The sequence below is a fragment of the Streptomyces sp. NPDC096152 genome, assembly GCF_044763235.1.
GTDB lineage: Bacteria > Actinomycetota > Actinomycetes > Streptomycetales > Streptomycetaceae > Streptomyces.
The window spans coordinates 259,317-482,650 of the sequence record NZ_JBIWFW010000006.1; the positions used below are offsets into that span (position 1 = coordinate 259,317).

Below are 223,334 nucleotides of genomic sequence, written 5' to 3' on the forward strand. Positions count from 1 at the left end.
CGCCTGCAGTCCCGCGGCGATCCCGATGCCGCCCGCCAGTCCCGCGGCGGAGCCGGCGATCGCGACCGCGCTCGCCTCGACGAGGGTGGCGGCGGTCACCTGGCGGCGGGCGGCCCCGAGGGCGCGCAGCAGGGCGTTCTCCCGGGTGCGCTGGGCCACGACGATCGCGAAGGTGTTGTGGATGGAGAACGTGGCCACCAGCAGCGCCACTCCGGAGAACACCAGCAGGAACGTGGTGAACATGGTCAGGAACTGACTGGAGATCATGTCGGTGTTCTCCTGGGCCGACTCCTGTCCGGTGATGGCCTCGACGCCGCGGGGCAGGACGGGCGTCAGCCGGCGCACCAGATCGCGCTGGCCGACGCCCGGCTCGGCCCGCACCAGGATGCTCGCCGCCTGGCCGGGCCGGGCGGTCAGGTACTTCTCCGCGTCGGCGCGGGTCATGCCGGTGAACGTCACCTGGGCCATGCCGTCCTCGCCGCCGAACGTCGCGAGGCCCACGATCGTCACCCTGACCGGGTCGGGCGTGCGCAGGGTCGTCGTGTCGCCGATCCGCAGGCCCCCCTTGCGCGCGGCACCGCGGTTGACGACGACCTCGCCGGACTTCGCGGGCGCGCGGCCCTCGGCGAGCCGGTACGGGTTGAGCTCCGGGTCGGTGATCCAGTTGCCGGCCAGGGTGGGTGGTCCCTGACCGCCGACGGCCGTGCCCTTCCTGCCGACGAGTTGCCCCGCGCCCTGGATCTCGGGGGCGGAGGCCGCGACGCCGGGGACCCGTGCCACGGCCGTGAGCAGGGAAGTGTCGACGGGCCGGCGCACGCCCCGGCTCTCGCCGGGTGTGGTGATGACGTCGGCGCCCCGGACGACGGCGTCCGTGCCCCGGGCCGCCGTGCCGAACATCGAGTCGAAGCTCGCGCGCAGCGTGTCGCCCATGACCAGGGTGCCGGTCAGGAAGGCGACACCGAGGAACACGGCGAGGAAGGTGCCGGCGAAGCGCCGCCGGTGGGCGCGCAGGGAGGACAGGCTGAGGCGGACCGTGGCGTTCACGACCTCACCTCGAAGGCCTTCATACGGTCCAGGACCGAGTCGGCGGTCGGGGACTCCATACGGTCGACCAGGTGCCCGTCGGCGAGGAAGAGGACCTCGTCGGCGTGGGCGGCGGCGACCGGGTCGTGGGTGACCATCACCACCGTGCGGTCCATGTGGCGCACGGCGCGGCCGAGCAGGCCGAGCACCTCCGCGCCGGAGCGGGAGTCGAGGTTTCCGGTCGGCTCGTCGGCGAAGACGACGTCCGGCCGGCCGGCGAACGCCCGTGCCACGGCGACGCGTTGCTGCTGTCCGCCGGAGAGCTGGGCGGGCCGGTGGTGCAGCCGGTCGCGCAGGCCGACGACGTCGACGAGCGCGTCGATCCACTCCTCGTCCCCGCCGCGGCCCGCGAGGTCCAGCGGCAGTGTGATGTTCTCCGCGACGGTCAGCGTCGGCACGAGGTTGAACGCCTGGAAGACGAAGCCGACCCGGTCGCGGCGCAGCAGGGTCAGCCGGCGGTCGTCGAGGCCGCTCAGCTCGGTGCCGCCGATGTGGGCGGTGCCGGAGGTGAGCGTGTCGAGTCCCGCCGCGCAGTGCATCAGGGTGGACTTGCCGGAGCCGGAGGGGCCCATGATCGCGGTGAAGCGCCCGGCCGGGAAGTCGACGCTCACGCCGTCCAGGGCCCGCACGGCGGTGTCGCCGGCGCCGTACACCTTCACGGCGTCGACGACCCGCGCGGCCGTCCGGGTCTCGGTCACGGTGCTCATACGGCACCGCCCTTGCCCGCGCGGCCGAACTGCTCCTCCAGCACCGACAGCCGGCGCCAGTACTCGTCCTCGTCGATCTCGCCGGAGGCGAAGCGGCGGCCGAGGAGGGCGAGGGGCGAGTCGGGGGCGGGGCGGCCGTCCGGGCCCCGCCACGGTCCGCGGTCCGTGCCGCGCCAGGTCCCGCCCCGGCCACCGCTCCAGACGGCGCGGCGCAGGACGGTGACGGCGCCGACGATCACGGCCGCCCACATCAGCGGGAAGAAGAGGATCCACGGCCCGGGGCCGCCGTCCCAGTTCGCCAGGGTCTGCATCTCGGCTCATCTCCTCGGAGGTTCTGCGGTGATGTTCCGAGAGTGGCTCCGGGACGGGGTCCGGGTCGTCGTACGGCCGGCGGCAGTGCGCGTACCTCCCGGGAAGTACGGAGCGCGCCCGCGCCTGCTCCTCCGGGCCTCGACTTCTGTACCTACCAGTATGTACAGTGCTGCCATGAGCACTGCGGAACGGCTGATCGAGTCCACCCGCGAGCTGCTGTGGGAGCGCGGGTACGTGGGCACCAGCCCCAAGGCGATCCTGGAGCGGGCGGGCGCCGGGCAGGGCAGCATGTACCACCACTTCAAGGGCAAGCCCGACCTCGCGCTGGCGGCGATCCGCCGGACGGCCGAGGAGCTGCTGGCCACCGCGGAGGAAGTACTCGGCGGCCCGGGCACGCCGTACGACCGCATCGAGGCGTATCTGCGGCGCCAACGCGACGTGCTGCGCGGCTGCCCGGTGGGACGTCTGACGATGGACCCCGACGTCGTCGCCGACGACGAGCTGCGCGCGCCGGTCGACGAGGCGCTCGACCGGATCCGTGAGCGGCTGGCCGGGCTCGTCGAAGAGGGCCAGGAGCAGGGCCGGTTCGCGCCCTCGCTGGACGGCGAGGAGATCGCGGCGGCGATCCTCGCCACCGTCCAGGGCGGCTACGTACTCGCGCGCGCCTCCGGCTCCCCCGCCGCCTTCGACGCCGCTGTCCGGGGCCTGCTCTCACTGCTCGCGCCGCGGAACCCATGAGACCTCGGGGGCCCGGCGGCCGCCGGGCCGCACTGGACCCGACCCAGCCGAAAGGACCCGCTCCATGCACGCCATGCAGTACGAGCTGACGCTCCCCGCCGACTACGACATGGACGTCGTGCGTGGCCGTGTGGCACGCCTCGGGCATCTGCTGGACGACTGGGAGGGCCTCGGCCTCAAGGCGTACCTGGTGCGCGCACGGGGAGTGCACGGCTCGCCGGTCAACCAGTACGCGCCGTTCTACCTGTGGAACACAGTCGAGGGCATGAACTCCTTCCTCGCCGGCGGCTTGCAGGGACTCGTCGACGACTTCGGGCGGCCCGCCGTGCGGCAGTGGACCGGGGTGGCGTTCGAGGAGGGCACCGCCACCGGCTCCCCCGCCGCCCTGGCCGTACGGCACCGGCAACCCGTCCCGGACGGCGTGGAGTTGGCCGCGTTCATGGACGACGCGGCCCGAAAGACGGCGCGGCTGGCCGGTCTGGACGGAGCGGTCCTTGCGGCGGCCGCCCTGGACACCCACCGCTGGGAGCTGGTGCACCTCTCCCTCTGGACCCGGCACCCCGCCGCGGCCGGCGCCCCACGGCCCGACGGCGACATCTTCCAGGTCCTCCACCTGTCCGCCCCCGGACGGAAGACCCTGCGGCCCGGCCGCCATTGGTGAACACGGTCCGCCCGGCAGCCGAAGGCGGGCCCCTCACCGGAGCCGGACGCCGGAGGTGGTGGTGCCGGGGTCGGTGGGTGGCGGGGCGGGGGTCACGGTGGTGGCGGGGCGGGGGTCATGTCAGGGCGCCCAGGGGGTCGTCGAGGACCGGCTGCCAGGCCAGTTCGGCGGCGCCCACCAGGCTGTTGTGGTCGAGGGTGCAGGGGAGGATCGGGACGCCGCCGCTCTGGCCCCACAGGCTCCGGTCGGCGACGACGGCGCGCAGCCGGTCCGGGTCGGCGTCGAGCAGGGTGCGGTGCAGGCCGCCGAGGATGATCCGGTCCGGGTTGAGGATGTTCACCAGGCCGACGAGACCGAGGCCCAGGCGGTCGATGAGGGCCTCGGCGGCCGCGCGGACGGCGGGGGCGTCGTAGTGGTCGCGGATCAGGTCGTGCGCCTGCTTCAGCAGCGACACCTCGGGGCCCACCTCGCGGCCCGCGGCGGTGAGGAAGGCCAGCGGGTCGGCCTCGACGTCGAGGCAGCCGCGGCTGCCGCAGTGGCAGGGGCGGCCCTCGGGGTTGACGGTGAGGTGGCCTACCTCCAGGGCCAGACCGGAACTGCCCGTGTGCAGCCGCCCGTCCAGCACCAGCGCGCCGCCCACGCCCCGGTGGCCGGTGGCCACGCACAGCAGGTCGCGGGCACCCCGGCCCGCGCCGTGCCGGTGCTCGGCCAGCGCCGCGAGGTTGACGTCGTTGGCGGCGAACGCCGGCCCGGTGATCCCGGCGGCGCGCACGCACTCGGCGAAGATCCGGCGCACGGGTGCGCCCGCGGGCCACGCAAGGTGCAGCGGGTTCAGCGCGAGCCCCTCCGGCTCGGCGACCGCCGACGGCACGGCGAGCCCGGCGCCGACGCAGCGCCGCCCGGTCGCGCGCAGCAGTTCGGCACCGGCCTCCACGACGGAGCCGAGCACCTTGGCCGGGTCGGCGTCGACGGTCTCGCAGCCGGGCGCGGTCGCCACGATCCGGCCGCCCAGGCCCACCAGGGCCGCGCGGAACCCGTCGGCGTGCACCTGCGCGGCCAGCGCGACCGGGCCGTTCTCGGCGACCGCGAGCCGGTGCGAGGGGCGCCCCTGCGACCCGGCCGCCGCGCCCGGGCGGGCGTCCACCCGGATCAGGCCCAGCGCCTCCAGCTCCGCCGCCACCGCGCCCGCCGTCGCCCGGGTCACCCCGAGCTCGGCGGTGAGCACGGCCCGGGTCGGGGCGCGTCCGGTGTGCACGAGCTCCAGCGCGGGGCCGAGCGCACCGCGCCCTCGGTCCAGCCGCGTCCTCGAGGTGGTCCCTTCCCCCGACGTCCGGGGGTCCGCCTTGCCGCTCATGAGGGCGAGTCTCCCATGATCCTCCGGTGCTGTGACCGGCGCCGTGAGTCAGAAGCCGCTCACCCGGAGGGTGATGTTCAGCCTTCCGGTCAGCGCCAACTCGGGCGGCGCGGTGCCCGGGTGGACGCGGGGCACGCCGTGGTGGGCGAGCCGGGCGGGGCCGCCGAACACGAACAGGTCGCCGCTGCGCAGTTCGACGTCGGTCCACGGCCGGGCCCGGGTCTCGGTGTTGCCGAAGCGGAACACGCAGGTGTCGCCGAGGCTGAGGGAGACCACCGGCGCGGTCGACTTCTCGTCGCCGTCGCGGTGCATGCCCATCCGGGCGCCGGCGTCGTAGAAGTTGATCAGCGCGATGTCGTATGCGGCCGCCGGCACCGCCTCCGGGCCCAGCGCGTCGGCCACCGCGCGCCGGCCCAGCTCGCCCAGCCAGGCCGGGAACGGCTTCACCGGCGCCCCGTCGCCGTCGACGACGGTGCGGGCGTAGGCGTAGGGGTACCAGTGCCGGCCCAGGCAGACCTGCCGCGCGGTCATCGTGCCGCCGCCGGGGGTGCGCACCGTGCGCAGGCCGGCCGGCGGGCGGGCCCACTCCCGGCAGGCCGTGAGCAGCTCGCGCTGCCGCCCGCCGTCCAGCCAGTCGGGCACGTGCACGGCACCGGGCACGATCTCCGTACGCGCCCGGGGGAACAGCTCGGCGTCCATGCCGTCCATCCTCGCGCATCGGCCCGCGACGGTCCCGAGGAGCGCGGCGCCCGCCCCGGCCGACCGGGCCTGAGCTGCGGCTCCGCTAGCCTTGTCGGACGATGAACGACCGTATGACGACGCCCTGGGGCGAGCTGGAGCTGGCCCGCTTCCCCGAGGACCCCCGCGACCGGCTGCGCGCCTGGGACGCGTCCGACGAGTACCTGCTGCGGCACCTCGCGCAGCGGGAGCCGGACGAGCCGGGCCGGGAGCCCGGGACGGGACTGTCCGGAACCGTCGTGGTGGTCGGAGACCGCTGGGGCGCGCTGGTCACGGCGCTGGCCGCGCACCGGCCGGTGCAGATCACCGACTCGTTCCTGACCCAGGAGGCGACCCGCGCCAACCTCGCCCGCAACGGCGTGGAGACCGGTGCGGTGCGTCTGCTCACCACCCAGGATCCACCGCCCGGCCGCGTCGACGTCCTCCTGGTGCGGGTGCCCAAGAGCCTGGCCCTGCTGGAGGACCAGTTGCTGCGGCTGGCGCCCGCGGTGCACGAGGACACGCTCGTCGTCGGCACCGGCATGGTGAAGGAGATCCACACCTCCACGCTGCAACTGTTCGAGCGGGTGCTCGGACCGACCCGGACCTCGCTCGCGGAGCGCAAGGCACGGCTGATCTTCTGCACCCCGGACGCGTCCGTGCGGCGGCCCGACAACCCGTGGCCGCACCGCTACGCGCTGCCCGAGGGGATCGGCGCCGTCTCCGGGCGTACCGTCGTCAACCACGCCGGCGTCTTCTGCGCGGACCGGCTCGACATCGGCACCCGGTTCTTCCTCGGGCACCTGCCGCGAAGCCGTGGCGCGCGGCGGGTGGTGGACCTGGGCTGCGGCAACGGCGTGGTGGGGACGGCCGTGGCGCTGGCGGACCCCGAGGCCGAGGTGCTGTTCGTGGACGAGTCGTTCCAGGCCGTGGCCTCGGCGGAGGCGACGTACCGGGCGAACGGCGTGCCGGGGCACGCCGAGTTCCGGGTCGGCGACGGGCTGGCCGGGATACCGGACGGCAGCGTGGACCTGGTGCTCAACAACCCGCCGTTCCACTCCCACCAGGCGACGACCGACACGACCGCGTGGCGGATGTTCACCGGGGCGCGGCGCGTGCTGCGCCCGGGCGGCGAGCTGTGGGTGATCGGCAATCGGCACCTGGGGTACCACGCCAAGCTGCGGCGCCTGTTCGGCGCCTGTGAACTGGTCGCGAGCGACCCGAAGTTCGTGGTGCTGAGGGCCGTCAGGAGGTAGCCGGCGGGCGGCCGGAGCCGAGGACCGCGACGAGCCGCCGCACCTCCGCCACCATGGCCTCACGGCCCACCCCGAGGTAGGTGCGCGAGTCGACCGCCTCGGGACGGCCGGCGAGGAAGTCGCGGATCGCGCCGGTCATGGCGATGTTCAAGGCGGTGCCGACGTTGACCTTGGCGATGCCGCCGGCGACGGCCGCGGCCAGTTCGGCGTCTGGCACGCCGGATGAGCCGTGCAGGACGAGCGGTACGTCCAGTGCGCCGGCGAGGCGTTTGATCAGGTCGTGGTCGAGGGCGGCGGTGCGCTCGGTCATGGCGTGGGTGTTGCCGACGGCCACGGCCAGCGCGTCCACCCCGGAGTCGGTCACGAACGCGTGCGCCTCGGCGGGGTCGGTGCGGGCCCCGGGGGCGTGGGCGTCGAGCGGCGGCCGCCCGTTCTTCCCGCCGATCTCGCCCAACTCGGCCTCGATCCAGAGACCTTGGGCGTGGGCCCATTCGGCGGCGGCCCCGGTCGCGGCGAGGTTCTCGTTGTACGGCAGCCGGGAGGCGTCGTACATGACGGAGCTGAAACCCGCGTCACGGGCCTGGCGCAGCAGGTCGTCGCTCTGCACGTGGTCGAGGTGGAGGGCGACCGGCACGCTGGCGCGTTCGGCGGCGGCGACGGCGGCGCGGGCGAGCGGAAGCATCCGCCCGTAGCGGAACCTGACCGCGTTCTCGCTGACTTGGAGGACGACGGGGGTGCCGGCCGCCTCGGCTCCCGCGACGACGGCCTCGACGTGCTCCAGCGTGATGACGTTGAAGGCGGCGACGGCGGAGCGCGCGGCGGCGGCCGCGGTGATCAGCTCGCCGGTGGCTGCAAGCGGCACGGCCTGTCCTTTCGGGGACTGGGATCAGGAGGTGTGGGCCAGGAGTGCGGGTCAGGGGTTGAGGATCACCGAACGGGTCAGGTGGCGCGGCTGGTCCGGGTCGAGGCCGCGGACGGCGGCGACGGCGACCGCTAGGCGCTGGACGCGGACGAGTTCGGCGAGGGGGTCGAGTTCGCCCTGGATCCACAGGGCGCCGGTGGCGCGCACCTGGTCGGCGAGCCCCTCCGGCGCCCGGCCGAGCATCCAGGTGGCCGTGGAGCGGGTGGTGACGCTGATGGGCCCGTGCCGGTACTCCATCGCCGGGTAGGCCTCGGTCCAGGACAGCGAGGCCTCCCGCATCTTCAGCCCGGCCTCGTTGGCGAGCCCCACGGTCCAGCCGCGGCCGAGGAACGTGAACTGGGTACGGTCCACGAGCCCTTCGGGCAGCGGCTCGGCGAGGGCGGTGCGGGCGTCGTCGACGACGGTGTCGGTGTGCAGCCCGAGGTGGGCGCGCAGCAGGGTGAGCGCGGTGGTCGCGAACCGGGTCTGCACCACGGAGCGTTCGTCCGCGAAGTCGAGCACCACGACGTCGTCGGCGACTCCCATGACGGGCGTGTCCGGGTCCGCGGTGACGGCGGTCGTGCGCGTACGGCCCTTCAACCGGCCGAGCAGGTCGAGGACTTCGGTGGTGGTGCCGGAGCGGGTCAGGGCGAGCACCCGGTCGTAGGAGCGGCCGTAGGGGAACTCGGAGGCGGCGAAGGCGTCCGTCTCGCCCTCCTCCGCGCCCTCGCGCAGCGCGGCGGCCGCCTGGGCCATGAAGTACGAGGTGCCGCAGCCGACGATCGCGACCCGCTCCCCCGGCTCCGGAAGGGCCCGGCCCTGCTCGGTGGCCTCGGCCGCGGCGCGGGTCCAGCACTCGGGCTGGCTGCTCAGCTCGTCCTCGACATGGGTCATGCCGCCCTCACTCTTCCCCTGGCGATGCCTGGTGATTGTTCCTGCAAGATAGCGCTCGTTTTCGCGCACAATCAAGCATCACGGCGGCTGCCGCGTGCGTTAGGGTCTCGGGAGATCGAGGGAACGGAGGCCCGCGGATGTCGCGCGACGCCCGCTGGAAGGCGCTGCTGGAGATGCTCGTCGAGCGCGGCCGGCTGGACGTCGAGGAGGTGGCGTCCGAGCTGGGCGTGTCGGCCGCGACCATCCGCCGGGACTTCGACCAGCTCGCCGAGCAGCAGATGCTCGTGCGCACCCGGGGCGGGGCCGTCGTGCACGGCGTCTCCTACGAGCTGCCGCTGCGGTACAAGACGGCCCGCCGCGCCTCCGAGAAGCAGCGGATCGCCAAGGCGGTCGCGGACCTCGTGTCGCCCGGTGAGGCGGTGGGCCTGACCGGCGGCACGACCACGACGGAGGTGGCCCGCGCCCTGGCGGTGCGCGGCGATCTGACCTCCGCCGCCCCGGGGCCGTCCGGCTCCCCCGGGTCCTCCGGCTCCCCGGCGCTGACCGTGGTGACCAACGCACTGAACATCGCCAACGAGCTGGCCGTGCGGCCGCAGTTCAAGATCGTGGTGACCGGCGGGGTCGCGCGCCCGCAGTCGTACGAGCTCATCGGGCCGCTGGCGGACGGGGTGCTGAGTCAGATCACCCTGGACGTGGCGGTGCTCGGGGTGGTCGCCTTCGACGTCGCGCACGGCGCCGCGGCGCACGACGAGGCGGAGGCCGCCGTCAATCGGCTGCTGTGCGAGCGCGCCGAACGGGTCGTCGTCGCCGCCGACTCCAGCAAGCTGGGCCGGCGCGCCTTCGCCCGGATCTGCCCGGCCGAGTCGGTGGACACGCTGGTCACGGACACGGCGGCGGGGCAGGACACGGTACGGCGGTTCGAGGAGGCGGGCATCCGGGTCGTCACCGTCTGACGGCTCGTCCCCCGCCCCGCACCCCGGGCCCGCCCGTTCCGCTCAGGCGCGGAAGAAGCCCACACCGCGGCAGTCGTTGCACCCCGGGAAGGGCCGGGCGTCCTCCGGTGCGCGCTGCTGGGCCTGGAGTGCGACGCTCACCAGGGTCATGAGGAGATCGACGTCCGCGGAGGCGTCCAGACGCAGCGTCACCCACTGCGAACCGGGCACGAGCCGGATCGCCGCGAACCGCCGCAGGTCCCCCGCCAGCCGCCGGATGGCCCCGGCGGTGAGCCGGAGGTCGACGTCCCGGCCGGAGTGGAAATGGGCTATCTCGCCTTGAGCGGAGCTGAGGGCCTGCCCCGTACCGCAACTCGGCGCCGCCTCCATCAGGTCGGGCCAGGAAGCCAGTTGGGCAAGAGCACGTGCGGCCAACGTCATGGTTCCATCATGGCGCGCTCACCGTTTGGACACCGATACGTGAGCGAGCCTTAACCGATCCGTGTCCGACCGCGTCCCGCCGCCCGGGCACGCACGCCCGCGCACGTACGCACCGCACGCCCGGCGGTACCTCGCCACGGCACCGGCCCGGCGAACTCGCCGCACCTCACGGCACGTACACGAAGTGAGAGGGTCAACTTCCGCTTGACGTCCGCCCCCTGGACGTCCAGCACCACATCGGTACGCTCGCGGCCGAAACGCGCCCAACCTCGTGCGAGTGGAAGGCGGTGCCCCATGGCAGACGGGACGTCCGGACGGGGACTGATCGGCGAGCTCATGGCCGAGTTCCTGGGCACAATGGTCCTCATCCTGTTCGGCTGCGGTGTGGTCGCGCAGGTCGTGGCCGGGAAGCTCGGAGATCACGACAGCATCACCTGGGCGTGGGGCCTCGGCGTCACGCTCGGTGTCTACATGGCCGCCCGTGTCAGCGGCGCCCACCTCAATCCCGCGGTGACCCTGGCACTGGCCTGCTTCAAGGGCTTCTCCTGGCGCAAGGTCCTGCCCTACGCCCTGGCGCAGACGCTCGGCGCGTTCGTCGCGGCCCTGCTGGTGCGCTGGAACTACACCGAGATCCTCGCCGAGGCCGACCCGGGGCACACGATCAAGACCCAGGGCGTCTTCTCGACCCTCCCCGGCAACGGTGTCTTCCCGGTCAGCGAGTGGGGCGCGCTGCGCGACCAGATCATCGGCACCGCGATCCTGGTCCTGCTGATCTTCGCCGTCACCGACCTGCTCAACACCCCGCCGGGCGCCAACCTCGCGCCCCTGATCATCGGCTTCCTGGTCGTGGCCATCGGCATGGCCTGGGGCGCGGACGCGGGCTACGCCATCAACCCGGCCCGCGACTTCGGCCCCCGTCTCGCGAGCTACCTCACGGGATACGGCACGGCCTGGCGGGACCAGTACGGGCACCTCTACTTCTGGGTGCCGATCGCCGGCCCGCTGATCGGCGGCATGATCGGCGCCCTGGCGTACCGCCTGCTCGTCACCCCGCACCTGCCGGTGACGCCGGCGGAGCAGGAACCCGGGCGGGTCCCGACGCCCGACTCCGCGAATGCGTGACGGAGAGTGACGGAGGAGGACCCGGTTCAAGGGCCCGCCCGCGACGGGGCGGGCCCTCCGGGCGGGCCCGCGATCCCATCCGGGAGCACACTGGCAGGAGGAGCCGCCCAGCGTCGGGGAACGACAGGTGCCCCGAGCGGCCGTCGGTGCTCACGAGGGGGTGTCGAAGGTGACACGTCGTGCGGGAGAGTGGCAGCGCCTGCTGTGGCGGTGGCGGCGCAGTCCGCTGCGGCGGACCAGTGATGTCGTGGAGGCGTGGATCCTGGTCGCCGCCTGCCTCCTCGCCGTGGCCGGCGGCCTCCTCGCGGGGCTCCTGACGGCGGGCGCGATGCGGCAGAGCGCCGACGGGGTGCGCGACCGGAGCCGGCCGGTGTCGGCCGCGCTGACCGAGGAGGCGACGCGGGAGGCCGCCCGGCCCACGAGCAGCGCCCTGGTGTGGGGCACGGTGCGCTGGACCGACCGGGACGGCGCGGCGCACACGGGCCGTGCCAGGGTCCCGGTCACCGCGCGGCCCGGCAGCCACGTCACGGTGTGGACGGACGGGCACGGCCGCCTGACCCCGCCGCCCGTCTCGCACGCGGAAGCCGCCTTCCAGGCGGCCCTCGGCGGGCTCTGGGCCGCGACGGCCGCCGTGGGCGTGGTCATCGGCGGCGCCAAGCTGGCCCGGGCCCGGCTGGACCGCCACCGCATGGACCAGTGGGCCGAGGAGTGGGCCCGGGTGGACACGCGGTGGGGGCGCAAGACGGGCTGACGCGGTGCCGCCGTCCGCCGGCGGCTACAGCGCGCGCTCCAGGCGCTCGGCCACCAGCTTCACGAACTGTGCCGGGTCCTTCGGCCGGCCGCCCTCGGCGAGCATCGCCAGGCCGTACAGCAGTTCGGCGGTCCCGGTGAGCCGCGTACGGTCCTCGCCGTCCCGGAAGGCCTGGTTCAGGCCCTTGACGAGCACATGGCCCGGATTGAGCTCCAGGATCCGCTTGGCGGCCGGCACCTCCTGGCCCATCGCGCGGTACATGCTCTCCAGGGCCGGGGTGAGGTCGTGCGCGTCGGAGACCACGCAGGCCGGGGAGACGGTCAGGCGCGAGGACAGACGTACCTCCTTGACGTCGTCCGCGAGCCGCTCGGTCAGCCAGCCGAGCAGCCCGGCGTACTCCTCGGCCCGCTTCTCCCGCTCGCCGCCGGAGGGCTCCTCGGGCCGCGCGCCGAGGTCGATCTCGCCCTTGGCCACGGAGCGCAGCCGCCGGCCCTCGTACTCGCCCACGGCGTCGACCCACACCTCGTCGACGGGGTCGGTGAGCAGCAGCACCTCGATGCCCCGGTCGCGGAACGCCTCCATGTGCGGGGAGTTCTCGACGCTCTGCCGGGACTCGCCGGTCAGGTAGTAGATGTCCTCCTGCCCCTCCTTCATCCGCTCCGCGTAGCTCTTCAGCGTGACCGGCTCGCCGTCGCCGTGCGTCGTCGCGAACGACGCGACGGCGAGGAGGGCGTCGCGGTTCTCGGAGTCGGTCACCAGCCCCTCCTTCAGCACGGGGCCGAACTCCCGCCACAGCGTGGCGTAACGCTCCGGGGCCTTGGCCATCATGTCCTTGACCGAGGACAGGACCTTCTTCGTCAGGCGGCGCCGCATCATGCGGATGTGCCGGTCCTGCTGCAGGATCTCGCGGGAGACGTTGAGCGAGAGGTCCTGGGCGTCGACGACGCCCTTGACGAAGCGGAGATGGGACGGCAGCAGCGCGTCGCAGTCCTCCATGATGAGGACGCGCTTCACATAGAGCTGCAGGCCGCGCCGGGCGCCCTGGGTGAACAGGTCGTGCGGGGCGTGCGCGGGCACGAACAGCAGGGCCTGGTACTCGAAGGTGCCCTCCGCCTGCAGCCGGATCGTCTCCAGCGGGTCGCGCCAGTCGTGGCCGAGGTGCTTGTAGAGCTCGTGGTACTCGTCGTCGGACACCTCCTCGCGCGGGCGCGCCCACAGCGCCTTCATCGAGTTGAGCGTCTCGGGCTCCGCCGGGGCGTCCTCCCGCGCCGGGGCGTCCCGGTCCGCCGCACCGGCCTCGGCAACCGGGGTGACCAGCCGGATCGGCCAGGTGATGAAGTCCGAGTACCGCTTGACGATCTCCCGGATCTTCCAGGCGGAGGTGTAGTCGTGGAGCTGGTTGTCCGGGTCGGCCGGCTTGAGGTGCAGCGTGACCGCGGTGCCCTGCGGCACGTCCTCGACCCGTTCCAGCGTGTACGTGCCCTCGCCGCGGGACGTCCAGCGGGTGCCCCGGCTCTCACCGGCGCGCCTGGTCACCAGGGACATCTCGTCGGCCACCATGAAGCCCGAGTAGAAGCCGACGCCGAACTGGCCGATCAGGCCCTCGGCTCCGGCCGCGTCCTGGGCCTCCCGCAGCTCCTGGAGGAAGGAGGCGGTACCGGAGTTGGCGATGGTGCCGATGAGCTGCCCGACCTCGTCGTACGACATGCCGATGCCGTTGTCCCGCACCGTGAGGGTGCGGGCGTCCGGGTCGGTCTCGATCTCGATGTGCGGATCGGACACGTCGGCGTCCGGGACGTCCTCCCGCAGGGCCGCCAGCCGCAGCTTGTCCAGCGCGTCGGATGCGTTGGAGACGAGCTCACGCAGGAAGACATCCTTGTTCGAGTAGACCGAGTGGATCATCAGCTGGAGCAGCTGACGGGCCTCTACCTGGAACTCAAACGTTTCGGTCGGCATGGTTCGCGCGTACCTCACAGATCGCCGTGTCGCCGTGACTGACGGCAGTCACTGTAGGACACCCGGTCAGCTCTCCGGGCCCGCCGGCCCCGCTACGCCGGCGCCGGGTGCTCGACACGGCAGACGAGGGCGTCGTCCACCACGTCGGCCACGATCGTGTCCCCCGGGCCCGCGGAGTCGCTCAGCAGCAGGTCGGCGATGCGGTTGTCCAGCTCCGCCTGGATGGTGCGGCGCAGCGGACGGGCGCCGAACTCCGGCTGGTGGCCGTGCGCGACGAGCAGTCTCTTCGCCGGCTCGGTGACCTCCAGCTCCAGGCCCTGCGCCCGTACCCGCCGCCGGCTCCGCTCCAGCAACAGGCCGACGATCCGGCCGAGTTCGCTCTCGCTCAGACCGTGGAAGACGATGATGTCGTCGATGCGGTTGAGGAACTCGGGCAGGAACCGGGCGCGCAGGTCCGCCATCAACTGGTCCCGGACGGCGCCGACATCGCCCCGGTGGGCGAGGATCCGCTGGGCGCCGATGTTGGAGGTCATGACGACCACGGTGTTGCGGAAGTCGACGGTGCGGCCCTGGGCGTCGGTGAGCCGTCCGTCGTCGAGGACCTGGAGCAGCGTGTTGAAGACGTCCGGGTGGGCCTTCTCCACCTCGTCGAAGAGCAGCACGCTGTAGGGCTGGCGGCGCACCCTCTCGGTGAGCTGGCCGGCCTCCTCGTGACCGACGTAGCCGGGAGGGGCCCCGACGAGCCGGGAGACGGTGTGCTTCTCCTGGAACTCGCTCATGTCGAAGCGGACCGTGCGGTTCTCGTCGCCGAAGAGCAACTCGGCCAGGGCCTTGGCCAGTTCGGTCTTGCCGACCCCGGTCGGGCCGAGGAAGAGGAAGGAGCCGACGGGGCGGTCGGGGTCGCTCATGCCGGCCCGGTTGCGGCGCACCGCCTGCGCGATCGCGGTGACGGCCTCGTCCTGGCCGACGACCCGGGAGTGCAGCGCCTCCTCCAGCTTCAGCAGCCGCTCCTTCTCGGTCTCGGTCAGCTGCGCCACGGGGATGCCGGTGCGCCGGGACAGCACGTCGGCGATGTCGTCGACGGTCACCTCCAGCACGCCCTCGCGGCGCTCGGCGAGGCCCGCCAGCTCCGACTCCACCTCCGCGATGCGGTCCTTCAGCTCGGAGGCCCGTTCGAAGTCCTCGGCGGCGACGGCCTGGTCCTTCTCCCGGCGCAGCTTGGCGAGCCGGTCCTCGCGCTCGACGACCTCGGTGGACCTGCCCAGGGACCGCAGCCGCACCCGGGCCCCGGCCTGGTCGAGCAGGTCGATGGCCTTGTCGGGCAGGAAGCGGTCGGTGACGTACCGGTCCGACAGCTCGGCCGCCGCGACCAGCGCCTTGTCGCTGTACCGCACCTGGTGGTGGGCCTCGTAGGAGTCGCGCAGGCCCTCCAGGATCTGCACCGTCTCCTCGACGGTCGGCTCGGGCACCATCACCGGCTGGAAGCGGCGCTCCAGGGCGGCGTCCTTCTCCACGTACCGGCGGTACTCGTCGAGTGTGGTGGCGCCGACGACGTGCAGTTCGCCCCGGGCGAGCGCCGGTTTGAGGATGTTGCCCGCGTCCATCGAGCCCTCGCCGGTGGCACCGGCGCCGACGACGGTGTGCAGTTCGTCGAGGAACAGGATCGTCGACTCGGAGGCGGCCCTGACCTCGTCGATGACGTTCTTCAGGCGCTCCTCGAACTGGCCCCGGTACTGCGCTCCGGCCACCAGTCCGGTGAGGTCGAGGGCGACCACCCGCTTGTTCTCCAGCGTCCTGGGCACGTCCCCGGCGACGATCCGCTGGGCGAGGCCCTCCACGATCGCGGTCTTCCCCACGCCCGGCTCCCCGATCAGGACGGGGTTGTTCTTCGCGCGCCGGGAGAGGACCTCCACGGTCTGCTCGATCTCCACGGCACGCCCGACCACCGGGTCCAGCTTCCCGGCCCGCGCCTCCTCGGTCAGGTCGCGCCCGTACTGGTCCAGGGTCGGCGTGTCGCTCGCGGTCCCGTCCCCGCCCGGCGCGGCCTCGGCACGGGCGGCCGTCTCGGAGGTGCGGCGCAGCCCGTCGAGGTCCATGCCGTGGGCGGCAAGGACACGGGCCGCGGCGGCGCCGGGCGTGTCGAGCAGCGCCCCGAGGATGTGCTCGGGCCCGATGTACGACACTCCGGACGCCTGTGAGCGCTCGTAGGCGCGCAGCAGCACGCGCTTGGCCGCCGGGGTCAGGCCCGGCTGCGCGGACGGGGTGCCGCTCTCGCCGGGCAGCGCCTCGGCGAGGGCCCGGCCGAGGTGGTCCGGATCGGCTCCGGCCCGGTCGAGCAGGCCACGGGCGGGCTCCACCTGCGTGCACGCCCACAGCAGGTGCTCGGTGTCCAGGTCGGAGCTGCCTCCCTCGGCCGCCCGCCGGGTGGCGAGGTTGATCAGCTCGTGCGCGGACTCGGTCAGCAGCCGCCCGATCGGCACCCGCTGGACCTGCGGGGGCGAGGCGCCCGGGGTCATGCCGAAGAAGCGGTTGAGGATCTCGGAGAACGGGTCCGGGCCGCCGAAGGAGGCACCGAAGGGGGACATCGTCATGATCGCCGTCCGCAGCGTGGGGGATGAGTCCCCACCAGCCCAACCCGCCGAATGGCCCACCGCAACGCGGCATACGCCGACCCGGTGCCGTACGGGGCGCCGGCACCCTCCCCCGGTCTCCCCCCGGCCGGGTTCCGTCCGGCAGACTCCCCGCATGGAGACCACCGATTTCGTCGACGCACTGGACCGGGAGGGGCGGCTGCTGGCCGCGGCCGCCGAGGAGGCGGGCACCGCCGCCGAGGTGCCGGCCTGCCCTGGGTGGCGGGTGCGGGACCTGCTGCGGCACACCGGCGTGGTGCACCGGTGGGCCGCCGGCATCGTGGCCGACGCGTGCGCGTCGCCGCGCCCCATGGGCGATCCGCCGGATCTGGACGGTGACGCGCTGGTGGCCTGGTACCGCGACAGCCACCGCGGGCTCGTCGAGACCCTCGCCGCGGCGCCCGCCGACCTGGAGTGCTGGACGTTCCACCCCGCGCCCTCTCCGTCGCCGTCGGCCTTCTGGGCCCGGCGGCAGGCGCACGAGACGGCGGTGCACCGTTACGACGCCGAATCGGCGCGTGGTGGCGCCCCGACGGCGATCGGCGCGGAGTTCGCCGTGGACGGCGTCGACGAGCTGCTGCGGGGCTTCCACGCCCGGTCCCGGAGCCGGGTCCGCACGGAGAACCCGCGGGTGCTGCGGGTGCGGGCCACGGACACGGAGGCGGTGTGGACCGTACGGCTGTCGGACACGCCGCCGGTCGCCGCGCTCGGGGACTCGGGTGAGGCGGACGCCGAACTGGCGGGTACGGCGGCGCAGTTGTACCTGGCGCTGTGGAACCGGGTGCCGGTGCCGAGCGTGACGGGCGACCCCGCGCTCGCCGGGTTGTGGCGGGAGACGTCGGCGATCGTCTGAGCTCCCCCTCCGGCCCGCTCGCAGGCAGGAGCGGCTGCCGTCGCGGCGCACGCGGGAAGGACGCGGGAAGGGACACGGAAAGGGCTACGCCCGCCATGACTACTCATCGCGGCCCTGCATGTCCCGGGGGCGCCCCCGGCAGCCGCCCTCAGCCCAGCCAGCCCGGCCGCACCAGCCCCGACTCGTAGGCGAGGACGACCAGTTGGGCGCGGTCGCGGGCGCCGAGCTTCACCATGGCGCGGCTGACGTGGGTCTTGGCGGTGAGCGGGCTGACGACCAGGCGGCGGGCGATCTCCTCGTTGGACAGGCCGATGCCGACCAGGGCCATCACCTCGCGTTCGCGCTCGGTCAGCCGGGCGAGGGCGTCCGCGGCGGCCGGCTCCTTGGAGCGGGCGGCGAACTCGGCGATCAGCCGGCGGGTCACGCCCGGCGACAGCAGCGCGTCGCCGGCCACCACCGCCCTTACCGCGCGCAGGAGTTCGTCCGGTTCGGTGTCCTTCACCAGGAAGCCGGAGGCGCCCGAGCGGATCGCCTCGAAGACGTACTCGTCGAGTTCGAAGGTGGTGAGCATGACCACCTTGACGTCCGTCAGCTCCGTGTCGCCGGTGATGCGGCGGGTAGCGGCCAGCCCGTCCAGCAGGGGCATCCGGATGTCCATGAGCACGACGTCGGGGCGCAGTTCGCGCACCCCGCGCAGCGCCTCCTCGCCGTCCGCGGCCTCCCCGGCCACCTCGATGTCCCGCTGGGCGTCGAGCAGCGCCTTGAAGCCGGCCCGCACCAGCGACTGGTCGTCGGCGAGCAGTACGCGGATCACCGGTCCTCCTCCGTCTTCAGGGGCAGCACGGCACGCACCCGCCAGCCGCCGCCGGGGCGCGGGCCCGCCTCGATGCCGCCACCGAGCGCGGCGGCCCGCTCGCGCATCCCGGCCAGGCCGTTGCCGCTGCCGCCCGCGTCGGCGCCGGTCGCGGGCCCGTCGTCGTCGACGCGCAGGCGCAGCGCGCCGCCGTCCCGGTCGATGTCCATGCGCACGCGCGCGTGCCGTGAGCCCGAGTGGCGCACGACGTTGGTGAGGGCCTCCTGGACGATCCGGAAGGCGGCGAGGTCGGTGCCGGGGGGCAGCCGGGGCGGCTCACCCTCGACCTCGACGTCGAGACCGGCGCCGGCCGCGGCCTCGACCAGTTCCGGCAGCCGGTCCAGGCCGGGCGCCGGGGCGCGCGGCGCGTCGCCGGGGGTTCGCAGGGTGGCGAGCACCTGACGCACCTCCCCCAGCGCCTCCTTGCTGGCGTCCTTGATCGTGGTGAGCGCCGTGCGCGCCTGCTCCGGGTCGCTGTCCAGGAGCGCGAGGCCGACGCCCGCCTGCACGTTGATGACGGAGATGCTGTGCGCGAGGACGTCGTGCAGTTCGCGGGCGATCCGCAGCCGTTCGGCGTCGGCGCGCCGCCGGGCCGCCTGGGCCCGCTCGGCCCGTTCCTTCGCCCACTGCTCACGGCGGACGCGGGCCAGTCCGGAGACCGCGACGACGGCCACCACCCAGGTGCCGATGACGAGTTGCTGGCCCCAGGAGGAGGCGGCGTCCCCGGCGGGCGGCAGCCACCGGTAGAGCCAGAGCGCCATGAGCGCGTGTCCGGCCCAGAGCGCGCCCACGGCCGCCCAGGCGGCCCGGCGGTGCCCCGCGACGACGGCGCTGAAGCAGGCCACGGCGACGGCCAGGAACACCGGCCCGTACGGGTATCCGGCGGCGAAGTAGGCGAGGGTCGCCGCGGCCGTGCCGAAGACGACGAACACCGGGTACCGCTTGCGCCACAGCAGCAGTCCCGAGGCCACGCACAGCAGCAGGACCGCGTACGCGTCCAGCGGCTCCCGCCGGATCTGGTTGTGGGCGGAGAAATGGGTGCCGAGGAGCACGAACGCCGTGAACAGCGCGGTGGACGGCCAGGGCCAGCGGCCGGGGCGCGCCTCCTCGCCGTCCGGGCGGTTCCACCAGGGCGGCCCGTGCCGCCACCACTGCGGCGGGCCGCCCCCGCGTACGTGCTGTTCTGCCATGTCCGCCACGCTAGACGGCCGGTGCCGCCGACGGCGTCAGCCGGGCGTCGTGATCACCCGTACTCCCCGGAGAGTACGCCCACCCCCGGAGACCGGCCCCGCCCCCGCCCGCGGTGGCACCTGGACGAGGCGCCGGAACTTCAGGGCGGCTGGACGGCGGGGCGTCAGCGGCGTCAAGGCGTCAAGGCGCCAGGCCGACCCCGAGCGCGAGCCGGACCGCCGCGTGCCGGAAGAACGGCGCACGGTCCTCCACCACCCGGTGGAACTGCCCGAACAGCTCGAACCCGACCAGCCCGAACAGCTGCGCCCAGGCCGCGACCAGCGCCGCCGCCGCCCCCGGCGGCAGGTCGGGGGCGAGGTCGGCGGCGATCCGCTCGGCCTCCTCGCGCAGGTCGGCGGGCAGCGTCGGCCCGGTCAACGCACCCTTCTCATGGGCGTCGCGCACGACGCCGATGAGGAGGAGGCCGACCCGGGACGCGGCCGGAACGGTGGTCTCGGGCGCGGTGTAGCCGGGCACGGGCGAGCCGTAGATGAGGGCGTACTCGTGCGGGTGCGCGAGCGCCCAGCCGCGCACCGCCTCGCACACGGCGGTCCAGCGCTCCAGCGGGCCGGCCTCCGCCAGCGCGGCGTGCGCCGCCTCCGCGGCCTCTCCCAGGGAGTCGTAGGCGTCGATGATGAGCGCGGTCAGCAGGTCGTCGCGGCTGGGGAAGTAGCGGTAGAGCGCGGAGGAGACCATGCCGAGCGCGCGGGCCACGGCACGCAGCGAGAGCTTCGCCGCTCCCTCGGCGGCGAGCTGTCTGCGCGCCTCGTCCTTGATCGCGGCGGTGATCTCCGTCCTGGCCCGGGCCCGGGCTCCCTGTGCGGCGCTCATACGGCCAGTGTTCCACGTTTTCGGAGCACCGCACACAAACGAGAGCACTGCTCTTGCACTGGAGTGCCGACCCGGGGCACACTGCTCTCACAGCGAGAGCAGTGCTCTCCCGAACTCGTGGGGGTAACCATGTCGTCGTCGCCGTACTACCTCAAGGGCAGCCCGATGACCGTCCGGCTGAACAGCGTCATCGGCTGGCTGGCACGGCACGGCCTCAGCCTCGCCGGCAGCGCCGAACTGTCCGTGCGCGGCCGGAAGTCCGGCGAGATGCAGCGCATCCCGGTCAATCCGCACACGTACGAGGGCGCCCAGTACCTCGTCTCGGCCCGCGGCCACTCCCAGTGGGTGCGCAACATGCGCGCCGCCGGCGGCGGCGAGCTGCGCGTCGGGCGCAAGGTCCGCGCGTTCACCGCGATGGAGCTTCCCGACGCCGAGAAGCTCCCCGTGCTGCGGACCTACCTGGACAGGTGGGGCTGGCAGGTCAACGACTACTTCCGGGGTGTGACGGCCGCGTCCTCCGACGAGGAGATCCTCGCCGCCGCCCCCGACCACCCCGTCTTCCGGATCACGGTCACGAAGTGACCGTGTCCTCCGCGTCCGGGACGGCGCGCGTGTCCGGGGTGACCGGCCGCCGGTCCAGCGCGGTCAGGGCGCGCTGGGCCAGGGGGTGGCTGCGCACCAGCTCGCCCAGCGAGGTGGCGCCCTGCGTGATGTCCTTGAACGCCTTCCAGGCGGGGCGGAACCCGGTCAGCACGGCGTGGAAGAGGCCGGGACGGCGCTCGAAGACCGCCAGCATGCTCCGGCCGACGGCCATCTCGACCCCGAGTCCGGCCTTGATCGCGAACGCGTAGTTCAGGGCCTGGCGCCGGGCGTCCACCGCGTCGTGCGCCTCGGCGATCCGCACCGCCCACTCCCCCGCGAGCCGGCCCGACCGCAGGGCGAACGAGATGCCCTCGCGCGTCCACGGCTCCAGCAGCCCCGCCGCGTCGCCGCACACCAGCACCCGCCCCCGCGAGAGCGGGGAGTCCTCGGCCCGGCACCGCGTCAGATGACCGGAGGAGACGCTCGGTTCGAAGCCGGCCAGACCCAGCCGGGCGATGAAGTCCTCCAGGTACCGCTTGGTGGCGGCGCCTTCGCCGCGGGCGGAGATCACTCCGACCGTCAGGGTGTCCCCCTTCGGGAACACCCAGCCGTAACTGCCGGGCATCGGACCCCAGTCGATGAGGACCCGCCCCCGCCAGTCCTCGGCGACGGTCTCCGGCACCGGGATCTCCGCCTCCAGACCGAGGTCGACCTGGTCGAGCTTGACCCCGACGTGCGCCCCTATCCGGCCGGCGCTGCCGTCGGCTCCGACCACCGCGCGCGCGAGCACGGTCTCGCCGCCCTGGAGCACCACGGCGACCGTGCGCCGGTCCGGCACCGCCGAGCCGTGCTGCTCGACCCGCGAGACCGTGACGCCCGTCCGCAGTTCGGCGCCCGCCTTCTGCGCGTGCTCGACGAGTTGCTGGTCGAACTCGGGCCGGTTGATCAGACCGAACAGCATCCGCTTGGAACGGCGGGTGCGCGTGAAACGGCCGTTGTTGGAGAACGTGACGGCGTGCACCCGGTCCTTGAACGGCAGCTCGAAGCCGGGCGGCAGCGCGTCGCGCGAGGGTCCGATGATGCCGCCGCCGCACGTCTTGTAGCGGGGCAGCTCCGCCTTCTCCAGCAGCAGCACGCGCCGCCCCGCGACCGCCGCCGCGTAGGCCGCCGAGGCCCCTGCCGGTCCCGCGCCCACCACGACGACGTCCCACACCCGCTGCACGTCGTCCGCCGAAGAGTTCTCGCTGCTCACGATGGTCTGCTGCTCCCGATCAGGCCGGCTTCCGCTGCTGTCTCCCGCATCCTACGGCGGCCGTCGCCGACGGCCGCTGTGGGAGGATCGGCAGGCGCACGCGCCCGCTCACCGGCGGGCGCCTACGCTGACACGATCAACCCGGACCACAGACGTGCCGCGAGTCCCACCCAGGTACCCACCGGCACGACGTCGCACCCACAAGGAGCGTGCCCATGTCGTCGAATCCGGTCGCCGAGACCGTCGCCTCCCTGATGCCCAGGGCTCGCGAGGAGCTCGCCGAGCTGGTGGCCTTCAAGTCGGTGGCGGACTTCGACCAGTTCCCGAGGAGCGAGAGCGAGGGCGCCGCGCGCTGGGTCGCCGACGCGCTGCGCGCCGAGGGCTTCGAGGACGTGGCCCTGCTCGACACCCCGGACGGCACGCAGTCGGTTTACGGCCACCTGCCCGGCCCCGAGGGTGCGAAGACGGTCCTCCTCTACGCCCACTACGACGTGCAGCCGCCGCTGGACGAGGCCGGGTGGACGACCCCGCCGTTCGAGCTGACCGAGCGGGACGGCCGCTGGTACGGGCGCGGGGCCGCCGACTGCAAGGGCGGCGTCATCATGCACCTGCTGGCGCTGCGCGCGCTGAAGGCCGACGGCGGCATACCGGTGAACGTCAAGGTGATCGCCGAGGGTTCGGAGGAGCAGGGCACGGGCGGCCTGGAGCGCTACGCCGAGCAGCACCCGGAGCTCCTGGCGGCGGACGCCATCGTGATCGGCGACGCGGGCAACTTCCGCGTCGGCCTGCCCACGGTCACCAGCACCCTGCGCGGCATGACCATGCTCCGCGTGCAGATCGACACGCTCGAAGGCAACCTGCACTCCGGTCAGTTCGGCGGTGCGGCCCCCGACGCGCTGGCGGCGCTGATCCGCGTCCTGGACTCGCTGCGGAGCGAGGACGGCTCGACGACCGTGGACGGGCTCGCCGGCGACTCCGCGTGGGAGGGCCTGCAGTACGACGAGGAGCAGTTCCGCAAGGACGCCAAGGTGCGCGACGGCGTCGGGCTGATCGGCTCCGGCACGGTCGCCGACCGGATCTGGGCGCGCCCGGCCGTCACCGTCCTCGGCATCGACTGCCCGCCGGTCGTCGGCGCCACCCCGTCCGTGCAGGCCGCCGCCCGCGCGCTGATCAGCCTGCGGGTGCCGCCGGGCGTCGACGCGGCCGAGGCGACCAAGCTGCTCCAGGCCCACCTGGAGGCGCACACCCCGTGGGGCGCGCGGGTGCGCACCGAGCAGATCGGCCAGGGCCAGGCCTTCCGCGCCGACACCACCAGCCCGGCCTACCAGGCCATGGCCGACGCGATGGCGGTCGCCTACCCGGGCCAGGAGATGCAGTACGCCGGCCAGGGCGGCTCCATCCCGCTGTGCAACACCCTCGCGGCCCTCTACCCGAGCGCGGAGATCCTCCTCATCGGCCTGAGCGAGCCGGAGGCGCAGATCCACGCCGTGAACGAGAGCGTCTCCCCCGGGGAACTGGAGCGGCTGTCGGTCGCGGAGGCCCTGTTCCTGCGCAACTACGCGGCGGGCTGAGCCTCGATTCTGCCCACGGCAGAGGGCCCTCGCCTCACGGCGGGGGCCCGCCCTACGGTCGTCCTCATGGACGTCGTCGAACTCGACGGGGCCGTACGCACGGTCGGCAGGCGGCAGGGCCGGCACGGCCGCAGGACCGGCACGGCCGTGCGGCCGCGCGAACGTCAGCCGAGGGGGACGCCCGCTTCCAGGTACAGCGCGGCGCCGCGTTCGCGGGCGCGCAGGGCCCAGCGCAGGCGTTCGTAGCGGACCGGTGGGAGCAGGTCGGCGGCCTCGCGTTCGGTGACGAAGCGGCAGTCCCGCAGTTCGGGGCCGGGCAGCAGCACGCGCCCGGCGGACTCGGGGTCGAGCCGGCCGCCGTCGAAGAGGAGGCGCAGACCGCCGTAGCCGGGGGGCGCGGGCGGTTCCCAGTCGACGACGAGCAGCCGGGGCACGTCGTCCAGAACGATCCCCGTCTCCTCGGCGACCTCGCGCATCCCGGCGCGGGCCGGGGCCTCGCCCGGCTCGACGACCCCGCCGGGGAACTCCCAGCCGGCCTTGTAGGTGGGATCGACGAGCAGCACCCGGTCCTGTTCGTCGAAGAGCAGGACGCCGGAGGCGAGGGTCTCCGCGGTGGGCTCGGGCGTCTGCACGATGTCGCAGGCGGGCAGGGTCCCGCTGCCGACGGCCTCGGCGATCCGGACGGCCGTCTGGTACGGGGTGAGCGCGCTGGTGTCGACGAGGTGGGCGTCGGCGGTCAGCCAGGAGGCCAGGGCGGCGCGGTAGGGCTCGATGTGGTCGTCGGCCCACTGGCGCACCCGCATCTCGCCGTCGGGGAGGTCGGGCGGGACCTCCCGGCCGGCCATCCGCTCGCGCAGGATCGTTTCAGCCGGGGCGAGGAGCAGATGGTGGACTCCGATCCGGCGGGCTGCGAGGCCACCGAAGATCTCGTCGCGGTACTCCTGGCGCAGCAGGGTCATGGGGACGACGAGGGTTCCGCCCACCTCCGCGAGCATCGCGGCCGCCGTGTCGATCACCAGCCGCCGCCAGATCGGCAGGTCCTGGTAGTCGCCGACCTGGGCGAGGTGTTTGGCCGGCAGCAGGTACCTGAGCGCGCCGCCGATGACCTCGGGGTCGAAGAGCGTGCTGTTCGGGATCAGTTCGATCAGTTCCCGTGCGGTCGTGGACTTCCCCGCACCGAACGCACCGTTGATCCAGACGATCACGGGTCCCCCTCTTCTGTTAGGCCCCCTGTGGCTTGCCCGCTCCACCCTGCCACGGAAACCGGCTCCCGTTGAGGGCGCCTGCGCGACGGTGCCGGCGTCCCCACCCCATGGGGCGGGCACACCGGCACCGGGACGGGCCGTCTGCCTCAGGCGTTGTCGCCGAGGACCTCCTCGCCGGCCGACGGGCCGTCGTGGCCGACGACGTCGTCGACGCTGCCCACGGTGTCCTTCATGTTCAGGTCGCCGAGCGGCTCGTGACCGGAGGCGTGGGAGGGGGTGATGGCGGCCACCACGAAACCGGTGGCGAGGGAGGCGATGGCGAGCATGCTGCGCTTCTTCATGACCGGTTCAACCGACGGAACCGGGTCGGGGTCACGCCCTGTCCCCGACCGGAGCAGATGCCCCGGGGGAACAGCGGCCCCGACCGGAGCGGAGGTCGCCGCAGGGCGACGTCAGCGGGTCGTGCCGCGGCGGCGGTCGAGCAGTGCGACCGCGGCGAGCAGGGCGAGGACGACCCCGGTGAACCAGGTCATCGCGGTGGTCAGGCTGGTGTAGCGGGTCGCCAGGCCGAGGCCGACGGGCAGCAGGGCCAGGCCGACGTAGGACACCAGGAACAGCCCGGCCAGGGCCTCGCCGCGGCGCTCCGGGGCGGCCATGGCGGCGACGGCCGCGACGGCCGACTTGAACAGCACCCCGGCGCCCGCGCCCGCGACGATCCCGGCCAGCAGGAACACCGGCAGGCTCGCCGTGCGCACGCCCACCGCGAGGGCGGCCACCCCGCCGGCCTGGGCGAGGAGCCCCACGGTGCGGCGGGTCCGGTCGCCGAGCCGGCCGGAGAGCGTCTGGGCCGTCGCGGCGGCGCCGAACACGGCGAACACGATCAGCCCGGCCAGCGCCCGGGACGGATGGTGCAGGGTGCCGCCCACGAAGCCGGGGACCAGGGACGTGAACAGCCCGAAGACCGCCAGGCAGGCGAAGCCGGCGGCGGCCGCGGCGAAGTACCCCGCCCGGTCGCCGTGGTCGGCGCTCACCCGCTGCGGCCGGTACGCCGGGCGGACCGCGGGCCTGTCGACCGTCTCCGGGGTGCTCAGCACCGCGACGATCCCGGCCAGCAGCAGGGCACCGAAGACGGCGTAGGGCAGCCGCAGCGGAGCGCCGAGGTACTGGGCGAGGCCGCCGGCGACCAGCGGGCCGAGGCCGAGGCCGCCGATGTTGGCCGCGGTCGACACGATCTCGAACCGCTGCGCCGGGGCACCGGGCCGGTGGGCGCCGTGCAGCTCGTGCAGATGGGCGGTGGCCGTCGCGGTCAGCATCCCGACGCCGAGGCCGGTGACCAGCCTCGCGACGATCAGCACCCAGAGCGCGGACGAGGCCAGGAAGAGCGCGGCGGCGGCGAGCTCCAGCGCGAGCGCCACGACCAGGACCTTCCTGCGGCCGGCCCAGTCCGAGACGTGCCCGGCCAGCAGCAGACTGGCGAGGACGCCGACGGCGTACACCGCGAAGACGACGGTGACGGTGAACGTGGAGAAGCCGTCGTGCTCCTGGTACAGCGGGTAGAGCGGCGTCGGGACGGTGGAGAAGGCCATGGCCGTGACGAACACCGCGGCGACCGTCCAGAACCCGGCGCCGTACCGGCGGGCCGTCCCGCGCCGGGAGCCGGGCGCGGCCGCACCGTCGGCCGGCTCCCGGCGCGTGGTCGAGGACGTCGGCATGTCTGCGCTCCGATCCGGTGAGGTGGGCCGGGCGGCCCGTTCACCGCCTACCCCTTCCAACCGCTTCCTCCCACTCCCGCTTCCCGCGCGGTGGAGGTGATCGGATGTGACGCTGTTCTCCGCAGCAGACGGGCACGGGCGGCGCGGCGGGCGAAGGCGGCAGGGGGCCGCGGCGGACGGAGGACGTCGTCGCGGTCGCCGAGGAGGACTCTTCCGCAGCGGCGGCCCGGTGCCTGCGCGTGGTGCGGTCGGCGGTGTCCGGCAGGGTGCGGGCGCCGGAGCGCGAGCCCGCCGGCGCCGCGTACGCCGGACTCGCGTACGCCGGACCCGCGCACGGCCGCCTCGCCCGCCGCCGGACCGCCCCAGCGGAATCCCCGCGCCGCCCGCCGGGCCGCCCTCGGACTCCGGCCGCCGTGACTCCGTGAGTCCGTGACGCCTCGGACTCCCCCCGCCAGGGCCCCTCAGACTCCGGCCGCCGTGGCGTTCGTCCGGGCGGTGAGCGCCGCTGCGGCGGCTCCCACGAGACCGGCGTCCGTGCCCATCTGCGCGGGTACGACCGTCAGGCCCCGCACGAAGGACAGGGTGGCGTACTCCCGCAGCGCCTTCCGCAGCGGCGTGAGGAGCACGTCGCCCGCCTTGCCCACGCCCCCGCCGATGACGGCGATGTCGATCTCGACCAGGGTGGCGGTGGCGGCGATGCCGGCGGCCAGGGCCTGGGCGGCGCGCTCGAAGGAGGCGACGGCGACGGGGTCCCCGGCGCGGGCCGCGGCGGCCACCGAGGCGGCCGAGGTGTCGCCGTCCGGGCCCGGCCGCCAGCCGTCGTCGAGCGCCCGGCGCGCGATGTTGGGGCCGCTCGCCAGGCGCTCCACGCAGCCGCGCGAGCCGCACGGGCAGAGGTCCCCGTCGAGGTCGACGCTGATGTGGCCGACGTGACCTGCGTTGCCGGTGGGGCCGGGGTGCAGTCGGCCGTTCAGCACCAGGCCGCCCCCCACGCCCGTGGAGACCACCATGCACAGCGCGTTGTCATGGCCGCGAGCGGCGCCCTGCCAGTGCTCGGCGGCGGTGATGGCCACGCCGTCGCCGATCAGCTCGACCGGCAGCCCGCCGACGGCGGCCCGTGCCCGCTCGACCAGCGGATAGCCGCGCCAGCCCGGCACGTTCACCGGGCTCACCGTGCCCGCGGACGCGTCCACCGGGCCCGCGCTGCCGATGCCGAGGGCCGTGGCGCGTCCCCACAGCGGCGCCGCGGCCAGCTCGCCGAGCACCTGCTCCACCGCCCGCATCACGGTGTCGCCGTCCTCCTGCGCGGGCGTCGCGCGCTGTGCGCGCACCAGGATGCGGCCGTGCCCGTCCACCAGGGCACCGGCGATCTTGGTGCCGCCGATGTCGAGCGCGGCCACGAGGTCGGTGTGCATCAGAGTCAGATCTCCCCGTCAGCCATGTGAGAAACCAAGGGTGGGCGCAGGCCGGTCTCGCGGTGGGGCGCAGGCCGGGGATTGCGGTGGACAGTCTCCCCCGGGTATGACAACGTTGTCCAGGCTCTATGCTCGACGCCACATCCTCATACAGCCCCATGGTTCGCCGCATCCCCGTGGACGACAGGACAGGACGCCGCATCGTGCCCGAGACCGCCCGCCGAGCAGACCGCCTCGCCGCCAGCCGCTACGGCAACCGTCCGACCATGAAGGACGTGGCGGCCCGCGCGGGTGTCGGGCTCAAGACCGTCTCCCGCGTGGTCAACGGCGAGTCGGGCGTCACTCCGGACACCGAGCGCAGGGTCCAGGAGGCCATCGAGGCGCTGAACTTCCGCCGCAACGACAGCGCGCGCGTCCTGCGCAAGGGCCGTACGGCGAGCATCGGGCTGATCCTGGAGGACCTCGCCGACCCGTTCTACGGCCCGCTCAGCCGCGCGGTCGAGGAGGTGGCCCGCGCGCACGGCGCCCTGCTCATCAACGGCTCCAGCGCGGAGGACCCGGACCGCGAGCAGGAACTCGCCCTGGCGCTGTGCGCGCGGCGGGTGGACGGGCTGGTCGTCATCCCGGCCGGGGACGACCACCGGTATCTGGAGCCGGAGATCAAGGCGGGTGTGGCCACCGTCTTCGTGGACCGCCCGGCCGGGAAGATCGACGCCGACGTGGTCCTCTCGGACAACTTCGGCGGTGCCCGCGACGGTGTCGCCCACCTCATCGGCCACGGCCACCGCCGGATCGGCTTCATCGGCGACATGCCCCGCATCCACACGGCGGCCGAGCGCCTGCGCGGCTACCGGGCGGCGATGGAGGACGCCGGGATACCGGTCGAGGATTCCTGGATGTCCCTGGGGGTCACCGACCCCGAGCGGGTGCGCCGGGCGGCCGAGGCGATGCTGTCCGGGCCCGAGCCCGTCACCGCAGTCTTCACGGGCAACAACCGGGTGACGGTCACCGTGGTCCGTGTGCTGGCCGAGCACCGCCGCCGGGTGGCGCTGGTCGGTTTCGACGACATCGAGCTGGCCGACCTGCTGGAGCCGGGTGTCACCGTGGTCGCCCAGGACGCGGCGGCCCTCGGCCGTACCGCGGCGGAGCGCCTGTTCCGCCAGCTCGACGGCACCCTGGTCGCCCCCGAGCGGATCGAGCTGCCGACCCGCCTGATCACCCGCGGCTCGGGCGAGCTGCCGCCGGCGGACTGAGCGGCCGTGGCGGAGCGCGCGAACGGGCGGGCGGGGGCTCACAGGGACGACCTCTCCCTGGAGGCGCTCGGCCTGGCCGAGGCGCCGCGTGACCATCCGCTGCTGTACCCCGGGGCCTGGCCGGAGCGGTCCGGGCTGCTGCACGGGGACCGCCTGCTGCCCCTGGACGGTTTCTCCCGCGCCGGCCGGCACCCGGTCCTCGCCGTCGGCTCCAACGGCTGCCCCGGCCAGCTGCGCCACAAGATGGCCGAATCCGGCGTCGACGGGCCGCTCCCGATGGAGAAGGCCCGGGTCACCGGCGTCGACGTGGGCGTCTCGGCCCATGTGAGCCGCATGGGATACGTCTCCGCGTCGCCGGTCAGGGCGCCCGGGACGGTGCGGGAGCTGTTCGTGCTCTGGCTCGACGAGCGGCAACTGGCCGCCATCGACGCGAGCGAGGGAGTGCCGGTGCCCACGGGCAACTTCCGCCGCGCCTGGCTGCCCGCACCCGACGTGCTGATCGAGCCGGAGCACGGCGCCCCGCTCCCCGGCGCGCACGTCTACGTCAACCGTCACGGCGTGCTGCACGACGGCGCCGACACCCCGCGCAGGCACCCGGGCGAGCGCGCCCTGCTCACCGAACTGCTCGTGGAGTCGGAGCGGTTGCGCGAGCTGTTCGGCGACACGCCCGAGCTGTTCTGCTCCCGGGCGCGGGCGGACCCGCGGCTGTGCGCGCGGGGCACTCAACTGTTCGTGCGGGAGCGGCGGGTGACGGCGTCCGGCCTGGAGGCGTACGTACGGCCGTGACCGCGTAGTGCGGGACGGGCGTACGGCCTCGACCGCCGCGTGGTGCGGCATGGGTGTACGGCCACGCGGGTACGACCCCGACCGCCGCGCGGTGGGACGGGGGCGGAGCCTGGCCGTGCGGCGCCGGACAGGCGTTCGGCCCGGACCACCATGCCGCGCGGGGCGGGCGTACGCCCTCGACCACCGCGCGTGCGGGACGGTCGTACCGCCGCGCACGTAGGACCCCCGACCGGGCTCACCGATGCCGGGCGGCCCGCGGCGGACGACGGCCGCCGGTCCGGTGGCTCCGGTCCCGTCCCGCGCCCGGGCAGCGGGTTCCGTCGGCCTGCTCAGCCGGCGGAGGCCGTGAGGTCGCCCCGGCGCGGCGCGGAAAAGCCCTCCAGGTCGGCCCGGGTGAGGCCGGTGAGCCGGGCGACCTCGGCGATGTCCAGCGCGCCGCAGTCCAGGCCGCGCAGCAGATGGCCGCTGAGGGCCTTGGCGGTGGCGGGCTCGTCCATCACGTCGCCGCCGGTCCGGTCGACGTAGCGGGCGAGGCGGGCGGCGGCCTGCTCGAATCCCTCGCGGTAGAAGGCGAACACAGCCGCGTACCGGGTGGGAAGGTGGCCGGGATGCATGTCCCAGCCCTGGTAGTAGGCGCGCGCCAGGGCGCGGCGGGTCAGGCCGTAGTGCAGCCGCCAGGCGTCGTGCACCTTCTCGGTCGGGCCGACGGGGAGCACGTTGGTGGAGCCGTCCGAGACGCGTACGCCGGTGCCCGCGGCGGCGACCTGCATGACCGCCTTGGCGTGGTCGGCGGCGGGGTGGTCGCTCGCCTGGTGGGCGGCGGAGACGCCGAGGCAGGCGCTGTAGTCGAAGGTGCCGTAGTGCAGGCCGGTGGCGCGGCCCTCGGCGGCCTGGATCATGCGGGCGACGGTGGCCGTGCCGTCGGCGGCGAGGATGGCCTGGCTGGTCTCGATCTGGATCTCGAAGCCGAGCCGTCCGGGCTCCAGTCCGTGGGCCCGCTCGAACGCTTCGAGCAGCCGGACCATCGCGGTGACCTGCTCCGGGTACGTCACCTTCGGCAGCGTCAGCAGCAGCCCGCCGGGCAGGCCGCCGGCCTCCATCAGGCCGGTGAGGAAGATGTCGAGGGTGCGAATGCCCCGGTCGCGGACCGCGGCCTCCAGGCACTTCATGCGGATGCCCGTGTACGGGGCCGTCGTGCCCTTCTCGTGCCCCTCGGCGATCAGGCGCGCCGCGCGGGCCGCGGCCCGGTCCTCCTCGGCGTCCGGGCGGGGGCCGTAGCCGTCCTCGAAGTCGACCCGCAGGTCCTCGACCGGTTCGCGTTCCAGCTTCGCGCGGACCCGGTCGTAGACGGGCGCGGCGAGGGCGTCGTCCAGGCCGAGCACGGCGGCGAAGGACGCGGCGTCGGGGGCGTGTTCGTCGAGCGCGGCGAGGGCGGCCTCGCCCCAGACGCGGACGGTGTCGGCGGCGAAGAGGTCGCCGGGGACGTAGACGGTGTGGACGGGCTGGCGGGTGCCGGGGTCACCGGGGTAGCGGCGCTCCAGCTCGGCGTCGACCGCCGCGAGGGAGGCGCTGATCTCCTCGCTGACGGCGCCCGAGAGGCTGGTCGCCACCTTTTCCTGCCGGCCCTGACCCATGCCACACCCTCCGTTTTCCACTCTACGGAATCAACAATCCGTTGAATGAAGTTATCCGTGGATCTTCCCGCGGGTCAACACCTCGGCGTCCGGGCGGCGCGGCCCACGGCACGGCCGAGGCCCCCGTGACCACGACGGTCACGGGGGCCTCGGCGGGTCCGGGTGTCCCGGACGTCCCGGCGGGGAGGATGATCAGCCCTTGCGCGCCTTGATCTCCTCGGTCAGCTGCGGGACGACGTCGAACAGGTCGCCGACGACGCCGTAGTCGACCAGGTCGAAGATCGGGGCCTCGGCGTCCTTGTTGACGGCCACGATCGTCTTCGAGGTCTGCATGCCGGCGCGGTGCTGGATCGCGCCGGAGATGCCGTTGGCGATGTAGAGCTGCGGCGAGACGGACTTGCCGGTCTGGCCGACCTGGTTGGTGTGCGGGTACCAGCCGGCGTCGACCGCGGCACGCGAGGCGCCGACGGCCGCGCCGAGGGAGTCGGCGAGCGCCTCGATGACCGAGAAGTTCTCCGCGCCGTTGACACCGCGGCCGCCGGAGACCACGATCGCGGCCTCGGTCAGCTCCGGACGGCCCGTCGACTCGCGCGGGGTGCGGCCGGTGACCTTGGTGCCGGTCGCCTGGTCGGAGAAGGAGACGGACAGGGCCTCGACCGCGCCCGCGGCCGGGGCGGCCTCGACGGCGGCCGAGTTCGGCTTGACCGTGATGACCGGGGTGCCCTTGGAGACACGCGACTTGGTGGTGAAGGACGCGGCGAACACCGACTGGGTGGCCACGGGGCCCTCGTCGCCGGCCTCGAGGTCGACGGCGTCGGTGATGATGCCGGAGCCGATGCGCAGCGCCAGACGGGCCGCGATCTCCTTGCCCTCGGCGGAGGACGGGACCAGCACGGCGGCCGGGGAGACGGCCTCGTGGGCGGCCTGCAGGGCGTCCACCTTCGGGACGACCAGGTAGTCGGCGTACTCGGACGCCTCGTGGGTGAGGACCTTCACCGCGCCGTGCTCGGCGAGCGCGGCGGCGGTGTCGGCGGCGCCGTTGCCCAGCGCGACGGCGACCGGCTCGCCGATGCGGCGGGCCAGGGTCAGCAGCTCCAGGGTGGGCTTGCGGACGGCACCGTCCACGTGGTCGACGTAGACGAGAACTTCAGCCATGGGATTGCTCTCCTGCGGATGTGCGAAGTCTGAGGGGCGGTCAGGGGAGGGAGCCGCTGGTGGGCTTCCGGCCCTTAGATGAACTTCTGGCTCGCGAGGAACTCAGCGAGCTGCTTGCCGCCCTCGCCCTCGTCCTTGACGATCGTGCCGGCCGTGCGGGCCGGACGCTCGGCCGCGGAGTCGACCTTCGTCCAGGCGCCCTCGAGACCGATCTCCTCGGCCTCGATCTCCAGGTCCTCCAGGTCCCAGGACTCCACCGGCTTCTTCTTGGCCGCCATGATGCCCTTGAAGGACGGGTAACGCGCCTCGCCCGACTGGTCGGTGACGGAGACGACGGCCGGGAGCTGGGCCTCCAGCCGCTCGGTGGCGGTGTCGCCGTCGCGGCGGCCCGTGACCGTACCGTCCTCGACGGAGACCTCGGACAGCAGCGTGACCTGCGGGACGCCCAGACGCTCGGCAACCAGCGCCGGCACGACGCCCATGGTGCCGTCGGTGGAGGCCATGCCGGAGACCACCAGGTCGTAGCCGGCCTTCTCGATCGCCTTGGCCAGGACCAGGGAGGTGCCGATGGCGTCCGTGCCGTGCAGGTCGTCGTCCTCGACATGGATCGCCTTGTCGGCGCCCATCGACAGGGCCTTGCGCAGCGCGTCCTTGGCGTCCTCGGGGCCCACCGTCAGGACGGTGACCTCGGCGTCGTCCGCGTTCTCCGCGATCTGCAGCGCCTGCTCGACCGCGTACTCGTCCAGCTCGGAGAGCAGACCGTCCACGTCGTCGCGGTCGACGGTCAGGTCATCGGCGAAGTGCCGGTCGCCAGTGGCGTCGGGCACGTACTTCACAGTGACAACGATCCTCAAGCTCACGCCGGCTCTCCTACTGCAATCGTCATTTCCAGGGCTGCCTTCTTGCAGGCAGCATAGGCGCCTCAAGCGGCCGATCCCGGCTGGGGCGACCAGGCGCTCCGACCGGAATATTACTCGTCAGTACACCCAGTTCATTCCCGCTAAGCAAGCGCTTTGAACTGTGACCTTCGCAACGCAGCGTAACCGGAACCCGACGGCCCCGCGGAAGGCGGAGCCGTCGGTCAGTCGCGCAGCCCGTGGAAACGCCCCTGGTGGTACAGCAGGGGGCGCCCGGCGCCGGCGGGATCACCGAGGACGACCTCGGCGACCACGATGCGGTGGTCCCCCGCCGGGACGCGTCCCACGATCCGGCAGACGAGCCAGGCGAGGACGTCGTCGAGGACGGGCACGCCCTCGGGGCCCTCGCGCCAGGCGGTGGCCGGGCCGAAGCGGTCGGCGCCGCTGCGGGCGAAGCGGGCGGCCAGTTCCCGCTGGTGCTCGCCGAGTATGTGCACGCCGACGCGGTCGGTGCCGGAGATCGCCGGCCAGCTGGAGCCGCCGGTGCCGATGCCGAAGGAGAGCAGCGGCGGGTCCGCGGAGACGGAGGTGAGGGAGGTCGCCGTGAAGCCGACCGGGCCGGCGTCGCCGAGGGCGGTGATGACCGCGACACCCGCCGCGTGCCGCCGGAAGACGGAGCGCAGCAGGTCGGGTGAGGCGGGCCGGACGGTGCCGAGGCCGGAGGTGGCCGACATGGAGTTGTCCTTCTGCTGAGGGGAACGTACGGGGCCGGAGCTGCTCAACGGCCCGGACAGCGCTCGCTCGCGGTGGGGGCGAGGGCCCCGGTCCGACGACGTCCGCATCCGTGGAGAAGGATTTCCGAGGGCATACGGTCAGGCTGACGAGAGCGGGTGAGCACCGTCAAGTTCGTCCCATCAGGTGGGAGATGTGTCACCGTCACCGGAACGGGCGTCACACCGCCTCCCCGAGGGCGGCGATGATGTCCGCCTTGCGCGGCTGACCGGCGGCGCGCCGCACCACCCGTCCGTCCGCGTCGAGCACGAGCACCGTGGGCGTCTTGAGGATGCCGAGCGCGCGCACCAGGTCCAGGCGAGCCTCCGCGTCGATCTCGACGTGGGCCACACCGGGGACCATGCCGGCGACCTCCCCGAGGATCCGGCGGGTGGCCCGGCACGGGGCGCAGAAGGCGCTGGAGAACTGCACCAGGGTGGCCCGCTCGCCGAGACCCTCGCCCAACTCGGCCGTACCGAGCCGTCCGCACTCGTCGCGCCCGCGCACCCGCACTCTCCCGTTCCGCCGCCGCGGCGGCACTCCGTGGGCGCTCGCCGCCGCGAGCACCGCCGTCCGGTCGTCTCCCACCTCAGCGTTGCCGAGGCCGCGGGGATTCCCGGCCCTCCGCACGAGTGTGCCCCGAGGAGTGCGGCGGGCTCGCCGGCCCCGCCGCGGGCGGACGCTGGGCCGACGTGACGAGGATCTCGCGCCGTGCGGGCACGTGGACTGGCTCCCCGGCCGTTATTGGGGCACGATCTGCGAGATGCCGTAAACCTACGGCTCCGTAACTTCCGCCGAGAACCCCTTTCCGCGGCAGAGAGAAGGGTCCGCCCCGCCCATGGCAGAGCTTGTCTACCGTCCCGTCATCGGTCTCGCCCGCACGATGTTCAAGGCGTGGGACCTCAAGATCGACTGCGCGGGTTCGGACAACATCCCGCGCTCGGGCGGCGCCGTGCTGGTGAGCAACCACATCAGCTATCTGGACTTCATCTTCAGCGGGCTGGCGGCCCTCCCGCAGAAGCGGCTGGTGCGCTTCATGGCGAAGGACTCCGTCTTCCGGCACCGGATCTCCGGCCCGCTGATGCGCGGCATGAAGCACATCCCGGTGGACCGCGCCCAGGGCGAGGCGGCCTTCGCCCACGCTCTCGACTCGCTGCGGTCCGGCGAGATCGTGGGGGTCTTCCCGGAGGCCACCATCTCGCAGTCCTTCACCCTCAAGGCCTTCAAGTCCGGCGCCGCCCGCCTGGCGCAGGAGGCGGGCGTCCCGCTGGTCCCGATGGCCGTGTGGGGCACCCAGCGGCTGTGGACCAAGGGCCATCCGCGCAACTTCAAGCGGAGCCACACCCCCATCACGATCCGGGTGGGCGAGGCCCTCGAGGCCACCCGCGACCAGTACGCGGGCGCCCTCACCCGCCGCCTGCGCGAGCGCGTGCAGGAAATGCTGGAGGCGGCGCAGCGCGCCTACCCGGCTCGCCCCAAGGGCGCCGACGACACCTGGTGGCTGCCCGCCCACCTGGGCGGGACGGCGCCCACGCCGGAGCAATTGCGCACGGCCCACTGACCCGCCGGCCTCCGGGCCTCACGGCGAACCGCACCCGGGGGGCCCGGTCCCCCGCCCTCCCGGAAGCCGCTACGACGCCGGGGGCCGGACCGTGATCCGCGCTCCCGGGCTGAACTTCTCCAGCAGTTCGGCCAGTTCGGCGGCCGCCGCCTCCACCTCGGCGACCGGCATCGGCGCCAGGCTCTCCAGCAGGAACAGCGCGGAGGCGGTCCGCTCGGTCAGGCGGGTGCGCGGGCCCTGGCGCCAGTTCCAGCGGCGGCAGGTCACGCCCGCCCCGTCGCACCAGACGACCTCGCCGGCGTCGGGGTGCTCGATGCTCTCCGCGCCGTCGGCGACGGTCACGAACTCCTCGTCGCCCGTGGCGCGCACCAGGCGCATCCCGCCCTGGATGCGGTCGAGGTCCTCGCCGCCGACCGGGACGAGGTGGGCGACGCTGACGGCGTTGTAGAGGTCGACGAGCGCGTTGATCCGCGGCAGGCCGGCCTCCGACAGCGCCCTCTTGGCGAGCGCCTCCGCGGAGTTGCGGGTGCGGGAGGGCTTGGCGCCGAACGCCGTGTACGCCGCGCGCCAGGCCGCCACATGCGGGTCCTCGTGCGGGGCACGGCCGTCCAGACGTACCGCGAGACGGCGCGCCGCGTCGTCCAGCAGCCCGGAAGAGGCCTCCGTGCTGGGACCGTTGACGAGGCCGTGCGCCTCGACGGCGACATGGGTGAAGCCGGGCGCGAGGGCGCGCACGTCGTCGGACACGGTCAGGGTGAGCGTCATCGCCTGCCTCAGAGTGCGGTGGGGAGCGTCTGCCGGAGCGCCGGCCGGTCGCGCGCGGCCCTGAGAGCCCCGAGCACCGCCGGATGAGGTTCAACGTACAGGACTGGATAGTCCACCTCATTGGACTTCCCGTCGGGAATCCAGGCCAGCCGCTCCCCCTCCAGGGAGAACCGGGCGTCGACGCCCGGCTTGTTGCCGCGGGGGTCCTGCCGGTGCCAGGCGCCGTGGAACCGCACGGCCACCAGGCCGTGCACGGCATGACCGTGGCCGCCGTCGTGCGCCAGCCGCTGGTAGCACAGGGCGGCCGGGATGTCCTCGGCGCGCAGCAGCGCGGCCAGCGCGTGCGCCTTGGCGTAGCAGGTCCCGGTGCGCTGCCGGAGGACGTCCGAGGCGCGCCAGGGGACGCGCGGATCCCCGCTGTCGGCGGAGTGCGGGATCGTGTCGCGCACGAACTCGAAGGCCGCCTGCGCATAGGCATACGAGTCGGCCGCCCGTCCGGCCAGACGGGCGGCCGCGTCGCGCACCACCGGATGATCGTGGTCGATGACCTCGTCGGCGGCCAGATAGGCGGAGAGGTCCGGGTCCTGCTGGATCAGCTGCATGCCCCGGGAGCATAGGAATGCGACCGACCGTCAGTCAATGACTTTTCGGGCGGTCGCATACCTATGCAGCATTGGCGACACCCACGGGTCGCAGGACCGCGTCGCTAGCGCGCCATCTCCTCCTTGAGCGCGGCGACGAACGCGTCCACGTCGTCCTCGGTGGTGTCGAAGGAGCACATCCACCGGACCACGCCGTCGGCCTCGTCCCAGAAGTAGAAGCGGAACCGCTTCTGCAGGCGTTCGCTCACGTCGTGCGGGAGGCGGGCGAAGACGCCGTTGGCCTGCACCGGGTAGAGGATCTCCACGCCGTGCACGGCGCGCACGCCCTCCGCCAGCCGCTGGGCCATCTCGTTGGCGTGGCGGGCGTTGCGCAGCCACAGGTCCTTGGCGAGCAGGGCCTCCAGCTGCACCGACACGAAGCGCATCTTGGAGGCGAGCTGCATGGACATCTTCCGCAGGTGCTTCATGTGCCGGACGGCGTCCTGGTTGATGACGACGACCGCCTCACCCAGCAGGGCACCGTTCTTCGTCCCGCCCAGCGAGAGGATGTCGACGCCGACCGCGTTGGTGAACGTCCGCATGGGGACGTTCAGCGAGGCCGCCGCGTTGGCGATCCGGGAGCCGTCCAGGTGCACCCGCATCCCGCGGGCGTGGGCGTGCTCGCAGATCGCGCGGATCTCCTCGGGCGTGTAGAGGGTGCCCAGCTCGGTGCTCTGGGTGATCGAGACCACCTGCGGCATGGCGCGGTGCTCGTCCTCCCAGCCGTACGCCTGCCGGTCGATCAGCTCGGGCGTGAGCTTGCCGTCCGGCGTGGGCACGGTGAGCAGCTTGAGGCCGCCCATCCGCTCCGGGGCGCCGCCCTCGTCGACGTTGATGTGCGCGCTCTCGGCGCAGATCACCGCGCCCCAGCGGTCGGTGACCGCCTGGAGCGCGACGACGTTGGCGCCGGTGCCGTTGAAGACCGGGAAGGCCTCGGCGGTGGCACCGAAGTGGCTGCGGATGATCCGCTGGAGGTTCTCGGTGTAGGCGTCCTCGCCGTACGCGACCTGGTGCCCGCCGTTGGCCACGGCCAGGGCAGCGAGCACCTCCGGGTGGACCCCGGCGTAGTTGTCGCTGGCGAAACCGCGGACCTCCGGGTCGTGATGGCGACGCGCGTCGGTCCTGGGAGGGTTCACGGCTTCTCGGTGAGCCACAGACGGTTTCCGTTCACTTCCGCGGCGGGCTTGTCCCAGACGCCTGCGATGGCCTCGGCGAGGTCCTTGACGTCCGTGAAGCCCGCGAACTTCGCGTTGGGGCGCTCGGCGCGCATCGCGTCGTGCACCAACGCCTTCACCACCAGGATCGCAGCCGCGGACGTCGGCCCCTCGGCGCCCTCGGCCTTCCCGGCCTTGCGGAAGTAGTCGGCCATGGCCAGCGTCCACGCCTCGGCCGCGGCCTTCGCCGCGGAGTAGGCCGCGTTGCCCGCGGTGGGCTTGCTCGCCCCCGCCGCGCTGATCAGGAGGTACCGGCCGCGGTCGCTGCGCTGCAGCGCCTCGTGGAAGGCGAGGGAGGTGTGCTGCACGGTCCGGATGAGCAGCTTCTCCAGCACCGACCAGTCGCTGAGGCTGGTCTTGGTGAAGGTCTCGCTGCCGCGCCAGCCGCCGACGAGGTGGACCAGGCCGTCCACCCGGCCGTAATCCTTCTCGATGTGCGCGGCCCAGTCGCGGGTGGACTGCAGGTCGAGCAGGTCGACCTTCTCACCGGTGACGGTGGCGCCGCCGGAGGCGTAGCGCGCCGCGTCGACGGCCTCCGCGAGCCGCTCCGGGTCGTTGTCCGAGCCGACGACGGTCGCGCCCGCCTCGGCGAGCCGCAGCAGCGTCGCCCGGCCGGCGGGTCCGCCCGCGCCGGCCACCGCGATCACCGCACCGCTCAGTGCCCCGTTTCCGTTCCCCACCATGTTCTCCTCCCGGGCAGTCTGGGCGCGGTCGCTCACGCGGCGATCCGCTCGGCGCCGTCCGCCGTGATGCCCTTGGTCGAGGCGATCACGTTCTTCAGCTTCTTGGACAGGGCCTCGTAGAACATGCTCAGCGGAAACTCGTCCGGAAGCACGTCGTCGACGAGCTTGCGCGGCGGCTGGGACAGGTCGAGGGCGTCGGGGCCCTTGGCCCACTTCGAACCCGGGTGCGGGGCGAGGTAGCCGGCGACCAGCTCGTAGCCCGCGAACCAGTGCACCAGCTTCGGGCGGTCGATGCCGTCGCGGTAGAGCTTCTCGATCTCGGCGCAGAGCTGGTTGGTGACCTGCGGGGCGCGCTGCCAGTCGATGAGGAGCTTGTTGTCCGTCCAGCGCACGACGTCGTGCTTGTGCAGGTAGGCGAAGAGCAGCTGGCCGCCGAGGCCGTCGTAGTTGCGCACGCGCTCGCCGGTGACCGGGAAGCGGAACATCCGGTCGAACAGCACCGCGTACTGCACGTCACGGGCCTGCGGGACGCCGTCGGCCTCCAGCTTCACGGCCTCCCTGAAGGCGGTGAGGTCGCAGCGCAGCTCCTCCAGGCCGTACATCCAGAACGGCTGGCGCTGCTTGATCATGAAGGGGTCGAACGGCAGGTCGCCGTGGCTGTGGGTGCGGTCGTGGACCATGTCCCAGAGCACGAAGGCCTCTTCGCAGCGCTTCTGGTCGTGCACCATGGCGGCGATGTCCTCGGGCAGCTCAAGACCCAGGATGTCGACGGCGGCGGCGGTCACCCGGCGGAAGCGGGCGGCCTCGCGGTCGCAGAAGATGCCACCCCAGGAGAACCGCTCCGGCGCCTCGCGCACGGCGATCGTCTCGGGGAAGAGCACGGCGGAGTTGGTGTCGTACCCGGCCGTGAAGTCCTCGAAGGTGATGCCGCAGAACAGCGGGTTGTCGTACCGGGTGCGCTCCAGCTCGGCCAGCCAGTCCGGCCAGACCATGCGCAGCACGACCGCCTCGAGATTGCGGTCCGGGTTGCCGTTCTGCGTGTACATCGGGAAGACCACGAGGTGCTGGAGGCCGTCCTCGCGGTGAGCGGCGGGCTGGAAGGCCAGCAGCGAGTCGAGGAAGTCCGGTACCTGGAAGCCTCCGTCGGCCCAGCGGCGCAGGTCCTTGACCAGGGCCTCGTGGTAGGCCACGTCGTGCGGAAGCAGCGGGGCCAGCTCCTCGACGGCCTGGACCACGCGGCGCACGGCGTCCTCGGCGGCCGCGCGCTCAGGCGCGCCCTCGGCCTCGAAGTCGATCGAGCCGTCCTTCGACTGCCATGGCCGGATCTGCTCCACGGCATCCTTGAGCACGGGCCACGCCAGGTGCTCCACCACCCTGGTCGCGGAAGGAACCTGCCCCTCCGAACCCGACTGCACAAGAATTTCCGTCATGTCCCATCCTCCACAGGAGAACCTCGCGTAAGAAGACCGTATACATACGAGCTTTCTCCCAGCAAGAGGGAACTCGGGAAATTATTCTGCTCACACCCTCCGTCACCGCTCATTTTCCTGCCGGAAGCCCGCACGGGCCCGCTTACCCTAGTCCATCCAGGTGATGCGCCCTGCCGAGCGTGATCTGATGCATTTCGGCCAAACCGGCGCCGGGCGCCGCGGTGGAGGTGGCTGCCGCGGCGGCGGTGGTGGTGACGGCAGGAAGGGCGGCGCCGGGTCGGGCGGTGGTCGGGGCGGTCAACCCCGCGGGGGACTCGCCCACCCCCGGGTGATCACCTCGCCCGGCACGGCCGGGCGCTGCCCCGCCCGTCACCCCACTGCCCCGTGTACGCGCGGGTCCATCGCCGGTCGGGGCCGTTAGGCTGCGGCACTGCCGCGTGGAGGACGTCCGTCCGGTCCGCGTGCGCGCCGAGCCGCCGTCGACGGAAGCGAGTTGAACCTTGAACTTCCTTACCATCGGTCACCGCGGAGTCATGGGTGTCGAGCCCGAGAACACCCTCCGTTCCTTCGTCGCCGCCCAGCAGGCCGGCCTCGACGCCATCGAACTCGATCTGCATCTGAGCAAGGACGGCGCGCTCGTCGTCATGCACGACGCGGAGGTCGACCGCACGACCGACGGAACCGGTCCGATCGCCGACAAGACCCTCGCCGAGCTGCGCTCCCTGGACGCCGGCCGCGGGGAGCGGATCCCGGTCTTCGAGGAGGTCCTGGAGGCGGTGCGGGCACCGCTGCAGGCCGAGATCAAGGACGTGGCCGCGGCGCGGGCGCTCGCCGAGGTCATGCACCGGCACGATCTGGTGTCCCGGGTCGAGGTCTCCTCGTTCCACGACGAGGCGATCGCCGAGATCGCCCGCCTGGTGCCCGGGGTACGCACCGCGCTCATCGCCGGCCGCTACGGCGCCGACGTCGTCGAGCGCGCCACCGCGGCCGGCGCCGCCACCGTCTGCCTCAACATCCGCCGGCTCACCCTGGAGGTCGTCGAGCAGGCGCGCAAGGCCGACCTGAGGATCATCGGCTGGGTGGTGAACACCCTGGACCACCTGCGGCTCGTCCGCGCCCTGGAGTTGGACGGGGCGACCACGGACTACCCGGAGATCAAGCGCACCGGCCGCTTCACGGCCTGAGGCACCGTGGCTCTAGGCGTGCCCTCCGGGCACGTCCTGGCCCAGCTCCTTGACCAGCAGCTCGAACTGGAGGTCGTCGCGCTGCGGGATGCCGAAGCGCTCGTCGCCGTACGGGAAGGGCGTCGTGATTCCCGTACGGCGGTAGCCGCGGCGCTCGTACCAGGCGATCAGGTCCTCGCGCACGGAGATCACGGTCATGTGCATCTCCCGCACGCCCCAGCTGACGCGGGCCTGACGCTCCGCCTCCGCGATGATCACCTTTCCGAGGCCCGCGCCCTGGAGCGCCGGGCTGACGGCGAACATGCCGAAGTACGCGTGGGCGCCGCGGTGCTCGAGCTGACAGCAGGCGACCACGCGGCCGTCCCGCTCGACCATCAGCAGCCGGCTGTCGGGCGACCTGATCACCGCGAGCACACCCTCCGGGTCGGTGCGCTGCCCCTGGAGGATGTCCGCCTCGGTGGTCCAGCCGGCCCGGCTGGCGTCCCCGCGGTACGCCGACTCGATCAGCGCCACCAGGACGTCGACGTCGGCGTCGGTGGCATCGCGGAAGGTGAGTCCGGTGACAGCGGTGTCCATGGGGTGCCTTTCGGTCTTCCTGGCGCGGCTGCGCGGTGACGAGGGTAACCCGGCCACTAGGGTGCGGATGCATGGTGCATGTACTCAGCAGCCGGATCCTGCTCCGCCCCACGGACCCCGAGCGCTCCCGCGCCTTCTACGGCGAGCAGCTCGGCCTCGCCGTCTACCGCGAGTTCGGCACGGGCGCGGAGCGCGGCACCGTCTACTTCCTCGGCGGGGGCTTCCTGGAGGTGTCGGGCCGCTCCGACACCCCGCCGTCGCCGGCCGTGCGGCTGTGGCTCCAGGTCGCGGACGTGACCGCGGCCCACGACGAGCTGCGGGCCCGGGGCGTGCCGATCGTGCGTCCGCCGGTGCGGGAGCCGTGGGGACTGGTCGAGATGTGGATCGAGGACCCGGACGGCACGCCCGTCGTGCTGGTGGAGGTGCCGTCCGATCATCCGATGCGGTACCGGCCGGGCATCTGAAGCGCAGCCCGCGGCAGGACGCGAGGGGCGGCTCACGCCAGGGGACGAAGGCGGCTGTCCCCGGGTGCGGACGCGGTCTCGGGGCGATTCCGGCACGATCCGCGCGGACCTCCGGCATCGGCTCCGGGCACGTACGGCTCCGGCTGGCCGCGGTCGGTGACCAGGGCTAGCGTGCTGATGGGAGCGGCCTTTCCGGAGGAGTGCCATGAAGTTCGACAAGCCGGTGATCGGCGGGCCCTGCTGGGCGGAGCTCGGTACCAGCGATCTGGAGGCGGCCAAGCGGTTCTACACGGCGGTGTTCGGCTGGCGCACACAGACCGCCCTGCGCGCGGAGGCGGGCGGCTACACCATGGCGCGCCTCGGGAACTCGCTGGTCGCCGCCATCATCCCGCGGTACCAGGAGTCGCAGCCGGTGGCGTGGAACGTCTCGTTCGCCGTAGCGGACGCCGACGAGGTGGCGAACAAGGTGATGGACGCCGGCGGGACGGTGATCCAGGGGCCGGTGGACGTGTTCGACGAGGGCCGCTTCGTGGTCGCGCTGGATACGTGCGGTGCCGCCTTCCAGATGTGGCAGGCGCGGGACTTCACCGGTGCCGAGGTGTTCAACGAGCCCGGTTCGCTGGGCTGGGTGGAGCTCGCGACCCGCAATGTGGAGCGGGCGCGGGACTTCTACACGACCGTGTTCGGCTGGAGCGTCAACGCCTCGGAGTGGTACACGCAGTGGGACCTGCACGGCGGGGAGTTCGGCGGCGTACGGGCCCTGGGCGACCGTGTCCCGGCCGACGTGCCGCCGCACTGGCTGCCGTACTTCGCAGTCGAGGACGTGGACGCGACGACGGAGATCGCGCAGCGGGAGGGCGCCAAGGCCCTGCTGGAGCCGACCGCCGAGGGGGACGGCCCGCGCATCGCGCTGCTGCGGGACCCGCAGGGCGCGGCCTTCGGCATCTACCAGGCCCGGGAGGAGACCGGGGCGGGCCGGGACGGAGACTGACGCGGACGCACCGGCGCGAGGGGCCGGGGCACGGCCCGGCACCCACCCGGCGGTGCGAGGGGGACGAGCCGTACCGGTTCAGCCCCTCCCCGCGCCCGGACTGCCCTCCAGCCGGCCCAGCAGGTCCCCCAGGAGACCGGCGAGTTCGTCGCGCTCTCCGGTCTCCAGCCCGGCCAGGACGTCTCGTTCGTAGGCGAGCTGCTCGGGCAGGACGCCGTCGACGAGTTCCCGTCCGGTGTCGGTGAGGCGGAGGTGGGCGACGCGCCGGTCGCGGGTGTCGCCGCGGCGCTCCACCAGGCCCCGCTCGGTCAGCTGCTTGAGGCGCTTGGTGACGGCGGCGCCCGAGGAGAACGTCTCCCGGGCCAGTTCGCTGGGGGTGAGTTCGTCCCCGGTGCGGCGCAGCGCACCCAGCAGGTCGAACTCGGGCCGGCTCAGCCCCGCCCGGCGCAACGGCGCGTCCTCGGCCTGCTGGAGCAGGGCGGCGCAGCGGTTGATCCGGCCGATGATCTCCATGGGGGCGGTGTCCAGGTCGGGATGGACGGCCCGCCACTGCCGCACGACGGCGGCCACGGTGTCGCCCCCGCCGACGGTGCTGCCGCCCCGCTCTCCTCCGCCCGGCGTCCCCTGGACGGCCCCCACGGTGACGTCCTCGCTCCTGCCCGGCGCCGTCCCCCGGCCCCCCGCTTCCGCGTCCGCGGCGCCCGTTCCCGCCCCCTGCCCCCGGGGCGCGCCCGCGCCCGGCGGGTTGTCGTCCGTCGGCCGTCCGTCGGTCCCCGTCATGGCCGTACGTCCTCCGTCGTCATGTCCGTGCCCGCCCGGGTGTGCAGGCCCTGGCGTCGTGCCGTCGCGGCGAGCGTACGGTGTCCGGACTGCTCGGTGAGCACGACCCGCTCGTGCGGCAGGGCGCGCTGCCACCACTCGCCGGACGCGGCGTCGACGGTGGCGCGCAGTTCCACCAGCGTGGCGGCCAGGCCCCGGCGGGCGGCCTCCAGCGCGGCGGGCGCGGGACGCGGTTCGGCGAGCAGGCGGGCGGCCCGTTCGCGCGCCCGGTCGACGGCCGTCAGCGCGTGCTCGACGCGGTCGCCGGCCCGCCGGTTGGTGACGGCGACGGCGGCCGCGAAGCCGGCCAGGGCTCCGACGAGGGTGTCCAGTGCCCGCTGGGTGATCAGTTCACCGGGCTGCTGGTAGCCGGCGAACTCGGTGATGAGCAGCGCCATCGGGGTCACACAGACGCTGCCGAGCCAGTAGTTGCGGCCGATGACGGCCTCGGCGCCGAAGTTGAGCGCCAGGCAGCACAGGACCAGGGCCGCCGGGCCGAGGTGCGCGAGCGGGGCGATCGCGGCGAAGGCGAGGATGCCGACGAGGTTGCCGACGACGCGCTGGACGCCCCGGCTCCAGGTGAGGGTGAGGTTGGCCTGGTAGAGGGAGGCGGCGGTGACCAGGGCCCAGTAGGGGCGGCCGACGCCGAGGGCGAGGGAGACGTACCCCGCGAGCGCGCAGCCGAGGGCGGTGCGGACGGCGATCGGGGCGAGCGGGCCGAGCCGGCTCCACCACGGCCGGTGCGGGGCGCCGGCCTCGGCGTCGACACCGAGCAGCTCGTCGGCAGCGGACCGCGACTCGGCGGCCCGGGGAACCGGGCCGCGGCCGCACAGCTCACGGGCCCAGGTCCGCAGCCGCTCGGGTTCCGTGTCCGCGGGCGCGGCGAGCGCGACCTCGGCGCGTACCAGGAGCCGTCCGAGCGCGTGCCGGGGCGTGGCACGGGCACCGGTGGACAGCAGCGTCTGCCAGGCGGCCTGGACGGCGGCGGCCGCGGTGGCACGGGCCCGGGCACGGTCAGCACCGGTGCCGCGCGTGGCGGCGTAGGCGGCCGCAGCGTGGAGCGCGTTCGCGGTGGCGCGGCGCTCGGGCCCGTGCGGACGCAGGAGCCCGGGCGCCATGCCGACCAGCCAGGCCCAGGAGCCCGCCGCGAGGGCCAGCGCCAGATGACCGGGCACCTGGCCGAGGGTCTGCGGGACGAACAGCGAGGCGGAGCTGATGAAGGTGAGGACGACGTTGCCGGGCGGTCCGATGCGGGTCGCGTCGCACACCACCTTCTGCGCGGCGGCCAGGACGGCGCCGACGGCGACCAGGACGACCGCGTCGCGGGTGAGCGAGGCGGCGAGCAGGCAGAGGGCCAGGCCGCCGACCATCCCGATCACGACCCAGGCCAGCGCTCGGGCCCGGGCCGCGTAGGGACGGTTGTGGGCGTACAGGGCGCAGAGCGATCCGGCCATCGTGTACATGGCCAGGTCGAGCCGGCCGAGGGCGAGCAGGGTCAGGTTGGGCGGTGCGACCGAGGCGACCACGCTCAGCGCAGGCTTGAACCAGATGTCGGAGGGGCGGCCGAGGCGCAGCACGCCGGTGAGCGGCAGCCGCCGGACGCGCGGGGTCGAGGGGGTGGGGGTCGCACTGCTCATGCCCATAAGCTTAACAGGTGTTTTATTTGTAAATCACCTTGGGTGTGCGGGCGTGACCTGCCGTACTCCCCCGGGTGCCCCCCGTGTACACCCTTGCGCTCGCGTGCGCGCCGCGTGGCCCGGGCATCCCTCGACCGACCGGCCGGCCGCCCGCGCGGTGGACCGGCGGCACCGAACGGGGAGGTGGGGGGTGCACGGACCGGCTTCGCCCGGCTGGCTGTTGTTCGCGCTGTGCGCGGCGAGCGGGGCGTACTGCCTGCTGCGGACGCGCAGCGCCGTCGAGGAGCAGCGTCGTGCCGCAGGCGGCGAGGCGATGATGGGTTTCGGCATGGCCGCCATGGCCGTGCCCGCGGCGGTGTTCACACCGCCCGCGTGGACCTGGCCCGCCTGCGCGGTGGTGTTCGCCGGGGCCGCGCTGCGCGCGCTGTGGGCCGCCCGGACCGGCCCGCACCATCTGCACCACCTGGTCGGCACGCTGGCCATGGTCTACATGGCCGTCGTGATGGCCGGCCCGCCCGGCGCCCACCACCCCGCGCACGGCGGGTCCGGCCTCCCCCTGGTCACGGGCTCGCTGCTGCTGTACTTCGCGGGATACGTGCTGTGGTCGGGCGTGCGGCTCGTCCCCGCCGGGCCCGTCGCCCCGGGCGGCGCCGCCGTCGGGTGGGGCGATCGGCCGGAACTCGCGCGGGCGTGCCGGCTGTCGATGGGCATCGCCATGGTGGCGATGCTGCTGACCCTGTGAGACCGCTCCGAGCCGATCGACGGGCCGTGTGAGACCACTCCGAGCCGATCGACGGACCGTGGCCTGTGTCACTTTGCCGCGGGGAGACGTACCCGTGGGCGACGGGGCGCTCATAGGGTGCTCGCATGATGGTCCCCGCGGTGCTGTTGCTGCTCGGCGCGCTGGCCGCCGTCGCCGCTCCCCGACTGCTGGCGCGCGCCGACTGGACGGACCGTGAACCGGTGCTCGCGCTGTGGGCGTGGCAGTGCGTGGTGGCCGCCGTGCTCCTGTGCTGCGCCCTCTCGATGACGCTCAGCGCGGCGGCCGCCTGGCAGGCGGTGCGCGGCCATGTGTTCGGCACCGCCCCGCGTGCGGTCGTGGAGGCCTACGCGTTCGGCACGACCGGCCCGTGGGCGGCGACGACCGCGGTGGCGCTCGCCTGCGGCGGGCTGTGGAGCGCGGCCATGCTGGTCCGCGAGGTCGTACGGGCCCGGGCGCGGCGCCGGCTGCGCAGGGCCGAACTCCTCGTGCGCGCGCCGCGGTTGCCCGGCGAGGAGCCCGGGGGCGAGCGGCTCGTGGTGCTGGAGGGCGAACGGCCCGACGCCTGGTGGCTGCCGGGGACGCCGCCCCGGCTCGTGGTCACCACGGCAGCCCTGCGCCGCCTCAAGGGGCGGCAACTGGACGCCGTACTGGCGCACGAGCAGGGGCACGCGCAGGCGCGCCACGACTGGCTGCTGCACTGCTCGGCCGCGCTGGCGGGCGGGTTCCCGCGGGTGCCGGTGTTCGCCGCGTTCCGCGACGAGATGCACCGCCTGGTCGAGCTCGCCGCCGACGACATGGCCTCGCGCCGCTTCGGCCGGCTGACCACCGCGCTCGCGCTGGTCGAACTCAACGAGGACCGGGGTGTGTTCGGCCCCTGCCCCACCCCGCAGGCCCATGTTCCGCAGCGGGTGCACCGGCTGCTCACTCCCCCGGACCGGCTCACGGCGGGCCGCCGGCTGCGGCTGACCGCGGCGGCGTCGCTGGTGCCGGTGATTCCGGTGCTGGTGGCGCTGGTACCGGGCCTCAGGGCGCTCGGCTGACACCTCGGGGCGCCGGCGGCGGAAGGTCGGCCGGAGAAGCGCGGCACGGGGGCCGGCCGGCACGTTTCCCGCTCGGCCCAGCGGCGAGGATCGCATCATGCAGCCCATGCCTGTCGATTCCCCGCCCCGCACGACGGGCCGCCGTGCCGCGGGCCGCGGCGCGGCGGCCCTCGGTCTGTGCTCGGCGCTGCTGCTGATCCTGGTCGCGATCCGCTGGCACCCGCTGACGGCCGTGGACGGGAGCGTCGCCCGCACCACCCACCACTGGGCGGTGGAGGAGCGCGGCCTCACTCACGGGTTCCGCATCCTCACGGACTGGGTGTGGGACCCGCTGACGATGCGCCTGCTGGGCGTGGCGGTCGCGGTGTGGCTGGCGTGGCGCCGCTCGGCGTGGCGGACGGCCCTGTGGCTGGTCGCCGCCGGCGCTCTGGCCACGCTGGTGCAGCAGGGCCTGAAGACCGTGGTGGGCCGCCCCCGCCCGCGCTGGCCGGACCCGGTCGACTCCGCCCACTACGCGGCCTTCCCGTCCGGTCACGCGATGACCGCGACGGTGGTCTGCGGCCTGCTCCTGTGGCTGCTCCACCGCTTCGGCGCGGGGCGCGCCACGCGGCGCGCCGCGTGGGCCGTGGCCGCGGTCTCGGTGGTGGGCGTGGGCCTGACCCGGGTCTGGCTGGGGGTCCACTGGCTCTCGGACGTGGTGGGCGGCTGGCTGCTGGGCGCGACGGTGGTGGCCGCGGCGGTGACCGCCTACGACCGCTCATGGCCTGAACCCGCCCGCCACAGCCCACGCGGCTCTTAGGATCACCCCATGTCCGCCGTCCTCTTCGACTTCTCCGGGACCCTCTTCCGCGCGGAGTCCACCGAGTCCTGGCTGCGTGCGGTGCTGGACGAGACCGGACTTCCGCTCGAAGAAGGGGAGTTGCTCGGGTTGGCGCGGGCGCTCGACGAGGCCGGGGCGCTGCCGGGCGGGACCCCGCCGGCACGGCTGCCCGAGGAGGCCGCGGACACGTGGGAGATCCGGGACAGCAGCCCGGAGCTGCACCGGGCCGCCTACACCGCCCTCTCCCGTCAAGTGGCGCTGCCCGACCCGGCGTTGCACGACGCGCTGTACGACCGGCACATGACGCCGGACGCGTGGGCCCCGTACCCGGACGCGGCCGAGGTGCTGCGCGCGCTGCGCGGTCGCGGGATCGGCGTGGGCGTGGTCAGCAACATCGGCTGGGACCTGCGCCCGGTGTTCCGGGCACACGGCCTGGACGCCTACGTCGACGCGTACGTCCTGTCGTACGAGCACGGCGCCCAGAAGCCGGACCCGCGCCTGTTCGAGACCGCGTGCGCGGCACTCGGCGCGGCGCCTCGGGACGTGCTGATGGTCGGCGACAACCGGCGGGCGGACGGCGGTGCGGCGGCCCTCGGCTGCGCGGTGCACTTCGTGGACCCTCTGCCGGTGACCGAGCGGCCGGACGCGCTGCGGCCGGTGCTCGACCTGGTGGGCCGAACCGCCTGAGCCCGGACCGGTGCGACGGGCCGGCCGGGCGCCGGACCAGCGGCCGGACGCCGGACCAGCGGCCCGGAAAAGTAGCCTCAGGCGACCACTCGGGCGAAAGAACGCCCGCCTCGGACGATCCCCCGCGTCGCCCGAGGCGGGACGGCAGCACGAACGGACCCGCGAGGGGTCCCGTCCTGCTCCTGTTGAGTATAGTTGGCTGGCAGCCAGTCAACGCAGGAGTTACAGCATGTCCCCGCGCAGCGCCTCGGTCAATGAAGAGTTGCGGCGGCGTTCCCGGGAGCGGCTCCTGCAGGCGGCCGTGGAACTGGTCAACGATCGCGGGTACGACGCGACGACGCTCGGCGACATCGCGGACCGGGCGGGATCGGCGCGGGGCCTGGTGTCGTACTACTTCCCCGGCAAGCGCCAGCTCGTGCAGTCCGCGGTGCACCGGCTGATGCACCGCACGCTGGAGGAGGCGCTGGAGCGCCGGCCGCACACCGAGGACGGCCGGGAGCGGCTGGCCCGGACCATCGACGCGATCCTGGGCCTGGCCCGCGACCGGCCGGTGCTGATGCGCCAGCACATGGCGGGGATCCTGCAGGCCGAGGGCTTCGTCCAGTGCCCCGAGCAGCAGCGCCTGTCGCAGTTGCTGCGGGAGACCGTCGCCCGGCGGGGTTCCTGCGACGTCGACGCCGACTATCCGATGCTGCGCGCCCTGCTGATGGGGTCCGTGTACGCGGCCCTGGTGCCGGGGGCGCCGATGCCGGTGCCGGCGCTGCGGGCGGAGCTGTTCAAGCGCTACCGGCTCGACTGGAAGATGGGCTTCCCGGAGGACGCCGAGGCGCCCGGCGACACCTGCACGACCGACATCTCCCGCTTCTTCGCCACGGACGCCGCACACGTCACGGAGGCCGCGGACCGGAAGCCTGCCGGCCGGGCCGAGTAGCGCGCCGCCCCGCGGATCGGGCGCGACACGTGAGCGCCCCGGTGCGTGCACTCTCCCGGGGCGGGCCCGTCGGTGCCATGCTGGAGCCATCAGCGATCTCCTCCGATCCGCCGGGGTAAGGAGTTCCGCCGTGCTGCGTGTCGCCGTCGTCGGCTCGGGGCCGAGCGGGTGCTACACCGCCCAGGGCCTCGTCGAGCAGGACCCTTCCGTGCACGTCGACGTCCTCGACCGGCTGCCATGCCCGTACGGGCTGGTCCGCTACGGCGTGGCGCCCGACCACGAGAAGATCAAGTCCCTGCAGAACAACCTGCGCGCGGTCCTGGAGCACGAGCGGGTCCGGTTCCTCGGCGGGGTCCGCATCGGCGGCCCCGGCGGGCTGCCCGCCGCCCGGCTGCGGGAGCTGTACCACGCGGTGGTGTACTGCGTGGGCGCCGCGACCGACCGTCACCTCGGGATCCCGGGCGAGGAGCTGCCGGGCAGCTGGTCGGCGACCGAGTTCGTGTCCTGGTACAGCGCCCACCCCGACGCCGTGGAAGACGGATTCCTGCAGGGCGTGCGCACCGCGGTCGTGGTAGGTGTGGGCAACGTGGCCGTGGACGTCACCCGCATCCTGGCCCGGGGCCCGGCGGAGCTGACCGGCACCGACATGCCGCAGGCGGCGCTCAGCGCGCTGGCCGCGAGCCGGGTGACCGAGATCCACATGGTGGGCCGGCGCGGACCGTCGCAGGCCCGCTTCACCACCAAGGAGCTGCGCGAACTGGGCGCACTGCCGGACACCGAGGTCGTCGTCGATCCCGCGGAGCTGGCGCCGGACCCGGCGTACGCGGACCCGTCGGCGCTGCCCGCCGCCCAGCGCCGCAACGTGGAGGTGCTGCGCGGCTGGGCGGCCGCGCCGTCGAGGGAGGCCGCCCGCCGGATCCGGCTGCGCTTCCACCTCCGCCCCGTCCGGCTGCTCGCCGTGGACGGCCGCGTGGGCGCGGTGCGGTTCGAGCGGACGGCCCCGGACGGCCGCGGCGGCGTGACGGGGACCGGGCGGTTCGAGGACGTCGAGGCACAGCTCGTGCTGCGGTCGGTGGGCTATCGCGGGGTGCCCCTGGAGGGGCTGCCCTTCGACGCGGAGAGCGGCACGGTGCCGCACGCGCATGGGCGCGTGCTGCGCGACGGGTTGATCGCGCCGGGCGAGTACGTGGCCGGCTGGATCAAGCGCGGCCCGACGGGCGTCATCGGCACCAACCGCCCGTGCGCCAAGGAGACGGTGACCTCGCTGCTCACCGACGCGCCCGCGCTCGTACGGGGGCAGCTGCCCCCGGACCCCCTTCCGGCGCTGCGGGCCGCGGGGGTCGAGCCGGTGGAGTGGGCCGGATGGCAGGCCATCGAGCGGGCCGAGGCGGCGCTCGGCGCCTCGCTGGGGCGCGGTGTGGTCAAGCTGCCGGACTGGGAGTCCCTGCTCACGGCGGCGCGCACGGCGATCTGATCGAATCCGGGCTCCGGTGAGGTCGACCGGCTTCGAATGGGCATGACACAGACCGGCAACACTCCGGAAATCAACAAACTGTTCAAGCACCCTACGGTCTCGTGCTGTTCGAGTCCTTCCGCCCACCGCCGCTCAGGAGCGTCCATGGCCACGACCGCACCCGTGCATCCCGTAGACGAGGTCCCACCCGTACGGCAACTGGCCGCCTTCGGGTTGCAGCACGTGCTCGCGATGTACGCGGGCGCGGTGGCCGTGCCGCTGATCGTGGGCGGCGCCATGAAGCTGTCGCCCGCCGACCTGGCGTATCTGATCACCGCCGACCTGCTGGTGTGCGGCGTCGCCACCCTGATCCAGTGCATAGGCTTCTGGCGCTTCGGCGTCCGGCTGCCGATCATGCAGGGCTGCACCTTCGCGGCCGTGTCGCCGATGGTGCTCATCGGGACCACGGGGGGCGGGCTGCCCGCCGTCTACGGGGCGGTGATCGTCGCCGGGCTCGCGATCATGCTGCTGGCGCCGGTGTTCGGCAGGCTGCTGCGGTACTTCCCGCCGCTGGTCACCGGCACGGTGATCCTGGTCATCGGGGTCTCACTGCTGCCGGTGGCGGGCAACTGGGCGGCCGGAGGCGTCGGTTCGAAGGACTTCGGGGCACCGCGGAACCTGGCCCTGGCCGCCTTCGTGCTGGCGGTGGTGCTGGGCGTGCAGCGGTTCGCGCCGGCGTTCCTGAGCCGGGTCGCGGTGCTGATCGGCATCGCCGTGGGCCTCACGGTCGCGGTGCCGTTCGGGTTCACCGACTTCGGCGGGGTCCGGGACGCCGACTGGGTGGGGATCAGCACGCCGTTCCACTTCGGTACGCCCGTCTTCCACGCGTCGGCGATCGTGTCGATGCTGGTCGTGGCGCTGGTGACGATGACGGAGACGACCGGCGACCTCATCGCGGTCGGCGAGCTGACCGGGCGGAGGGTCCAGCCGCGGGCGCTCGCCGACGGGCTGCGGGCCGACGGCCTGTCCACCGTCCTCGGCGGCGTCTTCAACACCTTCCCCTACACGGCGTACGCGCAGAACGTGGGCCTGGTCGGCATGACCCGGGTGCGCAGCCGCTGGGTGGTCGCCGCCGCCGGCGGTCTTCTCGTCCTGCTCGGGCTGCTGCCGAAGCTGGGCGCGGTGGTGGCGGCGGTCCCGGCTCCGGTGCTGGGCGGTGCGGGCCTGGTGATGTTCGGGACGGTCGCGGCGAGCGGGGTGCGGACCCTGGGACAGGTCGACTTCGAGGGCAACCACAACCTGACCGTCGTGGCCGTGTCGGTGGCGGTCGGGATGCTTCCGGTGGGCGTGCCGACGGTCTACGCCAAGTTCCCGGACTGGTTCCAGACGGTGATGAACAGCGGGATCAGCGCGGGCTGCCTGACGGCGATCGTGCTCAACCTGCTCTTCAACCACCTTCCCGCGCGGGGCGGTTCACCCACCGCCGAGGCGGAGAGCCTGCCGGTCGGCAGCGGCGAGTAGGCAGTCGAGCAATCCCGGGAAGAGGTCGTCGAGGTCGTCCCGGCGCAGGCCGTTGAGCTTGGCCGTGCCCCGGTAGACCTGCCGGATCACTCCGCTCTCGCGCAGTACCCGGAAGTGGTGCGTGGTCGTGGACTTGGTCACCGGCAGGACGAACTGCGAACAGGAGAGCTCGTCGCCGTCGGCGGCGAGCTCCCGCACGATCCGCAGCCGCAGCGGATCGGACAGCGCGTGCAGCACGGCTTCGAGCCGGATCTCCTCGCGGGCGGGGTGCGGAAGGTCCCGGCTGCCGGCGCCGGGGGCGGAGAGGGTCACGTCGGCTCCACTTCGTACGAGGTCCTCATCCTACGAGAACCATCGTAGTTTGACACCTGCCGTACTACGAGGACTATCGTACGAGTCGGCCCAGGTTCCGTGAGGCCCCGTGACGACCCGTGACGCCCGTGACGAATGGAGTCCGCCGTGAGTGCGCTCTTCGAGCCCTACACCCTGCGCGAAGTGACGATTCCCAACCGGATCTGGATGCCCCCGATGTGCCAGTACTCCGCCGCCCCGGAGGGCCCGTCGACCGGCGCCCCCGCCGACTGGCACTTCGCCCACTACGCGGCGCGTGCCGCCGGCGGCACGGGTCTGATCATCGTCGAGGCCACCGCGGTGTCGCCCGAGGGCCGGATCTCCCCGTACGACCTCGGCATCTGGAACGACACCCAGGCCGAGGCGTTCCGCAGGATCACCCGCTTTCTGCGGAGCCAGGGCACGGTGCCCGGGATCCAGCTCGCGCACAGCGGCCGCAAGGCGTCGACCGACCGCACGTGGAAGGGCGGCGCGCCGGTGGGGCCCGAGGCGCACGGCTGGCAGCCGGTCGCGCCGAGCCCCGTCGCCTTCGGCGACCGGCACCCGGTGCCCACCGAGCTGACCGTCGAGGAGATCCAGCGGATCGTGGCCCGGTTCGCGGACGCGGCCCGCCGGGCCCTCGCCGCCGGGTTCGAGGTCGCCGAGATCCACGGCGCCCACGGCTATCTGATCAACGAGTTCCTCTCCCCGCACTCCAACCACCGCACCGACGCCTACGGCGGCTCCTACGAGAACCGCGTCCGCTTCGCGCTCGAGGTCGTCGACGCCGTACGGGCGGTGTGGCCGCAGGACAAGCCGCTGTTCTTCCGGATCTCCGCCACGGACTGGCTGGAGGACGGGGGCTGGACGGCCGACGACACGGTGCGTTTCGCCGCCGAGCTGCACACCCACGGTGTCGACCTGCTCGACGTCTCCACCGGCGGCAACGCCTCCTCGGTGCGCATCCCGACGGGGCCGGGCTACCAGGTGCCGTTCGCGGCGCGGGTGAAGGCCGAGACGCCGATGCCGGTCGCCGCGGTCGGGCTCATCACCGACGCCGAGCAGGCGGAGAAGATCGTCGCCAACGGCGAGGCGGACGCGGTCCTCCTCGGCCGCGAACTGCTCCGCACCCCGACCTGGGCCCAGCACGCCGCCCGCGAACTGGGCGGCTCGGTCCACGTGCCGGAGCAGTACCACCGGTCGGTCTGAGGGGGTGACGCGCCGGGCCGGCCGCCGGCCCGGCTGTCCGCCGAGGGGCGGTGGCGGCCGGCGGCAGACGGCTTGTGGTCGGCCGGCAGTCGGCCGCCCCCTGCCTCTACGAGCGCTCCGTCGGCAGGAGCCGCGTGATCGTCTCTTCCAGGCGGGGCAGGGTCCGTTGGCCTGCCAGGGCGAGGGCGATCGCCGCGGCGACACCCGCCCAGGCCACCGGGCCGAGCGGGGTGCAGCCGACGAGGCGGCTGACCCCCGGGGTCTGGACCACGGCGACCAGGACGAGGGCGGAGCCCAGGGACGTCACCCGGACCAGGGTGCTGCCACGGCGGTCGAGCAGGGTCTGGGCGAGCTGGGTGCCGACCACCCCGCACAGCGCCATCGTGCTGGAACGGCGGGCGGTGCCCGGTGTGAAGCGGCCGATCAGCCAGGCCGTGACGGCGCCCAGGCAGGTGGTCAGGGCCCGATGGCGGATCTGCCGGATCAGCGGGTCGCCCAGGACCCCGCCGGCCACGTCCTCCGGCGAGCCGGCCCGCGCCTGCGCCGGGTCCTCCTTCGGTGTCACCGCCACCGCCATGGCCGGGAACAGGTCCGTGAACAGGTTCACCATGAGCATCTGACGGGTAGACAGCGGCGCGGTGCCCGACAGCAGGGTGCCGACCAGGCCGAAGCCGACCTCGCCCGCGTTCCCGCCGATCAGGATGGCGATGGCGTCGGCGACGCTGTGCCACAGGGCGCGGCCCTCGCCGATCGCGTCGATCAGGACGGTCAGGTCGCCGTCGGTGAGGACGATGTCGGCGGCGTTGCGCGCGGCGGCCGAGCCGCGGGCGCTGATGCCGACCCCGATGTCGGCGGCACGGATCGCGGCCGCGTCGTTGGCGCCGTCCCCGACCATGCCGACCACCCGGCCCGCGTCCCGCAGCGCCTCCACCACCTGGAGCTTCTGCTCGGGCGCGACGCGGGCGACCACACCGGCGTCGCGCAGCATCCGCGCCCTGGCCGAGCGGTCGGCGGCGGCCAGTTCGTCCCCGGTGACCACGATCGTGTCCTCGGGCCAGCCCAGTTCGGTGGCGATGGCCCGGGCCGTCTGCGGGTGGTCGCCGGTGAGCATGACCGGACGTACGCCCTCCTCGTACAGTCCGTTCACCAGGACCGTGGAGGTCTCGCGCGGGACGTCCGACAGCGCCAGCAGCCCGGTGAACACCAGCTCCCGAGGCTCTTCGAGGGCGTCCGTCCCGGCCTCATCCTCCCGGAGCCGGCGTTCGGCCACCGCCAGGACCCGCAGCCCGGCACCGGCCAGTTCATGGGCGGCGTCGGAGGCATGGGCGGGAAGGCCGGCGCAGGCGGGCAGTACGGTCTCCGGGGCGCCCTTGACCACCAGCACGCGCGGGCCGTCCGCGACCCGGCCCACGGCGGCGGCGTATCCTCGGCCGGCCTCGAAGGCGAGGCCCTCGAGCTGCGTCCAGTCCGGGTCGCGGCCGGCCGCGTCCAGGACGGCCTCGTCGGTGGCGTGCACCGGCCGGCCGGAGCCGCCGTCCGTCCGGGGCCCGCCGTCCGGCCGCGGGCCGCCGTTCAGCCGCGGGCAGGCCCGCGCCGCCGTCCGCAGGGTGTCCGCCGAGGCCGCGTCACGCGCCCGGCGGACCGTGCCGCCGGCGTCGGACACCCGCACCACACGCAGCCGGTTCTCGGTGAGCGTGCCGGTCTTGTCGAAGCAGAGGGTGTCCATCCGGCCCAGCGCCTCCAGCGTGCGCGGGGTGCGGACGAGGACTCCGCCCCGGCTCAGCCGCCGCGCGGCCGCCAGCTGCGCCACGGTGGCCACCAGTGGCAGGCCCTCCGGTACGGCGGCCACGGCGACGGCCACACCGCCGCTCACCGCCTCACGGATGGCCGTACCGCGCAGCAGCGCCAGACCGGTCACGGCGGCGCCGCCCGCCAGGGTCAGCGGCAGCGCCTTGCCGGTGAGTTCCTGGAGCCTGGCCTGCACACCGCCCGCGGGGGGCGTGCGGGCGGCGAGGTGGACGGCGCGTGCGGCCTCGGTGCGCTCGCCGGTGTCCACCACGACGGCCCGGGCCTGACCGGCCACCACGGTCGTGCCCTCGAAGACCATGCAGCTCCGGTCGGCGACCGGGGCGTGCGGGGTCGGGTCCGTCTGCTTCTGCACCGGAAGGGACTCCCCCGTCAGCGCGGACTCGTCGACCTCCAGACCCTCCTCCCACAGCAGCCGGGCGTCCGCGGGCACCACGTCGTCACCCTTCAGCTCGATCACGTCGCCCGGGCGGAGCTTGCCCGCGTCGACCGTCAGGGTGCCGCCCGCCGGCGCCTCCGTCTCCGGGGGCGCCACGCGCGCCTTCCGCTTCTGCTCCGCGACCAGCCCGGACAGCGCCCGCTCGGCGCGCAGCCGCTGGATGCCGCCGATCAGGGCGTTCAGATCGAGGGCGCCGACGACGAGCAGCGCGTCCACCACGGAGCCGAGGATCGCGGAAGCGGCCGAGCCCACGGCGAGCACGGGGGTCAGCGGGTCGTGCAGTTCGCCGCGGACGGCCCCGCCCAGTTCCAGGGTCCACCGCGCCGGGGCGACGACGGGGTGCCGGGTCACGCTGTCGACGGCCCTGCGCATCCTGGCCGCGGCCCGCTGGAACGGGGTGGCCACGGCACCCGGTTCCCGCTCCAGCCGCAGCCGGGCCTCGTCCGGGGCCAGCTCGTGCCAGTGCACACGCGGTCGCGGGTGCGGCGCACGCGCGGTCGCCACGGCGAAGGCGGCGCGCGCCCCGGACAGCAGGGCCGCCGCCGCGCCGATGTCGACCGGCGCGTGCCGCAGCCCGGGCAGCACGGCGCGCTTCCCCCGCCCGCCCTTGGACTCGCCGATGGCCACCAGCAGCCCGGAGAGCGCGGCACCGGATCGGGCCAGGGTCTGCGACCGGTGCCCGATCTCGCGGGCGGGGGGAATGGCCGTCAGCACCCGCCACACGTCGGGCAGTCCGTGCAGTGCCAGGAGGTCCGCGCCCCACACGACGGCGCCGTCCCGGTCCGTGAGGGCGACGGCGACGTCGCTTCCACGCAGCCCGGCCAGCAGGTCGTGCTCGTCGGCGGAGCCCATACGGGCGACCACGACGACGGTGCCCTCCTCACCGCGCAGCCCGTACACGACGTCGTCCAGCGGCCGCCGCATGTCGACGACCTGGTCGGCGAGCGCCGTGAAGTCCTCCAGGGCGGGGTCGTCCACGACCACGACCCGCAGCCCGGCCCGGCGCGCCGCGTCCATGACGGGCTCGACCCACGGATCGGCCTCGCCGTCCTCGGTGCGCAGCGCACTCGGGTGCAGGACGACCGTGTCGGCCATCTCCAACTGCCGCAGCCGCTCGGGGTCGCGCACGAGGACGCCGGTCCGGGACAGGGCGGCGCTCAGCAGCGCGTGGAACACGGCCGGCCCGTAGCGCGCGGCCTTGGGCGAGCCGGCGAGCACCGCCTCCGCCGCCTCGGCGCCCACGTGCTTGACCAGGAGCGTCGCCGCGGCGCCCAGGACGCTGCCGGCGGAGGCGTGGGTGGCGTAGTCCTGGGCCGGGGACACCCGAAGCGGCGGGCGCGGGGAGCCGTTCCCGGCGACACTGACCCGGTCGGGTGCGCACAGCTCGTCGTGGACCGCGTCGAAGGCGGCCAGGCGGGCCACCGTCTCACCGAGCTGGCAGGCCCGCAGCGCTCCGTCGAGCACCAGCGAGGTGGGGGTCTGGCCCGCGCCGTGGGCGGCCGCGTTCACGCAGGCCAGCAGCAGATCCATACGGTCGCCGCCGAGCCGGGCGTGCAGCCAGGCCCGGAAGCGCGGGTTCTCCCGCAGCAGGGTGACCGCGGCGGTCACCATCCGGGGCGACGGCGGCAGCCGCAGGGCGTACGCGGTGACCCCCGCGACGATGCCCGTGACGTCGGCCGCGAGGGTGGCGGAGGCGGTGCGCACCCCGGCCGGGTCGGCGGGATGTGTGACCTCGTCCGGGAAGCCGCCCGCGAGGACCAGCCCGTGCTGCTCGGCGAGTTCGGCCGCGTGGTCCACGACCCGGTCGCCGAACTCCTCCTCGGTCACGGTCACCACCAGACGTGCGAGTCCCTCGTCCCAGTACGCGAAGGCCACGTCCGGATGCTCCGCCAGGGCCTCGGCGATCCTGCGTGCCAGATGTTCCCGGCCGCCCGCGCGCCGCACCTGTTCCGGTTCCGCGGGCCGCAGCGCCAGGTGCGCCCGCGCGCCCGACCGCCAGTGCCCTCCGCCACCGGGCAGCGCGTGCCGGGCGACCCGCGCGACCCGCGCCGCCGAGTCCGCGCTCCGTACGCCGGCGCGTGCCGTGCCCGCCAGCGCCCCGGCGGCCACCCCGACCGCCGGCGCCGCGGCCCGCGCGAGCATGGCGGGGGCCGCGGGCAGCAGCCGGGCGGCGGCCGACGGCGCCGTCAGCAGTCCGAACCCCATGGCGCGCCCTCAGCGGGTGGTGCGGCCGGGCCGCGCCGTCGGGCCGAGGGGGCCGGTGGACGCGCCGGGCGCGGGCGCCTCGCCCTGCTCCTCGGCGGACGTCTCTGCCGGGGGAGCCGCTTGCGGCGACGGCTCCTGCGCCGACCGGGTGGCGGTGGGCCGGGGCGCCGTGGGCGCCTGGGAGCGCGCCGGTGCGGGTGCCCGGCCGCCGGGCTTCGGCCCGGGCTCCTGGGTGGATCGCAGAGCGGCGGAGGCGACGTCGCGCGCGGGCTCCTGGGTTGAGGGAGGGGTCCGGCGCCCGGGCTCCTGGGCGGCGGGAGCGACCTGGCGCGCGGGCTCGTGAGCCGGGTGGGCGGCGGCTTCCGCGGGCTTCCGGGCCGAACGGGCGACACCCTGCGCGGGCTTCCCGGCCTCGGCCGGGGCACCCGCGGTCTCCGTGGGCCGCGGCCGGGTGAACCACGCCACGGCCGCGCCGGTCACCGCGACCGGCCACTCCACCACCCCGATGACACCGAGCACCCCGGCGCCCGTGTAGACCACCAGCCGGCGCCCCCGTGGGGACACGGCGCCGATCTTGTCCAGCGTTCCCCGCGCCGCCCTGCCGACCGTCCCGGCGCCCGGCACCCGGCGCAGTACCGAGGTCGCGCCGCGCAGGGGCGCCGTAAGGACCGACGACGACTTCTGCTCAGCCATGACTCTCCTCGACCGTGGTGTGCGAGCGCTTTCCGTGGCCGCCCCGCACCCGGCAACGCGCCGGCCGTCCCGCCTTCTCCCAGGGAACGCCACGGACCGCACCCTCGCCACTGGGCACGGGCCGTCCCGGCACACCACGTCCCGGGTGCGGAGGAACCGACGGGCGCACGAGGCGCTCCCGACGGTGCGGCGCGCTGCCGACGGCCCGGCGCGCTGCCGACGATGCGCGCAGGCAGGCGCCTACCGCCCCGCGCGGCCGAGCATCTCCTCGGTCAACTCCCGCTGGTAGTCGGTGTAGGCGGTGCGCAGGGCCGGTCCGGGCCAGTCCGCCGGGAGCAGTTCGGGCGGCAGGACCGGGTCGGCCAGCAGATGCCGTACGACGGCCGCGAGGGCGGTGAAGCGGTCGGCCGGCCGGTCCGTCCGGGACACGTGGGCGAGCAGCGCCCGTGCCGTGTCCGCCCAGGCTTCGAGCGGCCAGAGACGCGCGGCCAGCTCGCGGGCGGGACGCTCGGGGCGGGCGCGACAGCGCTCGGTCACCCGGTCGAGCTCCTCGGGCCAGGGCCTTCGCAGATTGGCGGGCCGCAGCCAGACGCCCTCGCGCAGTTCGGCGAGGCGGAGCTCGGCAAACCGCGCGCGCAGCTCGGCGCGTTCGGCGGGGCCCCGGCCGGTCGCCGTCACGACGACCATCTCCCACTCCCCGTCCCAGCGCCGGGTCTCGGGGTGCACGGCCGCGTCCTGGCGGCGCTGGCGCTCCAGCAGCCGGTCGCTGAGGCGGTACACGGTGTCCGCACGCCGCAGGTCCCCGGCCGCCACCATCCGGCTCAGCGCCGCCCGCAGGGTCGAGCCGGCGACGCCGAAGGGTTCGACCGCCTGGACGAGGTCCTTCACGGGCAGCTCGGGCGGGTGCGTGCCCAGCAGCAGGCTGAGGACGACCGACCGCGCGGACAGCGGGCGCAGGCCGACCCCGGCGGGCTCCTGGGAGACGTTCATGGTCGCCAACTGTACGGATCCGTCGATGTTGCAGCATTGCTGCGGTCGCAGCGAAAGTGCAACACTGGCCGCATGGCCTCGACACTCCCGCACACACGACACGACCAGCAGGGCGGCCCGCAGGACGGGCACCAGGGCGAGCAGCCCGGCGGACGGCGGTTCGAACCGTCCGACGGAGTCCAGGGAGGACACCCCGGCGGACTCCAGGGCGAACATCCCGGGGGGCGCCAGGGGGGACAACCCGGCGAGCGGCCGTGCGCCGGAACCCACGACGTCGCCAACCAGGCCCCTCCCCTGGCCCCGTACGACGCCTCCGAGGACACGGCGCTGCTGGAGGGGCTGCGGCGTGAGGGCGCGGGCTGGGCCGAGGAGGGACTCCGGCGGCTCGGGCTGCGGGCCGGCAGCGCGGAGGTGCAGGAGTGGAGCGAGCTGGCCAACCGGCACGAGCCGGAGCTCCGTACCCACGACCGGTACGGCAACCGGATCGACGAGGTGGACTTCCACCCCAGCTGGCACCACCTGATGCGGGCCGCGGTGGCCGAGGGGCTGGCCGGCGCGCCGTGGGCGGACGACCGTCCCGGCGCCCACGTCGCCCGCACCGCGCGCGGTCTTGTGTGGGGCCACACCGAGGCGGGACACGGCTGCCCGACGTCCATGACCTACGCCGCCGTCCCCGCCCTGCGCGCGCAGCCCGAACTCGCCGCCGTCTACGAGCCGCTGCTGACCAGCCGCGTGTACGAGCCGGGGCTGCGGATCCCGGCCGAGAAGCCGGGTCTGCTGGCGGGCATGGGGATGACCGAGAAGCAGGGTGGTTCGGACGTCCGGACGAACACGACGACGGCCACGCCCACCGCCGAGCCCGGCGTGTACACGCTGCGCGGGCACAAGTGGTTCACCTCGGCGCCGATGTGCGACGTCTTCCTGGTACTGGCGCAGGCCCCGGGGGGCCTGTCCTGTTTCCTGGTGCCGCGCGTCCTGCCGGACGGCAGCCGCAACACCTTCCGCATCCAGCGGCTCAAGGACAAGCTCGGCAACCGGTCCAACGCCTCGTCCGAGCCGGAGTTCGACGCGACCGTGGCCTGGCTGGTCGGGCCCGAGGGGCGGGGCGTCCGGACGATCATCGAGATGGTCAACTGCACGCGGCTGGACTGCGTGATGATGTCGGCGGCCCTGATGCGCAAGACGCTCGTGGAGGCCGGCCACCACGTACGCCACCGCCGTGCCTTCGGCGCGCTGCTGGCCGACCAGCCGCTCATGCGGAACGTCCTGGCCGACCTGGCGCTGGAGTCGGAGGCCGCAACGACGCTCGCGCTCAGGCTGGCCGGGGCGGCCGACCGCGCGGTGCGGGGGGACGCCGGCGAGGCGGCGTTCCGGCGGATCGCGACCGCCGTCGGGAAGTACTGGGTCACCAAGCGCGGTCCGGCCTTCACCGCGGAGGCCCTGGAGTGCCTGGGCGGCAACGGCTACGTCGAGGAGTCCGGAATGCCCCGGCACTACCGCGAGGCGCCGCTGCTGTCGATCTGGGAGGGCTCGGGGAACGTCAACGCGCTCGACGTGCTGCGGGCGCTGGGCCGGGAGCCCGGCGCGGCGGAGGCGCTGTTCGCCGAACTCGCCTCCGCCGAGGGCGCCGACGCCCGGCTGGACGCGGCCGTGACCCGCTTGAAGGACCAGCTGACCGAGGCGTCCCCGGTGGGCGCGCGCCGCCTGGTGGAGCTGATGGCGCTGACCCTGCAGGCCTCCCTCCTGGTCCGGTACGCCCCGCCCGCGGTGGCCGACGCCTTCTGCGCGACCCGGCTCGGCGGCGACTGGGGACACGCCTTCGGCACGCTGCCCGGCACCACGGACCTCGGCACGATCCTGGGACGGGCGCTGCCGGACCGGGACTGAGCCCCGTCCGGCACCCGGTCTCGGCGCGGCTCGGGCTCGGGCTCGGGCTCCGGCTTCGGCTCCGGCCCGGGTCACTGCCCGTCCGGCCCTCGGCTCCGGCTCTGCTTCGGCTTGGCTCGTGCCGGTCCAGCCCGCGGCTCCGGCGCGGCTCCAGCTCGAAACGCCACCCGTGCGGCCCCGGGCTCCGGGCTCCGGCTCTGGGTTGACTTGGGTCACTGCCCGTCCAGCCCGCGGCTCCAGCTCGAAGTGCCGCCCGTCCGGACCCCGGGCTCCGGCTCTGCGTTGGCTTGGGTCACTGCCCGTCCAGCCCCCGGCCTCCGGCGCGGCTGGGACCGCCGTCCGTCCGGAGTCGGGCGGGCGGCGGGCCGGCTTCACCAGGTCTTACGGCCCCACAGCGGGCCGAAACGTGCCCACTCTGCGTCCCACTGCTCCATCCGCCGGCGCTCCAGGCGGCGGCACAGGACCCGGCCGCCGACCAGGGGGAAGGCGGCCGCGGTCGTCCCCACCAGGCCGCCGATCACCACGGCTCGCGTCCGGGCCTGGGCGGCCGTGGCGGGCCGGGTCACCAGCCGGCCCTGCGGGTCGGTCCACACGGTGACCGGCGTACCGACCGCGCTGCCGGGCCGGACCCTGACCTGGCCGGTGTGCGCGGAGCCGTCCGCGCCGCTCCACCGCACCTTCGTCCACACCCTCAGGCCGCCGCTCGCCCGGTCACCGTCCTCCTCTCCGTCCTCCCCGGACCCCTCGTCGCGCGACTGGGTCCCGACGGAGGTGCCGGGCGCCTGCCGCGCCACCAGGGCGAGCGTGGGCCGCCACTCGACACGCTCCCGGGCCAGCCCGTGCTCCACGGCCCGGGCCGCCGTCCATCCGGCGAGCACCCCGGCGAGGACGGTGCACAGCCAGGCACCGAGCACCACCCAGGCCTCCACCGCGTCGGCGCGGCGTCTGAGCGGATTGCGGCGCCACCGCCACAGCCACACCTTCGGACCACGGAACGCCATCGAAGGCATCCTCCTCACGAGCGCACGGACATGCCGGACCGCCCTCCCATACGAAGGAGGGGTCCTCGATGCTCACGGCGATTCCCCCGAATCGACGTTCCCACGAGTCCCGGCGCCCTCGCACGGTTCTGCCGGAATCCGTGGAAGCAGGCCGGGCCGGGATGGTAGGGCGTCTCGGCATCGCCGCTCTGAGCTGCGGCGACGCGGCTGCGGGGGTGACTGTCAGTGGTGGGGTGCAGACTGGCCGGTGTCCGGGACGAGGAGGTCTCGGACGACGATGTCGCGGAGGTGATCGGCATGACCGAGGTACTGCTCGCCGTAGGGACCCGCAAGGGCCTGTTCATCGGACGGCGGCGGGGCGGCTCCTGGGAGTTCGACGACAGCCCGTACTTCAACGCGCAGGCCGTCTATTCGGTCGCCATCGACACCCGGGGCGGCACCACGCGGCTGCTGGCCGGAGGCGACAGCTCGCACTGGGGACCCTCCGTGTTCCACTCCGACGACCTGGGCCGGACCTGGACCGAGCCCGCCCGGCCGGCGGTCAAGTTCCCCAAGGACACCGGCGCTTCGCTGGAGCGCGTGTGGCAGCTGCACCCTGCCGCCGCCGAGCCGGACGTGGTGTACGCGGGCACGGAACCGGCCGCGCTGTACCGCTCCGAGGACCGCGGCGAGAGCTTCGAACTGGTGCGGCCCCTGTGGGAGCACCCCACACGGTCGAAGTGGGTGCCGGGCGGGGGCGGTGAGGGTCTGCACACCGTGGTGACCGACCGCCGCGACCCGAAGGCGGTCACGGTGGCGGTCTCCACCGCCGGGGTGTTCCGCACGGTCGACGGCGGCGCGAGCTGGGCGCCCGCCAACTCCGGTGTCTCCGCGGTGTTCCTGCCCGATGCGAACCCGGAGTTCGGGCAGTGCGTCCACAAGGTGGCGCAGGACGCGACCGACCCCCACCGGCTGTACCTGCAGAACCACTGGGGGGTGTACCGCAGCGACGACGCGGGCGCGCACTGGACGGACATCGGCGCGGGCCTGCCCTCGACCTTCGGCTTCGCCGCGGCCGCCCACCCCCACCGCGGGGACACGGCGTACGTGTTCCCGATCAACGCCGACGCGGACCGCGTGCCCGCCGGCCACCGGTGCCGCGTGTTCCGCACGGCGGACGCCGGCAAGAGCTGGGAGCCGCTGTCGGCCGGTCTGCCCCAGGAGGACCACTACGGCACCGTGCTGCGCGACGCGCTGTGCACCGACGACGGGGACCCGGCCGGCGTGTACTTCGGCAACCGCAACGGCGAGGTGTACGCCTCGGCGGACGACGGCGACAGCTGGCGGCAGTTGGCGTCCCATCTGCCGGACGTGCTGTGCGTGCGCGCGGCGGTGATCGGTTGAGCACGTACGCGGAGGCCGGTGCCGTGCGCCCGGACACGGCCACCCCGGTCCGGGACACGCCGAGCGGGCCACCGACGGACTCCGAGGACGTGAACTGCCGGGAGGGAAAAGGTCGTTCACTTTCGGGGACGGTTCGGTCATCCTCGGTCGGCGAGGGCCCACCGGTTGATCGTCGGCCGGTGCCCGGCAGTAGGGTGACGCCCGTGGCACCACGACCGTTGCATGAGATCGTCGAACCGGGCTGGGCGAAGGCGCTGGAACCCGTGGCCGGACGGATCGCCGGGATGGGCGACTTCCTGCGCGCGGAGGTCGCCGCGGGACGCACCTACCTCCCGGCCGGGCAGAACGTCCTGCGGGCCTTCCAGCAGCCCTTCGACGACGTCCGCGTCCTGATCGTCGGGCAGGACCCGTACCCGACCCCGGGGCACGCGGTGGGGCTGTCGTTCTCGGTCGCGCCCGATGTGCGCCCGCTGCCCGGCAGCCTGATCAACATCTACCGGGAGCTGCAGAGCGACCTGGGGCTGCCGCAGCCGTCCAACGGTGACCTGACGCCCTGGACCCGGCAGGGCGTCCTGCTGCTCAACAGGGCGCTCACCACGGCCCCGCGCCGGCCGGCCGCCCACCGCGGCAAGGGCTGGGAGGAGGTCACCGAGCAGGCGATCCGGGCCCTGGCGGCGCGCGGCAAGCCGCTGGTGTCGATCCTGTGGGGCCGCGACGCCCGCAACCTCCGTCCGCTGCTGGGCGACCTGCCCTCGGTGGAGTCCGCCCACCCCTCCCCCATGTCGGCCGACCGCGGCTTCTTCGGCTCCCGCCCCTTCAGCCGTGCCAACGACCTGCTGATCCGGCAGGGCGGCCAACCGGTGGACTGGCGACTGCCGTGACGCCCGGCGGCCCACCGGGACCGCCCCGGACCGAGCGCGGCGGGGCGGCCGCGGGCGGGGACGACCGGCAGGCCGGTGCCGAGTGCGTCGCGCGCGCCGGTGCGGAGCGGCGGCCCCGCGGGCCGGCGCCCGTGCCGTCGGCGAGCGGCTCGACACCGCCGCTGCCGGCGGGCGTCGCCGGGCGCAGGTCCGACGTGTGCGGGTTTCTCGCCGTGGACTCGGGGGGTTCCGGGCTCCGGGCCGTCGTCGGAGTGCCCGGGGACGACCCGTCCACTCGGCCGCAGCGGGAATCCGGGGAACCGGTGCGGACCGGCGTCCGGGGGATCGACCCGGGCCATCTGATGGACCAACTGGTGCCCATGGCACGGGCGCTGGCCGCCGAGGCCGGCGTGGGGCGACTGGGAACGGCCGTCGTGGGCGCCGCCGGGCTCGCCGGCCTGGGAGACGCCCTGCGCGCCGAACTGCCCGCCGCCCTGGCCCGGGAGTTCGGCGTGCGGACGGTCGCGCTGGTGGCCGACGCGGTCACCGCCTACACCGGCGCCCTCGGCGCACGGCCCGGCGTCGTGATCGCCGCGGGGACCGGACTCATCGCTATCGGCACCGACCTGGCCCGCTGGCGCCGCGCCGACGGCTGGGGCCACCTGCTCGGCGACTGCGGCGGCGGGGCGTGGATCGGCCGTGCGGGACTGGAGGCCGCGCTGCGCGCCCACGACGGACGGGACGGCGGCTCGGCCGCCCTGCTCGCCTGCGCGGAAGAGGTGTTCGGGCCGATGCCGGAGCTGCCCGGAATGATCTACCCGCGGGCGGACCGCGCCGCCGTCCTGGCCTCGTTCGCGCCACGGGTCGCCTCCTGCGCACCGGCCGACCCGGTCGCGGCCGGGATCCTGCGCGCCGCGGCCCGGCACATGGCGGAGTCGGCCGCCGCCGTCTGCCCGCCCACGGGCGAGCCCCGGATCGCCCTCACCGGCGGCCTGTTCAAGATGGGCGACCCCCTTCTCGTACCCCTGGACCGGGAACTGGCCAGGCGGCTGCCGCACGCCCGGCGCGTGCCCGCCGAGGGGGATCCGCTCCACGGCTCCGTGCGCATCGCGACCGACCTGGCCGGGGGGGTTCTCACCCTGCCGGGGGACGAGAGGATGCTCTACGTCGCCCACCCGTGAGGGAATCGGGCTCCCACGTCCGCGCATGTCGGACAAGTGCGGCCATGTTCTAGGCAAGTTGTCACATCCGGCCCGATTCTGTGCGTCGGTGTTCGGATCCGTACGTAACTCAATCAGACAAAACCGGACGGATACCGCTCACCTGCACCCTCCCCGAACAGGGGAGCCCCGAAAGCCAGTAACATGCGGCGCCATGAGCTCCCCCACTGGGCCCGCGTCCGGCCTGCCAGTACGAATGCCGCGCCCCCGCCAGCCCGGACGGCACCGTCGTCCCGAACCGCTGGCGGCTCCCGAGGGCGCGCCCGCGCTCGTCCTCGCGGTGCCGGGCACGCCCGGCGCCACCCCGCGCGGCCTCGCCGAGGAGGTCGTGAGCATCGCGCGCTCCGAGCTTCCCGGCCTCGACGCACGGATCGGTTACGTCGAGGGGGACGACGCCGAGCACCCCTCGCTGCAGTCCGTGCTCGCGCAGGCCGCGGAGGAGCGCACCGCCCGCTACGAGCAGGCGGTCGCCGCCGGCCTGGAGGTCAAGGAGCCCGACGGCCCCGTCGCCGTCGTGGTCCCGCTGCTGGCCGGTCCGGACAGCGCGCTGCTGCGCCAGATCCGACAGGCCGTCATGGACAGCCGGGTCGCCGCGGAGCTGACCGACGTGCTCGGTCCGCACCCGCTGCTCGCCGAGGCGCTGCACGTGCGTCTGTCCGAGGCCGGTCTGGCCCGCGCCGACCGTGCCCGCCTGTTCACCGTGGCGACCGCCGCGGACGGCATCGTCCTGGCCTCCGTCGGGGGCGACGAGGCCGTGCAGGCGGCCGGGATCACCGGCATGCTGCTCGCCGCCCGCCTCGCCGTGCCGGTGATGGCGGCCGCCCTCGACCAGGAGGGCTCCATCACGGCCGTCGCCGAGCAGCTGCGCTCCTCCGGTTCGCAGCAGCTGGCGCTGGCGCCGTACCTGATCGGCCCGGAGATCGACGCCGGGCTGGTCGCGGCGGCCGCCGAGGAGGCGGGCTGCGCGGCCGCCGAGCCCCTCGGCCCCTACCCGGCGATCGGCAAGCTCGCCCTGGCCAAGTACACGACGGCCCTGGGTATCGCCCCGCAGCAGCCGCAGGGCGCGCCGGTTCGCTGAGCAGGCCGTTCCACCGCACCACCCGTACGAGGAAGGACCCCGCTCCTCACCGAGGAGCGGGGCCCTTCGTCTCGCCGCCCGCCCGCGGTCAGCCGAAGACCACGCAGGAAGCTGCCGGGACCCGCACGGCACCGGCTCGCACCGGCAGCCCCGTCTCCGGATCGAGGGCGAACCAGGTCACGTCCCCGGACCGCTCGTTCGCGACGTAGAGGAAGCCGTCGTGGAGGGCGAGGGCGCGCGGCCAGTGGCCCCCGCTCGAAACCGCCCCCACCAGTCGGAGCCGGTCCCCGCCCTCCTCCACGGCGAACAGGGACAGCACGTCCTCACCGCGCGTCGCGATCCACACGAACCGCCCGTCCGGCGCCACGACGATGCCGGAGGGGTGGGCGTCGCCGGCCGGGGCGTCCGGCAGGACCGGCGTCTCGGCCAGCGGCCTGAGCAAGCCGGCGGCGGCGTCCCAGCGGCAGACGGTGACCGTGGGGGTGAGTTCGTTCACGACGTAGGCATGGACGCCGTCCGGGTGGAAGGCCAGGTGGCGCGGTCCGGAGCCGGGGCGCAACGCGATCTCCCGGTGCGGCAGGAGCTTGCCGTGCGTGAGCGTGCACACCCGGACCGAGTCCGTCCCCAGGTCGACGCTGACGACCCAGCCGCCGCTCGGGTCCTGCTGCACCTGGTGGACGTGCGGGCCCCGCTGGCGACGCTCGTGCGGGCCGGAGCCGGTGTGCTGGAGCACGTCGGACGGGCTGTGCGCGAGACGCCCGTCGGCCCGGACGGGAACCGCGCTGACGCTGCCGGAGCCGTAGTTGGCGGTCAGGAGGTGCCCGTCCACCAGGCTCAGGTGGGTGGGGCCGCTGCCGCCGACCCGTACCGGCGATCCGGCGAGTTCGACGGTATCCCCCTTCACCCGGTAGGCGGCCGCGGCTCCCTCGGCCGTCTCGCTGACCGCGTAGAGCGTGCCGCCGTCCGGCGACAGGGCCAGGTAGGACGGGTCGCGCACACCGTCCGTGCGGTTCAGCACGGTCAGCGCGCCGCCGTCCCCGGCCACGGTCGCGGTGACGACACCGGGGCCGCCCTCCGCCGTGAACGATCCGATGAAAGCCCGCCGTCGCCGCGTGCCGCCGTCCGCCACAGCTGTCCCCTCTCGCTCGCCCGTGCCGTTCGGGGCGACGGTAGCAGCCGATCAAGATCGGTCTAGACCAAGCGGGGAGACGCGCCGCCGCGGCACTTCGGCGGGCGCGCACGGCTTCGGCGTGGGAGGCCCTGCGCCGCGTAGGCGACGTAGGCGTCGGAGGCTCTGCGCCACGCCGGGCGTCGCAGGTCCTGCGCCACGCCGGCCCTTCGTGGCCCCCTGGCTCTCCGGCGTTCGAGAGGTCGCGCGGCCCCGGCCCGTCCGAGACCCGGCGGTACCTCGGCCGCCCGGGAGCCTCCGCCGTCCCGGCGTTCGAGGGCGGCCACGGCCAGGGGGTTCGGGGCCCCCGCGCCGCCGAAGGCCCGCGCGGCCACGGCCACCCGAGGGCCCGCACCGCCCCGGCTGCCGGGGACTCCGTATCGCCCCGGCTCCTCTGGATCAGCGCCGCCCTGGCCCTTGGAGGCCCGCTGGCACTCCGGCACTCCGGCACTCCGGCGTTCGAGACCCCGCACCATCCCGGCGTTCGTGACCCCGCACCACCCCGGCATTCGAGGCCCCGTGCCGCTCCGGCCGCTGGACACCCGCGCGGCCCCGGCCGTCCGACGGGCGCGCGGCCCTGCGGCCCGTTCGCGCCCCCGTGACGAGCCGCTTGGCGCGAGGGACGGTCGTCAGGCCCCGACCAGGGGCGAGCCCGGCGGGGTCCGTAGGGGCTCGGCCAGGCCGGCGAGAGCCCGCTCCAGTCCGTGCAGATGGGCGAGTGCGGGTTCCGCGATCGGCGGGCGGGCGGTGTCCACGTCGACGCGATCGGCGCCGCCGGTGGTCAGCGCCTCCACCGCGGCCTCCACGCGCCAGCACGCGGCGGCCAGCCGTGCGTCGTGGGAGGCCACCGGGTCGGCGGCGACGGAGACGAGGCCCCGGATCTCACGGGCGCAGTCGTCGAGCAGGGCGAGCACCCGGCGGGCGCGCCGCTTGCGGCCCAGCATGGGGTTCAGCGGGTGCACGAGGGGTGCGACGGACAGCCGCACCCGGCCGAGCAAGTGCTCCAGTTCGGCCACCCGCGGCGCGGGGTCGGCGTCCGCGGCACCCGCGAGGCGGGCAGCGGCCTCGCCGGTGCACGCGTGGACGCAGTGCAGGGCACGCTGGATCCAGGAGTCGGTGACGGCGTGGGTGGTGACCGGCAGCACGAAGAGCACCGCCAGCCCGGCTCCGAGCGCGCCGATGCCGGTCTCCACGAGCCGCAGCGCGAGCAGTCCGGGGCTCATCACGCCCAGGAGCCCGTAGAGCGACTCGGCGAGCAGCGTCACCCAGAGCATCATCCAGGTGTAGGAGACCGCGGCGGTGTAGAAGATGCCGAAGACGCTGACGGCGGCGAGGACGGCGGTCGGGAGCGGGGCTCCGTGCAGGGGGACGGCGACGAGGAAGCCGAGTCCGATGCCGATGACCGTGCCGAGGACGCGCCGGAAGCCGCGTACCAGGGTCTCGCCGCGCGAGGCGGTGTTCACGAAGACCCACCAGGTGGCGCCGACGGCCCAGTACCAGCGCTGCCCGGACATCAGCTGGCCCACGACCAGCGCGAAACCCGCGCCGGCGGTCGCCTGGACGGCCTGCCGGGTGGTCACGCGGGCGAGTCCGGTGCCGCCGGTCGGGGCGGGCACGGCGACCGGCGGCAGCCGGCGCTCGTAGCACCACAGCCCGAAGCGCACCGCCGCCGCGCTGAGCACGGACAGCAGTACGGCGGAGAACAACTCGGGCAGCCGGTCGGTCGTGGCGTGGAGGAACTGCGCCACGAAGAAGGTCATGAACGCGAACACGCCAAGGCTGTGCCCGCGCGGTCCCCAGCGGCGTGCGTACACGCCCGCGCCGACCACGGCGAGGAAGGTCAGGTCACGCGCCACGGGGTGGGCGTGCAGCTCGGCGGCGGCGGCGAGCACGGGCAGGCCGACGACCGGCAGCAGCGCGGTGGTGACCGCCTGGCCGCGGACCGTGGCGTCGGCGACGGTGAAGAGGGCGAGCAGAGCGGCGAGGCCGCCGGTGACGGCACCCACCAGGGAGTGTCCGGCCAGGCCGCAGACCACGACTGCGAGGCCGATGCCGAGCACGGCCCGGGCGGCGAAGCGCAGTCGGATCCGGCCCGGGTCCGGAGCCGCGAACACCCTCTTCAGCACGGATTACCGCCCCCTTCGGAAGACCTGTGACCAGGCCCGTGACGGCGGGAACACCGCGGGCACGGGAATCGCCGGGGCCTCGTGGCGCACCGGCATGAAAAAGGCGCCGCGGGATCCGCAGCGCCATCGACCCGACCATGAGAGCATCCGGGCGGCCTCCGGCTCAAGTGTCCGGTGCGCCACTGGGCCATTGGCCCAGCTCGGGATCGACGCAGCGGCCCGGCACCGGGCCAATGGACGACTCCCGCCGGCTCACCCCGGCCGCACTCGGCTGAGCCATTGGTACAGTCGGTAGTGATCACACCGCACCAGGAAGGCCGACACCACCGTGGCCGTTGACGAGCTCGACACCCGCATCCTGCGCCTGCTGCTGGAGCAGCCGCGCACCAGCGTGCGCGAGTACGCCCGGATCCTCGGTGTCGCGCGCGGCACGCTCCAGGCCCGCCTCGACCGGATGGAACGGGACGGAGTGATCACCGGCACGGGCCCGACGCTCTCCCCCTCCGCGCTCGGCCACCCCGTCCTCGCGTTCGTCCACATCGAGGTCACCCAGGGTCGCCTCGACGAGGTCGGCGACACGCTGGCCGGTGTGCCGGAGATCGTCGAGGCGTTCTCGATCACGGGCGGGGGCGACCTGCTGACCCGGGTCGTGGCCCGCGACAACGCCCACCTGGAAGACGTGATCCAGAAGCTCATCAGCCTCCCGGGCGTGGTCCGCACCCGCACCGAGGTCGCCCTGCGCGAGCGCGTCCCGTACCGTCTGCTGCCGCTCGTGGAGTCGATCGGCCGTACGACCAAGAGGTGACGCGCGCCCCGCTAGGAACGGCGGCGGGGACGGCCGCGGCCGTCGCTCCTGGAGCCGCCGCCGGACGAGCCGCCGCGCCCGCCCCGGCCGCCGGACGCCTTCCTCCCCGCCGTGCCGCCGCCGGTCCTGCCCGCCGCGCCGCCGGCCTTCCCGCCGGTCTTCCCGCCCGCCGTGGGCTTGCGGCGGGCGCCGGACCCGGCGCCCTCGGACCGCTTGCCCCCCGCCTCCGCGGAGGACTGCTGGGGTCGGCGTCCCCGGGTGCTGTTGGCCGTCCGTCCGCGGACGATCCCGATGAAGTCGTCGACCAGGTCGGTGGTCGCCTCCTCCGGCCAGCACAGAGCGACGCCGGACTGCGGGGCGTCCACGACCGGCCGGTAGGTCAGGTCCCTGCGGTGGTGGAGACGGGCCAGGGACTGCGGGACGACCAGCAGGCCCACCCCGGCCGCCACGAGCTCGACGGCGTCCTCGGTGGTCGCCGGGCGTTCGAAGGCCGGCTCGCCGGGAGGCCGCTCCCAGCCGAGCACGTCGTCGAGCGGGTGGAAGAGGACCTCCTCGGCGAGGTCCTCGAGGCTCACCTCGTCCGCGGCGGTCATCAGGTGGTCCTTGGGCACGACCACCACCGTCGTCTCGGCGTAGAGGGGGATCGCGCTGAAGAACGTACGGTCCACCGGCAGCCGTACCACTCCCGCGTCCGCGTCGCCGCGCCGCAGCACATCGGATGCCTCGGCGGCCGGGACCTGGAGGAGGGTGAGCGGGACGTCGGGCAGGCGCTCGTTCCAGATCCGCACCCACTTGGCGGGCGTCACCCCGGGGACGTACGCGAGCCGGAACTGGGGGGATGCTTCCGAGCCTGTCACCCCGCCAGGTTACCCGGCGTGGTCGGCGGCCTTCTCCGCGGTCGATAGTCTGGACACCATGAAGTCGCACCAGACCGCCCAGACGATGAAGCCCGCCACCGCGGCGAAGAAGCTGGGCGTGTACCTCCCCGCCACGCCCGCCGATTTCCAGGAGGGCGTCGTCTCGCGCACCGAGCTCGACCAGCTCCAGGCCGATCCGCCCGAGTGGCTGCGGGAGCTGCGGCGCAACGGTCCCCACCCCCGCCCGGTGGTCGCGGCCAAGCTGGGCGTCTCCATCTCCGGTCTGGCGCGCGGCGGGATCACCGACCCGCTCACCACCGAGCAGATCGAGGCGCTGAAGGAGGAGCGGCCGGAGTGGCTGGAGAAGGAGCGCGCCACCCAGGCCGAGGTCCGCAAGGAGTCGGCACGCCTGAAGGAACGGGACGCCGAGCGCGCCGAGCAGGATCGGGCGTAGCCCTACGGGGCCGTCCCCGGAACCCCTGACCCGTCACTCCCGCACCGGATCCGGGCCCCGGTCCCGGTCCCGGTCCCGGGGCGACGGTCCCGGGGCGACGGTCTCACCCGTTGCCAGTCGCTGTCCCGCGTCTCGAAGTCCGTTCGCCGGACGCCTCATCGCGCTTCCGTGCGCCCCCGCGGAGAGGGGGTGAGAAGGCCGAGAACACGTTGGACTGGGCAGGACTTGAAGCGAGCGCCAAGCCCTGAAAGATCGCACGTCCCGTGTGTGTCGACTGAGGCAGGTGGTTGTCGGTGAGCCGTGTCGCGCCCGAAGCAGACCGAACCTGGATTGTGGGTACTGCGCCAGGCATATTCCCCTTCGTGAGCCACGGTATCGCCCTGTTCCGTCGGCCGCTGGCTTTTCTCAGTTCCTTACCGGCGCACGGGGATCTGGTCCGGATACGGCTGGGCCCCACGCGCGCCTGGGTCGTGTGCCACCCGGAGCTGGTGCACCGGATGCTCCTGGACACGCGCTCCTTCGACAAGGGCGGCCCGCAGTACGACAGGCTGCGGCTGCTGATGGGCGACGGACTGGTGACCAGCCGTCAGGAGACGCACCGCCGGCAGCGCCGGCTGCTGCAACAACGCTTCACCCCGGCCCGGATCGCCGCGCACACCCGGCTGATGGGCGAGGAGGCCGAGGCGGTGTGCCGGACGTGGCGGCCGGGGCAGCGGATCGACGTCAGCGCGCAGATGATGGCGCTGACCACCCGGGTGACCGGCCGTGTCCTGCTCTCCGACACTCTCGACGAGGCGACGGCGGCGGAGGTGAGGGACTGTCTGTCCGCCATCGTGCGCGGCCTGTTCGTCCGCACCGTGGTCCCGGTCGACGCCCCCTTCCGCGTCCCCACTCCCGCGAACCGGCGCTACCGGAGCGCGGTCGCCCGGCTGCACGCGATCGTCGCCTCGGCCGTCGCGGAGCGCCGTGCGGGGCCTCCCCGCGACGACCTGCTCGGCACCCTGCTGGCGGCCGCGGACGGCGGCGACGGAGCTGCGGCGATCAGCGAGCGGGAGGTCCACGACCACCTCATCACGCTCCTGCTCACCGGGGTCGAGACGACCGCGCTGTGCCTGGCCTCCGCCTTCAGCCTGCTCGCCCGGCACCCCGAGGCCGAGGAGCGCCTGCACGCCGAGGTCGACACGGTCCTCGACGGCCGCCGGCCCGGCCCCGACGACCTTCGCCGCCTCGTCCACACCCGCCGCGTCGTCACGGAGACGCTGCGCCACTCCCCGCCCGGCTGGCTCTTCACCCGTGTCACCGCGAAGGAGACCGAACTCGGGGGGTGCCGTCTGCCCCGGGGGGCCACCGTGCTCTACAGCCCCTATCTGCTGCACCACGACCCCGCTTCCTTCCCCGAACCGGACCGCTTCCTGCCGGAGCGCTGGCTGCCGGACCGGGCCGGCGGCGTGCGGCACGGCGCGATGCTGCCGTTCGCCGCGGGCAGCCGGAAGTGCATCGGTGACTCCTTCGCCGTGACGGAGGCGATGGTCGCCCTGGCGGCCGTCGCGGCCCGCTGGCGGCTGCGCCACCCGGCCGGACCGGTCGCCGCGCCGCGCCCCGCGGTGACGCTGGGGCCGAGGTCGCTGGTGATGTGGTGCGCGCCGCGGGCGCAGGAACCGGTCCGCACACCGTCGGAGGAACCGGTCCGCACACCGTCGCAGGCACCGGTCCGCACACCGTCGCAGGCACCGGTCCGCACACCGTCGCAGTCGCGTTTCCTCGCTCACCGGGGGACGGTGGATTCCCGGGCACAGGACTCCCGAACGGCAGGTGACCGTGATGTCGACGACGCATGAGGAACGCACGCTCGCCGAGCGGCGCGGGAGGCCGGCCGCCAGTCTGCGGGATCTGATCGACGCCCAGCTGCACATGCCCTTCCCGTTCCGCAGCAACCGTCACGAGGCCGAAGCGGCGGCCGGCATGGACGTATGGCTGCGCGAGCGCGGGCTGACCGCGGAGCCGGGGGTGGCGGACATGATCACGCGGACCCGGCCGGCCCAGCTCGCGTCGTACACCAGCCCGACCGCCGATCCGGAGATCCTTCGCATCGTGGCGAACCAGATCGCCTACCAGTTCGTCTTCGACGACCGGGCGGAGGAGATCGGCCGGCGGTCCCCGGAGCGGCTGCTGCCCATGCTGTGCGAGAGCGTCGCCGTGCTACGGGACGGCGAGGCGCCCACCACCGTGCTCGGCGCGGCCCTCACCGACCTCCACCGGCAGGTGCGGGAACGGTGCACCCCCGCGCAGGCGGCGCGCTGGGCGTGGCACAGCCGTGAGTACGTGCACGGTCTGATGTACGAGGCGGTGGCACAGGCCGGCTCCGCCCCGCTGCGGCTGGGCGTGTGCACGTCGATCCGGTCGCTCACCGCGGGCGTCGAACCGTTCTACCCGCTCTACGAGGCGGCGCAGCCCTGCGCGCCGACGCCGGAGGACATCCATCACCCACTCGTGCAGCGGCTGCGGCGGCTGTCGGTCGACGCCGCGGTGTGGACGGCGGACCTCTTCTCGGCGGTGAAGGAGCAGCGCGCCGGCGGAGTGATCAATCTCGCCCTGGCCCATCAGAGCACCCACCGATGCTCACTTCCGGCGGCCGTCATGCTGACTGCCCGTCAGATCAACCGGGCCGTCCGGGAGTTCGAGATGCTCCGCGCCCGAGTGGAGCCGGAGTTGACCCCGGCGGGTGTCGGCTATGTGGACGGCATGACCGGCTGGATCCGCGGGTGCTACCACTGGTCCCGGAGCGTGCCGCGTTACGCGGACGCAACGACCTCACCCGCCTTCTGACCAGACAATCTAACTACTTTACCGAAAGGGGTGAGGTCCCGGGACGCAACCGCCGAGGATTCACCCTTCCTTGTCGTGACGCCGCCGACCCGCTCAAGGGGCGTCCGGAAAGGCGTACGCTCACGCTGCCTCCCCGAAGGCCGAAAAAACCGGAAAAACAGGAAGCGGTACGGCAGATGGCGCATGGGCTGCGGCAACCGATCACCGGGCACCGGCCGCTGCTCGTCGAGCGCCATCGGGAGGTGCGCGCGCTGGAGACCGCGCTGGCGGGCCTGCGCGAGGCGGCCGACGCGGTGCCCGGGGGGCGGCACGGCGGACTGCTCGCCTTTCGCGGTCCGGCCGGGCTGGGCAAGACGGCGCTGATGGGTGAGGTGCGCGCCCGTGCCGCGGAGCACGGCTTCATGGTGCTCTCGGCCAAGGGCGGGGAGAACGAGCACGAGCTGGCGTTCCGGATGGTGCGCCAGCTCGTCCAGCCCGCGCTGGCGGCGATGGACGAGCCGCAGCGCCGGACGTTCCTCGGGAGCTGGTACGGCATCGTCGCCGCCGCGCTCGGTCTGGAGGCCTCGGACCCGTCCCCCGTCCCGGACCCGACCGGAGTGCGCGACGGACTCGACTGGGTCATGACCCGTCTCGCCGTGGTGAAGGGGCCCGTGGTGCTGCTCCTGGACGACCTGCACTGGGCCGATCTCGAGTCGCTGAGCTGGCTCACCTCGTTCGCGCCCCGGGCCGCCGGCCTCCCCCTGCTGATCGTCGTCGCCTACCGCCCGGACGAACTGCCGCCCGAGGCGTCCGCCTTCCGCGCCCTGGTCGAGGGCCACGGAAACCGCCCCCACACGCTCAAGCCGCTCACCACCGCCGGAGTGGCGCGGATCGTCAGGGACCAGGTGGGAGAGGGCGCCGAGGACGCGTTCTGCGACGAATGCCGGGAGGTCACCAGCGGCAGCCCGTTCGAGACCGTCGAACTCGCCATCCGGCTCGGCGAACGCGGCCTCAAGGGCACCCGGGACGACCTGCCCGCCATGCGGGACCTCGCCGCGGCCGTCAAGGGCCCGGGACTCGTCGACCAGTTGCACCAGCTCGGCGTCACCACCGTCCACTTCGCCTGGGCCGCCGCAGTCCTGGGCACCTCCATCTCTCCCGACCTCGCGGCCACCATCGCCGTGGTCGGCATCGAGCAGGCCGCCGAGGCGACCGCGAAGCTGCGCGCCGCCCGGATCCTGGCCGACGTTGCCGGGCCCGGCGGCAGGCTGGAGTTCGTGCACCCGCTGACCGCCACGACGATCTACCGGTCCATCCCCCCGCATGTGCGCGTCGGTCTGCACAACGCGGCCGCCGATGCCGTGCGCGCGGCGGGGTACGGTCCCACGGCGGCCGCCCGGCACCTGCTGGAGGTGCCCTGCGACAACCGGCCGGACGCGGTCGCGTGCCTGCGGGAGGGCGCCCGTGAGTACCTGCGGGCCGGGGCCCCGGAGGCGGCCCGGCGGTTGCTGCTGCGCGCGGTGCAGGAGCCGCCCCTGCCGGAGCAGCGCGCCGCTCTCCTGCACGAACTGGCCTGCTCGACCTTCCTGATCGAGCCCACAGCCACGGTCAGCCACCTCCGGGAGGCGCTGGAGCAGCCGGGCGTCCATCCCGACCTGCGCGCCTCCATCGTCTACCGGCTGACCCAGGCCCTCGCGCACACCGACCGGATGGCCGAGGCCGCGACCGTGGCCGCCGAGGAGGCGCACCACGCCCCCAACGGGCGTGTCCGGCTGCGGATGCAGGCCGACCACTTCGTCTGGAGCGCCTTCCGCACCGATGAGCCCGACTCGGTGGCCCGTTCGCGCCGCCTGGCGCGGCTGGCGGAGCGGCTGACCGGCCGCAGTCTGGAGGAGCGGTACATCCTCGGCCTGCGGGCCTGGGACGCGCTGGTGCGCGGCGAGCCGCGGCGGACCGTGCTGTCCTGCGCCGAGGACGCCCTGCGCGGCGGTATGAGCTGGACCGACGAGAACCGGGGCTTCGAGGTGCCCGTCTCGGTCGCCCTCGCGTTCATGTACTGCGACCAGCCGCGACGCGCCGAGGAGTTGTTCACCGCGGGCATCGCCGAATGCGAGAAGAAGGGCTGGCGCGGCTCGCACCTGGCCGTCGGGCAGACCCTCTTCGGCTACATCCGCTACCGCCGCGGAAGCCTGGCCGAAGCCGAGGAGCTGGTCCGGGCGGGACTGCGCACCGCCGACCGGGTGGAGGGCGCCGTGCCCGCCCAGTGGTTCGCGATCGGCATCCTCGTCCAGACCCTGCTGGCCCGGGGGCGCGTCGGCGAGGCCCGTGAACTGGCCGACGCCTACCACTACGGGGACGTGGTCCCGAACGCCGTCATCTATCCCGACCCGCGCACGGTCTACGCCGAACTGCTGCTGGCGGAGGGACGGCACGCCGAGGCGGCGCGGCTGCTGTCCGAGGTGGGTGACTGGCTGGACGCCCGGGCCTGGCGCAATCCGGCCTGGTGCCCATGGCAGTCGGACCTGGCGTCGGCGCTGGCGGCGACCGCGCCGGGCCGGGCGCTGAGCCTCGCCCAGGACGCCGTCAAGCGTGCCCGGGACTTCGGGGCCGCCTCCGCGATCGGGGGCGCGCTGTGCACCCTGGCCGAGGTGACCGCCGGGCCGGCCGCACTCGACCTGTACGCGGAGTCCGTCGACCATCTGGAACGCTCCCCCGCCGCCTACGATCTGGCCCGTGCCCAGGTCGGCCATGGTGCCGCGCTGTCCCGGAACGGCCGGCTGCAGGAGGCCGCCGACCGGCTCTACCAGGGGCTGGAGAGCGCCGTGCACTGCGGCGCCGAGGCGCTGGCCGGTCGGGCCAGGGAGGAACTCTCCGCCGCCGGACTGCGGCCGCTCCCGCTGCGCTACCCGCAGACGGACACGCTGACCGCTCAGGAACGCAGGGCCGCCGAGATGGCGGCCCAGGGGCGACCAGTGGCGGCCGTGGCGCAGGAACTTCACCTCACCGGTCAGGGGGTGCGCCAGCTGCTCTCCTCCGTCTACCGCAAGGTCGGTACGGACGCCGTGGGCCTCGCCGAGGCGCTGGAGACGTTTCCCCGCCCCAGGCAGTGAGGGGTGGCGGTCGCTGGAGGAACGCACTCACCGCGTTCTCCGCCGGCGCGACCGCCTCGGGCCCCACCACGGTGCTCCGGGCCCGGCAGTCGGGAGTCCTCCCCGTGTCCGCCGGTGCCCGCCCTCCGCCATCCGCCGTCCCCCGCCCGCCGCGCCTCCGCGGGGGCGGGGGGGGACCGGTTCAGGCGGCCTCGGCGCCGTCCCGTTCCGGCGCGCCCCGTTCCGTGCCGGGCCGGTGGATCGGTGTGTGCGTGCCCGTCAGCGGGACGCCCGTCCCTCCGTGCCGGACCGCGACGATCTCCGCCGCGATCGACAGGGCGGTCTCCTCGGGCGTGCGGGCGCCCAGGTCGAGGCCGATCGGGGATCTCAGCCGGGCCAGCTCGCGCTCGCTCGAGCCCGCCTCGCGCAGCCGTCGGTCGCGGTCCTCGTGGGTGCGGCGCGACCCCATCGCGCCCACAAACGCGACGGGCATCCGCAGCGCCGTCTGCAGCAACGGCACATCGAACTTGGCGTCGTGGGTGAGCACGCACAGCACGGTGCGTGCGTCGGTGACGGTGCGCCGCAAGTAGCGGTGCGGCCAGTCGACGACGATCTCATCGGCCTCGGGGAAGCGGGCGCGGGTGGCGAAGACGGGGCGGGCGTCGCACACGGTCACCCGGTACCCGAGGAACGAGCCCGCCCGTACGAGCGCCGCGGCGAAGTCGACCGCACCGAAGACGATCATGCGGGGCGCCGGCACGTTCGACTCGACGAGCAGGGTGAGCCCGCCGGGGCAGTGCGATCCGTCCTCCGCGAGCGCGACGGTGCCGGTGCGGCCGGAATCCAGCAGGGTCCGGGCCTCGGCCGCCGCCGTCCGGTCGAGTTCCGCGACGCCGCCCAGCCCTCCGTCGAACGTGCCGTCGGGGCGCACGAGGAGTGCCCCGCCGAGCAGGCCCGCGGGCCCATGGACGACCCGGGCCACGGCCGCCGGCTCCCCCTGGGCAGCGGCCGAGAGCGCCGCGCGGAGCGCTTCCCGGACGGGCGCGTCCGTGCCGACCGGCGTGATCAGGACGTCGATGATCCCACCGCAGGTCAGCCCGACGGCGAAGGCGTCCTCGTCGCTGTAGCCGAACCGCTCCACACGGGTCTCGCCGTCCTGGAGTGCCTCCACGCAGAGGTCGTACACCGCTCCTTCGACACAGCCGCCGGAGACCGAGCCGATGGCAGTGCCCTCGCCGTCGACGGCGAGGGCGGCACCGGGGCCGCGCGGCGCGCTGCCGCCGACGGCCACCACGGTGGCGACGGCGAAGGCGCGGCCCTCCTCGGCCCAGCGGTGCAGCTCCTCGGCGATGTCAAGCACGCGCCGCTCCCTGTCCGGCCGCCAGGACGCGGTCCGGCCGGATGGGCAGGTCGCGGTGCCGGACGCCGGTGGCGTGCCAGACCGCGTTGGCGATCGCCGCCGCGGCGCCCACGATGCCGATCTCCCCGATGCCCTTGATCCCCACCGGGTCGTCGGGATCAGGGTCGTCCACCCAGTCGGCCTCGACGAGCGGCACATCGGCGTGCGTGGCGACGTGATAGCCCGCGAGGTCGGCGCCGACATGTCCGCCGGAGGCGGTGTCGCGGACGGCTTCCTCGTGCAGGGCCATGGAGATGCCCCAGGTCATGCCGCCGACCAACTGATTGCGAGCGGTGAGCGGGTTGACGATGCGGCCCGCCGCGAAGACGCCGAGCATGCGGCGCACCCGCACCTCGCCGGTGGTGACGTCCACGGCGACCTCGGCGAACTGCGCGCCGAAGGAGTGCCGTTCCCTCTGTGCGAGGGCGCCGACGGCCGCGGAGGTGTCCGACCGGACGGTGACGCCCTCTGGGGGGATGTCGGCTCCCAGGTCGAGCCGCTCCCGCAGTTCCCCGGCCGCGGCCGTGACCGCCCAGGCCCAGGAGCGGGTGCCCATCGAACCGCCGGCGATCATGGCCGGTCCGAAGTCGCTGTCCCCGATTCGCACGCGGACCCGGTCCGGCGCCACCCGCAGCGCGTCGGCGGCGACCAGGGTGAGCGCGGTGCGTGCCCCGGTTCCGATGTCCGCCGCGGCGATCCGCACGGTGAAGGACCCGTCCGGCTCCGCGGTGAGGACCGCCGTGGACGGTGCGGCTCCGGCCGGGAAGGAGGCCGCCGCCGTACCGGTGCCGAGCAGCCAGCGGCCCTCCCGGCGCAGCCCGGGACGCGGGTCGCGCTCCGCCCAGCCGAACCGGCGGGCGCCCTCGTGGAAGCAGGCGCGCAGGTTGCGGCTGCCGAACGGCAGCCCGGACACGGGGCCCTTCTCGGGTTCGTTGCGCAGGCGCAGGTCGATCGGGTCGATCCCGCACCTCTCGGCCAGTTCGTCGAGCGCCGACTCCAGGGCGAACGACCCCGGTGCCTCGCCCGGCGCCCGCATCCAGGTCGGGGTCGGAACGTCGAGACGTACCACCCGGTTGGCCGTGTGGTGGGCGTCGGCGTCGTACATCGCCCGGGCCACCGCCGCGCTCGGCTCGACGAACTCGTGCACGGTCGAGGTGAGGCTGAGGGAACGGTGTTCCAGCGCGCGCAGCCGTCCGTCGGCGTCGCAGCCGAGCCGGACGCGCTGGGTGGTGGGGCTGCGGTAGCCGGCGAGGGAGAACATCTGGCGGCGGGTCAGGACGACGCGGACCGGCCGCTGCAGGAGGGTCGCGGCCATCACGGCGGCCACCTGGTGGGCGCGGACCCCCTTGCTGCCGAAACCGCCGCCGACGTGTTCGGACAGCACCCGCACGGCGGCGGGATCGAGTGAGAACAGGTTGGCCAGTTCGCCCCGCACCCAGGTGGTGCCCTGGTTGGAGTCGACGACCTCGAGCCGGCCGCCGTCCCAGCGGGCCGTGGCCGCGTGCGGCTCCATCGGGTTGTGGTGCTCTTCGGGAGTGGTGTATACGGCGTCCACGACGGCTGCGGACGCGGCCAGTTCGGTGTCCAGGTCCCCCTTGTCCGTCACCGCCGGCATGTGACCGTCCGCCGGGTACGCGTCCGTGCGCCCGCCGGAGAAGGCCACGTCGTGCGGCTCGCTCGCGTAGTGCACGACGAGCGCCTCGGCGGCCTCCCTGGCCTGTTCGGACGTCTCGGCGACCACCAAGGCGACCGGCCAGCCCATGTGCGGCACCCGGTCGTGCTGGAAGACGGCGCAGGTGGGGTCCGGCCGGGATCCCAGCAGGCCGACGAAGTCGGTGTCGAGGCGCGGCGCGTTCCCGTGGTGCAGGACGGTGAGGACGCCGGGCATCGCGAGGACGGGCTCGTGGTCCACCGCGCGGATGCGGCCGCGGGCGACGGTGGACAGCACCAGCCAGCCGTGGGCGAGGTCGGCGAAGGGCACCTCGCCCGCGTACCGGGCGGCTCCGGTGACCTTGTCCCGGCCCTCCACGCGGGTGTGCGCGGTCCCGACGGCGCTCTTCTCCGCCGAGGCCGGGGTCGTCGTGGCGGTGCTCATCGGTCGGTCTCCTCGCTGAGTCGGGCGTTGTCCTCGGCGAGTTCGGTCAGCACGGCCACGACGAGGTTGCGCATGAGTGTCACCTTGTATCCGTTGTGGGGCAGCGGCCTGGCCGCCGCGAGTTCGGCGTCCGCAGCGGCGGCGAAGGTCTCGGCGTCGGCCGGTGCGCCGGTCAGTACCCGCTCGGCCGTCCGGGCCCGCCACGGCCGGGAGGCGACCGCCCCGAAGGCCAGGCGAGCCTCGCGCACTTCGCCGTCGCGGACGTCGAGGGCGGCTGCGATCGAGCCGATGGCGAACGCGTACGAGGCGCGTTCGCGCACCTTGCGGTAGCGGGAGCGGGCCGCGACCGGAGCGGGCGGAAGGGTCACGCCGGTGATCAGCGCTCCCGCCGGCAGAGCGGTCTCCTGGTGCGGGGTGTCCCCCACGGGCAGATAGAAGTCGGCCAGCGGCAGCTCACCCGGCCCTTCGGTCGTCTCGTACGACACGACCGCGTCGAACGCCGTCAGCGCCACGCCCATGTCCGAGGGGTGGACGGCCACACAGTGCTCGGAGGCCCCCAGGACGGCGTGGTTGTGGTGTTCGCCCTCGAGCGCGGGGCAACCGCTGCCGGGAAGCCGCTTGTTGCAGGATTTCGTGACGTCGGTGAAGTAGCCGCAACGGGTGCGCTGGAGCAGATTTCCGCCGACGGTGGCCATGTTGCGCAACTGCCCGGAGGCGCCGGCCAGCACCGCCTGAGCCAGTGCCGGGTAGCGGCGGCGGATGTCGGGGTGCGCGGCGAGGTCGCTGTTGGTGACGGTCGCGCCGACGCGCAGGCCGCCGTCCGCGGTCGGCTCGATCCCGTCCAGGGGGAGGTCACGGACGTCCACGAGGCGGGCGGGGCGCTCGACACCGGTCTTCATCAGGTCGACGAGGTTGGTGCCGCCGCCGAGAAAACGCGCCTCCGGGTCGGCGCCGAGCAGCGCGACCGCGCCGGCCACGTCGGACGCCCTGTGATAGCCGAACTCCCTCATGCCACCGCCTCCGTGGAATCCGTGGTCCGTGCCCGCCCGCTGTCGTCCCCGATGTGCGTCCCGTCCGTGTCGTCGCCGGTCCGCGTCTGGACGGCGGCCGCTCGGGCGACCGCCTGCACGATCGACATGTACGCGCCGCAGCGGCACAGGTTGCCGCTCATCCGCTCCCGGATCTCCTCGGCGGTGAGGGGTGGCGGCCCCGCCTCGGGCCGGACGTCGTCGGTGACCGCGCTCGGCCAGCCGGCCGCGTGTTCCTCGATCACCGCGACGGCCGAGCAGATCTGTCCCGGTGTGCAGTATCCGCACTGGTAGCCGTCGAGATCGAGGAACGCCTGCTGCACGGGATGCAACCGCTCGCCCTCGGCCACACCCTCGATGGTGGTGATCTCACGCCCCTCGGCCGCCACCGCGAACTGCAGGCAGGCCACGCTCCGGCTTCCGTCGAGCAGGACGGTGCAGGCCCCGCACTGCCCCTGGTCGCAGCCCTTCTTGGTGCCGGTCAGATCGAGTCGCTCACGGAGCGCGTCGAGCAGGGTGGTGCGGTGGTCGACGGACAGCGTGTACTTCTCGCCGTTGATGTTCAGGGTGATGTCGCTGGACGTCGGTGGGGCCATGATCAGCCTTCTTTCGCAGGTCCGGAGCACGTCGCGGGACCGTCCATGGGTCCCAGCGTCCGTGAAGCCGCGGGGCCGGGTCGCCAGGGCCCCGGCGGCCCGTGCGTCCGGTGGTCTTCGGGTCCGTCCGCGGGTTCGGTACGGCAGACCCGTTCGGCGAACAGGGAGGTGGCGCTGTACGGGAGCGATGGAGCTGGGCAGGCGTGCGGAATACGGGGACGGGAACGCCATGGCGGCGGCTCCCGCCGGGTTACGTCGGCGGCCTCCACCGCTATGGTGGAGGCAAGCGGACAGCTGTCCGGTAGCAAGAACCGTAGCGGACAACTGTCCGCTTAGCAAGGTCGGGATCCGGACTCCAGACCCGGCGAGGAGGACGAGTGCAGCCGAAGAGGGACGCGGAAGATGCGCCGCTGCGCTCGGACGCGCAGCGCAACCGCGAGCGCATCCTGGAAGTGGCCCTGGCGGAACTGACCCGCTCCGCGGACACCCCACTGAGCGTGATCGCCAAGAAGGCGGGCGTCGGCCAGGGCACGTTCTACCGGAACTTCCCGCACCGCGAGGCCCTCGTCCTGGAGATCTACCGGCACGAGATGCAGCAGGTCGCCGACAGCGCGGTCGAGCTGCTCGAAAGCCGGGAGCCGGACCAGGCCCTGCGGGAGTGGATGGACCACCTCGCCCGGTTCGCCATGGCCAAGGCCGGTCTGGCGGACGCGATCCGCCAGGCGACCAGCACGCCGGGAAGTCCCGCCAAACCGGGCCACACGCCGGTCACCGCCGCGGTCGAACTCCTGCTGCGCGCCAACGAGGAGGCCGGCACGATACGTCCGGGAGTGACCCCGGACGACTTCGTCCTCGCCATAGCGGGCCTCTGGCAGATGGACCCCCACAGCGACTGGCAGCCGCGCGCCGCCCGGCTCCTGGACCTCGTCATGGACGGTCTGCGGGCCGGGGCGCCAGGCCGCTGACCCCGGCGCCGGCGCCGGGGGCGCGGCACTGCTCGGCGCCGCGCCGACGCGGGACGCGGCTTCGGGCGCCGCGAGAACGGGCCCACCCCGTCCTGCGGCTACGGCAGGGGCAGCTTCAGGCCATGAGTGCCATGCGGCGTACGAGTGAGCGTTAGGGTTCACGTCGTCATATCGAGTGCAGGCAGCAGGGGGTGGGCGAGGAGATGGCCAGGACTGAGGCGCTGGTACTGGGCGGCGGCGGTGTCGGGGGCATCGCGTGGATCACCGGACTGCTGACCGGGTTGTCCGAGGCGGGCCGGGACGTCACGGGGGCCGACCTGATCGTGGGCACCTCCGCCGGCTCGACGGTCGCGGCACAACTGGGCAGCGGGCTGGGCCTGGAGGAGCTGTACGCCCGCCAGGTCGACCCGGCACTGCAGGCCGCCGAGATCATGGCGGAGATGGACCTGGAGGCTTTCGCCGCCGAGATCGGCGCGGCGCTGAGCAGCCGCCGACATCACGGAGATGCGGCGCGCGGTCGGGAAGTTCGCCCTCGGGGCCGAGACCGTGACCGAGAGGGAGCGCCGGGCGGTGATCGAGTCGCGGCTCCCCTTCCACACATGGCCCGAGCGGGCGCTCAAGATCGTCGCGGTGGACGCCGAGAGCGGTGAGCCGCGCGTGTTCGACCGCGTGTCGGACGTGAGCCTGGTCGACGCCGTCGCCGCCAGCTGCGCCGTCCCCGGCGTCTGGCCCCCGGTGACGATCGGCGACCGCCGGTACGTCGACGGCGGCGTCCGTTCCGTCGCCAACGCCGACTACGCCGCCGGCGCCTCACGCGTGCTGGTGATCGTGCCGATGGGTGCTTCCGAGCCGTTCCCGAGCGACCGTCCGCTGCAGCGGACCGTGGACGAACTGCGCGCCCGGGGTGCCGAGGTCGCGGTCGTCGAGCCGGACGAGGCGTCCAAGGACGCGATCGGCACCAACGCGCTGGACCCGGCCACGCGCCGGCCGGCCGCCGAGGCGGGTCGCGCACAGGGCCGCGGACTGACGATCGAGTGGCGCCGGGACTGAGCCCCCAGGTCTGATGAGCGGAGCCGGAAGTCGGAGGTAATTCAGTAGCCGACGCCCCATGGCACCCGGCAGAGTGGCCGCCCGTGACGAGCAGTGAACTGTGGAGCCGTACGACCGCCGAACGCTACGACGCCGAGGAGGCCGGGATCTCCTCGGCCGCCGCACTCGGACCGATGCTGGACTTCCTCGCCGAACTCGCCGGTGACGGAAGGGCGCTGGAGTTCGCCATCGGAACCGGACGCGTGGGCGTCCCGCTCCGGGAACGCGGCGTCCCCGTCGTGGGCATCGAGCTGTCCGGGCCCATGGCAGCGGTCCTGCGCCGCAAGATCGACGAGGAGAGGCTCCCGGTCACCCTCGGGGACATGGCCACGACCGTCGTCCGCGGCGAGTTCACCCTGGTCTACCTCGTCTACAACACCATCACGAACCTGCTCACGCAGGATGAACAGGTCGAGTGCTTCCGCAACGCCGCACGTCACCTGGCGCCCGGAGGCCGGTTCGTCATCGAGCTGGGCGTGCCGCCGCTGCGGTTCCTGCCGCCCGGGCAGGTCGCGGTGCCGTTCGACGTCTCCGAGCGGCATCTCGGCTTCGACACCTTCGATCTGGTGGAGCAGATCCTCGTCTCGCACCACCTCACCCTCGACGGCGACGACGGCCGCTACCGCCGCGACGCCTCCCGCCACCGGTACGCCTGGCCGGCGGAGCTCGACCTGATGGCGCGGATCGCGGGACTGGAGCTGGAGCGGCGCGTCGCGGACTGGGAGGGGACGCCGTTCGCCCAGGACTCCGCCCGGCACATCTCCGTGTGGCGCAAGCCGGCCTGAGGCCCGCCCCTCCCGACCGCGCTCGCCGAAGGGGCCGACCGAACACGACTCATGCGCGGCCGAGTCGAGGACGGGGCAAGCCGATGGGGGCCGGGGATAGAACCCCCGGCCCCCATCGGGAACACCGCTGGCCAGCCGACTCAGCCGTGCCGGTGGCCGTGTCCCCCGGACTCCCGAGCCTCCGGGGACGCCGACGCGGTGGGCCGCCCGCAGCCGCTCTCGGGTGCGAGCTCGCGCACCGTGGAGCGGGCGACCCAGCCGTGCCGGCCGGACCGGACGGCCCTCACCTTCGCCCGCGTACCGCGGACGTCGAGGACCACCGCCTGCTCACCGGCGGCGAGCCACTGCCCACCGACCCGGACCCGGCAGGTGGGGCCCGGGCCCACCAAGTGCACGGTGCCGCGCAGGTAGAAGTCGTCGACCCAGCCGTGGACCGACGCGTCCCCGACGGCGCGCACCTGGAGCCAGGTGCCCTCCGTCGAGACGACCCGGGCCAGGGTCCCGTCCTTCGCCTGGGCGACCGGCTCGCCGTCGCCCGGATGCCCGTACAGCGCCACCCGCGCGGTCGCGACCAGGCCGTGGTCGTCACGGCCGCTGATCAGCACCAGCCGGCTCTCGTCCCCGCCCGGCGCCGTGGCGGCGCCGGCGGGTCCGGAGGCCCGGTCGGGCCGGCCGCCCGCGACCACGGTGGTGACCCCGACCACGGCCAGGGCGACGGTGAGAGCGCCGACGAGCGCGCTCCTGACTCCCTTCCTCACGGGCAGCTCGCCGGGTTGGCCGTGCCCTTGGTGACGTTGGCCGAGATGGTGTTGCACCACGCCCCGCCGTCACCGCTGCGGTGGAAGACCTTGTCGTACTGCGTCGAGCCGAGCGAGTACGAGTACGTGTCGTAGACGGTCTCCACACCGCTCACGATCTTGAGGAAGCGGACGGACTCGGAGCCGGTGTTGTTGAGGAATCCGGAGGGGATGTCCATCACCCACCGCCCGCCCGCCGGGATGGTCGTACCCGCCGGGATCTGCCTCGGCGCCCCGCCGCCGGCGGCGACGTCGTCGATGTAGTAGCCGCTGACGTCGACGGCGCCGGCGGTGGGGTTGTAGAGCTCCACCCACTCGGTCCCCGTACCCGACGGCGCCATCAGGAACTCGTTGACCTGCACCTTGGTGGGGTCGCCGGTGCCGCCACCGCCACCGCTGGTCGTGGTGGTGTACGACCGGCTGCCCGCGTCGTAGTCGACGGTGAACTGCGCTCCGCTTCCGGACGTGGCGAGGTGCACGGTGCCGTTGTGGTTGTACGTGCCGGAGTAGTCGATCGCCGTTCCGTCCGTGTCCGTGGTGTCGCAGGGGTTGTTGGCGAGGTAGATGTCCGCCCCCACGGCGCGGAAGGCGTTGAGCGTGCGGTTGCCCGGGTGGCCGTATGAGTTCGAACCGCAGGAGATGAAGCCGACCTGAGGATGCGTCGAGTTGACGTAGGCGTCGGACGAGGAGTGACTCGAGCCGTGGTGGTTGGCCCGCAGCGCGTTCACCGTGCCCATCTTCTGGCTGAGCAGCTGCTCGATGTTGTTGTAGGTGTAGCCGTTGGCGCTGGTGCTGTACTCGCCGTCGCTGTCACCGGCGGTCGCGTACGCGAACGGGCCGAACGTGGTGCGCAGGCCGATCGAGTAGTCGTTCTCGCTCGGCGGGGTGGGGTCCGCGTCGTGGTCGCCGCTGACCGGGGTCACGCCGTCGGCCTGCTTGACGTCCTTGCCGTTCGCCTCGACGACGTTCGAGGTCACGCCGGTGCCGAGGTCGACCGACGGCCACGGGCTGTCATTGGTGATCCGCAGCACCTTGCCCTCGATGTTGGCACGGTCGGCCTGTCCCGCCGGACCGTACAGCCAGCAGATCCACCGCTTCGACGTCAGCGAGGTGGTCCCCACGTTGTGCCAGGCGGTCTCGGTGCTCGGCGCGGTCGACGTGCCGACGTCGCAGTCCTTGTCGCCGTTGCTGTCCGTCCACACACCACCGTCGTGGTCGAGCAGCTGACCGACCGTGAAGCCGAATCCGCCGGAGGAGGTCGGAGTCAGCAGCTGGTAGAGGCCGTTGCCGTAGGCCGTGGTGTCGTTCGGATTGCCGGCGTATCCGATGTGGTCGAGGTGATGGTGGGAGGCCATCACGTAGTCCAGGTGCACCGGCCCGGAGGCGATGCCGCATATGGAGCGTATCTGGGCGGCGACACGGGTCGCGTTCGTGTTGGTGCCGGTCGAGTTGAACGCCGTCTCGCCGAGGTCGATGAGCAGGGTGCGGCCGGTCGGTCCGACGACGAGCTGGGAGTCGCCCTGCTCGACGTCGAACCAGTAGATGTTGAACTCACCCTGGCGCCACGTGCCGTTGGTCGAACAGTGGGGCGCGTCCGCCACCGCGGCGTGTGCGGCGGGGGGACTGACGAAGAGTGAGGTGAAGGTGAGCATCACCCCTGCGATCAGCAGGAGGAGCAGACGGGAACGGCGCACGTGGCCTCCGGGAACACTGGATCCATGGACGCAGTGGCCCGCGCCCGGCTGAGGATGACAGGCGGGGCGTCGAACGGAGGCAAGATTGAATGACGATCTGAAGAAGATCAGCTGACGGAACGATAAAGGCGCCGCGCCGCTTGGCCGGCCGCCCAACCAGGCGTTCTGAAGGCCGAGTCGGCGATTTCGCGGCCAACCGGGACGATCTTTCTCAGCCCGGGAAGGTCAATCGTACATGACGGTTCGGATTGTCCCTGTTGGTGTCCACCAGCCTCCGCCAGGACAACCCCGGCGCAGCCGCGAGGTGACTCGTCGTCGGCCGACCGTGCCTTCGGGTCGACGGAGACGTGTATTCGGAACCGGTGAGTGTCATTTGCCCCACGTCCGGGCGTCGTGGTTCCTCCTCGACGTGATGGAGTACGTTGCCGGGGGCCTTCGGCCCCAGGACATGTCGGCAAGGCCCCGCCTGCCTCGCGGAGTCGGGGCGGACGACGGGACTTCGCCGGCAAGCCCACGGCGCTTCGTCCCGGCCGTACCACGGACGGGGACGGAGACAGCCACTCGATCCCGCCGGGCCGTCGCCCCCTCCCGGCTCTCGCCCGCCCGTGACGCGGGCTCGCGGCGGGGATCGCCGGTTGCCCCGGCGGCCCGGTGGGACCCGCCGCTGACCACGGTGCCGCCCGGCCCCGTATCCGCCTTCCTGTGAAACCTGAGTGGAGAAGCGAGTCGAATGCCCACCGAGCAGCAGTCGCCTACGATGCGTGAGGTACTCCGGAACAGGTGCGCTTGTGCGGCCCGGTCGCACCCGAGAGTCCGGAGGACAGCGCCCAGGACTTCCTCGCCCGGTCCCTGGGCTCCCGCGCAGAGGCACTCGTGGGCAGGCAGAGCCGCCCGCTCGGGCCGTGGATTCCTGACTGCCACTCGTTTCGCCTGACACACCATCAGGCCTCCTTCGTGCGCGGCTGACGCGTCGCCCTCCATGGCATCCGCCCTCGTTCCGCGGGCTCTCGATGGGAGCTCGTCCAACGAGGGTGCCCGAGCCGGATTTCGCTGCCGCGGGCGGGACGGCGGCCGGCACCGGCCCGCCTCACGGGACTGCGCGACGAGGCGGAGCGTCGCTACCACACCCGCGGCGTACTGATTCCGATCCCGACCCGTGAATGGTGGGCCGGACGTGCGTCTCCACCGAGGCAATCGGGACGGCTTCGCCACCTGACGGTAATTGGTGACAACTCCCGCCTGTTCCCATGTGAGAGTTGCGGATTTCCTGGAGAACTGACTGAAAACGTAGGCCAATGATTGCCACTTCTGTAGTTGAATCCCGTGGGAGATTTTTCCTTCCGGTGCGCGGTTCTCAACTCGCGGGCGTCCACGACGACCGATGGGGATCATCATGGCTGGACACTCATTGACCTGCGTAAACCGTTCGGAGTGAGCCGGCTTGTGCGCCTTGGAACCATCTGATCCAGCTCAAGGGGCAGCGGGAAAACCCTTCCCGGTACCCGCAAACCCCATCTCCATGGCCCGTGTTCCGGCACTTTCGGCGGCATCCGCCCCCGAATAGATGCAGAGTTCGCCTCCCGTGTGCCGTGATGCTCCTGCCGTGCACTGTTGTGGTGATCTGACTGCTGTCCCTAGGGTGACTTACCGAATTGGTCGTCCGCGGGTCCGGAACCGCGGTGAAAGCGTGCCGATTCGAGCAGGTGCCTGTGCCGACGTTTCCTTCAGCCGACTGACACGGCGACAGCTGATGTCGTCGTAGACGAAAGGATGTGTGGCCATGACGTACGAGCGCCCGACCCTCGCCAAGGCCGGCGGTTTCCGCAAGACGACGGGGCTGGCGGGCGGTACCGCCAAGGACCTCCTCGGCGGTCACCAGCTCATCTGACCCCGAGGCGACCGGGCCCTTCTCCCGCCCCCTCGGCGTGAGGTGACCGGGGCCCGTCCATGTCGGCGGAGGGCGGTCACCGACCGTCCTCCGCCGCTCCACCCAGCTCCTTCCCGCACCGGCGAACGGCCATCGACCGGAGGTACGTGAGTCCATGAACAGCCCTGCGTCACTCGCCGTGGTGCCCGCTTGGTTCGTGGTGCTGCCTGATACCGACGAAGCGGCAGCCGTGGCGGACAGGGCCCTTCCGCACGCCATCGAGAGCCACACGCACGCCTCCGGCCGGCCGTGGTTGATGGGACGCTGGAATCCAGGGGAGCTGACGGTCGGCGAGTGCCGCGGAGTGCGTGTCGCGGTGTCGGGTGAGCACGCCGTCACCCCCGAGGAAGCGGCCCGTGCCGCGGCCGCGGCCACCGATCTGGGCTCCCTCGACCGCTTCGCCCGTTCCTGGCACGGCAGTTACCACCTACTGGTCAGTCTGCACGGCCAGGTACGTGCTCAGGGCACGGTCACCGGTGTCCGCTCCCTGTTCCACAGCGGGGCGCACTCGGCTCACCTGGCGGCCGACCGGGCGGACGTCCTGGCCGACCTGATCGGGGCGCCCCTCGACGAGGGTCGGCTTGCCCTCCAGATGCTCAGTCTGGGCGTGCTCCACCCGCTGTCCGCGCGACCCGTGTGGCGCGGGGTGGAAGCACTGCCCGGCCACGACTACCTGGTCCTGGAACGCGACGGCCGGGCACACCGGAAGCGCTGGTGGTGGTTGCCGCGTCGCGACGTGCCGTTGGCCGAGGGTGCCGCGAGACTGCGGGACGAACTGCGCCGAGCGGTCGAGATCCGTGTCCGGGACCGGGATGTGGTCACCGCCGATCTGGGCGGTCTGGATTCGACCGCCGTGGTGTGCACCGCGGTGGGCGCCGGCGCCAAGGTCGTCGCCTACACCGCGGCGACCCACGACCCTCGCGGCGATGACGTCCACTGGGCTCGTCGCACGGTCGAGGACCTGTCGTCGGTCGACGGCGCCGCGGGGCGCGTCGAGCACCACATCGTCCCGGCCGAGGACTTTCCGCTCACCTTCGACGGCGTGAACGCACTGACCGACGTACTGGACGCTCCCTCGCTGTATGCCGTGGACCGCAACCGGCGGATGAGTCTTCTCGACCTCGCGGCGGACCGTGGATCCACCGTGCACCTGGGCGGTTTCGGTGGTGACGAGCTGCTTGCGGGCGCTTCCGCCCGCGTTCACGACCTGCTGCTGCGCCACCCGCGCACCGCTGTCCGCCACACCCGCGGATACCTGGCCAAATATCGCTGGTCGCGGCGGCGAGCCACACGGCAACTGCTGGACCGGCGCTCCTACGGGGCGTGGCTGGAGCAGATCGCGACGGACCTGACCGGTCCGCCGCCATCGCTGGAGGAGCCGCTGTTCCAGTGGTGCTCGCCGGCCAGGATGCCGCCGTGGGCCACCACGGACGCCGTTGACGCGGTGCGGGCACTCATCCGGCAGGAGGCCGTCGTGGCGCGGCCCCTGGGCCCAGGGCACGGTGAGCATCGCGAACTGGCCACCATGCAAACGGTGTCCCGGTTCGCGCGGCACCTCAACCAGATGACGCGTCAGCGCGGCATCCTCTTCGCCTCCCCCTTCTACGACGACCGTGTGGTGGAAACCGGCCTGGCGGTGCGGCCGGAGGAGCGAGTGACTCCGTGGCGGTACAAGCCGCTCGTCGTGGAGGCCATGCGCGGAGTCGTCCCCGAGGCCAGCCGCACCCGCGCCACCAAGGCCAACGCCACATTGGAGGAGGAGGTCGGGCTGCGGCGGCACCGTGAAGCGCTGCTGGCACTCTGCGAGGACTCCCGGCTGGCCGAACTGGGCCTGATCGACGCGCAGGCGTGGCGCGCCTGGTGTTCCGGTCCTGTGTCGGCGGAACTGGAGAACGTGCTCCTTCATCCGACCGTCGGCTGTGAGGTGTGGCTGCGTACCCGGGAGGCGCTGCACCGCCGCTCGGACGGCTGACGCGTCAGCCGCCATGTGCCACCGGTCATGTGCCCTTCCCGGGCCCCGACGCCACCGGCCCGTACCACTGTGGCACGCCCGACAACCCCTGCCACCACCGACAAACGTCCCTCGCTACGGAGGTCTTCCGATGAACCTGGAGTTGCGCGGCGGCATCCTGATGGCCGAGACCGAGTACGGCCTGGCCCTGCTGGACGAGAACAGTGGCGAGTACTGGACCCTCAACCCCACCGCCGCCGTGGTCCTGGAAACACTGCTGGCGGGCCGGGGCACCGAAGAGGCTGTGCATGCCCTGACCGAGCGGTACGACGTCAACGACGGCCTCGCCCAGCAGGACGTCGACCGCATCCTCTCGGAACTGCGATCGGCCGGGCTCATCAGCGGGCGCTGACAGGCGGAGCGGCCGGCGGCCCGAGAAGCCGGAGCACTCCCCTCACGATGCCCGAACCCGCAGAGAGGAATGGCATGTCGACGCCCGAAGCGATCCCTTACCGGCCTCGTTCCGTACCGCTGCCCACCCGGTTGGCGGCCCGCCTCGCCGTGGGGTGCGCCCACCTGCTGGCGACTCAGCCACCCGCCCGTATACGTACCGTGCTGCGGCAGGTGCGCCGTGGCGCACGTCCGGCCTCGATGGCACAGACCGCGGCCGCCCTGGACACCGTCCTGGCCGTGAGCCTGACCGCCGGCGGCCGCAAGGGATGCCTGCCCAGGTCGCTGGCGACCGTCCTGCTGTGCCGGATGCGCGGCCAGTGGCCCACCTGGTGCGTGGGGGTGCGCAAACAGCCGCCGTTCGCCGCGCACGCCTGGGTGGAGGCGGATTCACAACCGGTCGGCGAGGACTGCCCCGCCGATTACTTCCAGCGCTTCTTCGCGGTCGACTGACCCATGGCCGGAGAGCTGCCCGCCACCACGCGCCCCGGCACCGGGAAGACAGCCCCGGCCACGTCACCCGTCTCCGAAGACGGGGCCGGGGCCGGCGTGCCGGCCACGATCGCCGGGGCCGAAGGCGCTGCCTCCCGTACGGGCACGCTCAGGGCCCCATCCGGCTACCGGGCCCTGGCGGCCTTGCTACGGCCCCACCGCCGCGCCGGCCTGGCCGGGGCAGTGCTCGGACTGATCGGCAGCACCCTCGGCCTGGCCCAACCCCTGGCCGCCAAGCGGTTGATCGACAACCTGGGCACGGGACGCACGCCCATCGGTCCGGTAGTGGTCCTGACCGCGCTCCTGCTCGGTGCCGCGGCCTTCTCCGCTCTGGGCCAGTACGTCCTGCACCGCACCGCCGAGTTCGTCGTGTGTTCCGCCCGCCGGCGGATCACCGGGCGCCTGCTCCGGTTGCCGGTGCCCGAGCTGGACCGGCACGAACCGGGTGATCTGATCACCCGTGCCACCTCCGACACCCTGCTGCTGCGACAAGCCGCCACCCAGTCAGCGGCCCCCGCCGTCACAGGCGTTGTCGTACTGGTCATGACGCTGGTGCTGATGGGCCTAGTCGACCTGCTCCTGCTCTCCGTCACGCTCACCGTCATAGTGTTCCTGGGAGCGGTCGTAGGGGCTGCGGCGCCCGCCATCGGACGTGCCACCCGGCAGGCGCAGGAGTCGGTCGGCGAGATCGGCGCCGCTCTGGAGCGGGCCCTTGGGGCGGTGCGCGCGGTCAAGGCCGCCGGAGCCGAGCAGCGGGAGTCGACCGCGCTGGACCACATGGCGGAGGACGCCCGTCGCACCGGCGTACGCGCCGCCGGCTGGCAGGCGCTGTCGGCGGCCGCCTCTGGCGTGGCCGGGCAGGCGTCCTTCCTGGCGGTGCTCGGTGTGGGCGGTGCCCGGGTCGCCTCCGGGACGATCAGCGTGTCCACCCTGGTCGCCTTCCTGCTGTATCTGTTCGCGCTGGCCCCGCGGATCAGCCAGCTCGTCGAGGCCGTGGGGCAGCTCCAGGTCGGCGCGGCCGCCGCACGGCGTATCGAGGCGGTTCAGCACATGGACACGGAGACCGCCGAACCGTCTGTCCCCGACACGTCACCCACAAGCGCTGCGGAGGCCGCGGGGCAGCCTCGTCGGCCCGCAGCCACCGTACGCTTCGAGCAGGTGGGCTTCCGCTATCAGCCCGGGCTGCCCGCCGTCCATCACAGCGTCTCCTTCACCGTGCCCGCCCGAGGGCTGACGGCCCTCGTGGGCCCCTCCGGTGCGGGCAAGACCACCACCTTTTCGCTGCTCGAACGTTTCTACGATCCGGACACCGGTCGCATCTTCCTGGACGGACTCGACCTGAGACAGTGGCCCCTGGCCGAACTGCGCGCAGCGATCGGTTACGTCGAGCAGGACGCGCCCGTCCTGTCCGGCACACTGCGCGAGAATCTGACCCTCGGCGCACCGCACACCCCGGACGACGACCTTCACGAGACACTGCGCCGCGCCCGGCTGGAATCTGTCCTCGCCCGTCTTCCGCAGGGGCTGGAGACCCTGGTCGGCCACCGGGGCAGTCGGCTCTCCGGAGGTGAACGCCAGCGCGTGGCGATCGCCCGGGCTCTCCTGCGCCGCCCTCGGCTACTCCTCCTGGACGAGGCCACGTCACAGTTGGACGCGGAGAACGAAGCGGCGCTGCGGGAGACCGTGGCGGAGGCGGCGCGGAACATCACCGTGCTGGTGGTGGCGCACCGGCTGTCCACCGTCACCACCGCTGACCGCATCATCGTCATGGAGGCGGGCCGGGTCCGGGCCGTGGGCACCCACGCGGAACTGCTCGAGACCGATTCCCTCTATCGCGACCTGGCCACGACCCAGATGCTCACCGCCGGGCCGGCGCCCGCCGACGGGGGTGCCCGAGGACTCGCAGAAGAGCAAAGTGTGGCTTCGCGTCGTGTGGTTCGTTGATGTGGTGCGCCCATATCGGGTGAGGTCACTGCTGGGTGTGATGTTCTCGTCGCAGGGGCGTTCGACCATGTTCAGGTCCGCACCGCGGAGGACGTCAGCCCAGGAAGCTCAACCGGACCTGACGGTTGGGATTGTCCCTGTGGGTGTCCACCAACCTCCGTTGAGACAAACGCGATCCCAGCGACCTGAGTCAAGGTCATCGGCAGCACGGGGCAGAGGTGAAATGAACAGCGGCAGCACCGGGAAGAGCGGAACGAGGGAAGGCGGCGCGTAGGAAAACCGTGGGCGGCCCGGCCTCCCCTCGTCCGGGAGGACAGCCGGGCCGACGGGGACGGATCAGTACATGCTCACCTTGTACGCGCTGAGCGCCTCGGTGACGGGCTGGAAGAACGTGGTGCCGCCCGTGCGGCAGTCACCGCTGCCGCCCGACGTGATGCCGAGCCCCTTCGTACCGTCGTAGAGCGGGCCGCCGGAGTCGCCGGGCTCGGCGCACACGGTGGTCTGGATCAGGCCCTTGACCGTCCCGCCGCCGCTGTAGTGGACGGTGACGTTGAGCGCGGTGACGGTACCGCTGTGGGTGCCGGTGGTCGAGCCGGTGCGCTTGACGGACTCGCCTACGTACGCGTCTGCCGCGGTGTAGCCGCCGGGGTGGCTCAGCGAGGTGTTGTCGTAGCGGACCAGGGCGTAGTCGTTGCCCGGGAAGCTCGAGCCCATGGTCGGGCCGATGAGGGTGCTGAGGCTGGAATTGGTGTACCAGGTTTTCGCCACGTTTCCGCAGTGGCCGGCCGTGAGGAAGTAGTAGGTACTGCCGCTGACGACGTTGAAGCCCAGCGAACAGCGGTATCCGCCGCCGTAGATGGCGTCTCCGGCGGAGAGCAGCGGCGTGAGGGCGCCGGGGGTGCGCTTGACGGTGATCGCACCGGCGTCGGAGCCGGCGGCCCTGGTGATCCTGGCGAGTTCGGCGCGGGAGACGGTGCTGTCGGCGGTCACGACCACCCGGCCGGACCTCTGGTCCACGCCCCAGGCCGTGCCGGGGACGTCCGCGCGTTCCACCGCACGGCTGACCTGGGACAGTTCGGAAGCGCTGTACGTCCCGACGGGCGCCGCGGTGGCGGCCTGCGGTACGACGAGGGCGCAGGCGCCTGCGACGCCCGCGGCGGCGAGCAGCAGCCGTCTGTGTCCGGTGGCACGGGTGCGGGTGGTGCGCTGGATCCTCACAGATGTCCTCCTGGGGCGTAGGAGGGCCCGGGGGGTGAGAGGCCCGGCGCCGCGGGAGCGGGCATCCGAGGGGCGACGATCCCACTCGAATGGCGTGCTCCTGACAGACGCTCAGTGGGAGTATCGGGCGCGGCGGGTCCGGGCACAAGAGGGGGTTACCGGTCCGCGGACGGCCCTTGGCACCGCCGGATACGGTCCAAGGCGCTCAACCGCTGATCAGCGCTTGCAGCCGTTCGGCCGCCGGCCTGCGCTGGGGAACGCTGGACACCAAGGGTGTGGAGTACGGGTGGCTGCGCGGCCCCGGCGTCGACATCCTCCTGATCGACGCCGGCACCCCACGGCGAGCCGCGGGTGCGTCCCGATGTCCCCCGGGACGAGGTGGCGCGAGCCGTGGGAGCCGACGCAGAACGGTGCGCACCACGGCGGCCGAGTGCGCCGAGCTCGGCCGCCACGTCGCCGTGAAGCCGCGCGAGGCGAAGGGGCCGACGGTCCTCGGGCTGCCACTGCGGGGGTCTCGACCCTGGGCGCACCGGGGGCGTTTGACGACGGCCGTCAGGAGGCAGCCGCCGCCCCGCCGGGTCCTCGTCACGGACCCGGCGGGGCGCAGAGCGTCACACGCCGGGGATGCCCCGGGCAGCGAATGCCTGGCGGACCGCGTCGGCCTCGTGAGCGCCGTACATGTCCTGGGCGGTAGCGATCGTCTTCAGCGCCGCGTCCTTGAAGCTGGTGTCAGGCGCGAAGCCGAACTGGGCGTTGACGATGATCCGGTCCGCGGTGCGCGCCCCCAGTGCCGTGCGGATGTCGAAAAGGGCGCGGGACCAGATCTCCCCGTCTGCGTGCACCTCACCCACCTTGTCCGCGTAGGTCTTGTCGCCGTCCACCCTGCGCAGACAGTGCGGCGTACTGGACGTGTAGCTGACGGAGTCCCAGTCGGCGACGCAGGCAAGATCGGTGCGGCGCGGCCAGCCGTACTTCGCGTCGGCGTGGTCGCCCACGGAGACGGCCAGGTAGTCGCCGAACGCCTCCCCGATGGAGCCGGCCTCCTCGGACGTGCCGAAGCCGGGGACCTGGGCGTTGTGCACGGCGTGGCCGTACTCGTGGACGATCACCTCGGCGTCCTCGGCGTCGTCCACACCACCCTTGCCGAAGCGGATCTCGGCCTTCTTGTCGGTGAAGAAGCTGTTGTCAGCGCCCCACTGGTTGATGCGCACCGACTGCTGCCGCGCGTTGGCGGCGGGCAGTTCGCTGCCGAAGCCGAGGCTCTGCAGGTACTCCTGCGCCTCGTTGACCCAGAAGTAGGCCATTACCTGCTCGAACTGGTCGCTGCTGCGGTCGTAATCGTACGCGCCGTCGACCGCGCGCGCTGCGGAGCCGGTCTCGGACCGGATGCTCACCCACCTGCCGCTGAGGGCGCCGCTGCCGTCGAGGTTGCGCAGCGCCACAGTCGCGTAGGCCGACGGCGGCACGGCACCGGCCGCGTCCTTGTCGTCGGTCAGGCCCTGGTCACCGGTCGCCTGTACCGGGTTGACCATGAAGACCCGGGCCGAGGGGTCCTGTGCGGCCGAGGCGGGAGCCTGCGGTCCGAGAGCGGCGGCCGCCGCCAGGACGCCGATCGAGGCCTCGAGCAGCCGGCGGTTGATGCGATGGGGCATGGTCTTCCTCCAGAACCCGAGGGGGGTGGCGTCGCGCCGCGGCAGTCTGCCCCATCCGGATCCTGTTTGACCAGTGCATGACGCCCTCTACATGCGACGTCCCCCCGGTCAGACTGGGCTTGTCCCGGGGAGCCAGGGCCGGAGTTTCGAGCGTATGGGCGGCCCCGAGCCGGCTAAGCGACCAGCGTGTCGGACTCTTCGCCGGGCTCCTTGTTGCAGCGGGACCACCGAGCCAGACAGCCGATCGCGGCGTCCACGTACAGGCCATCCGTCATCGCTCGCGTCTCTGATGTCACCCGCCACTTCCACTTGGTACGGCCGGATATCAGCCCTACAGTCGTGGCCGCCGGCGCTACCCGAGGAACGACAGGCGAACCTGACGGTGTGGATTATCGACATTCGTGTCCACCAGGCAGACCGACTGCCAAGTCCCCAGCTCCAGCCGTCCGCCGAGTACCGGGAACGTCGCGTGCGGCGGGACGAGCGCCGGGAGGACGTGGTCGCGGCCGTGTCCCGGGCTGCCGTGCCGGTGCTGCCAGCGATCGTCGGCGGGGAGGAGGGTGTGCAGGGCGGCGAGCAGGTCGTCGTCACTGCCGGCGCCCGTCTCGATGACGGCGATTCCGGCGGTCGCGTGCGGCACGAACAGGTTGAGCAGGCCGTCGCGCCCGGCGGCGGCCTCCCGCAGGAAGGCCTCGCAGTCGCGGGTCAGGTCGACGACCGACTCGCTGGAGCCGGAGACGACGTTGAGCACTCGGGTGGTGAAGACATCGGGCATGCCCCCATCCTGACCCCTGAGCCGGCTTTCACACGCGCATGACCCCTCTGTGGAGTCGGTGTCCTCCGTGCGCACGCGTCTTCGCGGTGTCTTGTGTTCCGGCCGCGCCGAGCGTCCCGTAGCCCCGGGAAGATCCGCCACCGCCGGGAAGGTCGGCCACCAGCGGGAAGATCCGCGTCCCCGGCGCGGTTGGCAGAGGCGTGAACGATGCGCGCGAGGTCGAGGTGGTCGTCGTGGGCGCCGGTCAGGCCGGACTGTCCAGCGCCTACCATCTGCGGCGCGCCGGATACGAGCCCGGGCGCGACTTCGTGGTGCTCGACCACTCCCCCGCCGCCGGCGGCGCCTGGCAGTTCCGCTGGCCGTCGCTGACGTACGGCAAGGTGCACGGGATGCACGCGCTGCCGGGCATGGAGCTGACGGATGCCGATCCCGCGCGGCCCTCGTCCGCGGTCGTCGGAGAGTATTTCGCCGCCTACGAACGGCGCTTCGGTCTGCGGGTGCGCCGGCCGGTGGACGTGCGGGCCGTCCGGGAGGGTTCCGGCGGGCGGCTGCTCGTCGACACCTCGGCCGGCGCCTGGCGGACGCGCGCGCTGATCAACGCCACCGGCACCTGGGACCGGCCGTTCTGGCCGCGCTGTCCGGGTCAGGAGACCTTCCGCGGGCGGCAGTTGCACACGGCGCAGTACGCCGGGCCGGAGGAGTTCGCGGGGCTGCGGGTGGTCGTGGTGGGCGGGGGCGCGTCCGGGACCCAGCACCTGCTGGAGATCGCGCCGGTCGCGGCCGCCACCACCTGGGTGACGCGACGGCCCCCGGTGTTCCGGGAGGGCCCCTTCGACGAGAACGCGGGCCGGGCCGCGGTCGCGCTCGTCGACGAACGGGTGCGGCAGGGGCTGCCGCCCGCGAGCGTCGTCTCGGTCACCGGGCTGCCCCTCAACGAGGCCGTCCGGCAGGGTCTGGCGGACGGGGTCCTGAACCGGCGGCCGATGTTCGACCGGATCGCTCCGGACGGCGTGGAGTGGGGGGACGGGCGGCACGTGGACGCCGACGTCATCCTGTGGGCGACCGGATTCCGGGCCGCCCTCGGCCACCTGGCGCCGCTCGGGCTGCGCGAGCCGGGAGGCGGAATCCGCGTCGAGGGCACCCGCGTGGTCGCCGATCCGCGCGTCCACCTCGTCGGCTACGGCCCTTCGGCCAGCACCGTCGGCGCCAACCGGGCCGGCCGCGCCGCCGTCCGGGACATCGGGCGCCTGCCGGCGTCGCCCCCGGCGGCCGCCGCCTGAGCCACCGCCGTCAGCACGGTCACCTCAGCTCGTCGGCTCCAGCCGCGCGTCCCTGCGGACCAGCGCCGCGTAACGCCCGTCGAGCTCCAGCAGTTCCTCGTGCGTGCCGCGTTCGGCCACGCGCCCGGAGTCCAGGACCACGATCTGGTCGGCGCCCCGGACGGTGGACAGGCGGTGCGCGATGGTCAGCGTGGTCCGGTTGGCCGACAGCGCGTCGATGGCCTCCTGCACGGCGGCCTCGGTACGCGTGTCCAGCGCGCTGGTGGCCTCGTCGAGGATCAGAACCGGCGGGTCGCGCAGGATGGTGCGCGCGATGGCCAGGCGCTGTTTCTCTCCGCCGGAGAAGCGGTGGCCGCGCTCGCCGACGATCGTGTCGTACCCGTCGGGCAGGGCCGCGATGTGGTCGTGGATCTGGGCCGCCTTCGCGGCCGCCCGCAGTTCCTCGTCGGTGGCGTCCGGCTTGGCGAAGCGGAGGTTGTCGGCGACCGAGGCGTGGAAGAGGTACGTCTCCTGGGAGACGACGCCGACCGCACGGGCGAGGGTGTCGAAGTCGAGGTCGCGGACGTCGGTGCCGTCCAGAGTGACCCGGCCGCCCGTCACGTCGTACAGCCGGGGCACCAGGTAGCCGAGGGTGGACTTGCCGGCGCCTGTCGGGCCGACGACGGCGAGGCTGCTGCCCGCGGGGACGGTGACGTCGACGCCGTCGAGGATGGGGCCGCTCCTGTCGTCGTAGTGGAAGGCGACGGTCTCGAAGCGGACCTCGCCCTTGACGCGGTCGAGGTGGATCGGCGCCTCGCGCTCGGTGATGTCGATCGGCAGGTCCAGGTACTCGAAGATGCGCTGGAAGAGCGCGAGAGAGGTCTGGATCTGGACGCCGGTCGACAGCAGGCTGACGGTCGGGCGGAAGAGACCCTGCTGGAGCGAGACGAAGGCGACGATCGTGCCGATGGAGACCTGGGGGCCGCCGAGCCCGAGGGTGACGCCGGCGGTCCAGTAGATGACGGCGGGCATGGCGGCCATGACGATCGTGATCACGGCCATGCGCCAGCGTCCGGCCATGTTCGACCGCACCTCCAGGTCCACCAGCCGCTCGGACTCCTCGGCGAAGGAGGCGGTCAGCGAGTCCGAGCGGCCCATCGTCCGGCCGAGCAGGATGCCGCTGACGGAGAGCGACTCGGTGACCGTGGCGGCCATGGCGGCCATCTGCTTCTGGCGCTCGGTGGTGATCTTCTTGCGCTCGTTGCCGACGCGGCGGCTGATCCACACGAAGACCGGCAGCAGGAGCAGCGAGACGACGGTCAGCCGCCAGTCGAGGGCGACCATCGCGACGATGGTGGCGACCACGCTGGTGAGGTTGGAGACCAGCGAGGTGGCGGTGGAGGTGACGGTGGCCTGCATCCCGCCGATGTCGTTCGCGATGCGCGACTGCACCTCGCCCGTGCGGGTGCGGGTGAAGAAGGCGAGCGACATGCGCTGGAGGCGGCCGTAGACGGCGGTGCGCAGGTCGTGCATGACACGCTGGCCGACGGTCGTCGAGATGAGGGTCTGCAGGACGCCGAAGACGCTGGAGAGGACGGCGCTGAGGATCATGCCGAGGGCGAGCAGGCTCAGCAGGCCGGTGCGGCCCTGCGGGATCGCGACGTCGAGCGTCGCCTTCAGCAGGAAGGGCGTGGCGACCGAGACCAGGGACGAGGCGCCGACCAGCAGGCCGACGATCGCGAGGCGGCCGCGGTAGGGCCGGAAGAGGGCGAGGATCCGGCGGACCTGCCGGGGCTGGTCCTTGGCGTCGGCAGGGGGTGTCCAGGAGGGTTGACGGTCGGGGTGCATGGGCTCCTACGGAGGTGGGCGGGCGCCGGCGCGGACGCGACCGGCGACGACTGACGTGATCATAGCTCATTGTTACCTATACTCACAATGAACGGCATCCTGATATTGTTCCCGCATGAGCACCCCCGACGCCGACGGGCTTCTCGCCGAGCAGTTGCTGCGGCTCACCCGTCGGGTGCACCGCATCCAGAAGCACCATCTGGAGCTGCACGACCTGGGCATCACGCCGGCCCAGTCCCGGCTGTTGCGCACCCTGGCGCACTTCGGCGAGCCGCCCCGCATGGCGGATCTCGCCGCCGCCCTGGAGGTCGTGCCCCGCGCGGTGACCACGCTCGTGGACGGACTGGAGGCCGGCGGCAAGGTGCGCCGGGCTCCCGACCCGGCCAACCGACGGGTGATCCGCATCGAACTCACGGACGACGGCCGCACGGCGCTGCGCGAGCTGCGCGGCGCGCGCCGAGCGGCCGCCAAGGAGATCCTCGCTCCCCTGACGGACGAACAGCGCCAGGCTCTCGGCTCGCTGCTTGACACCTTGGTGGGCGCGGGGCCCGAGTCCGGGGCGCGTCACCCCTGAGCCGGGGCCCCGGCCCGTTCGGCCCGCTCAGCAGCCGCTGCGGTCCTCCGTCAGCATCCCCTGCACGGTGGTGAGCGTGCGGTCGTAGCACCCGCCCGAGCCGTACAGCCGGTAGCGCTCGCCCGTGGTGCCGACGGCGTGCCTCTGGTCGCGCGGCACGTTCAGCGTGTAGGCGGCGTCGCCCGTGTAGGTGTCGTCCAGCCGTGACCAGGCGACGCGCCGACCGCCCCGCACCTCGACGACCGATGCCCGGTCGCCCAGGGTGAGTACGGTGCGCAGCCGGTCGCCGGCGGAGACGGCCGTGGTGCCGTTCATCGTGTAGGTGCGGTGGGTGTGCGTCGACCTGGCCGGCCCCCCGTGCCCCGTGACGGTGACGGTCTCGTCGTCGGTCCAGGTGGCGTCGAGCCCGTCGGTGTCCTCCCCGTCGGTCCAGCGGTGCGTGGATGTGTCGGCCAGGCGGCGGCTGACCGTGGTGGTCACGCGGCCGTGCGAGGTGTCGACGTACCCGGCGACGGTCAGCCGGTGCCCGCCCTCGGTGTCCACGCGGTGCGGTGATCCGGGTGTGTACGTCGAGGAGTCGGCCAGGTCGCCCGCCCGGTCGGCGGTGAGGCGGCCGGTGACCCGGGTGCTGCGGGCGTCCTGCCACACCAGCACGTTCACGGGCGTGCTCCAGCCGGACCGCCCCTGCGGCACTCCGGTGACGGAGACCTCGACGCGGTGCGGACGGCCGTCGTCGAGGATGCCGGCGAAGGGCGTGAGGTCGTACTCGATCGGCTTGACGTCGAAGGCGCGCGGCCCGGGGACGACGTACCAGAGGAAGGGGTTGGACCAGCCGCCCGTCCAGACCGTGGGGAACGGTGCGGCGATTCCGGCGAGTCGGCCGTCCACGGTGATCTGCACCTCCCGGTAGGGCCCGCGGTCCGCCTGGCAGGAGTACGGCGCCTGCCGCGGTACCGCCAGATACCAGAACTCCTCGCAACCGCCGCCGGATCCGGTGGCGTACACCTCGGCGACGATGCGTTCGCTGTTGCGCGGGGTGGTGAGCGCCGTCCCGTCGGCGAGGGTGAGGACGCGGTCGGGGGCCGCGGCGGGCCGGGAATGCCGGCCGGCGGCGTAGAAGGTGAGGGTGACCTCGACGTCGATGACTCCGGTGTACGTGTCGTCGACAACGTTGCCGATGAGCATCTCGACGTCCCGGGTGCGGCGGAAGGTGTCGCTGTAGCGTGTGACGTCCTTCTCGGCGGACCACTCGATGCCGTCGGGCGAGGGCTCCGGAGTGGACGTGCGCAGGATCTCGACGCCGCCGACGCGCAGGTACCCGAGCCGGTCGTACTGCCGCCCCCGGACGTTGCCGTCCAGTCGCAGCACCACCTTGCTCCAGCGGTCGCCGCACCCGTCCGGCGGGGTGTAGGTGCCCCGGTACGGTGTGAAGTCGCGGAACCGCGCCTCGGCGAGGGTGATCCGGCAGGACTTCCCCGAAGGCACCGTGACGGACGGAGCCGCGGTGACGGGGTCGTGCCAATCGGTGCCGAACTCATCCGGTGCGTCGGTGGGTTGACCGATGGCGCCAGGCATTCGGGCGGAGCCGTCCGCCGGCCGGGCGGGGCTCGCGCCGAGCAGGGTGCCCGCCAGGAGGGTCGCTCCCGCAAGCATGGACATGACTATGCGATGTCTCATGGCCGGTGTTTCTACGGGGACTTGGCCGCCACCGCAATGACGCCTCGCACCGGTCCCCCCTGATCGGCCACCACCGTCCCGCATTCGGGCCTCGGTCACGCAGTACGGCGGGGCGACCGTCAGGCCGCGAGGTTCGCCCGGTCGCCCATCACCATCACGGGCCGATCCTGCGGGTCGAGCCTGCGCAGCAGGTACCTCATCGCGGACTCGGGGACGCTCACGCAACCCAACGTGCCGTCTCCGTGGTCCAGATGCAGCCAGATGCCCCCGCCCTTCGCCTGCCCCAGGGGGCGGGTCCCGTCGTCAGGACGGGTGCCCGGCAGCCGGTTGTAGTCGATCGCGATGACGTAGTCGAAGTCGTGCCAGTGCGCCTCGTCCCAGTAGTAGGGAGACGCGAAGGCCGCGGCGTCCTGGGTGTACGGGAGCAGGGCACCCGGGTCGTCGCGGAGACCGCCGGCGTCGGAGAGCGTGAACACGCCGACCGGACTGCGCTCGTCGCCCTCGTGATGGTCGACGGTCCAGCCCCGCTTGCCGTTGTGCGCGGGCCAGCCGGACACGCGCTCCCAGTCGCTCCCGTGCTTCTCGTACAGGACGAGCGTGGAGTCAGGGGAGTCGCCGTGCTCGCCGTAGACCGCGACTACCTGGCGGGTGCCTGCCGGGACCTGGCGCCACAGCCGGTCGCCGACCCCCGGAACGCGCGGCGGTTCCACCTGGCTGGGCCGGGGCCTCCCGTCCGTGCCGCCGGGTCTGGGAACAGCGCCGCCCTGAGGGGCCACCGTCGGCGGACCGCCGCACGCGGCCAGAACCGTCAGTAAGAAACCGCAGGTCACCGCCGCGGCCGTCGCACGCCTTGTACCACGCCTCTCCATGATCCCATGGTGGCACCGCGTTCCGGACGAACCACTTGGGATTGGGCCAAACAGTCTCATCCACTGTCATGTGACGCACGGAGTCCCCGACTTGCGCTCGTCCCCGGACTTCGCCCGGTTCCGCCACGCAGTTCTCGGCAGGGGACGGGGAAGCAGCCGGTTCCTTTCCCCGGGAGTGGAAAACCGTTTGCCTCCGACCACGCTGCGACGCGACCCTGTCACGGCTTGTTCCCCCTCTCTCCTTCTCCCTCCGCCCCTCGACACGAGTTGACACGAGCCACTGGGACGTCATGCGAATCCAAGACCTTCCGTATCCCGACCCGGGTGTGCCGGACACACGCTCGGGCCCCCGATTCCTGTGGTGGCTCGGACGGAACCAGCTGGGCGGCCAGCTGACGGCGCTGGCCTGGGGGCTGCTGCACTTCGTCTCGGTCTCCGCCCTCCCGTTCTGCGTGGGCCTGGCCGTCCAGGCGGTCGTCGAGCGCTCCGGCGCACAGCTCGCCCTGGCGGGCGGGCTGATGGCGCTGTGCTGCGCCGGCAACGCGCTCGGCGACACCTTCCTGCACCGTGCCGCGGTCACCAACTGGATCACCGCCGCCGCCCGTGTCCAGCAACTGCTGGCCCGCAAGGCCGCCCACCTCGGCGCGGCCCTCACCCGGCGGGTCGCCGCCGGTGAGGTCGTGGCCGTCTCCACGGGCGACGTCGAGAAGATCGGCTGGTTCGTGGAGGCCGCCTCGCGGTTCACCGCGGCGGCGGTCACCCTCGTACTGGTCTGCTCCGGGCTCCTGGTCTACCAGCCGGCGCTCGGCGTGGTCGTCGCCGTCGGTCTGCCGGCGCTGGCGCTCGCGGTGCTGCCGCTGCTGCCCCGGGCCACCCGCCGCGCCGACCTCCAGCGCGAGAAGGCCGGCCGCGCCACCGAACTGGCTTCCGACACCGTCGCCGGTCTGCGGGTGCTGCGCGGCATCGGCGGCGAGGAACTGTTCCTCGACCGCTACCGCCGCGCCTCCCAGGAGGTCCGGCACGCGGCCGTGCGCAGCGCCCGCATGTGGTCCCTGATCTCCGCGATCCAGGTACTGCTGCCGGGTCTGCTGCTGATCGCGGTCGTCTGGCACGGCGTGCACCTGGCCCGCGCGGGCCGGATCACGGTCGGGGAACTGGTCACCGTCTACAGCTCGGTCATGGTGCTCACCTATCCGCTGCGGCACTTCGAGGAGATCGCCATGGCGTACTCCTTCTCCCGTCCGTCGGCCACCCGGGCGGCCCGGGTGCTGTCGCTGGAGCGGGCCACGGACACCGCCGGGACCCGCGCGGCGGACGCTCCCGGGGGCGATCTGTACGACCCGGTGACCGGGCTGCTGGCACCCGCCGGGCGCCTGACCGCCGTGGTGTGCGGCGACCCGGACACGGCGGACCGGCTGGCCGAACGGCTGGGCGGGCACCCGTCCGAACCGGATGCCTCGGTCCTGCTCGGCGGCGTACCGCTCGACGAACTCCCCATCGACTCCGCGCGCGCCGCAGTGCTGGTCCAGGACAAGGAACCGGTGCTGCTGTCCGGCTCGCTGCGCGACCTGCTCGACGTGCCCCGCTCGGGCGAGGTCGATGCCGAGGAGGCACTGACGGCCGCGCAGTGCGGGGACGTCCTGGAGGCGCTCGCGCAGGCGTCGCTGGGCGCCGAGGACCCCATGGACGTACGGATCACCGAACGGGGCCGGTCCCTCTCCGGCGGCCAGCGCCAGCGTCTCGCCCTGGCCCGGTCGCTGATCACCGACCCTGAGGTGCTGGTCCTCGACGAGCCGACATCCGCCGTCGACTCCCACACCGAGGCGCGGATCGCCGAGGGGGTGCGCAGCCTGCGGGCCGGGCGCACCACGGTGGTGTTCACCTCGTCCCCTCTCGTCCTGGACCTCGCGGACCGGGTGGTGCTGGTGCACGACGGGGAGGTCACGGCGGTCGGCGCGCACCGCGAGCTGCTGCACTCCGAGCCCCGGTACCGGGCGTCGGTCACCCGGGAGAGCGACGAGGAACGCGCCGGGAGCGCGGCGGGCTGCCCTGACTTTCCCGGAGACGGCGGAGGCGCACCGCGCGGCGAACGGGCCACCCCGCACCACGCGTCGCGGAACGGCGAAGACGCTCTGCGCGGCGTGTTGCGGAACGACGACGGCGCCCTGCGCGGCGCACTGGAAGAGATCGAGGAAACCGCATGATCGGCGTGGCGCCCCCGGCGTACGACCCGGCGGCCCCGACGACGGCGAACACCCTGCCCGTCGGTGCCCCCGCGACCGTGCGCGCCTATGTGGTCGAACTGTTCCGCCGTCACAGGCGCGCCTTCCTGCTCCTCGTCGCCGTCAACACGGTGGCCGTGCTCGCCTCCATGGCGGGCCCGTGGCTGCTGGGCGGCCTGGTCGAGCGGGTGGCCGACGGCACTCGCGAGCTGCGGCTGGGGCTGACGACCACGCTGTTCGTGCTGGCGCTGCTCGCGCAGGCCGCGTTCGTGCGCGAAGTGCGACTGCGCGGCGCGATGCTCGGCGAGCGGATGCTGGCCGACCTGCGCGAGGACTTCCTCGTACGCTCGGTCGGTCTGCCGCCGGGTGTCCTGGAACGAGCCGGCACCGGGGATCTGCTGTCCCGCATCACCACGGACATCGACCGGCTCGCCAACGCGATGCGCGAGGCCGTGCCGCAGCTGGCGATCGGTGTGGTGTGGGCCGCTCTCCTGCTCAGCGGCCTGGTGGTCACCGCGCCGCCGCTCGCCGCCGCCGTGCTGCTCGCCCTGCCGCTGCTGGTGGTCGGCTGCCGCTGGTACTTCCGGCGCGCCCCGTCCGGCTACCGCTCGGAGGCCGCCGGATACGCGGCCGTGGCGGCGGTCTTCGCCGAGACGGTCGACGCCGGGCGGACCGTGGAGGCGCACCGCCTCGGCGACCGCCGCGTCGCGCTGTCGGAGCGCCGGATCAGGGAGTGGACGGCGTGGGAGCGCTACACGCTCTGGCTGCGGTCGGTGCTCTTCCCGGTCATCAACGTCACGCATGTGACCGTGCTCGGCTCCGTGCTCATGGTGGGCGGCGTGTTCGTCCTGCGGGGCTGGATCGGGGTCGGCCAGCTGACGACGGGCGCGCTCATCGCACAGATGCTCGTCGACCCGGTGGGCCTGATCCTGCGCTGGTACGACGAGCTGCAGGTCGCCCAGGTGTCGCTGGCCCGGCTGGTCGGGGTGCGGGACATCGAGCCGGAGGCGGGCGACACCTCGCTGGGCCCGGACGGACGCGACGTGCACGCGGACCGGGTGCACTTCGGCTACCGCGAGGGCGTCGACGTGCTGCGCGAAGTGTCCCTGAAGGTCGCGCCGGGTACCCGGCTGGCGCTGGTCGGCCCCTCGGGCGCGGGCAAGTCCACGCTGGGCCGGCTGCTGGCCGGTATCTACGCGCCCCGGGACGGCCGGATCACCCTCGGCGGCGCCGAGCTCGCCCGGATGCCCGCCGAACAGGTCCGCTCCCACGTCGCCCTGGTGAACCAGGAGCACCACGTCTTCGTCGGTTCCCTCCGCGACAACCTCCTGCTCGCCCTGCCGTCGTCCCGGCTTCCCTCGCATGGGACCTCCACCGCCGTCGGCACCTCGAGCGGAAAGGCTTCGCACCACGTGGCCTCGAAGGGACGGGCCCCAGGCGACGCCGCCGATGTCCCGCGCGGGGGAGCCTCCCACGACGCCGTCGACGCCCAGCTGTGGGCGGCGCTGGGCGCGGTCGACGCCGGCGGCTGGGCCCGCGCGCTCGCCGAGGGCCTGGACACCGAGGTCGGCTCGGGCGGTGTCGCGCTCACCCCGGCCCAGGCCCAGCAGATCGCCCTGGCCCGGCTTGTGCTCGCCGATCCGCACACGCTGGTCCTGGACGAGGCGACCTCGCTCCTCGATCCGCGGGCGGCGCGCCACCTGGAGCGGTCCCTGGCGCGCGTCCTCGACGGCCGCACCGTCGTCGCCATCGCCCACCGGCTCCACACGGCCCACGACGCGGACGTCATCGCCGTCGTCGAGAACGGCCGCATCAGTGAGCTGGGCAGCCACGACGAGCTCGTCGAGGCGGGGGGCGCCTACGCGGCCCTGTGGAGGTCGTGGCACGGGTGAGAGGGAACGCGAACGCGGTCCCGGGCGGGGGCGGGGGCGGGTGAGGCGCGCTGCGCGGCGGCCGGACGGGCGCGCTCCGCAGCGTGTCGTCCCAGGGCGGCGGCGCTTCTGCCGCCGCCCCCGCGGGAGCAGTCGCCCGCAGCGGCAGCGGGCGGCACGTCGGCGGGCCGGGACCGGGCCCCTCCGCGGATCGGTCGGCGGCCCTGGCGACGGCTCGGTGCCGTGCCGTTGCGCAGGGACGAACAGGGGTGGAAGGCTGGAAAGCGGCACCGGTTCGGGGAACGCCCGGGAACCCTGTGGTTCGCGCCCGGTGAGACCTGTGCCCCGCGCCCCGGCGGCAGACCGCCGCCCGCGGTGAGAACGGGCCCGTCCCCACCCTCTGGAGGTACCCGTGGACAGCGCCGACGGATGGGGAGACGACGTCTACCAGCCCGATGACACTTCCGAGGTCCGGGAGGACACGGGGATCCTCGACTCGGAGGACACGCTGGAGTACGACGGTGTCGAGGACCCCCTGGACCGGGGCTGGTCCCCTCCGGAACGGCCCTGGGCGGTGGAGCACGAGGGCGTGACCGCGGGGGAGCGCCTGCAGGGCGAGACCCTCGATCAGCGTCTCGCCGAGGAGCTGCCGGATCCCGTCACTCCCGATGGCGACGACATCGGCGACTGCCAGGGCACCGACGGGGAACTCCTGGACAACGAGGTCGGCGCGGCCCGCTCCGGCCGCCTGGTCGCACCGGACGAGGGTGCGCACGAGGACGAGGAGAGCGCGCTGATCGCCACGGACGTCGGCATCGACGGCGCGGCCGCCTCCGCCGAGGAGGCCGCGATGCACGTGGTCGACGAGGAGACGCAGTACGGCTGACCGGCGACCGGACGCCGCAGTCGACGACGGTGTCGTCCTCTCCCCCGTCGCCGGGGGAGCACCCGAGGCGTTCGGAAGGCGCCTCAGATGAAGTTCAGCGCGGCCGCGCAGCCCACGCCGCCGAGCATCATGAACACGGGCATCAGCACCTTGAGCTCCACCCAGCTGCCCGCCCGGAACCGCATCGCCTTCGGAGGGCCGACGGGATACCAGCGCTTGCGGCCGACCGGTATCGGCCACAGGATCGGGCAGCCTGAAACGGTCAGCGCGTCCCCGATGTCGTGCACCAGCGCGCCCAGCACGATCGGCAGCCCCAGCCACAGGTACTGCTGGCCCGGCGCCGTGAACAGCCAGCCCGAGCCGTTGCCCGGCTTGTCGAGAATGCCGGCGATGATCCACGCACTGGTCGCCGCCAGCAGCCACACCAGGACGTCGCTGCTGGACCCGCGGGCCGCCCGCCACAGCAGTCCCTCGATGGCCAGCACCATGTGGACGAAGAGAATCGCCAGCACCGCCCAGCGTCCCCCGGTGATCGCAGCGGCCGAGGAACCCGCACCGATCAGCACCGCCCACAGCCAGGTGTGCGTCAGCGTCCGGTGGCCGCCGGAGCGGCGCGGGTCGCCCTGCTTCTTCGTCGCCTTGTAGACGGCGTACGAGAGCTTGTCGACGATCTCGCAGATCCACCGCGAGATCGGTCCGAAGGAGCGCGAGATGGTGGCGGCCTTGTGATCGAGGTCGGGGGCGAGCGCGGCGCCGGCGCAGATCAGGGCGCCCGCCAGCAGGACCGGCCAGGGCATCGGGTGCCCGGTCGCGGCGGCCGCGGCTCCGACGCCGAGCCAGGCCGCGGCGCCCGACAGTGAGTGTGCTGGTCCCATCATGGCCGTTCCCCGCCCCATTTCTCCTGCGCCGCTGTCCAGTTGATCCGCTGCGTTCACGCTGTGTCGGCGACACAGCGTAGCGGTCGTGATCTTCGCATCGGCATCCGATTCCCGCCTCGGCACGCTCGCCAGGCAAGATGGGGGCGTGACCCTCATCGATCAGCTGCCGCCGACCGCAGACCCCGACGCCCTCTACGAAGCCTTCGAGTCGTGGGCCCAGGACCGCGGTCTCACGCTCTACCCCCACCAGGAGGAGGCGCTGATCGAGGCGGTCTCGGGCGCGAACGTGATCGTCTCGACGCCGACCGGCTCCGGCAAGAGCATGATCGCCGCCGGTGCGCACTTCGCGGCGCTGGCCCGGGACGAGGTCACCTTCTACACCGCTCCGATCAAGGCGCTGGTCTCGGAGAAGTTCTTCGAGCTGTGCAAGCTCTTCGGCACCGAGAACGTGGGCATGCTCACCGGTGACGCCTCCGTGAACGCCGACGCGCCCGTCATCTGCTGCACCGCCGAGGTGCTGGCGTCGATCGCGCTGCGCGACGGCAGGAACGCGGACGTCGGCCAGGTCGTCATGGACGAGTTCCACTTCTACGCGGAGCCCGACCGCGGCTGGGCCTGGCAGATCCCGCTGCTCGAACTTCCGCAGGCGCAGTTCATCCTGATGTCGGCCACGCTCGGCGACGTCTCCTTCTTCGAGAAGGACCTCACCCGCCGCACGGGACGCCCCACCGCTGTGGTCCGCTCGGCGACCCGCCCGGTGCCCCTGTCCTACGAGTACCGGCGCACCCCGCTCACCGAAACGCTCACCGACCTGCTGCAAACCCGGCAGGCGCCGGTCTACATCGTCCACTTCACCCAGGCCCAGGCCGTGGAGCGGGCGCAGGCGCTGATGAGCATCAACATGTGCTCGCGCGAGGAGAAGGAGCAGATCGCCGAGCTGATCGGCAACTTCCGCTTCACCACCAAGTTCGGCCGCAACCTCTCCCGCTACGTGAGGCACGGCATCGGTGTCCACCACGCCGGCATGCTCCCCAAGTACCGGCGTCTGGTGGAGAAGCTCGCCCAGGCCGGACTGCTGAAGGTGATCTGCGGGACGGACACGCTCGGCGTGGGCGTCAACGTCCCGATTCGCACGGTGCTGTTCACGGCGCTCACCAAGTACGACGGCAGCCGGGTGCGCACCCTGCGTGCCCGTGAGTTCCACCAGATCGCCGGCCGCGCGGGACGTGCGGGTTTCGACACGGCGGGCTTCGTGGTGGCGCAGGCCCCCGAGCACGTCATCGAGAACGAGAAGGCGCTCGCCAAGGCGGGCGACGACCCGAAGAAGCGGCGGAAGGTCGTCCGCAAGAAGGCGCCGGAGGGTTTCGTCGGCTGGTCCGACACCACCTTCGACAAGCTGATCGCCTCCGAGCCCGAGCCGCTGACGTCCCGCTTCCGGGTGACGCACACGATGCTGCTGTCGGTGATCGCCCGCCCCGGCAACGCCTTCGAGGCGATGCGGCGTCTGCTGGAGGACAACCACGAGCCGCGCAAGCAGCAGCTGCGGCACATCCGGCGCGCGATCGCCATCTACCGCTCCCTGCTGGACGGCGGCATCGTCGAGAAGCTCGACCGGCCGGACGCGGAGGGCCGCATCGTCCGCCTCACCGTCGACCTGCAGCAGGACTTCGCGCTCAATCAGCCGCTGTCCACCTTCGCCCTGGCCGCGTTCGAGCTCCTCGACCCGGAGTCGCCGTCCTACGCGCTGGACATGGTCTCGGTCGTGGAGTCCACGCTGGACGATCCGCGGCAGATCCTCGCCGCTCAGCAGAACAAGGCGCGCGGCGAGGCCGTGGCCGCGATGAAGGCGGACGGCGTCGAGTACGAGGAGCGCATGGAGCGGCTCCAGGACGTCACCTACCCGAAGCCTCTGGAGGAGCTCCTCTTCCACGCGTACAACACGTACCGCAAGAGCCACCCCTGGGTCGGTGACCATCCGCTGTCGCCGAAGTCCGTCATCCGGGACATGTACGAACGGGCGCTCTCCTTCACGGAGTTGGTTTCCTTCTACGAGCTGGCCCGCACCGAGGGCATCGTGCTGCGCTACCTGGCCGGCGCCTACAAGGCCCTGGAGCACACCATCCCGGACGATCTGAAGTCCGAGGATCTCGAGGACCTGATCGCCTGGCTCGGGGAGATGGTGCGTCAGGTCGACTCCAGCCTGCTGGACGAGTGGGAGCAGTTGGCCAATCCGGAGGTGATGACCGCCGAGGAGGCCCAGGAGAGGGCCGACGAGGTCAAGCCGGTCACCACCAACGCCCGTGCCTTCCGCGTCCTGGTGCGCAACGCGATGTTCCGCCGCGTCGAGCTCGCCGCGCTCGACCAGGTCGACGAGCTCGGCGAGATGGACGCCGAGTCCGGCTGGGACGCCGAGGCCTGGGGGGAGGCGATGGACAAGTACTGGGAGGAGTACGAGGACCTCGGCACCGGTCCCGACGCCCGCGGCCCCAAGCTGCTCGTGATCAAGGAGGAGCCGCAGAACGGCCTGTGGCGCGTTCGGCAGATCTTCGACGACCCGAACGGCGACCACGACTGGGGCATCGGCGCCGAAGTCGATCTCGCCGCGTCCGACGCCGAGGGCCGGGCGGTCGTCCGTGTCACCGACGTCGGCCAACTGTGAGCACAGGAGAAGCCCCCTCATGACGAACCCGGCCGAACGACTCGTCGATCTGCTCGACCTGGAGCAGATCGAGGTCAACATCTTCCGCGGCCGCAGCCCGCAGGAGTCCCTGCAGCGGGTCTTCGGCGGGCAGGTGGCGGGCCAGGCTCTGGTGGCCGCCGGTCGCACCACGGACGGCGAGCGGCCGGTGCACTCGCTGCACGCGTACTTCCTGCGCCCCGGCCGGCCAGGGGTGCCGATCGTGTACCAGGTCGAGCGGGTCAGGGACGGACGGTCCTTCACGACCCGCCGGGTCACCGCCGTGCAGCAGGGCCGCACGATCTTCAATCTGACCGCCTCCTTTCACAAGCCTGAACAGGGAAGCTTCGAACATCAGCTGCCGCCGGCCCGCGAGATCCCGGACCCGGCGTCGCTGCCGACGGTCACGGACGAGATCAGGGAGCATCTGGGCGCGCTGCCGGAGCAGTTGGAGCGCATGGCGCGCCGCCAGCCCTTCGACATCCGGTATGTGGACCGGCTTCGCTGGAGCGCGGACGAGGTGAAGGATGCCGAGCCGCGCAGCGCCGTGTGGATGCGCGCGGTCGGACCGCTCGGCGACGACCCGCTCGTCCACACCTGCGCGCTGACCTACGCCAGTGACATGACGCTGCTGGACGCGGTGCGCATTCCGGTCGAGCCGCTGTGGGGGCCTCGTGGCTTCGACATGGCGTCGTTGGACCATGCGATGTGGTTCCACCGGCCGTTCCGCGCGGACGAGTGGTTCCTGTACGACCAGGAGTCGCCGATCGCCACCGGCGGCCGGGGCCTGGCCCGCGGGCGCATCTACGACAGGGAGGGGCGGCTGCTCGTCTCCGTCGTCCAGGAGGGGCTCTTCCGGGCGCTGTAGGCAGGTGCGGGCCGCGGCCGTGAGCTGCGGCCAGGGTGGCTCAGGCCCCTCTGCGGAAGAGCCGGCCCAGCAGTCCGCGTGAACGCTCCGGCCGCCCGGGCGCCACCCGGTGCTCCTCCGGTGCCGGAGCGGTGTCCCGGCCGGTCGGGCGGGGCGCGGGCCGGTGGGTTCGCGCCTCTTCCAGCATCCGCGCCAGGTCGGCCCGGAGCCAGCCGATCTCGTCCGGACTGTCAGCCGTCATGATCCGCTCGGTGAGGTGGGCGGTGGGCGATCCGGGCGCGCCGTGGGCGGGGAGTTGCGGCCCGAAGCGACGCAGGTGGGCGCGTTCGTAGGGATCCCTGACGATGTCCGACACCTGGACCGGGGCGAGCAGTGAGGCCACGGCGGCGGCCCGCTCCCAGGGGCCGTCGGCCTGACGCAGCAGGAAGCCCAGGTGGCGTCCGCGCCAGTTGCGGGGGCGGAGGTCGAGTCCCCCGTCGAGTTGGTCGCGCAGGCCCTCGGGCAGGGGGCGGCTCAGCAGCGAGGCGTTCTTCGCGTCGGCCCTGAACTGCCGCAGTTCATCGGCCAGATACAGCCACACCACGGCCCGGTAGCGGTTGAAGTAGAAGCTGACCGGCACCAGCAGGCCCAGGCGGGCGAACCTGGTGAACCTGGCACCGGTCACGTCCATGATGGCCGCGCCCTGCCCGGTGCCGACGGCTTCGACGCGCTGGTGCAGTGTTCGCGGAAAGCCGTCCTGAGCGCGCAGCCGGTCGACCTCGGCGTGGGCGACGCGGCGGCCGCCGCCGCCCTCGTCGGGGACGGTGCGGATGTGACCGAGGTGGACGGCGAGATCGAATGCGCCGCGCTTCAGGCCCAGTTCGCGTGCGGCGCGGCTCTGCGTGAAGTCCGCTTCCCGCTTCCCACCGGCCTGCACGACCGTGGGCGTGACCTCGTGCGTGATGGTGTTGCCGGACATGTTCGCCCCCGTGGAGTGTGTGGCCCGCGCCGTGTGCGCCCGCCTGGAAAAACGGTAGCGGGGGTCGCGGATCTCGGCGCGAGCCTGTGGACAACTCCACGGGGGACGACGAACGTGCAGGTCAGAGGTCTGAGCCCGGAGTTCGCTCGGGTTGGCGGGCGTCCACGTCGAGATGCTCGCCGACCCGGTTCACGAGCAGGGTCATCTCGTAGCCGATCTGGCCTATGTCGGCCTCGGCACCGCTGAGCACGCACAGGCAGCTTCCCGCGCCGGCCGCCGTGACGAACAGCACCGCGTCGTCGAACTCGACCATCGTCTGACGCACTCCGCCCGCGCCGAAGTGGCGTCCCGAGCCCTTGGCGAGGCTGTGCAGCCCGGAGGAGACGGCCGCCAGATGTTCCGCGTCCTCCCGTCGCAGCCCGGTACTCGCGCCCGTGACCAAACCGTCGTTGGACAGGACCAAGGCGTGCCGTACGTGTTCCACCCGTTCGGTCAGATCGTCGAGCAGCCAGCCGAGCGTCTGGTTCTGTGCCATGATGCGGTCTCCCCGTGTGATGTCTCCTCCTGGTCCGGGAGGATCTCCCGCCAGCCTTCCCCAGGACCGCGGTCCCGGCAAGGAGGATGGGGACATGGCACAGAAGATGTCCGATGAGGAATGGCAGGCGTTCGTCTCGCACGGGACCCGCACCGGCAAGCTGTCGACCGTCCGGGCCGACGGGAGCCCGCACGTGGCGCCGATCTGGTTCCTGCTCGACGGGGACGAGGTGGTGTTCAACACGGGGAAGGAGACCGTGAAGGGGCGCAACCTGGCCCGCGACGGCAGGGTCGCCCTGTGCGTGGACGACGACCGGCCGCCGTTCACGTTCGTCGTGCTGCACGGCCGGGCCCGGCTCTCGGAGGACCTCGACGAGGTGCGGCGCTGGGCCACCCGCATCGCGGGCCGCTACATGGGCGAGGACCGCGCCGAGGAGTTCGGTGCCCGCAACGGCGTGCCGGGCGAGCTGCTGGTGCGGGTCGCCGTCGACAAGGTGGTGGCGCTGAAGGATCTGACCGGCTGAGGGCGGCCGGCCGGAGTCCGGAGCGTCGACCGCCGAAGCCGGACCGGGTCAGCCGACGGAGGCGAGAAGCCGGGCGGTGTGCATGCGCCCCGCGTACTCGACGAGTTGGATGAGCACGTCCTTGCCCGAGGCGCGGTCCCGGGCGTCGCAGACGACGACCGGCGTGCCCTCGTCGAGGTCGAGGGCACGGGAGACGTCGTGGGCTCCGTGGACGCGGGCGCCCGCGAAGCGGTTGACGGCCACCACGAACGGGATCTGCCGGTGCTCGAAGTAGTCCACCGCCGGAAAGCAGTCCTCGAGCCTCCGGGTGTCCGCGAGGATCACCGCGCCCAGGGCGCCGCGCGCCAGTTCGTCCCACAGGAACCAGAAGCGGTCCTGCCCCGGCGTCCCGAAGAGGTACAGGAACAGGTCGGACCGGATGGTGATACGGCCGAAGTCCATGGCGACGGTCGTGGTGACCTTCTGGTTCACCCCATGGGTGTCGTCCACCAGCCGGCCCGCCTGGCTGAGCACTTCCTCGGTGCGCAGCGGACGGATCTCGCTGACCGCGCCCACCAGGGTGGTCTTGCCCACGCCGAAGCCGCCGGCGACCAGTATCTTCAACGCCAGGGGACCCGTCTCGCCGTCCGGGGCAGCGGAGTGCTCGGAGACCATGGATCACTTCTCTCAGGTGGGGCGGCAGTCGACGTCGGTGACGCATCCGGCGCACCCCTGTGGCGTCCGCGTGCGAACGGGTGCGGCAATGCGAAGTCAGCATGATGACAACTACGGCACTCGTTCGAGGGATCGGACCGCAATTTCTCCGTTGTGACCGTCTCGCGCCCCTTCGGGGCCGGGACGTGCCCGCACCTGGGACATGTGCCGTCGCACGAAGGTCTGATCCTGCGCCCGTGCGCGTGTCGTCGTCCGCGGCGGTGCGGGATCATGCGGAGCATGAGCGACGACCACACACACGTCCGAGAGTTCTTCACCGCCCGGGCCGCCGACTGGGACAGCCGCTTCCCCGACGACGCCCCCGCCTATGCGGCCGCGGTGGCCGAGCTGGGGTTGCGCCGGGGCGACCGTGTGCTCGACGCGGGCTGCGGCACCGGCCGCGCGCTGCCCCCGCTGCGCGCGGCCGTGGGCCCCACGGGAGTCGTGGTAGGGGCCGATCTGACGCCGGCCATGCTGCAGGCCGCGGTACGGGCCGGGCGGGACCGGTACGGGCGGCTGGTGCTGGCCGATGTGAGTGCGCTTCCGCTGCGGCCCGAGTCGCTCGACGCCGTGTTCGCCGCCGGTCTGATCGCGCACCTTCCGCATCCGGCCGGGAATCTGCGGGAGTTGGCCCGCGTGGTGCGCCGCGGCGGCATACTGGCGCTGTTCCACCCGATCGGCCGCGCGGCACTCGCGGCGCGTCAGGGCCGCAGCATCACACCGGACGACCTGCGTGCGGAGCCCAACCTGCGCCCGTTGCTGGCCGGTTCGGGATGGCGCATGACGTCGTACGCGGACGAGGACACGCGCTTCCTGGCGCTGGCCGTGCGCGAAGGCTGACCCGGCGGCATCCTCACCGCCGCGCGGGTCACGTCGCAGGCCGGACCCGTCTGACCGCGCGCCGCGATCGCGTCACTCGTCGGGGGCGCCTGATGAAGCGCCGTTGTGGCGCACCGGGCAGCCGCGCACGCCGGGGACCGGACGGGTGCCGAGGTCGGCCGGCCGGTAGCCGCCCGGATAGCTCTTGATCTCCCAGTTCTGCCGCGCGAAGTGCGGAGCCCTGCGCGGCGGAAGCAGGCGCACGGCGCGCCCCCGGGCCCGCACGGCGCCGCGTACCACCGCTCGGGCGAAGGCGGGCGGGGGCTCGTAGCGGAAGGCCCGCAGCAGGGGTTCGTCGAGCAGGGCGAGGGTCGAGGCGCGCAGCACCGGCGCGAGGGGGCGCGGATACCAGGAGGTCATCAGGTCGAGGGTGGCGTCGGAGACCCGCCGGGCCTGCTCGTCCCAGCCGAAGTGGGCCTTCTCGTAGGCGTCGAGGTGCGACTCGAACTCCTCGTAGGACTCGGGGATGTCCTTGATGCCCAGGTGACGGCCGAGAGTGCGGTAATGGACGGCGGACGCGACGACTTCGTGCTGGGAGAGCCTGCGCCATCCGTAGGCGTCGATCCAGCGCCGGGGCATGACCACGAAGGTGCAGAGCACGTAGCGCATGTCGTCGTTGCTGATGTCGTAGCTGCGGTGCATCTGGTTGATGCGGCGGATGGCGGTGCGCGCCTGATCGCTGCCGAAACCGTGTTCGACGACGGCGTCGAGGAGGAGCGCGGTGTCGTCGTAGCGCTTCTGTGAGCGGTCGGTGAGTTCCGCCGTCTCCGCGAGCAGCCGGCCGATGCTCGGCACCGCATAGGTGCGGTAGAGCGCCAGTTCGAGCGAGCGGGTGAAGTCCCAGGGGAACTCGTAGGCGGCGGTGAGCCTGAGGATCTCCGTCGCGTCGGCCACCGGGTCCATCCGGCGAATCCGCCCGAGCCGCTCGAAACGCTTCAACCCGCCCCCCTTATGCCGTCGGAGCTTCAACTCTACGTTGAGGAGCAGCACATGAGCGATCGGCGCCGCACACCACACTGGGGCAAGGTGGTCCGCATGTTCAGCAACCTCCGCACGTCCTTCACCAGGATCTTCACCTCTTCACGTACGGAGCCGAAGCGGGGGCGGGACACGCGCACGCCCAACCTCTTCGAAGCCGCTGCCGCCTATGTTTCGGCCTGCGCGGAGGACGACCAGGACCGGATGGACGAGGCCGCGACCTGGGTGTCTCCGGAGGCGCTGTCGTTCGGGGTGAGGGAGCTGGCGTGCCGTGCGGTGATCGTCCTGGCGCGGGAGCGCGACGAGTCACCGGGGAGGATGGCACGGACCTTGCTCGGGCTCCCGGCAGCCCGGACCATGGACGCGTGACGGCCGTTTCGCCCACCTCCAGGCGGAAAACTGCAGGTCCGCCCGCACACGGAGTCGTGACAAGCGCCTTCCGCTCGCACTAGGGTGCGCGCCGTTGGACGAACCGATGGGGAGGCTGGGATGGCCGGGACGGACGAGGAAGCCGTCGCCGCCGCGGACGACGCGCTCTATGTGCTCACGGCGGTGCTGCTGACGCCTGCGCAGTTCCCGAGTGTGCTGGGTGACGACTATCCGGAGGCCTGCGCGGCGCTCGGGCTCGCGCCGCGGGCCGACGGGTACGGACTGGTGCTCGGCCAGGACGGTGCCGGGGCGCGATGGACGGTCGTCATCGACGACGTGTCGCTGGTCGCCGTGGCCATCGCCTCCTGGGACTGCGGAATGGAGTACGACCTGTCGCCCGACGAGCGCACGGTCCTCGCCGCCCTGCCGGGGTGGCCGCTCGCGGTCGCCGTCGCGGCTCCCGGGGTGCCCGCGCCGCACGATCCCGGACCGGAGGCCGCGGACGGGCCGCCGCTGGCGCCGCCGGACACCAGCGTCTGGGGGCCGGCCCAGCGCCGACTGGGCGCCGACGAGATCGCGTTGCAGTGGGCGGTGTGGCGCGGGCAGATCGACGACACCGGCTTCCCCGCTCGGGACGGTGGGTCCGCGGCGGGCGACGGCCCGTCCGGGACGGCCGGCGAGGAGGCCCCTGAGAGGGCCGGTGAGGTCGGCTCCGGGGGACACGGCGGCATCCGGCGCGTCCTGGCGGAGGCGCACGCCTACGTCGACTCGCCGCCGCCGCTGGGCCGCGTCAGGTCCTCCTTCGCTCCCGGCGACGCGAGGACCCTGCGGGTGGACGGCCCCGGCTGGTCGATGGTGGCCCGGACCGACGACATCGCCTTCGTCCTCCTCGACGAGGAGCCCGGCGAAGTCCTGCCGGTCGGCCGCGGCCCGGAGCTGCCCGGTCTGCTGGAGGCCCTCGACAAGCTGGCGGTGCGCCCCAGCTGAATTCGGCTGCGCCGCACGGTACTTCGACACCGAAGCATGTCTTCCTCGGCCATGCCGGGATCTCACTCCATGTGGTCCCGGCCCATGGATGACACGGAAGCGGGACAGCACCATGGGGCAGCTCCGGGCTCCACCGCCCGGTGCTGTCACGCCCGCCCCGTCGTGCCCTGGAGGCTTTCATGCGTCTGTCCCGAGGTGTCCCGCTCGTTGCCGCCGCCCTGGTGGCGGCGGCCGTCACGTGGCCGGTTCCCGCCGGCGCCGCGGCCGGCGCCGCCGGGCACTGCGTCCGCCAGGAGCGGGTACGGGTGCCGGGCGCGGCCTTCCAGCAGAGCGCCTGCCTGCCGGACCTGACCACCACGGGGCTCGCCGGAACCCCGTACACGGACACCGCCGACCAGGCGGGGCTCACGGCCCGGGCGACGCGGACGCCCTCGGGGGTGCCCGGTGTGCAGATCGACGGCTACTTTCCCGACTCCTCCCAGTTCAACGCCACGCACGGCTGGAAGCACGACGCGCAGTTCGTGATCCGGCTGCCCGACCACTGGAACGGCGGGCTCGTCGTCACCGGGGCGCCCGGCACCCGCAAGCAGTACGCCACCGACAAGGCGATCTCGGACCAGGTGCTGGCGCGCGGCTACGCCTACGCGGCGACCGACAAGGGCAACAGCGGGGCCGACTTCTACCGCGACGGCACCCGGCCCGGTGACGCCATCGCCGAATGGAACGCCCGGACCACGCAGCTCACCCGGGCCGCCAAGCGCGCCGTCGCCCAGCGCTACGGGCACGCCCCGCGCCGTACGTACATGACCGGCATCTCCAACGGCGGCTACCTCACCCGCTGGCAGCTGGAGAACCACCCGGAGCTGTACGACGGCGGCGTGGACTGGGAGGGCGCCCTGTGGACGGCCGACGGCCCCAACCTGCTCACCTCGCTGCCCACGGCGGTCGGGCACATCCTGGGTTCGGCCGGCGACGAGGACATGTACGCGGCGGGCTTCGCGCGGGGCTCGGAGTTCCTGTGGCCGTACCACGAGAAGGTGTACTGGGGCGTCACGCAGAAGATCTACCGCGCCGAGTTCGACCCGGGGTACGACGCCGGCTGCCCGGGCCCGTCCGCGGGGAGCACCGCGGAGCAGATCCTGGCGCCGTGCGCCTCGGACGCGGCGTACGACTACGCGTCCCGTCCGGCGTCCGTCCACCGGGCCGTGGAACGCGTCGCGCTGACCGGCCGGATCGGCAGGCCGCTGATCACGCTGCACGGCGACCTGGACGCCCTGCTGCCCAAGGCCGCGGACTCGGACGTGTACGCGCGCATGATCGACGCGAGCGGACGGGGAGGCATGCACCGGTACTACACGATCCAGGACGGCACGCACGTGGACGGGCTGTACGACACGTACCCGGACCGGCTGCGGCCGATCCTGCCGTGCTACCGGTCGGCGTTCGACGCGCTGGTGTCATGGGTCGAGCGCGGCACCGAGCCGCCCGCGGACCGGACCGTGAGCAGGCCCGCGGGCGAGGACGTGGTGAACTCCTGCGACGTGGGCGGGACCACGGCGGGGCGGTGACGCCTCAGCGGCCCAGCTCCTTGCGGCCGACGCGGCGCAGCCGGCGTCGCTGCGAGGGGTCCAGCGCGAGGTAAGCGGCGGCCGGGACTCCCAGGACGATCAGCAGCGCGGCCCACCAGGGCAGCCAGATCAGCAGGATGAGCCCGGCCGCCACACCTCCCGCGGCGATCTTCGCGTTCTTCGACATCTGTCGCCTCCTTCGCGGCCACTGCCGCTCTCTGTGGTGAGAACGGGCCCGCGCGTCCGGCAGTTCCGGAACACGACCCCGAGATGCCCCTGAGACATCCCTGAGGCGCCCCGGGGACGTGACCGGGCCGGAGAGGTGCCCGCTCCGTCCTGGGCTCGCCCACCGGGGACAGGCCGACTGGTGGCGGATGCCCGGCATTCACCCACCCGTCGCCCGGAGTTGCCTCCGAGGGCCAACTCTGACCGCAGTCAGCACACTTGGCCTCAAGGAGGTTCGATGTCCCCCTTCGCCCCGGTCCGGCGCCGCGTCCACCACTCCCTCGCCGCGGGGGTTCCCCTCGCCCTGGTGGGCGTCCTCACGGCGGCGGGAGCCGTGGCGGCAGCCCCTTCCACAGGCGCCTCCGTCACCCGCACCGCGACCCTCGGCGACATCCCCCTCGGCGCGTTCAGCAACGCGCTCCTCCCGGGCACGGTGGACGACGACCGGGGTGTGGACCTCGGTGGCATCGGCAGCGACATCTACCCGGCGGGCCGCAAGGGCGAGTTCTGGACGGTCACCGACCGCGGGCCCAACGGACAGATCAAGGTGGACGGCAAGAAGCGGCGCACGTTCCCCGTGCCGGGCTTCGACCCGGCGATCGTGAAGGTTCGGGTCTCCGGGGACAGGATCGAGGTGCTGGACGCGATCGCCCTCACCACGTCCTCCGGCGAGCCCGTCACCGGGCTGCCGAACCAGGCGGGGCGCGACGAGGCGCCGTACTCCTTCGACGCGGGCACGCAGCTGTCGTACGACCCGAACGGTCTGGACACCGAGGGCATCGTCCGGGCCGGTGACGGCTCCTTCTGGCTGGTGGACGAGTACGGCCCCTCCCTCGTCCACGTCTCCGCGCGCGGGAAGGTGCTCACCCGCTACGTGCCGAAGGGGCTCGGTCTCACCGGCACCGGCTACCCGGTGGTGGAGGCACTGCCGTCCGTCCTCCTGCACCGGAAGATCAACCGCGGCTTCGAAGGGCTGGCCCAGCTCCCGGACGGCGACCTGGTGATGGCCCTGCAGAGCCCGTTGTCCCTGCCCGACGCAGGCACGGGAGACGCCTCGCGCACCACCCGGCTGCTGCGCTTCTCCCCGGGGAGGCAGGCGGTCACCGCGGAGTACGCCTACCGCTTCGATCCGGTGGGCGTGGTCGATCCGGGCGAGGACGACCCCTCCGAGCTGAAGATCTCCTCGGTGGTCGCCGTGGGCCGGAACCGCCTGCTGGTCGAGGAGCGTACCGACAGGAGGGCCCGACTGCGGCTGGTGAAGCTGGAGCGCGACGCGGACATCCTCGGTGGCCCCTGGGACGACGACGAGACGTCACCGTCGCTGGAGCAGCTGGACGACCCGGCGGCCTCCGGGGTGCCGGTGCTCACCGGGCGCCTGGTCGTCGACCTGGGCTCGGTCGCCGGAGTGCCGGGGAAGATCGAGGGCATCGCGCGCGTGGGCGAGGACACCCTCGCCCTCATGAACGACAACGACTTCGGGATGACGGACGGCCCGGGCGCGTTCGACGCGCAAGGCCGGCTGGTCGACAGCGGCACCGAGACGACGGTGACCTACGTCCGTCTGCCGCACCGGATCTGATCGGCCGTCAATCAGTTCTGATCGGCCGTCACTGCGGCCCACGGCCGTGGAGCGCCCGAAGCGGCGACTCGCGGTCGCCCGGGCGGCCGACGGTTCGCCGTCCATGTCGCGGCGCCCTCCCTGCGCGGGCGCCGCGCGAGCCGGCACACCATCCGCGCCCGACGCCGGGCGGGCTCCCACTGGTGCCGCACGGGCGCATGCGGACCGGCACCCGAACCGAACGCGCGAGTCGGCACCCGAGCCGCACGCGCGCGATGCGGGCCGACAGGAGCCCCGCACGCGCGCGCGTGCACGCCGATGGCCGGCCTCAGCCGCGCGCGCCCAGCAGATGGTCCATCGCCAGCTGGTCCAGCCGTTCGAAGGCCATCCCCCGTGCGGCGGCAGTCTCCACGTCGAAGTCCTCGAAGGCCGACCGGTCCGTGAGCAGCGCCTGGAGGCCGTCCGCGGCCGTGGGCTGGGCGAGCTGGTCCAGCCGGGACGCCCGCAGGGCCTCCTGGACCTCGGGGTCGGCCCGGAAGGCTGCCGCGCGCTCCTTGAGGATGAGGTAGTTGCGCATGCAGCCCTCCGCCGACGCCCAGACGCCGTCCAGGTCCTCGGTCCGCGGCGGCTTGAAGTCGAAGTGGCGCGGGCCTTCGTAGCCGGCGCTCTCCAGCAGGTCGACGAGCCAGAAGGCGGCACGCAGGTCACCCGCGCCGAAGCGGAGGTCCTGGTCGTACTTGATGCCGGACTGGCCGTTGAGGTCGATGTGGAACAGCTTGCCCGCCCACAGGGCCTGCGCGATGCCGTGGGGGAAGTTCAGCCCGGCCATCTGCTCGTGGCCGACCTCCGGGTTCACGCCGTAGAGCTCCGGGCGCTCCAGGCGCTCGATGAACGCCAGGGCGTGGCCGACGGTGGGCAGCAGGATGTCGCCGCGCGGCTCGTTCGGCTTGGGCTCGATGGCGAAGCGCAGGTCGTAGCCCTGCGCGACGACGTACTCCCCGAGGAGGTCGAACGCCTCCTTCATGCGGTCGAGGGCGACGCGGACGTCCTTGGCGGCGCCGGACTCGGCGCCTTCGCGCCCGCCCCAGGCCACATAGGTCTTCGCGCCGAGTTCCGCCGCCAGGTCGATGTTGCGGATCGTCTTGCGCAGCGCGTAGCGGCGTACGTCGCGGTCGTTCGCGGTGAAGGCGCCGTCCTTGAAGACGGGGTGCGTGAAGAGGTTGGTGGTCGCCATCGGCACGGTCATGCCGGTGGTGTCGAGTGCCTGACGGAAGCGCTTGATGTGCGACTCGCGCTCGGTGTCCGAGGACCCGAAGGGGATGAGGTCGTCGTCGTGGAAGGTCACCCCGTGGGCACCGAGTCCGGCCAGGCGCTGCACCGTCTCGACCGGGTCGAGGGCGCGGCGCGTGGCGTCGCCGAACGGGTCCCGTCCCTGCCAGCCGACGGTCCACAGGCCGAAGGTGAACCTGTCCTCGGGGGTGGGCTGGTAGCTCATGCCGCGGCTCCTTGCTCGCTTGCGACTATTTCGTCATGGCGATTTACAAATTAATATGCGAACGCTTCCCTGGGAAGGGACCAGACGACCCCGACGGGGCAGATGCGCGGGTCGACGCGACCCGGGCACCGTGAGAACACCAGGTCAGATCCCCGCGAGCCGCGGAAGAGGGAGAGCCGATGTCAGCAGCCGAGGGTCCGCTCGTCGTCGGTGTGGACTCGTCCACCCAGTCCACCAAGGCGCTCGTCGTCGACGCGGCCACCGGGCAGGTCGTGGCGAGCGGCCAGGCACCGCACACCGTGTCCTCGGGGGCCGGCCGCGAGAGCGACCCGCGCCAGTGGTGGGACGCCCTGTGCGCGGCACTGCACCAGTGCGGTGAGGCGGCGCACGAGGCCGCGGCCGTGTCGGTCGCCGGCCAGCAGCACGGACTCGTCACCCTCGACGCCCGGGGCGAGCCTGTGCGGTCCGCCCTGCTGTGGAACGACGTGCGCTCGGCCCCGCAGGCCCGCCGCCTGGTCGAGGAGCTGGGCGGCCCGAAGGCGTGGGCGGAGCGCACGGGCAGCGTGCCCGGCGCCTCCTTCACCGTCACCAAGTGGGCGTGGCTGGCGGAGAACGAACCGGAGGCGGTGCGGTCGACGGCGGCCGTACGTCTCCCCCACGACTACCTCACCGGGCGTCTGACCGGGCTGGGCACGACCGACCGCGGTGACGCCTCGGGAACGGGTTGGTGGGCGTCCTCCACGGAGTCCTACGACGACGAGATCCTCGCCCACGTGGGACTCGACCCCGCGCTGCTGCCCCGCGTGGTGCGGCCCGGCGAGGTGGTGGGGACCGTGCGCGACAGCCACGACCTGCCGTTCTCCAGGGGAACCCTGGTCGCGCCGGGCACCGGCGACAACGCCGCGGCCGCCATGGGTCTGGGACTGCGCCCCGGGACGCCGGTGCTGAGCCTCGGTACGTCGGGCACGGTGTACGCGGTGTCGCGGCACCGTCCCGCCGACCCCTCCGGCACGGTGGCCGGCTTCGCCGACGCCCGCGGGGAGTGGCTGCCGCTGGCCTGCACTCTGAACTGCACACTCGCCGTCGACCGCATCGCCGCGCTGCTGGGCCTGGACCGGGAGGCCGTCGAGCCCGGGGCCGGGGTCACCCTGCTCCCGTTCCTGGACGGCGAACGGACCCCCAGCATGCCGCACGCCTCCGGGCTGCTGCACGGACTGCGCCACGACACGACCGCGGGTCAGTTGCTGCAGGCCGCGTACGACGGCGCCGTCCACTCACTGCTCGGCGCGCTCGACCTGGTCCTCGACCGGGACGCAGACCGCACCGCGCCGCTGCTGCTGATCGGCGGCGGCGCCCGGGGCACCGCCTGGCAGCAGACCGTGCGGCGCCTGTCCGGGCGGCCTGTCCAGGTGCCCGACGCCAAGGAGCTGGTCGCGCTGGGCGCCGCGGCCCAGGCGGCCGGCGTGCTGACCGGCGAGGATCCGGCCGCCGTCGCCCGCCGCTGGAGGACGGCCGACGGTCCGGTGCTGGACGCCGTGGAGCGGGACGAGGCGGCGCTGACCAGGATCGCCGCGGTACTCTCCGACGCGTCGCCCCTGCTGGAGCGGGAGGCGGGCACCCGGTGACGGACACCGTGTGACGAACACGCCGGGAAGGACACCACGAGCCGGGCGCCCCGTCACAGGCGTCCGGTGACAGACGCCCGGCCGGGCCCGTGACGGACACCTGCCAACCGGACACGACCCACGGCCACGGCCGACCGGCACGACTGCCGGACATGACAGACGGACACGATCGAGGACGGACGGAGGCATGACCGCACCGCTGCACGAGGCACGCACGGCCGGTTCCGGGGGCGCCCGCGCGACCGGTCCCGGGCATGCACTGCCCGACACCCAGCAGGGCATGCGCCGCCGCAACCTCGCCCGGGTCATGCACACCGTGAGCGCCGGGGGCCCCGTGTCGCGCGCCGCGGTCGCCTCCCGCATCGGACTCACCCGTGCGGCGGTGTCGACCCTCGTCGACGAACTCATCCGCTGGGGTCTCCTGGAGGAGCTCGGCCCCGAGCGGCCCGGCCGGGTGGGCCGCCCCGGTTCGGCACTCGCCGTCAGTGGACACGGCCCGGCGGGGCTCGGCGCGGAGGTGGGCGTGGACCACCTGGCGGCCTGCGTGGTGGATCTGCGCGGTGAGGTGCGGGCGCGGGCCGTCCGGCACGGCACCAACCGGGGACGCTCCCCCGGCCCGGTGACGAGGGAACTCACCGCGCTGATACGTCAGGTCGTCGCCGAGGCGGAGCAGCAGGGCCTGTGGCCGGCGGGGCTCGCCGTCGCGGTGCCCGGTCTGGTCGCCCGCGACGGCCGCACGGTCGTCCGCGCCCCGAACCTCGACTGGCACGACACCGACCTCGGTCCCCTGCTGCCGCCCGCGTACCCGCTGACGGTGGACAACGAGGCCAACTTCGGCGGTCTGGCGGAACTCTGGCTCGGCGAGGGCACACCACGGGACTTCCTGCACGTGTCGGCTGAGATCGGCATCGGCGCCGCGGTGGTCGTCGACGGGCAGTTGCTGCGTGGAACGCGCGGCTTCGCGGGCGAGTTGGGTCATGTACCGGTCCAGCCCGAGGGGCCGGCGTGCCCGTGCGGCGGGCGCGGATGCCTGGAGCAGTACGCGGGCGAGGAGGCGGTGCTGCGAGCGGCCGGCCTGGAACCGGCCGAGGACCGGGTAGGGTTGCTGGCCCGGCGCGCCGGCGGGGGCGACGAGGACGTACGGCGGGCCCTGCGCGCGGCGGGTACGGCTCTCGGTGTCGCGCTGACCGGGGCCGTCAATCTGCTCGACCCCGAGGCCGTGGTGCTGGGCGGCGCGCTGGCCGGGCTCGCGCCCTGGCTCCTGCCTTCGCTGGAGGCGGAATTGGCCGGGCGCACCGCCGGGCCCGCCTGCCCGGTGTCCGTCTCCCGGCTGGGCCCCGAAGGTCCGCTGCTGGGCGCCGCCCACTCGGTGGTGCGTGCCGTCCTGGACGACCCGGCGGCCGTGGCCGGACTCGGCTGATCCGAGCCCGCGGACCGCGCTCCGGTACCCGGAACGGGCCTGGTGCACGGACGGACCTGGTTCACGGACGCCGACAGCGGTAGGCGCAGCCCCGAACGGGTCCGATTCCCGGCACACGTCACTCGTCGAGTAGCCGATTCACCCGTCCGGGTGGCCGAGTTGTCCACAACTTCCCGCCCGTCCACGGATGCACGCAGCGCTCTTCTGCCCGACCCGCCAGGGCCGTACCGTGAATCACGCGAGGCGCTGCCGTCGAGTCGGGTCGACGGCGGACGTATCGGGGTGGACGAGGGGGTTCACATGTCGGGGGACACGACTGTCGGACTTCGGCGCGACGCCATCGGGCTGCGCGAGGTCCTGTTCCAGAGCATCACGGCCATGGCACCGGCCGCGGCGGTCGCCGCGTCCATCCCGTCGGGCGCGGCCTTCGCGGGCGGCAGCCTGCCGCTGTCGGTGCTGATAGCGCTGGTGGCCTGCCTCTTCACGGCCACGTGCGTGGCCGAACTGGCGCGTGAACTGCCCGCCGCAGGGTCCGTGGCCACCTACGCGGCACAGGGGCTGCACCCCGCGATCGGCTTCCTCGTCGGCTGGGGCTATGTGTTCGTCGAGGCGCTGGTGCCGCCCCTGCTGCTCCTGCAGCTCGGCTTCACCACGGCGGGCACACTGCACCAGGAGTGGCCGTCGTACTCGACGGACCTGTGGTGGCCGTGGTCGCTCGCGGGCGCCGCCGTCATCGCGGCGACGGGCTGGTTCGGCGTGCGGGCCTCGGCCCGCCTCGGCACGGTCCTCGGTGTCTTCGAGGTCCTGGTCTTCCTGGTCTTCGCCCTCTGGCTGATCGGCAAGGCCGGCGGGGACAACACCCTTTCGGTGTTCGGCACCTCGCACACGGCCAAGGGACAGGAGGGCCTCGGTGGCGTCTTCGCCGGATCGGTCTACACGGTGCTGGCCTTCGCCGGGTTCGAGGCCGCCGCGCCACTCGCCGAGGAGACGCGGGATCCGCGCCGGACGATGCACCGGGCGGTGCTGGGTGCCGCCCTCGCGATCGGGCTGTTCTACGTCGTCACCACGTACGCGATGACGGTGTACTTCGGCCCCGACCGCTTCGCGGCTTTCGGCGCCTCGGATGCCGCCTCCTGGGAAGGCGTGGCTCGGGCGTCGTTCGGCCTCTTCTGGGTGCTGGTGTTCCTGGCCGTGGTCAACTCCACCGTCGCCAACGCCAACGCGTGTGCGAACGTCTCCACGCGGACGGCGTTCGCCCTGGCCCGGATCCGGGTCCTGCCCCGCGTCCTGGCCACCCTGCATCCGAAGCACCGCTCCCCCGTCGCCGGGACAGCCGTGCAGAGCGCGGTGGCGGTCGCGGCGGTGCTGGGGCTCGGGTTCGGCTACGACCCCGTCACGGCGTTCCTGCTACTGGCCACAGTGATCGTCACCGTCGTCATAGGCGTCTACATCGTGGTGAACGCGGCCTGCGCCGGCTATTTCCTGCGGCGTCGGCGGGAGGCGCTCAGACCGGTGCGGCACCTGGTGTTCCCCCTGCTGGGCACCGCGGCCTTCGTCCCGGCGCTGCTCACCGCGGCCGGACTACCCGTCTTCGACTTCGTCTCCGAGCTGACGGCGCCCGTCTCGTACGCCGGTCCGGTCGTCGGCGTCTGGATGGCGGCGGGACTCGCGGTACTCGTCGTACTGATGCGGCGTCACCCCGAGCGCGTGGCCGAGACCGCCCGCGTCCACCTCGACGATTCCCCCTCCACCCGCCACAGGCAGAACGAGAACGGAGCTGTGCAGCGATGAGCGACCCCCGCATCCTGACCGTGCGGCCCGAACCGGGCGAGTACGCCTGGACGTTCGGCGGCGCGCCGCCGGTGGCATGCATCGCGCCGGGCACGGTGCTCGACCTGTACACCGAGGACTGCTTCGCCGGGCGGGTGCGCTCCGAGAAGGACCTGGTGTCCGAGGTGTGCGAGTTCCCGTACCTCAACCCGCAGACCGGCCCCTTCCACGTGGAGGGGGCGGAGCCCGGGGACACGGTCGCGGTGCATTTCGTGTCCATCGAGCCGGCCCGCGACTGGGCGGCCTCGACGACGGTCCCGCTGTTCGGCGCGCTCACCTCCACGCACACGACGGCGACCCTGCAACCGCCGCTGCCCGAGACCGTGTGGATCTGGCAGCTGGACCGGGCGCGGCGCACCGCACTCTTCAGGGCCCACGACAGCGACCTCGAGGTCGAGCTGCCCATCGACCCGATGCACGGCACCGTGGGGGTGGCCCCCGCCAACCTGGAGGTGCGGTCCGCGCTGGTGCCCGACGCCCACGGCGGCAACATGGACACGCCGGAGATGCGGGCGGGCGTCACCTGCTATCTCGGGGTTAACGTCGAGGGCGCGCTGCTCAGCCTCGGCGACGGACACGCCCGGCAGGGTGAGGGCGAGACCTGCGGAGTCGCCGTCGAGAGTGCGATGAACACGGTCGTGATCGTCGAGCTCCTCAAGGGCGTGGCCACCCCCTGGCCGCGCCTGGAGTCGGACACGCACATCATCTCCACCGGCTCGGCCCGTCCGCTGGAGGACGCCTTCCGGATATCCCAGCTCGACCTGGTGCAGTGGCTGGTGCGCGACTACGGCTTCAGCGAGCTGGACGCGTACCAGTTCGCGACCCAGGCGGTGGAATCGCCGCTTGCCAACGTCTGCGACACCAACTACACGTGCGTGGCCAAGCTCCGCAAGGAGTGGCTGCCCGTGCGCGAGACTCACCGCGGACTGCACGCGCGGCTGCGCGAGACGGCGGCGGCACTCCGGCGCTGACCGCAGCCTGTGCGCCGAGGGACATCCCCCCACGAGAAAGGCCCCTCGCACATGGACGGAGCACGACCCCTCCCCAGCAGACGACGGCTTCTGAAGGGCGCCGCCCTGGCCGCCGTACCCTTCGCGTTGCTCCCCGCCACGCGGGCCGGGGCACGGCCTCAGGCCGTGGACTACCCGTCGGCCGAGTGGCGGCCGGCGAGCAGTTCCAACTACACGGCCTCCGACCGGCCCATGTCCTACTCCATCGACCGGGTGATCATCCACGTCACGCAGGAGACGTACGCGGACACCTTCGCCATCTTCGAGAACGAGACGGCGAAGGTGTCCACCCACTACGTCGTCCGGTCCGCCGACGGGCACATCGCGCAGTGCGTCCGCGAGGCGGACGTCGCATGGCACGCCGGGAACTGGGAGTACAACACGCGCAGCATCGGCATCGAGCACGAGGGCTGGGTGGACCAGCCGTCCTGGTTCACCGACGCCCTGTACGAGCAGTCGGCCAGGCTCACCGCGGCCATCTGCGACGCGTACCGCATCCCCAAGGACCGGGCGCACATCATCGGGCACTACGAGGTGCCGGGCTCGGACCACACCGACCCCGGACCGAACTGGGACTGGGTCCGCTACATCAGACTGGTCAACCTCACCTGACGGCGGTAGCACAGGCCGCCGCATCGTCCGAGCAACCCGTGTCGAAGAGGTTGTCCAGGCGCACACCGGGAGTGACGATGTCCCCGAGCCGCATCGCCGTCCGGGAGGCCGAGTTGTCCGATCCGTGGGTGGCCCTGGAGCCGGGGGCTGACCCTGCCGAGCGCGTCCGGGTGCTGCGCAGCGCGCACGAGACGTTCACCGCCGGGGGCACGATGCCCAGACCGGTGCGTCCGGTGGTGGCCGACTCGTGGCGGCGGTCCGCGCGCGCGGGCGTCGGACCGGACGGCGCCGCGAGCGTGGAACTCGCGGACGGCGACCTCGGCTCCTACCGGGCGGAGCATCCGCTGGCCGCGGTGATGCCGCTGTTCCGGGAGCTGCTGGGCACCTTCGCCGCCGACGGGGAGCACCTGCTCGCGGTGTGCGACGCACACGGCAGACTGCTGTGGGTCGAGGGCCATCCGGCGACCCGGCAGCGGGCCGGGCGGATGAACTTCGTGCCGGGTGCCCGGTGGGCTGAGTCCGCGGTCGGTACGAACGCTCCGGGCACGGCGGTCATGGTCGACCGGCCGGTGCAGGTCTTCGCGGCCGAGCATTTCATCCGGCAGGTGCAGCCCTGGACGTGCGCGGCGGCCCCGGTGCACGACCCGCGCACCGGACGGGTGCTCGGGGCGGTGGACATCACCGGCGGGGACCGGCTCGCGCATCCGCACAGTCTGGGGTTCGTGCAGGCGGTGGCGCGGGCCGCCGAGTCGCACCTGGCGCTGCTCGGACCGCACGGGCCGGCCACCGGCACGCCGGAGCTGACCGCGCTGGGCCGCGACGAGGCCCGGCTCCTGGTGGACGGCCGCACGGTCCGGCTGAGCCGCCGGCACAGCGAGATCCTGGTGCTGCTCTCCCGCCACCCGGAGGGCCTGATCGGTGACGAGCTGTTGTGCGCGCTGTACGAGGACGAGTCGGTCACTCCGGTGACACTGCGGGCCGAACTGGCCAGGCTGCGCAGGGTCCTCGGCCCGGGCCTGCTGGCCTCGCGTCCGTACCGGCTCACCGTTCCCCTGGGGTCGGACGCGGCCGTCGTGGAGCGGCGGCTGGAGACGGGGGCGGTCGCGGCCGCGGCGACCGCTTATACCGGTCCGCTGCTGCCCGCCTCTCAGGCCCCGGCGGTGGCGCGGCTCAGGCAGCGCCTCGCCGACGGCCTGCGCTCGGCGCTGATCGCCCGCCGCGACCCGGACCTGCTGGCCGACTGGGCGCACGCGCCGTGGGGGGAGGACGACCTCGACGTGTGGCGGGCCCTGGCCGCCGTACGGCCGACGGCGCCGGTGCGCACCCGACTCGCCGCACTGGAGACGGAACTGGCGGCACCCTCCAGCCCGACCCGACTCTCACCCCGCTGACGGCCGACCCGACACCTGCGCCTGCGCCTGCCGTCCGTCTCCGTCCCGCCCACGCCGGCCGCCACCCGAACCGACCCCGCCCACGCCGGCCGCCACCCGAACCGACCCCGCCCGTCCCGGCCACCCCTCCCGCTCGTCGGCCGGGTCCCGGCGGCCTCCTGGGCAGAAGAGCGGACCCGGCACCCGGCGCACCCTCTCGCCGTCCAGGGTGGCCTCGGCCATCTCAAGCGCGGAGGGCCTACTCCACCTCGATGCCGTAGTCCTTGACGAGTTCCTGAAGACCTCCCGTGTAGCCCTTGCCGCCGAGGACGAAGTCCCAGTCCCCGTTCGCCCTGCGGCGGAAGGAGCCGAGTGCCAAGGCGGTCTCGCGGGGTCGGCCGTCGGAGACCTCAAGGCGTCCCAGCTCGGTCATCCCTGGATCGAGAAGCCGGATGAACGCGTCAGTGAAGCCGGAGAGGTCGGCGTGCGGATTGATCTCGGGGTCGATGGCGGCCACGAGAACGAACCGGTCGGCCTCCGCGGGCAACGCGTCGAAGGAGACGCAGATCGCGGCCTTGTCGGGTGGCGTGGCGGGGAGAGCGCGCACGGAGCCGTCCGGCGTCCGCGGGTTGTTGTAGAAGACGAAGTGATCGTCGCTGAGGACCTGGTTGCCTCGGCAGACGAGAGCGCATACGTCCAAGGCGACGCTTCCGGTCCACGACATGCCCAGGACGTTGTGGTCGGCGGTCAGCCGGGTGTCCGGAACCGTCGGCGTCGACCGCGCTCCAGGCCGGCGGGCGCCGTCACCCAGGCGCCCGCGGAGCCCGTGCCGGTGCAGCAGGTCGACGAGTTCGGTTCCCGAGATCAGTTCCAGCGGCTTGCCGTTGGCGAAGGCGTGTGAGCCGGGGCCGAACCCTGACGTCGTCACGAGGACACCCTTGTTGGCGCCGGCGTCCTGAACGGTTCCGTACAAGTCACGCACGGCGGTGGGCGGCACCGTGTTGCGGTAGCGCTTCACCTGCACGACGATCTTGCCGCCTCGGATCGGTGCCGGATCCAGTGCGTCGACGTCCACCCCACCATCGTTGGAGCGTTGGGTGGTGACCGCCTGCATCCCCATGGCCCGGAACAGATCGGCGACGAGATCCTCGAAGGCGATCGGATCCATGTCGTACAGGTCGGGTTCCTCATCGCCGCCGTGCGTGACGACGCGGTTCCCGACGTCCTGCGGCCGGCGACTCGGCCGCACCGGCGTGAGCTGGTCGGGACGGGCCGAGAGCTGCCCCCGCAGCGCATCGGCCAGGCAACTGCAGGCGTCCACCTGCGCCAGGTGCAGGTCGCGGAACGTCGAGCGCGGAGCCATGACGGTCGCCAGGGGGATGTGGCCCGGCCGGCCCGTCGTGGGGTCGTGCCCGTCCACGAAACCGTTCAAGGTCACCGATTCGAGCGCGCCCGGCTCGTCCGCGGCGAAGAGTTCGTGCAGGACGAGCAGCATGCACTGCGCCAGGACCTCGCGGTACAGGGCCCGACGCTGACTCACCGGCCGGGCGGTCTCCTTGTCCTGGTCCGCTCCGGACATGTACCGGACGGACTTGGCCTCGGGGACGACGCCGTATGCGGGCAGCTCCCAGTCCAGCACCAGCTGACCGGCTGCCGGGTCGTAGGCCGCCGCCACCTGACGCGGGAAGCCCTCCGGCCACGCGGTCGAGGCGTAGAGGGCGGCGGAGAAGTACTCGACCACGGAGTCGGGATCGCGGCGCCCGACTCCCTCGGTCAGTGCGACGATGCCGGCGTTGTGTCGCCGCACATCGGCCAGCTGGGCATCGGCCCACTGCTGGTACTGCCGATGGTAAGACGCCAACTGCCGCTGCCGCTGCGCCTCCGCCGCCTGGGCCGCGTGCCAGTCCCGCTCGAAGCGCGCTCGGGCTTCGGCCTGTGCCTGAGCGCGGCGACCGGCCGTCCACCCGCTCTGCGTCTGGTAGTGATCGAAGTTCGGCATGGGCACGGGCTGCGCCAAAGGGCCCGGCGCGAAGGGCTCGACCACTTCGGGGCGTATGAGAGAGGAAGCCCGGAAGGCCGGAGCCCGGCACCCCGAGGCGAGGAGACCTTGCAGCGACGCGACCTGCGCGTCCAGCTCCTCAGTGCGACGCAGTGCCTCCGCCTGCCGGTACTCGCGGTAATTCTGCGCGGCGCGCCGTTGACGGGCACGTTCTTGCTGCTCCTCTTGCCTCCGTCGTCGGGCTTCGGCCTCCACTTGGCGCTGCTGCTGCCTCTGCATCTCGGCCCAGACGCCGACCATGCCTTGAGAACGACGACTCATGTGCTGCAGGCCCTCCCCGAGGCGCTCCGGCTGTCCCCACAACCAGGTGTAACGGGACGACTTTATACAGCGATGGCCGTCTCGCATATCCACTCGGCAAGGGCGGCCGTTCCGGACCGGACCAGGTCGGACCGGGCCGGGCCAGATCGGGACGGGCCAGGTCGGGCCGGGCCGGGCCAGGTCGGGCCGGGTCACGTGGGATCGGGTCGGGCCGGGCCATGCGCTGACTCCCGGTGTCGCGTGACGCGGCGTGACATCTCCCGCTGATGGTCGCCACAGCTCGTGGGCGGCCCGGACACGGTGCCCCGCCCCTGCCCACGAGAGCGGGGCCGCGCAACGTCGTTGCAACGTCTGCCTTCCTAGCCTCGTGCCGAGAGCTGCCCAACGGCGGGCAGCGCTGCTGAGGGAGGCACACCAGGATGACCCGTTACGCGGCGCCCGGCACCGAGGGCGCGATCGTCTCCTACCAGGCGCGCTACGACCACTTCATCGGCGGGGAGTACGTGCCACCGGCCCGCGGGCAGTACTTCGAGAACCCGTCGCCGGTGAACGGGCAGCCGTTCACGGAGGTCGCGCGCGGCACGGCGGAGGACGTGGAGCGGGCGCTGGACGCGGCGCACGCGGCCGCCCCTGGCTGGGCCCGGACGTCGGCGACGGAGCGCTCCGACATCCTGCTGAAGATCGCCGACCGGATGGAGGCGAACCTCGAAGCCCTCGCGGTCGCCGAGAGCTGGGAGAACGGCAAGCCGGTCCGTGAGACGCTGGCGGCCGACATCCCGCTGGCGATCGACCACTTCCGCTACTTCGCGGGCGCGATCCGCGCGCAGGAGGGCTCGCTCTCGGAGATCGACGACGACACGGTGGCGTACCACTTCCACGAGCCGCTCGGGGTGGTCGCGCAGATCATCCCGTGGAACTTCCCGATCCTGATGGCGGCGTGGAAGCTCGCTCCGGCGCTGGCCGCGGGCAACGCCGTGATCCTGAAGCCGGCCGAGCAGACCCCGGCCTCCATCCACTTCTGGATGAGCCTGATCGCCGACCTGCTCCCGCCGGGTGTGCTGAACATCGTCAACGGCTTCGGCGTGGAGGCGGGCAAGCCGCTGGCCTCCAGCCCGCGGGTGGCGAAGGTGGCGTTCACCGGCGAGACCACGACGGGGCGGCTGATCATGCAGTACGCCTCGGAGAACATCAAGCCGGTCACGCTGGAACTCGGCGGCAAGTCGCCGAACATCTTCTTCGACGACGTCTCGGCGCACGACGACGACTTCCTGGACAAGGCGCTCGAGGGCTTCACCATGTTCGCGCTCAACCAGGGCGAGGTGTGCACGTGCCCGTCCCGGGCGCTGATCCAGAGCGGCCACTACCGCGAGTTCCTGGAGGCCGCGGTCGCGCGCACCGAGCTGATCAAGCCGGGGCACCCCCTCGACACCGACACGATGATCGGCGCGCAGGCCTCCAACGACCAGCTGGAGAAGATCCTCTCCTACTTCGACATCGGCCGGCAGGAGGGCGCGCGCGTCCTGACCGGCGGGGAACGCATCCAGTACGACGGCGAGTTGAAGGGCGGCTACTACGTCAAGCCGACGATCTTCGAGGGCGACAACCGGATGCGGATCTTCCAGGAGGAGATCTTCGGGCCGGTGGTGTCGGTGACGTCCTTCGACGACTTCGACGACGCCCTCAAGATCGCCAATGACACGCTGTACGGGCTCGGGGCGGGCGTGTGGACCCGGGACGTCAACACCGCCTACCGCGCGGGCCGCGCGATCCAGGCCGGCCGGGTCTGGACGAACTGCTATCACGCCTACCCGGCCCACGCCGCCTTCGGCGGCTACAAGCAGTCCGGGATCGGACGCGAGACGCACAAGATGATGCTGGAGCACTACCAGCAGACGAAGAACATTCTTTGTTCCTACAGCCCTCAGAAGCTTGGCTTCTTCTAGAGCCTGAAGTCGGTTGCCTGGAGGCATCGTTGCGCTCCAGGCAACCCGAAATAACGGCTACCCAGTGTAACAAATTGGAACCTTCGCGCTACTGCCTGACACCCAAGGGAGTCTCGCCCGGACCAGTCGTGGACCAAACGGCGCCGAACGACATCACCCCACGAGCCGCCCGCTCATGAGCGTCGCGAGTCCGGGACTTCCCGGGACCGGCTCGAGACAACGGCCGAGCTGCCCCCGCGCGACCTCGTCGTCGAGTTCATGGGGCACCCCATCGGGTTCCGCCATGGCCGGCGGGGGCGGCGAGCGCCTCGGGGACACCGCCAACTGTCCGCCCGACGAGAGAAGCTGCCTCGGGGCGCTCTCGGCCCACTTGCTCCTGAGCGCCGACGGCACCCGCGTCTCGACCATTTCGAGTGGACCAGTGCCGAGGCCACCGGAAGGTGGCAAACGCCGGAAAACAAGACAGGGTGCACGAGACCTTCTCCAGCACCGGGCGAAGGGTTCGGCCACGGAAGGTGGTACCGCTTTCATCCCTGCCTGTTCCGGCCGCCGGCGTGATCGATCGTGCCGAGGCACCCGCTGCGGGTATCCCGCTCCGTCGGGAAAAGGAGATCGCACAGGCAATGGATCACCCTGTCCGCTCTCCGGGTACCGTCAGGGTATGAGTCATCCGCACCCCGAGCTGAAAGCCGCACCGCCCCTTGTCGAAGGAGGGCTGCGGGTCATCGCCCTGGGCGGCCTGGGTGAGATCGGCCGCAACATGACCGTCTTCGAGCACGCGGGCAAGCTGCTCATCGTCGACTGCGGCGTGCTGTTCCCCGAGGAGACCCAGCCCGGCGTGGACGTGATCCTGCCGGACTTCACCTCGATCCGGGACCGGCTGGACGACATCGTGGCCGTGGTCCTCACCCACGGCCACGAGGACCACATCGGCGGCGTGCCCTACCTGCTGCGCGAGCGGTCCGACATTCCCGTCGTCGGCTCCAAGCTGACGCTGGCGTTCCTGGAGGCCAAGCTCAAGGAACACGGCATCCGGCCGCGCACGGTGCGGGTGCGGGAGGGCGACCGGCGTGGCTTCGGGCCCTTCGACTGCGAGTTCGTGGCGGTCAACCACTCCATCCCCGACAGCCTCGCGGTCGCGATCCGCACCCGGGCCGGGATGGTGCTGCACACCGGCGACTTCAAGATGGACCAGTTCCCTCTCGACGACCGCATCACCGATCTGCGCGCCTTCGCCCGCCTCGGCGACGAGGGCGTGGACCTGTTCCTCACCGACTCCACCAACGCCGAAGTACCTGGCTTCACCACCTCCGAGCGAGAGCTGAACCCGGCGATCGAGCAGGTGATGCGCACCGCGCCGCGCCGGGTCATCGTCTCCAGCTTCGCCAGCCACGTGCACCGCATCCAGCAGGTCCTGGACGCCGCCCACCAGCACGGCCGCAAGGTCGCCTTCGTCGGCCGGTCAATGGTCCGCAACATGGGCATCGCCCGTGACCTGGGCTATCTGAAGGTCCCCTCCGGTCTGGTCGTGAGCACGAAGGAGCTGGAGAAGCTCCCGGACCACAAGATCACGCTGGTGTGCACCGGCTCCCAGGGCGAACCGATGGCCGCGCTGTCACGGATGGCCAACCGCGACCACCTGATCCGCATCGGCAAGGGCGACACCGTCCTGCTCGCCAGCTCCCTCATCCCCGGCAACGAGAACGCCATCTACCGGGTGATCAACGGGCTCACCCGGTGGGGCGCCCACGTGGTCCACAAGGGCAACGCCAAGGTGCACGTCTCCGGGCACGCCAGCGCCGGCGAACTCGTCTACTGCTACAACATCGTCAAACCCCGCAACGTCATGCCCGTGCACGGCGAATGGCGCCACCTGCGGGCCAACGCCGACCTCGCCATCCGTACCGGTGTCGACCCCGACCGGGTCGTCATCGCCGAGGACGGCGTCGTCGTCGACCTCGTCGACGGACGCGCATCCATCACCGGCAAAGTCCCCGCCGGCAACGTCTACGTGGACGGCATGGAAGTCGGCGGCGCCACCGAAGCGTCCCTCAAGGACCGCCTCACCCTCGCCGCCGAAGGCGTGGTCACGGTGGTGGCGATCGTCGACGCGGACACCGGCGCCCTCGCCGAGCCCCCCGACTTCCTGGCCCGCGGCTTCGTGCACGACGACACCACCTTCGAGCCGGTCATCCCCGTCATCGAGAAGACCCTGGCCACCGCGGCCGAGGAAGGCGTCGGGGACGCGCGCCAGCTCGAACAACTCCTCGCTCGCGCCGTGGCGAACTGGGCGTTCCGCACCCACAGCCGCAAGCCCCTCATCATCCCCGTCATCATCGACGCCTGAGCCGCAGCCCGGCAGACGGTCCCCGTTCCGGCCCTGGCCCCGCCGGCCTAGAGGTCGGGCACGGGAGTCAGCAGCCGCCCCGGCCTGCTGGGGTGGCAACGCACTCCACATGACGAGTCCTCGGGAACACATCCCAAGGACTGGAGGCGCGAAAACCCGCAGCTCAACGGGGGCTCCCCTACTTTGGGGGGCGGTCCCTGGAGCGGCCGGAGCGTCAGACGAGCCTCACGGGTGCGCCAGGCGACGGTGTGCAGGACCTCGCCCACTTGTACGCCGCCGTCACCCGCGACAAGACCACCGGGCTCGATGAGGCGACCACGTTCACCGACGGCGCCCCAGCACCACCTCATCGACCAGATCCAGCAAGCAGCCAGTGAGAGGGAACACGCGCTTGGCCGAGTGAAATGCCTTTCACGGAAGATGCGGTGCCATAGCATCTGCCCGGCACCGGGCTTGGCGCGGGCCCCTCGCGCGTCCGGGACAGCACACTGAGCACCAGCGAGCGGAGTCACCGTGACCGTATGCGGGCCTGACTGGGGCGGTGGGCCGACCACTCGTACTCCGGAGAACGGGGACGGCCGGGGCAGCGCGATGACCTTGGCGGGGACTCTGGCGGCGGAGACCGCAGCGCCCGTGGAGTCACTCGACGTGATCGCGCGCATGCTCAGGGAGCAGCTCGGGGCAGTTCCTCATCACCGACTTCACCGGCGGCTCGGTCGTACGGCTGGGGGCGGCGGGCAGCGTCGAGACCGATTTACCCGCGCGGCGCATCACGCTGCGGGACACCCTGTACGACGACGTGATCCGCACGCAGCGGCCGAACGTGGAGGACAAGGGCGAGGGCGCGCTGGTTCGGATCGTGGCCCCCGTTACCAATCGCGGGGACGCCATCGGGCTCCTCGAACTGTTCCTGCCCGCGGCGCCGGACGCGGAGGTGATGCGGGCGATCGGCGAGACCGCGCACGCCCTGGCGTACATCGTCATTGCGAACCGGTCCTTCACCGACGTGTACCAGTGGGGCCGCCGTACCACCCCGCTGAGCCTGGCCGCGGAGATCCAGCACCGGTTGCTCCCGGCGTCACTGTCGTGTGAGGCGGCGCAGTTCGCGGTGGCCGGGGCGCTGGAGCCGGCCGACCACGTCGGGGGTGACACCTTCGACTACGTGATCGACCGGGACACGGTCCAGCTCTCTGTGACCGACGCCACGGGTCACGATGTCGACGCCGCGCTGCTGGCGACCCTCCTGGTGGGCGCCCTGCGCCGGGCCCAACGGGCCGGTGCCGACCTCGCCGAACAGGCCCGCCAGGCCGACCATGCCGTGCGGGAGCACGGCCGCTAGAGCTACGTCACCGGCCAGCTCCTGCGTACCAGCCTCATCGACGGCAGGACCGAGTTCATCAACGCCGGGCACCCCTGGCCGCTGCGGATGCGGGATGGACAGGTGCGGGAGATCGCTCCGGAGATCGATATGCCGTTCGGCGTCCATGCCCCTCACAACTATCGGGTCCAGTCGCTGGACCTGCGTCCGGGCGACCGGCTGGTGATGCTGACCGACGGCATGCTGGAGCGCAACGCCCGCAGTCTCGATCTGTCGGACCTGATCGTCCGCACCCGCGCGCTGCATCCCCGTGAGGCCGCTCGCACCCTCGTCGCGGCGGTCGTCGACGCCCACCACGGCCACCTGCAGGACGACGCGACCGTCATGTGCCTGGACTGGCACGGTGTCGGCAAATCCCAGCGGGACGCCGACACCGGAGCCGACCTCGCCGATGCCTCCGCCCGGCGAATGGGGCGGACCGTTGCCGGGCGATGACTCGGGAACTTCTCCGATACCCCGCTTCAGCGGGCTCGGGGCGCCTCCATCGCTGGTCGGCTGAAGACCGCTGTCTCGTCTTTCTCTCGCTCCTCCGTCCGCCCAGGGGACGGCCCGCCCGTCGCGGAGCAGCACGCGGCAACGTGTGTGACGAGCGGCGCGAGCCCGAACCTGTCGCGGTCAGTAGGTGGCGAGGGAGATGGCGGCGTAGTGCGCGGTGAACGCTGCCACGGTCAGGGCATGGAAGACCTCGTGATAGCCGAACCAGCGGGGTGAGGGGTCGGGCCGCTGCAGGGCGTAGACGACCGCGCCCGCGCTGTACAGGAGACCACCGACAACGATCAGGACGACTACGGCTGCTCCGCCGGTGTGCAGGAAGTCGGGAAGGTGGCTCACCGGCGCCCAGCCCAGGGCCAGGTAACACGGGGTGTACAGCCAGCGCGGAGCTCCGACCCACAGGACCCGGAACGCGATGCCGGCCAGCGCTCCCGTCCAGACGATCCACAGCAGCACGGACCGCTGGTCGGGCGGGAGGAGGAGCACGGCCAGGGGGGTGCAGGTGCCGGCGATGATCAGGAAGATGTTGGCGTGGTCGAGGCGTCGCAGAAGAGCCTCCCCGAGCGGTCCCCAGGTGCCGCGGTGGTAGACGGCGCTCGTCGCGAACAGCAGCCAGGCGGTGATCGAGTACACGGCGCAGGCCAGTACCGCCTGCTGAGTACCGGCCAGGCAGATGAGTACGACGCCCGCGATCAGTGCGGCGGGCACCATTCCGGCGTGGAGCCAGCCACGCAACCTCGGCTTGATCGGTTCGGCCAGGTCGGCCACCCACTCCACCAGAGCAGCAACCGAGTGAGCCCCCTTCCCCGTCTGGTCGCCTGGTGATTCGTCGGATAGCCCGTCTGCACGGCGCTTTCCCCGCGCTGACACGACGTGACCACATTCGACTTCAGCGGCGTCGTGGGACACAAATTCTCGTCCTCTCCCGGGCTCCTGGGCGTCACTGGCAACCATGCGGTCACGCTAGGAAACCTCACCCGGACACATGACGGGAGGTCGGTCCAGAACCCCAGGGCCACGTCGTCGGGACCGAGCCGGTTCGCCACCGTGGGAACTTCAGCCCCGTTGACCTACCGCCAATTGGGCCTGCCGAAGCCGAGTAGAACGGCTGGTCCTGGGAACGATCAGGGCTTACGAACGGGCATCTCCGCTCGCCTACGCGCAAGGATCGCCGATGCTTCCTGAGGTCCGCCCCTACGTATCCACCGCACTCGCAGACCAGTTGGAACACCAACTGGACCTGGCTCCGCATCTCGAGGCGGGCCGGCTCGATGTGGAGGGCGTCGCCGGCGTCGCAGTGGTCGCAGCCGCCCACTCCGATGGCTACGCGGCCACCGGCCATCTCCTCGGGCTGCTGGCCGCGCTGCCTGCCCCCACCGCGGCAGGAGAGCGCTTCTGGTCGGACCTGTGGAGGTCTTCGGGCACCGCGTACCTGCTGCCCGTCAACATCAAGGATTCGGTCCTGCGTTCGCTGGCAGGAGAGGGAACCGCCCTGGCCCGTCAGGTCCTCTCGGCCGTCGATGAGATGACCCCGCCCCAGCGCTTCGCGGCCGGGGAGGTGATCGGTCAGGCCCTCGTCGAGTCCGACCATCTGCCCGACCTCAAGACACAGGTCATCGGAGAACTGTGGCTCCGAGATCTCGAGCTCACCGCCTGGCGCGTCCTGCACGCAGACCGCAGGTCGGACGATCCGGCTGGGCGGAAAGCCTTCCTCGACGCCTGGACGAGCGTCTGAACGTCGGCTCCTCCCAACTGCACGGTAGCCGCGCCAGACATGCGGCTCCCGTGCCCGACGACGCTTGCCGCGACTGGAGAGTCGGGCCGCCCCGGGGCCGAAGTCGCACCGGCCCCGGGGCGGCCCAGGATCAGGGGCCGCACGGGCGGCGGCCACCTGACGCGGCGTGCGCGATCCCTCGGGCAGGTCTGCGAGGTCAGGCCGGGTTGATGTTCTCGGCCTGCGGACCCTTCTGGCCCTGGGTGACGTCGAACGTCACGGCCTGGCCCTCCTGGAGCTCCCGAAAGCCTGTGGAGTTGATCGCGGAGTAGTGCGCGAAGACATCCGGGCCGCCGCCGTCCTGGGCGATGAAGCCGAAGCCCTTCTCCGCGTTGAACCACTTCACAGTTCCCGTTGCCATGTCTTATGCCTTCCAGTCGATGAACGCCTCCCACTCCCTGTGGCAGACGGAGGTGATCGCCCTGGTCCCTGCGGCACAGCACAGCAAAACACCCACACCAAAGGCGCGGGCAAGAGGGAATTCCGAACCACGACAGCTGACACAGACGCTACACGCCCACACACCGCGTCACCACAGGAAACGATGATCAGGCCACACACGAGACCGTGCGTGCGATGCCCGCCCGGCGCTGACGGGCACGCTCATCTCATGCTGCTGCCGTTGGGTTCGCTGATTCGGCGGCGCGGCGATATTCGGCGTTGATGCGCTGGGCTTCCTCGAGTTGGTCTTCCAGGATGACGATCCGGCAAGCGGCCTCGATGGGGGTCCCGTGGTCGACGAGTTCCCGAGCGCGGGCGGCGATGCGCAGCTGGTAGCGGGAGTAGCGGCGGTGGCCGCCCGCGGAGCGCAGCGGGGTGATGAGGCGGGCTTCACCGATGGCGCGCAGGAAGCCCTGTGTGGTGCCGAGCATCTCGGCGGCCCGGCCCATGGTGTAGGCGGGGTAGTCGTCGTCATCGAGACGGCCGAACGTGTCGTCTGCTGTCATCGCACCTCTCTGTGGAACGCGCGGAGGGGCCCTGGCACCGTACTGGCACCAGGGCCCCGAAGGAACTACTACACCATCTGCCGGCCCTGATACTGCACCGGCCCTGTGGTTCCGCGGACCCGACCGAGATGTTGTCGGGGGCGCGGGGATCGCGGTTGCCTGACCGGAGACCACCTCACTATCGATGTCCTGCGGTACCCGGGCCAAGACTTCCGCCCGGGCGATCCTGATGGCGCTCGGCTCCTCCGTTCTTCCCTCTTGATCAGCTACTCACTGACGGAAACTGTGAACTGCTGGTACCGCGAACTGCTGGTGGCCTCGAACAGCGCCACTCTTCGGCAGCCAGCCCCGTCGCCCGTCCTGCGTCTGCTCTGGCTTGGAACCCCACTGCCGAACCTCCCGGTGCGCGCGTCCGCAGCCGACGCCTTCACCGAGGTACTGCTCACTGACTTCACTGCTGGGTACTGCGATCCTTCATCTACGGGTACTGCCACTGCGGTACTCCTTATGGCGGCCCCTGATCACTGCGGGCCACCCGGTCCGGTCGTCAGTCCCGTCGCCGCCCTGCGACCGCTCTGGCTTCGGAACTCCACCACCGCACCGTCCTGCGAACTGCAACTGCGTTACAACTGCCCGGCAGTTCATCTCTGCCGGGCCTCTCTCGATCTCGGCTACGAGAGAAACCATAACCACACCGCCACCCAATGTCTACTCTGGCTGGCATAGATTTTCGTGTGCTCGGAAGCGAGGTGAGCCGCCTCGACCGGTCCATGGCTGGCTCAAGCAGCTCCGAGGCTCAGTCCGGCGCTCACAGTGACCCACCGTCGCGCAGCACGTCGGGCTGAGCGTGGCGTCGCCGACTGCGCCGCGGCTACCGTCGACGGGCACCGGCCGACACTGCGGCTCGCGAAGTACACCACCGGCCGGCACGGACGCCCCCAGCCGTGACGCCCCGCAGGTCGGCCGTTGACGGGCGCGTCACGAAGGTCTGCGCCGCCCTCGACGATCCCGGGATGATCGAGCAGCTCGTGGCGAACCGGCACGGCCCCCGAGACACGGGCTCACGGCAGCAGGTGCCGTGATACGTCGACTGCCGCTGCGCACTGGAACTGAATGCACATCCCGACACCAACCAGGTCGCCGTTCACGACCCCAGCCGGCATGTGCCGCGCATGCGCACCCCTGACCTGAACGGCGGCACCGGGGGCTTCGGCCGACCCATGGTGACCGGTCTCGCCCACGCCACGGCGGTCACCCGACGGGCCTCCGGCGGCAGGACCGCTGTGGTCACCAGGGGCGCTGTCATCACCGGTCGGCTTGCCGCCGAAGCGGTGTGGAAGCAGAGGGGGTCGGATGTGCTGAGGGATTCCGCCCGCTTGGGCGAGTTCGCCACCGTCTTCGACGCCCCCGTGAAGAGGGACGGGCCGACCACGCATCTGCACTTCCACGTCGCCCGCATCCTGCAGGGCCAGGTGGGGATCCCGGAGACGGGCGGGATGTACCGGGTCGCGATCGAGGACGTCAGCGCCTGGACCGTGGGCGACTTCAGCTACTCCCACCACTGAGCGACGGCGACAGGAACCGGCTGGACGCAGTGTGGGCCCGACCGGCGTGCCGATCGGGCCCACACTGCTGGTCAGGTGTCGGCTTGCGCCTGTTTCTCTCGGTCAGGCCGTGACGGGGGCGCCGAGCATGGCGGAGTCGTGCTGCAGCGAGTTGAGGATGCCCACGGGCGCGGGCACGGCCTGGGGGAGGGTGCGGCAGGTGAAGCCGAGCTGGGCCATGGCCCGGGAGACTTCGGCTGCGCTGAAGTCACGGCGGTCCTGGCCGGTGATGACCTGGCCGACCTGCTTGAGGGGGTAGTGGCGGCGGCCGATGGTCACGGATTCGCCGGTGACCGGTTCGGGCTTGACGCCCTTCATCGATTCCAGCACGCCGACCTTGGTGAGCTCGAAGGGGAAGCGGGCGATGACGCAGCGCATGTGACCTCACAAGGGAGAAGGGAGAACGGTCCGACCGCGGACGGGACTCTCAGCGGAACAGGGCGAGGACACCCGGGGCGTTGTCCTGCTCGCCGACCGCCGGCAGGGCGTCGGGCCGACGGATGCGCGTCGCTCGCCTCGGGGGTGATCGTCTCGGGAAGCGCGAACTCGCCCTGCACTGCGGCGGGCCGGCGGCTGTAACTGCCGGAACGGGCAGGGCCGCCGGAACGGCGCGGCGTCTGCGAGGCGAAGGGGCCTTCCTCGATGTGGCACATATCAAGGAATTCCCGCAGCGATGAGCGCCATGGGGAATCACGAGTATGGACCGGATACAAAAGAAAGCAGATCTGGCCGGCAGAAATCTCTGGAGGCGCAGGCGCTGGAATGGGTGACGCGATGGGGACCTCGAGATTGGCGTCGGCTACGGATCCCGCGGGTGAAACCGCTGCGGGAGATGCGTGCAGCTGGGGCCCGCACCCCGAAGGATGCGGGCCCCAGCTACGTATTTGCGCATCAGCGTCAGGCCGGAACGATGTTCTCGGCCGTCGGGCCCTTCTGGCCCTGCGCGATGTCGAAGTTCACCTTCTGGCCCTCGAGCAGCTCGCGGAAGCCCTGCGCCGCAATGTTCGAGTAGTGGGCGAACACGTCAGCGCCGCCACCGTCCTGCTCGATGAAGCCGAAGCCCTTTTCCGCGTTGAACCACTTCACGGTACCAGCAGCCATGTCATATCTCCCTTGGGGCAGTGCATCGGCCTCCGCACCGCGCGGACGCCGGGTCGCCGCGATGATTACCCCGCCCGGAAATGACCGGAAACACAAAAGCGCTCCCGACCGGGGTAAGCCTGGTGGGGGCACTTGAAGTCTCGGGAACCACAACTGCAACTGAGATCGACAGTAGCACGCGGGAGCGGCACGTGTGCGTTGGATAATTGCACTCTGCTCGGCGCGGCAAAAACTCGTACTGCATGGTCCCTCAAACTCTGCCCTCTCGGGCACAGATATTGATTCACTCGGAGTGAAACGTCTCAAGAAGAGTCGCCAACGGCACCAGAGCTCTTAAGGGCGCGACGACGTACGCGGCTATCCGTAAGACGCCTCTTCGAAGGGGTCCAGCAGCTCGTATCGACATCGCCGTGGACCGGATCCCGCGGTACGCGCACTACCGCACTGACCGTCCGAGGATCTGCCTCAGCGATGGGTTGCACACCGGCCCGTCCTCGCGTTGGCGGCTGGGCCCGCGGCACTGATCGCCGCAGCTGGCGCCGCGGGCCGGAGCGGAAGCTATCTCGTCGTCGACGCGACGAGGCTGGCCGGCCGCTCAACCACCAGCCCGGCGCCGACTACCCCGATGACCGCGCCCTGCTCCTCGCCTGCCCGGACTCGCCCAATCCACGCAGCAGACACGGCCTGAGCCGACCGCCCCGACGCCTTTGACGCACCACGTGAGCCTTGTTCCAGCGAGTGCCGGTTGAGTCCGCAGCTCCGCGAATCCCGGCTCGACGCGCCGGCCCTCGGCAGGACTCTTTCGTTCAGCGGCGGACGGTGTCACTGCTGGATGTGTCGGACAGGGCGATGCGGGCTGTGATGCGCTTGCCGACCGGCTCCTGTTCGGTGAAAAGGTCCAGGGTGACGGCTTTGACGATCTCCGGGCCGTGCTGGCCGATCCGATCGGGATCGGCAGGCCGTGCAGCGGGCACGATGGGGTCACTGTCCCACACGACGACGTCCACGGCGCAGGCGGTGATGCGCAGTTCCATCAGGACGGGACCGGGGGCGTATTTGAGGGCGTTGGTGACCAGCTCGCTGACCACCAACTGCGTGAGATCCAGGGCACGAGCGGGCACGGGCACGTGGTGATCGACGTGAGCCTGGTCGAGGAAGGCGACAGCGTGGTGGCGAGCGTCGGCGATACAGCCGACGCCTCCATCCAGGGCGTATCCGGCTCGCATCAGGTACCGATCTGCGGTACGGCCGTCACCGTCGGCATAGGATCCCACGTATCTCGCCCTCACTCCCTCCGTCGACGCGCGCGAGTACCCGCGGCAGCGAGGCGCAAGCCACCGGGAAACCGTCCGGCACGGCTGCCTGGGCGCATGCCGCCGCGGCGGTGCGGCGGAATCGTCCGGGCACGCCCTGAGTGGGCAAGCCTAGGTGCAGTCGAGGACCTGAATCCCTACCCGGGCCGGTCCGGGACGCCCTGGTGAGGCGAGCGCCGCTCCACCGCCGCGGCCAGTTCCCGGCCCACCGGCTCCGGCAACGGTCGGCCCAGCGCCCAGGCGATGACGGCCTTCGCGACCGTGTGCAGTTTGACGTCGGTGCGCTGGGAGACCTCGCGCAGCACGTCGAACCCGGCGGCTGGTCGAATGCGGCGGGTCGCGACGAGAACACCGATGGCCTGGTCGACCGTCGCGTGGGAGTCGACCGCCTGACGCAGCTCAGCGTTCTCTCGTCGAAGACGGGCCACCTCGGCGTCGGACGTCCGTCAGGCAGGGGCCGCTCTTCGCAGGAGGTCGTCATGACGGGGCTCTGTAGGGGGTGGGTTTCCCTACGGCTGCCCGCGACCGGAACACCAAGACGTTCTCAGAGTGACGCGAAGATCACATGGAGTGTGGGAGCAGGGGCGGGAAGCGACCGTGGGCCGACGTGACATCGGCGAGCGTGAGTGCCGTCGGCGCAGATAGGCCAGTGCGGTGGCGGGCCCCGCCGGTGCCCATCAGGGCGGCTCGGGCCAGGGCGGGCCGCGAGCGTTCGGCTGGGCACCGCGATGGGCGGCGTCTTCGTCAGCCCGGCGTTCCAGTGCGAAGCGGAGTTCAGGAACACCCTGTCTCCCGCCGTTCCCGGGCAGGAACAGCACAGCCGCCGGAGGTGTGCGTGTGGAGACGAGGCGGTCGTACGGAAGGTACGCGGCGACCGGGCAGGCGGGGAGTAGCGTGGTAGCGAGGGTTACGGGGAGTTTTCATGCCCTCGGCGGTAGCCGTCCTCCTCACCGCCACCGGCGGTCGGCGGCCTGCCAGCGCCGAAAGGCAGGTGAGTTCCATGGCCGTCTCCGAGCCCTCTCCCCCGGCAGGACTCCTGGCGGACGGTGCGTACGAATCCCTGCGCCCCGGAACGGCACTCCTGCGGCTCACGACCACCCACGACCGTGAGGGCGTTTTCGACGGGGCGTGGTGGCCCCGCTCCAGGAACCCAGGCGCCGAGCTGCCCGGCCTGATCTCCGCGCTGACCGACCGGCTCGGGCCTGTCGCCCGCGTCGGCCTGGACCGAGACTCCTGGGACGAGCTGCCGACCCGGATGACTGTCGACGGACGCGTCGTGCGCATCGACTCCTCCGTCGTGGGGGACGACACCGCCCTCGTGACCCGTGGCGACCGCGATCTCTTCTCGCTGCTCGTGATTCCGCCGGACACGCCCCTGCCCGCGGCAAGGGCCGCGATGGCCGATGCGGTCCGTACCGGCAATCTCCGGCGGGCCGGGCAGATCCTGGTGGAGACCGGCAGTGATCGGGACCGCCCCAGCGGCCCGCCGGCGTAGCGGCACGCGCCGATCGCCGAGCGGATCGTCGTGACAGTCGTGCGGCCGGGTTCCTATAGGACCATCGGGTTACCGGAGTTCCGGTGGCCCGGGGACCGGGCCACCGCGGCGGAGTGTCCCGTGAGAGGGTGCGCGACGTGGTGGAGGACGTGAGACCGCGGAGAGCGGGGGCGGCGGCTGTCGCCGGCGGAACCGGGGCTGTGGCATCGGATCGTCGAGCAAGCCGGCCCCATCGTGACCGCACCGCGGTTCATCAGGGCCGGCAGGCCGGCCGGACGCTGAGTAGTTCGGTCCTCAGCACGGGCGTGCCGTCGACAGGCGCCGGGTCCTGCGTAGTTGGTTCGATTCCGCCAGCAGCGATCTTGTCGAGCGTCTTCAGACCGGCGGCACCGACCGTGCCGAACACCGTGTAGTTCGGTCGCAGCGCGGAGTCGCCGTATACGACGAAGAACTGCGAACCGTTCGTGTTCGGACCGGCGTTGGCCATCGCCAACAGACCGCGCCCGTAAAGGCGACGGACGCCGGTCGGATCGCTCGGTGCCGGCGGCAGGTCCACCGGCAGCTCGTCCTTGTACGCGTACCCCGGCCCACCCTCGCCAGTGCCGGTCGGGTCGCCACACTGCAGGACCTTCAGCGTCGGATACGCCGTCAGTCGATGGCACACCGTACGGTCGTAGAACCGGTGTCGCGCCAGGTGCACGAAGCTCTGGACCGTGCACGGCGCCTTCGCCCGGTCCAGACGCAGCGGGAGCGGGCCCTGGCTGGTCGGGACAGCCATATCGACCGTGCCGTGACTGGGGGTGTGCCGCGGGTCGGGCGGCAGGGGAACCCGCCGCGCCGCCGGCTCGTCCGGAGTCTGGGTGTACTGGCAAGGACCGTGCGTGGTTCGCGGCCGGGTATCGGAAGCGGAGGCGGTGGTGCTGCCCCCGGACACGACCAACGCTGCTGCCGCCAATGCAGTCATGAGAGCTCGGTTCATCCTTCACGCCCTCCAAAAGATCGCCAGATTTCGGAGCCGTCGCAGTCTAGAGCGCGGCCCGGCGGGCGAGAACCCGTCCGCTAGCCACATCCGTCTCCCAGCCTTCGGCCCGCGCCGCAGGCCACTTCGTTCGAATGCGGCACAGCGTCGGCTGGCCGATCAGGGCGTCCACCCGGTGCACGACGGATGCTCCCGGAACCCGGTCGAGCGGCCTCCCCGGTCCACGCAGAGGCCCTCAACGAACGCTGCCGTGTGTATGAATCTCACCGGGGTGCCGCTGTCGAGACGGACGGCGCCGCTGCCGTCATCTCGGGTCACTCCGGGGGAAGGCGTCGCCGGTCGGCCAGCGTTCCGGCAGACCGAGAGCAGTGTGGACGGAGCGAATCGCGGGCTGGCGCTCGACCTGGATCCCAGCCAGTTGCGCGGTTGCCCAGTAGGGAAGATGGGGGCGGGATCACGACGCCGACGGTGGGCCAGGTCCCGGCCGAGCAGATAACCGACGTCCAGACTGACGAGCAGCCAGACCGCGCCGACCACCGGCAACGACACCAGCCACAACGCGTCCCGGGCCCACACCGCCACCGCCGGCCGTCCACGCCGCCAGGACAACGGTGAAACCAACCACGTCCCATACCCGCATGTTCCCTCCCCCTGCTAATGCGGAGGGCGACGCTACGAAGATCTTCGCCCCCCCGGAAACGGCGCAGACATGGCCCCCCGATCGCCGCGGTCATCACGCAAGGCAGCACTGGCCAGTGTTACCGGACTCGTCCCTCACCCCGGTGCGCAACGCGTGCACACTTCGACGGGAACCGCCGGCAACTCCCCAGGTAGAAACGGGATGCCCAAAGGGCTCTGACCTCGCTGTAAGGCCAGGTCAGACCCCCAAGAGCAGACGAGTCAGGCTGTACGCCTGGTTCCATCCGCGGCCGCTGCCCGGATGCCCCACGCGGGTCCCCTGACGAGCGCCCCCAGGGCAATCGGGGCATGCCGTTTCACTGCTCCCCCACGCGGCGACCGATCCGGTACATGGGCTTGGGCTTGGCACCCTCCGAGCAGGGCCATGGACCCGACGATCTTCCGGGCTGACTTCGACCAGCTGGACAACCGTTCGTCGCACGAGGGCCTGGAGAGCGGCCAAGCAGCAAGATCCGGACCATACGCGGACCAGGAGGCCGCTCCCTGTCTCCCTCGAGGATGTTTTCGCAGGTCAGTAACCGATCAAGCTTGTACCACCAGCAGACGAAGAACTTGCTCGTGTCGTACTCGCCGAAGAAGCTGGGCTTCTTCTAGCCGCAGAAGCGGGGCGCCTGACCAGGGCCGTTGCCCGGCAGGCGCCCCTGTCAAGCTCACCCTGGGTCGCGAAGCGAAGTTCGACTGCGTTCCCGGGCCAAGTCCGAGCTGACGCGCCCTCTTCAGCGCCACGCCGACCCGAACGGAGGCGACTGGACCAACACCAGGAGCCGCGGCAAGGTCTGCCCCAGCAGCTGGACGCCGATCAGCGCCACGCCGAGCGGATCGTGCGACGAGCACGCGCCCGCGAGTACGTACCAGAGCGGCGGCCTGCCAGGCGGCCTGAACCAGGTCACCTGGCGGGCCGGACCGCTTCCCCACCGGTCGGCTTCCGTGAAGGGGGAAGAGCCGGGGTTTGCCGGAGAGCCGGCCGTTTCGGATCAGCCCGAACGGCGAGAACGACGGTGGCCTCGTGTCGACATCATCCTGTACTGCCCGGCGCCGCTGCCGCAGCGCATCACAGCGTCGCGGTCGTCTCCTTCCCGGACGCGCTGCCTGCGAGCCACTTGTCCCATCCCAGGTTGAAGTCGGCATAGCCGTTGTCCGCCGGGGCCTTGGCACGGGGTGAGCCGGTGATGGTGACGGGGTCGCCCTGCTCCACCTGGCCGTAGAACCACTTGGCGTCCGACATGGACAGGTGGACGCAGCCGTGCGAGCCGCGGGCGCTGCCGCTGCCCGGGTTGGGATCGCCGGTCGAGTAGTGCACGTACGTGCCGGACTGGGTCAGGTGGACGTCCCAGGGCAGCGTCAGGTCGTAGTAGTTGGGGCTGCCCTTCTCGCAGCTGATGCCAACGCTGCAGGAGGTCATGTGGACCTTCTCCTGCTTGTCGATGACGGCCATCGTGCCGTTCCACGTCGGATAACGAGCGCTGCCCGCATTGATCGGCAGGGTGCGCAGCACCTTGCCGTTCCGGGACACCCTCATGGTGTGGCCGGTCACCGAGACATCCGCGCGCACATCTTCGCCGATCTTGAAGGTGTGCGTGTAGCTGTGCACGCCGTAGCGTCCGTTGCCGTTGCCGACGCCCTTCATGTCGACGTCGACCTTCACCTTCGTACCGGAGGGCCAGTACGTCTTCGGTCGCCAGTCGGCGCGCTTGTCGCCGAACCAGTGCCAGGCGCCGACCACGGGCTGCGAGGCGCTCACCTTCATGTGCTTCTCCACCGTGGCCCGTGCCCTTGCCGCCACCGGGTTGGCGAAGACCACCGAGATCGGCATGGCCACGCCGACCGTGGTTCCTGTCTGCGGGGTGATCGTCTCCAGCAGCAGCGGCGGGCCCGCGGGCTTCGTCGGTGACGCAGAAGCGCTCGCACCGGGCTTGCCCGACGCCTTGGCGTCGTCCCCGCTCGCCTTGTCACTGCCGCCCGCACCACAGGCACTCGCGCCCACCAGCATCGCACCCGTGACGAGTGCGATCCCTATGCCGCCCCTGCGCCGTCCCACTACCTGCCCCGCTCACTCGTTCTTCGGCCCTGACGGGCCCGACTCACTGTCAGACGGCGAGGACCCGGGCCGCAGTTGCGCGGCGCGCGTAAAACCTCCCTCAAGACTCGGCGCGACCACGCAGGCCGCGCTTCGATCCGGTCGGTCAGCCCGAGCACCCCCGGGGTCGGGACGGCGGTGCTCTCCAGGGCGGTCAGGTCCGCGCCTCGCGGGCCACGTCGTGCGCCGACGCCGGCAGGCGACCTGGCGGTGGGCGCCGCAGCACCCATCTGCGACCGTCCTGGTCCAGTACGAGATACGTCAGATTCGACATGAGGAAGCGCTGGTCCTCGACGGCGGCCAGGACGACGTCGGCGACTTCGGCCGGCTCCAGGACGTCACCGGCGGAGATGACGGCCCGCGTCGCGGCCCTTCCCAGCGCGTCCGCGGAGTCCTCCCCCAGGGACAGCATCCGGGTGTTCACCCCCATCGGGCACAGACAACTGACACGGACCCCGCGATCGCCATAGGTGACACTCAGCCATTCGGCGAAGGCGACGGCCGCGTGCTTGGTGACGGCGTACGTGGCGGAGCCGATCCGGGTGAGCAGTCCGGCCGCCGAGGCCGTGCTGACGAAGTAGCCCTCACCCCGCTCGAGCCACCGCGGTACCAGCAGCCTTGCCGCACGGATGTGGGCTCGCAGGTTGACGTCGATCGAACGGTCCCAGTCCTGCTCGTTCGCGTCGAGGCCGAGCGCCCCGGCGATGCCCGCGTTCGCGAAGTAGAGATCGACCGGGCCGAAGGCGCTCTCCGCCAGGTCGACCAACCGCTGGATCTCCTCGGTGTCCGACACGTCCGCGCCGACGCTGACGGTGCTTCCCGGATGGTCGGCGTCGACTCTCTCCGACACCGCCCGCGCGCCCCGAGATCGCGGGACCGTGCTCTTGCCGACTGCATAATTGAATCCGGCGTCAAGTTCAATATTTGCCCGTGCCTGGCGCCGCGCGAGGCACGGCTTTCGACCGGCCCTGTGAAGGAGGCGAGAAAAAGAAGAGCACCCGGCGGTACCGGGTGCTGTGAGGTGGCGGTCCAGCCGCCGGCTCAGCGGTGGCCGGGGAAGCGGAGGGCGTTCGCCCAGAGCCGGGTGACCGTGGAGACGAGATCCTCGAAGTCCACCGCCGTCCCTTCCTCCCGTTCGCCGAGCACGAAGGCGTTGTAGGCCATGACGCTGACCATGCCCGACAGCGCACGGGAGGCCATCATCGGATCGACCTCGCGGTCTGCGACCCCCCGTGCCTGCAGATCGGCGATGCCGCGGGCATTGCGGCGGATGAACGCGTCGGAGCGCCGCCTGCGGAACTCACGGAACTCCGGCTCCACTTGGGCAACCTGCTCGAGCAGTCCCATCAGCTTGGCGTTCCGTTTGTACGCCTCGAGATACGCGCGATTGCTCGCCTCGAGTACCGCATAGGGATCGTCGGTCCCCTGCACCCGGCCCATGCCGGGGTGCATCATGTCCTCCTGCGCCTCCAGAAGGACGGCGGCAAGCACCTCTTCCTTGTTGGCGAAGTAGGTGTAGAAGGATCCCGCCGCACACTGAGCCTCTTTGGTGATGTCGGTCAGGCGGGTATCGAGGTAGCCGTCCCGTTCGAACACCTTCCGCGCGGCCTTCACCAAAGCGGCCCGGGTCCGCGCTCCGCGCTTCGTCGTGGGCGGCTCGCGAAGGTGCGAGAGGGGCGCCACGGGTGGTGCCTGCTCGCCGTCCAACTCCTCGGGCGCAGTGGTCTCCATCCCGGGAACTGTACTTGAATCCGACACCACAATCACAAGCCGGGAGGGCGCAGGCTCAGTGCCGACGGGCGGCAACCTCGGCGGGCGCCGTGTCACGGGTCGGGACCGTACGGTCGACGGACCGCTTGAGGATCTTCCCGGTCGGCCCCTTGGGCAACGCGTCGACGAACCGGACGACTCGGGCACCGGCGGCGCCGCGAGCAGCACCCGGTCCCCCGGGGGCAGGCCGGCGGCTGCCAGGGCGCCCGCGTACCGCATGCTCGCGTCCCGCAGCCGGAGGTAGGTCCACTGATCCTTGGCGCCGCGCAGTGCGACGTTGTCGGGGGTGGCGGCCGCGTGGCGGCGCACTGGATCGAGAACGCTGGTCATGGGCGGCGCCTTCCGGGAGGTGAGCAGGTGAGGGCGCAGGTCGCACCCTCACCGGTGGGTTGACTCGGCCCGGCTTCGGTATCAGGTCCTCGGGCGGCGTGGCCGGATGACCGACCTCACTGCGCCCGGTCGCTGGATCGTCAGGTGGTGATCCGGAAGCGTTCGGCGAGTTGGCGGCGGGTGTCGGCGGCGCTGGTGTGCAGTACGCCCTCGATGCCGATCCGTGCCGCTCCGTCGAGGTTCTGCCGCAGATCGTCGATCATGACCGCCTCCTCGGGGTCGATGCCGAGGCGTTCGCATGCGATCGCGTAGATCCGCCGGGAGGGCTTGCGGATCCCGACCTCACCGGAGATGACGATCGCATCGGCCACAGCGTCGAGTTCGACACCGTCGTAGGTTCCGGTACCGAACGAATTGGACACGAGCGCAACGGGACGGCCGGCGGCTCGGAGATCACCGAGCAGCGCGAGCATGTCCTGGTCGATCGACATTCCCGCCTGCATGCGGGCCGTGAGCCCCTCGGCCGCCACGTCGGCACCATGGGCACGGAGCCGTTCGGCGAATCCTCGCTCGAAGGCTTCGGCGTCGATACGGCCGCACTCGTGGTCGGCCAGGAGGGTGCGTGATTCCTCGTCCCGGCCGAGGAGGTCCAGTGGCAGGCGCGGGTCGCCGCCGAGCGAGGCGCCGAAGGCGGTGAAAGCCCGCAGCACACTGGAGGTGATGACCCCGCCGAAGTCCACGAGGACCGCGGTTCGCGCCTTGTCCGACACGCTCGACACCTCAGGCGACCTCGAACAGTCCGGCCGCGCCCATTCCGCCGCCGATGCACATCGAGATCACCACATGCCGCACGCCCCGGCGCTTGCCCTCGATGAGGGCATGCCCCACCAGCCGGGCACCGGTCATTCCGTACGGATGACCGACCGAGATGGCGCCGCCGTTGACGTTGAACCGCTCCGGATCGATGCGCAGTTCGTCCCGGCAGTACAGCGCCTGGGAGGCGAACGCCTCGTTGAGTTCCCACAGGCCGATGTCGTCAATGGTGAGGTTGTGCTGCTTCAGCAGCTTCGGAATGGCGAACACCGGTCCGATGCCCATCTCGTCCGGCCCGCAACCGGCGACGGCCATACCCCGGTAGACACCCAACGGTTCGAGTCCTCGACGCTCGGCCTCCTTCGACTCCATCAGCACCGACGCCGAGGCCCCGTCGGACAACTGCGAGGAGTTGCCGGCCGTGACACGGGAATGCGCACTCACCTGACCGTCCGGCAGCACCGGTGCCAACCCGGCCAGGCCCTCGAGCGTCGTCGAGGCGCGGTTGCCCTCGTCGCGGGTCAGGGTCACGGCCTCGTCCCGAACCTCCCCGGACTTCTTGTCCAGGACCTTCTTGACGCTGTCGAGCGCGACGATCTCCTGGTCGAACCGACCGGCCTCCTGCGCCGCCGCGGTGCGCTGCTGTGACTCCAGCGCGAACGCGTCCTGGCGTTCCCGGCTCACGCCGTAGCGTTCGGCGACGATCTCCGCCGTGTGCAGCATGGGCATGTAGATGTCCGGCGCATGCTGGACCAGCCAGGGGTCGGTCATGCGATGGGTGTTCATGTGGTCGTTCTGCACCAAGGAGATCGACTCGACACCGCCGCCGACAGCGACCTGCATTCCGTCCGCGACTATCTGCTTGGCGGCCGTCGCGAGGGCCATCAGGCCCGACGAGCACTGCCGGTCGATCGTCATCCCCGACACGATGTCCGGAAGTCCGGCACGCAGAGCGGCCTGACGCGCGACATTGAAGCCCGAGGACCCCTGCTGCACGGCGCAGCCGAAGATCACGTCCTCGACCTCACCCCCCTCGAGCCCGGCGCGCCGCACCGCGTGCGAGAGAGCATGGGCGGCAAGCTCCTGCGCCTGGGTGTCGTTGAACGCACCGCGGTAGGCCTTCCCGATCGGCGTCCGTGCCGTCGAAACGATGACTGCTTCCCTCATGTCGCCTCGCTGTTTCCTGTGGTCCGGTTGATCCGGGGGGCTTCGGGGGCTGTACTCCGAGCTCCGTGAGCCGGGCTCGCTTGCCGGTAGGCGGTGCCGCACGCCAACTCCCGTGCGGAGAGGGCTCATTGACCGCCTCCTCAAGTGACCGATGACATGTCATGGCCCCAGGGGTGGTGACACGGGTCGGCCTACCGACCGGTATATTTGAATTCGGCGTCAAGTTCAACCAGCAGCGGGTCTTGACAGCCCGCCCCCTCCCCTGGAGTGGACCGACCAGTCGGTATGAGAGGGTGGGTCGTGACTCGGCTGAGCATTTCCACAGCTGCGGGCGTGTTCGACGCGATCGTGGCGGGCCCGCCCGAGGGCCGCCCGGTGCTGCTACTGCACGGCTTCCCGCAGACGGGGCTGGTGTGGCAGCGGCAGATCGAGGCGTTGGCCGCGCACGGCTACCGGGTGGCGGCACCCGACCAGCGTGGGTACTCCCCCGGCGCCCGCCCCCAACGGCCCGGGGACTATCGCATCAGCCTTCTCGTCGACGACGTGATCGCGATCAGCGAGGAACTGGGCTGGGCGGCGTTCGACCTGGTCGGCCATGACTGGGGAGGCGCGGTGGCCTGGTGGACCGCCCACGCCCACCCCGGCCGGGTGCGCACCCTGACGGTTGTCTCGACCCCGCACCCCGGCGCTCTGGCCACCACCCTGCGCACCGACCAGGATCAGCGCAAACGCTCCCATTACATGATCGACTGGCGCGAAACACCCGCTACCGAGGAGCGCATGCTCGCCCACGATGCCCAGGAGCTTCGCGATCTCTACGCCGGCAGGGTCCCGCAGGACCATGCCGACGCCTACGTGTCACACCTGTCCCGGCCGGGCGCTCTCACCGCGGCGCTGAACTGGTACCGGGCCGGCCGCCCCGACGGCGCGATCGGGGTCGTCGACGTGCCCACCCTGTACGTCTGGAGCACGGAGGACAGCGCGTTCGGCCGGGCAGCCGCACAGGAGACCGAGCGATGGGTCAATGGGCCGTACCGGTTCGAGACCCTCCAGGGAATCAGCCACTGGATCCCCGAGGAGGCGCCCGAAACTCTGAGCCGCCTGCTGCTCGAACACCTGCAAGCGCGCGGCGAGTGCTGAATCCGCAGCGAATGTCCCGTTCGTCGACTCTCCGAAAATGGTGACCCGATGCAGACTGCACGCACGGCCTGGCGCCGTCTCGAGCCCGTCCACGCCATGATCTACTTCGTTCCCGAGGCAAGGCGGCGGTACGCGGACCTCGGACTGAGCGGACGCGCCGGGTACTTCACCTCCAGGAGTGCCGCGTTCGGCCGAGCATCCGCCGAACTGGTCGTCTCGACGTTCTACAACTTCAACCCCGATGTCGTACGGCAGGCGGTCGACGGGGCCTGGGACGCGACGACGCCTCAGCAGGTGCTGGACGCGCGGTACGCCGCGGCGGGCGAAGCCCTGCGGCGGGCGGGAATCCACGAACTGCCCGAACTGGACGAGGTGCGGGCGCTGACCCGCCGGGCCGCCGAGGCGGCCTGCGAACACGCCCAGGGCCGCCCGCTGTTCGCCGCGCATGCCGCACTGCCTTGGCCTGAGGAGCCGATACTGCAGCTGTGGCACGCGCAGACGCTGCTCCGGGAGTTCCGTGGCGACGGCCATGTGGCGTGCCTGCTGAGCGAAGGCGTGGGAGGCTTGGAGGCCCTGGTTCTGCACGCCGCGACGGGTGAAATTCCCGTCGACTTCCTCAAGACGAGCCGTGCTTGGCCCGAGGAGGATTGGGCCGGCGCCCAGGAGCGCCTGCGCAAGCGAGGTCTCCTCGACGGCGACTCCCTCAGCGCGGACGGCGTACTCCTGCGGCAGCACATCGAGGACCGCACCGACCGCCTGGCCCTTCCCGCCTACGCGGCCCTGGGTGATGCCGACTGTCGACGACTCGCCGAACTCGCGGGCCCCTTCGGCCGCGCCGTCCTCGAAGCCGGCCTTCTCAGTCTCGGCTGACCGGGCCCTCGTTCCGCCGCCTCGTGCTTCATCCGCTGGAGCTGGTGGCCATGCTCCGGGAGAAGGCGGTGTCCGCGACAGAGCGCAGGCCGAAGCCGAGTCGGTGGAGGACTCCTCTTCCAGGCGACGCCCTTCCACGCGACCGTCGTCATCGAGGAGCCGGAGGCCCACACGCCGGAAAAGGGCGCCTGACCAAGGCAGATGCCTGGTCGGGCGCCCTCCTCGTGCTCCGCCTGGGCCGCGAGCCGAAAGCCGGCCCGGCTCCCGTTCTCTCCCAGGAGCGCCGCATGGAGTCCTCGCCGGGGCGGTTCGCGCGATGACGCGCCCCGGCGCGGCGTGCATGATGGGGCGCCACCGGAGACGATCTTGGGGAGAGCCATGGGCTGGAAGCGGGTGCGGACCGACCTGGTGCACGACGGACCGTTCGTCTCCCTGTATCGCGACCAGGTGATGCGGCCCGACGGCCGCCCCGGGACCTACGAGCACGTCGCCGTCGACGACGGCGTGCGAGTCGTCGCGTTCAACCGGTCGCGGCAGATCGCCATGGTCGAGGACGACTTCTACCTCCAGCAGCGCCGCGTGCTGCATCTCCCCGGCGGAGGTACCGGTGGCCAGGATCCCCGGGTGGCCGCCCTTCGGGAACTGGAGGAGGAGACCGGCATCGTCGCGGACGACCTGCGTGCCCTGGGCGTGATCGACCCGCTGCCCGCCGTCACCGCCGCGCGTACGCACCTCTTCCTCGCCACCGGCCTGCGGCCGGGCACCGTGCACCGGGACGACACCGAGGCCGGCATGACGGTGCGGTGGACGACGATGGAGCGGGCGCTCAAGGCCGTCGAGGACGGCGTGATCACAGAGGCGGGCAGTGTGGCGGCTCTGCTGCTCGCCGAACGGGCGCTCCGCACTGCGGCCTGACTGCTCGGCACCGATCCGGCGCGCATGCCAAGTCCCGCTCGCGCAGAGTCTGTTGGGCTCACCGGTTCGTGCGCGAGGTCTTTACGGTGCTCCAAGGTTGCACTACTTTGCGGCAAGATTCAGCAATTCCTTTCAGGCCATCGGTGTCCGGGGACCGGCGCCGAAGGCTTTTCCTGCCTGCCTTCAGGAGCCGCCGTGCCTTCGCCCTCCCCTGCCCGCACGCGGAGAACCCGCACGCGGAGAAGACGCCGCCTCGGCCTGCGGACCGCCACCGCGGTCCTCACCGTCACCGCCGCCCTCGTCGCACCGCTGCCCTCCGGCGGTCTCGCCGCCCCGGCCGCCGCCGCCACGGGCGGTCCGCTCGGCGCCCGCTACGACGCGTCCGGCACGAACGTGGAGTTCCGGATCTACTCCTCCCGTGCCACCCGCGTCGAGCTGTACCTGTACCGGGCGGCGACCGGCAGCCAGGAGGCCGCCGCCCTCCAGCTCACCAAGGACGCCACGACCTCCGTCTGGTCGGTGACCGTCCCGGTGGCGACGATCCAGCAGCAGTACGGCATCACCGGCCCGGTCTACTACGGCTACCGCGCCTGGGGCCCCAACTGGCCCTACGACCCGGCGTGGACGAAAGGTTCCACCACGGGGTTCGTGGCGGACGTGGACGCGGCCGGCAACCGGTTCGACCCGAACAAGCTGCTGACCGACCCCTACGCCCGGGAGCTGACCCACGACCCGGTCACCCCGGCCGCCACCGACGGCTCGGTCTACGGCACCGGCCCCCAGTACCGCGCCGTCGACGACGCCGCGCAGGCCCCCAAGGGCATCGTGCTCGCCGCGGACACCACGAGCACCGGCACCAAGCCGACCCGCGCCCTCAAGGACGACGTCGTCTACGAGGTCCATGTGCGCGGACTCACCGAGAACGACCCCTCCGTGCCCAGCGCCTACCGGGGCACCTACAAGGGTGCCGCCCTGAAGGCCGCCGACCTCGCCTCCCTCGGGGTCACCGCGGTGGAGTTCCTCCCCGTGCAGGAGACGCAGAACGACGCCAACGACGTGGACCCGACCGGCACGGCCGGGGACAACTACTGGGGCTACTCCACCCTCGACTACTTCGCGCCGGACCGCCGCTACGCCGCCGACCGGAGCGCCGGAGGGCCCACCCGCGAGTTCAAGGACATGGTGAGGGCGTTTCACGACGCCGGGATCAAGGTCTTCACCGACGTGGTCTACAACCACACCGGCGAGGGCGGGCCCTGGAACGCGAGCGACAAGAACACCTACAACCTGTTCTCGCTGCGCGGACTGGACAACCCCACCTACTACTCGCTGACCAGCGACATGCAGAGCCCGTGGGACAACACCGGCGTCGGCGGCAACGTCAACACCTACAACCCCGTCACCCGGGCCCTGATCACCGATTCGCTGGCGTACTGGAAGGACACCCTCGGCGTCGACGGCTTCCGCTTCGACCTCGCGCCGGTCCTCGGCAACACCTGCCAGCACGGCTGCTTCCAGTACAGCCGCACCGACCCGGACACCGCGCTCAACCGCATCACCGCCCTGATGCCCGCCCGACCCGCGGGCGGCGGCTCCGGCACCGACTGGATCGCCGAGCCCTGGGCGCTGGGCAGCGGCACCTACCAGGTCGGCAACTTCCCTGCCGGATGGTCCGAATGGAACGACAAGTTCCGTGACACCATGCGCCGCGACCAGAACGCGATGGGCGTGGAGAACGTCACCCCCAGTGACCTGGCCACCCGCTTCGCCGGCTCCTCCGACCTCTACCAGCCGAACGGCCGCGCGCCGTTCAACTCCGTCAACTTCATGGTCGCGCACGACGGTTTCACACTCGCCGACCTCTACCGCTGCAACGGCAAGAGCAACAACCAGGGCTGGCCCTACGGCCCGTCCGACGGCGGCTCCGACTACAACCTGTCCTGGGACCAGGGGGGCGTCGCGACCGACCAGCGCAAGGCCGCCCGCAACGGCTTCGCCTTCCTGATGCTGTCGGCCGGTACGCCGATGATGACCGGCGGCGACGAGTACCTGCGCTCCATCCGCTGCAACAACAACCCCTACAACCTGGACTCCTCGGCCAACTGGCTCACCACGTCGTACACCGCCGACCAGAGCACCTTCCGCACCTACGCCGAGCGCATGATCGCCTTCCGCAAGGCCCATCCCGCCCTGCGCCCGGTGGACTTCTACAGCGCGGCCGACGGCAACGGCAACGGCATGGGCGAGCTGAACTGGTTCACCCCGGCGGGCGGCGCACCCGACGGCACCTACTGGGGCGACTCCGGCAACCACGCCCTGGCCTGGCGCTACGACGGCACCGAACTCGGCGACCCGAGCAGCGCGATCTACGTCGCCTACAACGGCTGGTCGGGCGACGTCGACTTCACGCTCCCGTCCCCCGGCGCGGGCAAGTCCTGGTACCGCGTCACCGACACCTCCACCTGGGCCGAGGGCGCCGACCAGGTCGCCCGGCCCGGCGGCGAGGCCCTGCTCGGCGGCTCCGGCACCGTCTACCGGCTGCACGGCCGCGCCGTCCTGGTCCTGATCGCCAAGTAGCGGCCGGACCGCGGCCTCCACACCACCCGCCACGGCCGCGATCCCACCGCGGCACCCGCACACGAGGAGCCCCCCACCATGGACCTCGCCCACCCGTCCGGCAGATGTCCCCGCTCCCGGCCGCTGCCGGTCCTCGTCGCCGCCCTGTGCGGCCTGCTCATGGCCCTCCTGCCCGGCGCCCAGGCCCACGCGTCACCGAGCGCCGCCGCGCACCCCGCCGCGGTGAACGGCGCGAGCGCCGCGAACTCCGCCACGGTGTACTACTACACGCCGACCCGGGCCTGGTCGGCGTACTACCTGCACTGGGCGCCCTCCGGCGGCGGCTGGACCGCCGTCCCCGGCACCCGGATGGCCTCCGCCTGCACCGACTGGGTCAAGCTGACCGTCGACCTCGGCACCGCCACCACCTGGCAGGCCACCTTCAACAACGGCAACGGCGTCTGGGACAACAACAACGGCGCCAACTACCAGCTCGGCACCGGGGCGATCACCGTCAAAGACGGAATCGTGGCCCACAGCGACCCGTGCGGCTCGACGCCGCCCCCGGCCGGGAACGCGGCGACGGTCTGGTACTCGACGGCCGCCGTCGGCTGGGCCACCGTCAATCTGCACTGGGCGCCCGCGGGCGGCAGTTGGACCACCGTCCCCGGAGTCGGCATGGAACCGGCGTGCACCGGCTGGGTGAAGAAGACCGTCGACCTCGGCACCGCCACCACCTGGCAGGCCACCTTCAACAACGGCAACGGCGTCTGGGACAACAACAACGGCGCCAACTACCAGCTCCGGCAGGGAAATTCGAGGGTCGACAACCACACGGTCACGGCCGACGCGACCGACCCCTGCGCCGCCGCCGAACCCGACACCACCGCGCCCACCACGCCCACCGGCCTGAGCGCGAGCGCCACCGGCACCTCCGTGGTGCTGACCTGGAACGCCGCCACCGACGACGTGGGCGTCACCGGCTACCGGCTCACCCGCACCGGCGGCAGCCACGGCACCTCTGTGTCCACCACCTCCTCCACCGTCCGGTCCGAGAGCGGCCTGGAGGCGCACACCGCCTACTGCTGGACCGTGAGCGCACTGGACGCGGCCGGCAACCTCTCCCCCGCGAGCACCTCCGAGTGCGCCACCACCGGGGACGCCCCGCCGCCCGCGGCCTCCGGCGCCCCGCTCGGCGGCGACCCGCGCAGGGACCCGATCTACTTCGTGCTGACGGCACGCTTCTACGACGGCGACACCTCCAACGACCGCGGCGGCAGCCAGCACGTGAAGTCCGGCAACGCGGCCAACGGCGATCCCATGTTCCGCGGCGACTTCAAGGGCCTGATCGAGAAGCTCGACTACATCAAGGCCCTCGGCTTCTCCGCCGTCTGGATCACCCCCGTCGTCCTCAACCGCTCGGACTACGACTACCACGGCTACCACGGCTGGGACTTCTACCGCGTCGACCCCCGCCTGGAGTCGGCCGGTGCCTCCTACCAGGACCTGATCGACGCCGCCCACGCCAAGGGGATGAAGATCTACCAGGACGTGGTCTACAACCACTCCTCCCGGTGGGGCGCCAAGGGCCTGTTCGTCCCGAAGGTCTACGGCGTGCGCGACTCCCAGTGGTCCTGGTACTACGACCAGCCGAACGCGGACTTCGCCTACGACGGCCTCACCGTGGAGCCCGTGTCGGGCAAGTCGTACTACAACGGCGACCTGTGGTCCACCGCCGAGCCCAGCGGCAACACCTGCCTCAACTGGGGCAAGCCCACGGGCCAGTACAGCGCCGAGGGCTACACCCTGTACAACTGCCAGTGGCCGTCACCCACGAACAAGCTCTTCCCCGCCGCGCTGTACCACCAGTGCTGGCTCGGCAACTGGGAGGGCGAGGACTCCCGGTCGTGCTGGATCCACGAGGACCTGGCCGACTTCAACACCGAGAACGCGACCGTCCAGCAGTATCTGATCGGCGCCTACGACAAGTACATCGACATGGGCGTGGACGGCTTCCGCGTCGACACCGCCGTACACGTCCCGCGCATCACCTGGAACCGCCGCTTCCTGCCCGCGATCCAGGACGAAGCCACCCGTAGGTTCGGCCCGGACAAGGCGAAGGACTTCTTCGTCTTCGGCGAGGTCGCGGCCTTCGTCAACGACAAGTGGAACCACGGCTCGGTCAACCACTCCGCCCAGTTCTACACGTGGAAGGAGCGCAAGGAGTACACCCCCGACGACGTCCAGGCCGCCCTCGACCAGTACACCTACGAGGAGAACCTCGGCCCGGCCGGCCAGCCCACGTCGGACAACGCCTTCCTCGACGGCAACAGCTACCACACGCCGGACCACAGCCGGTTCAGCGGCATGAACATCATCGACATGCGGATGCACAACAACTTCACCTCCGCGTCCAACGCCTTCGGCAACGGCAAGGACTCCGACGACGCCACCAACGACGCCACGTACAACGTCGTCTACGTCGACAGCCACGACTACGGCCCCAACAAGTCGAGCACGCGCTTCGCCGGAGGCACCGACGCCTGGGCCGAGAACATGTCCCTGATGTGGACCTTCCGGGGCGTCCCCACCCTCTACTACGGATCGGAGACCGAGTTCCAGGCCGGCAAGCAGATCGACTGCGGACCCACCTGCCCCCTCGCCACCACCGGCCGCGCGTACTACGGCGACAAGGTCGCGGGCGAGGTCACGGCGAGCGACTTCTCCCAGGTCGCCGGCGCGTCCGGCGCCGTGGCCACCACCCTGCAGCAGCCGCTGGTCAAGCACGTCCAGCGGCTCAACCAGATCCGCCGTGCCATCCCCGCCCTGCAGATGGGCCAGTACTCCACCGAGGGCGTCAGCGGGGACATGGCCTTCAAACGCCGCTACACCGACACCGCCACCGGCGTCGACAGCTACGCCCTGGTCTCGGTCGGCAACGGCGCCACCTTCACCGGCATCCTCGACGGAACGTACAAGGAGGCCGTCACCGGCCGCAGCGTCACCGTGACCGACGGCACCCTCGACGTCCCCGCCTCCGGCAAGGGAAACCTCCGCGTCTACGTCCTCGACCAGGGCGGGGTGAACGCCGCCCCGGGCAAGATCGGCACCGACGGGCCCTACCTGAAGTAGCCGTACCCGAGGTCGCGCGAGCGAGGGCCCAAGGGGCCGGTGGTCGTCTCCCGCACGTCATCCGTGTCATCCGTGTCGAGACAACCACCGGGCCTCGCCGTCACGTTCGGCCGGATCCCGGCCGCGGCAACGACCCCGGCCCCGGCCCGAGCACGGTGTCCACGATGCGTCGGCCGCCGCCGGGAGTGGCCGCGCGGCCCGCCAGGTGGTCGGCGTAGCACGCGCCGAGCAGGGCCGAGGCCAGCGCCTCCGGATCGGCGTCCGCGGGCACGCGGCCGGCGGCCCGGCCCTCGTCCAGGACCGCGCGGAGGGCCGCCAGGCGGGGAAGGACCGCCTGCTCTCGCAGGGCGTGCAGCAGGCGCGGGGTGTGGGCCTCCTCGGCCAGGCAGGTGCCCATCAGCGCCGCGCCTCGGCGCCGGGAGAGCGTGTCGATGAAGTCGTCGAGGAGGGTGGCGAGTTCGGCCCGCGGGTCTCCGGCCGGGGGCGGGGTGCCCTGCTGGTGCGGCGGGGCCGGGACGGAGCAGAGGAGCGGGGCGGCGGCCAGCGCGGCCGCGGCCAGGTCGGCCTTCGCCTTCCAGCGCAGGTGGATGGTCGCCTTGCTCACCCCGGCGGCCCGGGCGACCCGGTCGAGGGTCATCCGGGAGAAGCCCTCATCGGTGAGCAGGGTGAGCGCGGCCGCCAGGATCGCGGCCTGCTTGTCCGGGCATCGCGGCCGGCCCGCCGCACCCGGGCAGTCCCCCGTCTTCGTCTTCCGCATGGCCCCACCCTACCCGCTTGCAATACCGAACCGCTCGGTTTAGTTTTAGGGCGTGCCGAACACGGAACACCTGTCGGCACCAACACCCGGAAAGGACCACCCCATGCGCTACGCAGTCCTCGGCACCGGCTCCGTCGGCCAGGCCATCGCCGGCAAGCTCGCCTCCCTGGGCCACGAGGTCGCCATCGGCACCCGCGACCCGGAGGCCACCCTGGCCCGCACCGAGCCCGACGCCTACGGCAACCCGCCGTTCGCCCACTGGCTGGCCGAGCACGGCGAGGTGCGCCTGCTGTCCTTCGCGGACGCCGGCGCCTTCGGCGAGGTGGTGGTGAACACCACCGCCGGTGCCGCCTCGCTCCAGGCCCTCGAGGCCACCGGCCGTGACCACCTGTCCGGCAAGATCCTCGTCGACATCGCCAACCCGCTGGACTTCTCCCAGGGGATGCCGCCGTCGCTGAGCCCGGTCAACACCGACAGCCTCGGCGAGCAGATCCAGCGCGCCTTCCCCGAGACCAAGGTCGTCAAGACCCTCAACACCATGAACGCCCAGGTCATGGTGGACCCGTCCCGGGTGGCCGGCCGGCACAACGTCTTCGTCTCGGGCGACGACACCGGCGCCAAGAAGGCCGTCACCGACCTGCTGGACTCGTTCGGCTGGCCGCGGCAGGACGTCATCGACCTCGGCGACATCACCACCGCGCGCGGCACCGAGATGCTGCTGCCGATCTGGCTGCGCCTGTGGGGGGCCGTGGGCCACGCCGACTTCAACTTCCACATCGCGGGCGCCCGCCCCGGCGCCTGAGCCGTTCGCGGAGTTCGCGGAGTTCGCGACGTTCGCGGAACACGAGCCCGCGCCCGCTCGCGCGCGGCGACGGGCTCGCCGCCCCCGCTCTCCGATCCCACCGACCGAAGGAACCGTCCCACCATGCCCTCCCCGCGCACGCTGGTCGTCGTCGCCCACCCCGACCTGGCCGCGTCCCGCGTCACCGCCCGCCTCGCCGACGCGATACGCGACCTCGACCACGTCACCGTGCACGACATCGCCGCCGCCTACCCCGACGGCCGCATCGACATCGCGCACGAGCAGCGACTGCTGCGCGACCACGACGTGATCGTCTGGCAGTTCCCCTGGCACTGGTACTCCGTGCCGGGCGTGCTCAAGTCCTGGATCGACCAGGTGCTCACCCACGGCTTCGCCTACGGCAGCGGCGGCACCGCGCTGCACGGCAAGACCCTGCGGCTGGTCACCTCCGCCGGCGGCCCCGCCGAGTCCTACGGCGCCGGCGGCCACAACCGCTTCACCCTCACCGAACTGCTCGCGCCGATCGACGCCACCGCACACCTCACCGGCATGCGTCCGGCCGAGCCGCTGGTGCTGTTCGGCGCCCACACCGTCTCCGACGAGGACCTCGCCCTGCACGCCAAGCGCTACCGCGAACTCCTCGCTCCGTGAGCGGTCCGTCGTGAGCGGTCCGTTCCGGCGCCGGGAACGTCATGGGGCCGGGCGTCCGGTGGTCGTGGGCCGGTCCTCGAACGCCGCCGTGGAACCCGGACCGAACCGCTCGGTGCGGTAACGCCCTATTCTGAAGCGATGCACGACACGAACACCGCCAAGGGCGCCGGGCGCCCCCGGTCGGCGGAGAAGGACGCGGCGATCCTGCGTGCGGCCCTGGAACTGCTGGCGTCCCACGGGTACACCCGCATGAGCCTGAGCCAGGTCGCCGCGGCGGCGCAGGTCAGCAAGTCCACCATCCATCTGCGCTGGAAGACCAAGGCGGACCTGGTCACCGCGGCGCTGGAGGCCATGCGGATGACGGAGGCCCCGCCGGCCACCGGGGACACGCGAACGGACCTGGTGGCGATCCTGCGCGACTTCGCGGGGACGGTGGAGCGGGTGCGCGGCATGGCGCTGATCGGAACCTGCCTGGCCGAGGAGGCCCACACCCCGGAGCTGCTCGCCCTGCTCCGCGAGCGGACCGTCCTGCCCCGTCGGGCCCTGTTGCGCCAGGTGCTCGAACAGGCGCGGGCCCGGGGGGAGATCCGGGAGGACGCCGATCTGGAAGCGGCCGTCTCCGCGCTGCTCGGCCCGTTCTACGCCGACTACATGGCCGGTCGCGGCGGACGCCGGGAATGGGCCGAGCAGACCGTGGACCTGATCCTCGCAGGACTGCACGCATCCGGCGGCTGACCACGTCCGGGCGGGCGGGCCGGGGGTGGCGGGCCGCCCGACTGCCCGGTCGCTCGGTCAGAAATGCGTGAACCCCGTCCCGCACGAAGCGGAACGGGGTTCACGGGGTGGAGCGCCGGGCAGGCCTTGCACCTGCATTTCCCCGCAGGAAGCGGGACGTCTTTCCTTGGACCACCAACGCGCGGCCGAGAGCCGGGAGTTCCGGCGACCAGCTCAAGATCGAGCATACCGTATGCCTGCGCTGGCTCACCGCTGCCCGACTCACGGCAGCCCGGCTCACGGCAGCCCGGCTCACGGCAGCCCGGCTCACGGCAGCCCGGCTCGCGCGGGTCCGGCCCCCTGTCGGCCGGACGCCCGGCTGCCCGGGGCCCGGCCGTGGTCACCCCCGCAGGGTGAGGTCGTTCTCGGCGCCGGGTGCTGTGATGGCGGTGTGAGCAGCACCGCGGACGAGTCGCCCCGCCGGGTGGCACCGGGCGGATCGGGTGAGTACGGTCTCCGGCGGCCGCTGCTCACGGGCGTGACGCGGCTGGTCGTAGGGGCGGCCGACCTGGCCTCGGAAGCCGTCGCCGCCGCACGCCCCCCACGGTCGCGCGCACCGGCCGCGACGGCCCCGCTGGCTGACGCCGTGCTGGCACTCGCGCTGGAGCTGCAACGCCGGTCCCTGTCCGTCGTCGTGGAGACCGCCGGCCGGGCCGGGCACTGGGCGGGGGCCGCCACCCGGCGGCTGGTGCCGGCGGGAGTGCGCGGCGCGGTCGACCGGCGGATCGCGGAGTGGGGCACACGCGGGGCGGTGGAGCGGGCGCGGGCGCGGGACGACGTGATGCCGTCGGCGCGGGCGCTCGTCCGGGCGCTCACGGCGGCCGTGGTCGACCAGATCGACCTCGACGCCGTCGCCGACCGGCTGGACGTGGACCGCGTCGCCGCGCGGATCGATCTGAACGCCCTGCTGGAGCGCATCGACATCGACGCCGTCCTCGACCGCGTGAACCTGGACGCCCTCCTGGACCGGGTCGACATCGACGCCGTGGTCGAGCGCGTCGACCTCGACGCCCTGCTCGGCCGCGTCGACGTCGACTCCGTGGTCGACCGTGTGGACGTCGACGGCCTCCTGAACCGTGTCGACGTCGGCTCCCTCGTCGACCGCGTCGACCCGGACGCCGTGACCGACCGGCTGGACGTGGACCGTCTCGCCGAGCGGATCGATCTCGACGCGGTGCTGGCGCGCGTGGACCTCGACGCCGTGGCCTCGCGCGTCGATCTCGACGCGCTCCTCGCCCGCGTGGACCTGGACGCCCTGCTGGCGCGGGTCGATCTCGACGCCGTGCTGGCGCGCGTCGACCTGGTGACCTACACCGAGCGGGTGCTCCAGGAACTGGATGTGGGACGGATCGTCCGGGACACCGGCGGCAGCATCACCGCGGAGACGCTCGACGGGTTCCGCGAGCAGAACGCGCGCGCCGACCGGTTCGTCCAGCGGCTCACCGACCGTCTGCTGGGCCGCGCCGAGACGGCGAGGGCCGAACCTCCGGTCGACGAGGCTTCCCAGGGACCGTCCCGGGGATCGCTCCCGGGGCCGCCCGGGCCGTCCGGGCCGTCCCCGGAGCCGTCCGCGGGACCCTCCGCGGGTCCCTCCGAGGGACCCGGAGAACGGCCGTCCGGGCCGGGAGGGTGGCCGTGAGCCCGGTGGTCCGCGCGCATGAGCCGGTGGACGTGCAGGGGCTGCCGGCCGGGATCGTCTCGCGTGGTGTGGCGGCCGTCGTCGACGGGCTGGTCCTGCTCGGGGCCGTCGTGGTGGTCGAACTCGCCTTCGCCTCGGTGCGCTATCTGCTGCTCGGGCCGCCGTTCTCGATGCCCGACCCCGGCCCCTGGATCACGCTCGGGGCCGGCTGCGTCGCCGCGGTCGCCTACCTCGCGGGCAGTTGGGTGACCGCCGGGCGCACCGCCGGGGACCAGGTGATGGGCCTGCGGGTGACGAACCGCTCGGGGGCGCGGCTCTCACCGGGTGCCGCCGTGGCGCGCGCCGTCCTGTGGCTCGTCATCCCCTGGGGGGTGCTGTGGATCCCGGCCAGCAGGCGCGGGGCCTCGGTGCAGGACCTTCTCGTGGGCAGCGCGGTCGTGCACGACTGGTACGGCCACTCCCGGACGTCGGCGCACGGCCGGCACGAGTGAGCGACGGAGCATCATCGGCCCGCCACCCGGGTGAGCGACGGGGCATCATCGGCTCGCCCCCCGGGTGAGCGACGGAGCGTCGGCTCGCTCCCGCGTGAGCGCCGGAGCATAGGCTCGCCCCCGGCCGGACGCCCGCGCACGTGCGCCGGCCGACCGGCCGCACATCCCGGCCGGCCGGCCACGTCGTCTCGGCCGTGTCGTCGCGGCCACGTCGTCGTCGGGATCGCGCCGCGTGCGGGGTCAGCGGTCGGGCTCGGAGGGGACGGAGGCGCCGGGCGTGGAGGTGGTGGAGGAGGCGTGGCCCGCCGGGGCTGCGCCGGAGAGGATCACGTCCTTGGCCCGGGCGAACTCCGCGTCGGTGATGTCGCCGCGGGCGCGCATCTCGGAGAGCCGGGCGAGGTCGTCGACGCTGCTGCTCCGGCCGCCGGCAGCGGTCTCACGGACGTAGGTGTCGAAGGCCTGCTGCTGCGCGCGGGCCTGGGCGACCTCGCGGCGGCCCATGTCCTTGCCGCGGGCGATCAGATAGACGAGGACGCCGAGGAACGGCAGCACGATCACGAAGACCAGCCAGCCGGTCTTGCCCCAGCCGCTCAGGGAGTCGTCGCGGAAGATGTCGCCGATGACCCGGAAGAGCACGATGAACCACATGATCCACAGGAAGAACCACAGCATGGTCCAGAAGGCGCTCAACAGCGGATAGTCGTACGCCAGGTACGTCTGCGCGTTCATGTCTCTCCTCCCGTTCCGGGGCCCGGCCCGGCTGCGGCCCGGTGCCGACTTCAGCGTGCGCACGGCAGGGAAGGGGCGCCTCACCCGGGACGGGTGAGCGTGCCCGGCGCGCGGCCGGCAGGGGTCAGGCCGTCCATTCCGGCAGCCGGCGCATCTCCAGCAGCCGCAGCCCCAGCGACCGGCACCGCGCCAGCAGCCCGTAGAGGTGGGCGTCGTCCACCACGGCGCCGAAGAGGACGGTCTGGCCGCTCATCACCACATGCTCCAGCTCGGGAAAGGCTTCGGCCAGCGTCTCCGAGATGTGCCCGGCGACGCGGATCTCGTAGCGCATGAGCTGCTCTCCGCACGTGCCCGGGTGCCGGACGGACGGCACCCTTCCTCACGACCGTCTCCCGCGACCTTCTCCGCAGATGGTCCGCCCCCGGACCGCCACGGGGCCTCACCCGGCACAGGTGATCCGGGGTGCGGCCGACCCGGCCGCGGAGCAGGCTGGAAGCGCGCGCCCCGGCGCGCGGGGGCAGCGGTGTGCCGGGACAGGCGCCCGACAGAGCCCGGAGGTGGTTCCAGTGGCGCACACCGACCCCGGTCGGCAGCGGGACGAGACGAGGGCCGCGATGCTGGAGGCGCTGTTCACCAGCTCACCGATCGGCCTCCACCTGCTGGACACCGAGCTGCGGGTGGTGCGGGTGAACACCACCACGCCCGCCATGCGCGGCATACCCGTGGCCGATCTGGTCGGGCGGCCGATCGAGGACGTGTACGACATCGTCGAGGCCGGTGAGATGGAGGTCCTGCTGCGCGAGGTGCTGGACACGGGTGTTCCCCTGCGGGAGCGCATCGTCCGGGCGTTCCTGCGCGGGGACCCGTGGCAGGATCACCACTTCGAGGTGACCGCGCTGCGGCTGGACAGTCCGCGGGGCGAGGTGCTGGGGCTGGCGGTCACCGCGATCGACGTCACCGAACGGGAGCGGGGACGTGCCCGCGTCCGGGTCCTCGACGCGGTGCGCCGGCGCGTGGGGCGGACGCTGGACCCGGTGGTGACCGGTGAGGAGCTCGTCGGCGCCGTGGTGCCCGCGTTCGCGGACATCGCCGTGGTGGAGGTGGTGGACGCCGTGATCCGCGGTGACGACCCGCCGCTGGCCCCGCTGCCGCCGGGCACGCCGCTGATGCGCACCGCCTTCCGGAGCAGCAACCCGCATCCGCCGCAGGCGCATCCGGTGGGCGACGTGCGCCGCCTGCCCTCCCCCACGCCCTTCACCCAGGCCCTGACCGACCTGCGCCCCCGGGTGGTCCCGCTGTGCCCGGCCGAGCCGTGGATGCCCGTGGACGTGCCCCGGGCGGAGGCGATGCGCTCCTCGGAGGCGCACACGCTCCTGGTGGTGCCGATGGCGCTGCGGGACGCGGCGCTGGGCCTGGTCAGCCTGTACCGCGTGGGGCAGTCGCCGCCGTTCGACGAGGGCGACCGGCAGCTCGCGGTCGAGCTGGCCGCCCACACGACCCTGTGCATCGACAACGCGCGCCGCTTCGTCCGCGAGCACGCCATCGCCGCCACCGTGCAGCGTCAGTTGCTGCCCAGGCTCCCCGAGACCCACGCGTCGCTGGAGACCGCCTATCTGTCGGTCACCGGTGCCGACCCCGGGGCCTGGTACGACACGATCGCGCTGTCCAGCGCGCGGACCGCGCTGGTCGTCGGCAACGTGTCGGGACAGGGCCTGAACACGGCCGCGGCCATGGGCCAGCTGCGGACGGTCGTACGGTCGCTCGCGGCCTTCGACCTCGCTCCCGACGAGCTCCTCGCCCGCCTGCACGACACGGCCGCCGAGCTGGCGGCGGAACGGGCCAACCTGCCCCTCGGGGACCCGCTGCGCCGCGAGGCGCTCAGCGCCGACTGCGTGTACGCCGTCCACGACCCGCTCACCGGCACGTGCGTGATGGCGGCGGCCGGGCACCTGGCACCCCTGGTGGTCCGCCCCGACCGGATCGTCGCCGTCCCCGACACCCCGTCCGGGCCGCGCCTGGGCACCGCCGAGGACGCGCCCTTCGCGGCCGTCACGTTCCAGGTGCCGGACGGCAGCGTGCTGGTGTTCACCAGCGATCCGCTGCTCACGACGTACCTCGCGGACTTCTCGCAGCCCTTGCGGGCGGCACCGGACTACGGCGACCGGCCGCTGCAGGAGCTCTGCGACGCCTTGGTGTACGAGCTCCCGGACAGCCTGGGCGCGGGCGACGCCGCGGTGATCGTCGCGCGCACCCGGTGCTTCGCCGCCGAGGAGTTCGCCTCCTGGCGGCTGGAGTCCGAAGCGGCCGCGGTGGCGACCGCCAGGAGCCGCACCCGCAAGCAGCTCGCCGCCTGGCAGGTGGACGACGAGACGGCGTTCAACGCGCAGGTCATCGTCAGCGAACTCGTCACCAACGCGGTGCGCTACGGGGCGCCGCCCATCGAGCTGCGCCTGATCCACGACCGCAACCTGACCTGCGAGGTGCGGGACACGGGGACGGCGGCGCCGCATCTGCGCCATGCCCGGACGGTCGACGAGGGCGGGCGCGGCCTGTTCATCGCCGCCCAGCTGGCCCAGGCGTGGGGCACCCGGTACACCACCGGCGGCAAGACCGTCTGGACCGAACAGGCGCTGCCGCCGCCGCAGGACTGACGGCGGCCGGCCACCGGGCCACGGGCGCCGGGCCCCGTTCCACCGGGACCCTGACCGCCCGGCGCACCGGCGCCGTCCGCGCGGAGATGCTCGCGGCCGTCGCACCGTTCGCGTGCCGTGCAACCTCTTCGCAACCTTCCGTCCGGTTGCCTGGACCCGGTTCCCACCGGTGCGGCGAAGGACGGCGACGATGGACGAGCAGACCCCGCGCGTGACGCTCACCCCCGCGGCGGCCGCGCTGGTGCGGCGGCTCAGCGAGGCGCACGGGCCCCTGATGTTCCATCAGTCCGGCGGCTGCTGCGACGGCAGCGCCCCCATGTGCTACCCGGAGGGCGAGTTCCGCACCGGCGGCTCGGACGTGCTGCTCGCGGAACTGGACGTCGAGGGCGTGGCGCGGCCGGTGACGTTCTGGATGTCACGCAGCCAGTACGAGGTGTGGAGCCACACCCGGCTGATCGTCGACGTGGTGCCCGGTCGCGGCAGCGGCTTCTCGCTGGAAGCACCCGAAGGAGTGCGTTTCCTCATCCGTTCGCGCGTCGTCGACGCCTGAACACCGCACCGGCCATCCCCCTCTGGTGCACTTCCCCTGAGTCCTGCTCAGGTTGACGAGACATCAGGGGGCACTGTGAGCAGTGCGGCACGCCGCGACGGACGGCTGAGAACGGCGTTGGCGGCCCTCCTGGCATGCGGCGCACTGGCCGGTGCGGCCCTCGTGGGGGCGGCACCGGCCAGTGGTGCGCAGCGGGCCGAGGAGATCGCGCCGGGGGTGGGGTACCGCGAGTTCGACCTCGGCTCGGCGGGCGGAGTGGTACACGCGCATCTGATCAGCGTGGACCTGAACAACAGGCACGTCCGGGTCGACCTGCTGCACCCCGCTGCCGTGGCGGCGCGGGGCACCGTCTCCCGGCTCGCCGACGCGCAGGGCGCGGTGGCCGGCGTCAACGGCGACTTCTTCCACATCAGCGAGACCCAGCACCCGGGTGTGGCGGCGACCGGCTCGGCGGTCGGTCCGGAGATCGCGGCCGGACGCGCGCTGAAGGCCGCCGTGCCGCGCGGGCAGCGCTTCGGGCCCGCGCTGCCGCCCGGCACGTCGACCGAGGACGTGCTCGGGGTGGGCACGGACCGCACCGCCCGCCTGGACCGGCTGAGTCTCGCCGGTTCGGTGAGCACGCCCGAGGGGCAGTTGCCGCTCCGCGGCCTCAACCAGTACGCGCTGCCGGTGGGTTCGGTCGGGGCGTACACCGCGGACTGGGGCAGCGTCTCGCGGCTGCGGGCGACCTGCGGCACGGACACCAGCCGCAGCGCGCCGTGCAGCACCGACACCTACGAGGTGACGGTCCGGGGCGGCCGGGTCGTCGCCACCGCCGACAGGCCCGGCAGCGGCGCCATCGCGGCCGGCACCACCGTGCTGGTGGGCCGGGAGGCGGGCGCGCAGCAGTTGCGCAAGCTGTTCAGGGGTGAAGCGGTCCAGGTGCGGCACCAGTTGGCGGCGGCGTCCGGGACGGCGTACGCCTTCGCGGTCGGCGGCTTCCCGGTGCTGCGCGGCGGCGTGCCGCTGCCCGGGCTCGACGACTCGGCGTCCGCCGTGCGCAGCGGGGTGGGCATCGCGGGCGGCGGTCACCGGCTGCTGCTCCTTGCCCTGGACGGCTCTCCCGGGTACCGCACCGGTCTCACCGTCGCCGAACTCGCCGCCACGCTGCGGTCCCTGGGCGCCACGGAGGGCTTCAACGTCGACGGCGGCGGGTCCAGCACCCTGGTCGCCCGGGAGCGCGGCGGGAGCGTGGTGAGCGTGCGCAACCACCCGAGCGGCGGTGCCGAAAGGGCGGTCGCGAACGGGATCGGCGTGTTCGCGTCCTGACGGTCAGGGGTGCAGGCTGCCGACGATCTGCGCCGTGGCCTCCAGCCCTTCCTGGATGGTGGGCGCCATGCTGGTGCCGGCCAGGAAGAAGCCGAGCATGCAGCAGACGATGGCGTGCGAGCACTTCAGCGCGCCGTTGCGTACGAAGATCACCGCAAGGACCAGCAGCAACAGCACCACAGAGATGGAAATGGCCACCGTCAACCTCCTCCGCCACGCCCGTTCGCGGCTTTCGGCCGCAAGTGTGGCGTAGCGGAGGGTTCGTCCGGGCGGCTGACGTGTCCGCCGAACGTGTGGTTCTACGGTCGCTCGTGGGCGTCGAGGAATGCCTCCAGGCCGGCCAGGTCGTCCGTGTTGAGAAGGGCGACGCCGGCCGCGAGCAGTTCACCCCACAGCGCGTCGCGGGCGGGCCCCGCAGTGTCGGGGGTGGCCCGGAACCGCACCCGCTGCCCGACGCGGAGGCGGAGGCGAGGGCGCGGGGATCGGGGCATGGAGCAGCCCGCCCGGGGCCGGGCGGGCTGTGCCGGGTGTGCGTCAGGGAGCCTGGAGGTCGACCAGCCGGGCCAGCGCCTCGCGGTGGGCGCCCGCCGTGCCGTACGCGATCGAGTCCGCCTTGGCCCGCTTCAGGTACAGGTGGACGGGGTGCTCCCAGGTCATGCCGATGCCGCCGTGCAGTTGCAGCGCCTCCTCCGCGGCGTGGACGGCGACGGGCGCCGCGTAGGCCTGGGCGACGGCGACCGCCACGTCGGTGTCGCTGCCGCTCGCGAGGGCGTCGGCGGCGGCACGGGCGGCGGCGCGCAGATGGACCACTTCCAGCCACAACTGGGCGAGCCGGTGCTTGATCGCCTGGAAGCCGCCGACCGGCCGGTTGAACTGCCTGCGCTCCTTGAGGTAGCGCACGGTCTCGGTCAACGCCCATTCGGCCAGGCCCAGTTGCTCGGAGGCCAGCAGTCCCGCACCGGCGCGCAGGGCGCGTCGTACGGCGGGCCCCGCCTCGCCGAGCCGGCGGCCGGGCGCGCCGTCGAGGACGACGCCCGCCACCGGGCGGGTCAGGTCCAGGGAGACCTGCGGGGTGACGGTCACGGCGCCGGCCTCCACGGCGTACAGTCCGCCGTCGTCCGCGGGGACCAGCAGCACGTCCGCGACCGCGGCGTCCGCGATGCCGGTCAACTCGCCGTACAGCGCGCCGTCTTCGTGCCGTACGGCCTCGGGGGCACGCTCCGGAGCGAGATGCAGCCCGACGGCCAGGGCGCCGATCGTCCGCCCCGACGCCAGCCGGGCCAGCAGTTCGTCGGCCGCGTCGCCGGGGCACGCCAGCAGGGCCTCGGTGGCGACGACGGCGCTGGTGAGGTACGGCACGGGCGCGACGGACCGGCCCAGCTCCTCCAGCACCACGGCCGCTTCGCGGTGGGTGGCCCCCTGTCCGCCCCGCGCCTCCGGCACCAGCAGACCGGCCAGTCCCATGGCGTCGGCGAGCGACTTCCACAGCCCGCGGTCGTGCGGGGCGTCCGACTCGGTGCGCGCGATGACGCCCGCCGCGTCGCAGTGGTCGGTGAGCAGGTCCCGGACGGCGGCGCGCAGCGCCTCTTCCTCCTCCGAGTACAGCAGGTCGGGCTGTGTGCTCATCGGGCGAGGTCCTTCCATGCGACGTCCTTGTCGGTGCGCGGCTCGGCGGGCAGGCCCAGGACGCGCTCGGCGACGATGTTCAGCAGGACCTCACTGGTCCCGCCCTCGATGCTGTTGCCCTTGGCGCGCAGGTAGCGGTAGCCGGCGTCGCGTCCGGTGAAGTCCACCAGCTCCGGGCGCCGCATCGTCCAGTCCTCGTACAGCAGGCCCTCCTCGCCGAGGAGTTCGACCTCCAGGCCGCTGATCTCCTGGTTGAGCCGGGCGAAGGCGAGCTTCATGCCGGAGCCCTCCGGGCCGGGCTGGCCCGCGACGAGCTGCTGGCGCAGCCGCTCGCCGGTGAGGCGGGCGACCTCGGCCTCGACCCACAGGCCCAGCAGCCGCTGGTGCAGGTCGTGGGTGCGCAGCTCGGGGCGCTCGCGCCAGGTCTTCGCGACCGGGCCGATCATGCCGCCCTCGCGGGGCAGCCGCATCCCGCCGATGGACACGCGCTCGTTCATCAGCGTGGTCTGCGCGACCCGCCAGCCGTCGCCGACCTCGCCGAGGCGGTGCGCGTCCGGGATGCGGACGCCGGTCAGGAAGACCTCGTTGAACTCGGCCTCACCGGTGATCTGGCGCAGCGGGCGCACCTCGACGCCGGGGTCGGTCATGTCGCAGACGAAGTAGGTGATGCCGGCGTGCTTCGGCACGTCCGGCTCGGTGCGGGCGATGAGGATGGCCCAGCGGGCGAGGTGCGCGCTGGACGTCCACACCTTCTGCCCGTCGACCACCCAGGTGTCGCCCTCTCGGACGGCGCGGGTGCCGAGCGCGGCCAGGTCGGATCCGGCGCCGGGCTCGCTGAACAGCTGGCACCAGACCTCCTCCCCCACCCACAGGGGCCTGAGGAAGCGCCGCTTCTGCTCCTCGGTGCCGTAGCGCAGGATGGTCGGCGCGGCCATGCCGAGGCCGATGCCGATCCGCCGCGGGTCGTTGTCGGGGGCTCCGGCGGCCTCCAGTTCGGCGTCCACGACGGCCTGCAGGGAACGCGGGGCGCCGAGGCCGCCGAGGCCCTCGGGGTAGTGCACCCAGGCGAGTCCGGCGTCGAAGCGGGCCCTGAGGAAGTCGGTGCGGTCGGTGGTCGCCGGCGGGTGCGCGGCGAGCAGTTCGCTGGTGCGGCGGCGCAGCTCGGCCGCGTCGACGAGGCGGTCCGTCATGCGGTGGCTCCGTTCTCCGGCGCGGGCAGGACGGCGATCCGGCCCGTGGTCGTGCCGTCGGCGACGCGCTGGACGGCGCTCGCGGCCGCGCTCAGCGGGACCCGCTCGCTGACCAGCGGCTTGATCGCGCCCTGGGCGGCCAGTCCGGTGAGCTGTTCGTGGCAGTGCTGGACCAGCTTGGGGTTCTTGGTGTTGTACAGGCCCCAGTGCAGGCCGAGGATCGCGTAGTTCTTCACCAGGGCGTGGTTGAGCGCCGGGCTGGGGATGGTCCCGCTGGCGAAGCCGACCACGACGATCCGGCCCTCGAAGGCGACGGCTTTGGCGGACTGGGCGTAGGCCGCGCCGCCGACCGGGTCGTAGACGACGTCGGCGCCCCGGCCGCCGGTGGCCTCCTTCACGGCGGTGACGACGTCCTCGGCGTGCCGGTCGATCACGACGTCGCAGCCCAGCTCGCGGGCGACGGCGGCCTTGCCGGCCCCGCCCACGACGCCGACGACCGTGGCCCCGGCCGCCTTGCCCAGCTGCACCGCCGCGCTGCCGACCCCTCCGGCGGCGGCGTGGACGAGCAGCGTCTCACCGGCCTGGAGGTGCGCCCGGCGGTGCAGGCCGAACCAGCCGGTCTGGTAGCCGATGTGCAGGGCGGCGGCCTCGGCGTCGTCCAGCGCGTCCGGCGCGGGCAGCACGGCCCCGGCGTCGGCGACGGCGTACTCGGCGAAACCGCCGTGCGGCAGCGCCGGATTGGCGATGACCCGGCGGCCGTCCTCGGTCTCCCCGCAGATCTCCACGCCCGGGGTGAAGGGCAGCGGCGGCCGGACCTGGTACTGGCCTCGGCACAGCAGGGCGTCCGGGAAGTTGACGTTGGCGGCGCGCACCTTCAGCAGGACCTGGCCGTCGCCCGGCGTGGGCCGCTCCACGTCCTCCAGCCGCATCACCTCGCTCGGCTCGCCGTTCTCGTGCACTTGCCATGCCTGCATGCGGTGCCTCCACGGGACTGCTTCGTCTGACCGGGGTCGACCGCATACTAAGCGGTCGCTTGCCCATGAGGGAACACCATCAGGGAAGCCATCGGGAAACACCGCCGGGGACCACGCGCAATGGGGCCGTCGGGAAACACCGCCGCGGACGAGCCGGTGCGCGTCACGAGCGTGACGGCCGCGCCCGTACGTGCATCCGCTCGCCCTGCGGACCGAACAGGCTCAGGAACTCCACCGGCCCCTCCCCCGTCGACCCGAACCAGTGCGGCACGCGGGTGTCGAACTCGGCGGCCTCTCCCGCCGCCAGCACCACGTCGTGCTCCCCGAGCACCAGCCGCAGCCGCCCGGACAGCACGTAGAGCCACTCGTACCCCTCATGGGTGCGCGGGTCCGGCTCCTGCCGCCGCCGCGGCTCCAGCACCTTGAACGCCTGGAGCCCGCCGGGCTGCCGGGTCAGCGGCCAGTGGGTGCGACCGAACCGCACGATCGGCTTCGACCGGACGCGCGGATCACCGACCGGCGGGGCGCCGACCAGTTCGTCCAGGGGCACCTGGTGGGCCCGTGCGATCGGCAGCAGCAGTTCCAGGCTGGGCTTGCGCAGGCCGGACTCCAGCCGCGAGAGGGTGCTGACGGAGATGCCGGTCGCCTCGGACAGCGCCGCGAGGGTCACCTCCCGCTCCTTCCGCATGCGCCGCAGCCTCGGGCCCACGCCCGCGAGAACGTCGTCGGTGCTCATGACCGTATTGCAGGTTCGGCAAACGGGTTTGTCAATGTGGGGGCGCGCGGGCGACCGTCGGGCGTGGAGGTGGTCACCTTGACCGAGAACACGTCCCCACACACGGACCGGATCACGACCGATCCCACCGGACGCCACGACGTCGTCGTCATCGGGGGCGGGGCGGCCGGGCTGTCCGCCGCGCTGGTCCTGGGCCGGGCCCGGCGCCGCACCCTGGTCGTCGACGCCGGCGAGCCGCGCAACGCGCCCGCCGCGCACATGCAGGGCTATCTGTCGCGGGACGGCATGCCGCCCGCCGAGTTCCTCGCCGTGGGACGGGAGGAGATCGCGCGGTACGGCGTGGAACTGGTCCGGGACCGGGCGGTGGACGTCCGGCGGGACGGGGACTTCACGGTGGCGCTGGCGAGCGGGCGCGCCGTGCGGGCCCGGCACCTGGTCGTCGCGACGGGCCTGAAGGACGAGCTGCCGCCGGTGCCCGGTCTCGCCGAGCGCTACGGCCGCGACGTGCTGCACTGCCCGTACTGCCACGGCTGGGAGGTGCGCGACCGGGCCTTCGGCGTGCTGGCCACCACCCCGATGAGCGTGCACCAGGCGCTGATGGTGACCCAGTGGTCCAAGGACGTGACCCTCTTCCTGCACGAGATCGCCCCCGAGGAGCTGAGCGGCGACGACCTGCGCAGACTCGCGGCGGCCGGGGTCGCCGTGGTGCCGGGCGCGGTGGCGGAGGTGGTCACCGACGGCGGCCGGCTCACCGGGGTCCGGCTCGCGGACGGGGCGGTGCACGGCCGCGAGGTGCTGTTCGTGGCGCCGCGTGCCGTGCCGCGCACCGGGCTCCTCGCGCGGCTGGGCGCCGAGCTGCGCGAGACACCGTTCGGCGCGTACCCCGTCGTCGACGAGCGGGGCCTGACGACCGTGCCCGGTCTGTGGGCGGCGGGAAACGCGAGCGGCTTCGCCGAGCAGGTCGTGAACGCGGCGAGCCGCGGCTACCGCGCCGGCGCGGCGATCAACGGCGAGCTGCTCTTCGCCGACCTCGACGCGACCGTGGCCGCCGGGAGCGCCGGACCGGGCACCGCCGCCCGGGTGTAGACCACTGCCCGCCGGTGCACCCTGACTGCATGTTGCTGATCCGATTGGCCCAGGTGTCCCGGGAGGTCGCCGCCACCTCGGCGCGGTCCCGGAAGACCGCCCTGCTCGCGGAGCTGTTCCGGGACGCCGAGGCGGACGACGTGCCCGTCGTCATCCCGTATCTGGCGGGACGGCTGCCGCAGGGACGCCTGGGGGTCGGCTGGAAGGTGCTCGGCCGTCCGGTGGCCGCGGCCGCGGAGCCCTCGCTGACGGTGCGCGAGGTGGACGCTCGGCTCACCGAGCTGGGCAAGGTGTCCGGCGCCGGCTCGCAGACCGAACGGTCGCGGATCGTCGGTGAGTTGATGGGCGCGGCCACCGAGGACGAGCAGCGGTTCCTGCGCGGACTGCTCACCGGCGAGGTCCGGCAGGGCGCCCTGGACGCCCTCGCCGTCGAGGGCCTGGCGCAGGCGACCGGCGCACCCCCGGCGGACGTGCGGCGGGCGGTGATGCTGGCCGGGTCGCTGCAGACGGTGGCCCAGGCCCTGCTGGCGGACGGCCCCGGGTCCCTGGACCGGTTCCGGCTCACCGTGGGCCGCCCGGTGCTGCCGATGCTGGCGCACAGCGCGTCCTCGGTGGCCGAGGCGGTCGGCAGGCTCGGCGCGTGCGCGGTGGAGGAGAAGCTGGACGGCATCCGCGTGCAGGTCCACCGGGACGGGGACGCCGTACGGATCCACACCCGGACGCTGGACGACATCACCGACCGGCTGCCCGAACTGACCACGGCCGCGCTGAAGCTCGGCGGCGAGCGGTTCGTCCTGGACGGCGAGGTCATCGCCTTCGGCCCGGACGGGCGCCCGCGCTCCTTCCAGGAGACCGCCGGACGGGTCGGCTCCCGCGTGGACGTGGCCACGGCCGCCGCGGCGGTCCCGCTCTCCCCCGTCTTCTTCGACGCGCTGTCGGTCGGCGACCGCGACCTGCTCGACCTGCCGTTCGACGAGCGGCACGCCGAGCTGGCCCGGCTGGTCCCCGAGCCGCTGCGGGTGCGGCGCACCCTGGTGTCCGGGCCGGACGACGTCGCCGAGGCCGAGCGGTTCCTCGCCGCCACGCTGGAGCGCGGCCACGAGGGCGTGGTCGTAAAAGCGCTGGACGCCCCCTACAGCGCGGGCCGCCGGGGAGCGTCCTGGCTGAAGGTCAAGCCCGTGCACACCCTCGACCTCGTGGTCCTGGCCGCCGAGTGGGGCCACGGCCGCCGCACCGGGAAACTGTCCAACCTGCACCTTGGCGCCCGCGCCGCCGACGGCGGCTTCGCCATGCTCGGCAAGACCTTCAAGGGCATGACCGACGCGATGCTGGCCTGGCAGACCGAGCGGCTGCGGGAGCTGACGGTGGACGAGCACGGCTGGGGGGTGACCGTACGGCCCGAGCTGGTCGTCGAGATCGCCTACGACGGTCTGCAGCGCTCCACGCGCTACCCGGCCGGAGTCACCCTGCGCTTCGCCCGGGTGGTGCGCTACCGCGAGGACAAGCCTGCCGAGCAGGCGGACACGGTGGACACCGTGCTGGCCGCGCACCCCGGGGTGCGGCCATGAGGGGGCGTGCCGCGGGGGGCCGGGTGCCGGAAGCAGGCCGCGGGCGGGTCGCGCGCCGCCGGCCCGAGACGGACCGCGTGCCCGACGCGGGTCGCGTACCCGAGGCGGGCCGCAGGCCGGGCGCCCGCCGCGTGCCCGAGGCAGGCCGCGTGCCCGAGGCGGGTCACGTGCCCGAGGCGGGTCACGTGCCCGAGGCGGGTCACGTGCGCGAGGCAGGCCGCGGACCGGGCGCCCGCCGCGTGCCCGAGGCAGGCCGCGTAGCCGAGGCGGGCCGCAGGCCGGGTGCCCGCCGCGTGCACGAGGCGGGTCGCGGGCGGAGCGCGCCCGGTGGGACGGAGGCGTCTCCCGCGCCTCGCGGGACGCGCCTCCGGCCGGCGGAGGGGCGCCCGTGAGCGAGAAGCACCAGGTGGGCGAGAGGCGGCAGCGGCGGAGTGCGGGCCTGCTGCTGTTCCGGCGGGGCGAGGGCGGCCTGGAGGTGCTGCTCGGCCACATGGGCGGCCCGTTCTTCGCCCGGCACGACGCGGGGGCCTGGACCGTGCCGAAGGGCGAGTACGCCCCCGAGGAGCCCGCGTGGGAGGCCGCGCGCCGCGAGTTCGAGGAGGAGCTGGGCCTGCCGCCGCCCGACGGCGAGGCCGTACCGCTCGGCGAGGTCCGGCAGAGCGGCGGCAAGCTCGTCACCGTCTGGGCGGTGGAGGCCGACCTGGACCCCGCGTCGATCACGCCCGGCACGTTCCGGATGGAGTGGCCGCCGAGGTCCGGGCGGACGGCCGAGTTCCCGGAGCTGGACCGGGTGGAGTGGTTCGGCCTGGACCGGGCCCGCGAGGTGATCGTCACGGCCCAGGCGGCGTTTCTCGACCGGCTGGCGGAGCACTCGCCCTGACGAGAGGTGTACGCGTTGCGGTCCCCACCGCGGCGCGCGAAGGTCGTACCACAGCCCGCTCCCAGGGAGGTCAGCCATGCCCATCGCGACGGTGAACCCGGCGAACGGCGAGACGCTCAAGACGTACGAGGCCATGGGCGAGGAGGAACTCGAGCGCCGGCTCCAGCTCGCCGAGGCCACGTACCGCACGTACCGGACGACGACGTTCGCCGAGCGCGCCCGCCTGCTGAACAAGGCCGCCGACCTCCTGGACGAGGACCAGGGCGAGATCGGCCGGGTCATGACCACCGAGATGGGCAAGCCGGTCAAGCAGGCCCGCGCGGAGGCCGCGAAGTGCGCCAAGGCGATGCGCTGGTACGCCGAGCACGCCGAGGGGCTGCTCGCCGACGAGGAGCCCGCGGAGCAGGACGTGACGGACACCGGCGCCTCCCGGGTTCGCGTGCGCTACCGGCCGCTCGGCCCCGTGCTGGCGGTGATGCCCTGGAACTTCCCGCTGTGGCAGGTCGTCCGGTTCGCGGCCCCCGCGCTGATGGCCGGGAACGTCGGGCTGCTCAAGCACGCCTCCAACGTGCCGCAGACCGCCCTGTACCTGGAGGACCTGTTCCACCGGGCGGGGTTCCCCGAGGGCTGTTTCCAGACCCTGCTCATCGGATCCGCCGCGGTCGACGACATCCTGCGCGACGAGCGGGTGGAGGCGGCCACCCTCACCGGCAGCGAGCCGGCGGGACGGGCGGTCGCGTCCACCGCCGGGGAGATGATCAAGAAGACGGTGCTGGAGCTGGGCGGCAGCGACCCGTTCGTCGTGATGCCCTCCGCCGACCTGGACCGGGCCGCCGAGGTCGCGGTGACCGCGCGGGTGCAGAACAACGGGCAGTCGTGCATCGCCGCCAAGCGCTTCATCGTGCACACGGACGTCTACGACGCCTTCGCCGAACGCTTCGTGAGGGGCATGGAGGCGCTGAGGATGGGCGATCCGATGCAGGAGGACACGGAGGTCGGGCCGCTCGCCAGCGAGCAGGGGCGGGCCGATCTGGAGGAGCTGGTGGACGACGCCCGGCGCAGCGGCGCGACCGTGCTGTGCGGCGGTGAGCGGCCGGACCGGCCCGGCTGGTTCTACCCGCCGACCGTCCTGGCCGGCATCACCCGGGAGATGCGCATCCACCGCGAGGAGGCCTTCGGACCGGTCGCCACGCTGTACCGGGCGGCCGATCTCGACGAGGCGGTGCTGATCGCCAACGACTCGCCGTTCGGCCTGAGTTCGAACGTCTGGACGCGGGACGAGAACGAGGTGGACCGGTTCGTGCGGGACCTGGAGGCGGGCGGTGTCTTCGTCAACGGGATGACGGCCTCGCACCCGGCCTTCCCCTTCGGCGGGATCAAGCGGTCCGGCTACGGGCGTGAGCTGTCCGGGCACGGAATCCGCGAGTTCTGCAACATCACCACCGTATGGCAGGGGGCGTGAGTCCTCCGCGGCTACGATCGCCATTGTGAACCGCGAAGTGACTCTCCCTCTGATCGTCGACGACCGCGGTACCTTGCAGGTGACCGCGGCCGATGTGAGCAAGCTGCTGCGCACGGTGGGCGGGCGGTGGCTGCGGCTGGTGGAGGCCGGCCAGGAGGGTCTCGACGAGGACACGGTGGCCGCGCTGACCATCGAACTGGCGAAGCTCGCCGACCGGATCGACGTGGCCTGCATCGCGCACAGCAGCGGGACGAACGGGTAGGGCCGTCCCGTGCCGCCGTCCGGGCGTTCCGCCGGACGCAGCCCGGCATCCCCGGGCGGCGGCGAAACGGCTTTTCCGCTCCGCTCTCCGCTCGCGCGCGGGCGCGGCGCGGGCGGCCCGGTCCGGCGGACGTCCGGCGATCACCGAAAGAGCCCTCCGACCTGCGGCTTCAGGGCGGCATGTGCGGCGCCGGCGGTCCGCCGCGCCCGCCGGTGAGAGACCCGTCGCGTCCCCCGTTCGGCCGACAGCGCGGCACCTCCCGGGTCTCACCCGGTGTCCCCGATTCGGAGTAGTCCGACGCGAGATCGTCGCTCTCCCGGGTGATCGTGGGTGGACCACCCTTCTGGGTGCACACCCTCTGACCGGGGGGCTACCGGCCTTCCGGAAGGCGAAAGCAGGCACGGCTCATGGCGACTTTGTGCAGACCCGCGGTGTCCGTTCCAGAGCACGTGATCACGATGGAGGAGACGCTGGAGCTGGCACGCTCCCGCCACGCGGACCACCCGCAACTCCCCCTGGCCCTCCGGCTGATCGAGAACACCGGTGTGCGTACCCGGCACATCGTGCAGCCCATCGAGGAGACCCTCAAGCACCCGGGCTTCGAGGAACGCAACAAGCTCTACGAGCAGGAGGCCAAGGCGCGCGTGCCGGCGGTGATCCAGCGCGCGCTCGACGACGCCGAGCTCCTCACCACCGACATCGATGTCATCGTCTACGTCTCGTGCACGGGCTTCATGATGCCCTCGCTCACGGCGTGGCTGATCAACGAGATGGACTTCGACAGCACCACGCGGCAGCTGCCCATAGCCCAGCTGGGCTGTGCGGCCGGCGGAGCGGCGATCAACCGGGCCCACGACTTCTGCACGGCGTACCCGGACGCCAACGCGCTCATCGTGGCCTGCGAGTTCTGCTCGCTGTGCTACCAGCCCACCGACCTCGGTGTCGGCTCCATGCTCTCCAACGGGCTGTTCGGCGACGGCATCGCGGCCGCCGCCGTCCGCGGCACCGGCGGTACCGGCGTCCGGCTGGAGCGCAACGGCTCGTACCTGATCCCCAAGACCGAGGACTGGATCGCGTACGACGTCCGGGCGACCGGCTTCCACTTCCTGCTGGACAAGCGGGTGCCCACCACGATGGAGCCGCTCGCCCCGGCCCTCCAGGACCTGGCCGGACTGCACGAGTGGGACGCCTCCGACCTGGACTTCTACGTCATCCACGCGGGCGGCCCCCGCATCCTGGACGACCTCAGCAAGTTCCTGAAGGTCGATCCGCACGCGTTCCGCTTCAGCCGGGCCACGCTCACCGAGTACGGCAACATCGCCAGCGCCGTCGTACTGGACGCGCTGCGCCGGCTGTTCGACGAGGGCGGCCCCGAGGACCGGGCGCGCGGGCTGATGGCCGGCTTCGGCCCCGGCATCACCGCGGAGATGACCCTGGGCAGCTGGCAGGACGGGGACGCCCGATGACGGAGGAGACGCTCACCGAGACCCTGCCGCCCGTCCGGCACTGGCCGGCGGTCGACCTGACCGGGGTCGACTTCGACCCGGTCCTCACCGAGTTGATGGAGGAGGGCCCGGTCACCCGCATCAAACTGCCCAACGGCGAGGGCTGGGCGTGGCTGGTGACCCGCATGGACGACGTGCGGGCGGTCACCAACGACCCCCGCTTCGGCCGCGAGGCGGTCATGGACCGTCAGGTCACCCGGCTCGCCCCGCACTTCATCCCCTCGCGCGGCGCGGTCGGCTTCCTGGACCCGCCGGACCACACCCGGCTGCGCCGCTCGGTCGCCCCCGCCTTCACTGCGCGGGGCGTGGAGCGGGTGCGGGACGACGCCCGGCGCGTGCTCGAGGAGCTGGTCGACGAGCTCCTCCAGGACGGGCCGCCCGCCGACCTCACCGAGGCGGTGCTCGGCCCCTTCCCCATCGCGGTGATCTGCGCGCTGATGGGGGTCCCGGCCGGCGACCGGCACGCCATGCACACCTGGACCCAGCTGATCCTGTCCTCCGCGCACGGCGCCGCCGTCAGCGAGAAGGCCAAGGAGGAGATGGGCGCCTACTTCACCGATCTCATCGGCTCGCGCAAGGACAGCGCGGACGAGGACGTCGCCTCCCTGCTCGGCGCCGCCGTGGGCCGCGAGGAGATCACGCTCGCGGAGGCCGTCGGACTGGCGGTGCTGCTGCAGATAGGCGGCGAGGCGGTCACCAACAACAGCGGCCAGATGTTCTACCTCCTGCTGACCCGGCCGGAGCTGGCCGAACGGCTGCGCGCCGAGCCGGAGATCCGCCCGCAGGCCATCGACGAGCTGCTGCGGTACATCCCGCACCGCAACGCGGTCGGGCTGTCCCGGATCGCCCTGGAGGACGTGGAGATCAAGGGTGTGCGGATCCGGGCGGGCGACGCGGTGTACGTGTCGTACCTGGCCGCGAACCGCGACCCGGACGTCTTCCCGGACCCCGGGACGATCGACTTCGCGCGCGGCCCGAATCCTCATGTGTCGTTCGGGTTCGGCCCGCACTACTGCCCCGGCAACCAACTGGCCCGGCTGGAGTCGCAGTTGCTGGTCGACGCGCTGCTCGACCGGGTACCGGGGCTGAAGCTCGCGGTGCCGCCGGACGAGGTGCCCTTCAAGAAGGGCGCGTTGATCCGCGGACCCGAGGCTCTGCCCGTGACGTGGTGAGGCCGCGATGAGCGCGACCGAAGGGCTGCTCGTGCCGCCGGGCCACGGCCGCGTCGTGGAGACGCCCGCCCAGCGCGTGACGTTCAAGGTCACCGGCTCGCACTCGCGGATCGCCTCCACCTTCGAGGTGGACGTGCCGCCGGGGTTCGACGTCGGCGCCCATGTGCACACGCGCAGCGAGGAGTTGTTCTACGTGCTCGAGGGCGAGCTGGACGTGCTCGCCTTCGAGCCGCGGATCCGCACTCCCGACAACTGGCAGCGATGGGAGTCCCGTTCGGGCCACCGGGTGGTGCGGGCGACGCCGGGCACGGTGATCGTCGTACCGCCCGGCTGCCCCCACGCGTTCGCGAACCCGACGGACGTCCCGGCCAGGATGTTCTTCCAGGCCTCCCCGCCGCCCGACCACGAGCGGTACTTCGAGGAGCTGCTGGAGATCCTGGGCGCCGGGGGCCCGCCGGACCACGCGGCGATCGAGGGACTCAGGAAGCGCTACGACATCGAGCAGCTCACCCCGCTGAAGCACCGGTGAGCTCCCGGCCGGAAGGGGCGCCGGGGCGGGCGCCTACCGGATCGGCATGCCGGAGAGCGTCCGGGCGATCACCAGGCGCTGGATCTCGCTGGTGCCTTCGAAGATCGTATAAATCGCCGCGTCGCGGTGCATACGCTCCACCGGGTACTCCCGGGTGTAGCCGTTGCCGCCCAGGATCTGGATCGCCTGGGCGGTGACCTTCTTCGCGGTCTCGCTGGCGAACAGCTTGGACATCGAGCCCTCGGCGGCCGTGAACTGCTTGCCGTTGACCGCCATCCAGGAGGCCCGCCACACCAGCAGCCGGGCCGCGTCGATCTGCGTGCGCATGTCGGCGAGCTGGAAGGCCACGCCCTGGTTGTCGATGATCGGGCGGCCGAACTGCTCACGCGTCTTCGCGTAGTCGAGGGCGACCTCGTAGGCGGCCCGGGCGGTGCCCACCGCCATCGCGCCGACCGCGGGACGGCTCGCCTCGAAGGTGGCCATGGCCGCGTTCTTGACGCGCTCGCCGCCCTTCCTGGCCCGCTCGCGGGCCCGGGCGAGGCGCTCGTCGAGCTTCTCCTTGCCGCCGAGCAGGCAGGAGCCGGGGACGCGCACGTTGTCGAGGACCACCTCGGCGGTGTGCGAGGCGCGGATGCCGTGCTTCTTGAACTTCTGGCCCTGGGACAGTCCCGGCGTGTTCGGCGGGACGATGAAGGAGGCGTGGCCCTTGGAGCCCAGCTCCGGGTCCACGAGGGCGACGACGACGTGGACGTTGGCTATGCCGCCGTTGGTCGCCCACGTCTTGGTGCCGTTGAGCACCCACTCGTCCTTGGCCTCGTCGTAGACCGCGCGGGTCCGCAGGGAGGCCACGTCGGAGCCGGCGTCGGGCTCGGAGGAGCAGAAGGCGGCGACCTTGACGTCGTTCGCGTCGCCGTACATCTGGGGGATCCAGGTGCCGATCTGCTCCTCGGTGCCGTTGGCGAGCACGCCCACGGCGGCGAGGCCGGTGCCGACGATGGACAGGGCGATGCCCGCGTCCCCCCAGAAGAGTTCCTCCGTGGCCATCGGGATGCCGAGGCCGGTGGAGTCGAAGTACTGCTGGGCGTAGAAGTCGAGGGAGTAGATGCCGACCTTGGCCGCCTCCTGGATGACCGGCCAGGGAGTCTCCTCACGCTCGTCCCATTCGGCGGCCGCGGGGCGGATCACATCGGCGGCGAAGCCGTGGAGCCAGTCCCGGACCTCCCTCTGTTCGTCGTTGAGCTCCATGGTGAACTCGGCCATGTCCCCTCCAGTGGCGCATACGTGCGTGTTACTTACGGTAACCCGAGTCTGTTACCGGCGGGTAGGAAAAGTCAACTCCCGAAGGCTCCTCGGCAGCCCGTTCGAGGTACCCGCTGCGGTCAGTGTTAGTTTGCGCAGGCGTCACCGATTCAGCACGGGTGGGGAGAGCTCATGGACACCACGCAGCGGACCGATCAGCAGCGGTCCGCCGACCGCCGACGGCGCGAGCTGCTGGAGGCCGCCGACCGGGTGGTGCTGCGCGACGGCCCGCAGGCCTCGATGAACGCCATCGCCGCCGAGGCCGGCATCACCAAACCGATCCTCTACCGCCACTTCGGCGACAAGGGAGGACTGTACGCGGCCCTCGCCAAGCGCCACACGGACGCGCTCCTCGACTCGCTGCGGGCGGCGCTGGACGCCCCGGCGGAGCGCCGCGAGCGGGTGGAGGCGACGCTCGACACCTATCTCGCCGCCATCGAGGCACGCCCGCAGGTGTACCGGTTCCTGATGCACCCGGCGGAGGGCGGCCAGGGCGGCGACCAGGGCTTCGACGTCGGCAAGCACTCCGCTCCCCTGCTGCGCCGGATGGGCGAGGAGCTGGCCCAGGTGATCGAGGACCGGCTGGACCTCGGACCGGGCAGCCAGCAGCTCGCCCGGGTCTGGGGCCACGGGATCGTCGGCATGATGCACGCGGCGGGCGACTGGTGGCTGGGCGAGCGCCCCTGCTCCCGGGCGGAGCTGGTGCGCAGCCTGGCCGACCTGCTGTGGGGCCGCCTCGCGGCCGCCGGGGACAAGGTGGGCGGCCCGGGCTTCTGACCCCCGCCGCCGGGCGGCGGGCCGGGATCCCGGCGTCCGCCATCGGCCGTCGGCCGGGACTCCGGCGCCCGCGCCCCGGCCGCGGGCCGGGACTCCGGCCCGCCGCCGGCCGCGGGCCGCGGGTGGCGGGTGGCGGGTGGCCGGACGACGACGGGCATCCACGGCGCGCGGAAGGCCGGCGAGGCCGGCAGGGCCGTCCGTGCCCGCGGCGGCGGCGCCGGGTACCGGAGCCGCCCGGCCACGGCCTCACCCCTCGGGCCGCCCCGCTCACCGGTGCCAGGAGGCCCGCGCCACCTGGCGCATCAGGCGGCGCCGGCGCCGGCCCTCCAGACGGTCGGCGTACACCTTCCCCTCCAGGTGGTCGCACTCGTGCTGCAGGCACCGCGCGAAGAACCCCGTGCCGTGCACGGTGACCGGCTCCCCGGTCACCGTGCGGCCCTCGACGACCGCGTGGTCGTAGCGCTCCGTGCCCGCCTCCAGGCCCGGCAGGGACAGACAGCCCTCCGGGCCGCGGACCACCACGCCGTCCGCCTCCACCAGCCGCGGGTTCACCACGTGCCCGAGGTGCCGGACGTCCTCGTCGTCGGGGCAGTCGAAGACGAACACCCGCAAGGACTCGCCGATCTGGTTCGCGGCCAGTCCCACCCCCCGCGCCGCGTACATCGTCGCGAACAAGTCCTCCACGAGCCGTGCCAGTTCGGGACCGAAGTCGGTGACCTCCCGGCAGGGCTCGCGCAGCACCGGGTCCTGGAGCAGGGTGAGGGGCCGGACGCGCCCGCGGGCGCCCGGGATCGAGCCGTGTCGCATGGCGGCAAGGGTACGGTCCTCTCGAACGCGCGAAGGGCGCGCGGGTGCCGCTGCGGTGCCGGGGTTCGGGAGTGCGAAGGGATCTCGATAGGCTGAGGTCCACACCACGTTGCCGAATGGCTTTTCAGGCGCGGCGCGTACGCAAGGAGGATCGAGAACTGATGGCAGGCAACTCGGACCCGCTCTCGCCGCGGGCCAAGCTGGCCGTGACCGCGGGCAAGGCGGTCGCTGCGGCATCGCGCGCCGCGGGGCGCGGCAGCGGTTCGGTGATCGGGGGCAAGGTGGCCCTCAGGCTCGACCCCGACCTGCTCGCCCGTCTGGCCCAGCACCTGGACGTGGTCCTGGTCTCGGCGACCAACGGCAAGACCACGACGACCCGGCTCATCGCCGAGGCGCTGCGGGCCGCGGGCCCGGTGGTCTCCAACGCGCTCGGAGCCAACATGCCCGCGGGCATCACCTCGGCCCTCGCGGGCGGCTCGGACGCGAAGTTCGGCGTGATCGAGGTCGACGAGAAGTACCTCGCCGGTGTGGCGCGGGACACCTCCCCCAAGTGCATCGCGCTGCTGAACCTCTCCCGCGACCAGCTCGACCGCGCCGCCGAGACCCGGATGCTCGCCGAGCACTGGCGCGAGGGCCTGTCCGGGTCCAAGGCCGTGGTCGTCGCCAACTGCGACGACCCGCTGGTGGTGTGGGCCGCCTCCTCCTCCCCCAACGTGGTCTGGGTGGCCGCCGGGCAGATGTGGAAGGACGACGCCTGGTCCTGCCCGTCCTGCGGCGGTGTGATGCAGCGTCCGGGCGACGACTGGTTCTGCAGCGAGTGCGGCTTCCGCCGGCCCACCCCGAGCTGGGCGCTCTCCGGCGACCACGTCCTCGACCCGCACGGTTCGGCCTGGCCGATCCACCTGCAGCTGCCGGGCCGCGCCAACAAGGCCAACGCCGCCTCCTCGGCCGCCGTGGCCGCCGTCTTCGGGGTGCCGCCGCAGGTCGCGCTGGAGCGGATGTACCAGGTCCAGGCCGTCGCCGGGCGCTACGACGTCGTGCAGTTCATGCAGCGCGACCTGCGCCTGCTGCTGGCGAAGAACCCGGCCGGCTGGCTGGAGACGTTCTCCCTGATCGACCCGCCGCCCACCCCGGTGATCCTCTCCGTGAACGCGCGCGGCGCCGACGGCACCGACACGTCCTGGCTCTGGGACGTCGACTACACGCGGCTGACCGGCCACCCCATCTTCGTGATCGGCGACCGGAAGCTGGACCTCGCGGTGCGCCTGGAGGTGGCGAACCAGCACTTCCAGGTCTGCGAGAACCTCGACCAGGCCGTCCAGCAGGCCCCGCCGGGCCGCATCGAGGTCATCGCGAACTACACCGCGTTCCAGGACCTGCGCCGTCGCGTCGGCAACTGACCACGAAGGACGATCACTTCATGAGCGACAACCAACTGCGGCTGGTGTGGATCTACCCGGACCTGCTGAGCACCTACGGCGACCAGGGCAACGCCCTCGTCGTGGAGCGCCGGGCCCGGCAGCGCGGCCTGGACGTGGCCCGGCTCGACGTGCGCAGCGACCAGCCGATCCCGACCTCCGGCGACATCTACCTGATCGGCGGCGGCGAGGACCGGCCGCAGCGGCTCGCGGCCGAGCGGCTGCGCCGCGACGGGCACCTCCAGCGTGCGGTGCAGAACGGCGCGATCGTCTTCTCCGTGTGCGCCGGCTACCAGATCCTCGGCCACGAGTTCATCAACGACCTCGGTCAGCGCGAGCCGGGCCTCGGCCTGCTCGACGTGGTCTCGGTGCGCGGGGAGGGCGAGCGGTGCGTCGGTGACGTACTGGCCGACATCGACCCTCAGCTCGGCCTGCCCCCGCTGACCGGCTTCGAGAACCACCAGGGCGTCACCCACCTCGGCTCGACCGCCCGCCCCTTCGCGCGGACCCGCTTCGGCAAGGGCAACGGCACCGGGGACGGCACGGAGGGCGCGTACAACGGCACGGTCTTCGGCACGTACATGCACGGGCCGGTCCTCGCCCGCAACCCGCAGATCGCCGACCTGCTGCTGAAGCTGGCGCTCGACGTCAACGCGCTGCCGCCGATCGACGACCGCTGGTACGAGGCGCTGCGCGAGGAGCGCATCGCCGCGGCGCAGCAGCCCGCGTAGCGGCGGCGAGCCGGCGCGGCCTCGGCCCGGTCGCGCCGGCTCGTCCACGCTCTCCCCGGCTCGGCCTCACCAGCCCGTCCGACAGCGTTTCCGCACAGGTGAGCGGGCCCTTCTGACAGCCCTTCCGCACAGGTGAGCGGGCCCGTCCAGCAGGCGGACGCACGGTGCTGCCCCTCCCCCCGGTGCCGCTAGGGTGGCGGGGATCGAGCCGGACAACGTGGTCCGGTCCCCGCGCCCACGTTGAGAAGGTTGTTCGGGCTATGCGCATTGGTGTCCTCACGTCCGGCGGCGACTGCCCCGGCCTGAACGCCGTCATCCGGTCCGTCGTGCACCGTGCCGTCGTCGACCACGGCGACGAGGTCATCGGCTTCCGCGACGGCTGGAAAGGCCTCCTGGAGTGCGACTACCTCAAGCTCGACCTCGACGCGGTGGGCGGCATCCTCGCCCGCGGCGGCACCATCCTCGGCTCCTCCCGGGTCCGTCCCGAGCACCTGCGGGACGGCGTGGAGCGGGCCAGGGGCCATGTCGAGGAGCTCGGGCTCGACGCGATCATCCCGATCGGCGGCGAGGGCACGCTCAAGGCGGCCCGGCTGCTGTCGGACAGCGGTCTCCCCATCGTCGGGGTGCCGAAGACCATCGACAACGACATCGCGGTCACGGACGTCACCTTCGGTTTCGACACGGCCGTGACCGTCGCCACCGAGGCCCTGGACCGCCTCAAGACCACCGCCGAGTCCCACCAGCGGGTGCTGATCGTGGAGGTCATGGGCCGCCACACCGGCTGGATCGCGCTGCACTCCGGCATGGCGGCCGGCGCGCACGCCGTCGTCGTCCCGGAACGGCCCTTCGACATCGACGAGTTGACGCGCAAGGTCGGCGAGCGTTTCGAGGCGGGCAAGCGGTTCGCCATCGTCGTCGCCGCGGAGGGCGCCAAGCCGAAGGCCGGTGGCATGGAGTTCGACGAGGGCGGCAAGGACATCTACGGCCACGAGCGGTTCGCCGGGATCGCCCGCCAGCTCTCCGTCGAGCTGGAGGAGCGGCTGGGCAAGGAGGCGCGCCCGGTCATCCTCGGGCACGTGCAGCGCGGCGGGACGCCCACGGCGTACGACCGGGTGCTGGCGACCCGGTTCGGCTGGCACGCGGTGGAGGCCGTGCACCGGCGCGAGTTCGGTCACATGACCGCGCTGCGCGGCACCGACATCGTGATGGTGCCGCTGGCGAAGGCCGTGGAGACGCTGAAGACGGTGCCGCAGGAGCGGTACGACGAGGCGGAGTGCGTGCTCTGACCCCGCGCCCCTGAGGGTGTCGCACCGCCCCCGGTCGCAGCCGTGACCGGGGGCGGTTCTAGTCTGGTGCGGACAGACGTGCACAACCCCCACGAATCAGGAGCCGGCGGATGGATCACAGCGGGCACGGCATGATCATGGATCTGCCGCCGTTCACGCCGGCGCGCTCTCTCGCGTGGTCGGCGGACCCGTTCTTCCTCGTCGCCTGCCTGCTCGGGCTGGGCCTGTACGCCTGGGGCGTGGTGCGGCTGCGGCGGCGGGGGGACTCCTGGCCGGTGGGCCGGACGGCCGCCTTCGTCATCGGCGTGCTGACCGTGGGCCTGATGATGTGCACCCGGCTGAACGACTACGGCATGGTCATGTTCAGCGTGCACATGGTCCAGCACATGGTCATCAGCATGCTGTCGCCGATCCTGATCCTGCTCGGCGCGCCGGTCACCCTGGCGCTGCGCGCGCTGCCGGTGGCGGGCAGGGGGCGCAAGGGGCCGCGCGAGGTGCTGCTGGCCCTGCTGCACAGCCGCTACCTGCGGATCGTCACCCACCCCGCGTTCACCATCCCGATGTTCATCGCGAGCCTGTACGCGCTGTACTTCACGCCGCTGTTCGACTTCCTGATGGGCTCGAAGGCGGGGCACGTCGGGATGATGGTGCACTTCCTCGCCGTCGGCGTGGTCTTCTTCTGGCCGATCATGGGCGTGGACCCGGGCCCCAACCGGCCGGGCTACCTCATGCGGATGCTGGAGCTTTTCGCGGGGATGCCGTTCCACGCGTTCTTCGGCATCGCGCTCATGATGGCCACCACCCCCATGGTCGGCACCTTCCTGCACCCGCCCGCCTCGCTCGGCATCGACCCGCTCTCCGACCAGAACGCGGCCGGCGGCATCGCCTGGGCGTTCAGCGAGATCCCGTCCGTGCTGGTGCTGCTCGCGCTGCTGTTCCAGTGGTACCGCTCCGAGCAGCGGCAGGCGCGGCGCAAGGACCGGGCCGCGGACCGCGACGGCGACAAGGAGCTGGAGGCGTACAACGCCTATCTGGCCTCGCTCAACGCCCGCGGGAACTGACCGGCCGCGCCGCCGCGTGGCGGAGACGGCCGCGCGGATCGAGCCGCCGCGTGGCGGAAGGGCGCCGCACGGATCGGGCCGACCGGAGGCGGACGGGGCACCATGGTGGGGTCGGACCATGAGGAGGGTGTCGCGATGCCCGGTTCCACGGACGGTTCCACGAAGACGATGGGAGCGCTCACCGTCGGCGCGCTCGTCGCGGTGACGGCGTACACGGTGGCGCTCGGCAGCAACGGCTGGCTGTGGTTCGGCTGGGTGGTGCTGGGCCTGATCACCCTCGCGCTGGCCGCGTCCCGGCGCGCCTGACGGTCACTGCCCGGAAAGGCGCCCGGCGGAGTGCACCCCCGGCTGGTACTTGGGCAGCCGGACGGTGATCTTCATGCCCGCCCCCGGCGCGGTCTCGAGGACGAGTCCGTGGTCGTCGCCGTAGACCTGGCGGATCCGGTCGTCGACGTTGGACAGACCGATGCCGCCGGACGGGCTGACCTCGCCGGCGAGGATGCGGCGCAGCAGGCCGGGGTCCATGCCCGCGCCGTCGTCCTCGATGACGACGAGTGCCTCGGCGCCCGCGTCCTGCGCGGTGATCCGGATGCGGCAGGTGTCGGTCCTGCCCTCCAGGCCGTGCTTGACGGCGTTCTCGACAAGCGGCTGCAGGCACAGGAAGGGCAGCGCCACCGGGAGCACCTCGGGGGCGATCTGGAGGGTCACGGCGAGGCGGTCGCCGAAGCGTGCCCGGACCAGCGCGAGGTAGTGCTCGATGGCGTGGAGCTCGTCGGCCAGGGTGGTGAAGTCGCCGTGCCGGCGGAACGAGTAGCGGGTGAAGTCGGCGAACTCCAGCAGCAGCTCCCGGGCCCGCTCGGGGTCGGTGCGGACGAACGAGGCGATCACCGCCAGCGAGTTGAAGATGAAGTGCGGGGAGATCTGGGCGCGCAGGGCCTTGATCTCGGCCTCGATGAGCCGGGTGCGGGAGCGGTCGAGGTCGGCGAGCTCCAGCTGGACGGAGACCCAGCGGGCGACCTCGGCCGCGGCCCGGACCAGCACGGCGGACTCCCGGGGCGCGCAGGCGACGAGGGCACCGTGCACCCGGTCGTCGACGGTGAGCGGGGCGACGACGGCCCAGCGCAACGTGCAGTCCGGTGTCTCGCAGGTGAGCCGGAACGCCTCCCCGCGCCCGGTCTCCAGGGGGCCCGCGAGGCGCTCCGCGATCTCGCCGCGGTGGTGCGCTCCCACCCCGTCCCAGACCAGGACCCGCTGGTCGTCCGCGAGGCAGAGGGCGTCGGTGCCGAGCAGCGTGCGCAGGCGGCGGGCCGACTTGCGGGCGGTCTCCTCGGTCAGTCCCGCGCGCAGCGGGGGCGCGGCGAGGGAGGCGGTGTGCAGGGTCTGGAAGGTGGCGTGCTCGACGGGGGTGCCGAGGCCGCCGAGGCTCTCCGGGCGGGCGGTGCGCCGCCCGAGCCAGAAACCGGCGGCCAGCAGCGGCAGGACGGCCACGCAGAGCCCGGCGAGGAAACCGCTCACGTCTTCACCTCCGCCCGCAGCTGCTCGGGCAGGTGGAACAGGGCGAGGATCGCCGCGGTCCCGGCGGGGACCCGGCCCGGCGTGGCCAGGGACACCAGCATCATGGTGAGGAAGCCCAGCGGCACCGACCACAGGGCGGGCCAGGCCAGCAGCGCGTGCAGCGGACCGGCGCCGGGCAGGCCCGCCATGGTCGCGGCCACGGCGACCAGCGCGGAGCCGCCGCCCACCAGCATCCCGGCGGCCGCGCCGGGCGGGGTGAGGCGGCGCCACCAGATGCCGAGGACGAGCAGCGGGCAGAAGGACGAGGCGGACACCGCGAAGGCGAGCCCGACGGCGTCGGCGACGGGCAGCCCGCCGACGAGGACGCTCGCGGCGAGGGGCACGGCCATGGCGAGCACCGTGCCGAGCCGGAAGTGGCGTACGCCGCGCGAGGGCAGGACGTCCTGGGTGAGCACCCCGGCCACCGCCATGGTCAGTCCGGAGGCGGTCGACAGGAACGCGGCGAAGGCGCCGCCCGCGACCAGCGCGCCCAGGAGGTCGCCGCCGAGGCCGCCGATCAGCCGGTCGGGCAGGAGCAGGACGGCGGCGTCGGCGTCCGAGGTGAGGGCCAGTTCGGGGGCGTAGAGGCGGCCGAGGGCGCCGTACACGGGCGGCAGCAGGTAGAAGCCGCCGACCAGGCCGAGGACGGCGACCGTGGTGCGGCGGGCGGCGACGCCGTGCGGGCTGGTGTAGAAGCGGACGACGACGTGCGGCAGGCCCATGGTGCCGAGGAAGGTGGCGAGGATCAGCCCGTACGTGGCGTACAGCGGGCGTTCCTGGCGGCCGGCGGCGAGCGAGGTCGACATGCCGCCGTCGGTGCCGCGCCCGGTCTGCGGGACGCGGGAGTCCTTGGCGAAGGTGAGGCGGGTGCCGCGCTCGACGTGGTGGACCCCGGCGGCCAGGCGCACCGGCCGGCCGTCGTGGCCGTGGCCGTCGACGGTGCCGCGCACGGTGACGGTCAGGGGCCGCTCCAGGCGCAGGTCGAGGGTGTCGGCGACGCGGACGGTGTGCCGGTCGCGGAAGGCGGGCGGTTCGTCGAAGACGTGGCGGGGCGCGCCGTCGTGCTGCCAGGCGAGGACGAGGAAGAGGGCGGGGACGAGGAGGGCGGTCAGCTTCAGCCAGTACTGGAAGGCCTGGACGAAGGTGACGCTGCGCATGCCGCCCGCGGCGACGGTCGCCACCACGACGACGGCGACGATCACTCCGCCGAGCGCGTCGGGCGCGCCGGTGAGCACCGTCAGCGTCAGCCCCGCCCCCTGGAGCTGGGGCAGCAGGTAGAGCCAGCCGACGCCCACGACGAAGGCGCCCGCGAGCCGTCGTACCGCCTGCGAGCCGAGCCGCGCCTCGGCGAAGTCGGGCAGCGTGTAGGCGCCGGAGCGGCGCAGCGGGGCGGCGACGAACAGGAGCAGGACCAGATAGCCGGCCGTGTAGCCGACCGGGTACCAGAGCATGTCCGGGCCCTGGACGAGGACCAGGCCGGCGATGCCGAGGAAGGAGGCGGCGGAGAGGTACTCGCCGCTGATGGCGGCCGCGTTCAGGCGCGGTCCGACGGTGCGGGAGGCGACGTAGAAGTCGGAGGTGGTGCGCGAGACGCGCAGCCCGAAGGCGCCGACGAGGACGGTGGCGACGACGACGAGGGCGACGGCGGGGACGGCGTATCCGGAGTGCACGGTGCTGTGTGGTCCCCTCAGCGGTCCTCGACCAGGCGCACGAAGTCGCGTTCGTTGCGCTCCGCGCGGCGTACGTACCAGCGGGCGAGCAGCACCAGCGGGGCGTAGAGGCAGAAGCCGAGCACGACCCAGCGCAGGCGGCGGGCGTCCGGGGCGGCCGCGAAGGCCAGGGGCAGCGGGCCGACGAGCAGCACGAGCACGGTGAGCACGGCGAGCCCGGCCCGCAGCTGGGAGCGCATCAGGGAGCGGACGTAGGTGTGGCCGAGGGTGGTCTGCTCGTCGATCTCGGTGCGCGGGCGGTACTGGCCGGGGACCCGGCGGGTGCGGCGGGGCGGGCCGGTGACGACGACGCGGCGTTCGGTGGCGTCCTGCGGCATGTGCGGCATCCCCCTAGCGTGCGGTCCGGCGCATCAGCAGCTCCCGCAGTTCGCGGGCGTGGCGGCGGCTGACCTGGAGTTCCTCCGCGCCGACGAGCACGCTCACCGCGCCCGCGTCCAGGCGGAGTTCGCCGATGTGGCGCAGGGCGACCAGGTGGCGGCGGTGGATGCGGACGAAGCCGCGGGAGCGCCAGCGTTCCTCCAGCGTGGACAGCGGGATGCGCACGAGGTGGCTGCCCTTGCCGGTGTGCAGCCGGGCGTAGTCGCCGCGCGCCTCGACATGGGTGATGTCGTCCACGGCGACGAAGCGGGTGACGCCGCCGAGTTCGACGGGCACGTGGTCGGGGTCCGGCTCGCTCACCGGGATCCGGGGGGCGGTGTCGCGCAGATGGGCCGCCCGCCGCACGGCCTCCGCGAGCCGCTCCTTGCGGACCGGTTTGAGCACGTAGTCGACGGCCTTGAGGTCGAAGGCCTGAACCGCGAAGTCCTCGTGGGCGGTGACGAACACGATCAGCGGCGGCTCCGCGAACCCGGTCAGCAGCCGGGCCAGGTCGAGCCCGTCGAGTCCGGGCAGGTGGATGTCGAGGAAGACCACGTCGATCGCGTCGGGTCCGCCGGGACCGGACTGGAGGGCGCGGTTGATCCGGCGCAGTGCCTCGGTCGCGTCGCCGGCGCCCTCGACGCTGCCGATGCGGGGGTCGGCGTCCAGCAGGTAGAGCAGCTCCTCGAGCGAGGGGCTTTCGTCGTCGACGGCGAGGGCGCGCAGCATGAAGGTGGAGTGTAAGGGCGATCCGCGCGCCTGCCCATGTCCGGGCGTGGACGTTCCCGCTGGATACAGTGCCGACATGCACAGCAGGCAAGCCCCGTTCGACGAGCTCGACCGGAAGATCCTCACCGCCCTGATGGCCAACGCCCGCACCAGTTTCGCCGAGATCGGCGCGGCGATCGGCCTGTCGGCGACGGCGGTCAAGCGCCGGGTGGACCGGCTGCGCGAGGCGGGTGTGATCACCGGGTTCACGGCCACGGTGAAGCCGTCGGCGCTGGGCTGGCGCACCGAGGCGTACGTCGAGGTGTACTGCGAGGGCGCGGCTCCGCCCCGGCGGCTCGCGGAGGTCGTCCGCAACCACCCGGAGATCACGGCGGCGATGACCGTGACCGGCGGCGCGGACGCGCTGCTGCACGTGCGGGCGCGGGACGTGGAGCACTTCGAGGAGGTGCTGGAGCGGATCCGGACTGAGCCGTTCATCCGCAAGACGATCAGTGTGATGGTGCTGTCCCATCTGCTGCCGGAGAGCCCGGAGGCGGGTGCCAGCCATCCGGCGCCGCAGGACGCAGCAGACGTGCGCTGAGGCCGTCGAGAACGCAGCGTTCCTGCTCATACGCGCAGCTCTCCTCGCTTGTCGCGCGTGCTGGGGCGTTTCTACCTTTGTCTCGACCCCAGTCGTCACTCCCAGGAAGCGGAGGGAACCCTCTGTGCCCGAGAGCCGTGTGCAGCGCCGGCGGCGCTACCTCGTCTGCGAACCCAGACACTTCGCCGTGCAGTACGCGATCAACCCCTGGATGGATCCCGGCCGTCCCGTCGACGTCGGCCTCGCCCAGGCCCAGTGGAAGGCGCTGATCGACGCCTACCGCGCCCACGGACACACCGTCGAGACCGTGGAGCCCGTACCCGGACTGCCGGACATGGTCTTCGCCGCGAACTGCGCGGTCGTCGTCGACGGCCGCGTCTTCGGCTCCCTCTTCCACGCCCCCGAGCGGCGTCCCGAGTCCCTCCCCTACGACACCTGGTTCAAGGCGGCCGGCTTCGACGTCTACCGCCCCGAGTCGGTGTGCGAGGGCGAGGGCGACCTGGTGCCGGCCGGGCGCTGGGTCCTCGCCGGCACCGGCTTCCGGACCACTCGCGAGGCGCACCGCGAGGCGCAGGAGTACCTCGGCGCCCCGGTGGTCGGCCTGACCCTGGTGGACCCGTACTTCTACCACCTGGACACGGCGCTCTTCGTCCTCGACGACGACAACATCGCCTACTACCCGGAGGCGTTCTCGCCCGGCAGCCGCGAGGTGCTCGCCCGGCTCTACCCGGACGCGGTGCTCGCCACCCGGGAGGACGCCATGGCGTTCGGCCTGAACTCCGTCTCCGACGGCCGCCACGTCTTCATCTCGCCCACCGCGACGCACCTCGCCGCCCGGCTCGCCGAGCGCGGCTACGTCCCCGTCCCCGTCGACCTGTCCGAGTTCCACAAGGCAGGCGGCGGCATCAAGTGCTGCACCCAGGAGATCCGCTCATGACGGCACCCGCCCGTACCCGTACGTCCGCCGACCTGATCCGGGCCGAGGAGCCGGTCCTCGCCCACAACTACCACCCGCTGCCCGTGGTCGTCGCCCGTGCCGAGGGTGCCTGGGTGGAGGACGTCGAGGGCACCCGCTACCTGGACATGCTGGCCGGCTACTCGGCCCTCAACTTCGGCCACCGCCACCCCGCGCTGGTCGAGGCGGCGCACCGCCAGCTCGACCGGCTGACGCTCACCTCCCGGGCCTTCCACAACGACCGGCTCGCCGAGTTCGCGGAGCGGCTCGCCCGGCTCACCGGGCAGGACATGGTGCTGCCCATGAACACCGGCGCCGAGGCGGTCGAGAGCGGCATCAAGCTGGCCCGCAAGTGGGCCTACGAGGTCAAGGGCGTCCCGGCCGACCAGGCCACGATCGTGGTCGCGGCGGACAACTTCCACGGCCGTACGACGACGATCGTCAGCTTCTCGACGGACGAGACGGCACGGTCGGGCTTCGGCCCGTTCACCCCCGGCTTCCGGGTCGTCCCCTACGACGACCTGGCGGCCCTGGAGGCGGCGATCGACGAGACGACGGCCGCGGTGCTGATCGAGCCGATCCAGGGCGAGGCGGGCGTCATTGTCCCGCGCGACGGCTACCTCGCCGGTGTCCGCGAGCTCACCCGCCGGAAGAACTGCCTGTTCCTCGCCGACGAGATCCAGTCGGGTCTCGGGCGTACCGGGCACACGCTCGCCGTCGACCACGAGGGGGTCGCGCCGGACGTCGTCCTGCTGGGCAAGGCGCTCGGCGGCGGCATCGTGCCGGTGTCGGCGGTCGTCGGGCGGCGCGAGGTGCTGGGGGTGCTGCGGCCCGGGGAGCACGGTTCGACCTTCGGCGGCAACCCGCTGGCGGCCGCGGTCGGCACGGCGGTGGTGGAGCTGCTGGAGACCGGCGAGTTCCAGCGCCGGGCGGCGGAGCTGGGCGCGGTCCTGCGCAACGGGCTGACCGCGCTGGCCGGCCGGGGCGTGGTCGGGTTCCGCTCCCGCGGCCTGTGGGCCGGCGTCGACGTCGACCCCGCCATCGGCACCGGCCGCGAGGTCAGCGAGCGTCTGATGCGGGAGGGCGTCCTGGCCAAGGACACTCACGGGTCCACGATCCGGCTGGCGCCGCCGCTGACCATCACGGAGGACGAGCTGCGCTCGGCGCTCGGCTCCCTGGAGAAGGTGCTGACCGCCTGACGGTGGCATGAGGCCGGGACATGCGGCCGGGGGGCGTCCGTGACCGGGCGCCCCCCGGTGGCCTTCCGGCGCTCCGCGCGCCAGGGGTGTCAGTGGTAGGCGTGGACCACCGCGTGCCCCTTGCCGCGGCCGATCATCCACCGGTTGACCGGGGTGGTGAGCAGGAAGGCCAGCAGGAGCGAGAAGGCGAGGGAGGCCCAGAACAGCGGCTGGGCGAGGCCCGCGTCCATGGCGCCGGGCACTCCGACCATGACCGTGTTGTCGATCAGCTCCATCACCAGGATGGACACCGTGTCCGCGGCCAGGGCGATCTTGAGCGCCTGCCGGAGGGGCACACCCGCGCGCAGGACGCCGCGCATGGTCAGCGCGTACCCGAAGACGAAGGCCAGCGCGATGGAGAGGACGACGGTCGCCGCGTTGTGCAGGCCGGCGGCGGTGCCGATGATCATGCCGAGGACCTCGCCGATGGCGCAGCCGGTGAGGCAGTGCAGCGTCGCCCGGGCGGCCGCGCGCCAGGAGGCGCCTGCTGTCGGGGCGTGGTGGGTGTGATCGGCGTGCGGTTCGGGCTGGTGTCCGGTCCGGTGCTCGGGGTGGTGCTGGGTGTGCGCCGAGTGATCCATGATCGTGCTCCCCTTGTCGTCGAACGTCCACCGCGCACAACCGTATACCCCCAGGGGGTATTCCCACTCGGTGCTTTTCTTTCCGCCGCCGGCCCGCCCCGGGGCCGCCGGACACACCGACGGCCCCGAGGCGGGCGGAAAGGGGTTGCCGGCGCGTTACTTCCCGCCGAGCAGCTTGTGCATCTCGGCGATCTCGGCGGACTGCGAGGTGACGATCGAGCCGGCCATCGACGTGGCGGCCCCGTAGGCGCCCTTGGCCTGCTCGGTCTTGGCCATGGAGACGGCGCCCTCGTGGTGGCCGATCATCATCTGGAGGAACGCCTTGTCGAAGGCGTCACCGGAGAGCTTCTTCAGCTTGCCCATGTCGGCGCCGCTCATCATGCCGGGCATCGAGGAGCCGGAGTGGTCCATGCCGGACGAGCCGGAGTGGTCCATGCCCGGCATGTCCCCCATACCGGAGGAGTTGTCCGCCGGCACCTCGGCGCCCCAGGCCCGCAGCCAGCCGCTCATGGTGTCGATCTCCGGGTCCTGCGCCTTCTTGATCTTCGCGGCGAGCTCCTTCACCTGCGGGGACTTCGCCCGGGACGGGACCAGGTCGGCCATGGCGACGGCCTGCCGGTGGTGCGGGATCATGCCCTGCGCGAACGTCACGTCCTGCGCGTTGTGGCCGCCCTTCCCGTTGGCGCCGGCCGACGGGGTGGAGGTCATGGAGTCCATGCCGTGGCCGGCGTGACCGGACGACGAGGAGTCGCCGCCGCCGCAGGCGGTCAGCACCACCGCGGCGGTCGCGGCGGCGGTCAGCGCCGCTGCCCGGCGGACGAGGGCACGGCGGATGGGGGAACGACGGACGGGGGAACGGCGAAATGCCATGAGGAACACAGCTCCTTGAAGCGCCCGCGTGAGGCACGCGGGTACGGCGGACGGTGAGACGGCCGAAGCACGCCACCCCGCATCGGGGTGCCGTGCGGGCGCCTCTAGATCCGCAGGAGCTGCAACTCGGCCAGTTCGGGTGGAGCCCGGCCCTCGGCGGCTCTGACGGCCGCACCGGCGGAGGCGGGGGCGGCCGGCCCACCGGGCACGGGGAGCGCCTCGGGCAGGGCGGGCGGCGCGTACGCCGTGGGCGTACCGGCCGCGGCACAGGTCCCGCCGGCGTGCTGCATGGCCATGCCGTCCTGGTCCACGCCGGTCAGGTGGGTGCAGGGATCGCCGTGCAGGTGCACGGGGGCGTGCCGGAACATGGCGTGGTGACCGGCGGTCTCCACGGTCGTCATCTCGCTGTGCTGCCCCGACGAGGGCATACCGGCCGGCGTCAGCACGTGCATCGCGAGCACGCCCGTCAGCACGGCCAGGACGAGCAGGATCCAGCGGGCGGGGTGGGCCGTACGGCCGGTGCGCGCGCTGGAGGTCATGCGCGCCATCCTACGGAGCCGCGCGTCCTCCCGTGCGCTGCCCGCCGCCGCCCGAGTGAGGCCCTCGTCACGTGGGTACCGCCCCCGCGGCGCGTCGCCGGGCGCGCGCGGCACACGCGGGCCCGGCAGGCGGAGGCGCGGGACCTTCCTGGGCGGCGCGTCCGGAACTCCGAACCCCGGGACACCCGGCCCCGGGACTCGAAACACCCAGCTTCGGGACACCGAGCTTCGAAACACCCAGCTTCGGGACACCACCCAATCAGCGCGCGGCGACCCGCAGGGCGGCGTGCCGGGCGATGCGCGTGGCCGCGTACTCCGTGCCCGCCACGAACCTCATCATCGGGCCGAACATCGGCGCCGCCAGCGAGCCGGTGAAGTACAGACCGGGCACCGACGACTCGAACGCGCTCGACAGCTCCGGAGCCTTGGAACCCGGTACGCACGCCACCGCGTCGCGCACCGCGGGCCGCAGAAAGGGCAGGGCGTCCAGGTCCAGCCGGTAACCGGTGGCCGCGAGGACGTGGTCGGCCTCAAGGGTGTCGCAGCGGGCGCCGGGGCCCGTGACGCGCAGGCGCGCGGTGTCCCGGACCGCCTCGGCGCCGGTGACCCGGCAGGCGGTGTGCACCGGCACGACGCCCTCGACCCGGTCCCGCAACCACCAGCCGCCGGACGGTCCGAGTGCCCGCCGGAAGAGCAGCAGCCGGGCCGCCGGAGGCAGCCGCCGCACCCCGCCGGGGGCCTTGCAGACCGCGGCCAGGGCCCAGCCGGTGCCCAGCGGCGAGGCGGGCCGGGCGATCCGCTGCGTCCAGGGCCGGACGGGTTCCGGCTCGGTCCCCCACAGCACCCGGCGCTCCCGGACCAGCACCCGCACCTCGGCGCCGGCCTCGTGCAGCAGCGCGGCACTCTCCAGCGCGGACTGACCGCCGCCGACGACGGCGACCCGCCGGCCCCCGTAGCGGGAGAGGTCGGTGTGGTGGCTGCTGTGCGACACCAGGGTCCGCGGCCCCGGCGCCCCGGGGTCGAGGCGCCGCAGTTCCTCGGGTATGTGGGCCAGTCCGCTCAGGCCGGTCGCCAGGACGACCGCGGCGGCGGTGAACTCCCGCCCGCCGTCGAGCCGTACGGCGAAGCCGTCCCCGGCCGGGGCGCGGTCGACGGCCGCCACCCGCGCGGGCTCCACGTCACCGACGTACCGCTTCTGGAACCACAGCCCGTAGCGGACGAAGACGTCGCACGGGATCGGGGTCAGCTCGGTCAGCTCCGGCTCGCCGTGCAGCAGGCGGAAGTCCGCCAGCCGGCCGCCGGCTTCGGGTGCGGACAGGTCCGTGGCGGCCGGGGTCGACTTCAGGAACATGCCGGTCGCCATGGCGTGCCGCCAACTGCCCATCACCTCGCCGAAGATGCGGTACGGCACGCCCGCGGCCCGCAGGTGCGCGGCGACCGACAACCCGTACGGGCCGGCTCCGACGATCACGACCGGATGCTTGGAGCGTCCGGTGAACTCCTGTGTCCGGGCAGGTCGTTGCCCCGGAAGCGACTGCGTCATGCGTCCCCCCGTCGTTCCCCCCGCCGCCTTCCCCAAGACGGCGCGACCTCGCGGGACGGCGTGCCGGCCAAGCGCCGCCGCACTCGTCCCCCCTCCGCCGCTCAGTGTTACCCAGCGGCCGGTGCCGGAATGCGCTGTCGCGAGATGTTGCCGGAACCTGGGCGAAGCGTTTACCGCGGCAAGAGGCCCATGTCCGCCACCCATCCCCCTGATCACGCCACGATCCGAGTTCAGGTTGATCTCTACCGGCGAGTAGCAGCAACCTGGTCCGGCGGTCCTCCCCACCCGCGTGAACGACACCCCGATTGCCGCACTGATGCGCCGTCAGAAGCGCGGGTACTAGGTCAGCATGGGTACGACCGGACCGGTTCCGCCCACCCGTGCACGCACCTACACTGGCACCCCACGACATGCCGGTTGACCTGCGAGAACGCGGCGGTCGAGCCGATCTGCACGAGTGAGGAGCGACGCCTTGTTCTACTACCTGCTCAAGTACGTGCTGCTGGGACCGCTGCTGAGACTGGTCTTCCGTCCACGCATCGAGGGCCTGGAGCACGTGCCGGCGTCCGGCCCGGCCATCGTCGCCGGCAACCATCTGTCCTTCTCGGACCACTTCCTGATGCCGGCGATCCTCAAACGGCGCATCACGTTCCTGGCGAAGGCCGAATACTTCACCGGGCCCGGCATCAAGGGCCGGCTCACCGCCGCCTTCTTCCGCAGCGCCGGGCAGATCCCGGTCGACCGCTCCGGCAAGGAGGCCGGTCAGGCCGCGATCCGGGAGGGGCTCGGGGTGCTCGGCAAGGGGGAGTTGCTCGGCATCTACCCGGAGGGCACCCGGTCGCACGACGGACGTCTGTACAAGGGCAAGGTCGGTGTGGCGGTGATGGCGCTCAAGGCCCGGGTACCGGTCGTCCCCTGCGCCATGATCGGCACCTTCGAGGCGCAGCCGCCCGGCCGGGTGGTCCCGCACATCCGCCCCGTCGCCATCCGGTTCGGCGAGCCCCTGGACTTCTCGCGCTACATCGGCATGGAGGACGAGAAGGCGGTCCTGCGCGCCGTCACCGACGAGATCATGTACGCGATCCTGGCACTGTCCGGGCAGGAGTACGTCGACCAGTACGCGGCCGACGCCAAGGCCGAGCAGGCCGCCGTGCAGGGCGCCAAGGAGCGCAGGTTCCCCCGCGCGCCGCTCGGCTGACCACCGGGTCCTGTCGCCGGACACGGCGACGGGCCGGCCGGTTTCCCGGCCGGCCCTCGGTGTTCAGATGTTCAGGTGTTCACCTCACCCGGTCACGGCTGCGGCGTGGCGTGCGGCGTGCAGGTCACGTCCGCGTCGTCCACCTTGCCGGTGAGCAGGTAGGCGTCCACCCGGGGGTTGATGCACGGGTTGACCAGACCGGTGACGCCGTGCGAGCCGGCGCCCTTCTCGGTGATCAGGCGGGAGCCCTTGAAGCGCTTGTGCAGCTCGACGGCGCCCTCGTACGGGGTGGCGGCGTCGTTGGTGGACTGCACGATCAGCACCGACGGCAGGCCCGGGCCGGTCTTGACGTCGACCGGAGTCTGCTGCTTGACCGGCCAGGTCGCGCAGGGCAGGTTCATCCACGCGTTGGCCCAGGTCATGAACGGGTAGTCCTTGTTGAGCCGGGTGTTGTCCCGGTCCCAACGCTGCCAGCTGGTGGGCCACTTGGCGTCGGTGCACTCGACGGCCGTGTAGACGGCGTTGCCGTTCTCCGAGGCGATGTTGCCCTTGGTGTCCGACATGTCGGGGGCGGCCGCGTCGACCAGGGCCTGGGTGTCGCCGGCGACGTACTTGCTGAACACCGTCGCGATCGGCACCCACGCGGAGTCGTAGTACGGCGCGCTCTGGAAGAAGCCGATGAGCTCGGCCGGGCCGACGACCCCGCCGATCGGGTTCTTCTTCGCGGTGGCGCGCAGCTGGAGCCACTTCGCCTGGACGGCGTCGCGGGTGGTGCCCAGGTGGAAGGCCGCGTCGTTCTTGGCGACCCAGTCCTCCCAGTCCTTCCAGCGGCCCTCGAAGGCGACGTCCTGGTTGAGGTTGGCCTGGTACCAGATGTTGTCCCGCGCCGGGTTGACGACGCTGTCGACGACCATGCGGCGGATGTGGCCGGGGAACAGCGTGCCGTAGACGGCGCCGAGGTAGGTGCCGTAGGAGACGCCCAGGTAGTTGATCTTCTTCTCGCCGAGCGCGGCGCGGATGACGTCCAGGTCGCGCGCGGTGTTCGGGGTCGTCATGTGCGGCAGCATCGCGCCGCTGCGCTCGTAGCAGCCGTCGGCGTACTCGCGGGCCAGCTTGCGCTGGGCGAGCTTGTCGGCCTCGGAGTCCGGGACCGGGTCGGCCTTGGGCGCCTTGACGAACTCCTGCGGGTCGACGCAGGAGATGGGCGCCGAGTGGCCGACGCCGCGCGGGTCGAAGCCGACGAAGTCGTAGGCCTTCGCCACGTTCGCCCAGACCGCGCTCTTGTTGGTGACGCGGGTCGGGAAGCGCAGGCCGGAGCCGCCAGGGCCGCCGGGGTTGTAGACGAGCGCGCCCTGGCGCTCCTGCGGGGTGCCGGTGTTCCCGATACGGTCCACCGCCAGCTTGATCTGCTTGCCGAAGGGCTTCGCGTAGTCGACCGGCACGGTGACCCAGCCGCACTGGATGGGCTTGGCCAGCCCCCAGTCGCCCGGGCAGTCCTGCCAGTCGATGCCGGCCTTCGCGGCACGGGCCGCGGCGATCGCGGCACCGCGCGCCTCGCGGTCCTGACCCTGGCGGTTGTTCGCGCTCGCCGCGGGCGCCGACACCGCGCCGGCTATCAGGGTGGCCGTGACGAGGGCGCCGGCCGAACCGAGCGCCGCCACACGGCTCTTACGTCTCATGTCCCTCAAGTGGGATCTCCCCGTACATCGTTGCGAATAGTAGGGAAGGATCCTTGCGGCTTCGAGCCGTCCGGCAACAGACTTCGTTGACCTTCTTTGCCAATCCGATAACCGGCGCGCGGTGTCCCGCTGAGCGGAGCCCCGACGAAGGGTCAGCCGAGCGCCGCCAGCGCCTCGTCCAGCGCCCGGCGCAGCAGCCGCCCGTCCGGTGCCGCGGCGGTCACCAGGGCGGCCGGACCGGCGAGCGGGACGAGGGCGGCTCCCTCACCCACCGTCCGGGGCGCGACCGGCTCGACAGCGTACTCCGGCCGGACCAGGACGAGTTGTCCCACGGCCCGGTGTCCTCCGAGGACGGCCGGTCCGTCCCAGCCGCCCGGCGCGCCGGGCCCGCAGTTCAGTTCCTGGTCGAGCACGGTCCGCCCGGAGATCCGTACCGCGAGACGGCTGGTGAGACGTCCGGGTTCCTCGCCCGCGCGTCCGAGCACCTGCTCCTCGCGCAGCACGAGCCGGGCCGTCGGCGCCAGGTCGACGCGGGTGGTGACGTGCAGATCGCTGCCCCGGGCGGAGATCAACTGCTCGGGCAGCCAGCGCAGTTCTCCCCCGTCGTCGACCGTGAGCCGTACGTCGTACCGGGCCTCGCCCTTGCTCTGGCCCGGCAGCGCGATCGTGGCGGCGGCCGACCCGACCCGCAGCCGGGCTCCGGGACACACGTGTGCCTCGACCGTGAAGTGGTCGCCGCCGAGCGGGCCGCTCATCGCGCCGACGAGCACGACCCGCGCCTCACCGGACTCCGAGCGGGTGCGCCGCAGGGCGAGCGGGCCCTCGCCCGCGAGGACGGGCAGGGACGTGCCGTGCCGGCCGCCGTCCCCGGCGACGATCCGTGCGGTGGCCCGAACGCCGGCGGCGGTCACGCGGTCCACGCGGCCAGCCGGGCCCGCACCCAGTCGGCGACCTCCCGCACGCCGTCCTCGCCGCGCAGGGACTGCAGGACGACCGGCAGCCCGGCGCGGGCCGCCTCGGCGTCGGCGGCCATCCGCGCCAGGTCGGAGCCGACGTACGGGGCGAGGTCGGTCTTGTTGACGACGAGCAGGTCGGCGGTGGTCACACCGGGGCCGCCCTTGCGCGGGACGTCGTCGCCGCCCGCGACGTCGATCACGAAGATCTGCGCGTCGACGAGTCCCCTGGAGAAGGTGGCGGTGAGGTTGTCCCCGCCGGACTCCACGAGGACGAGGTCCAGCGGGCCCACCGTGTCCTCCAGGTCCTCGACCGCCTCCAGGTTGGCCGAGATGTCGTCCCGGATGGCCGTGTGCGGGCAGGCGCCCGTCTCCACGGCCATGATCCGCTCGGGCGGCAGGACGGCCTCGCGCAGCAGGAACTCGGCGTCCTCGCGCGTGTAGATGTCGTTGGTGACGACGGCGAGGGAGAGCTCGTCGCGCAGGACCCGGCAGAGCGCGGCGACGGTGGCGGTCTTCCCGGACCCGACGGGTCCGCCGAGGCCGACCCGCAGGGCCCGGCGCCTGCCGTCGGGCCGGTGCGCGTCGGCGCCGACCGCGGGACCGGTGTGCGGACGGGCGTGGTCGAGATGCATGAGGGCGGCTCCAGGACGGGCTCGGGACGAGGACTCGGGACGAGCACTCGGAGGGGAGGGACGGAATACAGGGAGGGACGGAACAGGGAGAGAGGGACGGACTCAGGAAGCGAAGAGGCGCACCGGCCAGGCGGCGTGCTCCTCCGCGCCGATCTCCAGCAACGGCGCCGAGGCGGCGGGAAGTTCGTCGGCGCCGCCCTCCGGCACGCGCCGCGCCGCCGCGACCGCGCGGTCCACGGTGCGGTCCAGTTCCGGCGCGAGCCGGGCCAGCACCGCCGTGGCGTCGAAGGGATCCAGACTCAGCAGGCGCACGGTGGCCGTGGCCGGACCGCTGACGCTCTCGTACGCCGCGCAGTACGCCGCGTCCTCGGGTGCGAGCCCCGCCGTCCGTGCCACGAGCCCGAGCACCACGGGCTGGTGCGCACCCTTCGGGAACGCCCCTGCCAGTGCGTCGAGTTCCGGCGACGGCCAGGTGGCGCGGGCCGCCCGCGTCAGCTGCCGCCCCAGTCTGCGGGCGGCGTTCCGCAGCGCCGGGGACGGTGTCCGCGCGTCCGCGGCGGCGTCCAGTTCCCCGGGGTCGCAGCCGAGCGCGGCCGCCGCGGCGAGGGCGGCGGCGACCAGCCCCGCCGTGTGGAGCCGGCCGCGGCAGAAGTCCTCCAGGCTCGCGGCACCGGTGACGCGCCCGGCCCGGACGGCCGCCTCGGCGCCGCCGGAGTGCGCGTGCCCCCCGGCGGGAAAGCGGCCGTCGGCCAGGACGAGAAGCGCTGCCCTGGCCATCAGAACAGGAAGTAACGCTGGGCCATGGGCAGTTCGGCCGCCGGGGCCGCCTCGACCAGCTCCCCGTCGATGTGCACGGCGAAGCTGTCGGGGTCGACGTGGACCCGGGGCCGCGCGTCGTTCTCGCGCATGTCCGCCTTGGTCACCCGGCGGGTCGACTCGATCGCGACGAACCGCTTGCCGAGCTGGAGCCGCTCCGGCAGCCCGTCCTCGATCGCGAGCGGTGCCGTGAAGTTGACCGAGTTGGCCGCGGGCGCCCGCCCGAACGCCCCGAACATCGGCCGGGGCAGCACCGGCTGCGGCGTCGGGATGGAGGCGTTGGCGTCGCCCATCTGCGCGTACGCGATCTGCCCGCCCTTGATGACGAGGTGCGGCTTGACGCCGAAGAACGCCGGTTCCCACAGCACCAGATCGGCGAGCTTGCCGGTCTCGACGGAGCCGATCTCGCGGGCCAGGCCCTGGGCGAGCGCCGGGTTGATCGTGTACTTGGCGACGTAGCGGCGCACCCGGTGGTTGTCGGCACGTCCGTCGCCCGGCAGCGCGCCCCGGCGCCGCTTCATCACGTGCGCGGTCTGCCAGGTGCGCAGGACGACCTCGCCGACCCGGCCCATGGCCTGGGAGTCGGAGGAGATGATGGAGATGGCGCCCAGGTCGTGCAGGATGTCCTCCGCGCCGATGGTCGACGGGCGGATCCGCGACTCCGCGAAGGCCAGGTCCTCGGGCACCGCCGGGTTCAGGTGGTGGCACACCATCAGCATGTCGAGGTGTTCCTCGGCGGTGTTGACGGTGAAGGGGCGCGTCGGGTTCGTCGAGCTGGGCAGCACGTGCGGTTCGGAGACCACGGTCATGATGTCCGGGGCGTGTCCGCCGCCCGCGCCCTCGGTGTGGTACGCGTGGATGCCGCGGCCGCCGATCGCGGCGAGGGTGTCGCCCACGAACCCGGCCTCGTTCAGCGTGTCCGTGTGGATGGCGACCTGGATGCCCGTCCGGTCGGCGACGGTGAGCGCTGCGTCGATGACGGCGGGCGTCGATCCCCAGTCCTCGTGCAGTTTCAGGCCCAGCGCCCCGCCGCGGATCTGGGAGAGCATCGCCTCGTGCGAGACGGTGTTGCCCTTGCCCAGCAGGCCGATGTTGAGCGGGTGGGCCTCCAGCGCCTCCAGGACGCGGGCCAGATGCCAGGGGCCGGGCGTCACGGTGGTCGCCTTCGAGCCCTCCGCGGGCCCGGTGCCGCCGCCGACGAGGGTGGTGATGCCCGCGGCGAGCGCCTCGTCGGCGATCTGCGGGCAGATGAAGTGCACGTGCGCGTCGATGGCCCCGGCGGTGAGGATCCGCCCGTTGCCCGCGACGACCTCGGTCTCCGGGCCGAGCACCAGGTCGGGGTGGACCCCGTCCATGGTGTCGGGGTTGCCCGCCTTGCCGATGCCGGTGATCCGCCCGTCGCGGATGCCGACGTCGGCCTTGACGATCCCCCAGTGGTCGACGACGACGACCCCGGTGATCACGGTGTCGGGGGTGCCGTCCGCCCGGGTGGCGCGGGACTGGCCCATGGACTCGCGGATGACCTTGCCGCCGCCGAAGACGGCTTCGTCCCCGGCGAGCCCCGGGCCGCCGGAGCGGTCCTCCTCGATCTCGATCAGGAGGTCGGTGTCGGCGAGCCGGATGCGGTCGCCGGTGGTGGGGCCGAACAGGTCGGCGTAGGCGGCGCGCGAGATCTCAGGCATCGAGGGCGCCTCCGGTCTCCCCGCGCAGCCCGGGCACCACACGGGCGCCGGCGAGCGGCACGAGCTCGACGTCGACGGGGATGCCGGGCTCGAAGCGCACGGCGGTGCCCGCGGCGACGTTCAGCCGCTTGCCGCGGGCCGCGGTACGGTCGAAGTCCAGGCCGGGGTTGGCCTCGGCGAAGTGGTAGTGGGAGCCGACCTGGACCGGCCGGTCGGCCGCGTTGAGGACGGTCAGCCGGGTGACCTCGCGGCCCTCGTTGCAGACGATCGGCCCCTCGGCGAACAGGATCTCTCCGGGAATCACCGGCGCCCCCTCAGACGATCGGCTCGTGGACGGTGACGAGCTTGGTGCCGTCCGGGAAGGTGGCCTCCACCTGGACGTCGTGGATCATCTCCGGGATGCCCTCCATGACGTCGTCCCGGGTCAGCAGCTTGCGTCCGGACGCCATCAGCTCGGCGACGGTGCGCCCGTCGCGGGCGCCCTCGAGGATGTGCGACGTGATGAGCGCGATCGCTTCGGGGTGGTTCAGTCTCAGCCCGCGGGCCCGGCGCTTCTCGGCCACGTCGGCCGCCACGTGGATGAGCAGCCTCTCTTGTTCGTGCGGGGTCAGTTGCACGTGCCCACCTCACAGTCCTCGCTCCGGACCGTGCGGGGTCCGGTTGCCGCGGCCACCGCTACGGGGACAGGTGTAACACACGGACGAACTGCGCGATCTTCGGCAATCCGGACGGAAAAACCCCAGGTGGCGTGGAGGGGCAGGTTAGTTCGCCGGAGTTTCGGCGACGTTAACCGGACCTTGGGCTCCTCATGACCGGGAGCCGGTCCGTTCGTTACGCGCCCCCACGCGCGGGCGCCGCGTCGCCGTTACCGGGCGTCCGGCCCCCGGTGCTCGGCCGTGATGCCGAAGCGCTGCCGCTCCCGGGGCGCGGACGGCAGATCACGAACCCGGGAGACCGCGCTGGCCACCTGCCCGTCGGCGGACTGCGCGGCGGACTCGTCCAGTTCCTCGAGCCGTTCGAGGTCGGCGGCCGAGACCAGGGCGACCAGCGGCTTGCCGTGCCGCGTGACCACCACGCGCTCACCGCCGTACACCACCCGGTTGATCAGGTCGGCGAGTTCAGCCCTGGCTTGCGTCACCGGAATCTCGTAGGCCATACCTCCAGCCTACGGGCCTTTCCGTCCGGCTTCAGCGCTCGCGCCCGCCGCCCCGGAAGCGCAGGGCGCGCCGGCCGAGCGCCTTCCTGAGCTCGTCCAGCTCGGGGTCCGGCAGGGCGCCGCCCTGCGCGAACTTCAGCACGTGCTCGGCGACCGTGCGCACCTTGGTGTTGGTGTGCTGGGAGACGTCCCGCAGGACCTGCCAGGCGTCCTCGGGCGCGATCCGGCCGAGGGTCACCACGGCCCCGATGGCCTGGTCGATGACGGCTCGCGAGGTCAGGGCGCACGTCAGCTGGGCGACCTCCTCGCGCAGCAGCTCGTTCTCCCGCGCCAGGCCGGAGACGGGCAGCCGCGGGCGGGGGTGCCGCCGGGAAATCTCGGAGAACGCCATGGCAGTCCCCTGGGTGGTCGAGAGGCCGTGCCCCCAGCTTCGCGCAGGAGGGCGCCGAGCACGACCCGACGCCCGCCCGCCGGGCCGGCGACCCCCCACAGACTTACGTACGTCCTGTACATTTTTTACAGACAGCAGCTCTGCCGGCCACGGCCTGTCGCATGGAGGGGTACGTCATGATCCGACCGTCCGCCCGCTACGTCCTGCCGGAGTTCACCGAGCACACCAGTGCCGGCCGGCGGACCCTGGATCCGTACTCCAAGCTGCTCGAGGAGCGGATCGTCCTCCTCGGCACCCCGGTCGACGACACCTCGGCGAACGACGTGGCGGCGCAGTTCATCCACCTCGAACACCAGTCCCCCGACCGGGACATCTCGCTGTACCTGAACTCCCCCGGCGGCTCGTTCACCGCGGCGACGGCCATCTACGACACGATGCGCTTCGTGACCTGCGACGTGGAGACGATCTGCCTGGGCCAGGTCGCCTCGTCCGCCGCGCTGCTGCTGGCGGCGGGCACCCCGGGCAAGCGGTACGCGCTGCCGGGCGCGCGTGTGGTCCTCGACCAGCCCGCGCTGCCCGAGCCGACGGAGGGTCAGGCGTCCGACCTGGCCATCCGGGCCGAGGAGCTGCTGCGGACCCGGGCCCGTCTGGAGGAGCTGCTCGCCCGGCACACCGGGCGGACGCCGGAGCAGGTACACGCGGACCTCGAACGGACGACGGTCCTCGACGCCCGGGGCGCGCTGGAGTACGGGCTGGTGGACCGGATCGTCGAGAGCCGCAAGGGGCCCGTCACCACACCGGACGCGAGGTGACCCTCCGATGCTGCCTCCCGAGCTGCCGCCGCTGCCCGCACTGACGCGCGCGGAGGCCGAGCTGATCGACCGTTACCTGGACGCCGTCGATCTGCTGGGCCGCGTCAACCCCGCCCGTCACGAGGGCACCTACCGGGCCCTGAGAGCCGCTCAGGCGCTCGCCCGCAAGGCGATCGAGCTTCGCGACGCCCTCGCGCTGATGCACGAGCGGGGTGAGACGGAACTGCACTCGGACACCCTGGCGCGGGCGCTGCGCGTGCTGGACGGCGAGCGGCGCACGGCCCGGGTCACGCTGCCGTCGGACTGACCCGGCGGGCGCCGCCGCGCTCCGCGGGCCGCCATGTCCGCGCTCCGCACGGGACGTTGGCGGCCGAACCGAAACGGGCCGAACGGGTTACCGCTCAATGGCGTAAGTGCCGCTGCTTTTTCCGGGCCCTCCGAGTTGCGCAACACGCGCGCCCGGTTGGCGGAATGACCCCTTCCGGCGCTGGTCCGAGGGTCGTCAGGGGGCGAGACATTCATTCGATCGCGTGAGTGTCCACCCGAACGGGTGAGTGGTGAGTAACAACACAAATCCCCGATTCCGTTGGGATTTTCGGACATGAGTAGGTGAAGATCCCTGTCTGACGACAAGCCCCCGCCACAGCGGCGGGGCGGTCCGGGCGGACGCCGAGTCCTGCCGCCGCCCGGATGACCGGTCGACAGAAGTGCATCGGCAGGAGTGGAGGACCCAAGCACGACGGGTCGCCGGAACGGTCACACCATGGCCGGGCCGAGCAGCCCTTGGGGTGAAGCCGCGGCAACGCGGCCGGGCTACTTCGCCAGCCCGAATCCGACAGGTCATCCTTCACAGGCGGTTGACGAAGGGTTGCGCATGACTGCGCTCAATCGTGTCCCGTCGCTGATGGCCCGGGCCGGCACCGCCTCGGCGCTGACCATCGCCGCCGTGGGCGGCTCCATCGTGGTACCGGGCGTCGCCACCGACGCCGCGGCCGCCACGACGGCGACGAAGGCCCTCCAGGTCGCGGCCTCCAAGAAGGGTGCCCCCTACAAGTGGGGCGCGTCGGGCCCGCGGAGGTTCGACTGCTCGGGGCTGACCCTCTACTCGTTCAAGAAGGCGGGCAAGAAGCTGCCCCGCACCGCCGCCCAGCAGTACAACAAGACCCACCACATCTCCGCGAAGAGCCGCCGGGCCGGGGACCTGGTGTTCTTCCACTCGGGCTCGAACGTGTACCACGTCGGCATCTACGCGGGTCACAACAAGATCTGGCACGCACCGAAGTCCGGGGACGTGGTGAGGCTGGAGAGGATCTGGACGAGGAGCGTCTGGTACGGCCGGGTCAGCTGACCCTCCTGGAGACGGTGACGGCGCCCTGGGCGCCGTCGCCACCCGCCGGGGCGCCCGGCGCCCCGGCTCCGCCACGGCCCGCGCCGACCGCTCCGCACCGCCTCCGCAGGCCCCGGAGGGCCCCAGCCCCCGCGAGTCCCCCGGTGGGCCCGCTCTGTCCGGCCTCCGCGGGCCGCCGGCCTACGGCTCCTGCTGACCGGCGGCCGGGACCGGACCCGGACGGACCCGCGCCGTCCACGGAAGCTCGACGCAGACGGTCTTGCCGCCTTCGCGGGTGGGCCGCACGGTCATACTGCCGCCACACTCGACGGTGAGCCACCGGATGATCACCATGCCCCGGCCGTTGTCCTGCTGGACGGCGGCCGGGAGTCGTTTCGGGAACCGCGGGTGGCTGTCGGTGACCCCGATGCGCAACTGCTCCTCGCGGGCGAGCACCAGGTCCACCGTGAAGGTGGGCGACTGCCCGAACGTGTGCTGCACGGCGTTGGTGGCGAGTTCGGACACCATGAGGCGGACGGTGTCGGCGGTCTCCGAGTCCGACGGCAGGCCCCACTCCGCCAGGGTTCCCACCACGAAGGCGCGGGCCGCGGCGACCGAGGCCGGACCGCTCGGCAGAGTGACGGATGCTTCCAGATGGTCTGCCATGGCGACGTCGTCCCTTTCCCACGGGACCGCAGTCCGACACGGAGCGGATGGTTCGAGTACGGTCCCGGACTGGTGCTTCGTCGTCAGACTGCCATTACCGCGTCGCTCGCGGTGGCGATCCACCAGGATATGCATATATCTGTCGCTCGAAGCGGTGAACTCTGCGACGGCAGAGCGTATTTGGGCGGCCCGGAGGGAGTAGGTGGGAGCGCATGCAGAACGGTCCCGCGGTGCGCCGTCGGAAACTGGGCGCCGAACTGCGCACTCTGCGCACCGGTGCGGGTCTCACCAGCGGTGAGGCGGCCCGGCTGGTGGGCTGGCACCAGTCGAAGGTAAGCCGGATCGAGACCGGCGCCAGTGGGGTCAAACCGGCCGACGTGCGGTTGCTTCTGGACGCGTACGCCGTCGCGGACGCCCAGCTGCGCGAGCTGCTGATGGCGCTGGCCGGGTCCGAGGACCGCGGCGGCCGACATCACTGGTGGCACGCGTACCGCGGTGTACTGCCGCCCACCTACCGGGACTTCATCAGCCTGGAGTCCCAGGCGAGCGGGATGCGCACGCTGGAGACCTCGGTCGTCCCCGGACTGCTCCAGACCCCCGAATACGCCCGCGCGGTGACCCGTGCCGCCGTCGAGGGGCTCGACGACGAGCGCCTGGACGCGCTGGTGGAGGTGCGACTGGCCCGGCAGGACGTGCTGCGCGCGCGGCCGCCGCTAGAACTGGCCGCGGTGCTGGACGAGGCCGTGCTGCGCCGGGAGGTCGGCGGACCCGAGGTGATGGCGCGGCAGCTGAACCGGCTGGTGGAGGCGGCCCGGCTGCCCCAAGTGCGGCTCCAGGTACTGCCGTTCGGCGCCGGGGCGCACGTCGGCATCACCGGGCCTTTCGTTGTCTTCTCATTCCTGAGCACTTCTGATCTGGATGTGGTTGTTCTCGACCACTTGACGAGTAGCCTCTACCTCGAACGGAAAGAAGACCTAGAGGCCTACACCGAGGCCTTCAACACCCTTCAAATCCACGCCCTTTCCCCCGAGGACTCGTTGGATTTCATCGCCGCGATGGGTGAGGGCGCCTAACAGCGCTGGGAGGCACCATGTCTGCTCTGCCTCGGAACGTACCCTCCAGTACCGATCTGCACGGCGTGCGATGGCTGCGCAGCAGCTACAGCACGGGAGCGAACAACTGCGTCGAGACGGCCACGCCGCGCTCCGGCCCCGGAACCGGCCTGCTCGCGGTGCGCGACTCGAAGGACCCGGCCGGGCCCGCGCTGCTCTTCTCCCCCGAGAGCTGGGCGGGGTTCCTCACCGCGCTGCGGTGACGGCCCCCCGTACCCCCCGGACGTACACCCCGTACCCCCGAACCGACTGACCACGTCCGCATCGCGCGAGAAACGGCCGTGTCACGCCGACTCATGGTCGCGTCTCGCCGATCACCCGAACAGCGCGTTCGATCTGCGCCGCGGAGAGGTCCGCGCGGGCGGTCAGCCTGAGCCGTGAGATGCCGTCGGGCACGGAAGGAGGACGGAAGCAGCCCACGGCCAGGCCCGCCGCACGGCAGTCGGCCGCCCACCGCACGGCCCCCTCCGGGGACGGTGCCCGTACGGAGACGACCGCGGCGTCCGGACGTACCGCCTGATGGCCCTCGGCGGTCAGGCGGGCGTGCAGCTCCGCCGCCACCGCGCGTGCCCGCGCCGCCCGCTCCGGCTCCCGGCGCAGCAGCCGCAGCGCCGCCAGGGCGCCGCCCACCGCCGCGGGGGCGAGCCCGGTGTCGAAGATGAACGTGCGGGCCGCGTTGACCAGATGGTCGATCACCCGGGCGGGCCCGAGCACGGCGCCGCCCTGGCTGCCGAGCGACTTGGACAGCGTGACCGTCACGACCACGTCGTCGGCGCCCGCGAGTCCCCCCGCGTGCGGGGCGCCGCGCCCACCGGCGCCGAGCACGCCCAGGCCGTGCGCGTCGTCGACGACCAGCCCGGCGCCGTACTCCCGGCAGGCCGCGGCGAGCCCCGTCAGCGGGGCCGCGTCGCCGTCGACCGAGAAGACGGTGTCCGACACGACCACCGCGGGCCCGTCGTGCGTGCCCAGGGCCTTGCGCACGGCCTCCGGGTCGGCGTGCTCCACGACCTGGGTGGTGCCACGGGCCAGCCGGCAGCCGTCGATCAGCGAGGCGTGGTTGCCCGCGTCGGAGACGATCAGCGAGCCGTGCGGGGCGAGCGCGGTGACCGCGGCGAGGTTGGCGGCGTACCCGGAGGAGAAGACCAGCGCCGCCTCGAAGCCGCAGAAGTCGGCCAATTCCCGTTCGAGTTCCGTGTGCAGCTCGGTGGTGCCGGTGACCAGCCGCGA

General features: G+C 72.7%; 201 protein-coding genes, 4 pseudogenes and 1 riboswitch (2 of these 206 cut by a window edge). Of the genes and pseudogenes, 102 read left to right on the top strand and 103 right to left on the bottom strand.

From position 1 onward, the window contains the following. The 3 genes in view from ACIQ9G_RS21720 to ACIQ9G_RS21730 are tightly spaced (each overlapping or abutting the next) and all read right to left on the bottom strand, a layout consistent with a single transcriptional unit that may run on beyond the window. Nucleotides 1-1,044, bottom strand: partial view of an ABC transporter permease gene (locus ACIQ9G_RS21720; RefSeq protein ID WP_403611939.1) — the 5' end (the start) only. It extends 1,518 nt beyond the left edge of the window; 1,044 of the gene's 2,562 nt are visible here — the first part of the coding sequence; the start codon lies at nt 1,042-1,044; its stop codon lies off the left edge, out of view. After that, on the bottom strand, nt 1,041-1,790 hold the full coding sequence (locus ACIQ9G_RS21725; RefSeq protein ID WP_403611942.1) for an ABC transporter ATP-binding protein: 750 nt from the start codon (nt 1,788-1,790) through the stop codon (nt 1,041-1,043). Before ACIQ9G_RS21725 ends, ACIQ9G_RS21720 begins: the two co-directional genes overlap by 4 nt. After that, a complete protein-coding gene (locus tag ACIQ9G_RS21730; RefSeq protein WP_403611945.1) occupies nt 1,787-2,101 on the bottom strand; it encodes an SHOCT domain-containing protein in 315 nt (104 codons plus the stop codon). Before ACIQ9G_RS21730 ends, ACIQ9G_RS21725 begins: the two co-directional genes overlap by 4 nt. Nucleotides 2,102-2,261: 160 nt before the next feature. On the opposite strand from ACIQ9G_RS21730, the gene ACIQ9G_RS21735 reads away from it, so the two are divergent. Together ACIQ9G_RS21735 and ACIQ9G_RS21740 are read left to right on the top strand one after the other, a co-directional pair. Next, entirely contained in the window at nt 2,262-2,840 is a 579-nt protein-coding gene (locus tag ACIQ9G_RS21735; RefSeq protein WP_403611947.1) for a TetR/AcrR family transcriptional regulator, read from the top strand. A 64-nt stretch (nt 2,841-2,904) separates the two neighbouring features. Beyond that, nucleotides 2,905-3,501 carry a DUF4865 family protein gene (locus ACIQ9G_RS21740; protein ID WP_403611949.1) on the top strand — a complete coding sequence of 199 codons (597 nt, stop codon included), beginning with the start codon at nt 2,905-2,907 and terminating at the stop codon, nt 3,499-3,501. A 115-nt stretch (nt 3,502-3,616) separates the two neighbouring features. On the opposite strand, the gene ACIQ9G_RS21745 is transcribed toward ACIQ9G_RS21740, so the two are convergent. Together ACIQ9G_RS21745 and ACIQ9G_RS21750 are read right to left on the bottom strand one after the other, a co-directional pair. Next, complete coding sequence (locus ACIQ9G_RS21745; protein ID WP_403611951.1) at nt 3,617-4,855, bottom strand: ROK family protein; 1,239 nt, start codon at nt 4,853-4,855, stop codon at nt 3,617-3,619. Nucleotides 4,856-4,903: 48 nt separating this feature from the next. Beyond that, a complete protein-coding gene (locus ACIQ9G_RS21750; RefSeq protein ID WP_403611953.1) occupies nt 4,904-5,554 on the bottom strand; it encodes an alpha-ketoglutarate-dependent dioxygenase AlkB family protein in 651 nt (216 codons plus the stop codon). Between the two features lie 113 nt (nt 5,555-5,667). Here ACIQ9G_RS21750 and ACIQ9G_RS21755 point away from each other — a divergent pair, with 113 nt between their 5' ends. Further along, nucleotides 5,668-6,828, top strand: coding sequence for a methyltransferase (locus ACIQ9G_RS21755; RefSeq protein WP_403612635.1), 1,161 nt, complete (start codon nt 5,668-5,670; stop codon nt 6,826-6,828). Here the strand turns inward: ACIQ9G_RS21755 and ACIQ9G_RS21760 are convergent. Both ACIQ9G_RS21760 and ACIQ9G_RS21765 read right to left on the bottom strand, forming a co-directional pair. Continuing rightward, nucleotides 6,818-7,690 (bottom strand): ketose-bisphosphate aldolase, encoded by an 873-nt coding sequence (locus ACIQ9G_RS21760; RefSeq protein WP_403611956.1) that lies wholly within the window; start codon nt 7,688-7,690, stop codon nt 6,818-6,820. The genes ACIQ9G_RS21755 and ACIQ9G_RS21760 overlap by 11 nt on opposite strands. Before the next feature lie 51 nt (nt 7,691-7,741). Next, nucleotides 7,742-8,623 carry an SIS domain-containing protein gene (locus ACIQ9G_RS21765; protein WP_403611958.1) on the bottom strand — a complete coding sequence of 294 codons (882 nt, stop codon included), beginning with the start codon at nt 8,621-8,623 and terminating at the stop codon, nt 7,742-7,744. Between the two features lie 137 nt (nt 8,624-8,760). Between ACIQ9G_RS21765 and ACIQ9G_RS21770 the strand changes: the two genes are divergently transcribed. Further along, the gene (locus ACIQ9G_RS21770; RefSeq protein ID WP_403611960.1) at nt 8,761-9,576 is read left to right on the top strand and encodes a DeoR/GlpR family DNA-binding transcription regulator; all 816 of its coding nucleotides are present in this window, start codon (nt 8,761-8,763) and stop codon (nt 9,574-9,576) included. Between the two features lie 42 nt (nt 9,577-9,618). On the opposite strand, the gene ACIQ9G_RS21775 is transcribed toward ACIQ9G_RS21770, so the two are convergent. Then, on the bottom strand, nt 9,619-9,996 hold the full coding sequence (locus ACIQ9G_RS21775; RefSeq protein WP_403611963.1) for a luciferase family protein: 378 nt from the start codon (nt 9,994-9,996) through the stop codon (nt 9,619-9,621). Nucleotides 9,997-10,290: 294 nt separating this feature from the next. On the opposite strand from ACIQ9G_RS21775, the gene ACIQ9G_RS21780 reads away from it, so the two are divergent. Beyond that, nucleotides 10,291-11,118 (top strand): MIP/aquaporin family protein, encoded by an 828-nt coding sequence (locus tag ACIQ9G_RS21780; RefSeq protein WP_403611965.1) that lies wholly within the window; start codon nt 10,291-10,293, stop codon nt 11,116-11,118. A gap of 169 nt (nt 11,119-11,287) precedes the next feature. Next, a complete protein-coding gene (locus tag ACIQ9G_RS21785) occupies nt 11,288-11,869 on the top strand; it encodes a hypothetical protein (protein ID WP_403611967.1) in 582 nt (193 codons plus the stop codon). A 24-nt stretch (nt 11,870-11,893) separates the two neighbouring features. Here ACIQ9G_RS21785 and htpG read toward each other — a convergent pair whose 3' ends face one another. Together htpG and ACIQ9G_RS21795 are read right to left on the bottom strand one after the other, a co-directional pair. Beyond that, nucleotides 11,894-13,825, bottom strand: coding sequence for a molecular chaperone HtpG (htpG, locus tag ACIQ9G_RS21790; protein WP_403611970.1), 1,932 nt, complete (start codon nt 13,823-13,825; stop codon nt 11,894-11,896). 92 nt (nt 13,826-13,917) lie between these two features. Beyond that, the gene (locus tag ACIQ9G_RS21795; protein ID WP_403611972.1) at nt 13,918-16,416 is read right to left on the bottom strand and encodes an ATP-dependent Clp protease ATP-binding subunit; all 2,499 of its coding nucleotides are present in this window, start codon (nt 16,414-16,416) and stop codon (nt 13,918-13,920) included. Nucleotides 16,417-16,570: 154 nt separating this feature from the next. Between ACIQ9G_RS21795 and ACIQ9G_RS21800 the strand changes: the two genes are divergently transcribed. Next, nucleotides 16,571-17,308 (top strand): maleylpyruvate isomerase family mycothiol-dependent enzyme, encoded by a 738-nt coding sequence (locus ACIQ9G_RS21800; protein WP_403611975.1) that lies wholly within the window; start codon nt 16,571-16,573, stop codon nt 17,306-17,308. Between the two features lie 148 nt (nt 17,309-17,456). On the opposite strand, the gene ACIQ9G_RS21805 is transcribed toward ACIQ9G_RS21800, so the two are convergent. From ACIQ9G_RS21805 to ACIQ9G_RS21815, 3 genes are all read right to left on the bottom strand, one after another. Further along, nucleotides 17,457-18,122: a response regulator gene (locus tag ACIQ9G_RS21805; RefSeq protein ID WP_403611977.1), complete on the bottom strand. Its 666-nt coding sequence runs from the start codon at nt 18,120-18,122 to the stop codon at nt 17,457-17,459. Beyond that, the gene (locus ACIQ9G_RS21810) at nt 18,119-19,351 is read right to left on the bottom strand and encodes a histidine kinase (RefSeq protein ID WP_403611980.1); all 1,233 of its coding nucleotides are present in this window, start codon (nt 19,349-19,351) and stop codon (nt 18,119-18,121) included. Before ACIQ9G_RS21810 ends, ACIQ9G_RS21805 begins: the two co-directional genes overlap by 4 nt. Before the next feature lie 181 nt (nt 19,352-19,532). After that, nucleotides 19,533-20,222, bottom strand: coding sequence for a TetR/AcrR family transcriptional regulator (locus ACIQ9G_RS21815; protein ID WP_403611982.1), 690 nt, complete (start codon nt 20,220-20,222; stop codon nt 19,533-19,535). A 129-nt stretch (nt 20,223-20,351) separates the two neighbouring features. Between ACIQ9G_RS21815 and ACIQ9G_RS21820 the strand changes: the two genes are divergently transcribed. After that, nucleotides 20,352-20,804, top strand: coding sequence for a nitroreductase family deazaflavin-dependent oxidoreductase (locus tag ACIQ9G_RS21820; RefSeq protein WP_403611985.1), 453 nt, complete (start codon nt 20,352-20,354; stop codon nt 20,802-20,804). On the opposite strand, the gene ACIQ9G_RS21825 is transcribed toward ACIQ9G_RS21820, so the two are convergent. Continuing rightward, the gene (locus tag ACIQ9G_RS21825; RefSeq protein ID WP_403611988.1) at nt 20,794-22,056 is read right to left on the bottom strand and encodes a geranylgeranyl reductase family protein; all 1,263 of its coding nucleotides are present in this window, start codon (nt 22,054-22,056) and stop codon (nt 20,794-20,796) included. The two genes, ACIQ9G_RS21820 and ACIQ9G_RS21825, sit on opposite strands and share 11 nt — an antisense overlap. A gap of 215 nt (nt 22,057-22,271) precedes the next feature. Here ACIQ9G_RS21825 and ACIQ9G_RS21830 point away from each other — a divergent pair, with 215 nt between their 5' ends. Then, nucleotides 22,272-23,627: a dipeptidase gene (locus ACIQ9G_RS21830; protein WP_403611991.1), complete on the top strand. Its 1,356-nt coding sequence runs from the start codon at nt 22,272-22,274 to the stop codon at nt 23,625-23,627. 164 nt (nt 23,628-23,791) lie between these two features. Here the strand turns inward: ACIQ9G_RS21830 and ACIQ9G_RS21835 are convergent, their stop codons facing one another. From ACIQ9G_RS21835 to ACIQ9G_RS21850, 4 genes are all read right to left on the bottom strand, one after another. Beyond that, on the bottom strand, nt 23,792-24,832 hold the full coding sequence (locus tag ACIQ9G_RS21835) for an NUDIX domain-containing protein (RefSeq protein WP_403611994.1): 1,041 nt from the start codon (nt 24,830-24,832) through the stop codon (nt 23,792-23,794). A gap of 146 nt (nt 24,833-24,978) precedes the next feature. Then, nucleotides 24,979-25,173: a hypothetical protein gene (locus ACIQ9G_RS21840; protein ID WP_403611997.1), complete on the bottom strand. Its 195-nt coding sequence runs from the start codon at nt 25,171-25,173 to the stop codon at nt 24,979-24,981. A 111-nt stretch (nt 25,174-25,284) separates the two neighbouring features. Further along, entirely contained in the window at nt 25,285-26,544 is a 1,260-nt protein-coding gene (locus ACIQ9G_RS21845; protein ID WP_403611999.1) for an MFS transporter, read from the bottom strand. A gap of 461 nt (nt 26,545-27,005) precedes the next feature. After that, nucleotides 27,006-27,959, bottom strand: coding sequence for an ROK family protein (locus ACIQ9G_RS21850; protein ID WP_403612001.1), 954 nt, complete (start codon nt 27,957-27,959; stop codon nt 27,006-27,008). Nucleotides 27,960-28,117: 158 nt separating this feature from the next. Between ACIQ9G_RS21850 and ACIQ9G_RS21855 the strand changes: the two genes are divergently transcribed. Together ACIQ9G_RS21855 and ACIQ9G_RS21860 are read left to right on the top strand one after the other, a co-directional pair. Then, nucleotides 28,118-29,212: a LacI family DNA-binding transcriptional regulator gene (locus ACIQ9G_RS21855; RefSeq protein ID WP_403612003.1), complete on the top strand. Its 1,095-nt coding sequence runs from the start codon at nt 28,118-28,120 to the stop codon at nt 29,210-29,212. A gap of 6 nt (nt 29,213-29,218) precedes the next feature. After that, nucleotides 29,219-29,998 carry a hypothetical protein gene (locus ACIQ9G_RS21860; protein WP_403612006.1) on the top strand — a complete coding sequence of 260 codons (780 nt, stop codon included), beginning with the start codon at nt 29,219-29,221 and terminating at the stop codon, nt 29,996-29,998. 329 nt (nt 29,999-30,327) lie between these two features. On the opposite strand, the gene ACIQ9G_RS21865 is transcribed toward ACIQ9G_RS21860, so the two are convergent. From ACIQ9G_RS21865 to ACIQ9G_RS21885, 5 genes are all read right to left on the bottom strand, one after another. Next, the gene (locus ACIQ9G_RS21865) at nt 30,328-31,632 is read right to left on the bottom strand and encodes a DUF6986 family protein (protein WP_403612008.1); all 1,305 of its coding nucleotides are present in this window, start codon (nt 31,630-31,632) and stop codon (nt 30,328-30,330) included. Nucleotides 31,633-31,824: 192 nt separating this feature from the next. Continuing rightward, nucleotides 31,825-32,787, bottom strand: a complete 963-nt coding sequence (locus tag ACIQ9G_RS21870; protein WP_403612011.1) for an electron transfer flavoprotein subunit alpha/FixB family protein — start codon at nt 32,785-32,787, stop codon at nt 31,825-31,827. 74 nt (nt 32,788-32,861) lie between these two features. Beyond that, nucleotides 32,862-33,647: an electron transfer flavoprotein subunit beta/FixA family protein gene (locus ACIQ9G_RS21875; RefSeq protein WP_392193241.1), complete on the bottom strand. Its 786-nt coding sequence runs from the start codon at nt 33,645-33,647 to the stop codon at nt 32,862-32,864. A 221-nt stretch (nt 33,648-33,868) separates the two neighbouring features. Then, on the bottom strand, nt 33,869-34,378 hold the full coding sequence (locus ACIQ9G_RS21880; protein WP_403612014.1) for a flavin reductase family protein: 510 nt from the start codon (nt 34,376-34,378) through the stop codon (nt 33,869-33,871). Nucleotides 34,379-34,595: 217 nt separating this feature from the next. Next, nucleotides 34,596-35,003 carry a TlpA family protein disulfide reductase gene (locus ACIQ9G_RS21885; protein ID WP_403612016.1) on the bottom strand — a complete coding sequence of 136 codons (408 nt, stop codon included), beginning with the start codon at nt 35,001-35,003 and terminating at the stop codon, nt 34,596-34,598. 250 nt (nt 35,004-35,253) lie between these two features. Between ACIQ9G_RS21885 and ACIQ9G_RS21890 the strand changes: the two genes are divergently transcribed. After that, on the top strand, nt 35,254-35,976 hold the full coding sequence (locus tag ACIQ9G_RS21890) for a lysophospholipid acyltransferase family protein (RefSeq protein ID WP_403612018.1): 723 nt from the start codon (nt 35,254-35,256) through the stop codon (nt 35,974-35,976). 69 nt (nt 35,977-36,045) lie between these two features. Here ACIQ9G_RS21890 and ACIQ9G_RS21895 read toward each other — a convergent pair whose 3' ends face one another. From ACIQ9G_RS21895 to ACIQ9G_RS21915, 5 genes are all read right to left on the bottom strand, one after another. Then, nucleotides 36,046-36,741 carry a B3/4 domain-containing protein gene (locus tag ACIQ9G_RS21895; RefSeq protein WP_403612021.1) on the bottom strand — a complete coding sequence of 232 codons (696 nt, stop codon included), beginning with the start codon at nt 36,739-36,741 and terminating at the stop codon, nt 36,046-36,048. Nucleotides 36,742-36,749: 8 nt separating this feature from the next. Further along, nucleotides 36,750-37,343 carry a transglutaminase domain-containing protein gene (locus ACIQ9G_RS21900; protein ID WP_403612024.1) on the bottom strand — a complete coding sequence of 198 codons (594 nt, stop codon included), beginning with the start codon at nt 37,341-37,343 and terminating at the stop codon, nt 36,750-36,752. Between the two features lie 104 nt (nt 37,344-37,447). After that, nucleotides 37,448-38,518, bottom strand: a complete 1,071-nt coding sequence (locus ACIQ9G_RS21905; protein ID WP_403612027.1) for a threonine aldolase family protein — start codon at nt 38,516-38,518, stop codon at nt 37,448-37,450. Further along, complete coding sequence (locus tag ACIQ9G_RS21910; RefSeq protein WP_403612029.1) at nt 38,515-39,279, bottom strand: SDR family NAD(P)-dependent oxidoreductase; 765 nt, start codon at nt 39,277-39,279, stop codon at nt 38,515-38,517. The genes ACIQ9G_RS21905 and ACIQ9G_RS21910 overlap by 4 nt, the downstream gene beginning before the upstream one ends. A 32-nt stretch (nt 39,280-39,311) precedes the next feature. Then, on the bottom strand, nt 39,312-40,709 hold the full coding sequence (locus ACIQ9G_RS21915; protein ID WP_403612032.1) for a DUF6421 family protein: 1,398 nt from the start codon (nt 40,707-40,709) through the stop codon (nt 39,312-39,314). Between the two features lie 500 nt (nt 40,710-41,209). Here ACIQ9G_RS21915 and ACIQ9G_RS21920 point away from each other — a divergent pair, with 500 nt between their 5' ends. Next, nucleotides 41,210-41,893 carry a glycerophosphodiester phosphodiesterase gene (locus tag ACIQ9G_RS21920; RefSeq protein WP_403612035.1) on the top strand — a complete coding sequence of 228 codons (684 nt, stop codon included), beginning with the start codon at nt 41,210-41,212 and terminating at the stop codon, nt 41,891-41,893. Between the two features lie 12 nt (nt 41,894-41,905). Here the strand turns inward: ACIQ9G_RS21920 and ACIQ9G_RS21925 are convergent, their stop codons facing one another. Then, nucleotides 41,906-42,469: a GNAT family N-acetyltransferase gene (locus tag ACIQ9G_RS21925; RefSeq protein WP_403612037.1), complete on the bottom strand. Its 564-nt coding sequence runs from the start codon at nt 42,467-42,469 to the stop codon at nt 41,906-41,908. A gap of 71 nt (nt 42,470-42,540) precedes the next feature. Between ACIQ9G_RS21925 and ACIQ9G_RS21930 the strand changes: the two genes are divergently transcribed. Next, on the top strand, nt 42,541-42,933 hold the full coding sequence (locus ACIQ9G_RS21930) for a VOC family protein (protein ID WP_403612039.1): 393 nt from the start codon (nt 42,541-42,543) through the stop codon (nt 42,931-42,933). A 205-nt stretch (nt 42,934-43,138) separates the two neighbouring features. Then, nucleotides 43,139-43,924 carry a VOC family protein gene (locus tag ACIQ9G_RS21935; RefSeq protein WP_403612040.1) on the top strand — a complete coding sequence of 262 codons (786 nt, stop codon included), beginning with the start codon at nt 43,139-43,141 and terminating at the stop codon, nt 43,922-43,924. A 78-nt stretch (nt 43,925-44,002) separates the two neighbouring features. On the opposite strand, the gene ACIQ9G_RS21940 is transcribed toward ACIQ9G_RS21935, so the two are convergent. Both ACIQ9G_RS21940 and ACIQ9G_RS21945 read right to left on the bottom strand, forming a co-directional pair. Continuing rightward, nucleotides 44,003-44,704: a MarR family winged helix-turn-helix transcriptional regulator gene (locus ACIQ9G_RS21940; protein WP_403612042.1), complete on the bottom strand. Its 702-nt coding sequence runs from the start codon at nt 44,702-44,704 to the stop codon at nt 44,003-44,005. Beyond that, nucleotides 44,701-46,380, bottom strand: a complete 1,680-nt coding sequence (locus ACIQ9G_RS21945; protein ID WP_403612045.1) for an FUSC family protein — start codon at nt 46,378-46,380, stop codon at nt 44,701-44,703. The genes ACIQ9G_RS21940 and ACIQ9G_RS21945 overlap by 4 nt, the downstream gene beginning before the upstream one ends. A gap of 190 nt (nt 46,381-46,570) precedes the next feature. On the opposite strand from ACIQ9G_RS21945, the gene ACIQ9G_RS21950 reads away from it, so the two are divergent. The 7 genes from ACIQ9G_RS21950 (at nt 46,571) to ACIQ9G_RS21980 (ending at nt 53,595) form a co-directional block, all read left to right on the top strand. Further along, nucleotides 46,571-47,122 (top strand): DUF5134 domain-containing protein, encoded by a 552-nt coding sequence (locus ACIQ9G_RS21950; RefSeq protein WP_403612048.1) that lies wholly within the window; start codon nt 46,571-46,573, stop codon nt 47,120-47,122. A gap of 125 nt (nt 47,123-47,247) precedes the next feature. After that, entirely contained in the window at nt 47,248-48,183 is a 936-nt protein-coding gene (locus tag ACIQ9G_RS21955; RefSeq protein ID WP_403612051.1) for a M56 family metallopeptidase, read from the top strand. 97 nt (nt 48,184-48,280) lie between these two features. After that, complete coding sequence (locus ACIQ9G_RS21960) at nt 48,281-48,982, top strand: phosphatase PAP2 family protein (protein WP_403612053.1); 702 nt, start codon at nt 48,281-48,283, stop codon at nt 48,980-48,982. A 9-nt stretch (nt 48,983-48,991) separates the two neighbouring features. Next, a complete protein-coding gene (locus tag ACIQ9G_RS21965; protein ID WP_403612055.1) occupies nt 48,992-49,690 on the top strand; it encodes an HAD family hydrolase in 699 nt (232 codons plus the stop codon). A gap of 229 nt (nt 49,691-49,919) precedes the next feature. Next, the gene (locus ACIQ9G_RS21970) at nt 49,920-50,621 is read left to right on the top strand and encodes a TetR/AcrR family transcriptional regulator (protein WP_403612058.1); all 702 of its coding nucleotides are present in this window, start codon (nt 49,920-49,922) and stop codon (nt 50,619-50,621) included. A 130-nt stretch (nt 50,622-50,751) separates the two neighbouring features. Beyond that, nucleotides 50,752-52,095, top strand: coding sequence for an FAD-dependent oxidoreductase (locus ACIQ9G_RS21975; RefSeq protein WP_403612060.1), 1,344 nt, complete (start codon nt 50,752-50,754; stop codon nt 52,093-52,095). 144 nt (nt 52,096-52,239) lie between these two features. After that, complete coding sequence (locus ACIQ9G_RS21980) at nt 52,240-53,595, top strand: nucleobase:cation symporter-2 family protein (RefSeq protein ID WP_403612063.1); 1,356 nt, start codon at nt 52,240-52,242, stop codon at nt 53,593-53,595. On the opposite strand, the gene ACIQ9G_RS21985 is transcribed toward ACIQ9G_RS21980, so the two are convergent. Further along, complete coding sequence (locus tag ACIQ9G_RS21985) at nt 53,548-53,907, bottom strand: ArsR/SmtB family transcription factor (RefSeq protein ID WP_392193263.1); 360 nt, start codon at nt 53,905-53,907, stop codon at nt 53,548-53,550. The genes ACIQ9G_RS21980 and ACIQ9G_RS21985 overlap by 48 nt on opposite strands. 147 nt (nt 53,908-54,054) lie before the next feature. Here ACIQ9G_RS21985 and ACIQ9G_RS21990 point away from each other — a divergent pair, with 147 nt between their 5' ends. Next, complete coding sequence (locus ACIQ9G_RS21990; RefSeq protein WP_403612066.1) at nt 54,055-55,134, top strand: NADH:flavin oxidoreductase/NADH oxidase; 1,080 nt, start codon at nt 54,055-54,057, stop codon at nt 55,132-55,134. Nucleotides 55,135-55,240: 106 nt separating this feature from the next. Here ACIQ9G_RS21990 and ACIQ9G_RS21995 read toward each other — a convergent pair whose 3' ends face one another. From ACIQ9G_RS21995 to ACIQ9G_RS22005, 3 genes are all read right to left on the bottom strand, one after another. Beyond that, entirely contained in the window at nt 55,241-59,584 is a 4,344-nt protein-coding gene (locus ACIQ9G_RS21995) for an HAD-IC family P-type ATPase (RefSeq protein WP_403612069.1), read from the bottom strand. A 9-nt stretch (nt 59,585-59,593) separates the two neighbouring features. Further along, on the bottom strand, nt 59,594-60,277 hold the full coding sequence (locus ACIQ9G_RS22000) for a hypothetical protein (protein WP_403612072.1): 684 nt from the start codon (nt 60,275-60,277) through the stop codon (nt 59,594-59,596). 240 nt (nt 60,278-60,517) lie between these two features. Next, nucleotides 60,518-61,267 carry a PaaX family transcriptional regulator C-terminal domain-containing protein gene (locus ACIQ9G_RS22005; protein ID WP_403612075.1) on the bottom strand — a complete coding sequence of 250 codons (750 nt, stop codon included), beginning with the start codon at nt 61,265-61,267 and terminating at the stop codon, nt 60,518-60,520. A 72-nt stretch (nt 61,268-61,339) separates the two neighbouring features. Here ACIQ9G_RS22005 and ACIQ9G_RS22010 point away from each other — a divergent pair, with 72 nt between their 5' ends. Further along, a complete protein-coding gene (locus ACIQ9G_RS22010) occupies nt 61,340-63,154 on the top strand; it encodes an acyl-CoA dehydrogenase family protein (RefSeq protein WP_403612078.1) in 1,815 nt (604 codons plus the stop codon). 371 nt (nt 63,155-63,525) lie between these two features. On the opposite strand, the gene ACIQ9G_RS22015 is transcribed toward ACIQ9G_RS22010, so the two are convergent. Further along, nucleotides 63,526-64,155: a hypothetical protein gene (locus ACIQ9G_RS22015; RefSeq protein ID WP_403612081.1), complete on the bottom strand. Its 630-nt coding sequence runs from the start codon at nt 64,153-64,155 to the stop codon at nt 63,526-63,528. 225 nt (nt 64,156-64,380) lie between these two features. Here ACIQ9G_RS22015 and ACIQ9G_RS22020 point away from each other — a divergent pair, with 225 nt between their 5' ends. From ACIQ9G_RS22020 to ACIQ9G_RS22035, 4 genes are all read left to right on the top strand, one after another. Beyond that, nucleotides 64,381-65,538, top strand: a complete 1,158-nt coding sequence (locus ACIQ9G_RS22020) for a WD40/YVTN/BNR-like repeat-containing protein (RefSeq protein WP_403612083.1) — start codon at nt 64,381-64,383, stop codon at nt 65,536-65,538. Between the two features lie 203 nt (nt 65,539-65,741). Then, nucleotides 65,742-66,419 (top strand): uracil-DNA glycosylase, encoded by a 678-nt coding sequence (locus ACIQ9G_RS22025; RefSeq protein WP_403612086.1) that lies wholly within the window; start codon nt 65,742-65,744, stop codon nt 66,417-66,419. A 302-nt stretch (nt 66,420-66,721) separates the two neighbouring features. Then, a complete protein-coding gene (locus ACIQ9G_RS22030; protein WP_403612089.1) occupies nt 66,722-67,579 on the top strand; it encodes an N-acetylglucosamine kinase in 858 nt (285 codons plus the stop codon). Between the two features lie 193 nt (nt 67,580-67,772). Continuing rightward, nucleotides 67,773-68,696 (top strand): sirohydrochlorin chelatase, encoded by a 924-nt coding sequence (locus ACIQ9G_RS22035; protein ID WP_403612092.1) that lies wholly within the window; start codon nt 67,773-67,775, stop codon nt 68,694-68,696. An 88-nt stretch (nt 68,697-68,784) separates the two neighbouring features. On the opposite strand, the gene ACIQ9G_RS22040 is transcribed toward ACIQ9G_RS22035, so the two are convergent. Both ACIQ9G_RS22040 and ACIQ9G_RS22045 read right to left on the bottom strand, forming a co-directional pair. Continuing rightward, entirely contained in the window at nt 68,785-69,825 is a 1,041-nt protein-coding gene (locus tag ACIQ9G_RS22040; protein ID WP_403612095.1) for a lactonase family protein, read from the bottom strand. A gap of 668 nt (nt 69,826-70,493) precedes the next feature. Continuing rightward, entirely contained in the window at nt 70,494-71,990 is a 1,497-nt protein-coding gene (locus ACIQ9G_RS22045) for an FUSC family protein (protein ID WP_403612098.1), read from the bottom strand. 328 nt (nt 71,991-72,318) lie between these two features. Here ACIQ9G_RS22045 and ACIQ9G_RS22050 point away from each other — a divergent pair, with 328 nt between their 5' ends. Next, on the top strand, nt 72,319-72,795 hold the full coding sequence (locus tag ACIQ9G_RS22050) for an Lrp/AsnC family transcriptional regulator (protein WP_403612101.1): 477 nt from the start codon (nt 72,319-72,321) through the stop codon (nt 72,793-72,795). An 11-nt stretch (nt 72,796-72,806) separates the two neighbouring features. Here ACIQ9G_RS22050 and ACIQ9G_RS22055 read toward each other — a convergent pair whose 3' ends face one another. Continuing rightward, nucleotides 72,807-73,652 carry a LysR family substrate-binding domain-containing protein gene (locus ACIQ9G_RS22055; protein WP_403612104.1) on the bottom strand — a complete coding sequence of 282 codons (846 nt, stop codon included), beginning with the start codon at nt 73,650-73,652 and terminating at the stop codon, nt 72,807-72,809. Nucleotides 73,653-73,710: 58 nt separating this feature from the next. On the opposite strand from ACIQ9G_RS22055, the gene ACIQ9G_RS22060 reads away from it, so the two are divergent. The 4 genes from ACIQ9G_RS22060 (at nt 73,711) to ACIQ9G_RS22075 (ending at nt 80,021) form a co-directional block, all read left to right on the top strand. After that, nucleotides 73,711-74,106, top strand: coding sequence for a DUF5997 family protein (locus ACIQ9G_RS22060; protein ID WP_403612106.1), 396 nt, complete (start codon nt 73,711-73,713; stop codon nt 74,104-74,106). 362 nt (nt 74,107-74,468) lie between these two features. Then, the gene (locus ACIQ9G_RS22065; RefSeq protein WP_403612108.1) at nt 74,469-75,944 is read left to right on the top strand and encodes a cytochrome P450; all 1,476 of its coding nucleotides are present in this window, start codon (nt 74,469-74,471) and stop codon (nt 75,942-75,944) included. Next, nucleotides 75,928-76,932: a (-)-alpha-amorphene synthase gene (locus tag ACIQ9G_RS22070; protein WP_403612111.1), complete on the top strand. Its 1,005-nt coding sequence runs from the start codon at nt 75,928-75,930 to the stop codon at nt 76,930-76,932. The genes ACIQ9G_RS22065 and ACIQ9G_RS22070 overlap by 17 nt, the downstream gene beginning before the upstream one ends. 176 nt (nt 76,933-77,108) lie before the next feature. Continuing rightward, entirely contained in the window at nt 77,109-80,021 is a 2,913-nt protein-coding gene (locus ACIQ9G_RS22075; RefSeq protein ID WP_403612113.1) for an ATP-binding protein, read from the top strand. A gap of 181 nt (nt 80,022-80,202) precedes the next feature. Here the strand turns inward: ACIQ9G_RS22075 and ACIQ9G_RS22080 are convergent, their stop codons facing one another. From ACIQ9G_RS22080 to ACIQ9G_RS22095, 4 genes are read right to left on the bottom strand one after another with little or no spacing between them, the layout of a single operon-like run. Next, nucleotides 80,203-81,360, bottom strand: a complete 1,158-nt coding sequence (locus ACIQ9G_RS22080) for an XdhC family protein (RefSeq protein ID WP_403612116.1) — start codon at nt 81,358-81,360, stop codon at nt 80,203-80,205. After that, nucleotides 81,353-83,494 (bottom strand): xanthine dehydrogenase family protein molybdopterin-binding subunit, encoded by a 2,142-nt coding sequence (locus tag ACIQ9G_RS22085; protein ID WP_403612118.1) that lies wholly within the window; start codon nt 83,492-83,494, stop codon nt 81,353-81,355. Before ACIQ9G_RS22085 ends, ACIQ9G_RS22080 begins: the two co-directional genes overlap by 8 nt. Next, the gene (locus ACIQ9G_RS22090; RefSeq protein ID WP_403612121.1) at nt 83,491-84,504 is read right to left on the bottom strand and encodes an FAD binding domain-containing protein; all 1,014 of its coding nucleotides are present in this window, start codon (nt 84,502-84,504) and stop codon (nt 83,491-83,493) included. Before ACIQ9G_RS22090 ends, ACIQ9G_RS22085 begins: the two co-directional genes overlap by 4 nt. Then, entirely contained in the window at nt 84,501-85,118 is a 618-nt protein-coding gene (locus ACIQ9G_RS22095) for a 2Fe-2S iron-sulfur cluster-binding protein (protein ID WP_403612124.1), read from the bottom strand. The genes ACIQ9G_RS22090 and ACIQ9G_RS22095 overlap by 4 nt, the downstream gene beginning before the upstream one ends. A 377-nt stretch (nt 85,119-85,495) precedes the next feature. On the opposite strand from ACIQ9G_RS22095, the gene ACIQ9G_RS22100 reads away from it, so the two are divergent. From ACIQ9G_RS22100 to ACIQ9G_RS22110, 3 genes and pseudogenes are all read left to right on the top strand, one after another. Next, the gene (locus tag ACIQ9G_RS22100) at nt 85,496-86,083 is read left to right on the top strand and encodes a TetR/AcrR family transcriptional regulator (RefSeq protein WP_403612127.1); all 588 of its coding nucleotides are present in this window, start codon (nt 85,496-85,498) and stop codon (nt 86,081-86,083) included. A 203-nt stretch (nt 86,084-86,286) separates the two neighbouring features. Then, nucleotides 86,287-87,133 (top strand): annotated as a pseudogene (locus tag ACIQ9G_RS22105) (patatin-like phospholipase family protein). A gap of 83 nt (nt 87,134-87,216) precedes the next feature. Beyond that, nucleotides 87,217-87,957 carry a class I SAM-dependent DNA methyltransferase gene (locus ACIQ9G_RS22110; RefSeq protein ID WP_403612129.1) on the top strand — a complete coding sequence of 247 codons (741 nt, stop codon included), beginning with the start codon at nt 87,217-87,219 and terminating at the stop codon, nt 87,955-87,957. A gap of 140 nt (nt 87,958-88,097) precedes the next feature. On the opposite strand, the gene ACIQ9G_RS22115 is transcribed toward ACIQ9G_RS22110, so the two are convergent. Together ACIQ9G_RS22115 and ACIQ9G_RS22120 are read right to left on the bottom strand one after the other, a co-directional pair. After that, on the bottom strand, nt 88,098-88,715 hold the full coding sequence (locus ACIQ9G_RS22115) for an SH3 domain-containing protein (RefSeq protein WP_403612132.1): 618 nt from the start codon (nt 88,713-88,715) through the stop codon (nt 88,098-88,100). After that, entirely contained in the window at nt 88,712-90,448 is a 1,737-nt protein-coding gene (locus tag ACIQ9G_RS22120; protein WP_403612134.1) for a lamin tail domain-containing protein, read from the bottom strand. Before ACIQ9G_RS22120 ends, ACIQ9G_RS22115 begins: the two co-directional genes overlap by 4 nt. A 1,780-nt stretch (nt 90,449-92,228) precedes the next feature. On the opposite strand from ACIQ9G_RS22120, the gene ACIQ9G_RS22125 reads away from it, so the two are divergent. The 5 genes from ACIQ9G_RS22125 to ACIQ9G_RS22145 all read left to right on the top strand — a co-directional run bounded on the left by ACIQ9G_RS22125 (nt 92,229) and on the right by ACIQ9G_RS22145 (nt 97,212). Next, the gene (locus ACIQ9G_RS22125; protein WP_403612136.1) at nt 92,229-92,336 is read left to right on the top strand and encodes a keywimysin-related RiPP; all 108 of its coding nucleotides are present in this window, start codon (nt 92,229-92,231) and stop codon (nt 92,334-92,336) included. Nucleotides 92,337-92,490: 154 nt separating this feature from the next. Continuing rightward, nucleotides 92,491-94,347, top strand: a complete 1,857-nt coding sequence (locus tag ACIQ9G_RS22130; protein ID WP_403612139.1) for an asparagine synthase-related protein — start codon at nt 92,491-92,493, stop codon at nt 94,345-94,347. 130 nt (nt 94,348-94,477) lie between these two features. Next, nucleotides 94,478-94,738, top strand: a complete 261-nt coding sequence (locus tag ACIQ9G_RS22135) for a lasso peptide biosynthesis PqqD family chaperone (protein ID WP_392193293.1) — start codon at nt 94,478-94,480, stop codon at nt 94,736-94,738. Between the two features lie 74 nt (nt 94,739-94,812). Beyond that, the gene (locus ACIQ9G_RS22140; protein ID WP_403612142.1) at nt 94,813-95,229 is read left to right on the top strand and encodes a lasso peptide biosynthesis B2 protein; all 417 of its coding nucleotides are present in this window, start codon (nt 94,813-94,815) and stop codon (nt 95,227-95,229) included. Between the two features lie 3 nt (nt 95,230-95,232). Further along, nucleotides 95,233-97,212 carry an ABC transporter ATP-binding protein gene (locus ACIQ9G_RS22145; protein WP_403612144.1) on the top strand — a complete coding sequence of 660 codons (1,980 nt, stop codon included), beginning with the start codon at nt 95,233-95,235 and terminating at the stop codon, nt 97,210-97,212. A gap of 336 nt (nt 97,213-97,548) precedes the next feature. Here ACIQ9G_RS22145 and ACIQ9G_RS22150 read toward each other — a convergent pair whose 3' ends face one another. From ACIQ9G_RS22150 to ACIQ9G_RS22160, 3 genes are all read right to left on the bottom strand, one after another. Beyond that, nucleotides 97,549-98,430 (bottom strand): S1 family peptidase, encoded by an 882-nt coding sequence (locus ACIQ9G_RS22150; protein WP_403612147.1) that lies wholly within the window; start codon nt 98,428-98,430, stop codon nt 97,549-97,551. Nucleotides 98,431-99,041: 611 nt separating this feature from the next. Further along, on the bottom strand, nt 99,042-100,082 hold the full coding sequence (locus tag ACIQ9G_RS22155) for a M4 family metallopeptidase (protein WP_403612150.1): 1,041 nt from the start codon (nt 100,080-100,082) through the stop codon (nt 99,042-99,044). 352 nt (nt 100,083-100,434) lie between these two features. Then, nucleotides 100,435-100,857 (bottom strand): YjbQ family protein, encoded by a 423-nt coding sequence (locus tag ACIQ9G_RS22160; protein ID WP_403612154.1) that lies wholly within the window; start codon nt 100,855-100,857, stop codon nt 100,435-100,437. A gap of 200 nt (nt 100,858-101,057) precedes the next feature. Between ACIQ9G_RS22160 and ACIQ9G_RS22165 the strand changes: the two genes are divergently transcribed. Continuing rightward, entirely contained in the window at nt 101,058-102,137 is a 1,080-nt protein-coding gene (locus ACIQ9G_RS22165; RefSeq protein WP_403612156.1) for an NAD(P)-binding domain-containing protein, read from the top strand. Nucleotides 102,138-102,161: 24 nt separating this feature from the next. Here ACIQ9G_RS22165 and ACIQ9G_RS22170 read toward each other — a convergent pair whose 3' ends face one another. After that, nucleotides 102,162-103,964 carry an ABC transporter ATP-binding protein gene (locus tag ACIQ9G_RS22170; protein ID WP_403612159.1) on the bottom strand — a complete coding sequence of 601 codons (1,803 nt, stop codon included), beginning with the start codon at nt 103,962-103,964 and terminating at the stop codon, nt 102,162-102,164. 115 nt (nt 103,965-104,079) lie between these two features. Between ACIQ9G_RS22170 and ACIQ9G_RS22175 the strand changes: the two genes are divergently transcribed. Next, nucleotides 104,080-104,538: a MarR family winged helix-turn-helix transcriptional regulator gene (locus tag ACIQ9G_RS22175; RefSeq protein ID WP_403612162.1), complete on the top strand. Its 459-nt coding sequence runs from the start codon at nt 104,080-104,082 to the stop codon at nt 104,536-104,538. A 27-nt stretch (nt 104,539-104,565) separates the two neighbouring features. On the opposite strand, the gene ACIQ9G_RS22180 is transcribed toward ACIQ9G_RS22175, so the two are convergent. Next, nucleotides 104,566-106,215, bottom strand: coding sequence for a peptide-N4-asparagine amidase (locus tag ACIQ9G_RS22180; RefSeq protein WP_403612165.1), 1,650 nt, complete (start codon nt 106,213-106,215; stop codon nt 104,566-104,568). A gap of 119 nt (nt 106,216-106,334) precedes the next feature. Next, a complete protein-coding gene (locus ACIQ9G_RS22185; RefSeq protein ID WP_403612168.1) occupies nt 106,335-107,084 on the bottom strand; it encodes a L,D-transpeptidase family protein in 750 nt (249 codons plus the stop codon). Between the two features lie 290 nt (nt 107,085-107,374). Between ACIQ9G_RS22185 and ACIQ9G_RS22190 the strand changes: the two genes are divergently transcribed. The 3 genes from ACIQ9G_RS22190 to ACIQ9G_RS22200 all read left to right on the top strand — a co-directional run bounded on the left by ACIQ9G_RS22190 (nt 107,375) and on the right by ACIQ9G_RS22200 (nt 112,063). Then, on the top strand, nt 107,375-109,288 hold the full coding sequence (locus tag ACIQ9G_RS22190; protein ID WP_403612170.1) for an ABC transporter ATP-binding protein: 1,914 nt from the start codon (nt 107,375-107,377) through the stop codon (nt 109,286-109,288). Next, nucleotides 109,285-111,198, top strand: a complete 1,914-nt coding sequence (locus tag ACIQ9G_RS22195; RefSeq protein ID WP_403612173.1) for an ABC transporter ATP-binding protein — start codon at nt 109,285-109,287, stop codon at nt 111,196-111,198. Before ACIQ9G_RS22190 ends, ACIQ9G_RS22195 begins: the two co-directional genes overlap by 4 nt. Before the next feature lie 391 nt (nt 111,199-111,589). Continuing rightward, nucleotides 111,590-112,063 carry a DUF5709 domain-containing protein gene (locus ACIQ9G_RS22200; RefSeq protein WP_403612175.1) on the top strand — a complete coding sequence of 158 codons (474 nt, stop codon included), beginning with the start codon at nt 111,590-111,592 and terminating at the stop codon, nt 112,061-112,063. An 83-nt stretch (nt 112,064-112,146) separates the two neighbouring features. Here the strand turns inward: ACIQ9G_RS22200 and ACIQ9G_RS22205 are convergent, their stop codons facing one another. Continuing rightward, a complete protein-coding gene (locus ACIQ9G_RS22205; RefSeq protein ID WP_403612178.1) occupies nt 112,147-112,941 on the bottom strand; it encodes a metal-dependent hydrolase in 795 nt (264 codons plus the stop codon). A 145-nt stretch (nt 112,942-113,086) separates the two neighbouring features. On the opposite strand from ACIQ9G_RS22205, the gene ACIQ9G_RS22210 reads away from it, so the two are divergent. Together ACIQ9G_RS22210 and ACIQ9G_RS22215 are read left to right on the top strand one after the other, a co-directional pair. After that, nucleotides 113,087-115,600 (top strand): DEAD/DEAH box helicase, encoded by a 2,514-nt coding sequence (locus ACIQ9G_RS22210; RefSeq protein ID WP_403612180.1) that lies wholly within the window; start codon nt 113,087-113,089, stop codon nt 115,598-115,600. Between the two features lie 19 nt (nt 115,601-115,619). Beyond that, entirely contained in the window at nt 115,620-116,486 is an 867-nt protein-coding gene (locus ACIQ9G_RS22215; protein ID WP_392193308.1) for an acyl-CoA thioesterase, read from the top strand. A 40-nt stretch (nt 116,487-116,526) separates the two neighbouring features. On the opposite strand, the gene ACIQ9G_RS22220 is transcribed toward ACIQ9G_RS22215, so the two are convergent. Together ACIQ9G_RS22220 and ACIQ9G_RS22225 are read right to left on the bottom strand one after the other, a co-directional pair. Further along, nucleotides 116,527-117,444, bottom strand: coding sequence for a DUF6397 family protein (locus tag ACIQ9G_RS22220; protein ID WP_403612184.1), 918 nt, complete (start codon nt 117,442-117,444; stop codon nt 116,527-116,529). A gap of 121 nt (nt 117,445-117,565) precedes the next feature. After that, a complete protein-coding gene (locus tag ACIQ9G_RS22225) occupies nt 117,566-117,979 on the bottom strand; it encodes a roadblock/LC7 domain-containing protein (RefSeq protein WP_403612187.1) in 414 nt (137 codons plus the stop codon). A gap of 94 nt (nt 117,980-118,073) precedes the next feature. On the opposite strand from ACIQ9G_RS22225, the gene ACIQ9G_RS22230 reads away from it, so the two are divergent. Further along, complete coding sequence (locus ACIQ9G_RS22230) at nt 118,074-118,502, top strand: PPOX class F420-dependent oxidoreductase (RefSeq protein WP_403612189.1); 429 nt, start codon at nt 118,074-118,076, stop codon at nt 118,500-118,502. A 48-nt stretch (nt 118,503-118,550) separates the two neighbouring features. Here ACIQ9G_RS22230 and ACIQ9G_RS22235 read toward each other — a convergent pair whose 3' ends face one another. After that, nucleotides 118,551-119,156 carry a GTP-binding protein gene (locus ACIQ9G_RS22235; RefSeq protein ID WP_403612192.1) on the bottom strand — a complete coding sequence of 202 codons (606 nt, stop codon included), beginning with the start codon at nt 119,154-119,156 and terminating at the stop codon, nt 118,551-118,553. Between the two features lie 279 nt (nt 119,157-119,435). On the opposite strand from ACIQ9G_RS22235, the gene ACIQ9G_RS22240 reads away from it, so the two are divergent. After that, nucleotides 119,436-120,035, top strand: coding sequence for a class I SAM-dependent methyltransferase (locus tag ACIQ9G_RS22240; protein ID WP_403612195.1), 600 nt, complete (start codon nt 119,436-119,438; stop codon nt 120,033-120,035). Between the two features lie 72 nt (nt 120,036-120,107). Here ACIQ9G_RS22240 and ACIQ9G_RS22245 read toward each other — a convergent pair whose 3' ends face one another. Then, nucleotides 120,108-121,013: an oxygenase MpaB family protein gene (locus tag ACIQ9G_RS22245; protein WP_403612198.1), complete on the bottom strand. Its 906-nt coding sequence runs from the start codon at nt 121,011-121,013 to the stop codon at nt 120,108-120,110. A gap of 96 nt (nt 121,014-121,109) precedes the next feature. On the opposite strand from ACIQ9G_RS22245, the gene ACIQ9G_RS22250 reads away from it, so the two are divergent. The 3 genes from ACIQ9G_RS22250 (at nt 121,110) to ACIQ9G_RS22260 (ending at nt 123,976) form a co-directional block, all read left to right on the top strand. Beyond that, nucleotides 121,110-121,421, top strand: a complete 312-nt coding sequence (locus ACIQ9G_RS22250) for a hypothetical protein (protein WP_403612637.1) — start codon at nt 121,110-121,112, stop codon at nt 121,419-121,421. A 120-nt stretch (nt 121,422-121,541) separates the two neighbouring features. After that, the gene (locus ACIQ9G_RS22255; RefSeq protein WP_403612200.1) at nt 121,542-122,408 is read left to right on the top strand and encodes a hypothetical protein; all 867 of its coding nucleotides are present in this window, start codon (nt 121,542-121,544) and stop codon (nt 122,406-122,408) included. A 179-nt stretch (nt 122,409-122,587) separates the two neighbouring features. Continuing rightward, a complete protein-coding gene (locus ACIQ9G_RS22260; RefSeq protein WP_403612202.1) occupies nt 122,588-123,976 on the top strand; it encodes a tannase/feruloyl esterase family alpha/beta hydrolase in 1,389 nt (462 codons plus the stop codon). Between the two features lie 4 nt (nt 123,977-123,980). Here the strand turns inward: ACIQ9G_RS22260 and ACIQ9G_RS22265 are convergent, their stop codons facing one another. After that, nucleotides 123,981-124,163, bottom strand: coding sequence for a hypothetical protein (locus ACIQ9G_RS22265; protein WP_129796572.1), 183 nt, complete (start codon nt 124,161-124,163; stop codon nt 123,981-123,983). A gap of 276 nt (nt 124,164-124,439) precedes the next feature. Here ACIQ9G_RS22265 and ACIQ9G_RS22270 point away from each other — a divergent pair, with 276 nt between their 5' ends. Beyond that, nucleotides 124,440-125,780, top strand: coding sequence for an esterase-like activity of phytase family protein (locus ACIQ9G_RS22270; protein ID WP_403612205.1), 1,341 nt, complete (start codon nt 124,440-124,442; stop codon nt 125,778-125,780). 307 nt (nt 125,781-126,087) lie between these two features. Here the strand turns inward: ACIQ9G_RS22270 and xylA are convergent, their stop codons facing one another. Further along, nucleotides 126,088-127,254 carry a xylose isomerase gene (gene xylA / locus ACIQ9G_RS22275; RefSeq protein WP_403612207.1) on the bottom strand — a complete coding sequence of 389 codons (1,167 nt, stop codon included), beginning with the start codon at nt 127,252-127,254 and terminating at the stop codon, nt 126,088-126,090. Nucleotides 127,255-127,433: 179 nt separating this feature from the next. Here xylA and xylB point away from each other — a divergent pair, with 179 nt between their 5' ends. From xylB to ACIQ9G_RS22305, 6 genes are all read left to right on the top strand, one after another. Next, the gene (gene xylB, locus ACIQ9G_RS22280) at nt 127,434-128,879 is read left to right on the top strand and encodes a xylulokinase (RefSeq protein WP_403612210.1); all 1,446 of its coding nucleotides are present in this window, start codon (nt 127,434-127,436) and stop codon (nt 128,877-128,879) included. A 187-nt stretch (nt 128,880-129,066) separates the two neighbouring features. After that, the gene (locus tag ACIQ9G_RS22285; protein WP_403612212.1) at nt 129,067-130,299 is read left to right on the top strand and encodes an ROK family protein; all 1,233 of its coding nucleotides are present in this window, start codon (nt 129,067-129,069) and stop codon (nt 130,297-130,299) included. Nucleotides 130,300-130,599: 300 nt separating this feature from the next. Further along, nucleotides 130,600-132,090: an APC family permease gene (locus ACIQ9G_RS22290; protein WP_403612215.1), complete on the top strand. Its 1,491-nt coding sequence runs from the start codon at nt 130,600-130,602 to the stop codon at nt 132,088-132,090. Then, on the top strand, nt 132,087-133,100 hold the full coding sequence (locus ACIQ9G_RS22295) for an acetamidase/formamidase family protein (protein WP_403612217.1): 1,014 nt from the start codon (nt 132,087-132,089) through the stop codon (nt 133,098-133,100). Before ACIQ9G_RS22290 ends, ACIQ9G_RS22295 begins: the two co-directional genes overlap by 4 nt. Before the next feature lie 51 nt (nt 133,101-133,151). Next, entirely contained in the window at nt 133,152-133,751 is a 600-nt protein-coding gene (locus ACIQ9G_RS22300) for an N-acetylmuramoyl-L-alanine amidase (protein WP_403612220.1), read from the top strand. 113 nt (nt 133,752-133,864) lie between these two features. Beyond that, entirely contained in the window at nt 133,865-135,142 is a 1,278-nt protein-coding gene (locus ACIQ9G_RS22305) for a GAF domain-containing protein (protein WP_403612639.1), read from the top strand. A gap of 238 nt (nt 135,143-135,380) precedes the next feature. Here ACIQ9G_RS22305 and ACIQ9G_RS22310 read toward each other — a convergent pair whose 3' ends face one another. Further along, complete coding sequence (locus tag ACIQ9G_RS22310) at nt 135,381-137,441, bottom strand: restriction endonuclease (protein ID WP_403612641.1); 2,061 nt, start codon at nt 137,439-137,441, stop codon at nt 135,381-135,383. Nucleotides 137,442-137,860: 419 nt separating this feature from the next. Between ACIQ9G_RS22310 and adh the strand changes: the two genes are divergently transcribed. The 3 genes and pseudogenes from adh to ACIQ9G_RS22325 all read left to right on the top strand — a co-directional run bounded on the left by adh (nt 137,861) and on the right by ACIQ9G_RS22325 (nt 143,544). Continuing rightward, complete coding sequence (adh, locus tag ACIQ9G_RS22315; RefSeq protein WP_403612223.1) at nt 137,861-139,384, top strand: aldehyde dehydrogenase; 1,524 nt, start codon at nt 137,861-137,863, stop codon at nt 139,382-139,384. A gap of 661 nt (nt 139,385-140,045) precedes the next feature. Further along, the gene (locus ACIQ9G_RS22320; protein ID WP_403612226.1) at nt 140,046-141,731 is read left to right on the top strand and encodes a ribonuclease J; all 1,686 of its coding nucleotides are present in this window, start codon (nt 140,046-140,048) and stop codon (nt 141,729-141,731) included. A gap of 591 nt (nt 141,732-142,322) precedes the next feature. Next, nucleotides 142,323-143,544, top strand: a pseudogene (locus tag ACIQ9G_RS22325) (PP2C family protein-serine/threonine phosphatase). 180 nt (nt 143,545-143,724) lie between these two features. On the opposite strand, the gene ACIQ9G_RS22330 reads toward ACIQ9G_RS22325, so the two are convergent. Beyond that, nucleotides 143,725-144,555: a hemolysin III family protein gene (locus ACIQ9G_RS22330; RefSeq protein WP_403612229.1), complete on the bottom strand. Its 831-nt coding sequence runs from the start codon at nt 144,553-144,555 to the stop codon at nt 143,725-143,727. A 220-nt stretch (nt 144,556-144,775) separates the two neighbouring features. On the opposite strand from ACIQ9G_RS22330, the gene ACIQ9G_RS22335 reads away from it, so the two are divergent. Continuing rightward, nucleotides 144,776-145,336: a hypothetical protein gene (locus ACIQ9G_RS22335; protein WP_403612231.1), complete on the top strand. Its 561-nt coding sequence runs from the start codon at nt 144,776-144,778 to the stop codon at nt 145,334-145,336. A gap of 196 nt (nt 145,337-145,532) precedes the next feature. Here ACIQ9G_RS22335 and ACIQ9G_RS22340 read toward each other — a convergent pair whose 3' ends face one another. Then, nucleotides 145,533-145,736, bottom strand: coding sequence for a cold-shock protein (locus ACIQ9G_RS22340; protein ID WP_123545149.1), 204 nt, complete (start codon nt 145,734-145,736; stop codon nt 145,533-145,535). A gap of 247 nt (nt 145,737-145,983) precedes the next feature. Then, nucleotides 145,984-146,322: a MerR family transcriptional regulator gene (locus tag ACIQ9G_RS22345; RefSeq protein ID WP_189593232.1), complete on the bottom strand. Its 339-nt coding sequence runs from the start codon at nt 146,320-146,322 to the stop codon at nt 145,984-145,986. A gap of 1,172 nt (nt 146,323-147,494) precedes the next feature. Between ACIQ9G_RS22345 and ACIQ9G_RS22350 the strand changes: the two genes are divergently transcribed. Next, nucleotides 147,495-147,887, top strand: a complete 393-nt coding sequence (locus tag ACIQ9G_RS22350; protein ID WP_403612233.1) for a hypothetical protein — start codon at nt 147,495-147,497, stop codon at nt 147,885-147,887. A 102-nt stretch (nt 147,888-147,989) separates the two neighbouring features. On the opposite strand, the gene ACIQ9G_RS22355 is transcribed toward ACIQ9G_RS22350, so the two are convergent. From ACIQ9G_RS22355 to ACIQ9G_RS22370, 4 genes are all read right to left on the bottom strand, one after another. Next, nucleotides 147,990-148,304 carry an SCO5918 family protein gene (locus ACIQ9G_RS22355; RefSeq protein WP_403612235.1) on the bottom strand — a complete coding sequence of 105 codons (315 nt, stop codon included), beginning with the start codon at nt 148,302-148,304 and terminating at the stop codon, nt 147,990-147,992. Between the two features lie 519 nt (nt 148,305-148,823). Further along, nucleotides 148,824-149,027 (bottom strand): cold-shock protein, encoded by a 204-nt coding sequence (locus tag ACIQ9G_RS22360; RefSeq protein ID WP_003973099.1) that lies wholly within the window; start codon nt 149,025-149,027, stop codon nt 148,824-148,826. An 806-nt stretch (nt 149,028-149,833) separates the two neighbouring features. Further along, nucleotides 149,834-150,301, bottom strand: coding sequence for an ATP-binding protein (locus ACIQ9G_RS22365; protein WP_403612238.1), 468 nt, complete (start codon nt 150,299-150,301; stop codon nt 149,834-149,836). Nucleotides 150,302-150,477: 176 nt separating this feature from the next. Further along, entirely contained in the window at nt 150,478-150,768 is a 291-nt protein-coding gene (locus ACIQ9G_RS22370; RefSeq protein ID WP_403612241.1) for an ANTAR domain-containing protein, read from the bottom strand. Nucleotides 150,769-151,340: 572 nt separating this feature from the next. On the opposite strand from ACIQ9G_RS22370, the gene ACIQ9G_RS22375 reads away from it, so the two are divergent. Then, nucleotides 151,341-151,835 (top strand): DUF5994 family protein, encoded by a 495-nt coding sequence (locus tag ACIQ9G_RS22375; RefSeq protein WP_403612244.1) that lies wholly within the window; start codon nt 151,341-151,343, stop codon nt 151,833-151,835. A 253-nt stretch (nt 151,836-152,088) separates the two neighbouring features. Here the strand turns inward: ACIQ9G_RS22375 and ACIQ9G_RS22380 are convergent, their stop codons facing one another. The 7 genes and pseudogenes from ACIQ9G_RS22380 to ACIQ9G_RS22410 all read right to left on the bottom strand — a co-directional run bounded on the left by ACIQ9G_RS22380 (nt 152,089) and on the right by ACIQ9G_RS22410 (nt 159,799). Further along, nucleotides 152,089-152,799, bottom strand: a complete 711-nt coding sequence (locus ACIQ9G_RS22380) for a peptidylprolyl isomerase (protein ID WP_403612247.1) — start codon at nt 152,797-152,799, stop codon at nt 152,089-152,091. A gap of 1,765 nt (nt 152,800-154,564) precedes the next feature. After that, nucleotides 154,565-155,503 (bottom strand): Ig-like domain-containing protein, encoded by a 939-nt coding sequence (locus ACIQ9G_RS22385; RefSeq protein WP_403612643.1) that lies wholly within the window; start codon nt 155,501-155,503, stop codon nt 154,565-154,567. A gap of 241 nt (nt 155,504-155,744) precedes the next feature. Next, the gene (locus tag ACIQ9G_RS22390; protein ID WP_403612250.1) at nt 155,745-156,440 is read right to left on the bottom strand and encodes an SDR family NAD(P)-dependent oxidoreductase; all 696 of its coding nucleotides are present in this window, start codon (nt 156,438-156,440) and stop codon (nt 155,745-155,747) included. Nucleotides 156,441-156,631: 191 nt separating this feature from the next. Beyond that, the gene (locus tag ACIQ9G_RS22395; protein WP_403612645.1) at nt 156,632-157,321 is read right to left on the bottom strand and encodes a TetR/AcrR family transcriptional regulator; all 690 of its coding nucleotides are present in this window, start codon (nt 157,319-157,321) and stop codon (nt 156,632-156,634) included. Nucleotides 157,322-157,510: 189 nt separating this feature from the next. Then, nucleotides 157,511-157,690 (bottom strand): annotated as a pseudogene (locus ACIQ9G_RS22400) (AMP-binding protein); the annotation flags it as partial. Nucleotides 157,691-157,830: 140 nt separating this feature from the next. Next, on the bottom strand, nt 157,831-158,460 hold the full coding sequence (locus ACIQ9G_RS22405; RefSeq protein ID WP_403612253.1) for an HAD family hydrolase: 630 nt from the start codon (nt 158,458-158,460) through the stop codon (nt 157,831-157,833). Nucleotides 158,461-158,470: 10 nt separating this feature from the next. After that, nucleotides 158,471-159,799, bottom strand: coding sequence for an acetyl-CoA C-acyltransferase (locus ACIQ9G_RS22410; protein WP_403612255.1), 1,329 nt, complete (start codon nt 159,797-159,799; stop codon nt 158,471-158,473). 204 nt (nt 159,800-160,003) lie between these two features. On the opposite strand from ACIQ9G_RS22410, the gene ACIQ9G_RS22415 reads away from it, so the two are divergent. From ACIQ9G_RS22415 to ACIQ9G_RS22435, 5 genes are all read left to right on the top strand, one after another. After that, nucleotides 160,004-160,810: an alpha/beta fold hydrolase gene (locus ACIQ9G_RS22415; protein ID WP_403612258.1), complete on the top strand. Its 807-nt coding sequence runs from the start codon at nt 160,004-160,006 to the stop codon at nt 160,808-160,810. Nucleotides 160,811-160,858: 48 nt separating this feature from the next. Continuing rightward, complete coding sequence (locus tag ACIQ9G_RS22420; RefSeq protein ID WP_403612261.1) at nt 160,859-161,680, top strand: hypothetical protein; 822 nt, start codon at nt 160,859-160,861, stop codon at nt 161,678-161,680. A 378-nt stretch (nt 161,681-162,058) separates the two neighbouring features. Continuing rightward, a complete protein-coding gene (locus ACIQ9G_RS22425; RefSeq protein WP_403612263.1) occupies nt 162,059-162,595 on the top strand; it encodes an NUDIX domain-containing protein in 537 nt (178 codons plus the stop codon). A 195-nt stretch (nt 162,596-162,790) separates the two neighbouring features. Beyond that, entirely contained in the window at nt 162,791-165,172 is a 2,382-nt protein-coding gene (locus ACIQ9G_RS22430; RefSeq protein ID WP_403612265.1) for a glycogen debranching protein, read from the top strand. Between the two features lie 78 nt (nt 165,173-165,250). Next, entirely contained in the window at nt 165,251-168,283 is a 3,033-nt protein-coding gene (locus ACIQ9G_RS22435) for a carbohydrate binding domain-containing protein (RefSeq protein ID WP_403612268.1), read from the top strand. A gap of 100 nt (nt 168,284-168,383) precedes the next feature. Here ACIQ9G_RS22435 and ACIQ9G_RS22440 read toward each other — a convergent pair whose 3' ends face one another. Beyond that, nucleotides 168,384-169,040, bottom strand: coding sequence for a TetR/AcrR family transcriptional regulator C-terminal ligand-binding domain-containing protein (locus tag ACIQ9G_RS22440; protein ID WP_403612271.1), 657 nt, complete (start codon nt 169,038-169,040; stop codon nt 168,384-168,386). 103 nt (nt 169,041-169,143) lie between these two features. Here ACIQ9G_RS22440 and ACIQ9G_RS22445 point away from each other — a divergent pair, with 103 nt between their 5' ends. The 5 genes from ACIQ9G_RS22445 to ACIQ9G_RS22465 all read left to right on the top strand — a co-directional run bounded on the left by ACIQ9G_RS22445 (nt 169,144) and on the right by ACIQ9G_RS22465 (nt 173,397). After that, the gene (locus tag ACIQ9G_RS22445; RefSeq protein WP_403612274.1) at nt 169,144-169,842 is read left to right on the top strand and encodes an NADPH-dependent F420 reductase; all 699 of its coding nucleotides are present in this window, start codon (nt 169,144-169,146) and stop codon (nt 169,840-169,842) included. Nucleotides 169,843-169,965: 123 nt separating this feature from the next. Then, a complete protein-coding gene (locus ACIQ9G_RS22450) occupies nt 169,966-170,493 on the top strand; it encodes an NAD(P)H-dependent oxidoreductase (protein WP_403612277.1) in 528 nt (175 codons plus the stop codon). 138 nt (nt 170,494-170,631) lie between these two features. After that, the gene (locus ACIQ9G_RS22455) at nt 170,632-171,228 is read left to right on the top strand and encodes a TetR/AcrR family transcriptional regulator (RefSeq protein WP_403612280.1); all 597 of its coding nucleotides are present in this window, start codon (nt 170,632-170,634) and stop codon (nt 171,226-171,228) included. Between the two features lie 430 nt (nt 171,229-171,658). Then, entirely contained in the window at nt 171,659-172,906 is a 1,248-nt protein-coding gene (locus tag ACIQ9G_RS22460; RefSeq protein WP_403612282.1) for a hypothetical protein, read from the top strand. Further along, the gene (locus ACIQ9G_RS22465) at nt 172,903-173,397 is read left to right on the top strand and encodes an RDD family protein (RefSeq protein WP_403612284.1); all 495 of its coding nucleotides are present in this window, start codon (nt 172,903-172,905) and stop codon (nt 173,395-173,397) included. Before ACIQ9G_RS22460 ends, ACIQ9G_RS22465 begins: the two co-directional genes overlap by 4 nt. Before the next feature lie 240 nt (nt 173,398-173,637). Here ACIQ9G_RS22465 and ACIQ9G_RS22470 read toward each other — a convergent pair whose 3' ends face one another. After that, on the bottom strand, nt 173,638-174,126 hold the full coding sequence (locus ACIQ9G_RS22470; protein WP_403612287.1) for an SHOCT domain-containing protein: 489 nt from the start codon (nt 174,124-174,126) through the stop codon (nt 173,638-173,640). A 124-nt stretch (nt 174,127-174,250) separates the two neighbouring features. Then, nucleotides 174,251-174,457 (bottom strand): hypothetical protein, encoded by a 207-nt coding sequence (locus tag ACIQ9G_RS22475; protein WP_356180288.1) that lies wholly within the window; start codon nt 174,455-174,457, stop codon nt 174,251-174,253. Nucleotides 174,458-174,692: 235 nt separating this feature from the next. Between ACIQ9G_RS22475 and ACIQ9G_RS22480 the strand changes: the two genes are divergently transcribed. The 3 genes from ACIQ9G_RS22480 (at nt 174,693) to ACIQ9G_RS22490 (ending at nt 178,635) form a co-directional block, all read left to right on the top strand. After that, complete coding sequence (locus ACIQ9G_RS22480) at nt 174,693-176,777, top strand: SpoIIE family protein phosphatase (protein WP_403612290.1); 2,085 nt, start codon at nt 174,693-174,695, stop codon at nt 176,775-176,777. Nucleotides 176,778-176,967: 190 nt separating this feature from the next. Next, entirely contained in the window at nt 176,968-177,327 is a 360-nt protein-coding gene (locus ACIQ9G_RS22485) for a DUF779 domain-containing protein (RefSeq protein WP_403612293.1), read from the top strand. Between the two features lie 75 nt (nt 177,328-177,402). Further along, complete coding sequence (locus tag ACIQ9G_RS22490; protein WP_403612295.1) at nt 177,403-178,635, top strand: phosphodiester glycosidase family protein; 1,233 nt, start codon at nt 177,403-177,405, stop codon at nt 178,633-178,635. Between the two features lie 3 nt (nt 178,636-178,638). Here the strand turns inward: ACIQ9G_RS22490 and ACIQ9G_RS22495 are convergent, their stop codons facing one another. The 6 genes from ACIQ9G_RS22495 to ACIQ9G_RS22520 form a co-directional block, all read right to left on the bottom strand. Beyond that, the gene (locus tag ACIQ9G_RS22495; RefSeq protein WP_403612297.1) at nt 178,639-178,833 is read right to left on the bottom strand and encodes a hypothetical protein; all 195 of its coding nucleotides are present in this window, start codon (nt 178,831-178,833) and stop codon (nt 178,639-178,641) included. A 101-nt stretch (nt 178,834-178,934) separates the two neighbouring features. Next, complete coding sequence (locus ACIQ9G_RS22500; RefSeq protein WP_403612671.1) at nt 178,935-179,126, bottom strand: hypothetical protein; 192 nt, start codon at nt 179,124-179,126, stop codon at nt 178,935-178,937. A 43-nt stretch (nt 179,127-179,169) separates the two neighbouring features. Further along, nucleotides 179,170-180,261, bottom strand: coding sequence for an acyl-CoA dehydrogenase family protein (locus tag ACIQ9G_RS22505; RefSeq protein ID WP_403612300.1), 1,092 nt, complete (start codon nt 180,259-180,261; stop codon nt 179,170-179,172). After that, nucleotides 180,258-181,451 (bottom strand): acyl-CoA dehydrogenase family protein, encoded by a 1,194-nt coding sequence (locus tag ACIQ9G_RS22510; protein WP_403612303.1) that lies wholly within the window; start codon nt 181,449-181,451, stop codon nt 180,258-180,260. The genes ACIQ9G_RS22505 and ACIQ9G_RS22510 overlap by 4 nt, the downstream gene beginning before the upstream one ends. Beyond that, complete coding sequence (locus ACIQ9G_RS22515; protein ID WP_403612306.1) at nt 181,448-182,425, bottom strand: NADPH:quinone oxidoreductase family protein; 978 nt, start codon at nt 182,423-182,425, stop codon at nt 181,448-181,450. Before ACIQ9G_RS22515 ends, ACIQ9G_RS22510 begins: the two co-directional genes overlap by 4 nt. Before the next feature lie 163 nt (nt 182,426-182,588). Then, nucleotides 182,589-183,161, bottom strand: coding sequence for a helix-turn-helix domain-containing protein (locus ACIQ9G_RS22520; RefSeq protein ID WP_403612309.1), 573 nt, complete (start codon nt 183,159-183,161; stop codon nt 182,589-182,591). A 111-nt stretch (nt 183,162-183,272) separates the two neighbouring features. Here ACIQ9G_RS22520 and ACIQ9G_RS22525 point away from each other — a divergent pair, with 111 nt between their 5' ends. The 8 genes and pseudogenes from ACIQ9G_RS22525 to ACIQ9G_RS22560 all read left to right on the top strand — a co-directional run bounded on the left by ACIQ9G_RS22525 (nt 183,273) and on the right by ACIQ9G_RS22560 (nt 191,625). Then, nucleotides 183,273-184,247 (top strand): NAD(P)/FAD-dependent oxidoreductase, encoded by a 975-nt coding sequence (locus ACIQ9G_RS22525; RefSeq protein WP_403612647.1) that lies wholly within the window; start codon nt 183,273-183,275, stop codon nt 184,245-184,247. Between the two features lie 29 nt (nt 184,248-184,276). Further along, on the top strand, nt 184,277-185,815 hold the full coding sequence (locus ACIQ9G_RS22530) for an ATP-dependent DNA ligase (protein WP_403612311.1): 1,539 nt from the start codon (nt 184,277-184,279) through the stop codon (nt 185,813-185,815). Between the two features lie 388 nt (nt 185,816-186,203). Further along, nucleotides 186,204-186,695, top strand: coding sequence for an NUDIX domain-containing protein (locus tag ACIQ9G_RS22535; protein WP_403612313.1), 492 nt, complete (start codon nt 186,204-186,206; stop codon nt 186,693-186,695). A gap of 76 nt (nt 186,696-186,771) precedes the next feature. Next, the gene (locus ACIQ9G_RS22540) at nt 186,772-188,157 is read left to right on the top strand and encodes an NADP-dependent succinic semialdehyde dehydrogenase (RefSeq protein ID WP_403612316.1); all 1,386 of its coding nucleotides are present in this window, start codon (nt 186,772-186,774) and stop codon (nt 188,155-188,157) included. A 25-nt stretch (nt 188,158-188,182) separates the two neighbouring features. Next, entirely contained in the window at nt 188,183-188,419 is a 237-nt protein-coding gene (locus ACIQ9G_RS22545) for a DUF6213 family protein (RefSeq protein WP_392193357.1), read from the top strand. Between the two features lie 398 nt (nt 188,420-188,817). Further along, nucleotides 188,818-189,885: pseudogene (locus tag ACIQ9G_RS22550) on the top strand (type III polyketide synthase); the annotation flags it as partial. Continuing rightward, complete coding sequence (locus ACIQ9G_RS22555; protein ID WP_403612320.1) at nt 189,882-191,096, top strand: cytochrome P450; 1,215 nt, start codon at nt 189,882-189,884, stop codon at nt 191,094-191,096. The pseudogene ACIQ9G_RS22550 and the gene ACIQ9G_RS22555, both read left to right, overlap by 4 nt. A gap of 7 nt (nt 191,097-191,103) precedes the next feature. Then, nucleotides 191,104-191,625 carry a cupin domain-containing protein gene (locus tag ACIQ9G_RS22560; protein WP_403612323.1) on the top strand — a complete coding sequence of 174 codons (522 nt, stop codon included), beginning with the start codon at nt 191,104-191,106 and terminating at the stop codon, nt 191,623-191,625. Between the two features lie 33 nt (nt 191,626-191,658). Here the strand turns inward: ACIQ9G_RS22560 and ACIQ9G_RS22565 are convergent, their stop codons facing one another. Next, entirely contained in the window at nt 191,659-192,885 is a 1,227-nt protein-coding gene (locus ACIQ9G_RS22565; RefSeq protein WP_403612325.1) for an acyl-CoA dehydrogenase family protein, read from the bottom strand. A 171-nt stretch (nt 192,886-193,056) separates the two neighbouring features. On the opposite strand from ACIQ9G_RS22565, the gene ACIQ9G_RS22570 reads away from it, so the two are divergent. Continuing rightward, nucleotides 193,057-193,701, top strand: coding sequence for a TetR family transcriptional regulator (locus ACIQ9G_RS22570; RefSeq protein ID WP_403612328.1), 645 nt, complete (start codon nt 193,057-193,059; stop codon nt 193,699-193,701). 267 nt (nt 193,702-193,968) lie between these two features. Here ACIQ9G_RS22570 and def read toward each other — a convergent pair whose 3' ends face one another. Then, the gene (def, locus tag ACIQ9G_RS22575) at nt 193,969-194,508 is read right to left on the bottom strand and encodes a peptide deformylase (RefSeq protein ID WP_403612331.1); all 540 of its coding nucleotides are present in this window, start codon (nt 194,506-194,508) and stop codon (nt 193,969-193,971) included. Nucleotides 194,509-194,669: 161 nt separating this feature from the next. Here def and ACIQ9G_RS22580 point away from each other — a divergent pair, with 161 nt between their 5' ends. The 5 genes from ACIQ9G_RS22580 to ACIQ9G_RS22600 all read left to right on the top strand — a co-directional run bounded on the left by ACIQ9G_RS22580 (nt 194,670) and on the right by ACIQ9G_RS22600 (nt 199,310). Continuing rightward, the gene (locus ACIQ9G_RS22580) at nt 194,670-195,908 is read left to right on the top strand and encodes a MurT ligase domain-containing protein (RefSeq protein ID WP_356180334.1); all 1,239 of its coding nucleotides are present in this window, start codon (nt 194,670-194,672) and stop codon (nt 195,906-195,908) included. Between the two features lie 20 nt (nt 195,909-195,928). Next, nucleotides 195,929-196,657 carry a glutamine amidotransferase gene (locus ACIQ9G_RS22585; RefSeq protein WP_356180337.1) on the top strand — a complete coding sequence of 243 codons (729 nt, stop codon included), beginning with the start codon at nt 195,929-195,931 and terminating at the stop codon, nt 196,655-196,657. Nucleotides 196,658-196,917: 260 nt separating this feature from the next. Next, nucleotides 196,918-197,943 carry a 6-phosphofructokinase gene (locus tag ACIQ9G_RS22590; RefSeq protein ID WP_403612334.1) on the top strand — a complete coding sequence of 342 codons (1,026 nt, stop codon included), beginning with the start codon at nt 196,918-196,920 and terminating at the stop codon, nt 197,941-197,943. A 110-nt stretch (nt 197,944-198,053) separates the two neighbouring features. Beyond that, entirely contained in the window at nt 198,054-199,004 is a 951-nt protein-coding gene (locus tag ACIQ9G_RS22595; RefSeq protein ID WP_403612336.1) for a cytochrome c oxidase assembly protein, read from the top strand. Between the two features lie 135 nt (nt 199,005-199,139). After that, nucleotides 199,140-199,310, top strand: a complete 171-nt coding sequence (locus tag ACIQ9G_RS22600) for a hypothetical protein (protein WP_403612338.1) — start codon at nt 199,140-199,142, stop codon at nt 199,308-199,310. Between the two features lie 3 nt (nt 199,311-199,313). Here the strand turns inward: ACIQ9G_RS22600 and ACIQ9G_RS22605 are convergent, their stop codons facing one another. From ACIQ9G_RS22605 to ACIQ9G_RS22620, 4 genes are read right to left on the bottom strand one after another with little or no spacing between them, the layout of a single operon-like run. Next, nucleotides 199,314-200,519 (bottom strand): sensor histidine kinase, encoded by a 1,206-nt coding sequence (locus tag ACIQ9G_RS22605; RefSeq protein WP_403612341.1) that lies wholly within the window; start codon nt 200,517-200,519, stop codon nt 199,314-199,316. After that, complete coding sequence (locus tag ACIQ9G_RS22610) at nt 200,516-202,228, bottom strand: cation acetate symporter (RefSeq protein WP_403612343.1); 1,713 nt, start codon at nt 202,226-202,228, stop codon at nt 200,516-200,518. The genes ACIQ9G_RS22605 and ACIQ9G_RS22610 overlap by 4 nt, the downstream gene beginning before the upstream one ends. Before the next feature lie 17 nt (nt 202,229-202,245). Beyond that, nucleotides 202,246-202,605 carry a hypothetical protein gene (locus ACIQ9G_RS22615; RefSeq protein WP_403612648.1) on the bottom strand — a complete coding sequence of 120 codons (360 nt, stop codon included), beginning with the start codon at nt 202,603-202,605 and terminating at the stop codon, nt 202,246-202,248. A 13-nt stretch (nt 202,606-202,618) separates the two neighbouring features. After that, nucleotides 202,619-203,374 carry a LytTR family DNA-binding domain-containing protein gene (locus ACIQ9G_RS22620; RefSeq protein ID WP_356180356.1) on the bottom strand — a complete coding sequence of 252 codons (756 nt, stop codon included), beginning with the start codon at nt 203,372-203,374 and terminating at the stop codon, nt 202,619-202,621. 76 nt (nt 203,375-203,450) lie between these two features. Here ACIQ9G_RS22620 and ACIQ9G_RS22625 point away from each other — a divergent pair, with 76 nt between their 5' ends. From ACIQ9G_RS22625 to rocD, 3 genes are all read left to right on the top strand, one after another. Next, on the top strand, nt 203,451-203,954 hold the full coding sequence (locus tag ACIQ9G_RS22625; protein ID WP_403612346.1) for an Lrp/AsnC family transcriptional regulator: 504 nt from the start codon (nt 203,451-203,453) through the stop codon (nt 203,952-203,954). 124 nt (nt 203,955-204,078) lie between these two features. After that, nucleotides 204,079-204,891 carry a dimethylargininase gene (gene ddaH, locus ACIQ9G_RS22630; protein ID WP_403612348.1) on the top strand — a complete coding sequence of 271 codons (813 nt, stop codon included), beginning with the start codon at nt 204,079-204,081 and terminating at the stop codon, nt 204,889-204,891. Then, nucleotides 204,888-206,108 carry an ornithine--oxo-acid transaminase gene (gene rocD, locus ACIQ9G_RS22635; RefSeq protein ID WP_403612351.1) on the top strand — a complete coding sequence of 407 codons (1,221 nt, stop codon included), beginning with the start codon at nt 204,888-204,890 and terminating at the stop codon, nt 206,106-206,108. Before ddaH ends, rocD begins: the two co-directional genes overlap by 4 nt. 89 nt (nt 206,109-206,197) lie before the next feature. Here the strand turns inward: rocD and ACIQ9G_RS22640 are convergent, their stop codons facing one another. The 4 genes from ACIQ9G_RS22640 to ACIQ9G_RS22655 all read right to left on the bottom strand — a co-directional run bounded on the left by ACIQ9G_RS22640 (nt 206,198) and on the right by ACIQ9G_RS22655 (nt 209,605). Further along, nucleotides 206,198-206,728 carry a DUF4396 domain-containing protein gene (locus ACIQ9G_RS22640; RefSeq protein WP_403612353.1) on the bottom strand — a complete coding sequence of 177 codons (531 nt, stop codon included), beginning with the start codon at nt 206,726-206,728 and terminating at the stop codon, nt 206,198-206,200. A 156-nt stretch (nt 206,729-206,884) separates the two neighbouring features. Then, nucleotides 206,885-207,598: a DUF305 domain-containing protein gene (locus ACIQ9G_RS22645; protein ID WP_403612355.1), complete on the bottom strand. Its 714-nt coding sequence runs from the start codon at nt 207,596-207,598 to the stop codon at nt 206,885-206,887. A 104-nt stretch (nt 207,599-207,702) separates the two neighbouring features. Further along, on the bottom strand, nt 207,703-208,137 hold the full coding sequence (locus tag ACIQ9G_RS22650) for a DUF6153 family protein (RefSeq protein WP_403612358.1): 435 nt from the start codon (nt 208,135-208,137) through the stop codon (nt 207,703-207,705). A gap of 259 nt (nt 208,138-208,396) precedes the next feature. Next, a complete protein-coding gene (locus ACIQ9G_RS22655; protein ID WP_403612651.1) occupies nt 208,397-209,605 on the bottom strand; it encodes an NAD(P)-binding domain-containing protein in 1,209 nt (402 codons plus the stop codon). 547 nt (nt 209,606-210,152) lie between these two features. Between ACIQ9G_RS22655 and ACIQ9G_RS22660 the strand changes: the two genes are divergently transcribed. Beyond that, nucleotides 210,153-210,878 (top strand): lysophospholipid acyltransferase family protein, encoded by a 726-nt coding sequence (locus tag ACIQ9G_RS22660; RefSeq protein WP_403612361.1) that lies wholly within the window; start codon nt 210,153-210,155, stop codon nt 210,876-210,878. 92 nt (nt 210,879-210,970) lie between these two features. Here the strand turns inward: ACIQ9G_RS22660 and ACIQ9G_RS22665 are convergent, their stop codons facing one another. From ACIQ9G_RS22665 to ACIQ9G_RS22705, 9 genes are all read right to left on the bottom strand, one after another. Next, on the bottom strand, nt 210,971-212,557 hold the full coding sequence (locus tag ACIQ9G_RS22665) for an alpha/beta hydrolase (protein WP_403612364.1): 1,587 nt from the start codon (nt 212,555-212,557) through the stop codon (nt 210,971-210,973). 152 nt (nt 212,558-212,709) lie between these two features. Then, a complete protein-coding gene (locus tag ACIQ9G_RS22670) occupies nt 212,710-213,477 on the bottom strand; it encodes an urease accessory protein UreD (RefSeq protein WP_403612366.1) in 768 nt (255 codons plus the stop codon). Next, entirely contained in the window at nt 213,465-214,145 is a 681-nt protein-coding gene (gene ureG / locus ACIQ9G_RS22675; protein ID WP_403612368.1) for an urease accessory protein UreG, read from the bottom strand. The genes ACIQ9G_RS22670 and ureG overlap by 13 nt, the downstream gene beginning before the upstream one ends. A 102-nt stretch (nt 214,146-214,247) precedes the next feature. Continuing rightward, on the bottom strand, nt 214,248-214,922 hold the full coding sequence (locus tag ACIQ9G_RS22680; protein WP_403612370.1) for an urease accessory protein UreF: 675 nt from the start codon (nt 214,920-214,922) through the stop codon (nt 214,248-214,250). Continuing rightward, on the bottom strand, nt 214,922-216,643 hold the full coding sequence (locus ACIQ9G_RS22685) for an urease subunit alpha (RefSeq protein ID WP_403612373.1): 1,722 nt from the start codon (nt 216,641-216,643) through the stop codon (nt 214,922-214,924). Before ACIQ9G_RS22685 ends, ACIQ9G_RS22680 begins: the two co-directional genes overlap by 1 nt. Next, on the bottom strand, nt 216,636-216,947 hold the full coding sequence (locus ACIQ9G_RS22690; RefSeq protein ID WP_403612375.1) for an urease subunit beta: 312 nt from the start codon (nt 216,945-216,947) through the stop codon (nt 216,636-216,638). Before ACIQ9G_RS22690 ends, ACIQ9G_RS22685 begins: the two co-directional genes overlap by 8 nt. Before the next feature lie 10 nt (nt 216,948-216,957). Next, nucleotides 216,958-217,260 (bottom strand): urease subunit gamma, encoded by a 303-nt coding sequence (locus tag ACIQ9G_RS22695; RefSeq protein ID WP_392193385.1) that lies wholly within the window; start codon nt 217,258-217,260, stop codon nt 216,958-216,960. A 248-nt stretch (nt 217,261-217,508) separates the two neighbouring features. Next, on the bottom strand, nt 217,509-217,799 hold the full coding sequence (locus ACIQ9G_RS22700) for a type II toxin-antitoxin system Phd/YefM family antitoxin (protein ID WP_403612378.1): 291 nt from the start codon (nt 217,797-217,799) through the stop codon (nt 217,509-217,511). Between the two features lie 31 nt (nt 217,800-217,830). After that, nucleotides 217,831-218,190, bottom strand: a complete 360-nt coding sequence (locus ACIQ9G_RS22705) for an ANTAR domain-containing protein (RefSeq protein ID WP_403612380.1) — start codon at nt 218,188-218,190, stop codon at nt 217,831-217,833. 176 nt (nt 218,191-218,366) lie between these two features. Here ACIQ9G_RS22705 and ACIQ9G_RS22710 point away from each other — a divergent pair, with 176 nt between their 5' ends. The 3 genes from ACIQ9G_RS22710 (at nt 218,367) to ACIQ9G_RS22720 (ending at nt 220,350) form a co-directional block, all read left to right on the top strand. Continuing rightward, nucleotides 218,367-219,002 (top strand): ATP-dependent Clp protease proteolytic subunit, encoded by a 636-nt coding sequence (locus ACIQ9G_RS22710; protein ID WP_403612382.1) that lies wholly within the window; start codon nt 218,367-218,369, stop codon nt 219,000-219,002. Nucleotides 219,003-219,009: 7 nt separating this feature from the next. Beyond that, nucleotides 219,010-219,309 (top strand): hypothetical protein, encoded by a 300-nt coding sequence (locus ACIQ9G_RS22715; protein WP_403612385.1) that lies wholly within the window; start codon nt 219,010-219,012, stop codon nt 219,307-219,309. A 382-nt stretch (nt 219,310-219,691) separates the two neighbouring features. Continuing rightward, nucleotides 219,692-219,873: riboswitch (cyclic di-AMP (ydaO/yuaA leader) on the top strand. A gap of 3 nt (nt 219,874-219,876) precedes the next feature. Then, a complete protein-coding gene (locus ACIQ9G_RS22720; protein ID WP_403612387.1) occupies nt 219,877-220,350 on the top strand; it encodes a C40 family peptidase in 474 nt (157 codons plus the stop codon). A gap of 180 nt (nt 220,351-220,530) precedes the next feature. On the opposite strand, the gene ACIQ9G_RS22725 is transcribed toward ACIQ9G_RS22720, so the two are convergent. Next, entirely contained in the window at nt 220,531-220,995 is a 465-nt protein-coding gene (locus tag ACIQ9G_RS22725) for an ATP-binding protein (RefSeq protein WP_403612390.1), read from the bottom strand. Nucleotides 220,996-221,207: 212 nt separating this feature from the next. Here ACIQ9G_RS22725 and ACIQ9G_RS22730 point away from each other — a divergent pair, with 212 nt between their 5' ends. Next, nucleotides 221,208-222,068 carry a helix-turn-helix domain-containing protein gene (locus ACIQ9G_RS22730; RefSeq protein WP_403612393.1) on the top strand — a complete coding sequence of 287 codons (861 nt, stop codon included), beginning with the start codon at nt 221,208-221,210 and terminating at the stop codon, nt 222,066-222,068. Between the two features lie 17 nt (nt 222,069-222,085). Next, nucleotides 222,086-222,310, top strand: a complete 225-nt coding sequence (locus ACIQ9G_RS22735) for a DUF397 domain-containing protein (RefSeq protein WP_403612396.1) — start codon at nt 222,086-222,088, stop codon at nt 222,308-222,310. 91 nt (nt 222,311-222,401) lie between these two features. Here the strand turns inward: ACIQ9G_RS22735 and ACIQ9G_RS22740 are convergent, their stop codons facing one another. Further along, a protein-coding gene (locus ACIQ9G_RS22740) for an 8-amino-7-oxononanoate synthase (RefSeq protein ID WP_403612399.1) crosses the window boundary here: on the bottom strand, nt 222,402-223,334 show its 3' portion. It continues 195 nt past the right edge of the window; 933 of the gene's 1,128 nt are visible here — the last part of the coding sequence; its start codon lies off the right edge, out of view; the stop codon is at nt 222,402-222,404.

Bases quoted from the DNA above. Each gene is read 5' to 3' on its own strand.
- ACIQ9G_RS21725 (WP_403611942.1), bottom strand. From the start codon at position 1,790: ATGAGCACCGTGACCGAGACCCGGACGGCCGCGCGGGTCGTCGACGCC.
- ACIQ9G_RS21730 (WP_403611945.1), bottom strand. From the start codon at position 2,101: ATGCAGACCCTGGCGAACTGGGACGGCGGCCCCGGGCCGTGGATCCTC.
- ACIQ9G_RS21735 (WP_403611947.1), top strand. From the start codon at position 2,262: ATGTACAGTGCTGCCATGAGCACTGCGGAACGGCTGATCGAGTCCACC.
- ACIQ9G_RS21740 (WP_403611949.1), top strand. From the start codon at position 2,905: ATGCACGCCATGCAGTACGAGCTGACGCTCCCCGCCGACTACGACATG.
- ACIQ9G_RS21745 (WP_403611951.1), bottom strand. From the start codon at position 4,855: ATGAGCGGCAAGGCGGACCCCCGGACGTCGGGGGAAGGGACCACCTCG.
- ACIQ9G_RS21750 (WP_403611953.1), bottom strand. From the start codon at position 5,554: ATGGACGCCGAGCTGTTCCCCCGGGCGCGTACGGAGATCGTGCCCGGT.
- ACIQ9G_RS21755 (WP_403612635.1), top strand. From the start codon at position 5,668: ATGACGACGCCCTGGGGCGAGCTGGAGCTGGCCCGCTTCCCCGAGGAC.
- ACIQ9G_RS21765 (WP_403611958.1), bottom strand. From the start codon at position 8,623: ATGACCCATGTCGAGGACGAGCTGAGCAGCCAGCCCGAGTGCTGGACC.
- ACIQ9G_RS21770 (WP_403611960.1), top strand. From the start codon at position 8,761: ATGTCGCGCGACGCCCGCTGGAAGGCGCTGCTGGAGATGCTCGTCGAG.
- ACIQ9G_RS21775 (WP_403611963.1), bottom strand. From the start codon at position 9,996: ATGACGTTGGCCGCACGTGCTCTTGCCCAACTGGCTTCCTGGCCCGAC.
- ACIQ9G_RS21780 (WP_403611965.1), top strand. From the start codon at position 10,291: ATGGCAGACGGGACGTCCGGACGGGGACTGATCGGCGAGCTCATGGCC.
- htpG (WP_403611970.1), bottom strand. From the start codon at position 13,825: ATGCCGACCGAAACGTTTGAGTTCCAGGTAGAGGCCCGTCAGCTGCTC.
- ACIQ9G_RS21795 (WP_403611972.1), bottom strand. From the start codon at position 16,416: ATGACGATGTCCCCCTTCGGTGCCTCCTTCGGCGGCCCGGACCCGTTC.
- ACIQ9G_RS21800 (WP_403611975.1), top strand. From the start codon at position 16,571: ATGGAGACCACCGATTTCGTCGACGCACTGGACCGGGAGGGGCGGCTG.
- ACIQ9G_RS21810 (WP_403611980.1), bottom strand. From the start codon at position 19,351: ATGGCAGAACAGCACGTACGCGGGGGCGGCCCGCCGCAGTGGTGGCGG.
- ACIQ9G_RS21815 (WP_403611982.1), bottom strand. From the start codon at position 20,222: ATGAGCGCCGCACAGGGAGCCCGGGCCCGGGCCAGGACGGAGATCACC.
- ACIQ9G_RS21820 (WP_403611985.1), top strand. From the start codon at position 20,352: ATGTCGTCGTCGCCGTACTACCTCAAGGGCAGCCCGATGACCGTCCGG.
- ACIQ9G_RS21830 (WP_403611991.1), top strand. From the start codon at position 22,272: ATGTCGTCGAATCCGGTCGCCGAGACCGTCGCCTCCCTGATGCCCAGG.
- ACIQ9G_RS21840 (WP_403611997.1), bottom strand. From the start codon at position 25,173: ATGAAGAAGCGCAGCATGCTCGCCATCGCCTCCCTCGCCACCGGTTTC.
- ACIQ9G_RS21845 (WP_403611999.1), bottom strand. From the start codon at position 26,544: ATGCCGACGTCCTCGACCACGCGCCGGGAGCCGGCCGACGGTGCGGCC.
- ACIQ9G_RS21850 (WP_403612001.1), bottom strand. From the start codon at position 27,959: ATGCACACCGACCTCGTGGCCGCGCTCGACATCGGCGGCACCAAGATC.
- ACIQ9G_RS21855 (WP_403612003.1), top strand. From the start codon at position 28,118: ATGGTTCGCCGCATCCCCGTGGACGACAGGACAGGACGCCGCATCGTG.
- ACIQ9G_RS21865 (WP_403612008.1), bottom strand. From the start codon at position 31,632: ATGGGTCAGGGCCGGCAGGAAAAGGTGGCGACCAGCCTCTCGGGCGCC.
- ACIQ9G_RS21870 (WP_403612011.1), bottom strand. From the start codon at position 32,787: ATGGCTGAAGTTCTCGTCTACGTCGACCACGTGGACGGTGCCGTCCGC.
- ACIQ9G_RS21880 (WP_403612014.1), bottom strand. From the start codon at position 34,378: ATGTCGGCCACCTCCGGCCTCGGCACCGTCCGGCCCGCCTCACCCGAC.
- ACIQ9G_RS21890 (WP_403612018.1), top strand. From the start codon at position 35,254: ATGGCAGAGCTTGTCTACCGTCCCGTCATCGGTCTCGCCCGCACGATG.
- ACIQ9G_RS21895 (WP_403612021.1), bottom strand. From the start codon at position 36,741: ATGACGCTCACCCTGACCGTGTCCGACGACGTGCGCGCCCTCGCGCCC.
- ACIQ9G_RS21900 (WP_403612024.1), bottom strand. From the start codon at position 37,343: ATGCAGCTGATCCAGCAGGACCCGGACCTCTCCGCCTATCTGGCCGCC.
- ACIQ9G_RS21910 (WP_403612029.1), bottom strand. From the start codon at position 39,279: ATGGTGGGGAACGGAAACGGGGCACTGAGCGGTGCGGTGATCGCGGTG.
- ACIQ9G_RS21915 (WP_403612032.1), bottom strand. From the start codon at position 40,709: ATGACGGAAATTCTTGTGCAGTCGGGTTCGGAGGGGCAGGTTCCTTCC.
- ACIQ9G_RS21925 (WP_403612037.1), bottom strand. From the start codon at position 42,469: ATGGACACCGCTGTCACCGGACTCACCTTCCGCGATGCCACCGACGCC.
- ACIQ9G_RS21930 (WP_403612039.1), top strand. From the start codon at position 42,541: ATGGTGCATGTACTCAGCAGCCGGATCCTGCTCCGCCCCACGGACCCC.
- ACIQ9G_RS21935 (WP_403612040.1), top strand. From the start codon at position 43,139: ATGAAGTTCGACAAGCCGGTGATCGGCGGGCCCTGCTGGGCGGAGCTC.
- ACIQ9G_RS21940 (WP_403612042.1), bottom strand. From the start codon at position 44,704: ATGACGGGGACCGACGGACGGCCGACGGACGACAACCCGCCGGGCGCG.
- ACIQ9G_RS21945 (WP_403612045.1), bottom strand. From the start codon at position 46,380: ATGAGCAGTGCGACCCCCACCCCCTCGACCCCGCGCGTCCGGCGGCTG.
- ACIQ9G_RS21955 (WP_403612051.1), top strand. From the start codon at position 47,248: ATGATGGTCCCCGCGGTGCTGTTGCTGCTCGGCGCGCTGGCCGCCGTC.
- ACIQ9G_RS21960 (WP_403612053.1), top strand. From the start codon at position 48,281: ATGCAGCCCATGCCTGTCGATTCCCCGCCCCGCACGACGGGCCGCCGT.
- ACIQ9G_RS21965 (WP_403612055.1), top strand. From the start codon at position 48,992: ATGTCCGCCGTCCTCTTCGACTTCTCCGGGACCCTCTTCCGCGCGGAG.
- ACIQ9G_RS21970 (WP_403612058.1), top strand. From the start codon at position 49,920: ATGTCCCCGCGCAGCGCCTCGGTCAATGAAGAGTTGCGGCGGCGTTCC.
- ACIQ9G_RS21980 (WP_403612063.1), top strand. From the start codon at position 52,240: ATGGCCACGACCGCACCCGTGCATCCCGTAGACGAGGTCCCACCCGTA.
- ACIQ9G_RS21995 (WP_403612069.1), bottom strand. From the start codon at position 59,584: ATGGGGTTCGGACTGCTGACGGCGCCGTCGGCCGCCGCCCGGCTGCTG.
- ACIQ9G_RS22000 (WP_403612072.1), bottom strand. From the start codon at position 60,277: ATGGCTGAGCAGAAGTCGTCGTCGGTCCTTACGGCGCCCCTGCGCGGC.
- ACIQ9G_RS22005 (WP_403612075.1), bottom strand. From the start codon at position 61,267: ATGAACGTCTCCCAGGAGCCCGCCGGGGTCGGCCTGCGCCCGCTGTCC.
- ACIQ9G_RS22010 (WP_403612078.1), top strand. From the start codon at position 61,340: ATGGCCTCGACACTCCCGCACACACGACACGACCAGCAGGGCGGCCCG.
- ACIQ9G_RS22015 (WP_403612081.1), bottom strand. From the start codon at position 64,155: ATGGCGTTCCGTGGTCCGAAGGTGTGGCTGTGGCGGTGGCGCCGCAAT.
- ACIQ9G_RS22035 (WP_403612092.1), top strand. From the start codon at position 67,773: ATGAGCTCCCCCACTGGGCCCGCGTCCGGCCTGCCAGTACGAATGCCG.
- ACIQ9G_RS22060 (WP_403612106.1), top strand. From the start codon at position 73,711: ATGAAGTCGCACCAGACCGCCCAGACGATGAAGCCCGCCACCGCGGCG.
- ACIQ9G_RS22070 (WP_403612111.1), top strand. From the start codon at position 75,928: ATGTCGACGACGCATGAGGAACGCACGCTCGCCGAGCGGCGCGGGAGG.
- ACIQ9G_RS22075 (WP_403612113.1), top strand. From the start codon at position 77,109: ATGGCGCATGGGCTGCGGCAACCGATCACCGGGCACCGGCCGCTGCTC.
- ACIQ9G_RS22085 (WP_403612118.1), bottom strand. From the start codon at position 83,494: ATGAGCACCGCCACGACGACCCCGGCCTCGGCGGAGAAGAGCGCCGTC.
- ACIQ9G_RS22090 (WP_403612121.1), bottom strand. From the start codon at position 84,504: ATGAGGGAGTTCGGCTATCACAGGGCGTCCGACGTGGCCGGCGCGGTC.
- ACIQ9G_RS22095 (WP_403612124.1), bottom strand. From the start codon at position 85,118: ATGGCCCCACCGACGTCCAGCGACATCACCCTGAACATCAACGGCGAG.
- ACIQ9G_RS22125 (WP_403612136.1), top strand. From the start codon at position 92,229: ATGACGTACGAGCGCCCGACCCTCGCCAAGGCCGGCGGTTTCCGCAAG.
- ACIQ9G_RS22130 (WP_403612139.1), top strand. From the start codon at position 92,491: ATGAACAGCCCTGCGTCACTCGCCGTGGTGCCCGCTTGGTTCGTGGTG.
- ACIQ9G_RS22135 (WP_392193293.1), top strand. From the start codon at position 94,478: ATGAACCTGGAGTTGCGCGGCGGCATCCTGATGGCCGAGACCGAGTAC.
- ACIQ9G_RS22140 (WP_403612142.1), top strand. From the start codon at position 94,813: ATGTCGACGCCCGAAGCGATCCCTTACCGGCCTCGTTCCGTACCGCTG.
- ACIQ9G_RS22145 (WP_403612144.1), top strand. From the start codon at position 95,233: ATGGCCGGAGAGCTGCCCGCCACCACGCGCCCCGGCACCGGGAAGACA.
- ACIQ9G_RS22155 (WP_403612150.1), bottom strand. From the start codon at position 100,082: ATGCCCCATCGCATCAACCGCCGGCTGCTCGAGGCCTCGATCGGCGTC.
- ACIQ9G_RS22160 (WP_403612154.1), bottom strand. From the start codon at position 100,857: ATGCCCGATGTCTTCACCACCCGAGTGCTCAACGTCGTCTCCGGCTCC.
- ACIQ9G_RS22170 (WP_403612159.1), bottom strand. From the start codon at position 103,964: ATGCACCCCGACCGTCAACCCTCCTGGACACCCCCTGCCGACGCCAAG.
- ACIQ9G_RS22175 (WP_403612162.1), top strand. From the start codon at position 104,080: ATGAGCACCCCCGACGCCGACGGGCTTCTCGCCGAGCAGTTGCTGCGG.
- ACIQ9G_RS22180 (WP_403612165.1), bottom strand. From the start codon at position 106,215: ATGAGACATCGCATAGTCATGTCCATGCTTGCGGGAGCGACCCTCCTG.
- ACIQ9G_RS22185 (WP_403612168.1), bottom strand. From the start codon at position 107,084: ATGGAGAGGCGTGGTACAAGGCGTGCGACGGCCGCGGCGGTGACCTGC.
- ACIQ9G_RS22190 (WP_403612170.1), top strand. From the start codon at position 107,375: ATGCGAATCCAAGACCTTCCGTATCCCGACCCGGGTGTGCCGGACACA.
- ACIQ9G_RS22195 (WP_403612173.1), top strand. From the start codon at position 109,285: ATGATCGGCGTGGCGCCCCCGGCGTACGACCCGGCGGCCCCGACGACG.
- ACIQ9G_RS22205 (WP_403612178.1), bottom strand. From the start codon at position 112,941: ATGATGGGACCAGCACACTCACTGTCGGGCGCCGCGGCCTGGCTCGGC.
- ACIQ9G_RS22215 (WP_392193308.1), top strand. From the start codon at position 115,620: ATGACGAACCCGGCCGAACGACTCGTCGATCTGCTCGACCTGGAGCAG.
- ACIQ9G_RS22220 (WP_403612184.1), bottom strand. From the start codon at position 117,444: ATGTCCGGCAACACCATCACGCACGAGGTCACGCCCACGGTCGTGCAG.
- ACIQ9G_RS22225 (WP_403612187.1), bottom strand. From the start codon at position 117,979: ATGGCACAGAACCAGACGCTCGGCTGGCTGCTCGACGATCTGACCGAA.
- ACIQ9G_RS22230 (WP_403612189.1), top strand. From the start codon at position 118,074: ATGGCACAGAAGATGTCCGATGAGGAATGGCAGGCGTTCGTCTCGCAC.
- ACIQ9G_RS22235 (WP_403612192.1), bottom strand. From the start codon at position 119,156: ATGGTCTCCGAGCACTCCGCTGCCCCGGACGGCGAGACGGGTCCCCTG.
- ACIQ9G_RS22240 (WP_403612195.1), top strand. From the start codon at position 119,436: ATGAGCGACGACCACACACACGTCCGAGAGTTCTTCACCGCCCGGGCC.
- ACIQ9G_RS22250 (WP_403612637.1), top strand. From the start codon at position 121,110: ATGTTCAGCAACCTCCGCACGTCCTTCACCAGGATCTTCACCTCTTCA.
- ACIQ9G_RS22255 (WP_403612200.1), top strand. From the start codon at position 121,542: ATGGCCGGGACGGACGAGGAAGCCGTCGCCGCCGCGGACGACGCGCTC.
- ACIQ9G_RS22260 (WP_403612202.1), top strand. From the start codon at position 122,588: ATGCGTCTGTCCCGAGGTGTCCCGCTCGTTGCCGCCGCCCTGGTGGCG.
- ACIQ9G_RS22265 (WP_129796572.1), bottom strand. From the start codon at position 124,163: ATGTCGAAGAACGCGAAGATCGCCGCGGGAGGTGTGGCGGCCGGGCTC.
- ACIQ9G_RS22270 (WP_403612205.1), top strand. From the start codon at position 124,440: ATGTCCCCCTTCGCCCCGGTCCGGCGCCGCGTCCACCACTCCCTCGCC.
- xylA (WP_403612207.1), bottom strand. From the start codon at position 127,254: ATGAGCTACCAGCCCACCCCCGAGGACAGGTTCACCTTCGGCCTGTGG.
- xylB (WP_403612210.1), top strand. From the start codon at position 127,434: ATGTCAGCAGCCGAGGGTCCGCTCGTCGTCGGTGTGGACTCGTCCACC.
- ACIQ9G_RS22285 (WP_403612212.1), top strand. From the start codon at position 129,067: ATGACCGCACCGCTGCACGAGGCACGCACGGCCGGTTCCGGGGGCGCC.
- ACIQ9G_RS22290 (WP_403612215.1), top strand. From the start codon at position 130,600: ATGTCGGGGGACACGACTGTCGGACTTCGGCGCGACGCCATCGGGCTG.
- ACIQ9G_RS22295 (WP_403612217.1), top strand. From the start codon at position 132,087: ATGAGCGACCCCCGCATCCTGACCGTGCGGCCCGAACCGGGCGAGTAC.
- ACIQ9G_RS22300 (WP_403612220.1), top strand. From the start codon at position 133,152: ATGGACGGAGCACGACCCCTCCCCAGCAGACGACGGCTTCTGAAGGGC.
- ACIQ9G_RS22310 (WP_403612641.1), bottom strand. From the start codon at position 137,441: ATGAGTCGTCGTTCTCAAGGCATGGTCGGCGTCTGGGCCGAGATGCAG.
- adh (WP_403612223.1), top strand. From the start codon at position 137,861: ATGACCCGTTACGCGGCGCCCGGCACCGAGGGCGCGATCGTCTCCTAC.
- ACIQ9G_RS22320 (WP_403612226.1), top strand. From the start codon at position 140,046: ATGAGTCATCCGCACCCCGAGCTGAAAGCCGCACCGCCCCTTGTCGAA.
- ACIQ9G_RS22330 (WP_403612229.1), bottom strand. From the start codon at position 144,555: ATGGTTGCCAGTGACGCCCAGGAGCCCGGGAGAGGACGAGAATTTGTG.
- ACIQ9G_RS22335 (WP_403612231.1), top strand. From the start codon at position 144,776: ATGCTTCCTGAGGTCCGCCCCTACGTATCCACCGCACTCGCAGACCAG.
- ACIQ9G_RS22340 (WP_123545149.1), bottom strand. From the start codon at position 145,736: ATGGCAACGGGAACTGTGAAGTGGTTCAACGCGGAGAAGGGCTTCGGC.
- ACIQ9G_RS22345 (WP_189593232.1), bottom strand. From the start codon at position 146,322: ATGACAGCAGACGACACGTTCGGCCGTCTCGATGACGACGACTACCCC.
- ACIQ9G_RS22350 (WP_403612233.1), top strand. From the start codon at position 147,495: ATGCGCACCCCTGACCTGAACGGCGGCACCGGGGGCTTCGGCCGACCC.
- ACIQ9G_RS22355 (WP_403612235.1), bottom strand. From the start codon at position 148,304: ATGCGCTGCGTCATCGCCCGCTTCCCCTTCGAGCTCACCAAGGTCGGC.
- ACIQ9G_RS22360 (WP_003973099.1), bottom strand. From the start codon at position 149,027: ATGGCTGCTGGTACCGTGAAGTGGTTCAACGCGGAAAAGGGCTTCGGC.
- ACIQ9G_RS22375 (WP_403612244.1), top strand. From the start codon at position 151,341: ATGGCCGTCTCCGAGCCCTCTCCCCCGGCAGGACTCCTGGCGGACGGT.
- ACIQ9G_RS22380 (WP_403612247.1), bottom strand. From the start codon at position 152,799: ATGACTGCATTGGCGGCAGCAGCGTTGGTCGTGTCCGGGGGCAGCACC.
- ACIQ9G_RS22385 (WP_403612643.1), bottom strand. From the start codon at position 155,503: ATGCTGGTGGGCGCGAGTGCCTGTGGTGCGGGCGGCAGTGACAAGGCG.
- ACIQ9G_RS22395 (WP_403612645.1), bottom strand. From the start codon at position 157,321: ATGGAGACCACTGCGCCCGAGGAGTTGGACGGCGAGCAGGCACCACCC.
- ACIQ9G_RS22410 (WP_403612255.1), bottom strand. From the start codon at position 159,799: ATGAGCCCTCTCCGCACGGGAGTTGGCGTGCGGCACCGCCTACCGGCA.
- ACIQ9G_RS22420 (WP_403612261.1), top strand. From the start codon at position 160,859: ATGCAGACTGCACGCACGGCCTGGCGCCGTCTCGAGCCCGTCCACGCC.
- ACIQ9G_RS22425 (WP_403612263.1), top strand. From the start codon at position 162,059: ATGGGCTGGAAGCGGGTGCGGACCGACCTGGTGCACGACGGACCGTTC.
- ACIQ9G_RS22435 (WP_403612268.1), top strand. From the start codon at position 165,251: ATGGACCTCGCCCACCCGTCCGGCAGATGTCCCCGCTCCCGGCCGCTG.
- ACIQ9G_RS22440 (WP_403612271.1), bottom strand. From the start codon at position 169,040: ATGCGGAAGACGAAGACGGGGGACTGCCCGGGTGCGGCGGGCCGGCCG.
- ACIQ9G_RS22445 (WP_403612274.1), top strand. From the start codon at position 169,144: ATGCGCTACGCAGTCCTCGGCACCGGCTCCGTCGGCCAGGCCATCGCC.
- ACIQ9G_RS22450 (WP_403612277.1), top strand. From the start codon at position 169,966: ATGCCCTCCCCGCGCACGCTGGTCGTCGTCGCCCACCCCGACCTGGCC.
- ACIQ9G_RS22455 (WP_403612280.1), top strand. From the start codon at position 170,632: ATGCACGACACGAACACCGCCAAGGGCGCCGGGCGCCCCCGGTCGGCG.
- ACIQ9G_RS22470 (WP_403612287.1), bottom strand. From the start codon at position 174,126: ATGAACGCGCAGACGTACCTGGCGTACGACTATCCGCTGTTGAGCGCC.
- ACIQ9G_RS22475 (WP_356180288.1), bottom strand. From the start codon at position 174,457: ATGCGCTACGAGATCCGCGTCGCCGGGCACATCTCGGAGACGCTGGCC.
- ACIQ9G_RS22485 (WP_403612293.1), top strand. From the start codon at position 176,968: ATGGACGAGCAGACCCCGCGCGTGACGCTCACCCCCGCGGCGGCCGCG.
- ACIQ9G_RS22500 (WP_403612671.1), bottom strand. From the start codon at position 179,126: ATGCCCCGATCCCCGCGCCCTCGCCTCCGCCTCCGCGTCGGGCAGCGG.
- ACIQ9G_RS22505 (WP_403612300.1), bottom strand. From the start codon at position 180,261: ATGAGCACACAGCCCGACCTGCTGTACTCGGAGGAGGAAGAGGCGCTG.
- ACIQ9G_RS22510 (WP_403612303.1), bottom strand. From the start codon at position 181,451: ATGACGGACCGCCTCGTCGACGCGGCCGAGCTGCGCCGCCGCACCAGC.
- ACIQ9G_RS22515 (WP_403612306.1), bottom strand. From the start codon at position 182,425: ATGCAGGCATGGCAAGTGCACGAGAACGGCGAGCCGAGCGAGGTGATG.
- ACIQ9G_RS22520 (WP_403612309.1), bottom strand. From the start codon at position 183,161: ATGAGCACCGACGACGTTCTCGCGGGCGTGGGCCCGAGGCTGCGGCGC.
- ACIQ9G_RS22530 (WP_403612311.1), top strand. From the start codon at position 184,277: ATGTTGCTGATCCGATTGGCCCAGGTGTCCCGGGAGGTCGCCGCCACC.
- ACIQ9G_RS22540 (WP_403612316.1), top strand. From the start codon at position 186,772: ATGCCCATCGCGACGGTGAACCCGGCGAACGGCGAGACGCTCAAGACG.
- ACIQ9G_RS22555 (WP_403612320.1), top strand. From the start codon at position 189,882: ATGACGGAGGAGACGCTCACCGAGACCCTGCCGCCCGTCCGGCACTGG.
- ACIQ9G_RS22560 (WP_403612323.1), top strand. From the start codon at position 191,104: ATGAGCGCGACCGAAGGGCTGCTCGTGCCGCCGGGCCACGGCCGCGTC.
- ACIQ9G_RS22565 (WP_403612325.1), bottom strand. From the start codon at position 192,885: ATGGCCGAGTTCACCATGGAGCTCAACGACGAACAGAGGGAGGTCCGG.
- ACIQ9G_RS22570 (WP_403612328.1), top strand. From the start codon at position 193,057: ATGGACACCACGCAGCGGACCGATCAGCAGCGGTCCGCCGACCGCCGA.
- def (WP_403612331.1), bottom strand. From the start codon at position 194,508: ATGCGACACGGCTCGATCCCGGGCGCCCGCGGGCGCGTCCGGCCCCTC.
- ACIQ9G_RS22580 (WP_356180334.1), top strand. From the start codon at position 194,670: ATGGCAGGCAACTCGGACCCGCTCTCGCCGCGGGCCAAGCTGGCCGTG.
- ACIQ9G_RS22585 (WP_356180337.1), top strand. From the start codon at position 195,929: ATGAGCGACAACCAACTGCGGCTGGTGTGGATCTACCCGGACCTGCTG.
- ACIQ9G_RS22590 (WP_403612334.1), top strand. From the start codon at position 196,918: ATGCGCATTGGTGTCCTCACGTCCGGCGGCGACTGCCCCGGCCTGAAC.
- ACIQ9G_RS22595 (WP_403612336.1), top strand. From the start codon at position 198,054: ATGGATCACAGCGGGCACGGCATGATCATGGATCTGCCGCCGTTCACG.
- ACIQ9G_RS22600 (WP_403612338.1), top strand. From the start codon at position 199,140: ATGCCCGGTTCCACGGACGGTTCCACGAAGACGATGGGAGCGCTCACC.
- ACIQ9G_RS22615 (WP_403612648.1), bottom strand. From the start codon at position 202,605: ATGCCGCAGGACGCCACCGAACGCCGCGTCGTCGTCACCGGCCCGCCC.
- ACIQ9G_RS22620 (WP_356180356.1), bottom strand. From the start codon at position 203,374: ATGCTGCGCGCCCTCGCCGTCGACGACGAAAGCCCCTCGCTCGAGGAG.
- ACIQ9G_RS22625 (WP_403612346.1), top strand. From the start codon at position 203,451: ATGCACAGCAGGCAAGCCCCGTTCGACGAGCTCGACCGGAAGATCCTC.
- rocD (WP_403612351.1), top strand. From the start codon at position 204,888: ATGACGGCACCCGCCCGTACCCGTACGTCCGCCGACCTGATCCGGGCC.
- ACIQ9G_RS22640 (WP_403612353.1), bottom strand. From the start codon at position 206,728: ATGGATCACTCGGCGCACACCCAGCACCACCCCGAGCACCGGACCGGA.
- ACIQ9G_RS22645 (WP_403612355.1), bottom strand. From the start codon at position 207,598: ATGGCATTTCGCCGTTCCCCCGTCCGTCGTTCCCCCATCCGCCGTGCC.
- ACIQ9G_RS22650 (WP_403612358.1), bottom strand. From the start codon at position 208,137: ATGACCTCCAGCGCGCGCACCGGCCGTACGGCCCACCCCGCCCGCTGG.
- ACIQ9G_RS22665 (WP_403612364.1), bottom strand. From the start codon at position 212,557: ATGAGACGTAAGAGCCGTGTGGCGGCGCTCGGTTCGGCCGGCGCCCTC.
- ureG (WP_403612368.1), bottom strand. From the start codon at position 214,145: ATGCATCTCGACCACGCCCGTCCGCACACCGGTCCCGCGGTCGGCGCC.
- ACIQ9G_RS22680 (WP_403612370.1), bottom strand. From the start codon at position 214,922: ATGGCCAGGGCAGCGCTTCTCGTCCTGGCCGACGGCCGCTTTCCCGCC.
- ACIQ9G_RS22685 (WP_403612373.1), bottom strand. From the start codon at position 216,643: ATGCCTGAGATCTCGCGCGCCGCCTACGCCGACCTGTTCGGCCCCACC.
- ACIQ9G_RS22700 (WP_403612378.1), bottom strand. From the start codon at position 217,799: ATGGCCTACGAGATTCCGGTGACGCAAGCCAGGGCTGAACTCGCCGAC.
- ACIQ9G_RS22705 (WP_403612380.1), bottom strand. From the start codon at position 218,190: ATGGCGTTCTCCGAGATTTCCCGGCGGCACCCCCGCCCGCGGCTGCCC.
- ACIQ9G_RS22710 (WP_403612382.1), top strand. From the start codon at position 218,367: ATGATCCGACCGTCCGCCCGCTACGTCCTGCCGGAGTTCACCGAGCAC.
- ACIQ9G_RS22715 (WP_403612385.1), top strand. From the start codon at position 219,010: ATGCTGCCTCCCGAGCTGCCGCCGCTGCCCGCACTGACGCGCGCGGAG.
- ACIQ9G_RS22720 (WP_403612387.1), top strand. From the start codon at position 219,877: ATGACTGCGCTCAATCGTGTCCCGTCGCTGATGGCCCGGGCCGGCACC.
- ACIQ9G_RS22725 (WP_403612390.1), bottom strand. From the start codon at position 220,995: ATGGCAGACCATCTGGAAGCATCCGTCACTCTGCCGAGCGGTCCGGCC.
- ACIQ9G_RS22730 (WP_403612393.1), top strand. From the start codon at position 221,208: ATGCAGAACGGTCCCGCGGTGCGCCGTCGGAAACTGGGCGCCGAACTG.
- ACIQ9G_RS22735 (WP_403612396.1), top strand. From the start codon at position 222,086: ATGTCTGCTCTGCCTCGGAACGTACCCTCCAGTACCGATCTGCACGGC.